This is a genomic window from Enterobacter sp. WP_7_1 (assembly GCF_003688535.1).
Lineage (GTDB): Bacteria > Pseudomonadota > Gammaproteobacteria > Enterobacterales > Enterobacteriaceae > Enterobacter > Enterobacter asburiae.
The window spans coordinates 115,344-282,103 of the sequence record NZ_REFK01000005.1 but is presented as its reverse complement, the minus strand read 5'-3'; the positions used below and the strand labels follow the sequence as shown (position 1 = coordinate 282,103).

Here is a 166,760-nt window from a genome sequence, read left to right as displayed (position 1 = left end):
CGCTTCAGAGTCAAGCGTTTATTTTCGCTATTCTCTGCTGACCCGGCGGCGTGTGTGCCGTTGTTCCGTGTCAGTGGAGGCGCATTATAGGGAGTTATTCCGACGTGACAAGAGGAAATTTAAAAAAAGTTTCCATCCGCGTTTTTTTTCACCAGCAGAGGTGAAATCAAGCTACAAATTGTTCTATTTGATGTATCTGCAACCACAATCACATTCGAGGTGGCATAATTATCAGCATGAATCTTTAAGGAATAAAAGCGATGCCATTAAGCGCACAACAGCTGGCCGCCCAAAAAAACCTGTCGTACGTGCTGGCAGAAAAGCTGGCTCAGCGGATTTTAGCGGGTAAATATGCCCCGGGCAGCATCCTGCCGGGTGAGATGGAGCTGGGTGAGCAGTTTGGGGTGAGCCGTACCGCCGTTCGCGAAGCGGTGAAAACTCTGACGGCAAAAGGTATGGTGCTTCCACGCCCTCGCATTGGCACACGCGTGATGCCACAGAGTAACTGGAATTTTCTCGATCAGGAGCTGCTCTCCTGGTGGATGACGGAAGATAACTTTCATCAGGTCGTCGATCACTTTCTGGTGATGCGCAGCAGCCTTGAACCTCAGGCATGTCTGCTTGCCGCCACGCTAGGAACGGCAGAGCAGAAAGCGCAGCTTAACGCATTGATGGAAGAGATGGTGTTCCTGAAAAAACACTTCAACCGCGAACGCTGGGTTGAGGTCGATATGGCCTGGCATGAACACATCTATATGATGAGCGCCAATCCGTTTCTCACTTCTTTTGCCTCTTTATTTCATTCGGTGTATCACACCTACTTTACCTCTATTACACAAAACGAAGTGGTAAAACTGGATTTGCACCAGGCGATAGTAGATGCCATCCAGGAAAGCGACGGGCAGCGAGCCCTGAGTGCGTGCCAGGCACTGCTGGCCGCGCCAACCCACCAGCAGGTAAATAAATGACAAACAAAAAAGCGCGCAGCATGGCCGGATTGCCGTGGATTGCAGCCATGGCGTTTTTTATGCAGGCACTGGATGCCACCATCCTCAACACAGCGCTTCCCGCTATAGCGCAAAGCCTTAACCGCTCGCCGCTGGCGATGCAGTCCGCCATCATCAGCTACACCCTGACGGTCGCAATGTTAATTCCGGTCAGCGGCTGGCTGGCCGACCGCTTTGGCACCCGCAGAGTTTTCATGCTGGCCGTAACGCTCTTTACGCTCGGTTCGCTGGCCTGTGCGCTCTCCTCATCCTTAACGGAGCTGGTTATCTTTCGCGTATTGCAGGGCATTGGCGGCGCGATGATGATGCCGGTGGCGCGTCTTGCCTTGCTGCGAGCCTACCCCAGGAGCGAACTGCTTCCCGTGCTCAACTTCGTCACCATGCCGGGCCTGGTCGGCCCGATTCTTGGCCCGGTACTCGGTGGCGTATTTGTCACCTGGGCAAGCTGGCACTGGATCTTCCTGATTAATATTCCAATTGGCGTTGCGGGGCTGCTGTATGCCCGCAAATATATGCCGAACTTCACCACGCCAAGGCGCAGCTTCGACATGGGCGGCTTTTTCCTGTTTGGCCTGAGCCTGGTGTTATTTTCCAGCGGAATGGAGCTGTTTGGCGAGAAGATCGTCGCGACGTGGTTAGCGCTCTCCGTTATCCTCGGCGGTATTCTTTTATTCCTTCTTTATATACGTCACGCGCGCCGTCACCCGACGCCGTTAATTTCCCTGGGGCTCTTTAACACCCGAACGTTTTCCGTTGGGATTGCAGGGAACATTGCGTCTCGTCTGGGGACGGGTTGCGTACCGTTCCTGATGCCATTGATGCTGCAGGTGGGTTTCGGCTACCCGGCTCTGATTGCCGGCTGCATGATGGCGCCCACGGCAATGGGCTCGATCCTGGCAAAATCTACCGTCACGCAGGTGCTGCGCTGGTTTGGCTATCGTAAGACGCTGGTCGGCGTGACGGTCTTTATCGGCCTGATGATTGCGCAGTTCTCGCTGCAATCCGCCGCGTTACCCGTCTGGATGCTGATCCTGCCGCTGTTTGTGTTGGGCATGGCGATGTCGACGCAGTTCACGTCGATGAACACCATCACCCTCGCCGATCTGACTGACGAGAACGCCAGCAGCGGCAACAGCGTGCTGGCGGTAACGCAACAGCTGTCGATCAGTTTAGGGGTTGCCGTGAGTGCAGCGGTGCTGCGGTTTTATGAAGGTTTTGACAGCGCGAATACCGTTGAGCAGTTCCACTATACCTTTATCACCATGGGCGCACTTACCGTGGTATCGGCGCTGGTATTTATGCTGTTAAAACCGAAAGACGGCCGAAACCTGATTAAAGAGCGTCACAAAGAGAAAGCTAAACCGAACCGCGTTCCATCAGAACAGGAGTAAGCTGCAGGCGTTGCTGTTGCAGCGTGGGCTGCGCCATACGGTGGATCAACACATCGATGGCCAGCTCGCCCAGTTCATCTTTTGGCTGATGGATCGTGGTCAGCGGCGGCGTCATGTAGCTGGCCAGTTCGATATCGTCATAGCCAATCACCGCCATATCCTCAGGCACGCGTAGCCCCGCCTGATACAACGCCTGGTAGGCACCAAACGCCATCGCGTCGTTACCAATAAACACCGCCTGCGGACGCGGCTTTTGCGCCAGCAGTTTCTGCATCGCCTCAAAACCGCCGTTAAATTCAAAATCACCGGTGATTCGATAGCCATCAGGAATGGCAAGCCCCGCTCGTTCCATGGCGGAGAGATACCCTTCCAGACGCAAACGCGCCGGAGTTTTATCCAGCGGCCCCGTAATACAGGCAATGCGAGTGTGTCCTTTATCAATCAGGTGCTGAGTCGCCATATCACCGCCCAGCAGGGAGTTATCCTGAATGAGATCGCTGGTTCCGTCGAACGGCGCCCAGTCCATCATCACGGTAGGAATTGAAGGATAACGCTGGATAATCTCTTTCGAGGGCTGGTGCGTTTCGGTGCAGAGCAGCAATAGCCCGTCGACGCGTTTTTGCATCAGCGTTTCCAGATTACGATTCATCCGCTGCTCGTCGCCCTCGGTATTACACAGCACCAGGCTGTAGCCACGCTCGAAGCAGCTGCGCTCCACGCCGCGAACCAGTTCTGAATAAAAGGGGTTGGTACTGGCGGTGATCAGCATACCGATGGTGCGCGTCTGGTTGAGCTTAAGGCTGCGCGCCAGCGCAGACGGCGCATAGTTGAGTTCTTTTACCGCAGCTTCGACTTTCTCCCGAATCGCCTCGCTGACGAAGCGATCGTTGTTTATAACGTGAGAGACCGTCGAGGTAGAAACGCCCGCCATGCGGGCGACATCTTTCATTGTGGCCAAGCGTTACCCCTGCTGACTTAAGAATTCATCTATCTCTTTACGCCACGGAACGGAAGGCTGTGCGCCCTTGCGCGTCACCGCAATCGCGGCAGCAGCGTGTGCAAAGCGAATAGCGTCATCCATTCTCTTGCCTTCCAGCAGCGCGGTCACCAGTGCACCATTGAAGGTATCTCCCGCCGCGATGGTATCAATCGCTTTGACCTTAAAGCCCGGCACGCGGCGGCCTTCGCCATTGACGCTTGCCCACACCCCACGGCTACCAAGGGTGATAATCACGGTGCCGATGCCCTTATCGTGCAGTGCACGCGCGGCGCGTGCGGCATCGTCATCATTTTCTACGCAAAAGCCCGTCAGCTTTTCGGCTTCGGTTTCATTCGGCGTAATGATATCCACCAGCGCCAGCAGCTCGTCTGATAATACACGGGCTGGAGCCGGGTTAAGTACGACAGTGGTATGATTTTCATGCGCAATTTTCGCGGCGGCCAGCACGCTTTCAACCGGTGACTCCAGTTGCATGAGCAGGGCTTCCGCTCCGGCGATGATGGCACGTTGCGCTTCTACGCGTTCCGTCGTCAGCGCAGCGTTAGCGCCAGCATGAATACCGATAACATTCTCACCTTCAGCGTTGACGAAAATCAGCGCCACGCCGGTCGATTCCCCTGCAACCACGCTGACCGGTGCGATATCAATGTTGTCGCTCGCCAGCTGTTTGCGTACTCGCTCACCGGTATCGTCATCACCCGTGCAGGCGATAAACGCAATATTCGCCCCGCTGCGACCGGCGGCGACGGCCTGGTTGGCACCTTTACCGCCAAATGCCACCTGATACTGGTTACCCGTGACGGTTTCGCCCGGTGTAGGGAACGATTCAAGGTTAAGAATGTGATCGGCATTGATACTGCCAAGGACGACGAGGTTGCCTGCGGTTTTCATGGTTGGGTTGTCCATCTGAGAGCGCCACCGGTGTTACCCGGTGGCGTATGCCACACTTTTCTTTATTGGTGTCCCTCAGGCAGCCAGCGACTGCCTGATTCGCCTTTTACTGCTTGATGACCAGCTTCAGGTCAACCGGGTATTTGGCCTGAACTTTTTCGCCTTTCAGCACTTTGTCGGCAGTTTCAACGCCAGTGGCGCCAATCTGCTCAGGCAGCTGAGCGATGGTCGCAGCCAGTTTGCCATCGTTTACTGCTTTTTCACCATCCGGCGTGCCGTCAAATCCGACAACCATCACATCAGATTTACCTGCGGTCTGCAGGGCACGCAGCGCGCCGAGCGCCATTTCGTCGTTCTGTGCGAACACGGCCTGCACGTCAGGATGCGCGGTCAGCAGGTTCTGCATAACGTTCAGACCTTTAGTACGGTCGAAGTCTGCCGGCTGGCTGGCCAGCACGTTGAATTTGTGTGCAGCCACAGCCTGCTGGAAGCCTTCACCACGCTCGCGAGCTGCGGAAGTCCCGGCAATCCCCTGCAGTTCGATAACCTTCGCGCCTTCGCCGGCTTTCTTCGCGATGTAATCACCCGCGATTTTGCCGCCCAGCACGTTATCAGAGGCAATGTGGCTGACCACTTCACCTTTAGACGCCTGACGGTCAAGGGTGATTACCGGGATCTTCGCCTGGTTTGCCATCTTCACGGCGTTACCTACGGCATCAGAATCGGTTGGGTTGATCAGCAGAATTTTGGTGCCGCGAACGGTTAAGTCCTGAACGTTAGCCAGCTCTTTCGCCGGGTTGTTCTGAGAATCCAGAACCACCAGGTTGTAGCCCAGTTTGTCCGCTTCTTTCTGCGCACCGTCCTTCAGGGAGACGAAGAACGGGTTGTTCAGAGTAGAGACAACCAGCGCGATGGTATCTTTCGCCATGGCGTTAGCACTTACGGTTGCGCTCAGCGCGACAGCAGAAACCAGGGTAGCCAGTTTTTTCATGTTCATATCTAAGATGTCCTGTAGTGTCGTCAGTTACTGTTTTTTGTTGTCTACCAGTACCGCCAGCAAAATCACCACTGCCTTAACGATCATCTGGTAATAGGAGGAAACACCTAACAAATTCAAACCATTATTCAGGAAACCAAGAATCAGTGCGCCGATCAATGTCCCAACAATGCGACCTTTACCGCCCGCAAGACTCGTACCGCCCAGAACCACTGCCGCGATAGCATCCAGCTCATAACCCGTACCCGCCGTCGGCTGCGCGGAGGAGAGGCGCGCCACTTCGATGATGCCTGCCAGTGACGCCAGCAGACCGCACAGGGAGTAAACGATAATTTTGACTTTATTAACGCTGATACCGGAAAGGCGCGTTGCCGCTTCGTTACCGCCCAGCGCATAGATATAACGGCCCAGACGGGTGTGGTGCAGCATGTACCACGCCGCCAGGAAGACGATAGCCATGATCCAGACCGGCGTCGGAACACCCAGCGGGCGACCGATACCGAACCAGCCAAACAGATCGGCGTTATCGGTAAAGCCGGTATTGACCGGGCTGCCGTTGGTGTAAACCATGGTCACACCGCGCAGCAGCAGCATCATCACCAGCGTGGCGATGAACGCCTGAACGCGGCCTTTTGCGACAATCACGCCGGTTACGGCACCAATCGCAGCGCCTGCCGCCAGGGCAGCGGCCACGGCCACCAGCGCGTTGACTTCAATGCCGACAATCGAAGCGGCGATCGCACCGGTGAGCGCCAGCAGGGAACCGACGGACAGATCGATACCCGAGGTCAAAATCACCAGCGTCATGCCGACCGCCATAATGGCGTTCACCGACGTCTGCTGCAGAATGTTGAACAGGTTATTAACGGTGAAAAAGTTCGGGCTCATGGTGGACACAATCGCGATCAGCACCAGCAGGGCAATCAGCGATTTTTGTTCCATCAGCCATGCCTTTGTGAAATAGCGGCGACCAGAAACAGCCTGGGTAGTCATCTTCTTACTCCTGATTCACGCGATTAAGCTTGCCCACAGCGGCAGCCATCAGAACTTCCTGGGTGGCCTGCTCGCGAGTGAATTCACCGCCGAGATGCCCTTCATGCATGACGATAATGCGATCGCTCATGCCTAATACTTCTGGCATCTCGGAAGAGACCAGAATGATGCTCAGACCGTCGGCCTTAAACTGGTTAATCAGCTGATAGATCTCTTTCTTCGCGCCCACGTCCACGCCGCGGGTTGGCTCGTCGAGGATCAGCACTTTCGGGCGCGTCATCAGCCCGCGCGCAATCGCCACTTTCTGCTGATTACCGCCGGATAAGAGGCCAATCGCCTGCTCCATCGACGGGGTTTTAACGTTAAAGAGGCGGATAAAATCGCTCACCGCCTGCTGCTCATCTTTATGCTTCAGGCTACCGCCGCTGCGGCTGAAATAGCGCAGCGCGGTCAGGGACATGTTCTCTTTCACTGACATCCCCAGCACCAGGCCGTCGCGTTTGCGGTCTTCGGAGATATAAACGATGCCGTTCGCCAGGCCATCCTGCGGAGAGCGGGTGACCACTTCATGACCGTCGAGAGTGACATAACCGCTGGTGCGCGGCAGTGCGCCGTACAACACTTTCATCAGCTCGGTACGTCCGGCACCCATCAGGCCCGCCACGCCCAGGATCTCGCCCTGGCGCAGGGTAAAGGTCACGTCGTTCACGCCCGGACCGCAGAGGTTGTCCACCTTCAGGCGGATCTCACCCGGCGCTTTATCCAGATGCGGATACTGATCTTCGAGCTTACGTCCCACCATCATTTCGATGAGCGTATCTTCGGTCAGCGTCGCCACTTCGCGCTCGGCAATAAATTGCCCGTCGCGGAAGACGGTGACGTCATCGCAGATTTCGAAGATCTCTTTCATGCGGTGAGAGATATAGACAATCCCGCGCCCCTGCGACTTCAGCTCGCGGATCACGCGGAACAGGGATTCGGTTTCGGTATCGGTCAGGGCGTCGGTCGGTTCATCCATAATGATGACCTTCGACTCAAAGCTCAGCACCTTGGCAATTTCCACCATCTGCTGATCGCCAATGGAGAGATCGCCTACCAGACGGTCGCTCTTAAAGCGCAGGTTCAGCTTCGCCAGCAGCTTGTCCGCTTCGGCATACATGGTTTTCCAGTCGATTTTGCCGAACCGGTTAACAAACTCGCGGCCGAGGAAGATGTTTTCCGCAATGGTGAGCTGCGGGATCAGGTTCAGCTCCTGGTGAATAATGCCGATGCCCGCTTCCTGAGAGGATTTCGGGCCGGTGAAGGTGGTCTCTTTCCCCAGCCAGACGAGTGAACCGGCATCGCGTTGATAGATACCGGTCAGCACTTTCATCATGGTGGATTTGCCAGCACCGTTTTCGCCCACCAGCGCCATCACGCGCCCGGGGTAGACGTTCAGCGCCGCGCCGGAGAGGGCTTTTACGCCCGGGAACGACTTATCGATCCCTTTGAGTTGCAGTAATGCGTCCATGATGGCCTCAGAAGGTGACGCCAGCACAGAGAATGATATTCGCATACGGGGAACACTCCCCGCTGCGAATCACCGCCTGACTGTCTGCGGTTTGTTGTTTGAACTGTTCGTGCGTCGTGTAACGAATTTCTATGGTGTTTCCCTGGTGTTGTTGCAGTTGCTCAATATGGCTGAGCAACGTTTCGTGGAGTTGCGGATTATGTTGTTTGATTTCCGCCGCGAGAATGGCTGCCTCAACCTGCATCTCCGCCGTCACAACTTCCAGTACCTGCATGAACGAGGGTACACCCTGCGTTAACGCCATATCGATACGGATTGTGCTGCGCGGAACCGGTAAGCCTGCATCGCAAACCACCAGCGTATCGGTATGCCCAAGACGGGAAATAACCGATGAGATTTCTGAGTTGAGTACCGTGCCTTTCTTCATTTTCTTGCTCCACTAGCGAAACGTTTCGCTGACATCAGTTTAATCTCAAGAATGTTCAGAAAACCATCATGACGTAACAGATTTGTGATCGACGTCGAAACGTTTCGCTAAGTGAAATGCAGAGACAATTATTGAGGGTTGGCGAGGGGTTTGGTAGGCCGGGTAAGCGAAGCGCCACCCGGCATTTTCAGAAGGGATTAGATCTCGACCTGCGTTCCCAGCTCAATCACGCGGTTAGGCGGGATCTCAAACTGGTCAGGCGCGCGCAGGGCATTACGCTGCAAGATGAGGTACAACTTGCCGCGCAGGCGCAGATACCACGGGCGCTTGCCGATGATCAGCGACTCGTGCGACATAAAGAACGACGTCTCCATCATCCGGCAGCTCAGCCCTTCCAGGCCGCAGCGGTGGAACACCTCTTCCACGTTTGGCGTTTCGCGCCAGCCGTAGCTTGCCACCACGCGCCAGAAGGTCGGCGACAGCTGCTCAATCTGCACGCGGCGCACGTTGTGGACATACGGCGCATCTTCGGTGCGCAGCGTCAGCAGGATCACGCGCTCGTGCAGCACTTTGTTGTGCTTGAGGTTATGCATCAGCGCGAACGGAATGACGTTCAGCGCGCGAGACATATATACCGCAGTACCCGGCACGCGGACCGGCGGGGATTTCTCCAGAGAAGCGATCATCGCCTCAAGAGAGTTCCCGTGCTCGTGCATGCGGCGCAGCAGGCGGAAGCGCTCGCTTTTCCAGGTGGTCATGACAATGAACATCACCAGACCCAGCGTCAGCGGCAGCCAGCCACCGGAGACAATTTTGTCGAGGTTCGCTGAGAACAGCGGCACGTCGATAAACAGGAAGCCCACCAGAATCATCGCCACGAGGAATTTATTCCAGTGCCAGTTTCGGTACGCTACCGTGGTGGAGAGAATCGATGTCAGCACCATCGTACCGGTTACCGCAATACCGTACGCCGCCGCCAGGTTACTGGAGTGCTCGAAGCTGACGATAACAATAACAACAGCGAAATAGAGGAGCCAGTTAACGAATGGGATGTAGATCTGGCCCGACTCCATCTCTGAGGTATGGATGATGCGCATCGGTGACAGATATCCAAGACGCACGGCCTGGCGCGTCAGAGAAAACACGCCGGAAATCACCGCCTGGGAAGCAATGACGGTCGCCAGCGTCGCCAGGATCAGCATCGGCACCAGAGCCCAGTCAGGTGCCAGCAGGAAGAACGGGTTCTTGATCGCTTCCGGGTTTTTAAGCAGCAGCGCGCCCTGACCGAAGTAGTTCAGCACCAGCGACGGCAGCACCACAATAAACCATGCCACGCGGATAGGCAGTTTCCCGAAGTGGCCCATGTCAGCATACAGCGCTTCCACACCGGTGATGGAGAGCACGACGGCACCCAGCGCCACGAAGGAAACCACTTTGTATTCGAGGAAGAAATGCACCGCCCAGTAAGGGTTCAGCGCATGCAGCACTTCCGGGTTCGCGATAATGCTGCGCAAGCCAAGCGCCGCCAGGATCAGGAACCAGGCCAGCATAATCGGCGCGAACAGTTTGCCCACCAGCCCTGTGCCGTGCTTCTGGATCATGAACAGCAGCGTCAGGACAATAATGGCCAGCGGAACCACCCATGAATCGAGCTGCGGAGCGATAATCTCCAGCCCCTCAATCGCCGACAGCACCGAGATAGCCGGCGTTATCACCACTTCCCCGTAGAAGAAACTGCCGCCAATCAGGCCGATAATGACCAGCACCGAGGTCATCCTGGCCGAGGTATTACGCCCGGCAAGAGACATCAGGGTCAGGATCCCACCTTCACCTGCGTTATCAGCACGCATAACGAAGGAGAGATATTTAACGGAAACTACCAGGATCAGCAGCCAGAAAATGAGGGACAGGAAGCCAAACACGGCATCGCGTTCAACACCAAAACCAAACTGGCCGGACAGACATTCACGAAGCGTATAAAGCGGGCTGGTGCCGATATCACCGTAGACAACCCCGATCGCCGCAAGCGTTATTGCGGGTAATGATTGCTTATTATCAGTGCTCATAGACTAGTCTTTTCGTTTAAATAACAAATGTGTTCCCGGTCCCTTGGCCCACAAAAAGCGCACAGTATGCACGATTCATTGCAAAATCGTACCCCTAAATGCAACCGCATTAATGTAGCGCAAAGAAAATTGCGCCGCACTTCAGTCTATTACCAGCCCTGACTGAAACGTCTATACTCGCTTCAATTGGCCGCCACGACGGCGAAAGGATGCAAAACTATTATGGCTCACTCACATTTATTAGCAGAAAGAATTTCCCGCCTCAGCAGCGCGCTGGAGAAAGGCCTTTTCGAGCGTAGCCACGCCATTCGCCTCTGTTTACTGGCGGCGCTGAGCGGTGAGAGCGTGTTTTTGCTGGGACCGCCGGGCATTGCCAAAAGCCTGATCGCCCGCAGGCTCAAATTTGCTTTTCAGAACGCCCGCGCCTTCGAATATCTCATGACCCGGTTTTCCACCCCAGAAGAAGTTTTTGGCCCGCTTTCCATTCAGGCGCTGAAAGATGAGGGGCGCTATGAGCGCTTGACGGCGGGGTATCTGCCTGAGGCTGAGATTGTTTTTCTTGATGAGATCTGGAAAGCGGGGCCGGCTATTCTGAACACGCTGCTCACGGCGATAAACGAACGTCGATTCCGTAACGGCGCCAGTGAAGAGAAAATCCCGATGCGCCTGCTGGTGGCCGCCTCTAACGAACTGCCTGAAGCCGACAGCAGTCTGGAAGCGCTATATGACCGTATGCTTATCCGCCTGTGGCTGGACAAAGTGCAGGATAAGTCCAACTTCCGCTCCATGCTGGTCAGCCAGCAGGATGAAAGTGAAAACCCGGTATCCGCTTCGCTGCAGGTGACGGATGAGGAGTATCACCAGTGGCAGCAGGATATCGGCAAAATCAAACTGCCAGACGCCGTATTCGAGCTGATCTATCTGCTGCGCCAGCAGCTTGATCTCATCCCCTCAGCACCCTATGTCTCCGATCGCCGGTGGAAAAAAGCGATCCGCCTGCTGCAGGCGAGCGCCCTGTTCAGCGGCCGTGATGCCGTCGCGCCAATCGATCTGATCCTGCTGAAAGATTGCCTCTGGCACGATGCAGAAGGCATGAATCTGATGCAGCAGCAGCTTGACGTTTTGATGACCGGACACGCCTGGGGACAGCAGGCAATGCTCAACCAGCTGGGGGCTATTGCCCAGCGGCGCATCCAGCTCCAGCAGCAGCAAAGTGATAAAACCGCGCTGAAAGTGAACCGCCTGGGGGGCATGTTCGCCCGCAAACCGCACTACGAGCTTCCCGCGGATCTGACCGGCACAACGCTAACGCTGCTGCTCCAGCAGCCGCTTAAACTGCATGATATGCAGGTGGTGCACATTACGATTGAGCGCGAGGCGCTGGCGCAGTGGCTGGATAAGGGCGGAGAGATCCGAGGAAAGCTCAACGGCATTGGTTTCGCGCAGCCGCTGAATATGGAAGTGGACAGCAGCCAGCACCTGGTGATCCGCGACGTCAGCCTCCAGGGATCGCGTCTTGCGCTTCCGGGAACCGCTTCGGATAGCGTGCCGGAAGAGATCAAGCAGCAGCTGGAAGCGCTGGATACCGAATGGCATCAGCAGCACACCCGCTTTAGCGAGCAGCAAAAATGCCTCTTTATTCATAGCGACTGGTTAGGTCGCATCGAAGCCAGCCTGCAGGACGTCAGCGCGCAGATCAAACAGGCGCGTCAATGCTAACGCTGGATACGCTTAACGTCATGCTGGCGGTCAGTGAGGAAGGTCTGATCGAGGAGGTGGTTATTACCCTCCTGGCATCACCGCAGCTGGCGGCCTTCTTCGAAAAATTTCCGAAGCTTAAAAAGGCGATGATCGACGACCTGCCCCGCTGGCGAGAAAATTTGCGTCAGCGGTTCAGGGAGACCGAAGTTCCTCCTGAGTTAACGGAAGAGGTGGCCTGCTATCAGCAGTGCCAGCGGCTTTCCACGTCGCAGTTTATCGTCCAGCTCCCGCAAACCCTGACGTTGCTCGATAACGTCCACTCTCCGTTTGCCAGCCAGGCCCGGGCGCTGGTCACGGATAACGCCACCTTTACACCCGCACTGCATACCCTCTTCTTACAGCGCTGGCGCCTCAGCCTGGTGGTTCAGGCCACAACGCTGAACCAGCAGCTGCTGGATGAAGAGCGTGAACAGCTGCTCAGTGAAGTTCAGGAACGGATGACGCTGAGCGGCCAGCTAGAACAGGTGCTGGTGGAGAATGAAAACGCCGCCGGACGTCTGTGGGATATGAGCGCCGGTCAGCTGAAGCGCGGTGACTACCAGCTGATCGTGAAGTACGGCGACTTTCTAACGCAGCAGCCGGAGCTGATGAAGCTTGCAGAACAGCTGGGTCGCTCAAGGGAGGCAAAATCGGTCCCAAAGAAAGATGCCCCGATGGAAACCTTCCGCACCCTGGTGCGCGAACCGGCTACCGTGCCGGAGCAGGTCGACGGGCTCCAGCAGAGCGATGACATTTTGCGCCTGCTGCCGACCGAGCTGAGCACGCTGGGGATGACCGAGCTGGAGTATGAGTTCTATCGTCGGCTGGTGGAAAAACAGCTTCTCACCTATCGACTGCACGGCGAAGCCTGGCGCGAGAAAGTCAGCCAACGGCCGGTCGTCCATCAGGATTTTGATGAACAGCCGCGCGGGCCATTCATTGTTTGCGTGGATACGTCCGGTTCGATGGGCGGGTTTAACGAGCAGTGCGCGAAGGCGTTCTGTCTGGCACTGATGCGCGTAGCGCTCGCCGATCGCCGTCGCTGCTTCATTATGCTCTTCTCCAGCGAGGTGGTGGGCTATGAGCTGACGAACCAGCAGGGTATCGAGCAGGCAATCCGCTTCCTGAGCCAGCGTTTTCGCGGCGGCACGGATCTGGCCAGCTGCTTTCGCAGCATTGTGGAGCGTATGCAGGGCGGCGACTGGTACGACGCTGACGCGGTGGTGATTTCCGATTTTATTGCCCAGCGGCTGCCGGATGACGTGGTGAATAAGGTGAAGGAGTTACAGCGGGTGCATCAGCACCGTTTTCACGCGGTGGCGATGTCAGCCCATGGAAAACCCGGCATCATGCGCATCTTCGATCATATCTGGCGCTTTGATACCGGGTTGCGTAGCCGCCTGCTCAGACGCTGGCAGCGTTAATTACAGAAGAGAACCGACGCTTTCACGTACCTGCTGCGGCCAGACGCCACACTGAACCTGACCGATATGGGGTAATTGCAGCAGCAGCATGGTCAGACGGGACTGGCCGATACCGCCGCCGATCGTCTGAGGCATTTCACCGCGCAGCAGCGCCTGGTGCCACTCGAGTTTGAGACGATCTTCATCACCGGTGACCGCCAGCTGGCGCTTCAGCGCGTCGGCATCCACGCGGATCCCCATAGATGAAAGCTCGAATGCGTCTTCCAGTACCGGGTTCCACGCCAGAATATCGCCGTTCAGCCCGGCAAATTCGCCCTCACCCGCAGTGCTCCAGTCATCATAATCCGGCGCGCGAACGTCGTGGCGTTTGCCATCAGACAGTTTGCCGCCGATACCTATCAGGAATACAGCACCTAATTCTTTAGCGATCGCACGCTCGCGACCTTTAGCATCGAGATTCGGGAAGCGGCTCAGCAGCTCCTGGCTGTGGACAAAATGGATCGTATCCGGCAGGAACGGTGCCAGACCAAACTCTTTGCTCACGGCCGCTTCGGTTGCTTTGATCCCGGCGTAGATCGCCTCAACGGTGGATTTCAGCGTACCGACGTGGCGTTCACCATCACCCATTACGCGCTCCCAGTCCCACTGGTCAACGTAAACGGAATGAATCGGAGAAAGGCGGTCTTCATCGGGACGAAGAGCTTTCATGTGCGTGTAGAGCCCTTCGCCCGCGCTGAAGTCGTGTTGCCCCAGAGTTTGACGCTTCCACTTCGCCAGGGAATGAACCACTTCGAACTGAGCGTCTGGCAGTGTTTTCACTTTCACCTGTACCGCTTTTTCGCATCCAGACAAGTTATCCTGGGTCCCGTCACCCACGCGGCTCAGAATCGGCGCCTGAACTTCAATAAGGCCAAGCTTCTCTTCCAGCTGGCGGGAAAAATAGGATTTTACGAAACTGATCTGGCGTTGTTTTGCGATGTAAGCGGTTTTCATTATTTATACTCCTGCGTCCTGTTGATATTGATTAAGCAACAGAAATGGCATCACATTCAATAACTCATCAACAAAAAGCCACCTTCACTTTTGATTCGATAAAATTAAACGCTAGAATAGAATGATTCATTAATCTTCATAAGAAAAAGCTATGGAAAATTATCAGATCGACAATCTCGACCGCGGCATCCTGGAGGCCTTAATGGCCAATGCCCGTACCGCCTACGCCGAACTGGCGAAACAGTTTGGCGTCAGCCCGGGAACCATTCACGTCCGCGTAGAGAAGATGAAGCAGGCGGGGATCATTACCGGCGCACGCATTGACGTCAGTCCTAAACATCTGGGTTACGACGTCTGCTGCTTCATCGGCATCATTCTTAAAAGCGCCAAAGACTACCCTTCCGCCCTGGCGAAGCTGAACGCGCTGGATGAAGTCACCGAGGCGTATTACACCACCGGGCATTACAGCATCTTTATTAAAGTCATGTGCCGATCCATCGACGCCCTCCAGCAGGTACTTATCAACAAGATCCAAACAATCGATGAAATTCAGTCCACCGAGACGCTAATCTCCCTGCAAAACCCGATCATGCGTACCATCCGCCCGTGATCGGGCAAATTCATTCCCACATTTTCCACAGGTAGATCCCAGCTCGTTCACAGCGTACAATGGCCGTCTCTTTATCTGGGCGAGCGATCAATGGCGGACATTACCCTTATCAGCGGCAGCACTCTTGGTGGTGCGGAATACGTAGCGGAACACCTGGCTGAAAAGCTGGAAGATGCGGGCTTTTCTACTGAAACCCTGCACGGTCCGTTGCTTGAAGATCTCCCGACTGACGGGGTCTGGCTGCTGATTACCTCCACGCACGGCGCGGGCGATCTGCCGGATAACCTGCAACCTTTATATGACGAACTGCTGGAACAGCAGCCCGATCTGTCAAACGTCCGTTTTGGCGCGGTGGGTATCGGCAGTCGTGAATATGACACCTTTTGCGGGGCAATAGAGAAAGTTGAAGCCGCTGTTACCTCCTGTGGAGCAAAACAGCTGGGTGAAACGCTCAAGATCAACATCCTCGATCATGACATTCCGGAGGATCCAGCCGAGATCTGGCTCGCGGAATGGAAAAATTTACTCAAAAACGATTAAAGATCGCGCGAACAGATGTGGATAACTCTGGTTAAAAGCTCGTATTAACCCGTAGTTATCCAAAGAACAACTGTTGTATCGTTTTTGACCTGTGCATAAAGTCGCGATCTGATCCCAGCTTATACTGTCCAGGATCACCGATCATTCACAGCAAACGATCCTTTCTAACTGCATGATCTTCTTTATGAGATCGGACTTATCCACACAAGTTCGCGATCCTAATAAGAGATCACAATAGAACAGATCTCTAAATAAAAAGATCTTCTTTTTAATAGCCCAGGATCCCAATGCTTTCTCGAAAGACTAAAGTTGAGTAGAATCCACGGCCCGGGCTTCAATCCATTTTCATACCGCTTTACGCGAGGCAGATCACCATGTTTTATCAGGATCCTTTTGACGTCATTATCATTGGCGGGGGTCATGCAGGCACTGAGGCCGCAATGGCCGCAGCGCGTATGGGTCAGCAGACCCTGCTTTTGACACACAATATCGACACGCTGGGACAAATGTCCTGTAATCCGGCGATTGGCGGCATTGGGAAAGGACACCTGGTAAAAGAAGTGGATGCACTTGGCGGCCTGATGGCGAAAGCGATCGATCATGCAGGCATCCAGTTTAGGATACTAAACGCGAGTAAAGGTCCCGCCGTGCGTGCGACCCGTGCACAGGCAGACCGCGTGCTTTACCGTCAGGCTGTGCGCACCGCCCTGGAGAACCAGCCGAACCTGATGATCTTCCAGCAGGCGGTTGAAGATCTTATCGTTGAGAACGATCGCGTCGTAGGTGCCGTGACCCAGATGGGTCTCAAATTCCGCGCGAAAGCCGTGGTGCTGACCGTGGGCACATTCCTGGACGGTAAAATTCATATCGGTCTGGATAACTACAGCGGTGGCCGTGCCGGCGATCCGCCGTCTATTCCACTGTCTCGCCGTCTGCGTGAACTGCCGCTGCGCGTCAGCCGCCTGAAAACCGGTACGCCGCCGCGTATTGATGCGCGCACCATTGATTTCAGCGTGCTGGCGCAACAGCACGGTGATAATCCAATGCCGGTGTTCTCGTTCATGGGCAATGCGGCTCAGCATCCGCAGCAGGTACCGTGCTACATCACGCATACCAACGAGAAAACCCATGACGTGATCCGCAATAACCTCGACCGCAGCCCCATGTATGCCGGCGTGATCGAAGGGATCGGCCCACGCTACTGTCCGTCGATCGAAGACAAAGTGATGCGCTTCGCCGATCGTAACCAGCACCAGATCTTCCTGGAGCCGGAAGGGCTGACCTCAAATGAAATTTATCCGAACGGCATCTCCACCAGCCTGCCGTTCGATGTACAGATGCAAATTGTTCGCTCAATGCAGGGGATGGAGAATGCGAAAATCGTTCGTCCCGGCTACGCTATTGAGTACGATTTCTTCGATCCGCGCGACCTGAAGCCAACCCTGGAAAGCAAATTCATCCACGGTCTGTTCTTCGCGGGGCAGATTAACGGCACCACCGGCTACGAAGAAGCGGCTGCACAGGGTCTGCTTGCTGGTCTGAACGCCGCACGCTTCTCCGCTGAGAAAGAGGGCTGGGCGCCAGGCCGTTCTCAGGCGTATCTGGGCGTGCTGGTTGACGATCTCTGCACGCTGGGTACCAAAGAGCCGTACCGTATGTTTACCTCTCGCGCGGAATATCGCCTGATGCTGCGCGAAGATAACGCCGACCTGCGTCTGACCGAAATGGGCCGCGAGCTGGGTCTGGTCGATGACGAGCGCTGGGCGCGCTTTAACGAGAAGCTGGAGCGCATTGAACAGGAACGCCAGCGCCTGAAAACCACCTGGGTGAATCCGCAGGCGGAAACCGCTGCCGAAGTAAACGCTCACTTAACCGCGCCGCTGTCGCGTGAAGCCAGCGGGGAAGATCTGCTGCGCCGTCCTGAAGTCACCTACGAGAACCTGGTCAAACTGACCGCGTTTGCGCCGGGCCTGGAAGACGCCGAAGCGGCAGAGCAGGTTGAGATCCAGGTGAAGTACGAAGGTTACATCGCGCGTCAGCAGGATGAGATCGAAAAACAGCAGCGTAACGAAAACACGCTGCTGCCGGAAATGCTGGACTACCGCCAGGTGACGGGCCTTTCCAACGAAGTGATCGCCAAGCTGAACGATCACAAACCGGTATCGATCGGTCAGGCATCCCGTATCTCCGGCGTCACGCCTGCAGCGATTTCGATCCTGCTGGTCTGGCTGAAAAAGCAGGGCATGCTGCGCCGCAGCGCGTAATGCCCAGAACATTGCCCGGTGGCGCTGCGCTTACCGGGCCTGATGAACCCGTAGGGCGGGTAAGCGAAGCGCCACCCGCCACCTAAGTTTTCCAACAGGTATTCACCGTGCTTAACAAACTCTCTCGTCTGCTGGATCAGGCAGGTATTTCGCTCACCGATCACCAAAAAAATCAGCTGGTGGCCTATGTCGATATGCTGAACAAATGGAACAAAGCGTACAACCTGACCTCAGTACGTGACCCCAACGAGATGCTGGTACGCCATATTCTCGATAGCATCGTGGTTGCCCCGTGGCTGAAAGGTGAGCGTTTTATCGACGTGGGTACGGGACCTGGTTTACCGGGCATTCCGCTGTCGATAGTTCGCCCTGAGTGCCACTTCACGCTGCTGGACAGCCTTGGCAAGCGCGTGCGCTTTTTACGTCAGGTACAGCATGAGCTGAAGCTTGAAAACATCACGCCCGTGCAGAGCAGGGTAGAGGAGTTCCCGGCTGAGCCGCCGTTTGACGGTGTTATCAGCCGCGCGTTTGCTTCGCTCAATGATATGGTGAGCTGGTGTAAGCACTTGCCTGCAGAGAATGGCCGCTTTTATGCGCTGAAAGGGCAGTTGCCAGGCGATGAAATTGAACAGCTCCCGGACGGTTTTGCTGTTGAATCCATCGAGAAATTACACATTCCTCAGCTCGATGGGGAGCGTCATCTGGTGATAATTAAGCCAAACAATTTTTAAAAAATTAATAAAAAATGTGGAATTTGTGCTGTTCTTCGCATGTTAAAAAACAGCACAACTACCGGGGATTTACCGGTGAGCTTTTAACCTCTTTTTCACTAAGGTTTTTCTTCTGGTTAACCTGGCCACTTTTATTCACCGAGAAGATAGTCATCTGTGAAAATATAAGTCTGCTAAAAGTGGAAGGCAGCAACCAGAACACAATGTTAATTATTTATTAAGAATGTCAATAAAACGTTTTTATTGTGTACTGGGCTGTTTTGAAAATAGTTACGACGTTTTGCTTTTAATTTCATAAAGATAAATTTATGCGATTTGCGCCTTTGATAAATACAACCTTATCGCAAATGTGTGTTTTGTGATCTCGTGCACGCTTTATCGCCAACGTTTTCGCGCTGTTTGCAGTTTTGGTCGAAGGTTGACGCTTTCAGCGAAAGTTAAAAAATAGCGGTGGGGAAAAATATTTAAACATTTATTCACCTTTTCGCTACTTAATGTTTGAAATCACGGGTGCGCACCGTATAATTTGACCGCTTTTTGATGCTTGACTCTGAGCCTTAAAGGACGTTTTATACGACACGCGGCATACCTCGAAGGGAGCAGGAGTAAAAACGTGATGTCTGTGTCGCTCTTGAGTAGAAACGTTGCTCGTAAGCTTCTGTTCGTTCAGTTTCTGGCTGTGATAGCAAGTGGACTGCTGTTTAGCCTCAAAGACCCCTTCTGGGGCATCTCCGCCGTGTGCGGGGGTTTGGCGGTTGTGCTGCCAAACGTGTTGTTTATGATTTTTGCCTGGCGTCATCAGGCGCATACACCCGCCAAAGGCCGCGTGGCCTGGTCCTTCGCCCTCGGCGAAGTGTGTAAGGTGTTGCTGACCTTTGCTTTACTGGTGATGGCGCTGGCTGTTTTGAAAGTGGTCTTCATGCCGCTGATAGCAACGTGGGTTTTGGTGCTGGTGGTACAAGTTCTGGCTCCAGCTGTAATCAATAACAAAGGGTAAAAGGCATCATGGCTTCAGAAAATATGACGCCGCAGGATTACATAGGTCACCATCTGAATAACCTTCAGCTGGACCTGCGTACATTCTCGCTGGTGGATCCACATAACCCCCCGGCCACCTTCTGGACGATCAACATCGACTCCATGTTCTTCTCGGTGGTTTTGGGTCTTCTGTTCCTGGCCATGTTCCGCGGTGTTGCTAAACGAGCGACCAGCGGTGTACCAGGGAAATTCCAGACATTCATCGAAATGATCATCGGCTTCGTCCATGGCAGCGTCAAAGACATGTACCATGGTAAGAGCAAGCTGATTGCTCCGCTGGCCCTGACCGTGTTCGTTTGGGTCTTCCTGATGAACCTGATGGACCTGCTGCCAATCGATCTGCTGCCGTTTATCGGCGAGCACATCTTCGGCCTGCCAGCGCTGCGTGTTGTACCGTCTGCGGACGTGAACATCACCCTGTCGATGGCGCTGGGCGTATTTATCCTGATTCTTTTCTACAGCATCAAAATGAAAGGCGTAAGCGGCTTTGTGAAAGAGCTTACCTTGCAGCCGTTCAACCACTGGGCGTTTATTCCGGTCAACCTGATCCTGGAAGGCGTTAGCCTGCTGTCCAAACCTGTTTCACTGGGTCTGCGACTGTTCGGCAACATGTATGCGGGTGAGCTGATTTTCATTCTGATCGCGGGTCTTCTGCCGTGGTGGTCACAGTGGATTCTGAATGTGCCATGGGCCATTTTCCACATCCTGATCATTACGCTGCAAGCCTTTATCTTCATGGTTCTGACGATCGTCTATCTGTCGATGGCGTCTGAAGAGCACTGATTTTTTACCAACACTACTACGTTTTAATTGAAACAAACTGGAGACTGTCATGGAAAACCTGAATATGGATCTGCTGTACATGGCTGCCGCTGTGATGATGGGTCTGGCGGCTATCGGTGCTGCGATCGGTATCGGCATCCTCGGGGGCAAATTCCTGGAAGGCGCAGCGCGTCAACCTGATCTGATTCCTCTGCTGCGTACTCAGTTCTTTATCGTTATGGGTCTGGTGGATGCTATCCCAATGATCGCTGTAGGTCTGGGTCTGTACGTGATGTTTGCTGTCGCGTAGTAGTAGTTTTAAAACCCCAAGCCACAGAAATTAAAGAGGTATTGTGCTGTGAACATGAACGCAACAATCCTCGGCCAGGCCATCGCGTTTATTCTCTTTGTCTGGTTCTGCATGAAGTATGTATGGCCGCCTTTAATGGCTGCCATCGAAAAACGTCAGAAAGAAATTGCTGACGGTCTGGCTTCCGCAGAACGCGCTAAGAAAGATTTGGACCTTGCACAGGCCAACGCGACAGACCAGCTGAAAAAAGCGAAAGCTGAAGCTCAGGTAATCATTGAACAGGCTAACAAACGCCGTTCTCAGATCCTGGACGAAGCCAAAGCTGAAGCAGAACAGGAACGTACTAAGATCGTGACACAGGCTCAGGCAGAAATTGATGCTGAGCGTAAACGTGCTCGTGAAGAACTGCGTAAGCAGGTTGCGATTCTGGCTGTTGCTGGCGCCGAGAAGATCATCGAACGTTCCGTGGATGAAGCTGCTAACAGCGACATCGTGGACAAACTTGTCGCTGAACTGTAAGGAGGGAGGGGCTGATGTCTGAATTTGTTACGGTAGCTCGCCCCTACGCCAAAGCAGCTTTTGACTTTGCTGTCGAACACCAAAATGTCGATCGCTGGCAGGATATGCTGGCGTTTGCCGCTGAGGTGACGAAAAACGAACAAATGGCTGAGTTGCTTTCCGGTGCGTTAGCACCTGAAACTCTCGCCGCGTCGTTTATCGCCGTGTGCGGAGAGCAACTGGATGCCAACGGCCAGAACCTGATTAAGGTGATGGCAGAAAATGGTCGTCTCCGTGTGCTCCCGGATGTTCTCGAGCAGTTTGAGCACTTACGTGCCCTTAGTGAAGCAACCGCTGAAGTCGAAGTGACTTCTGCGACTGAACTGAGTAATGAACAGCTTGCGAAAATCACCGCCGCGATGGAAAAACGTCTGTCACGTAAAGTTAAGCTGAATTGCAAAATCGATAAGTCTGTAATGGCAGGCGTAATCATCCGTTCGGGTGATATGGTCATTGATGGCAGCGTACGCGGCCGTCTTGAACGCCTTGCAGACGTCTTGCAGTCTTAAGGGGACTGGAGCATGCAACTGAATTCCACCGAAATCAGCGAACTGATCAAGCAGCGCATTGCTCAGTTCAGTGTTGTGAGTGAAGCTCACAACGAAGGTACTATTGTTTCTGTAAGTGACGGTGTTATCCGCATCCACGGCCTGGCCGATTGTATGCAGGGTGAGATGATTTCCCTGCCGGGTAACCGTTACGCTATCGCACTGAACCTGGAGCGCGACTCCGTAGGTGCAGTTGTGATGGGTCCATACGCTGACCTCGCCGAAGGCATGAAGGTTAAGTGTACTGGCCGTATTCTGGAAGTGCCGGTTGGCCGTGGCCTGCTGGGTCGCGTTGTTAACACCCTGGGTGCGCCAATCGACGGTAAAGGTCCGGTTGAGCACGATGGCTTCTCCCCAATCGAAGTTATCGCACCAGGCGTTATCGACCGTCAGTCCGTAGATCAGCCTGTTCAGACAGGTTATAAGTCCGTTGATGCCATGATCCCAATCGGTCGTGGTCAGCGTGAACTGATCATCGGTGACCGTCAGACCGGTAAAACCGCGATGGCTATCGACGCCATCATCAACCAGCGTGACTCCGGTATCAAATGCGTGTACGTGGCCATCGGCCAGAAAGCGTCCACCATTTCCAACGTGGTTCGTAAACTGGAAGAGCACGGTGCACTGTCTAACACCATCGTTGTGGTAGCAACTGCGTCTGAATCCGCTGCACTGCAATACCTGGCGCCATACGCCGGTTGCGCAATGGGCGAATACTTCCGTGACCGCGGTGAAGATGCGCTGATCGTATACGATGACCTGTCTAAACAGGCTGTTGCTTATCGTCAGGTTTCCCTGCTGCTCCGTCGTCCACCTGGACGTGAAGCGTTCCCTGGCGACGTATTCTACCTCCACTCTCGTCTGCTGGAGCGTGCTTCCCGCGTTAACGCGGAATACGTCGAGAACTTCACCAAAGGTGAAGTGAAGGGTAAAACGGGCTCTCTGACCGCTCTGCCGATCATTGAAACCCAGGCGGGTGACGTTTCTGCGTTCGTTCCGACCAACGTAATCTCCATTACCGATGGTCAGATCTTCCTGGAAACCAACCTGTTTAACTCCGGTATTCGTCCGGCGGTTAACCCGGGTATCTCCGTATCCCGTGTTGGTGGTGCTGCTCAGACCAAGATCATCAAGAAACTGTCCGGTGGTATTCGTACCGCGCTGGCACAGTATCGTGAACTGGCTGCGTTCTCTCAGTTCGCATCCGATCTGGACGAAGCAACCCGTAAACAGCTGAGCCACGGTCAGAAAGTGACCGAGCTGCTGAAGCAGAAACAGTACGCACCAATGTCTGTTGCTCAGCAGGGCCTGGTACTGTTCGCGGCTGAACGCGGTTACCTCGAAGATGTGGAACTGGCGAAAATCGGTAGCTTCGAAGCCGCTCTGCTGGCTTACGTCGACCGTGATCACGCTCCGCTGATGCAAGAGATCAACCAGACCGGTGGCTATAACGACGAAATCGAAGGCAAGCTGAAAGCTATCCTCGATTCCTTCAAAGCAACCCAATCCTGGTAATCGTCCGGCGGCTTGTCTCAGGACAAGCCGCCTGGCATTGAGGAGAAGCTCATGGCCGGCGCAAAAGAGATACGTAGTAAGATCGCAAGCGTCCAGAACACGCAAAAGATCACTAAAGCGATGGAGATGGTCGCCGCTTCCAAAATGCGTAAATCGCAGGATCGCATGGCGGCCAGCCGTCCTTATGCAGAAACCATGCGCAAAGTGATTGGTCACCTTGCAAACGGTAATCTGGAATATAAGCACCCTTACCTGGAAGAACGCGACGTTAAGCGCGTGGGCTACCTGGTGGTGTCGACCGACCGTGGTCTGTGTGGCGGCTTGAACATTAACCTGTTCAAAAAACTGCTGGCGGATATGAAAGCATGGTCTGAAAAAGGCGTTCAGTGCGATATCGCAATGATCGGCTCTAAAGGCGTCTCTTTCTTTAACTCCGTTGGTGGCAACATTGTCGCTCAGGTGACCGGTATGGGTGATAACCCGTCCCTGTCCGAACTGATCGGCCCGGTTAAAGTGATGTTGCAGGCCTATGATGAAGGCCGTCTGGACAGACTGTACGTTGTCAGCAACAAATTCATTAACACCATGTCTCAGGTTCCAACGCTCACTCAGATGCTGCCGTTACCGGCATCAGAAGATGACGAGCTGAAGCAAAAAGCCTGGGATTACCTGTATGAACCCGATCCGAAACCGCTGCTGGATACCCTGCTGCGTCGTTACGTTGAATCTCAGGTTTATCAGGGCGTTGTAGAAAACCTGGCCAGCGAGCAGGCCGCACGAATGGTGGCGATGAAAGCCGCGACCGATAATGGCGGCAGCCTGATTAAAGAGCTGCAGTTGGTTTACAACAAAGCTCGTCAGGCCAGCATTACTCAGGAACTCACCGAGATCGTCTCGGGGGCCGCCGCGGTTTAACCAGGTTTACGAATTACGTAGAGGATTCAAGATGGCTACTGGAAAGATTGTCCAGGTAATCGGCGCCGTGGTGGACGTCGAGTTCCCTCAGGACGCCGTACCACGCGTGTACGACGCGCTTGAGGTACAGAATGGTAACGAGAGCCTGGTGCTGGAAGTTCAGCAGCAGCTCGGCGGCGGTATCGTGCGTACCATCGCGATGGGTTCTTCCGACGGTCTGCGTCGTGGTCTGGAAGTTAAAGACCTTGAGCACCCGATCGAAGTCCCGGTAGGTAAAGCAACACTGGGTCGTATCATGAACGTATTGGGTCAACCAATCGACATGAAAGGCGACATCGGTGAAGAAGAGCGTTGGGCTATCCACCGCGCGGCACCTTCCTACGAAGAGCTGTCCAGCTCTCAGGAACTGCTGGAAACCGGTATCAAAGTTATCGACCTGATGTGTCCGTTCGCGAAGGGCGGTAAAGTCGGTCTGTTCGGTGGTGCGGGTGTTGGTAAAACCGTAAACATGATGGAGCTGATCCGTAACATCGCGATCGAGCACTCCGGTTACTCAGTGTTTGCGGGCGTAGGTGAACGTACTCGTGAGGGTAACGACTTCTACCACGAAATGACCGACTCCAACGTTCTGGACAAAGTATCCCTGGTTTACGGCCAGATGAACGAGCCACCAGGAAACCGTCTGCGCGTTGCGCTGACCGGTCTGACGATGGCTGAGAAGTTCCGTGACGAAGGCCGTGACGTTCTGCTGTTCGTTGACAACATCTATCGTTACACCCTGGCCGGTACGGAAGTATCTGCACTGCTGGGTCGTATGCCTTCAGCGGTAGGTTATCAGCCTACGCTGGCGGAAGAGATGGGTGTTCTTCAGGAACGTATCACCTCTACCAAAACCGGTTCTATCACCTCCGTTCAGGCGGTATACGTACCTGCGGATGACTTGACTGACCCATCTCCAGCAACCACCTTTGCGCACTTAGATGCAACCGTGGTACTGAGCCGTCAGATCGCGTCTCTGGGTATCTACCCGGCCGTTGACCCGCTGGACTCCACCAGCCGTCAGCTGGATCCACTGGTTGTTGGTCAGGAACACTACGACACCGCGCGTGGCGTACAGTCTCTGCTGCAGCGTTACCAGGAACTGAAAGACATCATCGCCATCCTGGGTATGGATGAACTGTCTGAAGAAGACAAACTGGTGGTAGCACGTGCGCGTAAGATCCAGCGCTTCCTGTCCCAGCCGTTCTTCGTTGCGGAAGTATTCACCGGTTCTCCGGGTAAATACGTTTCCCTGAAAGACACCATCCGTGGCTTTAAAGGCATCATGGAAGGCGAATACGATCACCTGCCAGAGCAGGCGTTCTACATGGTTGGTTCCATCGACGAAGCCGTGGAAAAAGCCAAAAAACTTTAACGCCTTAATCGGAGGGTGATATGGCAATGACTTACCACCTGGACGTCGTCAGCGCAGAGCAACAAATGTTCTCTGGTCTGGTCGAGAAAATCCAGGTAACGGGTAGTGAAGGTGAACTGGGTATTTTCCCGGGTCACGCACCGCTGCTCACCGCCATTAAGCCTGGTATGATCCGCATCGTTAAACAGTTCGGTCACGAAGAGTTTATCTATCTGTCCGGCGGCATTCTTGAAGTGCAGCCTGGCAGTGTGACCGTTCTGGCCGATACCGCTATCCGTGGCCAGGATCTCGACGAAGCGCGAGCCCTGGAATCGAAGCGTAAGGCTGAAGAGCACATTAGCAGCTCTCATGGTGACGTGGATTACGCTCAGGCGTCTGCGGAGCTGGCCAAAGCGATCGCGAAACTGCGCGTTATCGAGTTGACCAAAAAAGCGATGTAACACCGGCTTGAAAAGCACAAAAGCCAGTCTGGATCCCAGGCTGGCTTTTTTTTTCGGCCTTAATTCATGATGAAAAAGATGTAGAATTTTAAGCATCAAACGTTTTTACTTCACACTCAAACTACCGTCAGGATGCGTATGTCAAACAGTGCGATGAGCGTGGTGATCCTTGCCGCTGGCAAAGGGACCCGCATGTATTCCGATCTGCCTAAGGTGCTCCACACGCTTGCAGGAAAGCCAATGGTGCAGCATGTCATTGATGCAGCGAACGAGCTGGGTGCCAGTCAGGTCCACCTGGTCTACGGCCACGGCGGCGATCTGCTTAAAAAGACGCTGAGCGATGACAAGCTCAACTGGGTGCTTCAGGCCGAACAGCTGGGCACAGGCCATGCGATGCAGCAGGCTGCGCCTTTCTTTGCGGATGACGAAGACATTTTGATGCTCTACGGCGATGTCCCGCTGATCTCCGTTGAAACCCTGACTCGCCTGCGTGAAGCCAAACCGCAGGGCGGCATCGGTTTGTTGACCGTCGTGCTGGACGATCCAAGCGGTTATGGCCGCATCACCCGTGAAAACGGCAACGTCACGGGTATTGTTGAGCATAAAGATGCCAGCGACGAACAGCGCCAGATTCAGGAGATCAACACAGGTATCCTGATTGCCAACGGCGCGGATATGAAGCGCTGGCTGTCCAGACTCGACAATAACAACGCGCAGGGTGAATACTACATCACCGACATCATTGCGATGGCGTACCACGAAGGGCGTGAAATTGCCGCCGTTCATCCGGCGCGCATCAGCGAAACGGACGGCGTGAACAACCGCCTGCAGCTTTCCCGTCTTGAGCGTATTTATCAGTCCGAGCAGGCCGAAAAACTGCTGCTGGCGGGCGTGATGCTGCGCGATCCGGCGCGTTTCGATCTGCGCGGTTCGTTATCTCACGGGCGTGACGTTGAAATTGATACGAACGTTATCCTCGAAGGTCACGTCACGCTGGGCGATCGCGTCAAAATTGGCGCCGGCTGCGTGATTAAAAACAGCGTCATCGGTGACGACTGCGAAATCAGCCCATACAGCGTGGTGGAAGATGCCCGTCTGGATACGGCGTGTACCATCGGCCCGTTTGCGCGTCTGCGCCCGGGCGCTGAGCTGCTGGAAGGCGCTCACGTGGGTAACTTCGTGGAGATGAAAAAAGCGCGTCTGGGTAAAGGCTCGAAAGCCGGTCACCTGACCTATCTGGGCGACGCGGAAATTGGCAATAACGTGAATATTGGTGCAGGAACTATTACCTGTAACTATGACGGCGCGAATAAGTTTAAAACCATCATCGGTGACGACGTGTTCGTTGGCTCCGATACGCAGCTGGTGGCGCCTGTTACCGTAGGTAACGGGGTGACCATTGCCGCCGGAACAACCGTTACGCGCGATGTGGCCGAGAACGAGCTGGTGTTAAGCCGCGTTCCGCAAGTCAGCAAGCAGGGCTGGAAACGCCCGGTGAAGAAAAAGTAACGGATTTACCCCTCACCCTAACCCTCCCCCCAAAGGGGAGAGGGGATCGTTCGGTGCGGTGTTTTTCTCTCTCGCCCCTTTGGGGAGAGGGCCGGGGTGAGGGGATAATATAATTCTCCACCCACAAGCAGTACCCATAAAAATAACCCCACTCTCTACAAGGCTCGGGGTGCCCGGAAAGGGCAAATACAGGTCAGCGACAACGCAGGCATAATGCCTAAATTCGGAATCTAAAATTATGTGTGGAATTGTTGGCGCAGTTGCGCAGCGTGATATTGCTGAAATCCTTCTCGAAGGTTTACGTCGTCTGGAATACCGTGGTTACGACTCAGCCGGTCTGGCTGTCGTCGATGCAGAAGGTCATATGACCCGTCTGCGTCGTCTCGGTAAAGTGCAGATGCTGGCCCAGGCCGCGGAAGAACATCCGCTGCACGGTGGTACCGGTATTGCTCACACCCGCTGGGCGACGCACGGCGAACCGTCTGAAGGTAACGCGCACCCGCATGTGTCTGAACACATTGTGGTCGTGCACAACGGCATTATCGAAAACCACGAACCGCTGCGCGAAGAACTGAAAGCGCGCGGCTACACCTTCGTCTCTGAAACTGACACCGAAGTGATTGCTCACCTGGTGCACTGGGAGCTGGAGCAGGGCGGCACGCTGCGTGATGCGGTGCTGCGTGCTATCCCTCAGCTGCGCGGTGCGTACGGTACGGTGATCATGGATTCCCGCGATCCGTCCACATTGCTGGCCGCGCGTTCCGGTAGTCCGATGGTTATCGGTCTGGGAATGGGAGAAAACTTCATCGCTTCTGACCAGCTGGCGCTCCTGCCGGTTACCCGTCGCTTTATCTTCCTCGAAGAGGGTGATATCGCGGAAGTGACCCGTCGCAGCGTGACCGTCTTTGATACCAAAGGCGAGCAGGTGAAACGTCAGGAGATTGAATCGAATCTGCAGTACGACGCGGGCGACAAAGGCGCTTACCGTCACTACATGCAGAAAGAGATTTACGAGCAGCCAAACGCCATCAAAAACACGCTGACCGGGCGCATCAGCCACGGTGAAGTGGATCTGAGCGAGCTGGGCGCAAACGCGAACGAACTGCTCGGCAAGGTCGAGCATATTCAGATCGTGGCCTGCGGCACCTCCTACAACTCCGGTATGGTCTCTCGCTACTGGTTTGAATCCCTGGCGGGCGTGCCGTGCGATGTGGAAATCGCGTCTGAATTCCGCTATCGCAAATCCGCGGTGCGTCGTAACAGCCTGATGATCACCCTTTCCCAGTCTGGTGAAACGGCGGATACGCTGGCAGCGCTGCGTCTGTCTAAAGAACTGGGTTACCTGGGCTCTCTGGCTATCTGTAACGTTCCTGGCTCATCGCTGGTGCGTGAGTCCGATCTGGCGCTGATGACCAAAGCGGGCACCGAAATCGGTGTAGCCTCCACCAAAGCGTTTACCACTCAGCTGACAGTTCTGCTGATGCTGGTGGCGAAGCTTGCGCGTCTGAAAGGTGAAGATGCGTCCGTTGAGCACGACATCGTTCACGGCCTGCAGGCGCTGCCGAGCCGTATTGAACAGATGCTGTCTCAGGACAAACGCATTGAAGCGCTGGCGGAAGATTTCTCCGACAAACATCACGCCCTGTTCCTGGGTCGTGGCGATCAGTATCCGATTGCGCTGGAAGGCGCGCTGAAGCTGAAAGAGATCTCCTACATTCACGCTGAAGCCTATGCGGCTGGCGAGCTGAAGCACGGCCCGCTGGCGCTGATTGACGCGGATATGCCGGTCATCGTTGTGGCACCAAACAACGAACTGCTGGAAAAACTGAAGTCTAACATTGAAGAAGTGCGCGCCCGCGGCGGTGTTCTGTACGTCTTCGCCGACAAAGATGCCGGTTTTGTCAGCAACGACAACATGCACATCATCGAGATGCCGCATGTGGAAGAGGTTATCGCACCAATCTTCTACACCGTTCCGCTGCAGCTGCTGGCCTATCACGTTGCCCTGATCAAAGGCACCGACGTTGACCAGCCGCGTAACCTGGCGAAATCGGTTACCGTAGAATAATCCCTTCAGGCTCCACCTTCGGGTGGAGCTTTTTTATCCTTCCCGGCTTGTTTTTAATCAATCCTTTCTCGTTTTTAATAATGACAATTTGTCATCTTCAGCTACTTTTTTCAGTGTCACATAAAGAAAATATTTCTGAAAACGTCTTGTCATAAAAGCGGCTAACACGATGAAAATTAAGCTTTCTTTTGCTGATTTTTAAGTGAAATTAACGTTGTCATAAAACTGTCATAATTCGTACATTTATCTGTCACCTGTTTGTCCTATTTTGCTCATCGTAGCCACTAAACAACGATTTACGAAAATCTTGCAGGAGACATTATGAAAGTTATGCGTACCACTGTCGCAACTGTTGTCGCCGCGACCTTATCTCTGAGCGCGTTCTCTGTATTTGCAGAAGCAAGCCTGACTGGCGCTGGTGCAACCTTCCCTGCGCCGGTGTATGCCAAATGGGCAGATACCTACCAGAAAGAAACCGGTAACAAGGTTAACTATCAGGGTATCGGCTCCTCCGGTGGCGTTAAACAAATTACCGCGAACACTGTTGATTTCGGCGCATCAGATGCTCCGCTGTCTGATGACAAACTGGCTCAGGAAGGCCTGTTCCAGTTCCCTACCGTGATCGGTGGTGTGGTTCTGGCCATCAACCTGCCGGGCGTGAAGTCGGGTGAGCTGGTGCTGGACGGCAAAACGCTGGGTGACATCTACCTGGGCAAAATCAAAAAATGGGATGACGAAGCGATCGCTAAACTCAACCCAGGCCTGAAGCTGCCTTCTCAGAACATCGCCGTGGTTCGCCGCGCGGATGGTTCCGGTACCTCTTTCGTGTTCACCAGCTACCTGGCAAAAGTGAACGAAGAGTGGAAATCTAAAGTCGGCTCCGGCTCTACCGTTAACTGGCCAACCGGTCTGGGCGGTAAAGGTAACGACGGTATCGCCGCGTTCGTACAGCGTCTGCCTGGCTCAATTGGTTACGTAGAGTATGCGTACGCTAAGCAGAACAACCTGTCCTACACCAAACTGGTTTCAGCCGACGGCAAACCGGTTAGCCCGACCGAAGAGAACTTTGCTAACGCGGCGAAAGGCGCTGACTGGAGCAAATCCTTCGCGCAGGATCTGACTAACCAGAAAGGCGAAGGTGCATGGCCAATCACCTCTACCACCTTCATCCTGGTTCACAAAGAGCAGAAGAAACCTGAGCAGGGCACCGAAGTGCTGAAGTTCTTCGACTGGGCGTATAAAAACGGCGGCAAACAGGCTAACGCCCTGGATTACGCCACCCTGCCGGACAACGTGGTTGAGCAGATTCGCGCTGCATGGAAAACCAACGTGAAAGACAGCAGCGGTAAAGCGCTGTACTAACAGGATATATTTAACGAAGATGGCGGGTGGCGCTGCGCTTACCCGCCCTACGGTTTAAGCTGTAGGCCCGGTAAGCGTCAGCGCCACCGGGCATATTCGTAAAAACGTCTCAAACAGAAGAGTAATTTATGGCTGCAACCAAGCCTGCATTTAACCCTCCGGGTAAAAAAGGTGACATGATTTTCAGCGCGCTGGTGAAACTGGCTGCGCTGATTGTGCTATTGCTGCTGGGCGGCATTATCGTGTCTCTGATTTTCTCCTCATGGCCGAGCATCCAGAAATTCGGTTTTTCCTTCCTGTGGACCAAAGAGTGGGACGCGCCGAACGATGTCTACGGTGCCCTGGTGCCGATTTACGGCACGCTGGTGACCTCGTTCATCGCCCTGCTGATTGCGGTTCCGGTGAGCTTTGGTATTGCCCTGTTCCTGACGGAGCTGGCGCCGGGCTGGCTGCGACGCCCGCTGGGTATTGCCATCGAACTGCTAGCGGCTATTCCAAGTATCGTTTACGGCATGTGGGGCTTGTTCATCTTTGCTCCGCTGTTCGCCACGTATTTCCAGGAACCGGTCGGTAACGTGCTTTCCGCTATTCCGTTTGTGGGTGCCCTGTTCTCTGGCCCGGCTTTCGGTATCGGCATTCTGGCGGCAGGTGTGATCCTCGCCATCATGATTATTCCTTACATTGCGGCGGTCATGCGCGATGTCTTCGAACAAACGCCGGTGATGATGAAAGAGTCGGCCTACGGCATCGGCTGCACCACCTGGGAAGTTATCTGGCGCATTGTCCTTCCGTTCACCAAAAATGGGGTGATCGGGGGCGTGATGCTGGGTTTAGGTCGTGCGCTGGGTGAAACCATGGCGGTCACCTTTATCATCGGTAACACCTACCAGCTCGACAGCGCGTCGCTCTACATGCCGGGTAACAGTATTACTTCGGCGCTGGCGAATGAATTTGCGGAAGCGGAATCGGGGCTGCATGTGGCGGCGCTGATGGAGCTGGGTCTGATTCTGTTCGTTATCACCTTCATTGTTCTGGCGATTTCCAAGCTGATGATTATGCGCCTCGCTAAAAATGAGGGGGCACGCTAATGGCCACTCTCGAAATGCAAGCTACCGCTGAACTGGCGGAATCCCGCCGCAAAATGCAGGCCAGACGCCGCATGAAAAACCGTATTGCCCTGTCGCTCTCTATGGCGACGATGGCATTCGGCCTGTTCTGGCTGGTCTGGATCCTCTTCTCGACGGTCGTTCGCGGGATTGACGGGATGTCACTGTCGCTGTTCACCGAAATGACGCCGCCGCCGAACACGGCGGGTGGTGGCCTGGCGAATGCCCTGGCGGGCAGCGGCCTGCTGATCCTCTGGGCGACGGTCTTCGGCACGCCGCTGGGCATCATGGCGGGCATCTACCTGGCAGAATACGGTCGTAAATCCTGGCTGGCCGAAGTCATTCGCTTCATCAACGACATTCTGCTGTCTGCACCTTCTATCGTCGTGGGGCTGTTTGTTTACACCGTGGTGGTGGCGCAGATGGAACACTTCTCCGGCTGGGCGGGTGTGATTGCTCTGGCGCTGCTGCAGGTGCCGATTGTTATTCGTACCACCGAGAACATGCTGAAACTGGTGCCGGACAGCCTGCGCGAAGCGGCTTATGCGCTGGGTACGCCGAAATGGAAGATGATCTCTGCGATTACGCTGAAGGCGTCCGTCTCCGGGATCATGACCGGTATCCTGCTGGCGGTGGCGCGTATCGCGGGTGAAACGGCGCCGCTGCTGTTTACGTCTCTCTCCAATCAGTTCTGGAGCACGGACATGATGCAGCCGATCGCCAACCTGCCGGTGACGATCTTTAAATTTGCGATGAGCCCATTCGCGGAATGGCAGCAGCTGGCCTGGGCCGGGGTGCTGATCATTACCCTTTGCGTACTGTTGCTGAACATTCTGGCGCGCGTCATTTTCGCGAAGAAGAAACACGGTTAATTTTTTACGGCGCGGCAGCTCGCGGCGCCGAATGAGGAAATGAGTCAATGAGTATGGTTGATACTGCCCTGGGTAAGATTCAGGTTCGTGATTTGAACTTCTACTACGGCAAATTCCATGCCCTGAAGAACATCAACCTGGATATCGCGAAGAACCAGGTCACGGCATTTATCGGTCCGTCCGGCTGCGGAAAATCCACGCTGCTGCGTACCTTTAACAAAATGTATTCGCTCTATCCGGAGCAGCGTGCTGAAGGTGAAATCATCCTGGACGGTGAAAACATTCTGACCCAGGCTCAGGATATCGCCCTGCTGCGCGCCAAAGTGGGGATGGTGTTCCAGAAACCAACGCCGTTCCCGATGTCCATTTATGACAACATCGCGTTTGGCGTGCGTCTGTTTGAAAAACTCTCCCGTGCCGATATGGACGAGCGCGTGCAGTGGGCTTTGACCAAGGCCGCATTATGGAACGAAACCAAAGATAAGTTGCACCAGAGCGGTTACTCTCTCTCCGGCGGTCAGCAGCAGCGTCTGTGCATTGCGCGCGGTATCGCTATTCGCCCGGAAGTGCTGCTGCTGGATGAGCCGTGTTCAGCGCTGGACCCGATCTCAACCGGCCGTATTGAAGAGCTGATCACCGAGCTGAAGCAGGATTACACCGTGGTTATCGTGACCCATAACATGCAGCAGGCTGCACGTTGTTCCGATCACACGGCGTTTATGTACCTGGGCGAGTTGATTGAGTTCAGCGATACGGACGCGCTGTTCACCAGGCCCGCGAAGAAACAAACCGAAGATTATATTACTGGCCGCTACGGTTGATTTGCCTTAGTGCATGTGGAGAAACCATGGACAACCTCAATCTTAATAAACACATTTCCGGCCAGTTCAACGCAGAGCTGGAAAGCATTCGTACCCAGGTAATGACCATGGGCGGCATGGTCGAGCAGCAGCTTTCTGATGCGATTACGGCAATGCACAACCAGGACAGCGAGCTGGCGAAGCGCGTCATTGAAGGCGACAAAAACGTCAACATGATGGAAGTCGCTATCGACGAGGCCTGCGTGCGCATTATCGCGAAACGGCAGCCGACGGCGAGCGACCTGCGCCTGGTGATGGCGATCATCAAAACCATCGCCGAGCTGGAGCGTATTGGTGACGTTGCGGATAAAATCTGCCGCACCGCGCTGGAGAAGTTCTCACAGCAGCACCAGCCGCTGCTGGTGAGCCTGGAGTCGCTGGGCCGCCACACCGTGCAGATGCTGCACGACGTGCTGGATGCCTTTGCGCGTATGGATTTGGACGAAGCGGTGCGTATCTACCGTGAAGACAAGAAGGTCGACCAGGAGTATGAAGGCATCGTGCGTCAGCTGATGACCTACATGATGGAAGATTCACGTACCATCCCAAGCGTACTGACTGCCCTGTTCTGTGCGCGCTCCATCGAGCGTATCGGCGACCGCTGCCAGAACATTTGCGAATACATTTTCTACTTCGTGAAAGGTCAGGACTTCCGTCACGTGGGCGGCGACGAGCTGGACAAGCTGCTGGCGGGTAAAGATCCGAAAGAGTGATGTTTGTGGCGGGTGGCGCTGGCGCTTACCCGCCCTACGTTAGCTTAACGCGTAATATTCCATCCGCGTGCCTTCCACAATTCAGGCAACTGCGCCAGATCGGTAAAGGTCGTCACGTTGGGATGATCGATCGGCTTGTTGTGCGGGTCGGCGCAGAAGTAAAACACCTCCATCCCCGCATCAATACCCGACTGCGCGCCCGCAGACGAGTCATCCACCAGAATGCAGTTTTCTACGTTGACGTTCATCGCTTTTGCCGCATGGAACATCAGCGCCGGGTCTGGCTTCCAGCGCTGGATATCGTAGCCGCTGAACAGTTTTTCCGGGAAATGGTGCAACATCTCAAGCTTGCCCAGCGAGTGCTGCATTTTGCTGACCGGGCCGTTAGAGACGACGCAGACTGGCACCGTCATCGCATCCAGCAATGCGTTAGCCCCGGAGATAACCTCCAGCTCGGAGTCGAACAGGCGTGCGACCTCGGCGCGGTACACCGGTTCCAGATCCGCTTTCGCCAGATCCACGCCGTGTTCTTCGTTAATGATGTCGATGATCTCGTAGAGCTTCACGCCCTTAAAGCGTTTAAACACCTCTTCGAGTTCCAGCGTAATGCCAAATTCCTGGAACATAGTGACATACGCGCGGGAACAAATGACCTCACTGTCGACCAGCGTACCGTCGCAGTCGAAAAATACCGCTTCAATTCCGGACATGCCTTTCCCTTTTAACAAGTTTAACGTTTACGTACGGCAGTTCGCCGGGACGCAATCGTTGCCGTATAAGCAAAATCAATGAAAAAAGTATCACGTAACCGCCACTATTGTCGCATTTTGGTATAGGATAGCGACGAATTTTCCCTCCTTGTTCGGAATTGATGATGAGTCAACAACACACTACCCAGACATCTGGTCAGGGTCTGCTTGAGCGCGTTTTTAAACTGCGCGAGCACGGCACAACGGCACGCACCGAAGTGATCGCTGGTTTCACCACCTTCCTGACGATGGTCTATATCGTTTTTGTGAACCCTCAAATTCTGGGCGTCGCTGGTATGGATACCAGCGCCGTCTTTGTAACCACCTGCCTGATTGCGGCCCTTGGCAGCATTCTGATGGGTGTGTTCGCTAACCTGCCGGTTGCGCTGGCACCGGCGATGGGCCTGAATGCGTTCTTCGCGTTCGTTGTCGTTCAGGCGATGGGGCTGCCGTGGCAGGTTGGCATGGGCGCCATCTTTTGGGGCGCGGTTGGCCTGCTGCTGCTGACCATTTTCCGCGTGCGTTACTGGATGATTGCAAACATTCCCGTGAGTCTGCGCGTGGGCATTACCAGCGGTATTGGTCTGTTCATCGGTATGATGGGGCTGAAAAACGCCGGCGTTATCGTGGCGAACCCGGATACGCTGGTGAGCATCGGCCACCTGACTTCTCATAACGTGCTGCTGGGCGTGCTGGGCTTCTTTATCATCGCGATCCTGGCTTCCCGCAATATTCACGCGGCGGTGCTGGTGTCCATCGTGGTCACCACCCTGCTGGGCTGGATGCTGGGCGACGTTCACTATAACGGTATCGTCTCCGCGCCACCGAGCGTCTCTACCGTAATTGGTCACGTCGATCTGGCGGGTTCCCTGAACCTGGGTCTGGCGGGCGTGATTTTCTCCTTCATGCTGGTCAACCTGTTTGACTCCTCCGGCACGCTGATTGGCGTGACCGACAAAGCGGGCCTGGCGGATGAGAAAGGGAAATTCCCGCGCATGAAGCAGGCGCTGTTTGTGGACAGCGTCTCCTCTGTGACCGGTGCTTTTATCGGAACCTCGTCCGTTACCGCGTACATTGAGTCTTCTTCCGGCGTGTCCGTGGGCGGCCGTACCGGCCTGACGGCGGTGGTCGTGGGTATTCTGTTCCTGCTGGTGATCTTCCTCTCTCCGCTGGCGGGTATGGTTCCTCCGTATGCGGCAGCCGGCGCGCTGATCTATGTGGGTGTGCTGATGACCTCCAGCCTGTCACGCGTGAAGTGGGATGATTTAACCGAAGCGGTGCCGGCGTTTATTACCGCCGTGATGATGCCATTCAGCTTCTCGATTACCGAAGGTATCGCGCTGGGCTTTATCTCTTACTGCGTAATGAAGATCGGTACCGGCCGCTTCCGCGACCTCAGCCCGTGCGTTATTGTTGTGGCGCTGCTGTTTGTGCTGAAGATTGTGTTTATTGACGCCAAATAAACATGTTTGTTCCCTCTCCCAGTGGGAGAGGGTCAGGGTGAGGGCATCAGGCCGCTCCGGTCTACGCCTTCACCCGCTTAATATAATCCCCAAACGCCGTCAGCTGGCCAGACAGATGATCGCGCGTGCTCTGATCCACCACTTCACCCGTTTGCGGGTCGACCTTGTTCTGAATTACACCACCCATAAATTCCGGCTTGTTCATGACCATCGCATCCAGGAACACCAGGATCTGGCGCAGATGATACTGGCAGCGCGCGCCGCCAATGGCGCCCATTGAGCTGGTCTGGATCAGCACCGGCTTGCCTGCCAGCGGCTGCTCAGGTAAACGAGACAGCCAGTCGATGGCATTCTTCAGGCCACCCGGAACCGAATAGTTATACTCCGGCGTGACGATGACCACGCCGTCGGCCTGGCGGATCTGCTCTGCCAGCGCCTCAACGCTCTGTGGAAAACCCTCTTCCTGCTGTATGTCAGCGTCATACAGCGGAATATCGCCAATAGACGGCAGGGCGCTAATTTCCATTCCTGCCGGTGCCAGCTGTGGCAGCGTGCGGGCAACCATCCCGTTAAATGAACCTTTGCGCAGGCTTCCCAGTAACGTAACTACTTTCAACGTATCAGACATGATTACTCCTGTTTCATCATGATGACCCTGATCGGATCAGCTAAGGGTGAATGCTTTTTCTGCCGGTAAACTGGTTAAACGCATCAGGCGTGCAGCGGGCTCGTTGGCGCGCTCGGGCACATCAGGAAGGCTACGCCATCCCTGTTGGCTGTCAAATTCCCAGATTTTCATGCGTTCGATGGCGGGGGTAACCGCAATGGACCAAATGAGCACATCCTCTGCGTCGCTGAGCGCCTCTACCAGCGTAGCCTGAGCGGCACGCAGACGTCCGGAGCCTGGCAGCAGCTGCAGCAGGCTGGCGTCGTCTGAGGCGCATCCACAGAGCTTGCGAATGCTCTGGCGCAAGGTAATGAGCTGGGCTCTGGCTTCGACAGGATCGTTCTGGTTGCGTACCCACAGCTTCTCATTGCTCGAGAGCGGATAGTCTTCATGCGCATTACCGCCATGGAAGCTGCGCGTCGCGCGCTGGAGTTCCATATCCAGCCCACAATCCCCTTCGGTGGTCAGCGCGACGCCAATGATATTGCCCGCGTAGGCAATCGAAAAACGAGGGAGGTCCGGGTCGGCAAAGACCGGGCGGCCTTCGGGTTGGGTAATGATGTCCGGCAGCTCGCTGGTGCCGTACAGCATAAACAGCAGTTCTGCGAGAAGCGCTCTGGACGCTAAAAACCGCGTTCTGCGGTGTTCCGGAAGAGTGAGTGCTTCACTGTGACAGGCTGAAGAAATTCTTGCCGATACGAGACGTCCTTCCGTAAGTATCCCTCTTGCAAAGTGCGTAGCCATTTTTCGCTCCTTGATAATGGTCGTAATCGGTTAAACGGTTACATGATTATCGCTTAACTTGACTCCTGTTTTAATCAGTAAATGGGAGTAAGAGAAGCCTTAGGACCGAACTTTACATTTTCTTAGGCAAAAATTGGATCGCTGGCACCGTACAGCGCCTTGATGGTTTCCCGCAGCCAGAGGATTTTCGGATTATGGCTGTTCCGTTTATGCCAGATCAGCGTAAAGGGAACGGTAAGCTTTTCAGCCTGCGCTTCGTCAATGGGAATGGGCAGCGCGATCAGCTTCCGCTGGTGGAGTTGATTGTAGTGATGGCAGTAGTGCGGAGCCGTGGCGATATAGTTGTGACCGGGCTGCGCTGCCATAAACATCGACTGCTCAAAGCCCGGCACGCTCATGGCAATGTTTCTCTCCCGACCCATCTCCTTTAGCACTTCGTCCAGCGCCCAGGTGTCGCTGCGTTCCCAGAAGATGCTGATGTGCGGGTAGCGCAGGAAGGTTTCGAGGTTCCATTCGTCCTGTAGCGCGGGATGATCCTCACGCAGATACACGCACGGACGGTCGCTGAACAGAATCTCATAGTCGATGAACCACGGCATTAGCTTCAGCAATTCACGCGAGCGCGGGTGCGTTTCGCGTCCGGTGAATCCCAGATCCACCTCTCCACGCGTAATGGCGTCCAGCGAGTCGTAATCCCAGTGACGCATCTTCACCGTAGCCTGCGGATAGCGCTGGTTCACCTGCTCCAGCAGGGCGTTAAAGCGGATCAGCATCAACGGCGTTTCGGCGGCCAGCACGAACGTTAGCCCGCCCGGGGAATCATGGTGGAATTTATCGAGGATCTGGTTGCCGATTTGCATCCAGTCAGCCAAATCCTGCTCGAGGCTTACCGTCAGCGGGGTCGGCAGCAGCCCTAACGGCGTTTTGACAAACAGCGGGTCGTCAAACCAGTCACGCAGCTTGGCCAGCGATTTACTCACCGCAGACGGCGTCACGTTCATCCGTTTCGCCGCTTTGGTGACGCTGCGCTCCTGCAGCAAAAGCTGCAGGCACAGCAACAGGTTAAGATCGAGACTGCTGATGGGCTTCTTCATAATGCGCCGAGGGCTGGATGACCATAAGTAAGGTGATGCACAGTATGCTACAGCCAATCAGAACCCCGATCAGCATATTCAGCGCGTTAAGCCCGATGACCGCCGCCAGCCAAATCCACAGCGACGAGCCGCAGACCTGCGCAATTCCCAGCACCGAGCTTGCCACGCCTGCCCGCAGCGAGAAGGGGCCAAGCGCCTGACTCATCGCCACGCCAAAGCCAACCGAGAACCCGGCGCAAATGAGGGTAATACCCGCCAGCATCACCGCATGTGAGCTGGCGGTTGCCAGGATCGCGCCAGCCGTGAGGAATAAAACCTGTGAGGTCAGCATCAAAGCGCGCTGGCTGAAAACATTTAGCGCAAACGGGGTAGAGAACGAGACTGCCATACTGACCATGGCGGTTAATGCCATCACCGTTGAATACTCACCTCGATCGAAGCCCATGGTTTCCATCAGTAAAACCGGGGAAACGTTTACATAGGTCAGGATCACCGCCACGCTTAACGTGGTCACGGCCAGACGACTGAGGAAAAAGCGGTTAAGCAGCTTCTCGGCTGGGTGAATGGTTGCGGTATGTCCTGTATTCTGCGAGCCCGGATGGGTCTCTTTCAGCACGGAGATGGACAGGATAAACACCAGCGCGCCCATCGCCGCCATGGTCCAGAACAGGCTCTGCCACGGGAATTTCAGCATGATCAGATATCCCACGACCGGGGCCAGCACCGGGATGATGCAGGTAATACCGTTCAGCATCGAAAGCACTTTGGCGCGACGCTGGGCGCTTAGGGTATCGCGCAAAATGGCAAAAGCGACGACGTAGCAGCCACCGGCTCCAATGCCCTGGATAAATCGTCCGGCCAGGAACACGGTGCTGCTTTGCGCCTGTGAGCAGAGCAGAGAGGCAAGGGCAAAAATGATGGCGCCGGTTATCGCGACGGGCTGACGGCCTGCCTTATCCGCGATCTTCCCGGCAAACACCATCGACGAGGCCATCCCCGCGAGGTAGGCCGAAAACGCGATGTGCAGCTGCGCTTCGCTGGCCCCCAGATCGCGGGCGATGTGCGGCAATCCCACCAGATACATATCAATGCCGGACGGATAAAGCAGAACTAATGCGAAACTACAAAACAGAAAACGCGCCATAAACCCCCCATAGATGCAGGCATGCAGGATAGGGGGTGAAAAGGGATTAGGCGAGTTGCCATTTGGACAATGGTGATTTCCTGGGAGGAAATCATCATTGTATAAAGGGTTTTAAAGTCTAATGATTTATTCAATAAATTTTTTTTAAAAGGTTAATTTTGGGGTCCATCAAAACGATATACCCTTCCGTTTTCATTCAATCTTGAAATTTCTTCTAGAGCATTATGTTCTGAATATGAGTAATCACATACAAGGGAGCAGAATAAATGATAGAATTCATTTCTCAAATCAGTAACAAATATCCCTGGGTCATCAGAACCAAGAGATACAATCATACGATGATCACCTTTAATCTTTCTATCTGGGACAGCAATCCATCTAAAGACATGATGATCTTTAATATTATTATAATGACTTATCCTTACATTACTAGTTGGTAAGGTTTCTATAATAACCCTACGATCGACAATCAAACCTTGAACGTATTGCTGCGCAAATAACAATACCTGGTAAGATGTTGAGGAAATTGATATCTCTTTCATTTTTTCGAAGTTTTTAATAGTTTTTTTATCAAACCAGCGGCTATATAAAATTTTCAACGCCTCGTAGTGAACTTGGGTTGCTAAAATGTATTCTTTTTGAAGCCAATCGCAATAAATATTTTCATTGTTGTTAACAATATCTCGTGTTAAATTGGGATCAATATCTCTGTGAGAGAAATACATTTGTAAAGTATTTATGTTATGCTGTGTTCCAAATATTTCTAATGACAATTCATGGATTTCAGACTCAATATGAGATAAAGATATTGAACTAGTTGGTTTGGATAGTGCTATATGACGCAAGAATAATAAATTTTCTAACCATTGTCCTTGCCTTAAAAAAAGACTATCCGGCATCTTACTAATCCATATATTTGGATCAATACCAATAGCTGTAGCATGCCCTATACGATCACCATTTCTGAGGTTAAGAAACGTTACTGCTTCAAAAATCGCTCTAATTCCACTAAGTAGATGTTCAAAATCCTCACCAACATGATAGGTGTAATTATTAATTCTCTTTCGGCGACAGTTTCTGAATAAAACTGCAAAAACTTCTGGAGGGGTTTCTATTTCATTAGCAGCCGCATCCACGCCAGTCAAAATATTTCTAAGTTCAGGGTTGCTTTCTAATAAATTAAAAAGCAAATCGGCATTTTTCCTCAATTCCTCTCTTAATTTATGAAAATGTGGTTCTTGTTCAGTATCCAAATTGTTATCTAATTCCACTCTCCATGGCTTCTTAATAAAATGCGCAACTAAGCGTAATTTGGGTCTGTTGAGTTTGCTTACTTTAGCTGCAAGGATATTTAGATCATTCGAGTCTTCAATTATTTCTTTTCTTTCAGAGTAACAGATAAATCCTCTCAGAATTGAGGATATTAAATTTACATTTTTTTGTTGGGTATTCTTTGGAGCAAACCTGCCCTCTAATGTAAGTAAATCAGAAACTCCATTGGAGTTAGGGCCGTGAAGCTGATAAAAACGTGCAATGTATTCTTTTTCATAAGCTTCTCGTATTCCATCGTCTGCAAACTTCTGAAATTGGTCAAAACCAAATTGATCATCTCTTTGAACCAATATCTTTTGGAAACAATTCATACATAATAAATATAATAAATAACATGCATCATAAATGTCAACTGAAGATTCTTTTAACTTATAAATTATAGACGCATTTAGGTCTATTTCTGTTATATGTGTCCAGACATCCAGGTCCCCGAAAAAATTGTACTCCATGGAAAACCCTAAGTCATTTGTTGATATTCCTGAAGTGTTGTCTTTGTTTATCAAGATGTCATGCACAATATGTTTATATTGATTAGTATCTTCCTTATTTTGAATCCAAGAAATTAATAATTGCCGTAAATGTCTAGCGAGAAGAAGCACATAGTGGAAATCCCTTGGGTTCTTGAAATCACGGGATGAAGAGTAAAGTAACTGAACACGATCGTTTTTTAGAAATTGTGATTCTATTTCTTCAAGAATTACATTGGGATTACACAGTGAAAAATGCCACATTGCTTCCATCGAAGTTGTACCATTCAGATGCATATGACTTTCATTGAGTCCCTCACGTTCTATATAATCTTCAACTAACTGATTATATGGAGAGATAATACTTCTGTATCCTAATGTATTTTTTAACAAAATTCTGCGTTCAAAAAATGAATGAGAGAAATTGATGTTTTCTTGAAGTTGAAAAGCTATAACGGGGAGTCCTGACTGATTAGCCAACCAATTTTGCCAAGCACTGAATTTCTCTGGTTTAACTGCAATATGTCGTTGGTCATCACAATCAAAATGATAGCGAGCTGCCTGGGATAGAAGTGCTCTACAAACTGAGTTCTCTTGTTTTATTCTTATGAGTAAATTGTTCCAATGCCCATGAAACATCTGATCAGTATGTATGTTATGTCGCTTGTGCCAACTAGAATAAGTTATTTTCTTAATTTCTTTGATGTTTAAACTAGAGCTCTTATCCATCATTTCTTTAATATGTTTACAAAGAAATGTATAGAGCTCAGGTTCTGAAAGAATATGTGTGTTTAAAAACATAGTGTTATACTCCGCTGCTCGGTTGCTGTCTAGGTGGAATAACACTACTTTTACTTGGTTTAGTGATATCACCTCTGAAACAGCCCATTATTGGTAGTGCCGATATTTTTAGTTGCATCGGATTAGAATTTTCAGCTATAAATTTAAAGTCGATTTTTTTGTTATCGTATAGGATATTGTGATCAGCTAAAATATTATTGATTATATTGAACAAATCTAGTTTCTCCTCACCTTCACCATTCGTATATGCACCTAAAAAAGGCCAAAAAAGAGGGCAGCTAATAAGATTAAAAGTAAATGGAAGGTCTTTACTCCATACAATATTTTCTTTATTTAGATTATCAATGTTTTGTATTAGTTCTCGAGGTGAGGATTGTGTGTTTTTTGCGCTATTTATAGCTTTTAGTAATTTTCCTGAAATATTTTTTCTATATCTTATTTCTTCAATTAAAGATGAATTAATTATTGACCAAATAAACCTTGCATATAATACTCCGAGAACAATATCGTCCTTTTCTTTCCCGATAGTATAATTAACTTTTTCAAGCGCTTTATCTGAGACTTGACTCAAGGTATAAAAAATTCTAACCCATATTTTCCCAATCATTAGCGATGAATGTTCGGCTTCTTTAAGTTGAGCCAACCATTTTTTCATAAGGCCTTCAAAAGCATTTTCAACATTAGCAGGAAGATAGCTTGACTCTCTTTCTTCAAATAGATCATTGTCTGTGATATCTTCTTCACCACTAATTTTGCCTGTTAAAAATGTTGGATATATAAAAGTATTAATATTGGCTAGGTTATTTAGGTTTTTATTTATATCTAAATTATTAGGATTTGAGCTGGTTAATTCAGCAATTGAAGATAACAGGTTGTAAATAGATATATAATCGCGAGACTCCGCAGTTACAGCAGAACGATGTGATGAAAATAATATTGTTTTAGCAGCTATATAATTTGAAAGATCCTGTGTGTTATTTTCACTATGTATAAACCCATCATGTATTCTTTCCAAGTGAGAAAGTGTTGTGATCCTCGAGGAGTTATTGATGTTATGTTTTTTAATAAAATCCTCAAATCTGATTTTTGTTTTTTGATTCAGTTTGCGAGGGGTTCTTATGACTCCAGATATTATACCTTTTTGATTGGTAGGATTATATTGATCCATGATTATGGGGCTAAAATGGGATGTAATACTTATAATATTATCTTCGTTTCTATTTAATCCAATGTAATCAATATAATCATTGAAGCTGTGATTATCCAAAAGGTTTTTATTCACAAATGTTTGATAGACACTAGAGCTTGCACCACAAGATATAATTAATTTTAATGCATTACTAAAACTTTCATTCTTATTTTTTTCAGATAAGAGATCTGCCATTGTTGCTGAAATATACAGTTTTGCTGCATTATACCCAGGTTGATCATTACTGCTATCAGGCCTTGAGTAAAAACCAGTCTCAAGTTCTCCATGCTCAAATAGAATTTTAAAAAGCTCATATCCAACTGCATTTATATGTGGATTAAACTCAGAAATATTTTCTACTCTTAGAGTTGTTTCAACCAGATTTCCTATAAAGTTTTGATAAATTGCATTTTTTAATTCGATTGGGTTGTTACGTAATGAGTTTTTATTATGGTCTGGTCCCTCAATTAATGTTTTTACTAATTGTAAAACACTTCGGACTGGTTGGCTCATAATAAAATTTAAGTGGGAGTTTAAATGCTCTGTTTTTATATTTAAAGCGTCTGAAAAGATTAGTCTTAATAACTCATTTATTTCTATTTTATTTTTTCCGTATATGTTTTTTAAAGCCTCATGCTCAATCTTTAAAGTTAATATTTCACTCAATTCATCTAGTTTTTTAAGGTAAACTCTTTGTTCAATAGGCAGTAATTTTGTCAGGTATTGTTGCTCTAAATGACCGATTAATTCGAGTCTGTTTTGATTGTTTCTTTGTGTTGTACTTATTCCTATTTCTTTTTCTTTGTTACACCGGACTATGTAGCTATATAGTTTCAAATCGCCAGAAAGTAAAATAACAAGTTTGGGATGAGTAAGATAGCATCTTAGTACCTCTAATACTTCATTTGCTTTAGAAGTTTGAGTGTCAACGTCATCTATGGCAATTAAAAATAGCTCTTTATCTAAGATTTCAGCTATGACATCTATAAGTTCGTGAAATAGCTTTTCCAGATCTTGTCCACTAGTCGCTTTGTTTAAAGCTCTATCTAGGAACCAAGCAGCATCACTGTTTGCATTATTCTCATGACCTTTTAGGGTAAGTAACTTAAGACCTTCAGCCATTTTTTCCAGTTTATTACGGAATAAATTGTATTTGCTTTCATCTTTGCAGCAGGATAGTCGTTTGTTTATAAGACGCACGAATTTTGTAACTATGTCGACTAATATATGCTGGTGAGTTTCAATCAGAGTTGGGTCAATAAGAGGGAGTGGGCATATTTTTGGAGTTGTTAACTCATTACTTTTGTATTTATTAAGGATTGCTTTTAAGAAAGTCGTCTTTCCTGCACCTCTTTCACCATGAATAAATATTGTATTATTACATCTTCTTGGATTAAATTCATCATATGCTTTATTTGAATTATTATTAATATTTTCTTTATGAAAAGTTGCTAGAAGCTGTTCAATCTGATTTTGAGCATTTTTTTGTAGCAAGGATTCCTGCTCTGTTGAGTGGCTAAAGTTGATATATAAATTTGTTAGCGGCTGTGTAAGATTAAGCACGACGTTTGTTTTTATCATTTGTTATTCCTTTTAATAATTTGAGTGCTAATTATTTTTTTGTGAATACTTTCCATTTGGTGAAATGTTGAGGTGACGACTCACCTCAGCATTTTGATAATAACAATGACTTAAACACAAAAAATTTCATAATGATATGGTAGGCTATCTATATTCTTTTTTGATGAGAATGCATCGAATAACAGTATTACTTACCGATACAGAAGCTCGAGAAGATCCGTCCCAGCAGATCGTCCGACGTAAACTCCCCGGTGATTTCGCTCAGATTCTGCTGCGCCAGACGCAGCTCTTCCGCCAGCAGTTCACCAGCCCACGCGCCGATCAGCTGCGCTTTACCCTGAACAAGGTGGTTTGCCGCCTCTTCCAGCGCCTGCAGGTGACGACGACGCGCCAGGAAGCCGCCTTCCATACTGGTGTCAAAACCCATGCTCTGCTTGAGATGGTTGCGCAGGTCGTCAACGCCTTCACCGGTACGCGCCGACAGGCGAATCAGTGAGTGACCGTTCACATCGCTGATGCCCAGCGTTTCGCCGGTGACGTCCGCTTTGTTACGCACCACGGTGATTGGCAGCTTAGCCGGAAGGCGGGCGATAAAGTCCGGCCAGATCTCAGCCGGGTCAACGGCGTCGGTCGTGGTGCCGTCCACCATAAACAGCACGCGGTCAGCCTGCTCGATCTCCTGCCAGGCGCGTTCGATACCGATGCGTTCCACTTCATCGCTGGCATCGCGCAGGCCGGCGGTATCAATGATGTGCAGCGGCATGCCGTCGATGTGGATGTGCTCGCGGAGCACGTCGCGGGTGGTGCCGGCAATATCAGTGACGATTGCCGCTTCACGGCCCGCCAGGGCGTTCAGCAGGCTCGATTTCCCGGCGTTAGGACGTCCGGCAATCACCACCTTCATCCCTTCCCGCAGCAGGCTGCCCTGGCGCGCTTCGGCGCGCACGGCGTCGAGATCGTTCATTACCTGGTTGAGCTGCGCTTCGATTTTACCGTCAGAGAGGAAGTCGATCTCCTCATCCGGGAAGTCGATAGCCGCTTCCACGTAGATCCTGAGGTGAGTAAGTGCTTCCACAAGGTGATTTACGCGGGCGGAGAATGCCCCCTGCAGCGAGTTCAGGGCGGAGCGGGCCGCCTGTTCAGAGCTGGCGTCGATCAGGTCTGCAATCGCTTCTGCCTGCGCCAGGTCGAGCTTGTCGTTGAGGAAGGCTCGCTCGGAGAACTCGCCCGGCTTCGCAATGCGCAGGCCAGGCAGGGTCAGAATACGTTTTAACAGCAGGTCGAGGATAACCGGGCCGCCGTGTCCCTGCAGCTCCAGCACGTCTTCGCCGGTGAAAGAGTTCGGGCCGGGGAACCACAGCGCGATGCCCTGGTCCAGCGGCGTGCCGTCGGTATCTTTAAACGGCAGGTAATCAGCGTAGCGCGGCTTTGGCAGTTTACCCAGCACCGCTTCGGCCACCTCGCGCGCCTTCAGGCCGGAGATGCGCAGAATGCCTACACCACCGCGTCCCGGTGGGGTTGCCTGGGCGACGATAGTGTCGTTATGGCTCATGGTTGGTCTCGTTCAATACAAATAAAAAAGGCGGTCAATCGACCGCCCTTATTTTAGCGTTAACTTACCGAATCAGGATTTTTTCTTTTCGCGGCTATGCAGGCCACGTTTTTCCAGACCACGGTAAATCAGCTGCTGCTGGATGATGGTCACCAGGTTGCTGACGATATAGTACAGCACCAGACCTGACGGGAACCACAGGAAGAACACGGTGAAGATGACCGGCATAAAGGTCATGATCTTCTGCTGCATCGGGTCGGTCACGGTGGTCGGCGACATCTTCTGGATGAAGAACATCGTCACGCCCATCAGGATCGGCAGGATGTAGTACGGGTCCTGTGCGGACAGGTCGTGGATCCACAGGGCGAACGGCGCGTGGCGCAGCTCAACGGAACCCATCAGCATGTAGTACAGCGCAAGGAAGATTGGCATCTGAATCAGCAGCGGGAAGCAACCACCCAGTGGGTTTACTTTCTCTGCTTTATACAGGGCCATCATTTCCTGGCTCTGACGCTGTTTGTCATCGCCCAGACGCTCACGCATCGCCGCAATCTTCGGCTGCAGCATACGCATCTTCGCCATGGAGGTGTACTGCGCTTTAGTCAGCGGGTACATGATGCCACGAACGATGAAGGTGATAACGATGATGGAGAAGCCCCAGTTACCCAGGAAGCTGTGGATGAACTTCAGCAGCTTAAACAGCGGCTGAGAGATGAACCACAACCAACCGTAATCGACGGTCAGATCCAGGTGCGGCGCAACAGCGGCCATTTTGTCCTGAATTTCCGGGCCGACCCACAGAGTGCTTGCCATCTTACCGGTTTGACCCGGCTGAACCAGAACCGGCTGGGATTTGTAGCCGATGGCTGCAAGACCGTTACCCAGGTTCGCGGTATAGAAGTTGTTGGTACCGTCGTTATTTGGCACCCACGCAGTAGCGAAATACTGCTGCAGCATTGCCACCCAACCGCCTTTAGCGCTGACGTTCAGGTTTTCGTTATCGGCAATGGTGTCGAATTTGTATTTCTCATACTTCGCGTCTGGCGTGGAGTACGCCGCGCCACGGAAGGTATGCAGCGCAAAGTTGCTGCTTCCGGTGTCACGGTGAGACGGCAGATTGATGGACTGCTTCAGCTGGCCAAAGGTCGACAGTTCCAGTGGTTTCGCACTGGCGTTCTGTACGCTGTAGCCCACGTTCACCGCATATTCACCGCGTTTCAGAGTGAAGGTTTTGGTGAAGGTGTTGCCTGCGGCGTCGGTGTACGTCATCGGGATTGCGAGTTCGTTCTGACCATCAGCCAGTACAAAGGTGTCGCTCTCGACGGTATACAGTGGACGCGCACCGTTAGCCGGGTTATCCGGGCCATCACGACCGGTCAGGCCGCTCTGCGCCTGGTAGATAAACTCAGGCGTGGTTTCCAGTAACTGGAACGGTTCGTTAGACTTCAGCTCTTTCGGGTAGGTCAACAGCAGCGCCTGCTCAACATCACCACCACGGGTGTTGATTGTCAGCTCAAGCACATCGGTCTTAACCGTAATCTGTTTCCCCTGGCCACTGGCCGGTACGCCCTGGTCGGCGGCGCTACCCGCTGCGGTGGTCGTAGTCTGCGTGGTCTGCTGCTGGGGTTGAGGATTTTTATCCTGCTCCCATGCCTGCCAGATCATGAAAGACACGAACAACAAAGCGATGATAAGAAGATTGCGTTGCGAATCCATCGTTAGTGTTCTCTGGTATCAAAGGGTCCTGGGGGGACGGGGTCGTCTCCACCGGGGTGTAAAGGGTGGCATTTTAATACGCGTTTCACCGTCAACCAACTGCCTTTTATCACTCCAAACCTGCGCAATGCCTCAATTCCGTAGCTTGAGCATGTTGGTGTGAAACGGCAGTGCGGCCCGAGTAGCGGACTAATCAGGCGTTGATAGACCCGAATGAGGGCTATCAGGACCCGTGAGCCAGGCGACAGTGGCGGCGCCATAATTTTTCCAACGCTTCCGAGAGAGCACGGTTATCGAGGTCGGCAACCCCTTTCTTCGCCACCACCACGAAATCCATTGAAGGCAGTTCGTGCTGACGTAAACGGAAGCTTTCACGCGTCAGACGTTTAATCCGATTGCGTTCATGCGCACGCTTAACATTTTTCTTGGCGACTGTGAGACCGATGCGGGGATGCCCCAGCGAATTTTGGCGGCCGAGGATGGTGATTTGCGGCGTGCCAGCCCGTAGTGGCTGCTGGAAGACGAAAGTGAAATGAGCGGGAGTTAACAAACGTAACTCCCTGGGAAATGCTAGCTTAACCACTCAGGGGTTAGCTTTATTACTTGGAAACGGTCAGACGAGCGCGGCCTTTAGCACGACGACGTGCCAGAACCTGACGACCATTTTTAGTAGCCATACGAGCACGGAAGCCGTGAGAACGGTTGCGCTTCAGTACAGACGGTTGAAAAGTGCGTTTCATGGCGATTTCTACCTAAACTTGAATAAATTCACTGACTTTTGCGTATACCCGAACGAGTTTCGAACGACTAACGCCTCAGCGTGGGTGATTAAAGAGGCCGGATTGTAATAATTGTACACTCCGGAGTCAATTCTCTTTCCTTATTTCCCGCGTATTTCCGCACGTTTTCGCGTGGAAAATGAGCAACGGACGACGCAGGAAGATGAGCATCACGCGCCGGGTCGAGGATTATACGGCCTCGCCAACAAAGCGCAAGGATCGTCCCGGATCTTCGTTAGATCATTTAAGCAATAAATTGTCTGTGCTCATTAATTTTTCCAATATGCGGACTAAATCGTGGGGTACTGGCGCCAGGATCGTTTACACTTATCCGGTTCCGGATCTTCCTGTGGATAAATCGGGAAGAATCTGTGAGAAACAGAAGATCTCTGGCTCAGTTTAGGCTATGATCCGCGGTCCCGATCGGGATCCAGCGATCCTGGCCGGGTATAACCGCAGATAGCGGTTCGCACATCACCCTTTTGCACAGGGTCATGTCGATGTGCGCCAACAATCATGAATATTCAATAGTTTTCTTTTATTGTTCGAGTGGAGTCCGCCGTGTCACTTTCGCTTTGGCAGCAGTGTCTTGCCCGATTGCAGGATGAGTTACCAGCCACAGAATTCAGTATGTGGATCCGCCCGTTGCAGGCGGAACTGAGCGATAACACGCTGGCTTTGTATGCGCCAAACCGTTTTGTGCTCGATTGGGTAAGGGACAAGTACCTTAATAACATCAATGGACTGCTGAACGATTTCTGCGGGTCAGATGCCCCGCAGCTGCGCTTTGAAGTGGGCACAAAGCCGGTCACCCAAACCGTTCGTGAAACCGTGAACGTAGCAGCGCCTGCTCAGGCTGCTCCTGCTCCGGCCCCTCGCGTCGCACCCGCTCGTCAGGGCTGGGATAATGTCCCTGCACCGGCTGAGCCAACCTACCGCTCTAACGTTAACGTGAAACATACGTTCGATAACTTCGTTGAAGGTAAGTCGAACCAGCTGGCGCGCGCGGCGGCTCGTCAGGTTGCTGATAACCCTGGTGGGGCCTATAACCCGCTGTTCCTTTATGGCGGCACGGGTCTGGGTAAAACGCACCTGCTGCATGCGGTGGGTAACGGCATTATGGCGCGCAAGCCCAATGCCAAAGTGGTGTATATGCACTCCGAACGCTTCGTTCAGGACATGGTAAAAGCCCTGCAAAACAATGCGATCGAAGAGTTTAAACGCTACTATCGTTCTGTTGACGCGCTGCTCATCGATGACATCCAGTTCTTTGCGAATAAAGAACGATCGCAGGAAGAGTTTTTCCACACCTTTAATGCCCTGCTGGAAGGCAATCAGCAGATCATTTTGACCTCGGATCGTTATCCAAAAGAGATCAACGGCGTTGAAGATCGTCTGAAATCCCGCTTCGGCTGGGGCCTGACCGTGGCGATCGAGCCACCGGAGCTGGAAACCCGCGTCGCGATCCTGATGAAGAAAGCCGATGAAAACGACATTCGCCTGCCGGGCGAAGTGGCGTTCTTCATTGCCAAGCGTCTGCGCTCCAACGTGCGTGAGCTTGAAGGGGCGCTGAACCGCGTTATCGCCAATGCCAACTTCACCGGTCGTGCGATCACCATCGATTTTGTGCGTGAAGCGCTGCGAGATTTGCTGGCATTGCAGGAAAAACTGGTCACTATCGACAATATTCAAAAGACGGTGGCTGAGTACTACAAGATCAAAGTGGCAGATTTACTGTCTAAACGTCGTTCCCGCTCGGTGGCGCGTCCGCGTCAGATGGCGATGGCGCTGGCAAAGGAGTTAACCAACCACAGTCTGCCGGAAATCGGGGATGCGTTTGGTGGCCGTGACCATACGACCGTGCTGCACGCTTGTCGCAAGATTGAGCAGTTACGCGAAGAAAGCCACGACATAAAAGAAGATTTTTCCAATCTAATCAGAACATTATCATCGTGACGCTATGAAATTTACCGTTGAACGTGAACATTTATTAAAACCGCTGCAACAGGTGAGTGGCCCATTAGGTGGCCGCCCAACGCTGCCTATTCTCGGAAACCTGCTGCTTCAGGTCGCGGACGGTACGCTGTCGCTGACCGGTACAGATCTGGAAATGGAAATGATCGCGCGCGTTACGCTGACGCAGCCGCACGACGCGGGCGCGACCACGGTTCCGGCACGTAAATTCTTTGATATCTGCCGCGGGCTGCCGGAAGGCGCTGAAATTGCCGTGCAGCTGGAAGGCGACCGTATGCTGGTGCGCTCTGGCCGCAGCCGTTTCTCGCTCTCCACGCTGCCTGCTGCGGACTTCCCGAACCTGGACGACTGGCAGAGCGAAGTTGAATTCACCCTGCCGCAGGCGACGATGAAGCGTCTGATTGAAGCCACGCAGTTCTCCATGGCGCATCAGGACGTTCGTTACTACTTAAACGGCATGCTGTTCGAAACCGAAGGTGAAGAGCTGCGTACCGTGGCGACCGACGGCCACCGTCTGGCGGTCTGTTCTATGCCGATTGGCGATTCACTGCCAAACCATTCGGTGATCGTGCCGCGTAAAGGGGTGATTGAGCTGATGCGTATGCTCGACGGTGGCGACACGCCGCTGCGCGTGCAGATCGGCAGCAACAACATCCGCGCACACGTGGGCGATTTTGTCTTCACGTCTAAGCTGGTTGACGGTCGTTTCCCGGATTATCGCCGCGTATTGCCGAAGAATCCGGACAAAACGCTGGAAGCAGGCTGCGACAGCCTCAAGCAGGCCTTTGCCCGCGCGGCCATTCTCTCTAACGAGAAATTCCGCGGCGTGCGCCTGTACGTGAGTGAAAACCAGATCAAAATCACCGCTAACAACCCGGAGCAGGAAGAGGCAGAAGAAATTCTGGACGTCACCTACGCCGGAACCGAGATGGAAATCGGCTTTAACGTCAGCTACGTGCTGGATGTGCTGAATGCACTGAAATGCGAGAACGTTCGCATTCTGCTGACCGACTCCGTTTCAAGCGTACAGATTGAAGATGCGGCCAGCCAAAGCGCGGCTTATGTTGTCATGCCAATGAGACTGTAATGTCGCTCACCCGTCTGTTGATCCGCGACTTTCGCAATATCGAAAGCGCGGATCTCGCTTTATCCCCTGGCTTTAACTTCCTGGTTGGCGCAAACGGCAGCGGCAAAACCAGCGTGCTTGAGGCCATCTATACGCTCGGCCACGGTCGGGCGTTTCGCAGTTTGCAGATTGGTCGCGTCATTCGCCACGAGCAGGAATCCTTTGTTCTGCACGGGCGTTTGCAGGGGGCGGAGCGGGAAACCGCCATCGGCCTGACCAAAGACAAGCAGGGCGACAGTAAGGTGCGCATCGACGGCACCGACGGCCATAAAGTGGCGGAGCTGGCGCTGCTGATGCCAATGCAGCTGATTACGCCGGAGGGGTTTACTTTACTCAACGGCGGCCCCAAATACAGAAGAGCATTCCTCGACTGGGGATGCTTTCACAACGAAGCCGGTTTCTTTAACGCCTGGAGCAACCTGAAGCGTCTGCTCAAGCAGCGTAACGCTGCTCTGCGCCAGGTTACCCGTTACGCCCAGCTGCGTCCGTGGGATATGGAGTTAATCCCTCTCGCGGAACAAATCAGCAACTGGCGTGCCGAATACAGCGCAGGTATCGCCGAAGACATGGCCGACACCTGCAAACAGTTTTTACCCGAGTTTTCTCTTACCTTCTCCTTCCAGCGCGGCTGGGAGAAAGAGACGGATTATGCTGAGGTGTTAGAGAGAAGCTTCGAGCGTGACCGCATGTTGACCTACACCGCGCACGGCCCGCACAAGGCGGATTTCCGCATTCGTGCAGACGGTGCGCCGGTGGAAGACACGCTGTCGCGCGGGCAGCTCAAGCTCCTGATGTGTGCGCTGCGCCTGGCACAGGGAGAGTTTCTCACCCGCGAGAGCGGAAGACGCTGCCTGTACCTGATAGATGATTTTGCCTCGGAACTCGACGACGCGCGGCGCGGGCTGCTTGCCAGCCGCTTAAAAGCCACGCAGTCGCAGGTTTTCGTCAGCGCCATTAGCGCTGAACACGTTATAGACATGTCGGACGAAAATTCGAAGATGTTTACCGTGGAAAAGGGTAAAATAACGGATTAACCCAAGTTGAAATGAGCGAGAAACGTTGATGTCGAATTCTTATGACTCCTCCAGTATCAAAGTCCTGAAAGGGCTGGATGCGGTGCGTAAGCGCCCGGGTATGTATATCGGCGACACGGATGACGGCACCGGTCTGCACCACATGGTATTCGAGGTGGTAGATAACGCTATCGACGAAGCGCTCGCGGGTCACTGTAAAGACATCGTGGTCACCATCCATGCGGACAACTCTGTCTCCGTCACCGATGATGGTCGTGGCATCCCAACCGGTATTCACCCGGAAGAGGGCGTCTCTGCTGCGGAAGTGATCATGACCGTGCTGCACGCAGGCGGTAAGTTCGACGATAACTCCTATAAAGTTTCCGGCGGCCTGCACGGCGTAGGCGTTTCCGTGGTTAACGCCCTGTCGCAGAAGCTGGAGCTGGTTATCCAGCGCGAAGGCAAAATTCACCGTCAGCTCTATACGCACGGCGTGCCGCAGGCACCGCTGGCCGTTACCGGCGATACCGACAAAACCGGTACAATGGTGCGTTTCTGGCCGAGCCATGAAACCTTCACCAACGTCACCGAATTCGAGTACGACATCCTGGCGAAACGCCTGCGCGAACTGTCGTTCCTGAACTCCGGCGTCTCTATCCGCCTTAAAGACAAGCGTGACGGTAAAGAAGACCACTTCCATTACGAAGGTGGTATCAAAGCGTTCGTTGAGTATCTGAACAAGAACAAAACGCCAATTCACCCGAATATCTTCTACTTCTCCACCGAAAAAGACGGTATCGGCGTGGAAGTGGCGCTGCAGTGGAACGACGGTTTCCAGGAAAACATCTACTGCTTCACCAACAACATTCCGCAGCGTGACGGCGGTACTCACCTTGCAGGCTTCCGTGCGGCGATGACCCGTACCCTGAACGCCTACATGGACAAAGAAGGCTACAGCAAGAAAGCGAAAGTCAGTGCCACCGGTGATGACGCCCGTGAAGGCCTGATTGCCGTTGTCTCCGTGAAGGTGCCGGATCCGAAGTTCTCCTCACAGACCAAAGACAAGCTGGTCTCTTCCGAGGTGAAATCGGCCGTTGAGCAGCAGATGAACGAACTGCTGAGCGAATACCTGCTGGAAAACCCATCCGACGCAAAAATCGTGGTGGGCAAAATTATCGATGCGGCGCGTGCCCGTGAAGCGGCGCGTAAAGCCCGTGAAATGACCCGTCGTAAAGGCGCGCTGGACTTAGCAGGCCTGCCGGGCAAACTGGCTGACTGCCAGGAACGCGACCCGGCGCTGTCTGAACTGTACCTCGTGGAAGGGGACTCCGCGGGCGGTTCTGCGAAGCAGGGCCGTAACCGTAAGAACCAGGCTATCCTGCCGCTGAAGGGTAAAATCCTCAACGTTGAGAAAGCCCGTTTCGACAAGATGCTCTCTTCTCAGGAAGTGGCGACCCTCATCACCGCGCTGGGCTGCGGCATCGGCCGCGATGAGTACAACCCGGACAAACTGCGCTATCACAGCATCATCATCATGACCGATGCGGACGTCGACGGCTCGCACATTCGTACGCTGCTGTTGACCTTCTTCTATCGTCAGATGCCTGAAATCGTTGAACGTGGCCACGTCTACATTGCACAGCCGCCGCTGTACAAGGTGAAGAAAGGCAAGCAGGAACAGTACATCAAAGACGACGAAGCGATGGATCAGTACCAAATCGCTATCGCCCTTGATGGCGCGACCCTGCACGCGAACTCGCACGCCCCTGCACTGGCCGGTGAGCCGCTGGAGCGTCTGGTGTCCGAGTTCAACGCCACGCAGAAAATGATTACGCGTATGGAACGCCGTTATCCGAAAACGCTGCTGAAGGAGCTGGTTTATCAGCCGACCCTGACCGAAGCCGATCTGAGCGACGAGCAGACCGTGACCCGCTGGGTGAACGCCCTGGTGACCGATCTGAACGAGAAAGAGCAGCACGGCAGCATGTGGAAATGCGATATCCAGCAGAACGCCGATAAGCAGTTCGAGCCTATTATTCGCGTGCGTACCCACGGCGTTGATACCGACTACCCGCTGGAACACGAGTTTGTGACCGGTCCGGAATACCGCCGTATCTGCACGCTCGGCGAGACGCTGCGCGGCCTGATCGAAGACGATGCGTTCATCGAACGTGGCGAACGTCGTCAGCCGGTAGCCAGCTTCGAGCAGGCGCTGGACTGGCTGGTGAAAGAGTCCCGTCGTGGCCTTGCGATCCAACGCTATAAAGGTCTGGGCGAAATGAACCCGGACCAGCTGTGGGAAACCACCATGGATCCGGAAAGCCGCCGCATGCTGCGCGTCACCGTTAAGGACGCGATAGCTGCGGACCAGCTGTTCACGACCCTGATGGGCGATGCGGTTGAACCACGTCGTGCCTTCATTGAAGAGAACGCCCTGAAAGCGGCAAATATCGATATTTAATCGTCGTTATACCGCACGATAACTGGCCGCGCTTTTAGCGCGGCTTTTTTGTGGGCGCAGGCATATCCAGCGACATCACGGACGGTAAACGGCTCGCCAGCGTATCTATCGCTATTCTTACCCTCAGCGGCAGGTGCGGCGTCTGCTGCCAGACCGCATGAACGTTGAAATGCACATCCGGTGCCTGCTTTAAGAGCGGGACGAGTTTACCCTGGTGAATATCTTTGACGACCATCCAGCAGGGCAGCCATGCAATGCCGTGCCCGGCCAGCGCAGCGTCGCAGATCGCCTGCAAATCATCCATATTGAGCGACGATCGGGGCGTAAAGGTGTGCGACGTTCCTTCGTTATCCATCAGCTGCCAGGATAACACTCTGCCTGCGCTCAAATAGTTAATAGCCGTATGCTGGGATAAATCATTAACGCTTTGTGGCTGGCCTTTCTTCAGCAGATACTCCGGCGCGGCGCACAGCACCATGCGGTGTTCTCCCAGCTTTCTGGCGACCAGCACGCTGCTGTCCTGAAGCGTGCCGTTACGCACCGCCATATCAAACCCTTCCTCGACCAGATCCACCACGCGGTCGCTGAATGACATTTCCAGCTCAAGCCCGGGGTGTTCCTGAGCCAGCGCTATCAGCAGCGGGGCGACACACTGGCGACCAAACAGCACCGGCATGGAAATGCGCAGGCGGCCGCTGACCTGCTGTTTTCCGGTTTCAAGCAGCGATTCCGCACCCCGAATCTCCTCCAGTGCGCGCAGGCAGCGTTCATAAAAAAGGGCGCCGTTATCGGTCAGACTCTGGCTGCGGGTGGTGCGCTGAAAAAGACGTACCCCCAGCCGTTGTTCAAGGCGAGCGATGCTTTTTCCGACCGCCGAGCGTGACAAATGCAGACGAATGGCGGCCTGCGCAAAACTTCCCGCCTCAACGGCGGCCACAAAAACAGGAATATCCTTCAGCGTATCGGTCATAGATTGTATCTGTTATGGCGTCAATAAAGAGAAAACTTATCGCCACTGGCGACCATTAGTCAACGGTAGACTGTCAGGACTAAAGCTCATCTGATGGCAGGAGAAATAAAATGACAGAGACAATGCAACGCTGGTCCATGGATGCCCTCGGGCGCGAGAACCTCAAGCTGACTCAGGCGCCCGTTCCACAGCCGGGCCCGGGTGAAGTGCGCGTAAGGGTGAATGCCGTTGCGCTTAACTATCGCGATAAAATGGTTGTTGAAGGCACAATGCCGATCCCGCTTTCCTTCCCGTTTACCCCGGCGTCTGACATGGCGGGCGTGGTGGACAGCATTGGTGAAGGCGTTACGCGCTTCCAGCCCGGCGCGCGCGTCATCTCAACCTTCTTCCCTGAGTGGATCGACGGTAAGCCGCAGGCGGACGCGCGCAATCTGCCCTATAAAACGTCCGGCGGATACTTCCAGGGCATGCTGGCCGAGTATGTGATTGTGAAGGAAGACGCGCTGGTGGCCTCTCCGGAGACCCTGGATGACGCCGAGGCCAGCACCTTACCCTGCGCAGGGCTTACCGCCTGGTTTGCGCTGGTGGAGCGCGGCCAGCTTCGCGCCGGGCAATCGGTGCTGGTGCAGGGCACGGGCGGCGTGGCGATATTCGCCCTGCAAATCGCAAAAGCGCACGGCGCTGAGGTGTTTGTCATCTCGGGGAGCGATGAGAAACTGGCGCTGGCCAAAACGCTGGGGGCCAGCCACGGAATCAACCGGCTGAAAGGCGACTGGGCTGAAAATACGCTGGCGCTCACGCAGGATCGCGGTATCGACCATATTATCGAAACCGTCGGTGGAGATAACCTGAAGCATTCCCTGCGCGCCGTTGCCGTTCACGGACGTATCTCCGTTATTGGCGTGCTGGCCGGGACGGAGATTACCCTCTCTGCTGGCGAATTGCTGCTGAAATCCCCGGTCATTCAGGGGATTGGCGTGGGGCATCGCCGGGCGCTGGAAGATTTTGTCCGCGCAGTTGACGTCACGGGGCTGAAGCCGGTGATCGAGCATCGCTACCGTTTTAACGAGCTTGAACAGGCGTTTGAACATCTGGATCGCGGCGCGTTCGGTAAAATTGTGCTCACCCGCGAGTAAGCCTTTGTTCCCCGGAATAAACGTAAAAGGGGCATTCCTGTTGCGCAATATAGCTCTATTTTTGTGTGCTTAATCGCGTTAGCATGAGGCAGCACTCATTTATTCCGGGGAACTCATGGCTATCAAACTCATTGCAATCGACATGGACGGCACGCTGCTGCTGCCAGACCACACCATCTCTCCAGCCGTTAAAAACGCGATCGCCGCGGCGCGCGCAAAGGGCGTGAATGTGGTCCTGACCACGGGGCGTCCGTTTGCGGGCGTACACAGCTATCTGAAAGAGCTGCACATGAATCAGCCGGGCGACTACTGCATCACCTATAACGGCGCGCTGGTGCAGAAAGCCGCAGATGGCAGTACGGTTGCGCAAACCGCGCTGAGCTACGATGACTATCTGTTCCTGGAAAAACTGTCCCGTGAAGTGGGTTCCCACTTCCACGCGCTCGATCGCAATACGCTCTATACCGCCAACCGCGATATCAGCTACTACACGGTGCATGAATCCTACGTTGCGACCATTCCGCTGGTGTTCTGTGAAGCGGAGAAAATGGACCCGGCGACGCAGTTCCTGAAAGTGATGATGATCGACGAGCCAGAGATCCTGGATAAAGCGATTGCGCGCATTCCGGCAGAGGTAAAAGAGAAGTACACCGTGCTGAAAAGTGCGCCGTACTTCCTCGAAATCCTCGATAAACGCGTCAATAAAGGCACCGGTGTCAAATCACTGGCCGATGCGCTGGGCATTAAACAGGAAGAGATCATGGCGCTGGGTGACCAGGAAAATGACATCGCGATGATCGAATTCGCCGGTATGGGCGTGGCGATGGATAACGCGATCCCGTCGGTGAAAGAAGTGGCTAACTTCGTGACCAAATCCAACCTCGAAGACGGCGTGGCTTATGCCATTGAGAAGTTTGTGCTGCAGTAACGCCTGTTTGCATTCATTGGCCTTGGTTATCAACCGGGGCTTTTTTTTGCGCTGAATTTATTGAATTGTTCTTTTTGTGATCTGGATTGTAGTACAACATTAATTGATTGTACTACATTAAAGCCGTGACAAAGACGAACTACCTCACGTTTGTACTGCAAAAGTGAGGTGAAATTCAGCGGTCGCGGTAAAGTAGTGATGGACATACAGAGCACAAGGACTCTCCATGACTCTCAATAAAACCGATCGCATCGTCATCACGCTGGGCACACAGATTGTGGGTGGCAAATACGTTCCCGGTTCGCCGCTGCCGGCAGAGGCCGAACTATGTGAGGAGTTTGAAACCTCCCGCAACATCATCCGGGAAGTATTCCGCTCGCTGATGGCGAAGCGGCTGATTGAAATGAAGCGCTATCGCGGCGCGTTTGTTGCCCCGCGTAACCAGTGGAACTACCTCGATACCGACGTGCTGCAGTGGGTGCTGGAAAACGACTACGACCCGCGGCTTATCGGCGCGATGAGCGAAGTCCGAAACCTGGTTGAACCGGCCATCGCCCGCTGGGCGGCGGAACGCGCAACTTCCGGCGATTTGGCCCAGATCGAGTCGGCTTTAAACGACATGATCGCCAATAACCAGAACCGGGAGGCGTTTAACGAGGCAGATATTCGCTACCACGAAGCGGTGCTGCAGTCGGTGCATAACCCGGTATTACAGCAGCTTAGCGTAGCGATCAGCTCGCTACAGCGAGCAGTATTTGAACGTACCTGGATGGGCGATGAGGCCAACATGCCGAAAACGCTCCAGGAACATAAAGCGCTGTTCGATGCGATACGGCATCAGGACGGCGATGCGGCAGAGCAGGCGGCACTTACCATGATTGCCAGCTCGACACGAAGGCTGAAGGAAATCACATGACATCTCGCTACATCGCAATTGACTGGGGATCGACCAATCTGCGCGCCTGGCTGTATCAGGGCGAGCAGTGCCTGGAGAGCAGGCAATCAGAAGCAGGCGTGACGCGCCTGAACGGTAAATCCCCCGAAGCGGTGTTAGCAGAGGTCACACAACGCTGGCGCGATGGCGCCACGCCGGTGGTAATGGCGGGTATGGTAGGCAGCAACGTAGGCTGGAAAGTCGCGCCTTACCTGCCGGTTCCCGCCCATTTCTCCACGATTGGCGAGCAGTTAACGTCCGTTGGCGACAATATCTGGATTATTCCCGGCTTGTGCGTTTCTCGCGACGACAACCACAACGTGATGCGCGGCGAAGAGACGCAGCTGCTTGGCGCGCGCGCGCTTTCGCCTTCTTCTGTCTACGTCATGCCCGGAACGCACTGCAAGTGGGTCCAGGCTGACGCTGAGCAAATCCACAATTTTCGCACCGTGATGACCGGCGAACTGCACCACTTGCTGCTCACCTATTCGCTGGTTGGGGCCGGCTTGCCGGAGCAAGAAACCTCGTCAGAGGCGTTTGCCGCCGGGCTTGAACGTGGGATCGCTTCTCCTGACGTTTTGCCGCACCTTTTTGAGGTTCGCGCCTCGCACGTGCTGGGAAATCTCCCGCGCGGGCAGGTCAGCGAATTTCTCTCCGGCCTGCTGATTGGCGCTGAGGTCGCCAGCATGCGTGATTTCGTCGCGCACGAGCAGGCCATCACCATTGTCGCTGGCGCATCGCTAACGTCGCGCTACGAGCAGGCGTTTCGCGCCGTTGGGCGTAACGTTTCAACGGTATCCGGCGACACGGCATTTCAGGCAGGAATAAGGAGCATCGCTCATGCAGTGGCAAACTGATCTTCCCCTTATCGCGATTTTGCGCGGCATCACGCCCGATGAGGCGTTAGCCCACGTCGGTGCGGTTATCGACGCCGGATTCGACGCGGTAGAAATCCCACTCAACTCGCCGGAATGGGAAAAAAGCATTCCGGCCGTGGTGGAGGCGTTCGGTGAGAAGGCGCTGATTGGCGCAGGCACCGTGCTGCACCCGGAGCAGGTGGATGAACTGGCGAAGATGGGCTGCAGGCTTATCGTTACGCCCAATATTCAGCCAGAGGTGATCCGCCGCGCGGTGGGGCACGGCATGACCGTCTGCCCGGGCTGCGCTACCGCTACGGAAGCCTTTACTGCCCTCGATGCAGGCGCACAGTCGCTCAAAATTTTCCCGTCATCGGCTTTTGGTCCGGACTACATCAAAGCGCTGAAAGCGGTATTGCCCGCCAGCGTGCCGGTCTTTGCCGTGGGCGGCGTAACGCCAGAAAATCTGGGCCAGTGGATGAGCGCTGGCTGTGTGGGCGCGGGGCTGGGCAGCGATCTTTATCGTGCCGGGCAGTCCGTGGAACGTACCGCACAGCAGGCGGCAGCATTTGTGAAAGCGTATCGAGAGGCAGTGAAATGAAAATTACCAAACTCACCACGTACCGTTTACCCCCGCGCTGGATGTTCCTGAAAATCGAAACCGATGAAGGTGTTGTGGGCTGGGGCGAACCGGTGATTGAAGGGCGTGCGCGTACCGTAGAAGCGGCGGTGCACGAGCTGGGTGAATACCTGATTGGTCAGGATCCGGCGCGCATTAACGACCTTTGGCAGGTGATGTACCGCGCGGGCTTTTACCGTGGGGGGCCGATCCTGATGAGCGCCATCGCCGGTATCGACCAGGCGCTGTGGGATATCAAAGGCAAAGTGCTGAACGCGCCGGTCTGGCAATTGATGGGCGGCCTGGTGCGCGACAAAATCAAAGCCTACAGCTGGGTCGGCGGTGACCGTCCTGCGGAAGTGATTGATGGCATCACGCAGTTGCGCAACATCGGCTTTGACACCTTCAAGCTCAATGGCTGCGAAGAGATGGGCATTATCGACAACTCGCGCGCGGTAGACCGGGCGGTCAATACCGTGGCGCAAATCCGTGAAGCCTTCGGCAACGAGATTGAGTTTGGCCTGGATTTCCACGGCCGCGTCAGCGCGCCGATGGCCAAAGTGCTGATTAAAGAGGTGGAGCCGTATCGTCCGCTGTTTATCGAAGAGCCGGTGCTGGCCGAGCAGGCCGAGTACTACCCGAAACTGGCTGAACAGACCCACATTCCTATCGCTGCGGGTGAACGCATGTTCTCGCGCTTCGAGTTTAAACGCGTGCTCGAAGCGGGCGGCATTGCCATTCTGCAGCCGGACCTCTCTCATGCGGGCGGCATCACCGAATGCTACAAAATTGCCGGGATGGCCGAAGCTTACGATGTGGCGCTGGCGCCGCACTGCCCGCTTGGCCCGATCGCGCTGGCTGCCTGTTTGCACGTCGACTTTGTCTCCCGCAATGCGGTGTTCCAGGAACAGAGCATGGGGATTCACTATAACAAGGGCGCGGAACTGCTCGATTTTGTGAAAAATAAAGAAGACTTCTGCATGGAAGGCGGTTTCTTTAAACCGTTAACGAAGCCGGGCCTTGGCGTGGAAATTGACGAAGCCAAAGTCATTGAGCTGAGTAAAAATGCGCCGGACTGGCGTAACCCGCTGTGGCGTCATGAGGATGGCAGCGTAGCGGAATGGTAATCGCCATCCCGTAGACCCGGTAAGCCTCCGGGCAAAAATCATACATACAAAAATATAACCCTCTGTAAATTACAGGGCATGGTGAGCGGCTTCGCTATGCCCAAAATCTGGAGAAAGATTGCGATGGATATTCCAGTTACCGCTACAAAAACCGGGCGTCGCCGCTACCTGACGCTGATTATGATCTTTATTACCGTGGTCATTTGCTATGTCGACCGCGCCAACCTTGCCGTGGCATCGGCCCATATTCAGGAAGAGTTTGGCATCACCAAAGCGGAAATGGGTTACGTCTTCTCGGCGTTTGCCTGGCTGTATACGCTCTGCCAGATCCCCGGCGGCTGGTTCCTTGACCGTGTCGGTTCACGTCTGACCTACTTTATCGCCATTTTCGGCTGGTCCGTGGCGACGCTGTTTCAGGGCTTCGCGACCGGGCTGATGTCGCTGATTGGCCTGCGCGCCATCACCGGGGTGTTCGAAGCGCCCGCGTTTCCCACCAACAACCGCATGGTGACCAGCTGGTTCCCGGAACACGAGCGCGCTTCCGCCGTTGGCTTTTACACCTCCGGGCAGTTTGTCGGCCTGGCGTTCCTGACGCCGCTGCTGATCTGGATCCAGGAGCTGCTGAGCTGGCACTGGGTATTCATCGTCACGGGTGGGATTGGCATTGTCTGGTCGCTGGTCTGGTTCAAGGTTTACCAGCCGCCGCGTCTGACCAAAAGCATCACCAAAGCCGAGCTGGACTACATCCGCGATGGCGGTGGCCTGGTGGACGGCGATGCGCCGGTGAAAAAAGAGGCGCGCCAGCCGCTGACCAAAGCGGACTGGAAGCTGGTCTTCCATCGTAAGCTGGTGGGCGTTTATCTGGGCCAGTTCGCGGTGACCTCCACGCTGTGGTTCTTCCTCACCTGGTTCCCGAACTACCTGACCCAGGAAAAGGGTATCACGGCGCTGAAGGCGGGCTTTATGACCACCGTGCCGTTTCTCGCGGCATTCTTCGGTGTGCTGCTCTCCGGCTGGCTGGCCGATAAGCTGGTGAAAAAAGGCTACTCGCTGGGTGTGGCGCGTAAAACGCCGATCATCTGCGGCTTGCTGATCTCAACCTGCATCATGGGTGCCAACTACACCAACGATCCGGTGTGGATTATGACCCTGATGGCGGTGGCGTTCTTCGGTAACGGTTTCGCCTCTATCACCTGGTCGCTGGTGTCGTCCCTTGCGCCGATGCGGCTGATTGGCCTGACCGGCGGCGTGTTCAACTTTGTCGGCGGCCTGGGCGGGATCACCGTACCGCTGGTCATCGGCTACCTGGCGCAGGACTACGGCTTCGGCCCGGCGCTGGTCTATATTTCTGCCGTGGCGCTGATCGGGGCACTCTCCTACATCCTGCTGGTAGGGGATGTGAAACGAGTAGGCTAATCCCTGCGGATGTTTTACCCTGATGCACTCACCGTGCATCAGGGTATCCTCATGAAACAAATCACCTTCGCTTCCCGCAACCACCAGCTGACCAACATCAATACCTGGACGCCGGACAGCCAGTGGCTGGTCTACGACGTGCGCCCGTCCGGTGCGTCGTTCACCGGCGAAACCATCGAGCGGGTCAATGTCGCTACGGGTGAGGTAGAGGTGGTATATCGTGCCACTGACGGCGCGCATGTCGGCGTGGTGACCGTTCATCCTGCAGAAGAGAAATATGTCTTTATCCACGGCCCGAAAAACCCGGATGCAGACTGGCACTACGATTTTCATCATCGTCAGGGAGTGGTTGCGCAAAACGGTCAGGTGAGCAACCTGGACGCGATGGATATCACCGCGCCTTACACCGCAGGCGCGCTGCGCGGCGGCAGCCACGTCCATGTCTTCAGCCCGAACGGGCAGCTCGTCAGCTTTACCTATAACGACCATGTTCTGCACGAGCGCGATCCTAAACTTGATTTACGCAACGTCGGCGTGGCTGCACCTTACGGCCCGGTGAACCCGCAGGGGAACCATCCCCGTGAATATTCGGGAACCTTCTGGAGCGTGCTGGTTAGCCGCACGACGCCTGACCCACAGCCGGGCAGCGATGAAATCAACCGCGCTTATGAAGAGGGCTGGGTGGGCAACGGCAGGCTGGCGTTTATCGGCGATACCCTTTCTACGCAGGGCGAAAAAGTACCCGAACTGTTTATCGTCGACCTGCCGGAAGACGAGCAGGGCTGGAAGCGTGCGGGCGATGCGCCGCTACAGGGCACGACGGAGACCCTTCCAGCGCCGCCTGCGGGTGTGAAGCAGCGTCGTTTGACCTTTACGCATCAAAGGGCGTACCCGGGCCTGGTGAACGTGCCGCGTCACTGGGTTCGCTGCAACCCGCAGGGAACGCAGATTGCGTTTCTGATGCGGGATGATAACGGCTTTGTGCAGCTGTGGCTGATCTCTCCTGAGGGCGGCGAGCCGCGCCAGTTGACGCGTACCGGGAGCGATATTCAGTCTGCATTTAACTGGCATCCTTCCGGCGACCGTCTGGGGTTTGTGCTCGAAAATCGGATCGCCTGCTGCGACGCACGGACCGGAGAGGTGACGTTTTTGACGTCCGATCACGGCAACCCGCCGTCTGCTGATGCGGTCGTGTTTTCCCCGGACGGGCGCGTTATTGCGTGGATGGAAGAGACAGCCGGTTTCCGTCAGCTTTGGGTAACGGAAACCGCGCAGTACTAGCGTGGAGGCATCTCTGCGGGCGGGATGACGGCGTTTGTCGCCAGATTCTCCTGCTCGCTTTTCTCTACCCGCGAGCGTACGGAGTTGTCCTTACGAAACATATCCCACGGCAGCAGAAGCGTATCCGCCACGGCCGTAAACGGCATATCCAGGATAACCAGGGATTTGGTGCCCCAGTTTGTATCGTCATCGGAGATCATCGCCGCGCTGGCGCGCGTCCCCGGATATGTTCCTTCTTTACCGCCGGTGTGAGACATCACGCTCGAACACCCGCAAAGTAAAACTACCCCGCTGAACGTCGTCAGCTTTATCAGAACATTTTTCATCATCACTCAGTCATCGTTAATGGCACTGCATAGACCTGCAACTCAGGGTTATAGCGAGCCTTATCCAAAATGGATAGCCTGATAACCCCGCACTGTGGCAGCCATCGCAATTTAACCCTTTGTGCTGTTGTCCCAGTCTAAGCGAGATGCCGGAAAGTGCAAAAAAAAGTGCAGCTGTTGTTCTTGAAAAGCCCGATTGCAGACCCATTTTAAGAATGTGGCCCGATAACGAACTCGCCTGATGGGTGTTCGGGGGCGCAAAGGCCTGTCCATGGTGGAAGGCTACAATTTCTCGCTGATTTCAGGAGTTTTTTTATGCGTAACTTCGATCTTTCTCCGCTATACCGTTCTGCAATTGGTTTTGACCGCCTGTTTAACCATTTAGAAAATAACCAAAGCCAGAGCAACGGCTACCCTCCATACAATGTTGAGCTGGTTGACGAAAACCACTACCGCATCGCCATTGCCGTCGCCGGTTTTGCAGAAAACGAACTGGAGATCACCGCGCAGGACAATCTGCTGGTGGTGAAAGGTTCCCATACGGCCGAGCAGAAAGAACGTACCTACCTTTATCAGGGCATCGCCGAGCGCAACTTTGAACGCAAGTTCCAGTTAGCCGAGAACATTCACGTTAAAGCCGCGAACCTGGTCAACGGCCTGCTGTTTATCGAACTGGAACGTGTGATTCCGGAAGAGAAAAAACCGCGCCGTATCGAAATTAACTAATTACGCGGGTCGCGTGAGCGGCCCACCCGGACTTGCTTGCCGTAACGGGAGCATATGCGAATCCTTCAGGATTTGCAGGAACAACTGTGCACAAAATTACACTGTGCCGAACTCGCTTCTCAGAAGGAGATTTAGTATGCGTAACTACGATTTATCCCCCCTGCTGCGTCAGTGGATTGGTTTTGACAAACTGGCGAACGCCCTGCAAAGCACCACCGAGCAACAGACGTTTCCGCCGTACAACATCGAAAAAAGCGACGATAACCACTATCGCATCACCCTTGCGCTGGCCGGTTTCCGCCAGGACGATCTGGACATCCAGCTTGAAGGCACTCGCCTGACCGTGAAAGGCACGCCGGAAAAACAAGAGACCGAGACCAAATGGCTGCATCAGGGGCTGGTTAATCAGCCGTTTAGCCTGAGCTTTACCCTGGCAGACCATATGGAAGTGTCCGGCGCAACGTTTACCAACGGGCTGCTGCATATCGACCTGATCCGCAACGTGCCGGAAGCCATCGCGCCGCAGCGTATCGCCATTAGCGAGCGGCCGGCGTTGAACAGTTAGCACTGTGCGGGCTGATGCCCTCACCCCGGCCTCTCCCACAGGGAGAGGGTGAAAAGATAAAGCCCTGCCCCGGCAGGGCTTTTTTGTGCGCCATAGCCCATACAATCGCATCCGGCTCTGAGAGAATCCTTAGCATAACTAAGGTTATGATAAGGAAGTGGGTCATGAGTGATATCGCGTTAACCGTCAGCGTGTTGGCCCTGGTCGCTGTTGTTGGCCTGTGGATAGGTAATATCAAAATCCGCGGCGTCGGGTTTGGGATAGGCGGGGTACTGTTTGGCGGCATTTTTGTCGGGCACTTCGCCGACAAGCTCGGGCTGGTCCTCAGCGCCGAAATGCTCCACTTTACTCAGGAGTTCGGCCTGATCCTCTTCGTTTATACCATCGGTATTCAGGTGGGACCGGGCTTTTTCGCCTCACTTCGGGTCTCGGGATTGCGGCTCAACCTGTTTGCCCTCGGCATTGTGGTAATGGGCGGGCTGGTCACCGCAATTCTGCACAAAATCTTCGATATCCCGCTCCCCGTGGTGCTGGGCATTTTCTCCGGGGCGGTTACCAACACGCCTGCGCTCGGCGCCGGGCAGCAAATCCTTCGCGATTTGGGCATCGAACCCGGCATCGTCGACCAGATGGGGATGAGCTACGCCATGGCCTACCCGTTTGGGATTTGCGGCATTCTGCTTTCCATGTGGCTGGTACGCGTCCTGTTTCGCATTAACGTCGACAAAGAGGCGAAGGATCACGAAACCACGCTCACCAACGGCCATATGCCGATCAAAACCATCAACATCCGGGTCGATAACCCCAACCTGAACAATATGGCGATTCAGGACGTGCCGATCCTCAACAGCGCCAATATCATCTGCTCCCGCCTCAAGCGTGACGATATGCTGATGGTGCCCGCGCCCGGCACAGTCATTCAGCAGGGCGATCTGCTGCACCTGGTCGGCCAGCCCGGAGATTTAAATAACGCGCGGCTGGTGATTGGTCAGGAAGTGGATACTTCGCTCTCAACCCGCGGCACCGATATGCGCGTGGAACGCGTTGTGGTGACTAACGAACACGTTCTTGGCAAGAAAATCCGCGATCTGCAGGTAAAAGAGCGCTATGACGTGGTGATCTCTCGCCTTAACCGCGCGGGTGTTGAACTGGTCGCCAGCCCGGAAGCCAGCCTGCAGTTCGGGGATATCCTCAACCTGGTCGGGCGCCCGTCGTCCATCGACGCCGTGGCGGATATGGTGGGTAACGCCCAGCAAAAACTGCAGCAGGTGCAGATGCTGCCGGTGTTTATCGGTATCGGGCTTGGCGTGCTGCTCGGTTCTATTCCTGTGTACGTGCCGGGCTTCCCGGTGGCGCTCAAGCTGGGCCTGGCGGGCGGGCCGCTGATTATGGCGCTGATCCTCGGGCGTATCGGCTGTATCGGGAAGCTCTACTGGTTTATGCCGCCGAGCGCCAACCTGGCGCTGCGCGAGCTGGGCATCGTGCTGTTCCTGGCGGTGGTCGGCCTGAAATCCGGCGGGGATTTTGTCGATACTCTGGTCAAGGGCGAAGGGATGAGCTGGGTAGGCTACGGCATCTTTATCACGGCGATCCCGCTGTTGACAGTGGGAATACTGGCGCGGATGTTCGCCAAAATGAACTACCTGACCCTGTGCGGGATGCTGGCGGGCTCCATGACCGATCCGCCCGCGCTGGCCTTTGCCAACAACCTGCACGCCACCAGCGGTGCGGCCGCGCTCTCCTATGCCACCGTCTATCCGCTGGTGATGTTCCTGCGCATCATCACTCCGCAGCTACTGGCGGTGCTGTTCTGGGGGATGAGCTAACAGGTCGTCCGGGTGGATGCGCCGCAGATGGTAGTCCACCTGGTAATCGCTGGTATTTCGGAACATCACGGAATAATTGAGGAACTCGCCGCTGTCGCTGTAGGAAAGAGACGTAATGCGCAGCAGCGGCGTCTGTTCCGGCAGGTTCATATAACCGGCCAGCGATTTATCTGCCAGCACCGGCGTCAGGCTCTCGTAGTTGCCGCTAATGGTGATCCCGCACTCCTTCTCGATGTAATCAAACTTAGACCCCTCAAGATGCGCCAGCGACAGATTGCGAAACAGCTTCACCGGCATAAAGCTGTCCTCCAGCATCAGCGGCTTCCCGTCCACGTAGCGCACCCGTCGTGAAAAGTAGATCCGCTCATCCACCTGAATCCGCAGCTGGCTGGCGATGGCGGGTGGGGCGGGCATCACTTCAAACTGTAAGACCTTACTCTGCACCTCTTTTCCCTGCTGACGCAGCACCTCCACCAGCCCGGTCAGGTTGGTGGTTTCGTGGTGAACGTCTTTGCGAGAGACAAAAGTTCCGCTGCCGTGCCGCCGCTCAACCAGCCCCCAGCTCACCAGCAGGTCCAGCGCCTTGCGGATGGTCATTCGCGCCACGCCGAACTCCTGCGCCAGCGCTTTTTCGCCGGGCAGCGGGCTGCCGATGTTGTAGTCCGACGAATTCAGCCGCAGCCGCAATCTGTCGGCGATAGATTTGTAGATCACTAGTAGACCTCTCTGCCCTTATCAGGGCGTGGGTTGTGTCCTGACATGTCCATATTTATGTCAAAAAGTAGACCTGATTGGTCAAAATAAAACCATGAATGCGATCACGAATCGCAGCGGCACGCCATGTTCGAGCATCAGTAAGTTCTTATGCTCACCTTAGGCCAGCAAAAAACCATAAAGGCCTCTACCCCTACAGGTTGTTTCATGAGGATTTAAAAATGCTCAGTCAAATACAACGTTTTGGCGGTGCCATGTTTACCCCGGTGTTGCTGTTTCCGTTCGCCGGGATCGTGGTGGGAATCGCCATCATGCTTCGCAACCCGCTGTTTGTCGGCGAAGCCTTAACGGCCCCCGATCATCTTTTCGCGCAGATTGTTCACATCATTGAAGAGGGCGGCTGGGCGGTGTTTCGCAATATGCCGCTGATTTTTGCCGTCGGCCTGCCGATTGGCCTGGCGAAGCAGGCGCAGGGCCGCGCCTGTCTGGCGGTGCTGATTAGCTTTCTGACCTGGAACTACTTCATTAACGCGATGGGGATGACCTGGGGCCACTTCTTTGGCGTCGATTTCTCCGCAGAACCGACGGCGGGTAGCGGGTTGGCGATGATTGCCGGGATCAAAACGCTCGATACCAGCATCATCGGTGCCATTGTGATCTCAGGCATCGTCACCGCCATCCACAACCGCTACTTCGACAAGCCGCTGCCGGTCTTTCTGGGGATTTTCCAGGGCAGCTCCTTTGTCGTTATCCTCGCGTTCTTCGTCATGATCCCCTGCGCCTGGCTGACGCTGCTGGGCTGGCCGAAAGTGCAGATGGGCATTGAGTCCCTGCAGGCGTTCCTGCGCTCTGCCGGAGCGCTGGGCGTGTGGGTGTATACCTTCCTGGAACGCATTCTGATCCCAACCGGATTGCACCACTTCGTCTACGGTCCGTTTATCTTCGGCCCGGCGGCGGTGGAGGGCGGGATTCAGGTCTACTGGGCGCAGCATCTGCAGGAATTCAGCCAGAGCACCCTGCCGCTGAAAACCCTCTTCCCGGAAGGCGGATTCGCACTGCACGGCAACTCTAAAGTGTTTGGCTCGGTCGGGATTGCGTTCGCTATCTGGTACACCGCGTCGCCGGAAAACCGCGTCAAGGTGGCGGGGCTGCTGGTCCCGGCCACGCTCACCGCCGTGCTGGTGGGCATCACGGAACCTCTTGAGTTCACCTTCCTGTTTATCTCGCCGCTGCTGTTTGCCGTCCATGCGGTGCTGGCGGCGACTATGGCAACGGCGATGTACGCCTTTGGCGTGGTCGGGAACATGGGCGGCGGCCTGCTGGACCAGTTCCTGCCGCAAAACTGGATCCCAATGTTCCATAACCACGCCTCGACGGTATTCACCCAGATCGGCATCGGCGTCTGCTTCACCGGGATTTACTTCGTGGTCTTCAAAACGCTGATTGAACGTCTGAACCTGAAAACGCCGGGCCGGGAAGAGAGCGAAATCAAACTCTACAGCAAGGCCGACTATAAGGCGGCGCGCGGGCAAACCACCGCCCCGGCAGCGGCCAGCCAGCAGGTCGGGCAGGCCGCCGGATTCCTGCAGGCGCTCGGCGGCGCGGCCAATATCGAAAGCATCAACAACTGCGCCACCCGCTTGCGCATTGCGCTGGTGGATATGGCCAAAACCCAAAGCGATGACGTCTTCAAAGCCCTCGGCGCCCACGGCGTGGTGCGACGCGGCAACGGCATTCAGGTGATTGTCGGCCTGCACGTTCCTCAGGTGCGCGACCAGCTGGAATCGCTGATGAAAACCCCTTTATCGAATGAACAAACCACCCTGACAGAGGCTATATCATGAAAAAATTCTCAGTTGTCATTGCAGGCGGCGGCAGCACCTTTACGCCTGGTATCGTCCTGATGCTGTTAGCCAACCGTGACCGTTTCCCGCTGCGCGCCCTGAAGTTTTATGACAACGACGGCGCACGTCAGGAAACCATCGCCGAAGCGTGCAAAATCATCCTCAGGGAGCAGGCGCCGGAAATTGAATTCAGCTACACCACCGACCCTAAAGCGGCGTTCACCGATGTGGATTTTGTGATGGCGCATATCCGCGTGGGCAAATACCCGATGCGCGAAAAAGATGAAAAAATCCCGCTGCGCCACGGCGTGCTGGGCCAGGAAACCTGCGGGCCGGGCGGGATTTCCTACGGCATGCGCTCTATCGGCGGCGTGCTGGAGCTGGTGGATTACATGGAGCAGTACTCCCCGAACGCGTGGATGCTGAACTACTCCAACCCGGCAGCAATTGTTGCGGAAGCCACGCGTCGCCTGCGTCCGAACGCCAAAATCCTCAACATCTGCGATATGCCTATCGGCATTGAAGGGCGCATGGCGCAGATTGTCGGCCTGAAGGACCGCAAAGAGATGCGCGTGCGCTACTACGGCCTGAACCACTTCGGCTGGTGGACGTCGATTGAAGATCTGAACGGCAACGATCTAATGCCGAAGCTGCGCGAGTACGTCGCGACAAACGGCTATGTGCCGCCTTCGGAAGATGCGCATACCGAAGCGAGCTGGAACGATACCTTTGCAAAAGCCAGAGACGTGCAGGCGCTGGATCCGGACACCATGCCGAACACCTACCTGAAGTATTATCTGTTCCCGGACTACGTGGTCGCGCACTCGAATCCGGAACGGACTCGCGCCAATGAAGTGATGGATCACCGCGAGAAGCACGTGTTCAGTTCCTGCCGGGCGATTATCGAAGCCGGTAACTCTGCCGCCGGTGAGCTGGAAATCGACGAACATGCGTCGTACATCGTCGATCTGGCGACGGCAATTGCCTTCAACACCCAGGAGCGGATGCTGCTGATTGTGCCAAACAACGGTGCCATCCATAACTTTGATGCCGACGCGATGGTGGAGATCCCGTGCCTGGTAGGCCATAACGGCCCTGAGCCGCTTACCGTGGGCGATATTCCACACTTCCAGAAAGGGCTGATGAGCCAGCAGGTGGCGGTGGAAAAACTGGTGGTGGATGCCTGGGAGCAGCGCTCGTACCAGAAACTCTGGCAGGCGATCACCCTGTCGAAAACCGTGCCGAGCGCGTCCGTCGCGAAAGCGATTCTGGATGACCTGATCGAGGCCAATAAGGACTACTGGCCAGAGCTGCACTAATCGTCCTGACCGGCATCGCCCGATGCCGGTCTCCTTGTCCTTGTCGATTTACGCTATGCTGAAGCCTGCCTGAAGCACGACAAGGAACCCTTATGAAAATTTCCCGCCTCGGCGAAGCGCCGGACTACCGCTTCTCTCTGGCTAATGAACGCACTTTTTTAGCGTGGATCCGCACCGCGCTGGGCTTTCTTGCCGCAGGGGTCGGTCTCGATCAGCTCGCGCCCGATTTCGCCACGCCGCTGATTCGTGAAGTGCTGGCGCTGCTGCTGTGCCTGTTCGCGGGCGTGCTGGCGATTTACGGCTACCTGCGCTGGCTGCGCAATGAGAAGGCGATGCGTCTGAAGCAGGATTTGCCCTATACGCGCGGGCTGCTGATCGTCAGCACGATTCTGCTGACGGTGGCGGGCGTGGTGATGGTGCTGGTGTTCTATGGCGGATAGCCGCAAAGCGCGGCGCGAAGCGGACCCCGGCCTGCAGCCGGAGCGGACGTCACTCGCCTGGCTGCGCACACTGCTGGGGTATGGCGCTTTGATCGCCCTGGCGATTAAGCACAACTGGCACCGCACCGGGGTGCCATTCTGGATTTCTATTGTCGTGCTGGCGCTGGTGGCTATCATTTTATGGCGCTATACCCGCAGCCGTAACCTGATGGACGTGGCGCAGGACGATTTTGTGCAGCCGAAAGCGGTGCGCGATAAGTTCCTGATCGCGCTCGCTGTTCTCTCGCTGTCATTGTTGTTTGCGGTCACCCACATTCAACAAATTTTGCAGTTGTAGGCCGGGTAAGGCGCAGCCGCCACCCGGCATAATTACTTCCCTTTCGCCAGATACTTCGCCATCTCGTCTTCCGGCACCATTCCGCCGCCGGTCGCCCACACCAGGTGGGTAACGTTGGTATGCGAATGAACGCGCACCGGCCCGGCCATGCCCGCCAGCGCCGACGGCTCCAGGCGGATCCCTTCCTCCTGCGCCAGCCAGCCGAGCATGTCGTACATGCTCTGGTCGGAAAGGGTGTAGAACCCGTCAAGCAGGCGCTCCATCGCGCGGCCCACGAAGCCGGAGGCGCGTCCTACCGCCAGCCCGTCCGCTGCCGTGACGTTATCAATGCCCAGATCCTGCACCGCGATCTCATCGTGCAGGCCGGTGTAGACGCCGAGCAGCATGCACGGGGAGTGCGTTGGCTCCGCGAAGAAGCAGTGGACGTTATCGCCAAAGGCCAGCTTCAGGCCAAACGCCACGCCGCCAGGGCCGCCGCCGACGCCGCACGGCAGGTAGACGTACAGCGGATGATCCGCATCCACCACGCGGCCCTGTTCGGCAAACTGCGCCTTCAGGCGCTCGCCTGCAACGGCATAGCCCAGGAATAAGGTGCGGGAATTTTCATCGTCAATGAAAAAGCAGTTCGGATCGCTTTCCGCCGCTTTTCGTCCCTGCTCAACGGCCACGCCGTAATCCTGCTCATATTCCACGACGATGACGCCGTGGCTGCGCAGTTTGGCTTTCTTCCACTCGCGGGCGTCGGCGGACATATGTACCGTCACCTTAAAGCCGATGCGTGCGCTCATAATGCCGATGGACATCCCGAGGTTGCCGGTTGAGCCTACCGCAATGCTGTACTGGCTGAAGAAGTCCTTAAAGCGCGGCTCCAGCAGAATGCTGTAGTCGTCTTCAACGCTCAGCAACCCGGCTTCCAGCGCCAGTTTTTCCGCATGGGTCAGCACCTCATAGATGCCGCCGCGCGCTTTAATCGAGCCGGAAATCGGCAGATGGCTGTCTTTTTTCAGCAGCAGCGTGCCGGGAATAGACTTCGCAGTTTCTTTCTCCAGCCGCGCCTGCATCGCCGGAATGGCGACCAGTTCGGATTCGATAATCCCGCCCGTTGCCGCCGTTTCCGGGAAGGCTTTCGCCAGATACGGCGCGAAGCGGTTGAGGCGCGCGTGGGCGTCGTCCACGTCGGCTTTGGTCAGACCGACATAGGGCAACCCTTCTGCAAGCGTCGTGGTGCGCGGGTTAAGCCAGGTGGTTTCTTTCAGGGCAATCAGATCCTCAACCAGAGGAAACTGTGCGGTTAATGTAGTGATAGTTGCGTTTTCCATAATACGTCTCTTCGCGCTCAGATAATGAAGGAAAGCAGGAATGTGCCGCCAAGTGCAAGCACCGAGGCGATAAACGTCGCCGTCGTATAGTATTTGAAGGTCTCATTCAGGGTCGCGCCGCAGTATTGCTTCACCAGCCAGAAGAGGGAATCGGTCACTATCGTGCAGCCAATGGCGCCGGAACCGATGGCAATGGTGATGATCTCCGGGCTCACGTTCGGGTAGAGCGGCAGCATCGGCGCGACTATCGCCGTGGCGCCCATCATCGCTACCGTCGCGGAGCCGACGGCGGCATGCAGCACCAGCGCCACCAGCCAGGCGAGCAGGATAGGGTGCATGTGCAGGTTCGAGAGAATATGCGCCAGCGAGTCCGCCAGTCCGCTGGTTTTCAGGATGGCGTTAAACGCGCCGCCCGCGCCGATAATCAGCAAAATGTTGGCGATAGAGCCGAAGCCGTGCTCGGTGTGCGTCAGCATCGTGCCCATGCCCATATGCTGGCGGATCCCCAGCAGGTAGTAGGCGACAAACACGGCGATAAACATGGCGGTGATCGGGTTGCCGATAAACTCCAGCAGCGTATACAGCGTGCCTTCTTTTGCCATATTCAGCTCGGCAATGGTTTTCACCAGCATCAGGGCAATCGGCAGCAGCACCGTGAACAGCGTGGCGCCCAGCGACGGCAGGGTGTGCTCTTCCCGCACCTTCAGGTCTGAAAATTCTGCCGGAACCGGTTTAAACGGCAGACGGTTGCCGAGCAGTTTCAGGAACAGCGGGCCGCCGACCAGCGAGGCCATCAGGCCTACCATCAAACCATAAACAATGACCGTTCCCACGTCCGCGCCTAATTTATTAGTCACAAACAGCGCGGCCGGATGCGGCGGCACCACGCAGTGCACCGCCATCAGCGCGGTACAGAGCGGAATGGCCAGCTTGAGCAGCGACGTGTGGGTCTTTTTGGCGATGGAAAACGCCAGCGGGATCAGCAGTACCACGCCCACTTCCACGAATAGCGTAATGCCGCAGATAAGGCCCACCAGCACCATAATCACGTCCGCCGACAGCCAGCGGCAGCGCTGCAGTGCAATCCCGATGCGCTCGGCCGCGCCGGAGACTTCCATCATCTTGCCGAGAATGGTGCCCAGACCAATCACCGCCGCCAGGAAGCCCAGCGTACCGCCAATTCCGCTCTCGATGGCGTTCACCATATCCAGCGGGCTCATCCCCATCATCGCGCCGACGAAAAAGCTCGCCAGCAGCAGCGCGAGGAACGGGTGAAACTTCAGTTTTACGATGGTTAAAACAATCAACACAATGCTGACCAGCAGCGTTACCACAACCCAGACCTGAGATCCCATATCTCACCTCACCCTTATGTCATCTGTGGGTATTGGACGAAAAAACGGCGTGGGCTGACAAACGATATAAATTGGCGTTCAGATGAGCCAGATTGGATCAACTGAGTGACTGCGCTCTAAAAAGCGCACTTAATTCGTATTAGGTTCACATAAATTCACCCTTGAGCGGTATGCTGAGCGCTGAAAAACCGCGTGAGAATTGTGATGACCGATGCGAATGAAGCCAGAAATCGGCTGTTAAACGGCTGGCAGCTGTCGAAAATGTACACCTTTGAAGTGGCCGCCCGGCATGAGTCCTTCGCCCTGGCGGCGGAGGAGCTGTCGCTCAGCCCCAGCGCGGTGAGCCACCGCATCAACCTGCTGGAAGAGGAGCTGGGCATTCAGCTTTTCGTCCGCTCGCACCGTAAAGTTGAGCTGACGCAGGAGGGAAAGCGCGTTTACTGGACGCTGAAATCGTCCCTCGATACCCTGAATCAGGAGATCCTGGATATCAAAAACCAGGCGCTCTCCGGCACGCTGACGGTCTACTCCCGCCCGTCGATCGCCCAGTGCTGGCTTGTGCCCATGCTGGGGGACTTTACCCGCCGCTATCCGTCGATTTCACTCACCATCCTTACCGGCAATGATTACGTCAATATGCAGCGAACGGGCGTCGATCTGGCGCTCTATTTCGACGATACGCCACCAAACCACCTCTCTCATCACTTCCTGATGGATGAGGAGATTTTGCCCGTCTGCTCACCGCAGTATGCCCGCGAGCATGAGCTGCTGAAAAACCCCGATAACCTCAGCCACTGCACGCTGCTGCACGACCGTCAGGCCTGGAGCAACGATTCCGGTACGGATGAGTGGCTGAGCTGGGTGCAACACTTTTCGGTGAATATGCCGTCATCGTCGGGTATTGGTTTCGATCGTTCCGATTTAGCGATTATTGCGGCCATCAACCACGTCGGCGTCGCGATGGGCAGAAAGCGGCTGGTGCAGAAACGGCTTGAGCGGGGCGAGCTTATCGCCCCGTTTGGTGAAAAAACTCTGAAGTGTCATCAGCACTACTATATCTCGACCCTTTCTGGCCGACAGTGGCCGAAAATAGACGCCTTTATCGGCTGGCTGAGAGAACTGGCAGGTTGAAGAATTATTACGCTTTCGCTCTACACCAAATGTGAAAAAGCGTGCTAAATACAGGTTATGCTTTCGATTTATCCAGGGTAAACCGTGTTAAAGCCTTTTATTGCCTGTGCATTACTGATCTCTTCCGGCTGGGCGATTGCCGCTGAGCCGCCGCTGACGGCTGCCCATTATGCGCAGCAGCTGGGCGTCGGGATGGATGTGGACTGGGCGCGCACCGAGCGCGGCATACGCGAATTCGACCCGCTGGTGGTACGCGATTTTCGTGCAAAAGGCATTACCCACGTGCGCATTCGCGTCGCCGATGAGCCGACGGAAGCGCGGCTAATTCACCTGCGCAAGCTGGTAGAAGCCTGCGAACAGTATGGCGTGATCCCGATTATCGCCTATCAGGCTGATGAGTATAAAAACGACCCGAAAGCCGATAACGAGAAAGAGACGGTCAACTGGTGGATTGCCGTGGCGCACTATTTCGGTCAGAGCTATCCGCTGCTGGGTTTTGATCTCATTTATGAGCCGGCCGACAAGCTTAACCACAACCTCGCGTCGCTAAACCGCGTGTATGAAAAAACCATTAAAGCGATCCACGACATGGACCCGCAGCGCATGATCTTTATTGCGCCGCGCCTGCGCGCCGCGCCGGAGGATTTATCCAGCCTGAAGCTGCCCGCGCACAGCCAAAACTACCTGCTGGCGGAGTGGCATATTTTCCCGTGGGGGCCGCTGAAAAATAGCGGTAAATACCCGTGGACGTCCGGCACGGCGGCGGAGAAAGCGGCAATCCATAATCGCATCAATACCGCCCTGCGCTGGCAGCAAAAAACCGGGCACGTTAGCTGGGTCGGGGGCTGGGGCGTGGGAGAGTCAAACCACCTCACGCCAACCGCTTCGCAAATGGCGTTCTCCACCTTTATGGCCTGCGAGCTGCAAAAGGCGAAAATTCCGTATGCGCTGAACGCGGATTTCCAGTTTTACGACGGGGAAGAGGGGGCCTGGCGGCCCGCGCCGGAGCCGTTGTTGCAGGCGATGATTGCGCCCGTCTGTGAAAAGCCCGGCGAGAAGCCGGGCCATCATGCGGTTAAACCGGCTGCTCGTGATGCGGAACACGCGACGCCAGCGGCAGCCAGCACAGTAAAATCAGCAGCCCCATCAGCGTCATCAGCAGGCCCAAACTAGCCTGCCCGGTCTGCGGCATCATCGCCGAGAGCCAGGCCAGCGCGCCGGAGCCGATATTCTGCAAACCGCCCACCAGCGCGCCAGCCGTGCCTGCGAGGAACGGGAACTGCTCCATCGCGCCGCTGGTCGCCAGCGGGAACAGCATCCCCGCGCCGAAGAAGAACAGCGCTGCCGGGATGAGCAGTGTCCAGACCGTCATCACGCCAAACAGCCCCGGTATCCACATCATCAGACCCGCCAGCAGGCAGCTGATCACCGACTGCCACATCAGGGTGGAGAAGCGTTTGTTCGGGCGTCCGGCAAACCACGCGCCGAAGAACGCCGCCGGGATCGGCAGGATAAACAGAATACTCACGACCATGCTGCTCAGGCCCAGCCCCGCGCCCAGCAGCACGCCGGAACAGGCTTCAAACACCGCTATGCCCGCCAGGCCGCCGATCAGCATCAGCAGATAGCAGGTAAACGATCCGTTACCGAACAGCGTCTTATAGCTGGTAATGAGCTTCGTGCGCGGCGCGTCCTGCGGGCGCGTTTCCGGCATCCAGCGCGCCATGCTGAAGGTGACAATCACGCACAGCACCAGCAGGAAGGCGTAGCAGGCGCGCCAGGACCACATCGTGTCCAGCAGGCCGCCAATCAGCGGGGCCAGCAGCGGGCTGACCAGAATCCCCATATTCAACAGGCTGTTGGCATGACGGAGCTGGGTGCCCTGATACATATCGCGCGGTAAGGTTCGCGCCATCACCCCACCGACGCCGGTCCCGACGCCCTGCAGGGCGCTGGCGGCAATCAGTACGGTCAGGCTGTGCGTGGTAATGGCAATCACCGTCGCCACCATGAAAATGCTCATGCCCACCAGGATCACCGGGCGACGCCCGACGCGGTCAGACAGCGGGCCGTAGAAGAGCTGCGAAACGCCATAGGTCAGCAGGTAGGCCGCCATCACGCTCTGCACCGCGCCCTCGCGGACGTTCAATTCCTTTGCCATGTCGGCAATCGCCGGAATGTAGATGGTTTGCGCCATCTGACCGACGGCCACCAGTAACACCAGCATCAACAATAAGTTAACGTTCCTTTGTTTTTTCATGTCGCTGAATACTTTTGCCAAAAGAGAAAAATGAAGAATAAGTGACTGCGCATTCCCATAAATGCGCGAGGAATCTACCACAGAGAGATGACAATTTAAGCATTGCCGTGGTGAATGAAAAAACCGGGAAAGGCAGGATTTGTAAACAAGAACGGCAACTAATGTTGCCAGTGATTTACGCCATGCGCAGCAGAATGGCGCCGCCGGCTATACCCAACGCCGCCGCGATGCGCAGGCCCGCAACCTTCTCTTTTAAAAGGACAAACGCGATCAGTGCCCCAAAGAGTATGGAGGTTTCACGCAGCGCCGCGACCACCGCCAGCGGTGCCTGCGTCATGGCCCAAAGTGCCAGACCGTAAGAGCCCATGGTGCCCACCCCGCCGAGCAGCCCCTTTTTCCAGTGCAGGCGCAGATAGCCGGACGCCTCGCGCCGACGCGCCACCATTGCCCAACTCAACAGGCAGAAGCCGTTCATAAAGAAGGTCCACAGCGTATAGCCCAGCGCGGTGTCCGACAGACGCACGCCGGTGCCGTCCACCAGCGTATACCCGGCAATAAAGCAGGCGTTCAGCAGCGCCAGCCCGATCCCTTTGCGTGACTGTATGCGGCCATGCATCGCCATCGCCAGAATCGAAAGGCAAATTACTCCGATACCGGACCAGGCGAGCCAGGAGAGACGATCGCCGAGCGCGAGCACGCCGATCAGCGCCACCAGCAGCGGGGCGGTGCCGCGCATCAGCGGATAGGTCTGGCTCATATCGGAGACCTGATAGGTCTTCGCTACCAGCACGGTGTACACCACCTGTAAGGCGCAGGAGACAATCAAAAACGGCCAGCTCGCAGCAGAAGGCTGTGGGGAAAACGGCAGTAAGACCAGAGCGATAACCGTGGCGGATCCGCTGACGCTTATGGCGGAATAGAGCTTGTCCGTTCCGGCCTTAACGATGGCGTTCCAGCTGGCATGCAGCAGCGCGGCGAAGAGCAAAATGCAAAAAACGGAGATGGTCATAGCGTATCGGGTGGTGAATTGTCACTCAACTGTAACATTCACACCCTGATGCTGCCAGCCGGCTACACGGCACAAAAAAGGCGGTGCGTCACCCGCGGTTCGTCCGAAACCAGCGTAAAACCCGCCTGGCGATAGAAGCCGTACGCGCTCTCCGGCGCGTGGGTATTCAGGAAATCAAACCAGATGCTGGCATCGGCCATCACCACGGTTAAAAGCTGTTTGCCAATGCCCAGCCCGCGGCACTTATCGCTGACGTAGAGATGGCGAATACGTCCGGCGCGCGGCTGGTGGCTGAACGGATCGCGGTTGAGGCCGCACACGCCGACCAGCCTGCCGTTGAGAAACGCGCCCAGCAGCTTTTCACCCGGCGCGTTAAAGCGGTTCTCACCACGCTGCCAGTTCTCTTCCAGCCTGCGCAGCATGTTGAAATTCAGTGCGATACTTTCAGCCTTCAGGGCGATATACCCCGGCTCATCCGGTGTGACAGGCTCAATTAACAGACGCGACATAGCATTCCCTCGTTATTAAAGAGGGGCGGTTGCCCGCCCCTCTCAGGTGCGACTTGAACCTGAATTACCGAAGGAATTTCAGGACAGCATCAAGCAGTTGCAGTACAGCAACAATGAGTTTGAGGATAAGTATCACCATATCCACTACGCTCATACGCGTCTCCTTTTGGTTAAAAGGAGCACGATGCTGGCGTACCTTTCCGCCGCCTGTTGCCAGCACCTGGATTGACGTAACACAGTGTGCTCACTTCAGGGGTTAAGGCACTGACGGCACCACCCGTTTCAGCCAGGACTTCGTTGCGCCGGTAAAACTGCGGCCCCCTCGCTCACTGCGAACACCCTCAGTATAGATAAATACTGTATGTATGAACAGTATTTTTTGGACAAAACCCGAAACCCCATCCATACTCAAAAACGTCAAAATCCGTGCCTGAATTGCGCGTTCGTCTTCGATCGCGTATACTTTTTGTGTTGACGTAACACAGTGTGTTCTGCGGCGACCAACCGCAAAACCCTGATAAAAACCTCGCTCCGGCGGGGTTTTTTGTTTTCTGGTCTATCCATAAAAAAATGCTGGATAAGCGAGGGTTCTGCTTTTTGGCTTCGCTGTGAACTACTTAGGATCGCTTAAGTAATTTTCTTTAAATTAGAGATATTAGACTCATTTTGTAAGATAACACCACTAAATTCATAAACTAATATAACTATTAATAGTCCTCAGGTAATTAAATTGCTTCGCCTATAATAGTAATAAATAAAAGCGAGACAACTCATTATTTACGTGAATGTTTAGTTTAAATAATATGACTGGTTTGAATTTCAGAGATTTCCATTGTATATTTCTAGAGCCGCAAATACTGTATGGATACATTATGCAAGCATCTGAATATTTAAAGATGAAGTTCCAGAGTGACAGGCAGTTAGCTCTTTATGGACAGCAAGGTGTTGCAGGGACTTGGAGAGCATTAAAGGGAATCGGCTCTGATATTTACTCAGGAATAGAGCGAGTAAGTTGGTACTCTTCTTGCTTAATCCCCAGCTATCACGATGTGTGTGATGAGCTTCTCTCAGAAGAAAAAAGGATGTACCTCTCAATTCTCTCGCTTTACCGTTATCGCGATGTAATAGCCCACATGCTATACCTTTATTTTGAAAGTGTTATTACCGATTCTGAAAATGGAAATGAACAAAATCGCGGTCGTAAGATGGATTCAAAAGTAACGGGGCTTGTTAACAACATACCGACAAGTAAGGCCGCGCGTTTGGCGATAGCATGGGGGCTGGCCAAATTCCTTTCCGAATCTGGCATACTCTCTGAAATCGTCGTGGAACGGCTTGCAAGCCGCGTACCTAACGTCGTCATGGCGCTTCAATTGATTGGAACGGAACAGAAGTGCGCTTTTGCTGCCCGTCGCCTGAAAACGTTGGACCCCAGGTATTACGCGACCCTGTATGCCGCACAACTGGAGATGCTTTACTACTTTTTTGAGCCTTTCCTGTCTGAACTCATTAAGAAGGTGCAAATGGGATTCTATAGGGATTTCGATGCAATTTATGACGACTTAAAGGACAAGGAGCATGTTTAAGAGTCTGTTATCAATTCTATTTACGGATATTTTATTTCCCGTTTATATTTTTGCGTGCGCCTCTTTGTTCCTGTGGTTGATGCCTGACCACTGGGTATTACTAACATTCATTTCTATTGTTGTGTTTATTATTGTGCATCCGATAATTTTCGGCCGCTTTGATAAGTACGATTAAATTTTATAAAAAGGATTTTATATGTCAAACCCAGCTTATTTGTTCCTAACAGATGAAAATGGTTCTCCCATGGTTGGACCTTGCCTTGTGTCAGGGCGTGAAGGTGCAATTGAACTCAAATCGTTCACTCATAATGTTAACATTCCAGTCGACGGGAATACCGGAAAATTGACGGGGACGCGCATACACATGCCCGTCATGTTTCAGAAAGAATTTGATCGTGTAACCCCGATTTTATTTCGGGCGCTGAGTACAGGAAGAACGCTCCAGTCAGCCACCATTAAGATGTACCAGATTAATGAGGCGGGTTTTGAACAGGAATATTTTAATATCCTCCTCGAGAATGTGAAAATCACCTCAATCACACCAGACCTGTACCCAGGCGCAAACACCGGAACACACCTTGAGACGGTTCTCATCCGCTACGAGAAAATCACCTGGAAGCATTGCGACGGCAATGTCATCTATAGTGACTCCTGGAATGAGCGAGCAACTTACTGAAACGTGATCCCTGACGCATTTTTGCGCAGATGAAAATATTTCCATTGTCACGCCCGAAAACCTGTGTTTGTATAAATTCCATCAATGATTCCAAACACAGGTCCCCAATGACTTCATCCATCTTCACTTCGACCCTACTAAAAACTGCGCAACCAGCCGCAGTGGTCGTCGTGCGTGTGGTGGTGGTCGTCGGCAATGCGCCGTAGGGACTGGATCAACACACGAATCCAAAACCCCGCCGGCGCAAACCGGGCGGGGTTTTTCGTTTAAGAGCCTCCCCGGAAAGTCGGCCCAGAAGAAAAGGACTGGAGCATGGCAATTTCGGGCACAACATCCACCAGGACGCGTTTTACTGGCGCGCAGCTGATCGTTCATTTGCTGGAACGGCAGGGCATCACCACGGTTGCGGGTATCCCTGGCGGCACTGTGCTGCCGCTGTACGATGCGTTAAGCCAAAGCACGCAGATCCGCCACGTGCTGGCGCGCCACGAGCAGGGGGCAGGCTTTATTGCTCAGGGCATGGCGCGTACGCAGGGCAAACCGGCGGTCTGTATGGCCTGCAGCGGCCCGGGCGCAACCAACCTGGTCACCGCCATCGCCGACGCGCGTCTCGACTCAATTCCGCTGATCTGCATTACCGGCCAGGTACCGTCCTCGATGATCGGTACCGATGCGTTCCAGGAAGTGGACACCTACGGCATCTCTATCCCCATCACCAAACATAACTATTTAGTTCGCGACATCAGCGAGCTTCCTCAGGTTATCAGCGATGCGTTCCGCATTGCGCAGTCCGGCCGCCCGGGCCCGGTGTGGATAGACATTCCTAAGGATGTCCAGACCGCAGAGATCGAGATCGACGTGCTGCCGGAGCCGGGCGACCGTGCCCCCGCGCCGGAATTCAGCGCTGAGAGCGTGCGCGATGCCGCCGCTATGATTAACGCCGCCAAACGCCCGGTGCTCTATCTGGGCGGCGGAGCGATTAACGCCGCGGATGAAATCCGCGAGTTTGCGGAAAAAGCCAACCTGCCAACCACCATGACCCTGATGGCGCTGGGCATGCTGCCTAAAGCGCACCCGCTCTCTCTCGGCATGCTGGGCATGCACGGCGCGCGCAGCACCAACTACATCCTGCAAGAGGCTGATTTGCTGATTGTTATGGGCGCACGTTTTGATGACCGGGCGATTGGCAAAACCGAGCAGTTCTGCCCGAATGCGAAGATCATTCACGTGGATATCGACCGCGCCGAGCTGGGTAAAATCAAGCAGCCGCACGTGGCGATTCAGGGCGACGTGGCCGAGGTGCTGGCGCAGCTGATCCCGCAGACGGACGCTGCCGAGCGCGCCGACTGGCGTCAGCTGGTGGCCGATCTGCAGCGCGAGTTCCCTGGCGCTATCCCAACCGAAGGCGACCCGCTCAGCCACTACGGGCTGATCAACGCCGTGGCCGCCTGCGTGGACGACAGCGCAATTATCACCACCGACGTTGGCCAGCATCAGATGTGGACCGCCCAGGCCTACCCGCTGAACCGTCCGCGCCAGTGGCTGACCTCCGGCGGTCTGGGAACCATGGGCTTTGGCCTGCCCGCAGCCGTGGGTGCGGCGCTCGCCAACCCGGACCGCAAGGTTATCTGCTTCTCCGGCGACGGCAGCCTGATGATGAACATTCAGGAAATGGCCACCGCGGCCGAAAACCAGTTAGACGTGAAAATCATCCTGATGAACAACGAGGCGCTGGGGCTGGTGCACCAGCAGCAGAGCCTGTTCTACAAGCAGGGCGTGTTTGCGGCGACCTATCCGGGGATGATTAACTTTATGCAGATTGCCGCCGGCTTTGGCCTGCACACCTGCGATCTGAACGCCGAAGAGGATGCCCACGCGGCGCTGCAGGCGGCGATTTCTCGCCCCGGCCCGGCGCTGATCCACGTGCGTATCGACCCTGAACAAAAAGTGTATCCGATGGTGCCGCCGGGTGCGGCAAATACCGAGATGGTGGGAGAATAAGCCATGCAAAAACAACATGATAACGTCATTCTGGAACTCACCGTCCGCAACCACCCTGGCGTCATGACCCACGTCTGCGGGCTCTTTGCCCGCCGGGCGTTTAACGTGGAAGGCATTCTCTGCCTGCCGATTCAGGGCAGCGAGCACAGCCGCATCTGGCTGCTGGTCAACGACGACCAGCGTCTGGAGCAGATGATGGCGCAGATCGACAAGCTGGAAGACGTCACCAAAGTGGCGCGCAACCAATCCGATCCCACCATGTTTAACAAAATTGCGGTGTTTTTCGAATAAAGATCGCTTAAGGTAAGCGCCCTGGTCGGCCTGCAGGCGTCGCGCTTGCAGGCCGGATAAGCGCAGCGCCATCCGGCGCTTTCAGACCGCAGGAAGATACATGACCACCATCGCTCTCATCGACGACCACCTTATCGTCCGCTCCGGATTTGCCCAGCTTCTGAACCTCGAACCGGATTTTCAGGTCGTGGCCGAGTTTGGCTCCGGTCGCGAGGCGCTGGCGGGCCTGCCGGGGCGCGGGGTGCAGGTCTGTATCTGCGACATCTCGATGCCGGATCTCTCCGGGCTGGAGCTGCTAAGCCAGCTGCCGAAAGGGCTGGCGACGATTATGCTGTCGGTCCACGACAGCCCGGCGCTGGTCGAGCAGGCGCTCAACGCGGGCGCGCGCGGCTTTCTCTCCAAGCGCTGTAGCCCCGACGAATTGATCGCCGCCGTGCGCACCGTCTCCACCGGCGGCTGCTATTTAACGCCGGATATCGCCATCAAGCTGGCGGCCGGACGTCAGGATCCGCTCACCAGACGCGAGCGCCAGGTTGCGGAAAAACTCGCGCAGGGAATGTCGGTAAAAGAGATTGCCGCCGAGCTGGATCTGTCCCCGAAAACCGTACACGTTCACCGCGCCAACCTGATGGAAAAACTCAACGTCAGCAACGACGTCGAGCTTGCGCGCCGCATGTTCGACAGCTGGCAATGAGTTCCGCTTTTTCACGGCTGATCGCCGTCGTCGCCAGCTTTTTTATCTTCTCCGCCGCCTGGTTCTGCCTGTGGAGCATCAGCCTGCACCTGGTGGAACGCCCCGAGCTGGCGGTGCTGCTGTTTCCCTTCGGCCTGCGTCTGGGCTTAATGCTCCAGTGTCCGCGCGGCTACTGGCCGGTTTTACTCGGCGCAGAGTGGCTGATGCTGGTCTGGCTGGCGCAGGAAGTTGCCCTCGCGCATCTGCCCTTATTGATGACCGGAAGCCTGCTTACGCTTCTCCCGGTTGCCCTCATTTCCCGCTACCGCCACCAGCGCGACTGGCGCACGCTGCTGCGTCAGGGGGCGGCGCTGATTGCCGCCGCGCTGCTGCAGTCGCTTCCGTGGGTCGGCGAGAAGGAGATGCTCAATGCCCTGCTGCTGACCCTGACCGGCGGCCTGACGCTGGCGCCAACCTGTCTGGTGATCTGGCACTACCTCACCAGCACCGTCTGGCAGCCGCTCGGCCCGGCGCTGGTTTCCCAGCCGGTGAACTGGCGCGCCCGGCACCTCATCTGGTATCTGCTGCTGTTTGTTGTGAGCCTGTGGCTCCAGCTTGGCCTTCCCGCCGAGCTTTCACGCTTCACGCCGTTTTGTCTGGCGCTTCCAATCATCGCCCTGGCCTGGCACTACGGCTGGCAGGGGGCGCTGATCGCCACGCTGATGAACGCCATCGCGCTGATCGCCAGCCAGACCTGGCACGATCATCCTGTTGATTTACTGCTTTCCCTGCTGGCCCAGAGCCTGACCGGGCTGCTGCTGGGGGCGGGCATTCAGCGCCTGCGCGAGCTGAACCAGTCCCTGCAAACCGAGCTGGCGCGCAACCGCCGTCTGGCGGAGCGTCTGCTGGAAACCGAAGAGAGCGTGCGGCAGGAGGTCGCCCGCGAGCTGCACGACGATATCGGCCAGACCATCACCGCTATTCGTACCCAGGCGGGCATTGTCCAGCGCCTGGCGGCGGAAAACGCGGGCGTGAAGCAGGGCGGGGCGCATATCGAACAGCTTTCGCTGGGCGTTTATGACTCCGTTCGCCGCCTGTTAGGACGGCTGCGCCCGCGCCAGCTTGACGACCTTACGCTTGAGCAGGCGGTGCGTTCCCTGATGCGCGAGATGGAGCTGGAAAGCCGCGGAATAGTCAGCCATCTCGACTGGCGTATTAATGAGCCTGCGCTGAGCGAAGGCCAGCGCGTGACGCTGTTCCGCGTCTGTCAGGAAGGGCTGAACAATATCGTCAAGCACGCCAGCGCCAGCGCGGTCACGATCCAGGGCTGGCAGCAGGACGACAGCCTGAAGCTGATAATTGAAGACGATGGCTGCGGTCTGCCGCCGGGCTCCGGCCAGCAGGGTTTTGGCCTGGCGGGCATGCGCGAGCGCGTCAAGGCGCTCGGCGGCACGCTGAACCTCTCCTGCACCCACGGGACGCGCGTCAGCGTCAGCCTGCCGCTACGGAGTTACCATGTTTAAAACCCCTGCCAGCGCCGCGCCGATTGGCGACAAAGCGGAAATCGACGCCCGCTACCGCTACTGGCGTCGCCATATCCTGATTACCATCTGGCTCGGCTACGCGCTGTTCTACTTCACCCGCAAAAGCTTCAACGCCGCCGCGCCGGAAATCCTCGCCAGCGGCGTGATGACGCGCACCGATATCGGCCTGCTGGCGACGCTGTTTTACATCACCTACGGCCTGTCGAAGTTCTTCTCCGGCATCGTCAGCGACCGCTCCAACGCGCGCTATTTTATGGGTGTTGGGCTGATCGCCACCGGGGTGGTGAACATTCTGTTTGGCTTCTCCACCTCGCTGTGGGCCTTCGCCCTGCTGTGGGCGCTGAACGCCTTTTTCCAGGGCTGGGGCGCGCCGGTCTGCGCCCGCCTGCTCACCGCCTGGTATTCGCGCAACGAGCGCGGCGGCTGGTGGGCAATCTGGAACACCGCGCATAACGTCGGCGGGGCGCTGATCCCGATGGTGGTGGGTGCGGCGGCGCTGCACTACGGCTGGCGCGCGGGGATGATGATTGCCGGTGGCCTCGCGATTGTCGCCGGGCTGTTTCTCTGCTGGCGCCTGCGCGACAGGCCGCAAACCGTCGGCCTGCCTGCGGTGGGCGACTGGCGGCACGACGAGATGGAGATTGCCCAGCAGCAGGAGGGCGCGGGGCTGACCCGCAGGGAGATCCTCACTAAATACGTCCTGAAAAACCCGTACATCTGGCTGCTGTCGCTCTGTTACGTACTGGTCTACGTGGTGCGCGCGGCCATCAACGACTGGGGCAACCTGTACATGTCCGAGACGCTCGGCGTGGACCTGGTGACCGCTAACTCGGCGGTGACGATGTTCGAGCTGGGTGGGTTTATCGGCGCGCTGGTGGCGGGCTGGGGATCGGATAAGCTGTTCAACGGCAACCGCGGTCCGATGAACCTGATTTTCGCCGCCGGGATTTTGCTCTCCGTCGGCTCGCTGTGGCTGATGCCGTTCGCCAGCTACGTGATGCAGGCGGCGTGCTTCTTCACCACCGGCTTTTTCGTGTTTGGCCCGCAGATGCTGATCGGCATGGCGGCGGCGGAGTGTTCCCACAAAGAGGCGGCAGGCGCGGCGACGGGCTTTGTCGGGCTGTTTGCCTACCTTGGCGCATCGCTCTCCGGCTGGCCGCTGGCGCGGGTGATCGACGTCTGGCACTGGAGCGGTTTCTTTGCGGTGATCGCTATCGCGGCGGGGATCTCCGCGCTGCTGCTGCTGCCGTTTTTGAACGCGCAGGCGCCGCGCGAGGTGAGCGAAGCGTGATGCGTCTCACCTTTTCACCCCGAATGGCGCAAAACTAGGAAATTTTCCCGGTTTTACCTGGACGCTGTCTCAGGCATCTCTCCCGGCTGATTTTTACAATGCCTGCCATTCGCAGGTAAAAATCAGCTCAGGAGCAAACCATGCTGGCCTTCCTCAACCAGGTGCGCAAGCCGACCCTGGATCTGCCGCTCGACGTGCGGCGCAAGATGTGGTTCAAACCGTTCATGCAGTCCTATCTGGTGGTCTTCATCGGCTACCTGACCATGTACCTGATCCGCAAAAACTTTAACATCGCGCAGAACGACATGATCTCAACCTACGGGCTGAGCATGACGCAGCTGGGGATGATTGGCCTGGGCTTCTCCATCACCTACGGCGTGGGTAAAACCGTCGTTTCCTACTACGCGGACGGCAAAAACACCAAGCAGTTCCTGCCGTTTATGCTGATCCTCTCCGCCATCTGTATGCTCGGCTTCAGCGCCAGCATGGGCGCGGGCTCCGTCAGCCTGTTCATGATGATCGCCTTCTACGCCCTGAGCGGCTTCTTCCAGAGTACCGGCGGGTCGTGCAGCTACTCCACCATCACCAAATGGACCCCGCGCCGCAAGCGTGGTTCCTACCTCGGCATGTGGAACATCTCCCACAACCTCGGCGGTGCCGGTGCGGCTGGCGTGGCGCTGTTCGGCGCAAATTACCTGTTCGACGGCCACGTGATCGGCATGTTTATCTTCCCGTCGATTATCGCCCTGATCGTCGGCTTTATTGGCCTGCGCTACGGCAGCGACTCCCCGGAATCTTACGGCCTCGGCAAAGCCGAAGAGCTGTTCGGGGAGGAGATCAGCGAAGAGGATAAAGAGACCGAAGAAAACGAGATGACCAAATGGCAGATCTTTGTTGAGTACGTGCTGAAAAACAAGGTGATCTGGCTGCTGTGCTTCTCAAACATCTTCCTCTACGTGGTGCGTATCGGTATCGACCAGTGGTCGACCGTGTATGCCTTCCAGGAGCTGAAGCTCTCTAAAGAAGTGGCGATTCAGGGCTTCACCCTGTTCGAAGTGGGCGCGCTGGTCGGCACGCTGCTGTGGGGCTGGCTCTCCGACCTCGCCAACGGCCGTCGTGCGCTGGTGGCCTGCGTCGCGCTGGCGCTGATTATCGCCACGCTCGGCGTCTATCAGCACGCCAGCAACCAGTACGTTTACCTGGCGTCCCTGTTCGCGCTCGGCTTCCTGGTGTTTGGTCCGCAGCTGCTGATCGGCGTGGCGGCAGTCGGTTTCGTCCCGAAAAAAGCGATCGGCGCCGCCGATGGGATTAAAGGCACCTTCGCGTACCTGATCGGCGACAGCTTCGCCAAGCTGGGTCTGGGGATGATCGCCGACGGCACGCCGATTTTCGGCCTCACCGGCTGGGCGGGCACCTTCGCGGCGCTGGATGCGGCAGCGATTGGCTGTATCGTCCTGATGGCGATGGTCGCGGTGCTGGAAGAACGTAAGATTCGCCGTGAAAATCGTGCGCAGAAATTAAAAACAGCCTGAGTGTGCAGGTAACTTCTTTGCCCGGTGTGTGATGCCGGGCTTTTTTATATTGACCCCGACGGCGTTAACTCCTCCTCTCCTAATTCTTCAACATCTTTTCCGTTCACTATTATGGTGCCGCCCGCTGTCGAGGCGCTGCGTTTCCCGCTATGATGAGCGGCTATTCATAGGAGAACGCATGGTCTGGATAATGCTGGCAACGCTTGCCGTGGTGTTTGTGGTGGGATTTCGCGTCCTGACCTCAGATTCCCGCCGCGCCATCAAACGTTTAAGCGAGCGTCTGGGGATCACCCCGATGCCGGTTGAGTCGATGATCGACCAGTTTGGTAAAACGTCGGGCAATGAGTTTATCCGCTACCTTGAGCGGCCGGACGAGGCGCATTTGCAAAATGCGGCGCAGGTGCTGCTCATCTGGCAGGTCTGCATTGTCGACGGCAGCGAAGAGAACCTGCATACATGGCACCGTATGCTGCGTAAAGCCCGCCTTGCCGCACCGATTACCGATGCGCAAATTCGTCTGGCGCTTGGCTTTATGCGCGAGATGGAGCCCGATCCGCAGGAGCTAAACGCCTTCCAGCTACGCTATAACCAGCTCTTCCTGCCGGAAGAGGGCGTGTTTTACCTGCATTAAGCCGTTTTTCCGCACAGGATATTTTGAGCGTTAAGAATCTCTTCTCTGTTTTCATTGAGGCGGATGGCGGCATAGATATCTATGTTTAACCTTTTTGCCTCCGCGTCCGTGAGTTCACGGTAGCAAAGACCTTCCTGATTAAAGGTGCATTTCGACTGAGGCAGCAGCGCAAATCCTTTCCCTCTTGCGATACGGCTTAGCATCACAAGGGTATCATCCGGCTCTTTTATCCGCTTCAGCGGCGTTTTCAGCGTCTCAAAGTAGCTTTCGCATTTGTCGTAAAATGACGGGTTGGCGCTTCTGGAAAACCAGAAAATGGGAAGATCGCTAATGTCCTCCAGCGCGACTTTCTCTTTCAGGCTGGCAGGATGTAAAGAGGGCATTGCGATGAGCAACGGTTCCTGGCAGACCCAGCGGTATTGAACAATGTCTTCATGACCCGTTCCTTTTTCACCGGTCAGCACCAGATCCAGCATATTTTTAGACAGGCTTTGCAGCAGTTGGGCTGATGTCAGGTCCGGCGTTTCGACATCATCTTCCGCGTTCATTTTTTGAAGCTGGGTGTTCACGGGTTCTATGTATTCAAAATTAAGCGTCCGCGTGAGTCCGATACGCAGGTTCGTTTCAGAAGAGTGCGGGTCTTCTTTTAAGTTGCTGATGTCTTTTAGTATTTTTTCAGCCTGAACAACCAGCGCACGGCCTGCGTCAGTGAGGCTAACGTCATGCGTGCTGCGGCTGAACAACTGACGTTTCAGAACCGCTTCAAGGCATTTTATCTGACGCGTCAATGGCGGTTGAGTCATGCGTAGACGTTCGGCAGCCTTACGGAAGTTCAGTTCATGAGCGACAGCGAGAAAGCATTGTAATTGTTTGATACTGGGTAGGTTATTGCTGATTAAATGTTCTGCTGTGGCCATACGTCAGTCCTGAATGCGAAAAGGTATTTAGTCTTTTTTTCGATTTTGATATTACACGCTAACGCTATGAAGAAAAACCTAATTTAATAGTAATACAAAAAGTATATTACAAATTTAATAATTCCACTTATGTGCTGAGTTGATAAATTCATTTCTGTTTTTTTATTATTTTTATTAAAAGGATATCTCTGTTCTAAAGTATTCCGAAGAAACTATGTACGATTCTCAGAAATATCATCGTTGGCCCGAAGATATAGATTATCCCGTTTGCGGGTAACAACATTCAACATTTATCCAATTCGTAAAAAATCTACTGATTATTATATTGAGGTGGCGATTATGGCTGTAGAACGTTTTCCGCAAAAAATGACCTTAAAGTCATGGCTTGCTTTATTTATTCTGGCTATTTCAACGTTTACGATTGTTACCACTGAACTGGCGCCAGTAGGTTTATTAACGCCCATTGCTGATGGGCTACAGTCATCGGAGTCCGCGGTGGGCATGACCGTGTCTCTTTATGCCTGGGTGGGGGCGTTAAGTGCGCTGTTTGCTTCAGTTTTTTTAGGGAATGTGTCCAGGAAGCGGCTTTTACTCGTGCTCACCATGGTGCTTCTGATCTCCAATGTCATGGCCGCAACGGTAACGAGCTACAGCATGCTGCTTAGCGCTCGCGTACTGGGTGCACTTGCGCATGGAGCATTCTGGGCGATGATCGGCACGACGGCGGTAGCCATCGTACCTGTCAGATATATTGGGGCGGCGACGTCAATCGTATTTGGAGGCGTTTCCGCAGCAAGCGTTTTTGGCGTGCCGGTATCTAACTATATTGGTATTCACTTCGGCTGGCGGCAGGCATTTTGGATGATGGCCGCGCTGAGCGTAATTGCCTTTGCGGGCATTAGCGTTCTTATTCCCCACATTACCAGTAAAAGTGCGCTTGGACTGGATGCCTTAAAGAGTGTGTTGAAATCGTCTACCTTATGGAAAATATATTTAGCAACCATGCTGGCTGTGACGGCCCATTTTGCCGCCTTTACCTATATTGAACCCTGGCTGCATATGCAGAGTTTACTGCCAAACGCCTTTATTCCTGCTGTGCTTTTTGTTTACGGTATTTCGGGTCTGGCCGGTAATCTCCTGACCGGCGTGTTGATTGATAAGTATCTTAAGTTGATGGTCTCTATATCTGTGCTATTGATATGTGCCGTGCTGTTCATCCTGGGCCTGTCAGCATCATCGCTCTCTGCTGGGCTGATATTCACCGGCATGATTATCTGGGGTGTGGCCGTGTCAGGAATATTTGTCGGCTTCCAGACGTGGATTTTACGTATGGCAGAGGATAAAACCTTCCCGGCCTCTGCAATCTACGTGTCATTTTTCAATACTGCCATTGGTGTCGGCGCGTCAGCCGGTGCCTGGATAGTTTCATCATTTTCACTGCCGCTCCTGTATATCGTCGCCGCCACGGCCATCGGCCTTTCCGTTCTGCTTGTCGTGTTTATCCCTGCCACGTTGACCGCAAAACAATCCCGGATGGAGAAATCGTATGAGTCCAGTTAACGTCCGCATATAGCATGGATGAAAAATAATCATTGCCGACAACGAATAAAAAAACCGGGGAAGCCCGGTTTTTTTATTTTCACGATGAGGTATCAGGCATTCACGCCCTTCATACCCTCGGCAGAATAGCGATCGCCTTTAATCTCTATCCGGCGATGCAGGTTGTTCAATAATTCAATGTCACTCTTCTCAAGCATAATGTCGGCAGCGCGCGCGTTCTCGGCCAGATAGCAGGTGTGCTTAGTGCCCGGGATGGGAACCAGCCGATCGTATTGCGCTAACAGCCAGGCAAGGGCAATCTGACCTGCGGTACAGCCGTATTTCGCCGCCAGCGGGTGGATGACATCGAGCAGCTGGCGATTATGATCGAGGCTGGACTGCATAAAGCGCTCGTTATTTTTACGGAAATCACCCTCTGAAAATTCGCTATTGTTCAGGTATTTTCCCGTCAGGAAGCCTCTGCCAAGAGGCGAGTAGGGCACCAGACCAATGCCTAACTCTTTCACGACCGGCAGAATGCTTTCCTCGATATCGCGTGTCCACAATGAATATTCCGTTTGCAGCGCGGTGACCGGATGTACCGCATGGGCCCGTTGCAGCGTTGACGCCGACACTTCGCAAAGGCCGATGTGGTTAATCTTGCCCTCTTTAACCAGGGCGCGCAGACAATCCATACTCTCTTCGATCGGGGTGGCGTTACTCAGTCTGTGTAGATAAAAGAGGTCGATTCGCTCCACGCCAAGCCGTTTGAGGGACTCATTACAGCAGCGGATGATATAGTCAGGCGTATTGTTGATGGTGCGGGCGTAAGACTCGTCAGGAGAGCGATCGATGCCGCATTTCGTGGCTATTTTGAACTGCTCGCGAGTGCTTTTATCCAGCCCGGCAAGAAAATGACCGATTAGTCTTTCATTATGACCACGCCCATATAAATTTGCGGTATCAATAAACGTCACGTTCAGATCGATGAGGCTGTGCAATACCTGCAGCGAAGCGTTGTCATCAGTCTGGCCATAAAATTCACTCAGGCCCATGGCTCCATAGCCGACGGCACTGACGGTAAGATTTTGAGATAAAATACGTGTTTTCATAGGTTCTCCTTTTCAGACGCTATGATTGTTTCACCTCAAATGTGGATACTGAATTTTCATTTTCGTTATGCTGAAAAGGTATCAGTCGACGACGCTCTCCCTCCAGGCTCATTAAAAACGACAAAAGTTGTCAAATCGTTAAATCCGTCACACTTTTGATGATAAACTGCGCGACTTTTCCGCACGTTTTTATCTTCAGGTGACGCCATGACAGAACATATCCAGCCCACGACCAGACCGCAGACCAACGAGGTTTCTCGCCCCAACTGGTCGGCCGTTTTCGCCGTGGCGTTCTGCGTCGCCTGCCTGATTACCGTTGAGTTTCTGCCGGTGAGCCTGCTGACGCCGATGGCGCAGGATCTGGGCATTTCCGAGGGCGTGGCGGGGCAGTCCGTTACCGTGACCGCGTTTGTGGCGATGTTCGCCAGCCTGTTTATCACCCAGGTGATTGGCACCATCGACCGCCGCAAGGTGGTCATCCTGTTCAGCGTGCTGCTGACGCTCTCCTGCCTGCTGGTCTCCTTCGCGGAAAGCTTCACCCTGCTGCTGCTCGGTCGCGCCTGTCTTGGGCTGGGGCTCGGCGGCTTCTGGGCGATGTCGGCCTCGCTCACCATGCGACTGGTGCCCGCGCGGACGGTGCCAAAAGCGCTTTCCGTTATCTTCGGAGCGGTCTCTATCGCGCTGGTGATTGCCGCGCCGCTCGGCAGCTTCCTCGGTGGAATTATCGGCTGGCGTAACGTCTTCAACGCCGCGGCGGTGATGGGCCTGCTCTGCATCATTTGGGTGTGGAAAGCGCTACCGTCGCTACCGGGCGAAGCGGCGCACCACAAACAGAACATGTTCGCGCTGCTGAAGCGCCCCGGCGTGCTGGCGGGGATGACCGCCATCTTTATGTCCTTTGCCGGGCAGTTTGCCTTCTTTACCTACATCCGCCCGGTGTTTATGACCATGGCGGGATTTGACGTGGACGGCCTGACGCTGGTGCTGCTGAGCTTCGGTATCGCCAGCTTTGTCGGCACCTCGCTGTCGTCCCAGTTCCTGAAACGCTCCCTGAAGATGGCGCTGGCGGGTGCGCCGCTGGTGCTGGCGGCGAGCGCGGCGGTGCTGGTGCTGTGGGGCAGCGATAAGTGGGTGGCGTCTGCCATCGCGATTATCTGGGGCTTTGCCTTTGCGCTGGTGCCGGTGGGCTGGTCGACGTGGATCACCCGCTCGCTTGCCGATCAGGCGGAAAAAGCCGGGTCGATTCAGGTGGCGGTGATCCAGCTGGCGAATACCTGCGGTGCGGCCATTGGCGGCGTGGCGCTCGACCATCTGGGGCTGACGTCACCGCTGGTGATTTCCGGTACGCTGATGCTGCTGACGGCGCTGCTGGTGGCGGGGAAGGTGAAGGCGAAGTAGTGTTTTTCTCCCTCTCCCGTGGGAGAGGGTTGGGGTGAGGGCATCAGGCTACGCCGATGTCTGAACCCGTCTTCTCGAATCCATTGAAATCAACACCACCGACGACACAATCAGCAGCGTCCCCAGCCAATCCGGCAGGGTGAACGCCACGCCCAGCAAAATCACCGACAGCAGCGCGCTGCTCAGCGGCTCGGCGCAGCTCAGAATGCTCGCCTTCGGCCCGCCGATCATCTGCGCGCCTTTCAGATACAGGCTGAACGTTAGCGCCGTACCAATCACCACCAGGTAGAAAAACGCCAGCAGCAGGCTGCCGTCGATCACGAACGTGGTTCCGCGTCCGGCGTAGAACGGCGTCAGCATTAACCCGGCAATCAACATGCTCCAGCCAACAATCGGCAGCGTGCCGTAGCGGGCGATCAGCGTTGACGGGTACGTCGTGTAAAACGCGGCGGCAAACGCCGAGGCGATGCCGAAGAACAGCGCGGCGGGCGAGATAGAGAGCGAGGTCGGGTCGCCGTGGGTGACCAGCAGAAAGGTACCGACAAGCGACGTCATGATGGCCGACAGCACAAACACGCCGGGACGCTTTTTCCGTGCCAGCGCGAACCAGGCCACGATAATGGTTGGTGACAGAAACTGCAGCACGGTAGCGGTGGCTGCGTTGGATTTTTCAATCGTCAGCAGGAAGGTGAGCTGCACGGTGAGCGCGCCGACCAGCGAGAAAATCAGCAGGCTGAGGGCGTCTTTGCGATGTTTGATCACCGAGAAAATCTTGTCGCCGTGAACGAAGGAGAGCGTCAGCAGGATCACGCCGGTAAACAGCAGGCGAACCATGGTCAGGTAAGGCGAAGAAATGTGGCTTTTCTCCATGATGTACTGCGCGCAAACCCCCGAGCTGCCCCATAAAACGGCGGCGATCAGGACGTTCAGCATCCCTTTGCGTGTGGAACCCATGTTCTCCCCTGCGATGTTGTCGTTAATTCGGTCAACAGCATAGCATGGTTGTGTGCGGCCTGATGCCCTCACCCCGGCCCTCTCCCACGGGGAGAGGGAGCAAAACTAAAAACGGCAACTCTCGTTGCCGTTTTGCTTTTACCTTGCTTAGAACCACGCCTCCCACATCGCGCCGACGTTGAAGTCGTCGAGGGTTTCGTCTTTGGTGTTGTTCACGCGCGCGGTGCGTTCGTTATCCACCTTGCCGCCGGTCACGTAGAAGCGCAGCATCGGGCGGAACTCCGGCCCCATGGCGATAGACATGTTCTGCGACAGGGTCAGCTTCCAGCCCTTGTTGTCGCCGCCGTTGTCATAATCCACGTGCTGCCAGCCCGCTTCCAGCCAGGTGGAGTGAACGTCGTTCCACCAGTGCATCGGGCGCACGATGGCGTTGTAGTTCTTACGGTTGTCGGTCTTATCGCGGCTGTTGTCGTAGTCGTGGAAGGCGAGGATGTACTCCACCTGCGTCGCCTGGGTGAATTTGTACAGCCCTTCGAAGCTGGCGTAGACCGTGGTCAGATCCTCGGTTTTGTTGAACACGCTGTTGTCCGCGTTATCGGAGTAGCGGGCAATCACCTTATTCACGCCGCTGTCGTTGGTGTGGCTCAGCACCACGCCACCCTGCCAGGCGTTCAGACGCTCGTCGCTCTCCACCGCCTTGGAGTCAAAGCCGTAGTTGGCGTACAGCTCCATGTCGATCGGGCCGAGCTTCATGCCGTGGATTTTTGAGGTCGCGGCGTAGTTGCCTTTGTCGCCCGTGCCGGAACCGCCGGTACAGGTGATGCGCGACGGGTTGGCTTCATCTTCCATCACTTCCGGGCTACAGGATTCCACCGCCGCCACGGCGGCCACGTCGAACTGCACGCCGCCGATGTCGAAGTTCTTCACCCCGGCACCCTGGCCGTCGTGGTTCATCCAGAAGTAGTCGTTGATGCCCTGCTGCGGACGCTGGTGGAAGTCACGGCCGGCCCAGAAATAGGCGTTCGGGTTGGAGGCCATAATGTTGGTCACCCCCGCGTAGGCTTTTTTCAGGTTAACTTCGTCGCCCCAGTGGTCGATCATCACGTTAACGTCCCAGATGGCGCCGTTTTCACCCTTGAAGGCCTTGGAGAGCTGGAATTCCCCGCCGTTGCCTTCGTTGCCCAGACGACCGATGGCGGACGCGCCGTTATAGGAGCCGTCCACCGCCACGTATTTCTGATCGGCGGCCTGGAAGTGCGCGCCGTAGCGGGCGTAGCCGGTAAATTTAATCCCGAACGGGATCGCCATATCGGGGGACTGCGCCGCGCTTTGCGGCTCGGTTACCACGTCCGCTTTTTTCGCGACCGCCGCATCCATTTTGGCCTGGCGTTCGGCCAGGGCTTTATCCACCGCTTTCGCCACAATGGCGTCGATTTGCTCCTGGGTGAATTCCTGCGCGAGCACGGAAATTGGGCAAAGCGCGGCGATAACCGCCATGGTTAATGGAAGTTTTTTAATCGTATTCATGGTTATCTCAATATAGTTTAATTTTATTCAGACAATAACCATCCCGCTCCGATCTGACAGAGTATGCCGCTATCATCAGAACAAGTGGATCTCTATTTAGGGTACAGAGGTATTACAGTAATTGTTTCGCCATAGATTATCTCTGGTATAAATGAATAATTTCTTCGGATAATTCACGCGCTAATAGAGAGTTCATTAAATGATCCTGCGCGTGCACCATAATTAACGTCATCGGCTGGCGGCCTTCGCCCGCATCCTGCTCGATCAGTTTGGTCTGCATCTTGTGCGCCTGGCGCGCGTAGCCGTCGGCTTCGCGCAGCAGGCTTTTGGCCTCGTCAATGTTGCCCTGGCGCGCCGCGTGCAGCGCTTCAAAGCACAGGCTGCGGGACTGTCCGGCATTGACGATAATTTCCATTACGGCTTCTTCTAGTGCGATCATCATCATTACTCTTTTTCAAAGCTATTATTTAACGCGGTGGCGGCAAACCACTCTCCGCTTTTCTTAATGGTGCGTTTTTGCGTCTCTAAATCGAGCTGGATAAATCCGTAGCGATTTTTATACGCGTTGCACCACGACCAGTTATCAATAAACGTCCACATATGGTAGCCAAGACAATTGCACCCTTCGCTAATACCCTTATGCAGCCAGGCTAAATGTTCGGAAATAAACTCGATGCGGTACCGATCGTTAATCTGGCCGTTTTCAATAAAGCGCTGCTCGTTTTCGACGCCCATGCCGTTTTCAGAAATAAAGCAGCGAGGGTTGCCGTAATTGTCGCGCAGGTTGACCAGAATATCGTAAATACCCGGCTCGTAGATTTCCCAGCCGCGGTACGGGTTCATCTTGCGGCCCGGCATCTCGTAGCTATCAAAGAACCACTCCGGCATAAACGGCGCCTGCGGGTTCACCGCGCTGTCGCGACACTTCACGCGACGCGGCTGATAGTAGTTCACGCCGAGCAGGTCGATTTTCCCTTCCGCAATCAGGAAACCGTCTTCCGGTTTACAGGCGGGTAATTGATCGCAGGATTTCAGCAGCGCGACCAGGTCCGCCGGGTATTCGCCGCGCAGGACCGGGTCGAGGAAGCTGCGGTTAAACATCAGGTCCGCGATGTGCGCCGCCTTCACGTCCGCCGGGTTCTGCGAGCGCGGGTACGACGGCGTCAGGTTCAGCACGATGCCAATCTCCCCGGCGTAATGCCCGGCGCGGTAGGCCTGCACCGCCTTCGCGTGGGCCAGCACGGTGTGATACGCCACGGTGGCCGCCCGACGAAAATCCACCACGTTGGGGTAGTGGAAGTCGTACAGATAACCGCCTTCCACCGGCACGATCGGCTCGTTGAAGGTAAACCAGTGCAGCACGCGATCGCCAAACAGCTCGAAGCAGATCTGCGCATAGCGGGCGTAGGCGTCCACCACGTCGCGGTTTTCCCAGCCGCCGATTTCCTGCATCGTCATCGGCATGTCGAAGTGGAACAGGGTAATAAAAGGCGTGATGCCCTGTTCATTCAGCTCATCAATGACCTGATTGTAAAAATCGACCGCCTCCGGGTTCACTTCACCGATACCGTCGGGGATCAGGCGCGCCCAGCTAATCGAGGTGCGAAAGCTGTTGTGGTTCAGCTGCTTTAACAGCTGAATATCCGTTTTCCAGTGCTGATAAAACGTGGAGGTCTGCTGCGGCCCCACGCCGTTGTGAAAACGGTTCGGCTCGCGGGCAAACCAGTAATCCCACGTGGTTTCCCCCTCTCTTGCCCCTTCCGTCTGGAGGGCGGAGCTCGCGCTGCCCCACCAGAAGTTATCGGGAAATGCGTATTTCATGACTCTTCCTCTTTGACTTAATTGCTGGCGGTCTCGGCGGCGCCGACGGTTGCCTGGGCTTTCTGCTCTTCATTTTTGATGAGCGTACGCTCATAGGCGCGCAGGAAGGGCAGATACATCAGCGCGGACATCACCATACAGACCAGGCACATCACCACCGGGCTGAGCGCCCAGTTTGCCGCCCACGAGGCGCCAATCGGTGCAGGGGTGGTCCACGGGGTTAACGAGACGACCTGTGCCAGCCAGCCGAGCTTCGTTGCACCGTACGCCAGGCAGGCGTTGACCAGCGGAACGAACACGAACGGGATAAACAGCATCGGGTTCATGATGATCGGCGCGCCGAACAGAATCGGTTCGTTGATGTTAAAGAAGCTTGGCACCACGCCCATTTTGCCGATGGTGCGCAGGTGGGTAACGCGGCTGCGCAGCAGCAGGAACGCCAGCGGCAGCGTGGAGCCTACGCCGCCAATCAGCAGGTAGTGATCCCAGAAGCCCTGCAGGTAAACGTGCGGCAGCGCCGCACCGGCCGCCAACGCCGCCTGGTTTGCGGAGAGGTTCGCCATCCAGAACGGGTTCATGATGCCGGTGACGATCAGCGAGCCGTGAATACCGGCGAACCAGAAGATCTGGCACAGCAGCACGGAGAGCAGAATGGCGGGCAGGGAGTCAGACGCGGACACCAGCGGCTCCAGCAGGTGCATGATCGCCTGCGGGATAATCATCCCGGTCTGCGCTTCGATGAACAGGTTCAGCGGGTGCAGCGTGCCGATCACCACCATCACCGGGATCAGGATCTCAAACGAGCGCGCCACGCCGGTCGGCACTTCCTTCGGCAGGCGAATGGTCACGTTGTTCTGCTTCAGCCACGCGTAGACGCGGGTGGCGTAAATGGCGGTGATCAGCGCGGTGAAGATGCCCTGACCGGAGAGATACTGGGTCGAGATCTTGCCGTCGGCATAGGGCGCGGCGACCAGCAGGAAGGCCATAAAGGCCAGCAGGCCGGACATCACCGGGTCGAGGTTAAACTGACGCCCCAGGCTTGCCCCAATTCCCACCGAGATGAAGAAGGTCATCACGCCCATGCTGAGGTTAAACGGCAGCATCAGCTGCTCGCGGTAGGTCTGGGAGAAATCCAGCCAGCCGCGGGCGAAGCTGTTGGTGGTATCCGCCGAGAACGGCGGGAAGATGAACACCAGCATAAACGAGCCGATGATCATAAACGGCAGCGCGGCGGTAAAGCCGTCACGAATGGCAATCACATACTTTTGCTGGCCCAGCTTTGCGGCCAGCGGGGTAATTGACTGCTCAATCACCGCGACCATGGATTGATATAACGAACTCATGTGAACACCTTTTAGTGTGCCGCTTCGATAAGCGACAGAGCATAGTCCAGTACCTTATCGCCACGCTGCATGCCGTAGTCCATCATGTCGATGGGCTGTACCGGAATGCCTTGCGTCGCCGCCTTGTCTGAGAGCGTCTTTAACATGTATTTCACTTGCGGTCCGAGAAGGACAACCTGGTATTGCGGAAACTGCGTATCAAATTCGGAAACACCGTACGCATCAATCTTCACCGGCAAACCACGTTCTTTCGCGACATCGACCATTTTGCTGACCAGCAGGCTGGTGGACATCCCGGCAGAGCAGCACAGCATAATCTTGAACATCGACAACCATCCTCTAAATGTAAAAAGTTATTGCGAGGATGATTGGACATGATACGGAAACCGGTTTCCATTCATAAAAGACAGAAGTGTGATACCCATCAAGATCCCTTACTTATGAGGCTAATTAACCGGATGTGCATCACATAATTTGGCTGTTTTGACATCATTTTGAGTGGAAACGGAAAATCGGTTTCCATGGAAAACGGAAACGGATATACTCCGTTCTGGCTATAATGTGAGCCGAAGCGGTCATGGAATTTGCAGGCGCGAGGTAAGCCTGTCAGGGGAAAGAGATGTCGACAATCAATGATGTATCACGTCTTGCCGGGGTATCTAAAGCCACGGTATCGCGAGTGTTGAGCGGGTCGCGTGGCGTAAAGGAAGCCAGCCGTCAGGCCGTACTGAAAGCGGTGGATGAGCTGAACTACCGGCCTAACGTGATTGCCCAGTCGCTGCTGAGCCAGTCGACGGGCTGTATTGGGGTGATTTGCGCGCAGGAAAACATTAACCAGACCACCGGTTATCTCTACGCGCTGGAAAAACAGCTCAGCCAGCATCAAAAACACCTCCTGCTGCGCTTCGCGCACAGCAAAGCGGAAGTGATGCACGCCCTTGAAGAACTCTCCTGCGGCCTGTGTGACGACATCCTGGTGATTGGCGCGCGTTTCCCGCTGGATGTGGATATGGACAACGTCATTCTGGTGGACTGCATGGAGTCTGATAACTCCAACAGCATCCAGTTCGATCACGCCTTTGCCGCCGAAACCGCCTGTAACTACCTCACCAGCCAGGGGCGTCGCCAGATTGCGCTGATCCACCCCCACGGCAGCGGTTTTGCCGACCAGGTGCTGCTCGGCTACAAGCACGCGCTGGAGAAAAATTTCCTGCCCTTTAATCGCAGCCTGGTCTTTATGGACGCGACTTCTTCGTCCGTTGCGCTGCAGGAGCTGCTTAACAACGCCAGCACCCTGAACTTCAACGCGCTGCTGGTGGCGGACGAGCAGGAAGCCCAGCGGGTGATCCCGCAGCTGCAGGCGTTTAATAAATCGGTGCCGGACGACATTATGGTCTTTAGCCTGGCCGGATCGCTGCACCTGCCGGGTATTCCGGTGATCCCGGCGATTGAATATTCCATGGACGCGATGGCGGCGCGCATTGTGAGCTGGCTGACGGAGAAAACGCAGATGCTCGGGTCCTATGTTCTGCGCGGGGATTTAATTATTCCGGATATGCGTAAGCGCTAAAAATGTTTCCAGGCCGGGTAAGCGTAGCGCCACCCGGCGTGAACTCAATAATCTTCCATACAATCCACCTGACCAATCGCCCCCCAGTAGGCATCCAGGTTGTCGCGCTTAACGGCGGTGATGGCATTTTTGATCAGCAGCTGATTGGCCTCGGACGACAAAATCATCTCCTGCCAGGCCTTATCGCTCTGCTTTTTCTGTGGCGTACAGGTTTTCTTAATATCTTTAAGGACCTGCTGCTTTATTTGCGCCTCTTTCGCGGGGTCATCCTTTTCCTGAGCATGGACAAACGCGGCGAAGAGCAGACAAACCAGCAGGCAGACCAGGTGCGCAGCTTTCATCAACAACCCCCTTTAGAAGTCACATGCTTCCCATGAAATATATCGTTACATTCAGTGTAGCGACGCCAGCCGAAAGTATGAATTTTCTCTTCACCGCCTGTCATGTACTTCTCGGCAAGCGCTACTGAATACCGCCCCCCAGCGACTGCCACAGCGTGATGCGGTTTTCGAGGTCGGTTTGCTGCAGCGCAATCAGCGATTCCTGTGCCGACCACAGCGACCGCTGCGCGGTCAGTACCGTCAGATAATCTCCCGCGCCCGCCTTATAGCTGCGCGTTGCCACATCCAGCGTTTTTTGCTCCGCCGCGACGTATTCGCGCTGGGCGTCGAGCTGCTCGCTCAGGGTTTCACGCCGCGCCAGCGCGTCGGCCACGTCCTTAAATGCGCTCTGGATGGCTTTCTCATAGGTGGCGATCAGCCCCTTCTTCTCCGCTTCCGCGTAGCGCAGCTGTGCCAGATTGTTCCCGCCGCTGAACAGCGGCAGGGTGATGGACGGCGCGAACGACCAGACCTTCATCCCGTGGCTGAACAGGGAGGAGAGCGAGTCGCTGCCGACGCCCGCGCTGGCGGTCAGCGAAATGGTCGGGAAGAAGTTGGCGCGCGCCGCGCCGATGTTGGCGTTGGCGCTCAGCAGGTTATGTTCCGCCTCCTGAATGTCCGGGCGGCGCAGCAGCGCGCTGGAGCTGACGCCCGCCGGGATCAGCGTGATGGCGTTGTCGCTCAGGCTCTCCAGCGTGCCGGGCAGCAGGTTCTCCGGCACCGTATCGCCCGCCAGCAGATTGAGGGCATTTTTGTCCTGCATCACCAGAGTCCGATAGCTCGCCACGCTGGCGCGCGCCTGCTGATACACCGCGATTGCCGAGCTGACGTCAGTGGCGGCCGCCACGCCAACGTCCTGCTGGCGCTTCACAATCTTCAGCGAATTCGCCGCGCTCTCCATCGTGGATTCCGCCAGCGCCAGGTTGCTGTTATCCGCCGCCAGCGTCACCCAGGCCGTGGTCAGCTCGCTGACCATCGTCAGGCGCGTGTTCTGCGCGGTGAACTCGCTGGCAAGCCAGGTTTCACGCGCGGCGCGGGAGAGGCTCTGGTTGCGGCCAAACAGATCCAGCTCGAAGCTGGAGACCGCGCCGTTGGCTTCGTCGCTGGTGGTCACGCCGCTCGCCAGCGTGCGGCTGCGGGTGTGGCTCAGCTCGGCGTCCACCGTCGGAAACAGGGACGAGCGCGTTTCACCGTACTGGGCGCGGGCGGCATCGATATCCGCAATCGCTTTTTGCACGTCGCGGTTGCTGTTCAGCGCCATCGTCACCACGCTTTTCAGCCGCGCGTCGTTCATCACCTGCTGCCACTGGCTCACCACGGCGGTGGCTTCGCCGTGCGCGCCGGGTAAGGTTGCCGGGACGGGGGCGTCCGGGCGTTGATACGTTGGATCTAACGACACACAGCCTGCGCTCAGCAGGGCTAACGCTAAAATAGATACACGAAACATTATGACCTCCGGTTCGCGTGTTTACCGGAGAACAGACGTTTCACCAGTACAAAGAATAAGGGAACGAAGAAGATCGCCAGCAGCGTCGCGGCCAGCGTCCCACCGATAATGCCGGTACCAATCGCCACGCGGCTGTTGGCGCCTGCCCCGGTTGCCACGGCCAGCGGCATCACCCCTGCGATAAACGCCAGCGAGGTCATGATGATCGGACGCAGGCGCGTCTGGGCGGCACGCAGGGCGGCGCGCGTCAGGGAGTACCCTTCCGCGACTTTGGCTTCGGCAAACTCGACAATGAGGATCGCGTTCTTCGACGACAGGCCAATGGTGGTGAGCAGCGCTACCTGGAAATAGACGTCGTTGTTCAGGCCGCGCAGGGAGGCGGCGACGGCCGCGCCCAGCACGCCAAGCGGGATCACCAGGATGACCGAAATCGGCACCGACCAGCTCTCGTACAGCGCCGCCAGGCACAGGAACACGACGAGGATGGAGAGGGCATACAGGCTCATCGCCTGACCGCTCGCCAGTTTTTCCTGCAACGACAAACCGCTCCACGCCCAGGTGCTGCCGGACGGCAGGCTGTTTGCCAGCTGCTCCATTTTGCTCATCGCCGTGCCGGAGCTGGCGCCGCTGGCGTTTTCGCCCTGTATCTCATACGCCGCCGAGCCGTTGTAGCGCACCAGGCTTTCCGGGCCATACTCCCAGCGGGTGGTGGCGAAGGCGGAGAACGGGGTCATGGTGCTGTCGCTGCCGCGCACGAACCATTTGTTGAGATCCGACGGCACGGCGCGATAGTCGCTGTCGCCCTGGATGTAGACCTTTTTCACGCGGCCGCGGTCGATAAAATCGTTCACGTAGGTCCCGCCCCAGGCGCTGGAGAGGGTGTCGGTAACGTCGCTCAGGGACAGCCCCAGAGACACGGCCTTGTTGTTGTCAATATCCACCTGAAGCTGCGGCATCTGCGGCAGATCGTTGGCGCGCACGGCGTGCAGCGAGCTGTCCTGGTTGGCTTCGCCAATCAGCTGGTTACGCAGCTTCAGCAGCGCGTCGCGGTCGGTGCTGCCGCTGGCCATCAGCTCAAAGGTAAAGCCGTTGCTCTGGCCCAGGCCGTCCACCGCAGGCGGCGTCATGGCAAAGATGGTTGCATCGCGGATGGCGCTCAACTCCTGCGTGGCGCGCAGGGCGATGGCCTGCGCGGTGTTTGCATCGCCTTTACGTTCGGACCAGTTTTTCAGGGAGACAAACGCCATCCCGGCGTTCTGGCCGCTGCCGCTGAAGCTGAAGCCCTCAATGGTGAAGATCACGTTGGTGTTGGCTTTCTCTTTCGTGAGGAACCATTCGCGCACCTGGCGGCTGACTTCGGCGGTACGCACCGTCGTCGCGCCTGCTGGCAGGGTGTACTGCACCATGATTTCACCCTGGTCTTCCGTTGGCAGGAAGCTGCCCGGCAGCTTAAGCATGGCGAAGCCCATCGCGCCGCAGAGCAGGGCGTAGATGACCAGCATGCCGCCGGAACGGCGCAGAGCGCGCAGCACCTTGTTCTGATAGCCGCGCTCGGTCCTGCTGTAGAAGCGGTTAAACGCGCCGAAGAAGCCCTTTTTGTGCGGTGCCGTGTGGCTTAGGATCGCGCCGCAAAGCGCCGGCGTCAGGGTCAACGCCACCACCACGGAGAGGAACATCGCCGAAATAATGGTGACCGAGAACTGACGGTAAATCACCCCGGTGGAGCCGCCGAAGAAGGCCATCGGCAGGAATACCGCAGAGAGCACCAGCGCAATGGCGACCAGCGCGCCGGAGATTTCGCCCATTGATTTTTCAGTGGCTTCCCGGGCGGGCAGCCCCTCGTCGCGCATAATACGCTCGACGTTTTCCACCACCACGATGGCGTCATCCACCAGGAGCCCGATCGCCAGCACCATCGCAAACAGCGTCAGGGTATTGATGGAGTAGCCGAACAGCGCCAGCACGCCGAAGGTGCCCAGCAGAACGACAGGCACCGCCAGCGCCGGGATCAGCGTCGCGCGGATGTTTTGCAGGAACAGGTACATCACCACCACCACGAGGATAATGGCTTCGAACAGGGTCTGAATCACGTCCTCAACGGAGATCTTGATGAACTCGGTGCTGTCTTTCGGGTAGGCCACGTCGTAGCCTTCCGGCATCGACTTTTTGAACTCGGCGATCTTGTCTTTTACCGCCGTGGCGGTGTTGAGCGCGTTCGCGCCCGGTGAAAGCATCACCGCCATACCCGCCGCCGGGTGGCCGTTCAGCTTCGCGGTGGCGGTATAGTCTTCGCTGCCCATCTCCACGCGGGCAACGTCGCTGATGCGCACGATAGCGCCGCTGGACTGGCTCTTCACGATAATGTTTTTGAACTGATCGACCGTTTGCAGGCGCGACTGAGCTCGGACGGTGGCGGTCAGCTGCTGGGCGTTCGACGAAGGCAGCGCGCCGATTTTACCGGCGGAAACCTGCACGTTCTGCGCTTCAATCGCGCTCTGCACGTCGGACGGCATCAGCGAGTAGGACGCCAGCTTCGCCGGGTCGAGCCAGATGCGCATCGCGTATTCTGCCCCGAACACCTGCAGGCTGCCGACGCCCTCCACGCGCGCCAGCGGGTCCTGCATATTGCTCACCAGCCAGTCAGCGATGTCCGAGCTGCTGGCGGTATCGGTTTTATCGTACACGCCCATGATCAGCAGGAAGTTGCTCTGCGATTTCTCGACGGTAATACCGGACTGCTGCACCTCGGTCGGCAGGCGCGATTCCGCCTGCTGAACCTTGTTCTGCACCTGTACCTGGGCGGTGTCGGGGTCGGTTCCCTGCTCGAAGGTGACGGTAATGCTCACCGACCCGTCCGAGCTGCTGGTGGAGGTGAAGTAGAGCAGGTTATCCAGCCCGGTGAGCTGCTGCTCGATCACCTGCGTCACGCTGTTTTCCAGCGTCTGCGCGGAGGCGCCGGTGTAGGTGGCGGAGATCTTGATCGACGGCGGGGCGACGTCCGGGTACTGCGCCACCGGCAGCGTGCGGATCGCCAGCATCCCGGCGAGCATGATGAGAATGGCGATAACCCAGGCAAAGACCGGGCGACGCACGAAGAAGCGGGAAAACATCAGGCGTTTCCTCCGCTGGTTTTCATCTCTTCGGCCTTCACTTCCTGCCCGGCGGTCACTTTGTCGGTGCCTTCAACAATCAGCTTATCGCCCGCCTTGAGGCCGCTCAGCACCAGCCATTTGTCGCCGTAGGTGTCGCCCGTTTCCAGCTGACGCTGCTCAACTTTGCTGCTGGCATTCACCACCAGCGCGGTGGCGGTGCCTTTGGCATCGCGGGTGATGCCCTGCTGCGGCGCGAGGATCGCGTCGTTCATGATGCCTTCATCCACCCTGGCGCGAACGAACATCCCCGGCAGGAGCTGATGCTGCGGGTTCGGGAAGACGGCGCGCAGCGTGACTGAGCCGGTTGATTCATCCACCGCCACTTCGGTTAAGGCCAGGCGGCCTTTCTCGCTGTAGGTGCTGCCGTCTTCGAGGATTAACGACACGCTTAGCGTATCGCTATTGGTGGCAAGGGTTTGCCTGCGTAAACGCAGCAGATCGGCGCTGGAACGCGTGAGATCGACGTACATGCTGTCCAGGCCGCGAACGGTGGCAAGCGCGGTATCCTGCTGGGCGGTCACCAGCGCGCCGGGCGTGACGGAGGAGATGCCGATGCGTCCAGCAATCGGCGCGGTCACGGTGGTCCAGTTAAGGTTAATGCGCGCGCTCTCCTGCGCGGCCTTCTTTGACTCAACGCTGGCCTTGTCCTGCGAGCAGGTGGACTTCGCGTCCTCTGCGTCCTGACGCGACACGCCGTCGTCTTTCACCAGCTGCGCATAGCGTTGGGCCTTCTGGCAGTCGGCCTGCACCAGCGCCTGCACCTGCTTCAGCGCCGCGGCGGCTTCATCAAACGCCGCGCGGTAGCTGGAAGGGTCAATTTGATACAGCGCCTGTCCGGCCTTGACCGTATCGCCTTCGGTGAACAGGCGCTTCTGGATAATGCCGCCCACCTGCGGGCGCACTTCGGCGCTCATGGCGGCGGTGGTGCGGCCGGTCAGCTCGCTGACGACGGAAACAGGCTGGCTCATGAGCGTGACAATCCCCACTTCCGGAAGAGGACGCTGGGGAGCAGATGTTTGCGCATTATCGCACCCGGTCAGGAGAAATAATGCCGCGATGGAGGTTGTTATGGTTTTCATAATCTTTTTCCAGGGTGAACGAAGCCTGCCCCGTTAATGGCTTAACAGGGAGGAGAGCTATTTAAAGGCACAGCGATACCGCATCTCTGGCAGAGCCAGAAATGTAAAAAAGGGGAATTACTTATTCCCGCTAATTATTCATATGCGATTACTTCGCAGAGAAAAGCATATTTAAAATATCCTGATAAAGGGGTTCTAATTGTTCTGACGGGACTTTTAAAGGGGTTAATCGACGATAAATCGTCCCCTCAATCATCACGGCGGTAATCTCCACGCAGCAGCGAATATGCTCGTCGCTCAGGTGGGGAAACTGCTTTTTCAGGTGCTCGCAGGCGTTGGCGAACATGCGCGATTCGGCTTCGATCAGCATCGTCGCCACCTGTGGATTACGCGTAGCCTCCGCGGACATTTCCAGCATCAGCGCATCGTCATCTTCGTTGAGGGTCTGTCGCCAGGCGAGCGCCTGCGGCATCCCTTCTACCAGCGTTTTGCCCTGCATCTCCTCGATGCGCGAGTCGATGATGCGGCGGATCATCTCTTCGATAATCGCGTCTTTGTTGCTGAAATAACGGTAAATTTGACCGACGCTAAGCTTCGCCTCGCTGGCTATCTGCGACATGCTGGCGGCGTGAAATCCGCTTGCGCGAAAGCAGCGGCGAGCGGCGGTGATGATCTCGTCCTGGCGCAGTTTTTGTCGTTCTTCCAGCTTTGTGCTCATCGTCGGCTACCGTGTAAAAGTGAGAATGATCGTTCTCAGTATACGTTTTGGGTACGTATTGGAAAGGCCTTTTTTATTTAGATATTGAGGGAATGTTTCCGTATTTAAAAAATGGAGGAAATTAGGAGTTTTTGTGGAGGTTAAGCTGTGAGATATTCAGATTGCATAGAAAATAAGGAGAGAAATATGCACCTGAGCATAACAGATAATGTAACGCCCGCTGAAAAAGAAGAGTTATTAACGGGGTTGAGATCTTATAACGGGCAATTTTTAGATCTGTCGACCTTCAGCGGGGATATTGGCGTTTACGTGCGGGACGATAATGGCGCTATGCTGGGCGGGCTGATTGGGGTGCGTAAAGGCGACTGGCTGAACATTGATTTTCTGTGGGTCAGCGAGACCGTGCGCGGATCTGGCGTGGGCAGCCAGCTCATCAAAACGGCCGAAGAGGAAGCCCGACGCAAAGGCTGCAAGCACGCGCTGGTCGATACCGCCAGCTTCCAGGCGCGCCCGTTCTATGAAAAACAGGGCTACCGGCTGCAGATGTCGCTACAGGATTACCCGTATGAGGGCATGCAACGGCATTATCTGGCGAAAGCGCTTTAAATCCGTTTCTGTGATTATGGATTCAGCTATTTATTGCGAGTCGCATTCCTAATTTGAAGCGTGTTGCTTGTCTTCTTTTCAGGCCCTGACGCATGCTTTGGCCTGGTCAAGTAAACCATGGAGATGGCAATGGAACGCACAGCAAAACTCTTCAAAAAGGGGCGGCATCAGGCCGTAATGCTACCTGCTGAATTCGCTTTTGATACGGAGAGCGTCTACATCCGGCGGGATGAAGAGGGGAATGTCGTTTTAGCGGCAAAACCTGTTCAGACAAAGAGTTGGGATACGTTTTTCCGCATGCTGTCAGTTACGGACGTACCGGATTCGTTTCTGAGTAAAGAGGAACGCAATCAGAGTGTTACGACAAGAGACCCTCTGGATGGAGCATGTTCATGAGGCATATGCTGGATACGAATATCGTGAGCCACTTGTTTAAACGACACCCGGAAGTTATAAGCAGAATGACATGTTTGACTCCGGGGGACGTTTGTATCTCAAGCATTACCGAAGCAGAGTTGCTGTATGGTGCTGATAAGAAGAAAAGCAGTAGATTGAAAGAAACAATCCAGGAGTTTCTCAATACCATCACGATTTGCGACTGGGATAGTGAAGCCGCCGCAACGTATGGTGAACTCCGCGCAGCAATGGAGAAGAGAGGAAAAGTGATGGGCGATCTCGATCAACTGATCGCTGCGCATGCTATCAGTCGGAGAACAACGATTGTGACTAACGATCGTGCATTCAGAATGGTGCAGGAGCTTACCGTCGAAGACTGGACGACAACGTCGTGATCCCTGATGCCGGGTAAGCACAGCGCCACCCGGCAATACCCGCATATAACTTATCCTTCTTATTGATTCTTTTTCGTTTTTTATTCCACCGCCTCGTTGTCGATATAGTCACTTCAACATTCAGCAAAAGGAACTGTCTTGTGAAACGTCGATTGGGTGCTCTGGTACTTGCTGGCCTGCTGCTGGCAGGGTGCGATCAAAGTGGCAGCGATGCCAAACACATTAAAGTGGGCGTCATCAACGGCGCTGAACAGGACGTGGCGGAAGTCGCCAAAAAGGTGGCAAAAGAGAAATATGGCCTGGACGTGGAGCTGGTCGGCTTCAGCGGCTCGCTGTTGCCCAACGATGCCACCAACCAGGGGGAGCTGGATGCCAACGTCTTCCAGCATCGCCCGTTCCTCGCTGAGGATAACAAGGCGCATAACTACAAGCTGGTGGCCGTGGCGAACACCTTTGTTTTCCCGATGGCCGGCTATTCCCGCAAAATCAAATCCGTCTCTGACCTGAAGGACGGGGCAACCATTGCCATTCCAAACGACCCGACCAACCTTGGCCGCGCGCTGTTGCTGCTGCAAAAGGAGAAGCTCATTACCCTGAAGCCGGACACCGGGCTGCTGCCGACGGCGCTGGATATTACCGCCAACCCTAAACAGCTGAAAATAATGGAGCTGGAAGGGGCACAGCTGCCGCGCGTGCTGGACGACCCGAAAGTGGATGTCGCCATCATCAGCACTACCTATATTCAGCAAACAGGGCTGTCGCCGGTGCATGACAGCGTCTTTATTGAAGACAAAAACTCGCCGTACGTGAACATTGTGGTGACGCGCGAAGACAACAAAGACGCGGAGAACGTGAAGGAATTTATCCAGTCGTATCAGTCGCCTGAGGTAGCGAAAGCGGCGGAGACGATCTTCAACGGCGGGGCGGTGCCGGGCTGGTAATCGATCAGACGGAAAACGGGTTGCTTAAATTGGCCCGATTCCATCGGTAATCGCCCTTTAGCCCACAGCGTCAATTGTGACGGCTGGCTATCCTCCTTATCACACCAACCGGAGGATAGCCTATGAACATTACCCACATTCGCAACGCCACCCAGCTGATTACCTACGCCGGAAAACGTCTTTTAATCGACCCGATGCTGGCCCCGAAGGGGGTTTATCCGGGCTTTCCCGGCACGGCGTATGCCGAACGCCGTAACCCGACGGTCGAACTCCCCGTTGACGTCAACACGCTGCTGGACGCCGACGCGGTGATCGTCACCCATACCCATGACGATCACTGGGATCGCGCCGCGGCGGAACTGATCGCCAAAGACAAACCTATCTACGTGCAAAACGACCGTGACGCCGCGCTGCTGCGCAGTCAGGGGTTTAGCAACCTGACGGTCATGACCGACGCGACCTTCTTCGGCGATATTCAGATTGCGAAAACCCAGGGCGGGCAGCACGGCACCGATCGCGCTTACGCCGTGCCGGAGCTGGCGGAGCGGCTGGGCGAGGCCTGCGGCGTGGTGCTGCGTCATCCCGATGAGAAGACGCTTTATCTTGCCGGGGATACCGTCTGGCGTGACGAGGTGGCGGCCGATCTGCAAAAGCACCAGCCGGACGTGGTGGTGCTGAACGCTGGCTATGCCCACGTCATTGGTTTTGGGCCGATTATTATGGGGCAAGAGGACGTGCTCAACGTTCATTTCCTGCTGCCGCAGGCCCACATTGTGGCGAGCCACATGGAGGCGATTAACCACTGCCTGTTGACCCGCAGCGCGCTGCGTGAGTACGTTGAAGCCAATCAGGTGAGTGACGCAGTGAGCATTCCCCAGGATGGCGAAACCGTTATATTCTGAGTGCGTTAAAGGGAAAGGAGAGACAGATGTCGCTAATCAACGTCGCGATTGTCGCGGTAGACGGGTTCAGCCCGTTCCACTACTCCGTTCCCTGCATTCTGTTTGGCGATTCGGTCTCCGGCGAAAAGCGCTTTAACGTGACGATCTGCGCCGAAACGCCGGGTTTTCTCACCTCAAAAGACGGGTTCGCCCTCAACGCCACGCAGGACTACACCGCCATTGGTCAGGCCGATATAGTCGTCGTTCCCTACTGGCAGCACGTCCTTGAACGCCCGCCCCAGACGCTGCTCGACAGCCTGGTGCAGGCGAGAGACAACGGCGCGGAAATCGTCGGGCTGTGTCTGGGGTCGTTTGTGCTGGCCTATGCGGGGCTCCTCGACGGCAAACGTGCGGCCACTCACTGGGAGTTCGAACATCAGTTCCAGTCCCTTTTCCCGCACGTTCAGCTGGATATTAATGCCCTTTACGTGGATGACGGCAATACCATCACCTCTGCCGGAACCGCGGCGGCGCTGGACTGCTGCCTGTATATCATTCGCCAGCGCTTTGGCAGCGTGGTCGCCAACCAGATTGCCCGTCGGATGATTGTTCCGCCCCACCGCGAGGGCGGGCAGGCGCAGTTCATTGCCCAGCCGGTACCTAAAGATACCCGGGACGGACGCATTAACTGCCTGATCGACTATCTTCAGCAGCACATCACCGAACCGCATAGCCTGGACTCGCTGGCAGAGGTGGTTTCGATGAGCCGCCGCACCCTGACCCGTCATTTTATTAAAGCCACGGGAATGAGCGTTGCCGACTGGCTTACCGCCGAACGCCTGCGGCGCAGCCAGATCCTGCTCGAGGCCGGTAATATGCCGATTGAGCGCGTGGCCGAGCTGGTAGGATTTAATTCCGCCGTCACCTGGCGACAGCAGTTTAAGGCGCGTTTTGGGGTCAGTCCGGCGGAGTGGCGAAAGACGTTTCGTCTGCAGAACTAGCATGAAGGTTCTGTAATAACGACAGGTTAAGAAATTTTGAGCATTCAGGAACCTACAGTAGATACTGGTTACAGTTCTTCACCGGTTTGCCGCATACAGACAGAGGAAAAATAATGATTACTACAAGGGTAAAATTATTCTTGTTACTGGCCGCTGTTTGGATAGCAGGAATATTTACCACGCTTTTATTTGGACGTTTGTTGATTGCCCTGGTCAGCTTCTTTTTCATCGGACAATTTGATTTTCCAATCAGTGATCTTGTTGAAGCTACGACCCTTGCCATTAGTGGTGGGATCCTCATTGGAGGAATACAGTGCGTTATGGCAAAAGAAAAGAACCGATCCGAAGACCCACCCCGGTAAGTTGGGTATGAAGAGATTGAACTACCCCAGCCTCTCCACTCTCGGTTGCAGGCAACAATACCGGTGATGCGATGAATGATGCCAACCAGACGATGGCGTGACCCAATGCACCTTTGGGCGTACTTGCTGTTCTAATGATACTAAGCAGGGTGAGGAGCCTGATACAGGAGAGCATATAGCGGCAGAAGAAAATGTGTGGCGTACTAAGTCTCAACCAAACAAACCTGATGCCGATAATATAATTTCTTACCTGTCGAAGAACAGATAGGTACATTGAATGAGGTGGCAAAAAGGACTCATGAAATGATTTATGTATTATTAGGAATTGCACTTTTCGCTTTTGCAGTTGGAACGGCCGTGTTTCTTCGCTTTAGTAAAGTGACGGGAAGAAGCGTTCAGTCACCTTTTACCTCTATGTTTTTCTTTGATGCGCTCTTTTTTGGGCTGGGCAGTAAGCGAGACATGAATATCGCAGCATGTTCGTTTATCGTCTTTTTACTAAGCGTATGGGGATTAACTTATTTAAAATTAAGCGCACATTTTTGGGGGAGTCGCGAAAGTTATTTTGGTTTTGTGATCGCCGGAATTTTGTTTCTGATTATGCACTGTCGCTATTGTGCAAAAAATGTCATTATCAAAAATGATGGGCTTGCACCCATGAGAGAATTGACCAGTATCAGGTTGTCGAGCCTCACTAGCCCCTTTTTATGGTTAAGTCGGGCCGGGTATCTGGGTTTCTTTATAGGAATGATACGTTGAAGCGAAATATGGATAAAGAGAGAGCCTCAATCTCGACGTACTGCCGAACGAAATATCAATATCACGAAAGCGATTGTGGTAGTTATAGAAATGATGATTAATCCTCGATTAAAACTTTTCCTTTTACTGGTATTACTCTGGATGTCAGGTCTCTTTATCACTATGGCTTCAGGCCGTCTGATAATTGCAGCGGCCTCGTATCTCTTCCTTAATGATTTTGATTTCAAGTGGAGCGACTTGATTGCTGCGCTCAAAATCTCTGTAGGCGCAGGGTTCATCATTGGAGGGGGGCAGTCCCTGCAGGTGAAAGAGAAAAAATGAAAATTTCAATTTATTGGGCTTCAAAGGAAGAGAATGCGGCTTACCCCAACCTCTCCACCCTCGTCTCCCCCTCAACCATCGACAGCTGATACAGCGAAAACGACCTCTGCTTCTCAATCAATTTCGCCAGCTCCGGCGAGTGGCTGGTGAGCCAGATCTGCGAGTAGCGGCTGGCCTCGGCAATTAAGCTCGCCAGCGCGGGAAGCATCTGCGGGTGCAGGCTGTTTTCCGGTTCGTTCAACGCGATAAACGCCGGTGGGCGCGGGCTTAACAGCGCTACCGCCAGGCACAGAAAGCGCAGGGTGCCGTCGGAGAACTCCGCCGGTTCCAGCGGCCTGCTCAGACCCTCGCGCTGCATCATCATGCGAAAACGTCCGCCGGTGTTGTCGCTGTAAAACACGCAGCCGGGGAAGGCCTGGTCAAGGATGCGCATCAGCAGCAGCTCGTCGCCGATCTCGACGATGGTCTGAAACGCTGCCGCCAGGTTGGCACCGTCGCTGGCCAGCACCGGGGAGCGGAAACCGACCTGCGGGGCGCGCATCGCCGAGCCGGACGCGACGGAAAACTCATGATAAAAGCGCCAGTTACGCAGGGACTCGCGCATCTGCGACACTTCCGGGTAAAGATGCGGTTCGCCGAGCTGCCCGAACACCGATTCGTTCTCGTACAGCGTGCCGCTGTGGGTCACTTTCTCGTGATGCACGTTGTTCAGAAACACCGTCTGGTTCTTACGCTTCATCAGCTGTGACGAAGGCCGACGGTGCTGGCCGCTCAGCCAGATGGACTCCTCTTTGATCACCGGATCGAGCTGAAACTGCGAGGGATAGGGCAGCTTCTCCACAAACCCGACCTGCAGCTCGTATTCGTAGGTCTCTGTTTCCACGGCCAGATTCATCCGCCGCAGCTGGTCGCTGCGGGTTTTGCCTGCCCAGAACACCTTCAGAATGCCGCCCTCGTTTGCCAGCGCCTGGGAAAACTGCCCCTGAGCGGCGCTGTGCATCAGATGAATCGCCTTGTAGATATTGGATTTCCCGGTGCCGTTCGGCCCGAAGACGATGTTGAGCTGCTCCAGCTCCAGCGACATGTCGCGGATGGATCGATAGTTTTGAATGTGCAGGGTGTTGATCACAGGCAGGCCCCTTTTACAGAATAAGCCTGTATATAATCACAGTCTTTGAGATGAAATGCAAAAAAGAGACGACAGTGAGGATGTCGTCTAAACGGGGTACTGCTTTGGGCCTCTACGGGTCAATGGGGCCTTCGCATTTTTATGATCACTTGACTGCCAGACGCAGACCCAAATCATCAGGATAGGGATCAAAGTAGTTTTGCGTCATCAGATACCGGTCGGGATATTCGGCTAGGTAGTGCTTCAGCAGCGTGATCGGGGCGAGAATAGGCAACTGTCCGTTGCGATAGTGCAGGATCACGTCGCGCAGCTCGCCGCGCTGGCGGGTGTTCAGCTGGTTACGGAAATACCCCTGGATATGCATCAGCACGTTGGTGTGATTCTTCCGCGAGGCGGGTTTTTTCAGGATGGTCATCAGCTTTTCCCGGTACGCCACGAAGAAGGCGTCCAGGTCTTCCCACTCGTGCAGCGAGGCAACGAACGGGCCGATTTCACGGTAGCCTGCCTGATGGTGCGCCAGCAGCTGCAATTTATAGCGGCTGTGGAAGTCCAGCAGCGCGCGGCGCGTGAGACCTTTTTTTCGCAGCGTGTTCAGTTCGTGCAGGGCAAATACCCGCTCGATAAAGTTTTCCCGCAGCACCGGGTCGTGCAGCCGACCGTCTTCCTCGACGGGCAGCCACGGATAGGTTTCAAGAAGGGCGGCGGTGAACAGCCCGACGCCCTCCTTGCGGCCCCGGTTGCCGTTTTCATCGTACAGCCGCACGCGTTCCAGGCCGCAGCTTGGGGATTTTGCACAGACGATAAATCCCGCCAGATCGCCGATTTTTGGCAGATAGTCCGCCGTGAAGTCGGCCATTTTCTGCGTGAGGTCATCATGAGGCGGCTTGCTGAAACGGAGCTGCGTTTCGCCGCTGTCCGTCAGCGTCAGGCGTATGGCCGGGCGAGGGGTCGGCAGGCCGATAGCCATTTCCGGGCAGACGGGCCTGAAATTCACCCACTGGGCCAGCTCATCCATGACGAAGCCCATACGTTTGTGTCCGCCGTCAAAGCGAACGGCGGAACCGGTCAAACATCCGCTAATACCGAGTACAGGTTTCGTTGTCATGGTGTGGTCCTCCCGTTCATATAATTAAAACTTACACAACATGACTAATTTGTCCAAGTATTCGCGGAACTATTTTTTTTATTCCTTTAGAATCAACGCTTATTAACTGCCCTTGTAGGTCGAATAACCGTACTGGCTCAGCAGAAGCGGGATGTGCAGCTTCTCGTTGGTGCGGGTCACGGTAAACAGCACCGGGATCTCCGGGAAGAAGGAGTCCAGCTTTTTGCCGTGGAAGTAATCTGCGGTTTTGAAGGTCACTTTATACACGCCAGGCTGCATGTCCTGATCCTGCGGATAGAGCGATTTGATGCGGCCGTCGTGGTCGGTTTTGCCGCTGGCAATCGGGGTCCACTTGTCCTGCTGCTGCTTCTCCAGCGTAACGGTCACGTCTGATGGCGGCATCCCGGTTTGCTGGTCGAGAATGTGGACGCTCAGCGTGCCGGCAGGGGCGCTAAAGGCAGCAGGGGCAAAGGCCATCGAGGCCAGGATCAGCAGAGGGGCAGTTTTTTTCATGGTGTTTTCCTGTGGAGTTATTCGTCACAGGAAAACGTTAGCATCTGCGGCGCGGGAAAATATTCAACTTTTCGTGAAGATTCCCGCAGGAGAAAATTATCAGAGGATAATCACTTCAAGCGATACCTGCTGCTGCCACTGCTCCACCTGTTTTTTCCGCCCGGCGGTGAGTTTGCCGCTGGTGACCAGAAGCCATTTACGCTCCGGGAAAATTTCCGGTGCCAGCGCGTCAGGCGGAACCGGCAGGATGTCGATTCGGTGGCCCTGCCCGGTACGCGTTAGGGCTTCGAGCCAGATCTCGCACGGGTCGTTCAGGTGCCAGCCGCTGAGCAGAATATTATCGCCCGGCGCTTTTTTATCGCCTTCGAGGCAAAACGAGGTGTAGGCGATGATGATGCCGTCGAGGATCGCGCGCAGGGTCATGGCGGCGGCGACGTTGGCCGAGACCTGGCTGCGCAGCGGGCGCAGCACGTTCGCTACCAGCTCCGGCCTTGGGTATTCGCGTCCGGCGTCGTAAATCATCTGGCGCAGGGACTCGACCTTGCCGTCCTGCAGGCGTTGCAGCATGTTCTGCTGCAGGGTTTGCCAGTTGTTGGTCCGTCCCGGCGTCGGGCGCTCCAGCAGCGGTTTGACCTGGCCGATCGGGACGCCTTTTTTTACCCAGTCGAGGATTTTGAGCGCCTGCTGGACGTCCTCATCGCTGTACTGGCGGTGGCCGCCTTCCGTGCGCTGTGGCTTGAGTAAACCATAGCGACGCTGCCACGCCCGCAGGGTGGTGGCGGTGATGCCGCTGAGTCTGGCGAATTCGCCGATGGAGTAAGCCATGTCCGTGTCCAGAGTGGAGGAATACTCTCAATATACTACGAATTTTCCCGAACGGGATGAAGCGCCGAAACGGTGCACTACACTTAACGTCCAACCGTGCAAATGAAAGGAATTCTCATGAAGCTATGGCCTGTAGTGACCGGTGTTGCCATTGCGCTGACGCTGGTCGCCTGTAAATCCCCCACGCCGCCGAAGGGCGTGCAGCCGATTTCTGGTTTTGACGCCAGCCGCTATCTCGGCAAATGGTACGAGGTCGCCCGTCTGGAAAACCGCTTTGAACGCGGGCTGGAGCAGGTAACCGCCACCTACGGCAAGCGCAGCGACGGCGGCATCAGCGTGCTCAACCGCGGTTACGATCCGGTGAAGAACAAGTGGAACGAGAGCGAGGGCAAAGCGTACTTTACCGGCGAGCCGACCACCGCCGCGCTGAAGGTGTCCTTCTTCGGCCCGTTCTACGGTGGCTATAACGTGATCAGGCTGGACGATAAGTACCAGTACGCGCTGGTCAGCGGCCCAAACCGCGACTACCTGTGGATCCTGTCGCGCACGCCAACCATTCCGGATGCGGTGAAGCAGGATTACCTGAACACCGCACGCAGTCTGGGCTTCCGAACCGAACAACTAGTGTGGGTGAAGCAGTAGCCCTACTGGTAGGAAAACGTAATGCTGGCCAGCGCGTTGGCCGAGCCGGGGACCAGTTCGCCGGTTCGGATGTACTGCGCCTGGAACGGTAACGTGAGCGTCTGTGCCGCCGTGGTGCTCTGGATTAAGAACTGTCCGGTCGCACCCGCGGCCGAGCTGTCCGGCCCCATCGTCAGCGGCCCGCTGCCGTTATAGAAAAACTGCACCCCAACGCCGGACGCCGTGGAGTCTCCGGTCAGCGTCACCACCGACGAGGTGTTCGACGGCGTGGTCTGATCGGTCATCACCGCGTGAACCGCCACGTTCGCGTCGCAGGTCAGGCCGACGGTAAACGTCCCCGATGGCGACGTGCTTCCCACCGTGGGCAGAGTGCGAATATCAATGGTGCCCAGCGCCACGCTGGCGTTTTTGCTGTCGACCGTACACCCGCTGGCGGTTACCGTGATGGTGGTCGGGCTGATAATCACCTGCGCCGTTTTCGTCTCGTTGTTATAGGCGGTGAGCACCGCGGCGTTGATGGTCGGGATGTTATAGACGCCGGATTTCAGGGCGGCACCGGTTTTAATAAAGGTGACCTTTGCCGACCAGCCCAGATCCTGGGCATACCCACTGGTGCCCTCTGCCGGGTAGCTTTGCGTGATACCGGTTTGCAGGGGAATATATTGCGTACTCTTAAAATCCTTCAGCCCGATGATATAGCCCACGCCCGGTACGCCGGTCTCAAAAATGGTGTAATTCGCGCCGTCGACGGTGACAGTCGCACCGCTAGAGATGGCGCTGCTGCTGGGCTGCAGCGTGCCTTTGGTGCAGGTAAAAATAAGCCCGCACCAGAACACCTGCTGCACGCTGGCGGTGGCGCTCCAGGTCGAGCCGATAATGCTGCCCGGCACCACGGAATCCGCCGGCCCGCTGTAGGTCATCGGCTGAGGGGAGAGGGTAATATCCGATTTCCAGTCCAGCGCCTGCACGCTGGCGCAGAAAAGTAATCCGCCGAGAAGAAACGCTAAACGCATCATAGATACTCCGTTGTCCAGGTCGCGAGGGCTGACACATCACCGGCGCTCACGGGTGCGCCAGTGGCAACCAGTTGCGCGTAAAAGGTCATCTGTACGCTGTCATCCCCCGCCGTTCCGTACGCGGTGGTCTTTGTATTCAGGGGAATGAGTACGCTCTCTTTATCAAGGATCTGCACCGCCACGCCGGTAGCGCCACCGTCGGCAATTTTCAGCAGCTGCGGGTTGGCATCATCCGGCGCACCGCTGAAGCGGATTTTTACGCCCGCAAAGGTTGGCCCGCACGCTTCAAGCCTGAGCGTGAAGGGCGTTTTGATATTGCTGACGGCCCCGGCGCGCGTAAATTGTTTGATGCCGATGGTGCCCAGCGGCACATTTTGCTCCTCAGAGTCCTGCGCCACCACGCAGGTGTTGCCGATCAAATTGCCGGTAACGGAGACCAGCACGTCATACCCGCGAACGGGGAGAGCGAAAGCCAGCAGTGCGATGCAGCCGATCCGAAACGTTACTGACATACCACCTCCTGAGAATAAAGACCGGTGCGGGCGTTAAAGTGCTGCTTGTTTAAGGCATAGGTAATAGCGCAGCGCTGGCGGCTGCCGCGGCCCCACACGGCGTTCAGCGTGCCCTTTTCTGACAAACCGGAAAGATACAGGCTGCCGCCATCGCCGACGATGCCGCTGGTTTTGTCATCATCGATCGAGACCAGCGTGCCGAAGGGGAGCACATCGTTGCCGTGACGCACGATAAACATCGCTTTTGCTCCCTGATGCGTGGTGAAGGTGGCGCGAACGAGGGCACCGTCGGTAGGCGTTTTGTTGGCGATGGCGTTTTCCAGCTCCACGTCGTTGCCGGCGGTCGTCACGTCCAGCGCGACCTGGTTAACGCGGTACGGCGTGGCGTACGGGATCACCGCGTAGCCACGGCTGTCCGTTTTGATGCCCTTATGGTTAAGCACGGCGACGCTGCTGGCCCCCGGGGCTTTTACCAGAATGTTGGTATTTCCGAGCGGCTGGCTCAGCGTCAGGCCATCTTCATGCACTACCGCACCGCCGCTGATGCCGTAGCTGAGGTTGCGGGAGTCGCTGGCGTAGCTGTAGCCCAGGTTGTAGTCTCCCCACGCGCCTTCGTACTGCAGGGTGGCATCGCCGCCGTAGTGCTGCTGGGCGCTGTAGCGCTGGTTGACGCTATAGAACAGGTTTTCCTGGCCCGGCAGGTAGCCGCTCACGCCCGTGCTGGCGGTTGTGCCGGTGGAGTCTGCATGGGTCGTGGTAAAGCGCGCGCGGGTCGACAGCGTCGGGTTGCCCGGCGGGACCGAAATCGACATCGACAGGATGTTATCTTTCTTGTCGTCATACAGGCTCGAGCTTCGCTGGACGCTGACGCCAAGCGACGCGTTGCGAAACGTGGCGTTCCACGCAAACTGCAGGCTTTGCGTGGTATTTGACGTGTTCCAGTAGGTCTGCTGATCCCACGACAGTGACAGCGAGCCGTATTGTCCCATCGGCTGCGACAGCAGCAGCTGGTTTTTTGCCTTGCGCGACATGCGCAGGTTGTACACGTTGTCGTAATGGGTGGTGACGGTGCCATCGTCTTCCACCGTCTGCTTTGGCGATCCGCCCGACATCCCTTTGTACGTCGTGTCGCTGAGGGTATAGAACCCTTTCGTGGAGTAGCGCAGCGAGAAGAAGTTCACCCGCGTGCCAATGTCGTTCAGCAGTTTGCTGTAGCGCAGGCGCACCGAATCACCGCTGTAGTGCCGATCGTCCGCCAGCTGGCTGCGGGCGTGGGTCAGGTCGATGGAGTAGGCGCCAAAGCGGCCGAGGTTCTGCCCAAACCCGAGGGCCAGGCCGTTATAGCGATCGGCAAACTGCGCCCCGCCGTAACACGTCAGGCCGTATCGCCAGCCGTAGAACAGCTCGCCCTGCGCGAAAGAGGGCGCGTCCTGATTGCCCGTCGGACGGTATTTCCCGGCGCCGAGGGCATATTTCACCTGTCCGTTACGCACCAGGTTCGGCACGCTGGCAAAGGGAAGCGTGTATTGCGTTATGCTGCCGTCGTTCTCCTGAATGGTGACCGCCAGATCGCCTCCCGAGGAGGTCGGGTAGAGATCTTTCAGCACAAACGCCCCCGGCGGGACGGAGGTTTGATAGATGATGTTGCCGTTCTGGCGAACCGTTACGGTCGCGTTGCTGCGCGCGATGCCGCGAACTTCAGGCGCATAGCCGCTGAGGCTGGCGGGCAGCATGTTGTCATCGGTTTTCAGGGCGATACCGCGCAGGCCCACGGAGTCGAAGACTTGCGCCGAGGTATACGTTTCCCCGGCATACACCTGCGCGCGCAGGGCGTGAATATCGCGCTGCAGCCAGGTCTGCACGTGGGTGAGCTCATTGCTGTCTTTGGTCCACGTGGTGAAATCACGCAGCCGCCACGCGCCCAGGTTGACGCCGCTGTTGAGGCTTGCAAACAGCTGCTGTTCCCGCGTGCGCGTCTCGCCGCGATACTCATTGTTCGAGCCGTTGACCACGTAGTTCAGCCACGCGGCAGGAATGCCCGCCTCCCAGCTTTCCGGGCTGACGTATCCGCGCGGCAAATTGCGCATCGCACTTTGCGGTACGGTGAAGCTCAGGGTGAGCGTCTTCTGGTCCAGATCAAACTGCGTATCCGCAAACGCCTTTGTTAAGAAGATGCAGCGCTGCGCCAGCGGCAGCGCTCCGCCCTTCGCCTGATGGCTATCGATGCCCAGCGCGGCGAATTGTTCAGGCGTGAGGCAGGGCAGCGCTTCACCCGTGCTGTCCTCAGCAAGGCGGAACGTGACGTTACCCGTGAACGCATAATTCGTATTGATATACACGTTGAGGTTGTAATCACCCGGCGGCAACGCGCTCCCGGCGTTGACCCAGGCGAGATCGGCGCTGTTTGCGCTCTCGCCGTTGAGGAACGCGGGGTTAAATTGCAGCTCGCTTTCAGCAGCCACGGCTTGCCGAATCACCAGGGAGATCACCGTGGCGCACAGGATTTTTATTTTCACGTGGTCACGCCTTACTGTTTTTATTATTGGGATAACGACGCGCGCGTAGCGGGGGTCCATGCCCCGTAATCGTTAATGGTCTGATAGCTCATGCTGCCCGCATGGCTGAAGGTTTCGGCCAGCGTCACGCTGCCTTTCGGGGGCACCATCACCGGCTGCACCGGCATACCGTCAATTTTCACGTTGATGGTGGTGAGGTAGTACGGCGTGGGGTTGCTGAGCGTCACTTTTCCGGCACGATAGGCACCGGTCAGGCGTTTCCAGGCTTCTCCCGGGCTCTCACTGAGTCCTTCCGGGCGATAAAAGACCTTAATGCGGTTAGCCGACGCAAACTGCAGCGTATTCCCGGCGCCGCTTTTCGCCTGCTGGGGGATGGCTTTGACCGTCATCCAGTAGAGCGTCTCCCGATCCGCTGGCAGGGCTTTGCCGTTGAACATAATTTTCACCGCGCTTTCGCTGGCCGGCTTCATGACGTACAGCGGCGGCGTGATCGCGAAGTCGTTGGTGCGTTCGCCTTGCTCATTTTCCATCCATGACTGGATCAGGAACGTGGCGTCGGGATGGGTGTTTCTCACCTGCATCATGGCCTGGCTGGTGGCGCTGGAGTAGACCATTCGCGTTGCGCCCAGCCCCACGCCGCCGGCATAGACGGCGGAGGAACATAACGCGCCCGCCAGGCAAATCCATGTGTTTACGCGCATAGTGCTTCTCCTGAAAGCTAAGACAGGCCCGGCTCGCAGACCGGGCCTGAGGATTACGAATAGGTTACGGTGTAGGTCGCGACGGCGCTGGCATCACCCGCGGTGGCGCCGCCCTTCGGCGAGTAATATTTCGCGCTGAAGTTCAGGGTGTTGGCACCCTTACGCAGAGGGATGGCCGCAGCAGGTTCACCCAGGTTCACCACGTTGCCCTGCTCGTCATAAAGGCGAATAGCCACGTTTTGCGCAGAGTTGGCGCTGCCGTTTGCCCCGACGGACAGGCTATTCACATCGGAAGTGTCCGGCGTGCCGGTGAAGGTGACGGCCACGGTTGTGGCGGCAATCGGGTTCTCATCCGTAGAGGCTGAGGTATCGGCGATTTCGCAATCTTCCAGGGTGATGGCAAACGCTTTTGCCGTGCTGGCAACGCTGCCGGCGGTCGCCAGCGTTGCGGTACGCACTTCACCCATATCAACGTCAATGTTGGCGCTTCCTGCGCTGATGGCGCAGGCGGAGGTCACCACTTTGCCGCTAAAGTTCACCGTGCCGCCGCTGGTGCCGGCAGCCAGGGCCGTGCCCGCTGGCAGTAATGCCGCAATAGCGATCGCGAGCAGCGTTTTATTATTGAATTGAGCTTTCATTGTCCTGATTCCATTATGGTGTTATGTCGAGATTTGCTCTGAAAGCAGCAGGTCTAACTGGTTAAAAAGACCAGCAAATCTGTCTTGTTCCTGAGCCCGAGTTTTCTTATCGCTGAGCTTTTTAACGCGCTGACACGACGGTAAGAAAGCTGCTCTGTTTCGGCGATGTAACGCATATCCAGACCCTTTCGCAGTTCCTTCAATACCCTCCATTCACCCGGCGTCAGCGATAACGCCGTGGGTTTTTTTAGTGGGCGATAACGGCTATCGACCATTCTTAATACGCTGGCTCGCCAGTGATACAGCGGGTCCTGCAGCGAGAGATAGGCGTCTATTTCACCGCGTATCCACAGCCAGGAATTTGCCGGTGCGGAATACATGCAAATAAGTACGTCGGGATAAAGGACTTTCATCTTCCTGATATATTTCAGGCAGTCATATCCCGCGTGATATTTCTCCATGCCGGATAAAAAAATTACGTCTACCGGTGCGGCTGCGAGTATCGTTTCGATCTCCGCGTAATTATCGATCGATGCTGTAATCTGCATAGCCGGGACAATATTTTTTAATAACGCGGCGATCCCCTGGCGCGCAAAGCGATCTCCACCCAATAGCGCGATATTTAAATGACGTGTGTTGTTGAGCTTATTCGCCATGTCATTCCCTCGATTTATAATTGTAATGAGACTCGTCTGTCTGGCAGAACGATGCCTGTATTTTCGAAGCAATTAAGCATTGCACGGTGTGAGCCCACTATACTCAGGGCGTAAAAGAGGTAACCTGAATTAATCTTAATTTGTTTTAAGTACGGTTTAGGTGTAGCGTCAATTTCTCCTCGCTGAACCGGCTTTTGCTTATCTGCCTGTAAATAATCATACCGGTAGTTTTTATTGAAAAGTTGGCTTTAATAAATGTTTTGTAAGGAAATAGTCTGGGGACGTCATGCGACGCGGGTTGTTACTGACGGTGGCTAACAGTTTCGCACCGAAATTGTTAATTAAGACGACAGCTTTCGAATTGGTCGTAATTTCGAAACCCGCTGGCAGAGCGCGTCCTTTCTGCTTTTTATTAAAAAAACAAATTAAGCGCGCTGAATAATTCAGACAACGATGGCTGAAGTGTTCAACGGGCGCCTTTGTCGAGTTTTGTCAGTGTCAAGACGGCTTAAAATGGCGGTTAAGAAAACTTCAGACCGGTCAGATAAAGAGAAAGGAAAAATAAGATTTTTCGCCAGGCGCCAGGATATACAGTTGCGCATTAATCCGTCACATTAATCCTTACACAGGCGAGGGATACGCAGGTTAACCGTGAAGGGAATCTACTGGAGCAACAGGCGTTGACCGGAGGTATTTAGCCCATTCTATGCATAAGCATTACATTATTAATGGTCTGGTAGAGTTTCATCCAGCGGCCAGCACATTACGCGATCTCAACAATCCTGACCGGGTGGTGGTATTAAATTCCCCGGCGGGGCGCTGTTTGTTGTTATTAATAGAAAGAGTCGGAAGTATAGTGACTCAACAGGAGTGCATGGATATTGTCTGGCAGCGCCGGGGGATGCTGGTTTCGCCTAATACCTACTACCAGAATATTTCTATTCTGCGTAAGGGGCTGAAGAGAGTAGGGTTTGAAACCGATCCGATTGTCACTATCCCGCGCATTGGACTGACGCTCGCAAGCGATACGCAAATCACCGTTAAAGAGACACAGCCGCAGGCTGAAGAGGAAGAACGTGCTGCTCCGGATGTCTGCGAAGAGGCTGTCGCCCCGACGGTTTCGACGCGCCGCTTCTGGCTGCCGGGCGCGCTGGTGCTATTGCTGATGCTGGCTGGCGTGAGCGTTATCAGCCATAACCTGCTGCATGACAGCTATTTCGTCGACGGGTACCGCTTCGCGATGAAGATGGGCGAATGCCAGCTCTATTTTTCTCGCGATATTGAAACGCAGCGCGACCGGGATAAAGCCCTGGCCTATGCCGCCCCGTTTAAGGACCAGTGCGCGAACTATCCCTGGGTGTACGTCAGCGGCTACATCCTGCTGCCTCGCGCATCGGTCATTCGCTGTGACAGGCCGATGACGGAACCCAACCGCTGTATGTCCGATTATTTTATAGAGGATCGCTAGTATGGTTCGCTACCGTCAAACGCTTGTTGCGCTCTGCCTGTGCCTGCTGATGGGGGCTGCCGTGTCGGCGTATTACCTCTGGCATCGCTATTACATCCAGCCCTTTTCCTGTCAGGCGAACTTTATTCAGCATCACCGTGATGAGACGCTCTCTCTGTGGCTGAATTACACCGTGGAGGGTAACAGCGGAATACTCAGCATGAATGGCCGGTTGAAAAGCGATCCTACGAAGACCCTGAATCGCAAAGTTTTCTTTCAGATTGAGCGCAAAGACAGCGTCTATAATCTGACGTCCATACGCAATATGAAATTTCCGGACGACAACATCAGCGACAGCTGGCTGGAGAAGTACGAGCCCTTATTTTTTATCTATCCGAATAAGAATATTTATATGCGTATTAAGAAACAGCAGAATGAGAATTATTTATTTATTCTGGGGACGCTGCCGACCTATGTGTGCCACACGTCAAAAAACGGATAGCGAAAGGGAGAAATGTTTTTAATTTTTTTGCGACCATCATTTATGCTTGATTTAACAGCCAGGACCTATCTTAGGAAAATATAACAGCAACAATAATGTTGCGATAATGTAATTATTCTTCGGCAAGTTAATGAAAAATATAATTGATGATAGCGTCATAATGACGCCTGCACGGAATAAATCCCTGCATATGGGTTTACTGCTGTGGCCCCATTTCTCGCTTTTCGCATATTCAGGATTAATAGAGGCGTTACGCATTGCATCCAGCGTCCAGAAGCGTAGCCAGAAAATACGCTTTAAACTCAGCCTGATAAGCACTTATCCCGACTTACCGGTAGTGAGCAGCTCAGGGCTCAGCGTGCGGCCCGAGGCCGCCCATGCACCGCCCGGCAACTTTGACTATATTGCGGTGATTGGTGGGGGGCTGGAGCATCTTCACCAGGGACACCGTGGCGACAGAGCGTTTCTCACGGATGCTTATCACAACAACGTTCCCCTGATAGGTATTGGTACCGGCAGCTTTATCCTGGCGGAGGAAGGCTTACTGAACGATCGCCGCGCCTCGATTCATCCTCATCACCATGACGTTTTCACGCAACGCTTTCCGCAGGTTTATGCTGAGCAAGGCCTCGATTTTATCGACGAAGGCGATGTGCTGACCTGCCCGGGCGGGATCTCAACGCTCACCCTGATAACGGCGCTTATCCGCGCCCACGGGGGAGACGACATTGCGGCCACCACCTCCCGGCGGCTGTCCCTTCCTCCGCATGACGCCGCCACGCCGCGGCCCGCGAATATCGCCATGATCCCTGATTCACGGCTGCGCAGGGCGGTGACGATCGTCGAACAGTATCTGACTCACCCACTGAACGCCGCCAGGCTCGCTCAGGACGTCAAGCTGAGCGAACGTCAGCTTAACCGCCTGTTTCACGCCGAGTTTGGCAAAACGGCGCGGGAATTTATTCGCAGCGCCAGGCTGCGCTATGCCTGCTGGCTGCTGAAAAACTCTCAGCAAAGCGTGACGGATATTGCGCGACGGATGCGGTTTAGCGACTGCGCCCATTTTATTCGTCATTTTCAGACCGAGTACGGCTGCACGCCGGGGGTATGGCGCACGTCGCAGAACTGATGCATCTATTTCGTGCTTTCTTCGTAGGGTATTACTGGCTCGCCTGGATAGACTTCCGTTAAAAGCCTAACGGAGGGAAGACGACATGAACTGGCAGCCTTTTCGCGGCGATGCACCGGAAAATATGACGATTTTCAGCGCGTCATTTCCCGACGTCAGCGACCAGTGGCCGATGAAAGACGACGCTGCCCGTGAGATCGCCTCCCTTGACCGCGCCCTGAAAGCCGAGCCAGCGCTCCGGCCTCCGAGGGTGGAATACGACGAAGGGGGGCAGGCCGTGCTTGTCCCGCAGAACCGCTATTCCGAACAGGCCTTCCGCAACCGCCCCGCGCTCACCGCGTGGCGCACCCGGCTGGTACCCTCCGCGCTGGCGCTGTTTGTGGTGCAAAACCCGCTGGAGGACCGCCTGCCCGACGGCACGAAAATGGACAGCGACAGCCGCCAGTGGTTTATCCACGCTAACGATGCGATTGGCGTACGCTCCCGCGCCCGGGTGCTGGCCGCGCTGGTGGATAAGTACATTCATAATGAGAGCGAGAACAACTGGGTCAGCCTCGCGAGCGGTGCCGCCATCCCGGTGCTGGAGGCGCTGCGTGAAGCAAAGCTCGATGGCCAGCGGGTGTATCTCACGCTGGTGGACAAAGACCCGGTGGCGCTCAGCTGGGCCGAAACTATGGCGGCGCAGGAAGGGATTGTGGTGGGCGAACAGCTGACGCTGCTCAGGCGCAACCTGCTCCATACGCTGGTGCGTAACGAGGACCTGCTGCTGGAGCTGGGCGAGCATCAGGCCGAACTGGTCGACGCGCTGGGGATTTTCGAATACTTCAACGATACCGATGCGGTGATTTTTCTCCAGCGCGCGCTGCGGCTGGTCAAGCCCGGCGGGGCGGTGATTGTGTCGAACATGCTGACCAGCAGCCCGCAAATTGACTTTGTGCTGCGGGGTATCGGCTGGGAGGATATTCACCCGAGGTCGTTACAGCAGCTGCAGGATATTCACCTCGCGGCGGGCGTGCCGGTGGAAAACGTCACCGTGGTGGTGCCGAAGGACGGGGTGTACGCGGTGATGGAGATTAGGGTTTAGCTCGATCTGTTCCCTCTCCCTGAGGGAGAGGGTTAGGGTGAGGGGGGAACAGACCGCAAAGCGTGGCTTGAAATAGTTCGGTTTTCCAATCATGATCCGCCCCATGAAAATTGAAACCGCACTCCCCACACACTTTGAACGTCTGGTCGCGATTTGGGAATCCTCCGTCCGCGCCACCCATCACTTTTTACAGGAAAGCGATATTGCGGCGCTGCGCCCGTTATTGCTCAACGCCTATCTGCCAAACCTCAAGGTCGTGAGCGCTCGCGATCACGCAGGCGTTATTCACGGCTTTTTAGGCGTGGATGAAAACCGCATTGAAATGCTGTTTGTTGACGACGCGAGCCGCGGGAAGGGCGTCGGGAAATTACTGCTGCAACACGCCATCGCAGCGTTTGGCGTAAACGAAGTGGACGTGAATGAGCAGAACCCGCAGGGCGTCGCGTTTTATCGTCATATGGGGTTTGAGCAGGTCGGACGCTCGGAACTGGACGGGCAGGGGAATCCGTTTCCGCTACTACATATGCGGTTGGGTGAATGAATATTAACTTAACGCAGAAATCATACTTTTAGATATGAAATGCAACGCGTTTTCCTGTGGGAAGTTCAATGTCGATATGAAGTTTCCCCCCCATTGCCTCAATGTAGCGCTTAAGCGTGGCAATTTTGAGTTCATTTCCACGTTGCTCTAGCTGCGTTACTGCGGGCTGACTCACCCCCATCAGATCGGCAACATTTTTTTGCGAAAGTCTCAGCTCTTCACGTAAAAGTTGCAGACCCGTCTCGAGGATCATTTCATCTGCCATCTCTTTAATACGTTGTTGGCTTTCCGGTGAACGTGACGCAATCACTTCATTTAAGGTTTTCACTTGGTTGCCTCCAGGCTTGTCAGATGGAAGGAAAATTCGGCATCTGCGATGCGAATCATTTTTTCATAAAAGGCTTTGTCGTTATTCTTATCGCCCGCGCAAAGCACAATGGCCTGACGGACAGGATCAAATGCGAAGAAAGCACGTATCGGACGTCCAGCATATTGAATATGTAATTCCTTCATATGGTTATACCGTGAGCCTTTAACCGTATCTGCATAGGGCCGTGGAAGACGTGGCCCATAGTTTTGCAGATTTAACAGGTCTGCCAGTATCTTATCCTGTAATCCTTCTGCAGCCATTGCTCGAATACCTTTCCGAACAGAACCGTCCACATGCTTTCGTCCATGATAAGCTGTAGCTTATAAATAGAATATAAGCTGTAGTTAATAAATGCAATGGCTGCTATCGACAGCCAGGCTGTTAGTGGCAAGAGTATGACAAAGAAGGGAAATCAAACTGATCGCGCAATTAAATAATTGCGAGGCACTTTCCAGCATTTTTTCTATTCATGCTGGCGAGTATTGCTTCGAGGCTATAGTGATCTATCTCTCTGAAAATTTGGCGTTTTCCTAACTAGTGAACTATCCAGGATAACCGGTTGGTTGAATGTTAATCAACTTTGCGACCAGAAAAATTTTTCATGAGATGCCCATTAATAGTTCGAACATCTTTACCTTACAGATCGGCAATGGCTGCCGGAGATTGGATTACGTCTCAAGAAAAAGAAACCAAATCTTGACCGCACAAAAAGCACGATGAATAACATCCGGTTCGAGGATGAGCTTTTGGAAAATATTGAGAAGGCTGCGGGGAAAGGAAATTTGAGTAAGTGGTTGAAAGAGGCGTGTAGGCTTAGGTTTTTGAGTGAGTAGTCATCAAAGCTTTATAGGTCGTGTTGACGATGAAATAAATGATAAGTTAGGAATATATGCTCCAAACTTATCATTGATGATGATGTTATAATTATCAATTATATCCTTAAAATGAATCAGCTATTTTTAACCGAATCTGCTTTTAAATTTTTGCGAACTTATCCGTCGTTGCATTTTTCCATTACAATTGGGACATAAATGTTGTTTCTTCCCTTCAATTTCCCATGTGTAGTATTTCTTCTTAAAGTGATTATGACAGATATCACACTGTCTGGGCTTCAATATAGCACCAATAATGACCATTAAAATTACAGCACCTATAATCCATTCCATTACACCTTCCCCTGGTGATAGTTTTGAAATGGGGGAGAGAATAACACTCAATATTTAAATTAATAAGTGATCATGTTCACATAAGGTGACTGGATTGGGCGAATCTATTTATTAATAAAGTTTTTATTAAAGCGGATGGCATTTTGGCGGAAGATCACAGGAGTCGAACCTGCCCGGGAACGCTGGCGTCCCCAACTGGATTTGAAGTCCAGCCACCTCACCGGAGATGACGATCTTCCGCGCCTCGATTGCTACATGGAGGCGGGGCGCATTATAGCTACTTTCAGGCATTTACCACATACCCAGACACACTTTTTTCACCTCTCTTTTGACCTGTACACCCCTGTTTCAGTTAATTCCTAAGAAAATCCTCATGTTAGCCCCTCGGGTTCCCAACATTTACCGCGATCACAAAAAACAAGAAACGTAATCTGCTAACCAGAAAACGCAATACCCGCTCCTGAAACAATGGTTTAAAACTCTGTAACCGGTCTCAGCGCCCCCTACAGCGTGAAGGATAAAAAAAGATGAGCGAAGTATTGTCAGTAAAAGAGAAGATTGGCTACGGCATGGGAGACGCCGCCAGCCACATCATTTTTGATAACGTCATGTTGTACATGATGTTTTTCTACACCGACATTTTCGGCATTCCCGCCGGGTTTGTCGGCACCATGTTCCTGCTGGCGCGCGCGCTGGATGCGATCTCCGACCCGTGCATGGGGCTGATTGCTGACCGCACCCGCAGCCGCTGGGGCAAGTTCCGTCCGTGGATTTTGTTTGGTGCCATCCCGTTCGGCATCGTCTGCGTGCTGGCCTACACCACGCCGGACCTCAGCCTCAACGGCAAAATGGTTTACGCTGCCGTTACCTACACCCTGCTGACCCTGCTCTATACCGTGGTCAACATTCCCTACTGCGCGCTGGGCGGCGTGATCACCAACGACCCGACGCAGCGTATCTCCCTTCAGTCCTGGCGCTTTGTGCTGGCGACGGCGGGTGGCATGCTCTCCACGGTGCTGATGATGCCGCTGGTGAACCTCATTGGCGGCGACGATAAGGCGTTCGGTTTCCAGGGCGGGATCGCCGTGCTGTCGGTAGTCGCGTTCCTGATGCTGGCGTTCTGTTTCTTCACCACCAAAGAGCGCATCCAGGTGCCGCCGAGCACTACCTCCATGCGGGAAGACCTGCGCGACATCTGGCACAACGACCAGTGGCGCATCGTCGGCGTGCTCACCATCCTCAACATCCTCGCCGTCTGCGTGCGCGGCGGCGCGATGATGTACTACTGCACCTGGATCATGGGCTCGCCGGAGGTGTTCGTCGCCTTCCTCACAACCTACTGCGTCGGCAACCTGATTGGCTCCGCGCTGGCGAAACCGCTCACCGACTGGAAGTGCAAGGTCAGCATCTTCTGGTGGACCAACGCCGCGCTGGCGGTGGTCAGCGTGGCGATGTTCTTCGTCCCGATGCACGCCACGGTGCTGATGTTCGCCTTTATCTTCGTCATCGGCGTGCTGCACCAGCTGGTGACGCCGATTCAGTGGGTGATGATGTCCGATACCGTCGACTACGGCGAATGGACCAACGGCAAGCGCCTGACCGGCATCAGCTTTGCGGGCACGCTGTTCGTGCTGAAGCTCGGCCTGGCGCTGGGCGGGGCAATGATCGGCTGGATGCTGGCAGGCGGCGGCTACGACGCGGCAGCCAAAACTCAGAACAGTGCGACCATCAGCATCATCATCGGCCTGTTTACCCTGGCCCCGGCAGTCTGCTACGTGCTGAGCGCCATTATCGCCAAACGCTACTACACGCTGAAAACCCCCTTCCTGACCAAAATCCTGGGCGAGCTGGCGCAGGGCGCGCGCCGCAATCAGCAGGAATTTGAAAACCTGCCGGTCAGCAAAGAATTACAGAACTAAGAGGACGAGAGCATGAAAATCAGTGATGGAAACTGGCTTATTCAACCGGGCCTGAACGTGACGTATCCGGTGCAGGTGTTCGACGTGGAGCAGCAGGGCAACGACCTGGTGGTGTTTGTTGCGCCGCGCGACGTGCGCGAACGCACCTGGCAGCTCGACACGTTGATGTTCACGTTGCGCCTGTTTGCCCCGCAGGAAGGGATTGTCGGGGTGCGCATCGAGCACTTCCAGGGCGCGCTGAATAACGGCCCGCACTATCCGCTGAACGTTCTGAAAGACGTGAAGTTAGAGATTGAGAACAACGCCGAGTTTGCCGAGCTGAAAAGCGGCAGCGTCAGCGTGCGCGTCACCAAAGGCGAGTTCTGGGCGCTGGATTTCCTGCGTAACGGCCAGCGTATTACCGGCAGCCAGCTGAAAAACAACGGCTACGTGCAGGACAGCAATACCGACCGCAATTACGTGTTCGAACGTCTGGATCTGGGCGTAGGGGAAACGGTCTACGGTCTGGGCGAGCGCTTTACCGCGCTGGTGCGCAACGGCCAGACGGTCGAAACCTGGAACCGCGACAGCGGCACCAGCACCGAGCAGTCCTACAAAAATATCCCGTTCTACCTGACCAACCGCGGCTACGGCGTGCTGGTGAATCATCCGGAAAACGTCTCGTTTGAAGTCGGCTCCGAGAAGGTCTCCAAAGTGCAGTTCAGCGTGGAAGGGGAATATCTCGAGTACTTCGTGATCGACGGCCCGACGCCGAAAGAGGTGCTGAACCGCTATACGCGGTTCACCGGGCGTCCGGCGCTGCCGCCTGCCTGGTCGTTCGGCCTGTGGCTGACCACCTCGTTCACCACCAACTACGACGAAGCGACGGTAAACAGCTTTATCGACGGCATGGCCGAGCGCGACCTGCCGCTGCACGTCTTCCACTTCGACTGCTTCTGGATGAAGGCCTTCCAGTGGTGCGATTTCGAGTGGGACCCGGTGACCTTCCCGGATCCGGAAGGGATGATCCGCCGCCTGAAGGAGAAAGGGCTGAAGGTCTGCGTATGGATTAACCCATACATTGGCCAGAAATCCCCGATCTTCCGGGAGCTGAAAGAGAAGGGCTACCTGCTTAAGCGCCCGGACGGCTCTCTGTGGCAGTGGGACAAATGGCAGCCGGGGCTGGCGATCTATGACTTCACCAACCCGGACGCGTGCCGGTGGTATGCCGACAGGCTGAAAGGCCTGGTGGAGATCGGCGTCGACTGCTTCAAGACCGATTTCGGCGAGCGTATCCCGACGGACGTGCAGTGGTTCGACGGGGCCGATCCGCAGAAGATGCACAACCACTACGCCTACATCTATAACGAGCTGGTGTGGAACGTGCTGAAAGAGACGGTGGGGGAGGAAGAGGCGGTGCTGTTTGCCCGCTCCGCGTCCGTGGGTGCGCAGCAGTTCCCGGTGCACTGGGGCGGCGACTGCTACGCCAACTATGAATCGATGGCCGAAAGCCTGCGCGGCGGGCTGTCGATTGGCCTGTCCGGCTTCGGGTTCTGGAGCCACGATATAGGCGGGTTCGAAAACACCGCTCCGGCGCACGTCTACAAACGCTGGTGCGCGTTCGGGCTTTTCTCCAGCCACAGCCGCCTGCACGGCAGCAAATCCTACCGCGTGCCGTGGGCGTACGATGACGAGTCCTGTGACGTGGTGCGCCACTTCACGCAGCTGAAGTGTCAGCTGATGCCGTATCTGTATCGTCAGGCGGCGCTGGCGCACGAGTTTGGCACGCCGATGCTGCGGGCGATGATGCTGGAGTTTCCGGACGATCCGGCGTGCGATTATCTTGACCGTCAGTACATGCTGGGGGATGCGGTGATGGTTGCGCCGGTGTTCTCCGAAGCGGGGGACGTGCAGTTCTATCTGCCGGAAGGCTGCTGGACGCACCTGTGGCACAACGACGAAATTCAGGGCAGCCGCTGGCATAAGCAACAGCACGATTTTATGAGCCTGCCGGTCTACGTGCGCGACAACACGTTGCTGGCGCTGGGCAACAACAACCAGAAGCCGGACTACGCGTGGAATGAGGGGACGGCCTTCCAGCTGTTTAACCTGGACGACGGGGCAACGGCGTTGAGCGAGGTGCCTGCGGCGGACGGTTCAGTGGCGTTTACGCTGAAGGCGTCACGTCGGGGCGACATCGTGACCTTTACAGGCGCGGGAGACGCACAAAACTGGTCGGTGTGCTTGCGCAACGTGCAGAAGGTGAGCGGCGTGAAGGGTGGTTCACACGCGGGCAGCGAGTGGGGTGTGGTAGTGAAAGCGGAGGGGAATGAGGTGGTGGTTCACCTTTAATTCCCCTCACCCTAACCCTCTCCCCAAAGGGGCGAGGGAAGGGTTTGCGCCCTCTCCCTTTCAGGGAGAGGGCTGGGGTGAGGGTGCGGTCGACACCACACCGCCCGTCATCGTCTGCTGCACCTGCTGTTTATCCATATTCACCGCGTTCAGCTTACCGTTCACCGTTGGCTTCAACGGTGCGCTGGCCTGCACGCTGCCGCTGGCGGTAAGCTGAATATTGCCGTCACCCGTAATCGGCAGCGCAGGCCAGCCCCACTGCTGCAGCACGTTGAGCGGCACGCCGCGACCGTTCAGGCTCACCGTGGTCTGCCGCTGCGGAAGCTGTGAAACCGTCGCCGTGGCTTCCAGAATACCTTTCTCGGTAAACGCGCTCAGGTCGGTAATGTTCACCGTGGCGGCGTTCGCATTCAGCGCCAGCGACGGACGGCGCACGTCCACCCGGTTAAAGGTTGCGGCCGCACCGTTCAATGTTGCGCTGCCGCCCCAGACGCCCCACTGGCGATCTTTCACCAGATGCAGGTTCGCGCCATAGCCGTCCAGAGAGGTGATCTGCCACGGGAAGGCGGGATCGATGTCGATCACCAGGTTGCGGCTCAGGCCGAACTTTTGCAGCGTGACGCTGTTCAGCCATTCCGGCAGAGGCTCTATCCAAAGCGTTTTCCAGTTTTCAGGCAGGGTGTATTCCAGCCCGGCGATGGCGACATCGTCCAGCACCAGCGCTTTACCGTCGCGCAGCCAGCTGCCGGAGGTGCGCACCATGCCGCCTTCCCAGCGGGAGGTGAACTGACGCAGCGCCATGCCCTGCGGGGAAAACTCCGCATTCAGGATCGGGTCGAAAAGATGCAGCGAGCCGTAGATAAACTCGCTGGCGTTCATGGACAGGCGGCCTTCCTGGCTCTGCCAGTCGCCTTTACTGAGAGTCAGGTTGCGCAGGCTTAAATCGAGATCGGTCACCGCCCAGTCCGGGCCCTGAAGCCGGGCGTCGGTCACGTCCAGACGACCAATCTGCAGAGAGGGAATAGTGGCCAGCGGCGCGAAGAACGCCATCAGCGTTTTATCGCTCTGCAGGCGAATTTCGTTCAGGCGCATCGTGTCGATAATCCAGCTCCCGTCGGCGTTGCGCAGGGCGGAGCCGGTAAGCGAGCCACGGGCCATGTCGGCGCCAATCGTTTTTAGCACCACTTCCTTACCGTTAAGCTGGCCCTCGATCAGCACGTTTGTGGCCGGTACGCCGTTCAGGGTCAGCGAGCCTGCGCTCATCTGGATCTGCGCGTTGTTCCCCAGCACGTTGCCCGCTTCCGGCTGCCACGGGCTGACGCCGCCCGTGACCTTCTGCGCGCTCAGGTCCCATTCGGTATTCGGGCTGTTAAACGCCATATTGTTCAGCTGCAGGCGATCCGCCTGGAAAGGCAGCGGTGCCGTCTGGGGGGAGAGATTCAGCGTGCCGTCGAACAGGGTGATGGTGTCCATATGCAGCGGATCGGTTATCTGGCGGCTGCTCAGGCCAATATCGACTTTTTTGGCTACCAGCGTGGCAGGTTTACCGTCCCGGCCGAAGGTGACGTTTTCCAGAATAATGTGGGAAGGCGACGAAAAGCGGTGATTCATCTTGTCGAAACTGAGTTCGTAGTCGGTATTCACCGTCACCCAACTGCTGACCTGAGACGCGCCCCAGCGGGTCTGGAGCAGAATGTAGAGCGCCAGCAGCACAATGAGCAGGGCTACCAGAAGATAGATGAGGAGCTTTCCAATAAATTTCATGGTCTTCCATCCCGCAAAACGCACATAAGGGAGTTATGCACGATTTATGCGCAATCCTCAAGGCGGGAATGGTGTAATTAGATGTCACGGCAGGCATTTATTGCCTGCCGTGAGAGAAATCAATTTTTCTCAGGCGGGAAAACGAGGTTCAGAACGATAGCGGTGATACCGCCCGCGGCAATACCGGAAGAGAGCAGGTTTTTCACCCAGTCAGGCGCAAACTGCAGGATCAGCGGCTGCTGGGAAACACCCAGACCGACGGCCAGCGACAGCGCGATGATCATGATCGCGCGGCGGTTCAGCGGCTCGCGGGAAACGATACGCACGCCGGAGGCCGCGATGGTCCCGAACATGACCAGGGTTGCGCCGCCCAGCACCGGCTCAGGAATGTGCTGCACAAAGCCGCTTACCGCCGGGAACAGGCCGAGGACGATCAGCATCAGCGCCACCACAAAACCGACGTAGCGGCTGGCAACGCCGGTCAGCTGGATCACGCCGTTGTTCTGGCCAAAGCAGGAGTTCGGGAAGGTGTTGAATACCGCAGAGACAAACGAGTTCAGTCCGTTCGCCAGCACGCCGCCTTTCAGGCGCTTCATGTACAGCGGGCCGGACACCGGCTGCTCGGAGACGTCGGAGGTGGCGGTGATATCGCCGATGGTCTCAAGAGAGGTGATCATAAAGACCAGCATCAGCGGCAGGAGCAGGCCCCAGTCAATGCCCAGTCCGTAGTACAGCGGCGTGGGAACGACGATCAGCGCGCTGTTGGTCGGCGCGGTGTTCTCCGGCAGCATGCCCAGCGCCCACGCCAGCAGGTAACCCGCCGCCATGGCGATCACCAGCGAGGCGACGCGCAGGTAAGGGTTACGCTGACGGTTAAGCAGAATAATGATCGCCAGCACGACACCCGCCAGCAGCAGGTTTTTCGGCGCGCCGAAGGTATGGTCGCTCATTGCGGCATAGCCGCCGCCGATGGAGGTGAGGCCCACCTGGATCAGCGACAGGCCGATAATCATCACGACGACGCCGGAAACCAGCGGGGTGATGACGCGGCGAGCCAGATGCAGAACGCGGGAGATGACCATCTCAGTGCAGCTGGCCAGCATCAGGGTGCCGAACAGCGCCGCCATCATGGTCGGAACATCCGCACCGCCGGTCTTCAGCGCCGTACCGCCCATGATCAGCGGTGCCACGAAGTTAAAGCTGGTGCCCTGAATCGACAATAAACCTGACCCCACCGGACCCCACGCTTTAATTTGAATAATCGAGGCCACGCCGGAGGCGAAGAGAGACATGCTGATAATGTGCTGCGTGTCCTGCGCCGGTAAGCCGAGCGCCTGGCAAATCAGCAGCGCCGGGGTGATCACCGCAACAAACATCGCCAGAAGATGCTGGCAGGCGGCGAAAAGCGTTTGCGGCAGCGGCGGGCGGTCTTCAAGGCGGTAAATCAGTTCGCTATTTTGCTTCTGCGCAATCGGTTGCGCATCAGGCGACTCTATGGTGTTAACGGACATCGGCGGCAATCCCACGGTGGAAAAGCGGGCATTTTATCTGACCACCTGGTAAAAGCAAACGATTGCCAGCAAAAAAAGGGAAGAAAATCTGCCGCTGTGAGCAGGTTTTCTACAACGCGTGAGGAAAAAAAATTACACTTTTTGCGCCGGGGGCTCATGACGAGCGCAAACCGGCCCAGGATAACGCCGCGTGTGTATGGAACACGCGCATAACAGGAGCCTTTTATGATTCATCTCGATACGTTGTCGACCCTTGTTGCCGCAACGCTGGTTCTTCTGCTTGGTCGCAAGCTGGTACACAGTGTTTCCTTTCTGAAAAAGTACACCATTCCTGAACCTGTCGCCGGCGGTCTGCTGGTGGCGCTGGCCCTGCTGATACTGAAAAAAAGCATGGGCTGGGAAATCGATTTTGATATGTCCCTGAAAGACCCGCTGATGCTGGCCTTCTTTGCCACTATCGGCCTGAACGCCAACCTGGCGAGCCTGCGCTCGGGCGGTAAGGTGCTCGGCGTATTCCTGATTGTGGTGGTGGGGCTGCTGCTGATGCAAAACGCCATTGGCATCGGCATGGCAACGCTGCTGGGGCTGGATCCGCTGATGGGTCTGCTGGCGGGGTCGATTACTCTTTCGGGCGGTCACGGAACCGGGGCCGCGTGGAGCAAGCTGTTCATCGAGCGCTACGGGTTTGAAAACGCGACGGAAGTGGCGATGGCCTGTGCGACCTTTGGCCTGGTTCTGGGTGGTCTGATTGGCGGCCCGGTGGCGCGGTATCTGGTGAAGCACTCCACCACGCCAAACGGCAGGCCGGATGATGAGCTGGTGCCGACCGCGTTCGAAAAGCCGGACGTTGGCCGCAGCATCACCTCGCTGGTGCTGATTGAAACTATCGCGATGATCGCCATCTGTCTGACCGTGGGCAAAGTGGTTGCGCAATGGCTTGCGGGTTCCGCATTTGAACTGCCGACGTTTGTCTGCGTACTGTTTATCGGGGTGATCCTGAGCAACGGTCTGGCGCTGATGGGCTTCTACCGCGTGTTTGAACGGGCGGTATCGGTGCTCGGCAACGTCTGCCTGTCGCTATTCCTGGCGATGGCGCTGATGAGCCTCAAACTGTGGGAGCTGGCCTCGCTGGCGCTGCCGATGGTGGCGATTCTGGCGGTACAGGCGCTGTTTATGGCGCTATACGCCATGTTCGTGACCTGGCGCATGATGGGCAAAAACTACGATGCGGCGGTGCTGGCGGCGGGTCACTGCGGGTTTGGTCTGGGGGCCACTCCAACGGCTATCGCCAATATGCAGGCGATCACAGAACGGTTCGGGCCATCGCACATGGCGTTTCTGGTGGTCCCGATGGTTGGCGCCTTCTTCATTGATATCGTCAACGCGCTGGTGATCAAGCTGTACCTGATGCTGCCGATGTTTGCCTGAAATCAGGCGTTGGAGTAGCGCTCGGTTTCCGGCATCCAGCGCTCAATTAACGCTGCCGCCTGTTCGGGGTAGCGTTCATGAATATGGCGGGCGAGGCGCTGAACCTCGGGGATCATGGCCTGATCGCGCAGTAAATCCGCAACTTTGAATTCCGCGTTACCCGTCTGACGCGTGCCCAGCAGTTCGCCCGGGCCGCGGATCTCCAGGTCTTTTTGCGCAATCACAAAACCGTCGTTACTGTCGCGCAGCACCTGCAGACGCATCTGGGCGGTTTTGGAAAGAGGCGCTTTGTAGAGCAGTACGCAGTGGGACGCAACCGCGCCACGGCCGACGCGCCCGCGCAGCTGGTGGAGCTGGGCAAGGCCGAGACGCTCCGGGTTTTCGATGATCATCAGGCTGGAATTGGGGACGTCCACGCCGACTTCGATCACCGTGGTGGCGATCAGCAGATGCAAATCACCCTGTTTGAACGACTGCATCACCGCCTGTTTTTCAGCGGGCTTCATGCGTCCGTGAACCAGACCCACGTTCAGCTCGGGCAGCGCCAGCTTAAGCTCTTCCCACGTTGCTTCGGCAGCCTGTGCTTCCAGCAGTTCAGACTCTTCAATCAGCGTACAGACCCAGTAGGCCTGACGCCCTTCCTGGGTGCAGGCGTTGCGCACGCGGTCGATGATATCGCTGCGGCGCGTGTCAGGAATCGCGACCGTTGTGACCGGCGTACGGCCCGGCGGCAGTTCGTCGATGGTGGAGGTATCCAGATCGGCGTAGGCGGTCATCGCCAGGGTGCGCGGAATCGGCGTGGCGGTCATGATCAGCTGATGCGGGTGGAAACCCTGCTGCAGGCCTTTCTCCCATAATGCCAGACGCTGATGTACGCCGAAGCGGTGCTGCTCGTCGATTATCACCAGCGCAAGACCGTTAAACTGCACCTGCTCCTGGAAGATGGCGTGCGTGCCGACAATCATCTGCACCTGCCCGCTGGCAATAGCCTCCTGTTGCGCAAGGCGAGCTTTGCCTTTTTGCTTCCCGGCAAGCCAGCCCACTTCAATCCCCAGTGGCGCAAACCAGGCGCGGAAATTATTGGCGTGCTGTTCAGCCAGCAGCTCGGTCGGCGCCATGAGCGCCACCTGTTTACCGTTAGCAATCGCGCGCAGGGCCGCCAGGGCGGCAACCAGCGTTTTACCGGAGCCCACATCGCCCTGCACCAGGCGCATCATCGGCACGTCGAGCGCCATATCGCGTTCGATTTCGGCGGTGACGCGCGCCTGCGCGCCGGTGGGTTTAAACGGCAGAGAGGCCAGCAGCTTATCTTTGAGCGCATCATTCTGGCTTAACGGCTGAGCGTGGAAACGCTGCGCGCCCGCGCGAAGCGCCAGCATGCTCAGGTTATGTGCCAGTAATTCCTCAAGGATAAGACGCCGTTGTGCGGGGTGTTTGCCGCTTTCTAAATCGCTGAGCTGCAGCGTTGGCGGCGGGCGGTGCAGGGTTCGCAGCGCCTCGGGCAGGCTCATCATGCCCTGCGCCAGCTCGGGCGGCAGCAGCTCGGTAATGGCGCAGGTATCCAGCAGCTCCAGCGCCTGATCGGTGAGCTTACGCAGCGTGGCCTGCTTGATGCCTTCGGTCGTTGGGTAAACCGGCGTGAGCGTCTCCTGCATTTCCGGCGTGCTGAGATCGCCCTGCACGCGGTACTCCGGGTGGATCATCTCTGCGCCGTACTTCCCGCGTTTGGCTTCGCCATAGGCCAGCACCCTGCGGCCCGTCGCCAGGCTGTTTTTCATCGCCGCGCTGAAGTTGAAAAAACGCATGGTGAGAATGCCGGTGCCGTCGCTGATCTGGCAGGTCATCATTCGGCGTCCGCCGAAGGTGATGTTGCAGTTCAGGACTTCGCCTTCAACGGTGGCGTAAATGGCGGGAAGGAGATCGCCAATTTTGTAGAGCTGGGTGCGGTCTTCGTAACGCAGGGGGAGGTGAAGCAGGAGATCCTGAACGGTGTGCAGGCCAATTTTTGCCAGCTTATTGCTTTGCGCCGCGCCCACGCCCGTCAGGCTGTTAAGCGGGATGGCATCCAGCAGGCGGCCTTTCATCGCTTACCCGGCGTACTGCATGGTGGCCCACCACTCGGCATCGGCTTCAATTTCGCCCTGCGCGTTGACGTGGGGGTAAGGCAATTTTTTCTGCTTCGCAACGCGAGCCAGCACCGGATAACCACCTTCAAACAGCAGGCGCTGCTGTTCCTCTTCCGGCAGCATGCTGTTGCTGCGCTCGTACATCCCGGCGTTCTGACGCTGGCGCTGCGCTTCATACAGAATGAGTGCGGACGCCACGGAGACGTTCAAAGACTGAACCATGCCGATCATCGGAATGATGATGTCCCGATCCGCCAGATCCAGCGCTTCCTGGGTGATCCCGGTTTTCTCCTGACCCATCAAAATGCAGGTTGGGCGGGTGTAGTCGATCTCGCGGAAATCTACGGCTTTAGCGGACAGGTTAGTGGCCAGGATCTGCATCCCGCGCCCTTTCAGGTGCGATACGGCTTCGCCAATGGTGTGATGATTTTTGACAGACACCCAGCTGTTGCTGCCTGCCGCCGCCGAGACCGTATTGCGCATACGGCCGTCCGGCCAGACGGCGTGCACTTCATGCACACCGACGGCATCTGCAGTACGAACGATAGCAGAGACGTTATGAGGCTTATGCACCTGCTCCATGCAGACCGTCAGGTCAGGCTGACGCCTGGCGAGCATTTCGCAGATACGTGCATAACGTTGTGAATTCATAAACCTAGTTTCGGTTTCGGGTGACTTTAATCACGTCCGGCATGACGCGGATCTTGCGCATAATATTCGCCAGATGCACGCGGTCGCGGGCGGTCAGACGAATAAAGGCGCTGTACACGCGGCCATCTTTTTCTTCCGTATTCAGGCTCTGAATGTTGGAAGAAGCCGTGTTGATCGCTGCCGTCAGGTTCGCCAGGGCACCCTGGTGGTTGAACATATCCACCTTAATTTCGGTGATAAATTCCTGCGCGGTCTCTTTATCCCACTCGACAGCCATAAATTTCTCGGCTTCTTTCTGGTAGCCGCGAATGTTACGACAGGACTCGTGGTGGATAACCAGCCCTTTGCCCGGGCTGACGTGCGCAATAATCGGGTCGCCAGGAATTGGACGACAGCATTTTGCGAAGGTGATCAGCACGCCATCCGCGCCTTTAATCGGCAGATGTCCGTGGCTTTGCGTGGTTGCAGGCACCGCTGTCGTGTCGCCTTGCTGCAGGTTCTTCGCCACCACCACGCTCATGGCGTTGCCGAGGCCAATCTCTGCCAGCAGGTCGTCAAGCGACGCGAGCTTCATGCGCTCCAGCTCACGCTGGACGTTCTCCTGCGGAATTTCAGCCAGCTTACGGCTGCCGCCCAACGCGTGGTTGAGCAGACGACGCCCCAGGCTGACGGAATCATCACGCTTGAGGTTTTTCAGCAGCTGGCGAATTTTGGCGCGTGCTTTGGAGCTCACGACAAAGTTCAGCCAGGCCGCGTTCGGACGTGCGCCCGGCGCGGTAATAATTTCTACCGTCTGGCCGCTGGAGAGCGGCTGAGACAGCGGATAAGGCTGTCTGTCGACACGCGCGCCGACGCAGGCATGCCCGATATCGGTATGCACGGCGTAGGCGAAGTCGACCGGCGTGGCGCCCGCAGGCAGTTCGACAATGCGACCTTCTGGGGTGAAAACGTAAATCTCATCCGGGAAGAGATCGGATTTAACGCTCTCGATAAATTCAAACGAGCTACCCGCACTCTGCTGAAGCTCCAGCAGGCTCTGCATCCAGCGCTGGGCGCGGATTTGTGCGGTCGTGCTGCTTTCGCCACCGTGCTCTTTATACGCCCAGTGTGCGGCAACACCCATCTCTGCCATCTGGTCCATGTCTTCGGTGCGAATTTGCACCTCAACAGGCACGCCGTGTGGCCCGATCATCGAGGTGTGCAAAGATTGATAGCCGTTCGCTTTTGGAATGGCGATGTAATCTTTCATGCGGCCCGGACGCGGTTTGTAGAGGCTGTGCATCTGCCCAAGCACGCGATAGCAGGTGTCCGAGTCGTGGACAATCACGCGGAAAGCGTAGATATCCATGATCGAGTGAAAACGCTGCTCCTTGAGCACCATTTTGCAGTAGATGGAGTACAAATGTTTTTCGCGACCGCTGACGCGGCACGGAATTCCCGCTTCCTGTAAGCGCCCTTCAATTTCCGAGAGGATTTTTTGAATCATCTCTTTACGATTACCGCGTGCGGCTTTCACCACCTCTTTAATCACGCGATAGCGGTTCGGGTACAACGCTTCAAAACCCAGCTCTTCCAGCTCGGTTTTAATGTGGTGAATACCTAAACGGTGCGCCAGCGGACTGTAGATTTCGAGGGTTTCACGGGCAATGCGGCGACGTTTATCCGGGCGAAGTGAGCCCAGCGTGCGCATATTGTGGGTACGGTCAGCGAGTTTGATGAGAATGACGCGGATATCCTGCACCATCGCCATAATCATCTTGCGGAAGTTTTCGGCTTGCGCCTCTTTCTTGTCGCGGAAATTCAGCTTATCAAGCTTAGAGACCCCTTCCACCAGTTCGGCAACGCTTTTGCCAAACAGCTGTTCCATGTCCTGATAGGTGGCAGGGGTATCTTCGATCACGTCATGCAGCAGAGCGGCCATCAGCGTTTCGTAGTCGAGTTTCATCTCGGCCAGAATACAGGCCACCGCTACCGGGTGCGTGATATAGGGTTCACCGCTTGAACGTGTCTGGCCCTCGTGAGCGTCACGTGCAACGAGATACGCCTGCTGAAGACGCTTAATCTGGTCTTCAGGCAGGTAGGTTTGAATCAGTTGATTCAGGCTTTCAAACAGATACAAGGGCGACCCGCAGGTTTAATTAACGACGACCTTCAGCAATAGCGGTTACGGCCTGCAGTTCTGCGGCTTCCTGCTCTTGCTGCTCCTGGCGCTCACGCACGTCGAGGATCTGGTTGTTGATCAGACCTTCTTCGATTTCGCGAAGTGCAATAACGGTGGTTTTATCGTTTTCTTCCGGTACCAGCGGATCTTTACCGCCTACCTGCATCTGACGAGCGCGACGCGCGGCGACCAGCACCAGGTCAAAACGGTTACCAATTTTCTCTACAGCGTCCTGAACAGTTACGCGTGCCATACTTAAAATGCTCCACAGGTGAAGAAATGACTGGGCATGATACTGAAAGTGGGTTCAGTCTGCCAACAGTTTGGTGATTAATGCGTCATGTCGCTGCTTCTGGCGGCTCATACGCAGACGTTCTGCACGAAGAATGGTTTTGAGATCGCTCAATGCGGCATCAAAATCATCATTCACAATAAGGTAATCATATTCCGCGTAATGGCTCATTTCTGCAACAGCCTGTTCCATACGCTTTGCGATCACTTCTTCGCTGTCCTGACCGCGGCCACGCAGGCGGCGATCCAGCTCATCTTTCGATGGCGGTAAAATAAAGATACTGCGCGAGTCAGGCATTTTCTTGCGAATTTGCTGTGCGCCCTGCCAGTCGATATCCAGGAACACATTCACGCCCGTGGCCAGAACCTGCTCAATGGTTTCACGCGAGGTACCGTAGTAATTACCAAATACTTCAGCGTGTTCAAGAAACGCGTCTCTGCCGATCATCGCTCTGAATTCGTCGTGATCCACAAAGAAATAGTGTTCACCGTGCACTTCACCCGGACGCGGCGCTCGCGTGGTGTGAGAAACAGAAACCTGTGTGTCGTACAACGGTTGGGTTTTTAACAGTGCCTGAATAAGGCTGGATTTACCCGCGCCACTAGGGGCAGAAACAATATAAAGCGTGCCTTGAGCCATGAGAGTCTTTTGTATGTGTTAACGAAGAAGTCCTACATACGGGCTTATTATACACGTCACCGCCGTGTGACGTAGCCTTTGTCACACTTTTTCCCCTGGATTATTGAATTTTGCGTGCCGTTTTCAGGTTTTATCTGTGGTTTTCAGCAACCAAAAGAAACACCGGATAGCGTCTCGCATTGTGAAACGTTGCTGTTAGCGTTGTTTCAGGCATCCGGGTATACCTCCTGCAATTAAAAGGAGGGGTAGCGATGTGGCGATGGATAAGCGGGTTAATGCTGTTGTGGTGTGGCTATGGCGCGGCGGTGTGTCCGGTGTGGTCGCAGGCAAAAGCAGAAAAAGAGATGGCGTCGTTAAGCGCGCAAATCAAACGCTGGGATGAGGCCTACTGGAAGCAGGGCATAAGCGAGATCAACGACGAGGTTTACGACCAGCTTCACGGGCGGTTAACGCAGTGGCAGCGCTGTTTTGGCAGTGAGCCTTCAGAAGAGAAACTCCCGGCGCTGACGGGAAGCGTAAAACATCCTGTTGCCCACACGGGCGTGCATAAAGTGGCCAGCAAAGAGGAGTTGAGACAGTGGATGCGTGTCCGACAGCATCTGTGGCTGCAGCCCAAAGTTGACGGTGTTGCGGTAACGCTGGTCTATCGCAACGGAAAGTTAACTCAGGCTATTAGTCGCGGTGATGGCCTCACAGGGGAAGACTGGACCGGGAAGGTACGTTTCATCCCGTCGGTTCCGCAAAAGCTCACCGGCGCGCTGGCGAATAGCGTCTTACAGGGCGAGCTTTTCTGGTTACGCGACAACCACATTCAGAACCAGATGGGCGGAATGAACGCTCGCGCAAAGGTGGCGGGGGCGATGATGCGGCAAAAGGATAACGCGCTATTGAGCAAGATCGGTGTATTCATCTGGGCCTGGCCGGACGGACCGAAAGATATGCGTACCTCTTTAGCTGAACTGTCTCAGGCCGGTTTTACGCTGTCGGCACGGTACACGCTACCCGCCGAATCTGTCGATGCCGTCGAGAAACAGCGCGCGGCCTGGCACGTGACCGCATTACCCTTTGCCACGGATGGCATTGTGGTGCGTTCGGAGGATGAACCTGCGGGCGAAGAGTGGTTACCGGGAGAAGGCAGCTGGGTTGTCGCGTGGAAATATCCTCCCGCAGCCCAGGTCGCAGAGGTGAGAGACATTCATTTTTCCGTAGGGAGAACGGGTAAAATTTCCGTTGTAGCAGCGTTGGAACCCGTGCAACTGGATGATAAACAGGTGCAGCGGGTGAGTCTGGGCTCGGTTGGGCGCTGGCAGAATCTGGATATTGCTCCAGGGGATCAGATACAGGTCAGTCTGGCCGGGCAGGGTATCCCCCGGTTTGATAAGGTGCTCTGGCGCGGGACTGACAGGCATAAACCAGAGCCTCCGGCCTCGCGCTATCATGCTCTTAGCTGTTTCTATGCTTCGCCGGAGTGTATGGAGCAGTTCTTTGCCCGGCTGACCTGGCTCAGTTCAAAGCAGGTATTTGATATTGAAGGAGTAGGCAAGTCAGGCTGGCGGACCCTCTGGCAGGCGCATCATTTTGAACATCTCTTTTCATGGCTGTTATTAACGCAGGCGCAGCTGCAGGCTACACCGGGGTTTTCCTCAGCACGCGGGCTGGCGCTCTGGCATCGATTTAATCTGGTGCGTGAGAAGCCGTTTATCCGCTGGCTCATGGCAATGGGTGTGCCAATGACGCAGGCTTCGCTAAAGGCGATGGGAGACATATCGTGGCAGGAGATGAGCGGGCGCAACGCAAAGGACTGGCAGGCCCTGCCGGGAACGGGCGAGGAGAAGGCAAGGCAAATCGTTAACTGGATTCACGCGCCTCAGATTGATGTGCTGGCGAAATGGCTCGCTGAACAGCACATCAACGGGTTTTGAAGCTAGTGCGCGCTGTGTTTGTAATGAAAAACGGGCAGCCCGAGCTTCAGACGCAGCGCCAGCATGCGGGCCGTAAAGCCAAACAGCAGCGTCGAGATGACTACCACGTCATGGTTCGAAACGTAATGCTGCAGCGCGATATAAAGCACCGCTGCCGCAAAGGAGATGCCGGCATACAGCTCTTTTTGAAAGACCAGGGGGATGCGTTTGCAGAACATATCGCGCAGCACACCGCCGAATACGCCTGTGACCACGGCGGCGATGGTGGCGATAACCGGTCCTTCCCCCATATCGAGCGCGATTTGCGCGCCGATGATCGAAAAGACAATCAGCCCCAGCGCATCAAGCACCAGGAACAGGCGTCGAAGATGGGGCATAACGGGCGCCACAATGGTGGTTAACACGGCGGCCGTCGCCACAATAATCACGTACTCAGGGTGTTTAACCCAGCCGAGCGGGTAATGGCCAAGCAGGATATCGCGCACGGAACCGCCACCCAGTGCGGTCGCCGTAGCAATAATGATCACGCCGAAGGTGTCCATACGGCGACGTCCGGCGGCAAGCGCGCCGGTCATGGCTTCTGCGGTGATGCCAATGAGATAAAGGATGTGAAGCAGCATATACCCTCCGGTGTGAACGCGGGGGAGGTTAGCGATTTGTGCGCAAGATCACGATTGAGATTTTCTAAGGCGAGTCAGTTTGCCCTATAAATTTTTATCAAGTTCTATAGAGGAAGCTTGATGAAAGGCGGTAAACCGACAAATTTGGCGTTAAGATGGATTAGAAATAGTAATGGGTGGTGCTGTCGACACCACCCGAAAGGCATTACTCGATATTCTGGATCTGCTCGCGCATCTGCTCAATCAGCACTTTCAGCTCAATCGCTGAATTCGTCACTTCTGCATTGATCGACTTAGACGCCAGGGTGTTCGACTCGCGGTTGAACTCCTGCATCATAAAGTCCAGACGGCGGCCCACAGCTTCTTTCTTCTTCAGAATGTTGTAGGTTTCTTTAACGTGCGCTTCCAGACGGTCCAGCTCTTCAGCGACATCAATACGCTGCGCCATCAGCACCAGCTCTTGTTCCAGACGGGTGTTTTCCAGCTGAACTTCCGCTTCTTCCAGTTTGGCGACAAGACGCTCGCGCTGCCATTGCAGTACTTCTGGCATATGGGTGCGGACTTTGGCAACTTCGGTGCTCACGCCTTCAAGGCGCTGCTCAATCATCGCTTTCAGCGCCTGACCTTCGGTTTCGCGGGCAACGATAAAGTCGTCCAGCGTGCCGTCGAGGGCTGCCAGGATTTCAGCGGCAATGGCGTCCAGATCCTGCTCACCGGCCGCCATGACGCCAGGCCAGCGCAGAATATCAACCGGGTTGATTTCGCCTTCATCGCTCTGCATTTTGACCCAGTTCGCTGCATTCACGAGCTGTTTCGCCAGTTTTTCGTTGAGGATGAGCTCGCCCTGTGCGCTGGCATCGGGCTCAAAGCGCAGGTTACATTCCACTTTTCCGCGCGTCAGACGCGTACGGATACGTTCACGTACGACAGGCTCAAGGCTGCGGAACTGCTCCGGCATACGGAAATACGTTTCCAGGTAACGCTGGTTTACCGAGCGCATTTCCCATGTGGCGCTACCCCAGCTACCCTTGATTTCGCGCCGGGCGTAGGCGGTCATACTGCGGATCATAGACATTCCCGTTTTTAAAGGAGAGATGGGGGGATTATAGCTTTCGGGGGCTTCTCAGGATAGGAATAAGCGTCCTTTATCCGTATAATGCGCAGCCACATTCGTTTCAAGCCGGAGAATCCATCATGCGTCCATCAGGTCGTAGCGCCAATCAGGTGCGTCCCGTCACCCTGACCCGTAACTATACAAAACACGCTGAAGGCTCCGTGCTGGTTGAGTTTGGTGACACTAAAGTGCTGTGCACCGCCTCCATCGAAGAAGGCGTTCCGCGCTTCCTGAAAGGTCAGGGCCAGGGCTGGATCACCGCAGAATACGGCATGCTGCCGCGTGCGACCCATACCCGTAATGCCCGTGAAGCGGCAAAGGGTAAGCAGGGCGGGCGTACCATGGAGATTCAGCGTCTGATCGCGCGTGCGCTGCGCGCCGCCGTTGACCTGAAAATCCTCGGTGAATTCACCATCACGCTGGACTGCGACGTGATTCAGGCAGACGGCGGCACGCGTACTGCGTCCATTACCGGTGCCTGCGTAGCGCTGGCCGATGCCCTGAGCAAGCTGGTTGCTGCCGGTAAGCTCAAAACCAACCCAATGAAAGGCATGGTTGCGGCGGTTTCTGTTGGTATCGTTAACGGCGAAGCGCTTTGCGATCTGGAATACGTTGAAGATTCCGCAGCCGAAACCGACATGAACGTAGTGATGACCGAAGACGGCCGCATCATTGAGGTGCAGGGCACGGCGGAAGGTGAGCCGTTCACCCACGAAGAACTTCTCTCCCTGCTGGCGTTGGCCCGAGGGGGAATCGAATCCATTGTAACGACGCAGAAAGCGGCGTTAGAAAATTGATTTTAAAGGCGACCAATGAGTCGCCTTTTTTTTGCCTGTAAGACAGAAAAACCAAAGGAGCAAATCCATGAAATCGTATCAGCGCCAGTTTATTGAGTTTGCGCTTAACAAGCAGGTACTTAAGTTTGGCGAATTTACGCTGAAATCCGGGCGTAAGAGTCCCTATTTCTTCAACGCCGGGCTGTTTAATACCGGGCGCGATCTGGCACTGTTAGGCCGTTTCTATGCCGAAGCGCTGGTGGATTCCGGGATTGATTTTGACCTGCTGTTTGGCCCGGCCTATAAAGGCATTCCGATTGCGACCACCACCGCGGTGGCGCTGGCGGAACACCATGACCGCGACGTGCCGTACTGCTTTAACCGTAAAGAGGCTAAAACCCACGGTGAAGGCGGGAATCTGGTCGGCAGCGCGCTGCAGGGCCGCGTCATGCTGGTCGATGACGTGATCACTGCGGGTACGGCGATCCGTGAATCGATGGAGATTATTCAGGCCAACGGCGCGACGCTTGCTGGCGTGCTGATTTCTCTGGATCGTCAGGAGCGTGGTCGCGGTGAAATTTCCGCTATTCAGGAAGTCGAGCGCGATTACAGCTGTAAAGTGACGTCGATTATCACCCTGAAAGACCTGATTGCGTATCTGGAAGAGAAGCCTGAGATGGCGGACCATCTGGCGGCGGTACGCGCGTACCGGGAAGAGTTCGGGGTGTAATTAGATTGCCCGGTGGCGCTACGCTTACCGGGCTTACGGATTACTGCAGCTGAGCAGCCACTAACGGCCAGCGGGCGTCAAAATCGTCCGTTGGACGGTATTTGAATTCGCTACGCACAAAGCGGGAGAGCATCCCTTCACAAAACGCCAGGATCTGGCTTGCCAGGAGCGTCTCATCGATGGTGTAACCTTCGCCTTCACGCATTTTCTTTTCGCGCAGTACCTGGCGCAGCTGCGCTTCAATACGCTCGAAAAGCTGGTTAATGCGGCCCTGCAGTCTGTCCTGCTCAAACATCAGCGCGTGGCCGGTGAGTATGCGGGTTAAGCCCGGATTGCGTTCACCGAAGCCCAGGATTAACAGCACAATCAGACGCAGACGCGCGGTGGTGTCTTTTTCGTCTTTCAGAATCAGGTTGATGCGCGTGATCAGGCTGTCTTCAATAAACTCGATCAGGCTGTCGAACATCCGGGTCTTGCTCGGGAAATGACGGTATAGCGCCGCCTCAGACACGCCTACAGAGGCGGCCAGTTTAGCGGTGGTGATGCGTTGACTGCCATCGCTGGATTCAAGCATCAGAGCCAGAGATTGAAGTATTTCTTCGCGACGATTCCTTTTCGCGGTTTGTTTTTCTGCCATGTTACAAAATACCCCTGAAAATAAGCACTTGCCAGGCTGGCATCCACACAGCGACCGCAAACGGGCGTTTGCGGTTTGTTATTGCATTATAACGCTGTGAGATACGTGTCTTTCGGGCCGTTATTTGCGCCCGGAATGGCCGAAGCCGCCTTCGCCACGGTCGGTGGCGTCAAAGTCTGCCACCAGGTTAAATTCTGCCTGTACCACCGGTACAAAGACCATCTGGGCGATACGCTCGCCCGGTTCAATGGTGAAGCTGTCCTGACCGCGGTTCCAGACGGAGACCATCAGCTGACCCTGGTAGTCGGAGTCGATCAGGCCCACCAGGTTACCCAGCACAACGCCGTGCTTATGGCCCAGACCAGAACGCGGCAGGATCACCGCTGCCAGCGACGGGTCAGCAATGTGAATCGCCAGGCCAGTTGGAACCAGGGTAGTGGCACCCGGGGCCAGTTCTACGGCGTCATCGAGACAGGCGCGCAGGTCAAGACCGGCAGAGCCGGAGGTGGCATAGGTTGGCAGCGGGAATTGCTCACCAACACGCGGGTCCAGAATCTTAACGTCGATTTTTTTCATCATAACGGGTAACGATCTCGTCGAGTAATTGTTGGCCCAGGAGTTCCTTGCGCTCAAGCGGTAAGACTTTATCTCCATCCTGCCAGAAAAGGTGCAGTGCGTTGCTGTCGCTGTTAAATCCTTGTGTAGCCAGCGATACGTCGTTCGCGCAAATCAAATCGAGGTTTTTGCGGGTACGTTTTTGCCGGGCATATTCTTCCACATTATTCGTTTCTGCGGCAAACCCAACAACGTATGGACGATGGCTTTTTAGTGCGGCGACGCCGGCAACAATGTCCGGGTTTTTCACCATTTTTAGTGTTAATTCATCGCCTTGCTTTTTAATTTTAGCCTCGGCGATCGTCTCGGCACGATAGTCTGCAACGGCCGCACAGCCGATAAAAATCTGCTGGCTTTGCGCATGTGCCTGCACGGCGGCTTCCATCTCCAGCGCGGTAGTCACGTCAATTCGCTTCACAAACGCAGGGGTAGGTAGCGATACCGGGCCGCTCACCAGCGTGACGTTCGCGCCACGCCTTGCGGCGGCGGCGGCAATCGCGAAGCCCATTTTGCCGGAGCTGTGGTTGGTGATGTAGCGCACCGGATCCAGCGGCTCGCGCGTGGGGCCCGCGGTAATCATGATGTTGAGATGTTGCAGATCGTTGACAGGCGAAAAATGGGCTGCGGCCATATCAACAATCGTCAGCGGATCAAGCATGCGACCCGGACCAACGTCGCCGCAGGCCTGGCTGCCGCTGTCCGGACCCCAGATAAGCAGGCCGCGTGAAGCCAGCGTCTCCAGATTATGCTGGGTGGCCGCGTTACGGTACATCTGCTGGTTCATGGCAGGAACGACGGCAACTGGAGCTGGCGTGGCCAGACAAATGGTGGAGACCAGATCGTTTGCCATACCGGCCGCCACCCGAGCGATTAAATCAGCCGTGGCGGGGGCGAGGATAACCAGGTCTGCCCATTTACCCAGCTCAATATGGCCCATCGCGGCTTCGGCGGCCGGATCGAGCAGGCTGTCAGATACCGGATATCCTGAAACGGCCTGCAGGCTCAGGGGAGTGATAAAGGCTTTACCGCCTTCGGTTATCGCGACCCGCACATCTGCCCCGCGCTCGCGCAGACGACGCACCAGCTCCGGCGCTTTATAAGCAGCAATGCCGCCGCTCACGCCAAGAACGATTTTTTTACCGGCCAGGCTCATCATGATTCTTTCCTGTTGGGTTTCACCAGAGAGCGGGCATTTTATCACAATCCCCAAAGCGGAGTGATTTTGTACGTCGTCCACTTTGCGAGGCGCTACGCAAGAACACAATGTGACCGTCGAGCGACGGATTGGCCTGTGGCAGCATGAGGTTAAAAAGGGGAGAAAGAGCATGGAAGAAGAGGATGAGGAGCTGCTGCCGCGCGAAAAACTGCTGCGCTATGGCGTCACCCTGTTAAAAGACGATGAACTATTGGCGCTCTTTTTACGTACCGGAACGCCCGGAAAAACGGTATTTACGCTGGCAAAAGAGCTGATAGCACATTTCGGTTCGCTGTACGGTTTATTGACCGCCGATCTGGCGCAGTTTAAGCACGTTGAGGGGATTGGCGTGGCGAAATATGCCCAGCTGAGGGGCATTGCTGAACTTGCCCGCCGTTTTTACAATGTCCGCATGGAGAAGGAAGATCCGATCCTGACGCCAGAAATGACGCGTGAATTCCTGCAAAGCCAGTTAACCGATATTGAACGCGAGATCTTTATGGTGATCTTTGTCGATAACAGAAATCGGGTGCTGAAACACAGCTGTCTCTTTGCGGGCACGTTGAGCCACGTTGAGGTGCATCCGCGTGAAATTGTGCGGGAAGCGATAAAAGTGAATGCAGCGGGCGTGATCCTCGCGCATAATCACCCCTCTGGCTGTGCAGAACCGAGCAGAGCGGACAAAGAAATCACCGAACGCATTATCAAATGCTGTCAATTCATGGACATTCGTGTGCTGGACCATCTGATAATTGGCCGCGGTGAGTACATTTCTTTCGCAGAACATGGCTGGATTTAGGCTATTTCTCGCGATCCATCGGGATCTTTGTCTGTTCGGGACTTGAGCACACCGCCGAGTCAGCGTATACTACGCCACCTTTGAGAATCTCGGGTTTGGCATTTGGGCCTGGCAATCGAGAGTTCACTTAGAACTATGCGATGACCGGGCTGTAAAGCCTGACGAGGCGCCGATACCCCATACGAAGCTCGAGCTAATTTGATTTTTGGAGAATAGACATGTCCCGAGTCTGCCAAGTTACTGGCAAGCGTCCGGTGACCGGTAACAACCGTTCCCACGCACTGAACGCGACTAAACGCCGTTTCCTGCCGAACCTGCACTCTCACCGTTTCTGGGTTGAGAGCGAGAAGCGTTTTGTCACCCTGCGCGTATCTGCTAAAGGTATGCGTGTAATCGATAAGAAAGGCATCGATACAGTTCTGTCCGAACTGCGTGCCCGTGGCGAAAAGTACTAAGTACTTAAAGAGGAAATAAATCATGGCTAAAGGTATTCGCGAGAAAATCAAGCTGGTTTCTTCTGCTGGTACAGGTCACTTCTACACCACCACGAAGAACAAACGTACTAAGCCGGAAAAACTGGAACTGAAAAAATTCGATCCAGTTGTACGCCAGCACGTACTGTACAAAGAAGCTAAAATCAAATAATTTTAGTCTCCTTGTATCGAAAAACCCCGCAACTGCGGGGTTTTTTGCATTCTGCATCTCAACGGAGGAACCATGCCTGAATTACCTGAGGTAGAAACCAGCCGTCGCGGCATTGAGCCCCATCTGGTCGGCGCGACGATTCTTCACGCGGTGGTCCGCAATGGACGTCTGCGCTGGCCGGTGTCCGATGAGATCCATGCCCTGAGCGATAAACCCGTCCTTAGCGTACAGCGTCGCGCGAAATACCTGCTGCTGGAACTGCCCGACGGCTGGATTATTATCCACCTGGGAATGTCCGGGAGCCTGCGCATTCTTACCGAAGAACTGCCTGCGGAAAAGCACGACCACGTCGATCTGGTGATGAGCAACGGCAAAGTGCTCCGTTACACCGACCCACGGCGCTTTGGCGCGTGGCTGTGGACGAAGGAGCTGGAAGGGCATAACGTGTTGGCGCATCTGGGCCCGGAGCCGCTCTCAGACGCATTTAACGAGGAATACCTCAAGGCGAAGTGTGCGAAGAAGAAAAGCCCGATTAAGCCCTGGCTGATGGATAACAAGCTGGTGGTCGGCGTGGGGAATATCTACGCCAGCGAATCGCTGTTTGCGGCCGGGATCCATCCCGATCGGCTGGCCTCTTCGCTGTCGGCGCAGGAGTGCGAGCTGCTGGTCCGGGTGATTAAAGCCGTATTACTTCGCTCGATTGAGCAGGGCGGAACAACATTGAAGGACTTCCTGCAGAGTGACGGCAAGCCGGGCTATTTTGCCCAGGAGCTGCAGGTATATGGTCGTAAAGGCGAACCGTGCAGAGTCTGCGGCACGCCAGTGATTGCCACGAAGCATGCCCAGCGCGCCACGTTCTACTGCCGTCAGTGCCAGAAATAGGGTTACTTTAGCTTTTCCATCAATGCCTGGTGGACGTTAGTCGGCAGGAAATGGGTGACGTCGCCGTGATGACGCGCCACCTCTTTTACCAGCGTGGAAGAGATAAACGACCACTCTTTGGAGGGCATCAGGAACACGCTCTCCAGCTCCGGCATCAGGTGGCGGTTCATGTGCGCCAGCTGCATCTCATACTCGAAGTCTGCCACCGCGCGTAAACCACGGATCAGAATGTTTGCCTGCTGAGCGCGGGCGAAGTTAGCCATCAGGTCGCTAAACCCGACCACCTCAACATTCGGCAGGTGCGAAATGGCATCGGTGGCGAGCTTTACGCGCTCGTTGAGGTCAAACATAGGCTTTTTACTGGGGCTGGCGGCAATGGCCAGGATCACCTTGTCGAACATGCACGCCGCACGGGTGATGATATCAAGATGACCGTTGGTGATCGGATCGAAGGTACCCGGATAAATCGCTTTTGTGCTCATGGCTCACGTTTTCTCTGAGTAGCCGCGGCAGAGCGCCCACAGCTCGGTGTATTTGTTGAAAGTATACTGGGCATTCACTACCGCGAGTAACCAGCCCTGCTTACCGTCCAGCACGCCACCACGCAGCAGCAGCGTTTTCAGAAACGCGCCCAGCGTGTGGGTGAAGATACCCGTCAGCGAGGCCTTCTTGCCGCGCTGGTGACGCTCCTGCGCCCATGCGGTGGCATAGTTGAGCTGTTTACGCTGGAAGCTCGCGAAATCACGGCAGGTCAGGTGCAGCAAATCGCCCGTCAAGGGGATGACCTGAGCGCTATCGCAGCTCAGGGATTCATGCACCAGATTGTCGTTGTACTGATACCGCTCGCGCTCGTAGAGGCGCATCACGCGGTCAGGATACCAGCCGCTGTGGCGCATAAAACGGCCAAGAAAGTAGTTGCGGCGGGCAATGCTGTATACGGCGCCAGGCTGGGGCGAGGAGAGTACAGCCTGAATGGCCTGCTGAAGCTCCGGCGTGATGCGTTCGTCGGTGTCGAGCATCAGGACATAATCACCTGTGGCATGTCCCTGCGCGCGCTGGCGCTGGATGCCGTAGCCTTGCCAGTCAGCGTCGACAAAGACTTTTGCGCCCGCTGCCCGGGCAACGTCCACCGTGTTGTCCGTACTTCCGGAGTCAAGAATGACTATCTCGTCAGCCCAGGCAACCGACGCCAGGCAATCCGAAAGCAGGTCGGCGGCGTTTTTGGCGATCATCACGACCGACAGACGCGTTGACATTAGTGGCTCCGCTGGGGCAGATAAGGTTGCAGGAGCTGCAGCAGACGGGTCAGTGCGCCCTGGTTCTGGTGCAGCACTTCGACGGCATGACGCCCGTACCAGAGGCGATAATCTTCGTCAGTCAGAAGGGTCGATACCTCTTTAACCACCGAATCCGCATCGGTCACGGTAATTAAACCATCGGCCTGCTGTAATTTCGCGCAGATATCTTTGAAGTTAAACGTGTGCGGCCCCATCAGTACCGGAATGGCGTGGGCTGCCGGCTCCAGCGGGTTATGACCGCCGCGTTCTACCAGGCTGCCACCGACAAACGCGAGATCAGCGATTCCGTACAGCAGCATCAGTTCGCCCATCGTATCGCCAATCACCACCTGGGTGCTGCCGGAAGGGATTTCACCGCTGCTGCGCAGCGTGAAGCTGAAGCCGCCTTTCTGGACCATTTCACGGGCATCTTTAAAACGCTCCGGATGGCGAGGCACGAGGATCAGCAGTAAATCAGGGAATTTTTCCAGCAGCTTGCGGTGAGCCTGCAGGATGATCTCTTCTTCGCCATCATGGGTACTGGTCGCAATCCAGACCTGACGACGCGGGGCCCACTGGCGACGCAGCGTGATGGCGCGGGCGGCGAGCTCAGGGGTAACGGAAATATCGAACTTCAGGCTCCCCGTTACCGCAAGCTGGTTGCGTTTCAGGCCCAGAGAGATAAAGCGTGCCGCATCTTCTTCGTTCTGCGCGGCAATCAGCGTAATTTTGCTCAGCAGGCGGCGCATAAATTTACCCAGCTTGCCGTAACCTTTCGCCGAGCGCTCTGACAGGCGCGCGTTGGCAATGACCAGCGGGATTTTACGGGCATGCAGAGCGGAAATCATGTTCGGCCACAGTTCGGTTTCCATCACGATCACCAGCTTCGGGCGCACGGTGTTGAGGAAACGATTCATGGCGCAGGGCAGATCGTAAGGCAGATAGACGTGCTGCACGTCTTTACCGAAAGCGGATAACGCGCGCTCCGAGCCGGTTGGCGTCATCGTCGTGACGGTGATTGGCAGCGAAGGGTAGCGGTGACGCAGGGCGCGAACCAGCGGGATCGCCGCCAGCGTTTCACCGACAGAAACGGAATGCAGCAAAATACCGTCCGGTACGACTTTATTGCGGCAGAAGCCATAGCGTTCAGCCCAGCGTTTACGATACGCAGGCGCTTTCCGGCTACGAAGCAACAGTCTCAGCCACACCAGTGGCTGAATGATGTAGAGCAGAGCGGTATACAACAATTCCAAGCGATTATCCGTTTTTTTAGTTTCGGCGGGCAAATTCTAAGCATTTAGGCCAGGTAAAGCTATCTCTTATGCCAGATACCGTTTCAAACGGAAATAACGTCGACCCAGCCGCCAGCGCAGACGCGGACTTTTTGCACTTTTCCAGATGAGTTTCCAGATGCCTGTTTCGAAGAACTCTTTAATAATCATTGATTTCTTCTTCTCATCCTTCATGTTGTCGAAGGTGTGAATAATGCCCAGCCCCTCTTTGGCAATTTGCCAGTGGCAGGCAGGGATCCTTTTTACTTTATCCGGGTAGCGCTGATTGATGGCATCGAGCATCTGCAGGATTTTCATGTAGTGACGCGCGGAGCGAATCAGCGTGTCGTCATTGTCCGGCATATGGGACACCGATGCAGAGTGAATGTAGTAGTCGTAATAACGTTCACTGGTGTACTGAACCCGCTCTGCCGCAAGCAGCACTTCGGTGGTCCATGGGATATCCTGATGGCGCAGGCCGGGTTCGAAATGGAAACTGTGTTTACGGATAAAGTCGTGGCGATAGATGTTCAACCAGGTGACGTGAAGGAACTTACGTGAATCCAGCGCCATTTTTAACCACGCAGGGCCAGCCATGACGCCTGTCGAAGCCAGTTTGTCTTCAGGGAAGATTGGGCGCGAGGGTTTCTTGTTATTCTCCCAGACGTAGTTTCCGTTACAGGTGGCGACATCCAGATCCTGCGTGACGGCCATATCCAGCAGGCGCTGGTACATGCCGGGTTTAAAGACATCATCAATATCCGGGAAAGAGAGATATTGACCCGTCGCAACGGCCAGACCGGTGTTACGCGCGATGGATACGCCCTGGTTTTGCTGTTCTATAACCTGCATCTGCGGTAGTTTTTCTCGCCATTTTTCGACGATCTCCATCGAGCGGTCAGTAGAGCCGTCATTGACAATGATGACTTCCATGCTGTCGATGCGTTGATTCACAAGGCAGGTAAAGAACTGATCCAGGAAAGCTTCACCGTTATAAACGGCAACCACCACGCTTAACAATGGGGCAGAATTTTGCATAAGAAACCTGATTATTTTTGATTGTCGACCAGAGCAATATATTGCTGGCAAATGGCATTGATACCGAACGACGCGATCGTCGCATCGCCAACGACCGGCGGGGCGGTATAAATATCCGCCAGCGTTTTTGCCAGTGACGCGTCATTTAACTCTGCCAGCCCGCGCGCTAAGGCGCCGGTGAGGATTTCGGCAGGGCCTCCGGGGCAATTTGTACTGACCGGTGGCGTCTGGCAGATAATGGCTTCGACCAGCACATTACCAAAACCTTCGCAGTCAGAACTTAACACTAAAAGGCGTGCCCCTTTAATCCAGGGATAGGGATTGGAATCGAACGGGCGGAAAACCGTTTTGTTTTCAATACCCAGCTCGGCTGCAAGCTGCTTGAGCTTGCGAATTTGAGCGTCAGATCCATTGCCCATCATGACCAGCGTGGTGTCAATTTTACTCAGGGCGAACGCACGTAAGAGTCGGTCGTGGCGTTTGTGCTCATGGAAGCGGCCAACATGAATAATGTAATCCTTTCCCTGCATCTCGAAGGGCGCATCCGCCAGACGCTGAATTTCAGGAATATCGAAAGGATTATGGATAACCGCTTTGCGTCGAAGATTGAGCGCCAGCGTCTCGGAAAGATCTTTCAACACGGCGCCTGAGACGGCGACAACGTTGCGGTTTTCGTAGGTATGACGAATTTTAAGATGTTTAAACCAGCGCGAAAGTCCGCTGCGATGGCGAAGATAGGAAAACGAGAACATGCCGTGCACGCAGAACCAGACTTTGTCACGTTCCAGCGCGCGGCAGTGCGCCACAATGCGGTCGGTTTTGTGCAGGTGAGAGAAAACCACATCAAATTTGCCGCTGCGTTCAGCTCGCTCAATCGCCTGATCCAGCAGTTGGGCGCGGCGTGGGATCTCCGTCAGCTTTCGCCACGGTTTTTTACATGTGTCCTGAACAACCTGATAATCGATGCCTTCCGGGATGGCGTAGTCGCACACTTTCCGCAGAGAGAATAGAGAGACCTGATGCCCCATTTCTATTAACCCGCGGGAGAGTGTAAGAACCGTTTTTTCGGCTCCTCCACCGGGTAAACCATCAATAATCATTAGGATGCGCATTTTTAATCCAGTAATTTTTGATAAAGCGTAATAAGCTGACTTGATAGTTTTTCGGGAGTGGCGTCTTTTACACATTCACGTGCCGCTCGTCCCATATTGTTATTTTTTTCTAGCGAAGGGATGGCGGCTACCGCTTCCTTCAATGTACTGATATCAAGTGCGTCACAATAAAATCCGTTCTGGCCTTGTTGAATAAACTCTGCACCACCGCAACTCTCTGAAGTAATGACGGGTAAGCCGCAGGCCATCGCTTCAAGAATGACGTTAGGAAAGGGATCATACAGCGTTGGCAACAGTAAACCATCGGATAGCTGATAAAAAGGCAGAGTTTCTTTTTGCATCCCCAGGAAACGGATTTGCCCCTCGCAGCCTAACGAACGGGCGAGGTCGCGATAACGACGTTCTGCTTTATCTTGCCCAACCACAATCAGCCAGGCTGATGTTCCAGCAATAGCGCGTATGGCGCTGGCTAATCCTTTTCGTTCAAACCCTGAGCCTACAAAACAGAACACAACGGCATCGGCTGGCAAACCAAATTGTTGGCGCAAAATCGCACGCTGTGCCTCCTGGGCCGGAACGAAGCGGCTGGAATCAATAGAATTATAAATCACATGGATTTTCTTTGCGTCGATATCAAAATCTTCAACGATTTCGCGTTTGATCATCTCCGCATTACAGATTACGGCTTTTAACTCTGGCGCCTGATACATTTTCCGTTCCGCGCGCATCACGTAGCGGTGATAGCGGTCATACATCAGCATTTGCGCACGCCAGGCAGGTAAAATGCGCGCGCGCTGCAGCAGCCAGCGACGATGCACCCCATCACCCGCGCGATAGATATCACACCCCGGGATGCGCTCATGGCTTTGAACAATATCAAACTGCTGTTGCTGCCACAGCGCGCGCGCGGCCTGTGCGAATCCGCGTTCTCGACTGATGCGGCCCCATTTTTGAGGGTTGCAAATGTGGATATGCCAGTCGTCTTGCTTCTCTCCCTGCCACTCACGCGTGATGACGTTGAGCTCAAGGTTCTGATTGCTCAGCGCGGTGAGCGCGCGCGAAACGAAGCGTTCCGCCCCGCCATCAGGGCGATATTTTTGGCGAACAATGGCCAGACGATGGTGTTTCATGACAGATATCTCCTTGCGGCGGAGACGACAGCATCAACGGGAATGGCGTCGAGATAGCGTTCTTTCGTTTTGGTATCAATGGCATCCGGATCGGGTAGCGGGCCGTAATCGCCGGCCCAGATCACTTCCCCTTTAACCTGCCACGGTGACCAGAACGTCAGTTTTGATGGACCAAACAATGCCACGCAGGGCGTTTGCAGCGCGGCGGCCATATGCATTGGAACGGAGTCAACGCCAATAAAAAGACGCGCATGATCGATGAGTGACGCCAGCTGGCGCAGCGTTAACTGCCCTGCCAGAGAGACGACGCCCGTCTTCGGCGAGGCGGCGAGAATGCGATCGATCATCGCCAGCTCTTTTTTATCCGGCCCCGCTGTGAGCACAACCGTATGACCATCCTGCTGCAGTGCAGTAATGGTTTGCGCCATTTTGTCCTCGCTCCAGCATTTAAAGAACCAGCGGGACGTCGGCTGGATCACGATGTAGCTGTCGCCCACACCCGTCTGCGTCAGTCTTTGACGGGCATGATCCCAGTCTTCTGCAGCGTAGGCCATGGTGACGGCAGGCTGCGACGCGACAGGTAATGGCGCCAGAATGGAGAGATTCTGTTCGACCGTATGCAGGGATTTGTGACCGTCGACAGAGACCAGATCGGTGTGACAAAAACGCCAGAAGGCACTATTGCGTTTGTTAAACGCAAATCCAAGGCGAACGGGTGCACCGGTGAAGCGGGTGACAATTGCGCTACGCCATTGATCGGCGAGGTTAATAACCAGATGATAATGCTGATTCCTTAACGCACACAGCAGCCGCCACTCTTTTTGAAGATGCTTCAGCGTGCCCAGCTGCTTCCATTTACGATCGATTCCAAAAATTGTACCGATCGCCGGATGCGCGGCGAGCATATCGCGCGTTTCTTCATACAGCAGGACATCAATCTGCGCCTGCGGCCATTTTTGACGTAACGAATCAATGACGGGAGTGGTCAACAACATGTCGCCATGATGGCGGAGTTTGATAAGTAAAATGCGCAAATCAGGCGTGTCAGGTAAGTTATTCATCATCATCTTATCGGCGTTGTACTGATGGCAATTCTAATAGACCTGATAGCGACTTGCACTCTTTCTCCATAATCTCAGTAATTTCCCAGGAAGGGTTTACTCATGCTTTGGAGAGTGCGTAACATAGCGCTAACTTTCCTGTCTTGCGGACTCATTATGAACAAACCAGCGTTTATCATCACAATTGATACTGAGGGCGATAATCTCTGGCAAAATCACCGCGTCATTAAAACGGAAAACGCGCGCTATCTGGCGCGGTTCCAGGCGCTTTGTGAGCGTTTCGGTTTTAAGCCCGTGTGGCTGACCAATTACGAGATGGCGATCGAGCCCGTTTTCATCGAATTCGCCAGGGACGCGATCGCCCGCGGTCACGGGGAGGTGGGGATGCACCTTCACGCATGGAATAGCCCGCCGGAACACGATCTCACGGGAGACGACTGGCGCTGGCAGCCTTATTTGATTGAATTTTCGGATGAGGTGATGCGCGAGAAAGTGCTGTTCATGACCCGCCTGCTGGAAGAGACATTCCAGACCAAAATGTTAAGCCACCGTGCCGGACGTTGGGCATTTGACAGTCGCTACGCAAAATTGCTCGTTGAACTGGGTTACCAGGTTGATTGCTCCGTGACGCCGCGGGTGAACTGGCGCAATGCGAAAGGTGCGCCGCAGGGTAATGGCGGAACGAATTACCAGCATTTCCCCGATCACGCCTATTTTATTGATTTAGATAATATTTCCCGGGCGGGCAATAGCCCATTACTCGAAGTGCCGATGAGCATTCAGTATAAACACCCGGCCTGGTTGAACACGATCAAACAGGGTTACGACAGGCTTCGCGGTAAATACCGCTCACCCTCCGTCAACTGGCTAAGACCGTCCGGTGGGAATGCGGCGCAGATGATTCAGGTCGCACAGCAATGCCTGTCTCAGGGAAGTGAGTACGTGGAGTTTATGCTTCATTCGTCGGAATTTATGCCTGGCGGAAGCCCTACGTTTAAAGATGAGGCGGCGATCGAAGGGCTGTATCAGGATTTAGAAACGCTCTTTAGCTGGTTATCCGATAAGACGGTGGGGATGACGCTGGCGGAGTTTTATCAATACAAGAAAAAATAATGCCCGCGACGCGGGCATTATCACTTATTGACGTTGTCTGGTTTGCGAAAAAGGTGTGCTCAGCGCAAACACGGTGACAAAGAAGATTAAAGCCTCAGAACTCAACAGTATGACGTCCGTCAGGCCATAGAGTAATAAAAGAAGCATGGTCGTCAGCAGCAGGCCATTCCTGTTTTTAAGCGCGTAAGCGATCATCGATATATAGAAAAAGAATAATATCGCCAGCCCGGGGATCCCCTGCAGAGAATATTTTTCAATAAACTCATTATGTAGATGTACTTTTAAATAGCCGAGTGCAGTGATTAAATTAGGATGTCCCTCATTAACATAACGCTGTGTCCAGTTATAACGATTTTCCAGTGATTGGCCGAGCGGATGCTTAAGTCCATTCTGAATACCCACGTTCCACATGGTAAAACGCGAGCCAAGGGAGGTACCGTCAACGCCACTTTGATATTTCTCTACTTCAACTTGTGCTTGCGTTATCTTGGGGGAAATTAACGGTTTGTAGCTTACGATAGCAATACCCGCCACAATACATAAGAATATTAGTGTCGATTTAAGATGAATTCTTCTGAAGTGGTAGAGTGTCAGTACTATCGCCAGAAGCAAATACAAACCCATTGCGGCACGTGTGCCTGTCAGCAGTATGATATACCAGGAGATTAAAATAGTGAGGCCAGCGATAAAATACAGCTTAGTATTTTTCTGAAGAAAAAGACTATATATGAAGGCCAGTGATAAGACTGAGTAAACATAAGCCGACACGGTCGCACGATTAATGGCCATCTCAATACGTGTCATACCCTGTGATGCCTGCCATAAACCATAGGCAGTGGCTAGTACGAACCCGATGCCTGCAAAATATAAGAACAGCTTCTGAAATGAATATTCATTGACGTAAAATTTAAAACGGTCAAGATAGAGGATGAGGGCACTCGCTAAAATTAACTTCTTACTTGCACCAAGATAATCGCTGTAAGCGTTAAGACCTTCACTATGATACTCATACACCATGTACCAAATAAGGTTAGTAACTCCTATCAGCAAAATCGGGAACGCGATAGAAAATGGGCGTAATGTAATCTTTTTATATTCGCACGCTAAGCCGATAATGCTGGCATAAATTGCAATATAGAAAAACTCTCGCTGCTTACCTGAACTCAGCAGCGCCAGCGCAAGCGAAATAAGGCTCAAAATCAGCGTCAGTTGATAAAGCCGCAGTTTTACTTTTTCCATAATGCCTCAATGACCCTTTTTTTGTAGCTGAAACGTACATCTCTGGAGAAGA

General features: G+C 55.2%; 159 protein-coding genes, 1 tRNA gene, 1 pseudogene and 1 other annotated feature (1 of these 162 only partly in view). Of the genes and pseudogenes, 85 read left to right on the top strand and 76 right to left on the bottom strand.

Translation table 11 applies throughout. The features are described from left to right. The first annotated feature begins 260 nt into the window (after positions 1 to 260). Entirely contained in the window at positions 261 to 968 is a 708-nt protein-coding gene (locus BJ885_RS19980) for a FadR/GntR family transcriptional regulator (RefSeq protein ID WP_023309775.1), read from the top strand. Next, positions 965 to 2,398 carry a multidrug transporter subunit MdtD gene (mdtD, locus tag BJ885_RS19975; RefSeq protein ID WP_029741905.1) on the top strand — a complete coding sequence of 478 codons (1,434 nt, stop codon included), beginning with the start codon at positions 965 to 967 and terminating at the stop codon, positions 2,396 to 2,398. Before BJ885_RS19980 ends, mdtD begins: the two co-directional genes overlap by 4 nt. On the opposite strand, the gene rbsR is transcribed toward mdtD, so the two are convergent. From rbsR to kup, 7 genes are all read right to left on the bottom strand, one after another. Beyond that, a complete protein-coding gene (gene rbsR / locus BJ885_RS19970; protein WP_121932536.1) occupies positions 2,364 to 3,356 on the bottom strand; it encodes a ribose operon transcriptional repressor RbsR in 993 nt (330 codons plus the stop codon). The genes mdtD and rbsR overlap by 35 nt on opposite strands. Positions 3,357 to 3,359: 3 nt before the next feature. Further along, positions 3,360 to 4,289 carry a ribokinase gene (gene rbsK / locus BJ885_RS19965; RefSeq protein WP_121932634.1) on the bottom strand — a complete coding sequence of 310 codons (930 nt, stop codon included), beginning with the start codon at positions 4,287 to 4,289 and terminating at the stop codon, positions 3,360 to 3,362. Between the two features lie 106 nt (positions 4,290 to 4,395). After that, on the bottom strand, positions 4,396 to 5,286 hold the full coding sequence (gene rbsB, locus BJ885_RS19960) for a ribose ABC transporter substrate-binding protein RbsB (RefSeq protein ID WP_023333911.1): 891 nt from the start codon (positions 5,284 to 5,286) through the stop codon (positions 4,396 to 4,398). A 27-nt stretch (positions 5,287 to 5,313) separates the two neighbouring features. Next, positions 5,314 to 6,279 carry a ribose ABC transporter permease gene (gene rbsC / locus BJ885_RS19955; RefSeq protein WP_006808742.1) on the bottom strand — a complete coding sequence of 322 codons (966 nt, stop codon included), beginning with the start codon at positions 6,277 to 6,279 and terminating at the stop codon, positions 5,314 to 5,316. Between the two features lie 4 nt (positions 6,280 to 6,283). After that, positions 6,284 to 7,789, bottom strand: a complete 1,506-nt coding sequence (gene rbsA, locus BJ885_RS19950) for a ribose ABC transporter ATP-binding protein RbsA (protein WP_023333912.1) — start codon at positions 7,787 to 7,789, stop codon at positions 6,284 to 6,286. A gap of 7 nt (positions 7,790 to 7,796) precedes the next feature. Beyond that, positions 7,797 to 8,216: a D-ribose pyranase gene (gene rbsD / locus BJ885_RS19945; RefSeq protein ID WP_121932537.1), complete on the bottom strand. Its 420-nt coding sequence runs from the start codon at positions 8,214 to 8,216 to the stop codon at positions 7,797 to 7,799. 197 nt (positions 8,217 to 8,413) lie between these two features. After that, positions 8,414 to 10,282 carry a low affinity potassium transporter Kup gene (gene kup / locus BJ885_RS19940; RefSeq protein WP_032662093.1) on the bottom strand — a complete coding sequence of 623 codons (1,869 nt, stop codon included), beginning with the start codon at positions 10,280 to 10,282 and terminating at the stop codon, positions 8,414 to 8,416. Positions 10,283 to 10,504: 222 nt separating this feature from the next. Between kup and ravA the strand changes: the two genes are divergently transcribed. Continuing rightward, entirely contained in the window at positions 10,505 to 12,001 is a 1,497-nt protein-coding gene (ravA, locus tag BJ885_RS19935) for an ATPase RavA (RefSeq protein ID WP_047646769.1), read from the top strand. Further along, complete coding sequence (gene viaA / locus BJ885_RS19930) at positions 11,995 to 13,446, top strand: ATPase RavA stimulator ViaA (RefSeq protein ID WP_121932538.1); 1,452 nt, start codon at positions 11,995 to 11,997, stop codon at positions 13,444 to 13,446. Before ravA ends, viaA begins: the two co-directional genes overlap by 7 nt. Here the strand turns inward: viaA and asnA are convergent, their stop codons facing one another. After that, positions 13,447 to 14,439 carry an aspartate--ammonia ligase gene (gene asnA, locus BJ885_RS19925; protein WP_121932539.1) on the bottom strand — a complete coding sequence of 331 codons (993 nt, stop codon included), beginning with the start codon at positions 14,437 to 14,439 and terminating at the stop codon, positions 13,447 to 13,449. A 151-nt stretch (positions 14,440 to 14,590) separates the two neighbouring features. Between asnA and asnC the strand changes: the two genes are divergently transcribed. From asnC to phoU, 20 genes are all read left to right on the top strand, one after another. Beyond that, a complete protein-coding gene (gene asnC / locus BJ885_RS19920; RefSeq protein WP_023333916.1) occupies positions 14,591 to 15,049 on the top strand; it encodes a transcriptional regulator AsnC in 459 nt (152 codons plus the stop codon). Between the two features lie 90 nt (positions 15,050 to 15,139). After that, positions 15,140 to 15,589 carry an FMN-binding protein MioC gene (mioC, locus tag BJ885_RS19915; RefSeq protein ID WP_023309786.1) on the top strand — a complete coding sequence of 150 codons (450 nt, stop codon included), beginning with the start codon at positions 15,140 to 15,142 and terminating at the stop codon, positions 15,587 to 15,589. Positions 15,590 to 15,963: 374 nt separating this feature from the next. Continuing rightward, positions 15,964 to 17,853, top strand: coding sequence for a tRNA uridine-5-carboxymethylaminomethyl(34) synthesis enzyme MnmG (mnmG, locus tag BJ885_RS19905; protein WP_014072433.1), 1,890 nt, complete (start codon positions 15,964 to 15,966; stop codon positions 17,851 to 17,853). A 107-nt stretch (positions 17,854 to 17,960) separates the two neighbouring features. Beyond that, positions 17,961 to 18,584, top strand: coding sequence for a 16S rRNA (guanine(527)-N(7))-methyltransferase RsmG (rsmG, locus tag BJ885_RS19900; RefSeq protein WP_059347384.1), 624 nt, complete (start codon positions 17,961 to 17,963; stop codon positions 18,582 to 18,584). A 616-nt stretch (positions 18,585 to 19,200) separates the two neighbouring features. Then, positions 19,201 to 19,581, top strand: a complete 381-nt coding sequence (gene atpI, locus BJ885_RS19895; protein WP_023333920.1) for a F0F1 ATP synthase subunit I — start codon at positions 19,201 to 19,203, stop codon at positions 19,579 to 19,581. Positions 19,582 to 19,589: 8 nt separating this feature from the next. After that, complete coding sequence (gene atpB, locus BJ885_RS19890) at positions 19,590 to 20,405, top strand: F0F1 ATP synthase subunit A (protein ID WP_023309789.1); 816 nt, start codon at positions 19,590 to 19,592, stop codon at positions 20,403 to 20,405. A gap of 49 nt (positions 20,406 to 20,454) precedes the next feature. Then, a complete protein-coding gene (gene atpE, locus BJ885_RS19885) occupies positions 20,455 to 20,694 on the top strand; it encodes a F0F1 ATP synthase subunit C (RefSeq protein ID WP_000429386.1) in 240 nt (79 codons plus the stop codon). Between the two features lie 48 nt (positions 20,695 to 20,742). After that, complete coding sequence (gene atpF, locus BJ885_RS19880) at positions 20,743 to 21,213, top strand: F0F1 ATP synthase subunit B (RefSeq protein WP_014072436.1); 471 nt, start codon at positions 20,743 to 20,745, stop codon at positions 21,211 to 21,213. 14 nt (positions 21,214 to 21,227) lie between these two features. Further along, positions 21,228 to 21,761, top strand: coding sequence for a F0F1 ATP synthase subunit delta (atpH, locus tag BJ885_RS19875; protein WP_023309790.1), 534 nt, complete (start codon positions 21,228 to 21,230; stop codon positions 21,759 to 21,761). Positions 21,762 to 21,773: 12 nt separating this feature from the next. Next, positions 21,774 to 23,315, top strand: a complete 1,542-nt coding sequence (gene atpA / locus BJ885_RS19870; protein WP_006808751.1) for a F0F1 ATP synthase subunit alpha — start codon at positions 21,774 to 21,776, stop codon at positions 23,313 to 23,315. A gap of 51 nt (positions 23,316 to 23,366) precedes the next feature. Beyond that, complete coding sequence (gene atpG / locus BJ885_RS19865; protein WP_008500191.1) at positions 23,367 to 24,230, top strand: F0F1 ATP synthase subunit gamma; 864 nt, start codon at positions 23,367 to 23,369, stop codon at positions 24,228 to 24,230. Between the two features lie 31 nt (positions 24,231 to 24,261). After that, positions 24,262 to 25,644: a F0F1 ATP synthase subunit beta gene (gene atpD / locus BJ885_RS19860; RefSeq protein WP_006177559.1), complete on the top strand. Its 1,383-nt coding sequence runs from the start codon at positions 24,262 to 24,264 to the stop codon at positions 25,642 to 25,644. Positions 25,645 to 25,664: 20 nt separating this feature from the next. Beyond that, positions 25,665 to 26,084 (top strand): F0F1 ATP synthase subunit epsilon, encoded by a 420-nt coding sequence (locus BJ885_RS19855; RefSeq protein WP_006177560.1) that lies wholly within the window; start codon positions 25,665 to 25,667, stop codon positions 26,082 to 26,084. Between the two features lie 138 nt (positions 26,085 to 26,222). After that, positions 26,223 to 27,593, top strand: a complete 1,371-nt coding sequence (glmU, locus tag BJ885_RS19850; protein ID WP_047646765.1) for a bifunctional UDP-N-acetylglucosamine diphosphorylase/glucosamine-1-phosphate N-acetyltransferase GlmU — start codon at positions 26,223 to 26,225, stop codon at positions 27,591 to 27,593. A gap of 238 nt (positions 27,594 to 27,831) precedes the next feature. Next, entirely contained in the window at positions 27,832 to 29,661 is a 1,830-nt protein-coding gene (gene glmS / locus BJ885_RS19845) for a glutamine--fructose-6-phosphate transaminase (isomerizing) (protein ID WP_023309792.1), read from the top strand. A gap of 321 nt (positions 29,662 to 29,982) precedes the next feature. Further along, complete coding sequence (gene pstS / locus BJ885_RS19840; RefSeq protein ID WP_024907884.1) at positions 29,983 to 31,023, top strand: phosphate ABC transporter substrate-binding protein PstS; 1,041 nt, start codon at positions 29,983 to 29,985, stop codon at positions 31,021 to 31,023. 128 nt (positions 31,024 to 31,151) lie between these two features. Continuing rightward, complete coding sequence (pstC, locus tag BJ885_RS19835) at positions 31,152 to 32,111, top strand: phosphate ABC transporter permease PstC (RefSeq protein ID WP_032644260.1); 960 nt, start codon at positions 31,152 to 31,154, stop codon at positions 32,109 to 32,111. Further along, positions 32,111 to 33,001 (top strand): phosphate ABC transporter permease PstA, encoded by an 891-nt coding sequence (gene pstA, locus BJ885_RS19830; protein WP_023309794.1) that lies wholly within the window; start codon positions 32,111 to 32,113, stop codon positions 32,999 to 33,001. The genes pstC and pstA overlap by 1 nt, the downstream gene beginning before the upstream one ends. A gap of 47 nt (positions 33,002 to 33,048) precedes the next feature. Further along, positions 33,049 to 33,822, top strand: a complete 774-nt coding sequence (gene pstB, locus BJ885_RS19825) for a phosphate ABC transporter ATP-binding protein PstB (RefSeq protein ID WP_121932540.1) — start codon at positions 33,049 to 33,051, stop codon at positions 33,820 to 33,822. A gap of 26 nt (positions 33,823 to 33,848) precedes the next feature. Further along, positions 33,849 to 34,574: a phosphate signaling complex protein PhoU gene (phoU, locus tag BJ885_RS19820; RefSeq protein WP_008500182.1), complete on the top strand. Its 726-nt coding sequence runs from the start codon at positions 33,849 to 33,851 to the stop codon at positions 34,572 to 34,574. A 44-nt stretch (positions 34,575 to 34,618) separates the two neighbouring features. On the opposite strand, the gene yieH is transcribed toward phoU, so the two are convergent. Then, on the bottom strand, positions 34,619 to 35,284 hold the full coding sequence (gene yieH, locus BJ885_RS19815; RefSeq protein WP_029741483.1) for a 6-phosphogluconate phosphatase: 666 nt from the start codon (positions 35,282 to 35,284) through the stop codon (positions 34,619 to 34,621). 164 nt (positions 35,285 to 35,448) lie between these two features. Here yieH and adeP point away from each other — a divergent pair, with 164 nt between their 5' ends. Beyond that, positions 35,449 to 36,786: an adenine permease AdeP gene (gene adeP, locus BJ885_RS19810; RefSeq protein WP_023309797.1), complete on the top strand. Its 1,338-nt coding sequence runs from the start codon at positions 35,449 to 35,451 to the stop codon at positions 36,784 to 36,786. A 61-nt stretch (positions 36,787 to 36,847) separates the two neighbouring features. Here the strand turns inward: adeP and BJ885_RS19805 are convergent, their stop codons facing one another. From BJ885_RS19805 to rpmH, 11 genes are all read right to left on the bottom strand, one after another. After that, positions 36,848 to 37,414 carry an NADPH-dependent FMN reductase gene (locus BJ885_RS19805; RefSeq protein ID WP_121932541.1) on the bottom strand — a complete coding sequence of 189 codons (567 nt, stop codon included), beginning with the start codon at positions 37,412 to 37,414 and terminating at the stop codon, positions 36,848 to 36,850. Between the two features lie 36 nt (positions 37,415 to 37,450). Then, positions 37,451 to 38,197 carry a 4'-phosphopantetheinyl transferase superfamily protein gene (locus BJ885_RS19800; RefSeq protein ID WP_045888257.1) on the bottom strand — a complete coding sequence of 249 codons (747 nt, stop codon included), beginning with the start codon at positions 38,195 to 38,197 and terminating at the stop codon, positions 37,451 to 37,453. Positions 38,198 to 38,319: 122 nt separating this feature from the next. Beyond that, positions 38,320 to 39,291, bottom strand: coding sequence for an HTH-type transcriptional regulator YidZ (gene yidZ / locus BJ885_RS19795; protein WP_029741480.1), 972 nt, complete (start codon positions 39,289 to 39,291; stop codon positions 38,320 to 38,322). Next, positions 39,260 to 40,435 (bottom strand): MFS transporter, encoded by a 1,176-nt coding sequence (locus BJ885_RS19790; protein ID WP_121932542.1) that lies wholly within the window; start codon positions 40,433 to 40,435, stop codon positions 39,260 to 39,262. Before BJ885_RS19790 ends, yidZ begins: the two co-directional genes overlap by 32 nt. Before the next feature lie 152 nt (positions 40,436 to 40,587). Beyond that, entirely contained in the window at positions 40,588 to 43,035 is a 2,448-nt protein-coding gene (locus BJ885_RS19785) for a hypothetical protein (protein WP_121932543.1), read from the bottom strand. Between the two features lie 4 nt (positions 43,036 to 43,039). Further along, positions 43,040 to 45,805 (bottom strand): P-loop NTPase fold protein, encoded by a 2,766-nt coding sequence (locus BJ885_RS19780; protein WP_121932544.1) that lies wholly within the window; start codon positions 45,803 to 45,805, stop codon positions 43,040 to 43,042. Between the two features lie 187 nt (positions 45,806 to 45,992). After that, positions 45,993 to 47,357: a tRNA uridine-5-carboxymethylaminomethyl(34) synthesis GTPase MnmE gene (gene mnmE / locus BJ885_RS19775; RefSeq protein ID WP_023333930.1), complete on the bottom strand. Its 1,365-nt coding sequence runs from the start codon at positions 47,355 to 47,357 to the stop codon at positions 45,993 to 45,995. A 72-nt stretch (positions 47,358 to 47,429) separates the two neighbouring features. Next, positions 47,430 to 49,073, bottom strand: a complete 1,644-nt coding sequence (gene yidC, locus BJ885_RS19770; RefSeq protein ID WP_029741445.1) for a membrane protein insertase YidC — start codon at positions 49,071 to 49,073, stop codon at positions 47,430 to 47,432. 2 nt (positions 49,074 to 49,075) lie between these two features. Continuing rightward, positions 49,076 to 49,333, bottom strand: a complete 258-nt coding sequence (gene yidD / locus BJ885_RS19765) for a membrane protein insertion efficiency factor YidD (protein WP_001307474.1) — start codon at positions 49,331 to 49,333, stop codon at positions 49,076 to 49,078. Beyond that, complete coding sequence (gene rnpA / locus BJ885_RS19760; RefSeq protein ID WP_032640303.1) at positions 49,297 to 49,656, bottom strand: ribonuclease P protein component; 360 nt, start codon at positions 49,654 to 49,656, stop codon at positions 49,297 to 49,299. Before rnpA ends, yidD begins: the two co-directional genes overlap by 37 nt. A gap of 16 nt (positions 49,657 to 49,672) precedes the next feature. Next, entirely contained in the window at positions 49,673 to 49,813 is a 141-nt protein-coding gene (gene rpmH, locus BJ885_RS19755) for a 50S ribosomal protein L34 (protein ID WP_000831330.1), read from the bottom strand. Positions 49,814 to 50,413: 600 nt separating this feature from the next. On the opposite strand from rpmH, the gene dnaA reads away from it, so the two are divergent. From dnaA to gyrB, 4 genes are read left to right on the top strand one after another with little or no spacing between them, the layout of a single operon-like run. Continuing rightward, positions 50,414 to 51,808 (top strand): chromosomal replication initiator protein DnaA, encoded by a 1,395-nt coding sequence (gene dnaA, locus BJ885_RS19745; RefSeq protein WP_010426558.1) that lies wholly within the window; start codon positions 50,414 to 50,416, stop codon positions 51,806 to 51,808. A gap of 4 nt (positions 51,809 to 51,812) precedes the next feature. Next, positions 51,813 to 52,913: a DNA polymerase III subunit beta gene (dnaN, locus tag BJ885_RS19740; RefSeq protein ID WP_010426557.1), complete on the top strand. Its 1,101-nt coding sequence runs from the start codon at positions 51,813 to 51,815 to the stop codon at positions 52,911 to 52,913. After that, positions 52,913 to 53,986, top strand: a complete 1,074-nt coding sequence (gene recF, locus BJ885_RS19735; protein ID WP_023309805.1) for a DNA replication/repair protein RecF — start codon at positions 52,913 to 52,915, stop codon at positions 53,984 to 53,986. The genes dnaN and recF overlap by 1 nt, the downstream gene beginning before the upstream one ends. 28 nt (positions 53,987 to 54,014) lie before the next feature. Then, positions 54,015 to 56,426, top strand: a complete 2,412-nt coding sequence (gyrB, locus tag BJ885_RS19730) for a DNA topoisomerase (ATP-hydrolyzing) subunit B (RefSeq protein ID WP_029741443.1) — start codon at positions 54,015 to 54,017, stop codon at positions 56,424 to 56,426. A 34-nt stretch (positions 56,427 to 56,460) separates the two neighbouring features. Here the strand turns inward: gyrB and BJ885_RS19725 are convergent, their stop codons facing one another. Then, positions 56,461 to 57,396, bottom strand: a complete 936-nt coding sequence (locus BJ885_RS19725; protein WP_029741442.1) for a LysR family transcriptional regulator — start codon at positions 57,394 to 57,396, stop codon at positions 56,461 to 56,463. A 110-nt stretch (positions 57,397 to 57,506) separates the two neighbouring features. Between BJ885_RS19725 and BJ885_RS19720 the strand changes: the two genes are divergently transcribed. The 8 genes from BJ885_RS19720 to BJ885_RS19685 all read left to right on the top strand — a co-directional run bounded on the left by BJ885_RS19720 (position 57,507) and on the right by BJ885_RS19685 (position 65,694). Then, positions 57,507 to 58,532: an NAD(P)-dependent alcohol dehydrogenase gene (locus tag BJ885_RS19720; RefSeq protein WP_121932545.1), complete on the top strand. Its 1,026-nt coding sequence runs from the start codon at positions 57,507 to 57,509 to the stop codon at positions 58,530 to 58,532. Between the two features lie 115 nt (positions 58,533 to 58,647). Further along, entirely contained in the window at positions 58,648 to 59,460 is an 813-nt protein-coding gene (gene yidA, locus BJ885_RS19715; RefSeq protein ID WP_121932546.1) for a sugar-phosphatase, read from the top strand. A 226-nt stretch (positions 59,461 to 59,686) separates the two neighbouring features. After that, a complete protein-coding gene (gene dgoR / locus BJ885_RS19710; protein ID WP_003861109.1) occupies positions 59,687 to 60,376 on the top strand; it encodes a D-galactonate utilization transcriptional regulator DgoR in 690 nt (229 codons plus the stop codon). Further along, positions 60,373 to 61,251 (top strand): 2-dehydro-3-deoxygalactonokinase, encoded by an 879-nt coding sequence (locus tag BJ885_RS19705; RefSeq protein ID WP_121932547.1) that lies wholly within the window; start codon positions 60,373 to 60,375, stop codon positions 61,249 to 61,251. The genes dgoR and BJ885_RS19705 overlap by 4 nt, the downstream gene beginning before the upstream one ends. After that, complete coding sequence (locus BJ885_RS19700) at positions 61,235 to 61,852, top strand: 2-dehydro-3-deoxy-6-phosphogalactonate aldolase (RefSeq protein ID WP_121932548.1); 618 nt, start codon at positions 61,235 to 61,237, stop codon at positions 61,850 to 61,852. The genes BJ885_RS19705 and BJ885_RS19700 overlap by 17 nt, the downstream gene beginning before the upstream one ends. Then, the gene (gene dgoD / locus BJ885_RS19695; protein WP_121932549.1) at positions 61,849 to 62,997 is read left to right on the top strand and encodes a galactonate dehydratase; all 1,149 of its coding nucleotides are present in this window, start codon (positions 61,849 to 61,851) and stop codon (positions 62,995 to 62,997) included. Before BJ885_RS19700 ends, dgoD begins: the two co-directional genes overlap by 4 nt. 78 nt (positions 62,998 to 63,075) lie before the next feature. Continuing rightward, entirely contained in the window at positions 63,076 to 64,413 is a 1,338-nt protein-coding gene (locus tag BJ885_RS19690) for an MFS transporter (protein WP_121932550.1), read from the top strand. Between the two features lie 51 nt (positions 64,414 to 64,464). Next, a complete protein-coding gene (locus BJ885_RS19685) occupies positions 64,465 to 65,694 on the top strand; it encodes a DUF3748 domain-containing protein (RefSeq protein WP_183128640.1) in 1,230 nt (409 codons plus the stop codon). Here BJ885_RS19685 and BJ885_RS19680 read toward each other — a convergent pair. Beyond that, positions 65,691 to 66,023 (bottom strand): YceK/YidQ family lipoprotein, encoded by a 333-nt coding sequence (locus BJ885_RS19680; RefSeq protein WP_024907391.1) that lies wholly within the window; start codon positions 66,021 to 66,023, stop codon positions 65,691 to 65,693. The two genes, BJ885_RS19685 and BJ885_RS19680, sit on opposite strands and share 4 nt — an antisense overlap. Positions 66,024 to 66,271: 248 nt before the next feature. Further along, positions 66,272 to 66,342: a sequence feature (ROSE (Repression Of Heat Shock gene Expression) occurs in the 5'-region of heat shock genes and acts as an RNA thermometer to modulate expression.), on the top strand. Between BJ885_RS19680 and ibpA the strand changes: the two genes are divergently transcribed. The 3 genes from ibpA to BJ885_RS19665 all read left to right on the top strand — a co-directional run bounded on the left by ibpA (position 66,336) and on the right by BJ885_RS19665 (position 69,137). Then, complete coding sequence (gene ibpA, locus BJ885_RS19675; RefSeq protein WP_121932552.1) at positions 66,336 to 66,746, top strand: small heat shock chaperone IbpA; 411 nt, start codon at positions 66,336 to 66,338, stop codon at positions 66,744 to 66,746. It overlaps the preceding feature by 7 nt. A gap of 136 nt (positions 66,747 to 66,882) precedes the next feature. Next, positions 66,883 to 67,311 (top strand): small heat shock chaperone IbpB, encoded by a 429-nt coding sequence (ibpB, locus tag BJ885_RS19670; protein ID WP_032662053.1) that lies wholly within the window; start codon positions 66,883 to 66,885, stop codon positions 67,309 to 67,311. 164 nt (positions 67,312 to 67,475) lie between these two features. Beyond that, positions 67,476 to 69,137, top strand: coding sequence for a putative transporter (locus BJ885_RS19665; RefSeq protein WP_032662051.1), 1,662 nt, complete (start codon positions 67,476 to 67,478; stop codon positions 69,135 to 69,137). On the opposite strand, the gene BJ885_RS19660 is transcribed toward BJ885_RS19665, so the two are convergent. Then, entirely contained in the window at positions 69,105 to 69,851 is a 747-nt protein-coding gene (locus BJ885_RS19660; protein ID WP_121932553.1) for a GntR family transcriptional regulator, read from the bottom strand. The genes BJ885_RS19665 and BJ885_RS19660 overlap by 33 nt on opposite strands. Positions 69,852 to 70,072: 221 nt before the next feature. On the opposite strand from BJ885_RS19660, the gene BJ885_RS19655 reads away from it, so the two are divergent. The 4 genes from BJ885_RS19655 to BJ885_RS19640 all read left to right on the top strand — a co-directional run bounded on the left by BJ885_RS19655 (position 70,073) and on the right by BJ885_RS19640 (position 73,791). Next, a complete protein-coding gene (locus BJ885_RS19655; RefSeq protein WP_121932554.1) occupies positions 70,073 to 71,695 on the top strand; it encodes an alpha-glucoside-specific PTS transporter subunit IIBC in 1,623 nt (540 codons plus the stop codon). Further along, a complete protein-coding gene (locus BJ885_RS19650; RefSeq protein WP_121932555.1) occupies positions 71,692 to 73,014 on the top strand; it encodes a 6-phospho-alpha-glucosidase in 1,323 nt (440 codons plus the stop codon). Before BJ885_RS19655 ends, BJ885_RS19650 begins: the two co-directional genes overlap by 4 nt. Positions 73,015 to 73,106: 92 nt before the next feature. After that, complete coding sequence (locus tag BJ885_RS19645) at positions 73,107 to 73,454, top strand: YidH family protein (RefSeq protein ID WP_023333944.1); 348 nt, start codon at positions 73,107 to 73,109, stop codon at positions 73,452 to 73,454. Beyond that, on the top strand, positions 73,444 to 73,791 hold the full coding sequence (locus BJ885_RS19640) for a DUF202 domain-containing protein (RefSeq protein ID WP_121932556.1): 348 nt from the start codon (positions 73,444 to 73,446) through the stop codon (positions 73,789 to 73,791). Before BJ885_RS19645 ends, BJ885_RS19640 begins: the two co-directional genes overlap by 11 nt. A gap of 32 nt (positions 73,792 to 73,823) precedes the next feature. On the opposite strand, the gene dsdA is transcribed toward BJ885_RS19640, so the two are convergent. Continuing rightward, entirely contained in the window at positions 73,824 to 75,110 is a 1,287-nt protein-coding gene (dsdA, locus tag BJ885_RS19635) for a D-serine ammonia-lyase (protein ID WP_121932557.1), read from the bottom strand. A gap of 17 nt (positions 75,111 to 75,127) precedes the next feature. Continuing rightward, positions 75,128 to 76,465: a D-serine transporter DsdX gene (dsdX, locus tag BJ885_RS19630; protein ID WP_121932558.1), complete on the bottom strand. Its 1,338-nt coding sequence runs from the start codon at positions 76,463 to 76,465 to the stop codon at positions 75,128 to 75,130. Between the two features lie 204 nt (positions 76,466 to 76,669). Here dsdX and dsdC point away from each other — a divergent pair, with 204 nt between their 5' ends. Together dsdC and BJ885_RS19620 are read left to right on the top strand one after the other, a co-directional pair. Further along, complete coding sequence (gene dsdC / locus BJ885_RS19625; protein ID WP_121932559.1) at positions 76,670 to 77,596, top strand: DNA-binding transcriptional regulator DsdC; 927 nt, start codon at positions 76,670 to 76,672, stop codon at positions 77,594 to 77,596. Positions 77,597 to 77,680: 84 nt separating this feature from the next. Next, positions 77,681 to 78,769, top strand: a complete 1,089-nt coding sequence (locus tag BJ885_RS19620; RefSeq protein WP_121932560.1) for a cellulase family glycosylhydrolase — start codon at positions 77,681 to 77,683, stop codon at positions 78,767 to 78,769. Here the strand turns inward: BJ885_RS19620 and emrD are convergent. From emrD to tisB, 4 genes are all read right to left on the bottom strand, one after another. Further along, positions 78,672 to 79,856 (bottom strand): multidrug efflux MFS transporter EmrD, encoded by a 1,185-nt coding sequence (emrD, locus tag BJ885_RS19615; RefSeq protein WP_121932635.1) that lies wholly within the window; start codon positions 79,854 to 79,856, stop codon positions 78,672 to 78,674. The genes BJ885_RS19620 and emrD overlap by 98 nt on opposite strands. A 175-nt stretch (positions 79,857 to 80,031) precedes the next feature. Next, the gene (locus BJ885_RS19610) at positions 80,032 to 80,865 is read right to left on the bottom strand and encodes an EamA family transporter (RefSeq protein ID WP_121932561.1); all 834 of its coding nucleotides are present in this window, start codon (positions 80,863 to 80,865) and stop codon (positions 80,032 to 80,034) included. Between the two features lie 62 nt (positions 80,866 to 80,927). Beyond that, a complete protein-coding gene (locus tag BJ885_RS19605) occupies positions 80,928 to 81,374 on the bottom strand; it encodes a GNAT family N-acetyltransferase (RefSeq protein WP_029741424.1) in 447 nt (148 codons plus the stop codon). A gap of 64 nt (positions 81,375 to 81,438) precedes the next feature. Then, the gene (gene tisB, locus BJ885_RS19600; protein ID WP_023309830.1) at positions 81,439 to 81,528 is read right to left on the bottom strand and encodes a type I toxin-antitoxin system toxin TisB; all 90 of its coding nucleotides are present in this window, start codon (positions 81,526 to 81,528) and stop codon (positions 81,439 to 81,441) included. Positions 81,529 to 82,246: 718 nt separating this feature from the next. Between tisB and BJ885_RS19595 the strand changes: the two genes are divergently transcribed. The 10 genes from BJ885_RS19595 to BJ885_RS19545 all read left to right on the top strand — a co-directional run bounded on the left by BJ885_RS19595 (position 82,247) and on the right by BJ885_RS19545 (position 91,599). Beyond that, positions 82,247 to 82,960, top strand: a complete 714-nt coding sequence (locus BJ885_RS19595; RefSeq protein ID WP_121932562.1) for a hypothetical protein — start codon at positions 82,247 to 82,249, stop codon at positions 82,958 to 82,960. A 196-nt stretch (positions 82,961 to 83,156) separates the two neighbouring features. After that, the gene (locus tag BJ885_RS19585) at positions 83,157 to 83,636 is read left to right on the top strand and encodes a type VI secretion system tube protein TssD (protein ID WP_047646744.1); all 480 of its coding nucleotides are present in this window, start codon (positions 83,157 to 83,159) and stop codon (positions 83,634 to 83,636) included. A 107-nt stretch (positions 83,637 to 83,743) separates the two neighbouring features. Then, positions 83,744 to 83,842: an ilvB operon leader peptide IvbL gene (gene ivbL, locus BJ885_RS19580; protein WP_057979964.1), complete on the top strand. Its 99-nt coding sequence runs from the start codon at positions 83,744 to 83,746 to the stop codon at positions 83,840 to 83,842. Between the two features lie 106 nt (positions 83,843 to 83,948). Further along, positions 83,949 to 85,637: an acetolactate synthase large subunit gene (gene ilvB / locus BJ885_RS19575; protein WP_121932563.1), complete on the top strand. Its 1,689-nt coding sequence runs from the start codon at positions 83,949 to 83,951 to the stop codon at positions 85,635 to 85,637. Between the two features lie 3 nt (positions 85,638 to 85,640). Continuing rightward, positions 85,641 to 85,928: an acetolactate synthase small subunit gene (gene ilvN / locus BJ885_RS19570; RefSeq protein WP_010426528.1), complete on the top strand. Its 288-nt coding sequence runs from the start codon at positions 85,641 to 85,643 to the stop codon at positions 85,926 to 85,928. 100 nt (positions 85,929 to 86,028) lie between these two features. Next, a complete protein-coding gene (gene uhpA / locus BJ885_RS19565) occupies positions 86,029 to 86,622 on the top strand; it encodes a transcriptional regulator UhpA (RefSeq protein ID WP_029741420.1) in 594 nt (197 codons plus the stop codon). After that, complete coding sequence (gene uhpB / locus BJ885_RS19560) at positions 86,619 to 88,124, top strand: signal transduction histidine-protein kinase/phosphatase UhpB (RefSeq protein WP_047646742.1); 1,506 nt, start codon at positions 86,619 to 86,621, stop codon at positions 88,122 to 88,124. Before uhpA ends, uhpB begins: the two co-directional genes overlap by 4 nt. After that, positions 88,117 to 89,436: an MFS transporter gene (locus BJ885_RS19555; RefSeq protein ID WP_121932564.1), complete on the top strand. Its 1,320-nt coding sequence runs from the start codon at positions 88,117 to 88,119 to the stop codon at positions 89,434 to 89,436. The genes uhpB and BJ885_RS19555 overlap by 8 nt, the downstream gene beginning before the upstream one ends. Positions 89,437 to 89,576: 140 nt before the next feature. Then, positions 89,577 to 90,968: a hexose-6-phosphate:phosphate antiporter gene (uhpT, locus tag BJ885_RS19550; RefSeq protein WP_121932565.1), complete on the top strand. Its 1,392-nt coding sequence runs from the start codon at positions 89,577 to 89,579 to the stop codon at positions 90,966 to 90,968. 178 nt (positions 90,969 to 91,146) lie between these two features. Continuing rightward, on the top strand, positions 91,147 to 91,599 hold the full coding sequence (locus tag BJ885_RS19545; RefSeq protein ID WP_047646739.1) for a DUF1198 domain-containing protein: 453 nt from the start codon (positions 91,147 to 91,149) through the stop codon (positions 91,597 to 91,599). Here BJ885_RS19545 and BJ885_RS19540 read toward each other — a convergent pair. Then, positions 91,596 to 92,516 carry a LysR family transcriptional regulator gene (locus BJ885_RS19540; protein WP_121932566.1) on the bottom strand — a complete coding sequence of 307 codons (921 nt, stop codon included), beginning with the start codon at positions 92,514 to 92,516 and terminating at the stop codon, positions 91,596 to 91,598. The genes BJ885_RS19545 and BJ885_RS19540 overlap by 4 nt on opposite strands. 339 nt (positions 92,517 to 92,855) lie before the next feature. On the opposite strand from BJ885_RS19540, the gene BJ885_RS19535 reads away from it, so the two are divergent. Then, positions 92,856 to 94,076 carry an MFS transporter gene (locus BJ885_RS19535; RefSeq protein WP_121932567.1) on the top strand — a complete coding sequence of 407 codons (1,221 nt, stop codon included), beginning with the start codon at positions 92,856 to 92,858 and terminating at the stop codon, positions 94,074 to 94,076. Positions 94,077 to 94,168: 92 nt separating this feature from the next. On the opposite strand, the gene BJ885_RS19530 is transcribed toward BJ885_RS19535, so the two are convergent. Continuing rightward, positions 94,169 to 95,167, bottom strand: coding sequence for an aldo/keto reductase (locus tag BJ885_RS19530; protein WP_121932568.1), 999 nt, complete (start codon positions 95,165 to 95,167; stop codon positions 94,169 to 94,171). A 207-nt stretch (positions 95,168 to 95,374) separates the two neighbouring features. On the opposite strand from BJ885_RS19530, the gene nepI reads away from it, so the two are divergent. Continuing rightward, a complete protein-coding gene (gene nepI, locus BJ885_RS19525) occupies positions 95,375 to 96,565 on the top strand; it encodes a purine ribonucleoside efflux pump NepI (protein ID WP_121932569.1) in 1,191 nt (396 codons plus the stop codon). A gap of 48 nt (positions 96,566 to 96,613) precedes the next feature. Here nepI and BJ885_RS19520 read toward each other — a convergent pair whose 3' ends face one another. The 6 genes from BJ885_RS19520 to BJ885_RS19495 form a co-directional block, all read right to left on the bottom strand. Continuing rightward, a complete protein-coding gene (locus BJ885_RS19520; protein WP_029741863.1) occupies positions 96,614 to 97,519 on the bottom strand; it encodes a DMT family transporter in 906 nt (301 codons plus the stop codon). A 147-nt stretch (positions 97,520 to 97,666) separates the two neighbouring features. Continuing rightward, positions 97,667 to 99,046 (bottom strand): carbohydrate porin, encoded by a 1,380-nt coding sequence (locus tag BJ885_RS19515; protein ID WP_033144328.1) that lies wholly within the window; start codon positions 99,044 to 99,046, stop codon positions 97,667 to 97,669. Between the two features lie 136 nt (positions 99,047 to 99,182). Next, a complete protein-coding gene (locus tag BJ885_RS19510; protein ID WP_029741865.1) occupies positions 99,183 to 99,485 on the bottom strand; it encodes a PTS lactose/cellobiose transporter subunit IIA in 303 nt (100 codons plus the stop codon). Positions 99,486 to 99,490: 5 nt separating this feature from the next. Beyond that, the gene (locus tag BJ885_RS19505; protein WP_121932570.1) at positions 99,491 to 100,867 is read right to left on the bottom strand and encodes a glycoside hydrolase family 1 protein; all 1,377 of its coding nucleotides are present in this window, start codon (positions 100,865 to 100,867) and stop codon (positions 99,491 to 99,493) included. A 17-nt stretch (positions 100,868 to 100,884) separates the two neighbouring features. Beyond that, a complete protein-coding gene (locus BJ885_RS19500) occupies positions 100,885 to 102,210 on the bottom strand; it encodes a PTS sugar transporter subunit IIC (RefSeq protein WP_039260375.1) in 1,326 nt (441 codons plus the stop codon). An 11-nt stretch (positions 102,211 to 102,221) separates the two neighbouring features. Continuing rightward, on the bottom strand, positions 102,222 to 102,536 hold the full coding sequence (locus tag BJ885_RS19495) for a PTS sugar transporter subunit IIB (RefSeq protein ID WP_010426508.1): 315 nt from the start codon (positions 102,534 to 102,536) through the stop codon (positions 102,222 to 102,224). Positions 102,537 to 102,829: 293 nt separating this feature from the next. On the opposite strand from BJ885_RS19495, the gene BJ885_RS19490 reads away from it, so the two are divergent. Then, positions 102,830 to 103,780 carry a LacI family DNA-binding transcriptional regulator gene (locus BJ885_RS19490; RefSeq protein ID WP_047646737.1) on the top strand — a complete coding sequence of 317 codons (951 nt, stop codon included), beginning with the start codon at positions 102,830 to 102,832 and terminating at the stop codon, positions 103,778 to 103,780. A 44-nt stretch (positions 103,781 to 103,824) separates the two neighbouring features. On the opposite strand, the gene BJ885_RS19485 is transcribed toward BJ885_RS19490, so the two are convergent. From BJ885_RS19485 to BJ885_RS19465, 5 genes are all read right to left on the bottom strand, one after another. Continuing rightward, complete coding sequence (locus BJ885_RS19485) at positions 103,825 to 104,121, bottom strand: YicS family protein (RefSeq protein WP_023309843.1); 297 nt, start codon at positions 104,119 to 104,121, stop codon at positions 103,825 to 103,827. A gap of 121 nt (positions 104,122 to 104,242) precedes the next feature. Next, positions 104,243 to 105,607, bottom strand: coding sequence for an efflux transporter outer membrane subunit (locus tag BJ885_RS19480; protein ID WP_121932571.1), 1,365 nt, complete (start codon positions 105,605 to 105,607; stop codon positions 104,243 to 104,245). Further along, complete coding sequence (locus BJ885_RS19475) at positions 105,607 to 108,717, bottom strand: efflux RND transporter permease subunit (protein ID WP_121932572.1); 3,111 nt, start codon at positions 108,715 to 108,717, stop codon at positions 105,607 to 105,609. Before BJ885_RS19475 ends, BJ885_RS19480 begins: the two co-directional genes overlap by 1 nt. After that, a complete protein-coding gene (locus BJ885_RS19470) occupies positions 108,717 to 109,838 on the bottom strand; it encodes an efflux RND transporter periplasmic adaptor subunit (RefSeq protein WP_121932573.1) in 1,122 nt (373 codons plus the stop codon). The genes BJ885_RS19475 and BJ885_RS19470 overlap by 1 nt, the downstream gene beginning before the upstream one ends. Positions 109,839 to 109,986: 148 nt before the next feature. Further along, positions 109,987 to 110,556, bottom strand: coding sequence for a TetR/AcrR family transcriptional regulator (locus tag BJ885_RS19465; RefSeq protein ID WP_029740765.1), 570 nt, complete (start codon positions 110,554 to 110,556; stop codon positions 109,987 to 109,989). Positions 110,557 to 110,742: 186 nt separating this feature from the next. Here BJ885_RS19465 and BJ885_RS19460 point away from each other — a divergent pair, with 186 nt between their 5' ends. The 9 genes from BJ885_RS19460 (at position 110,743) to BJ885_RS19420 (ending at position 116,218) form a co-directional block, all read left to right on the top strand. Further along, a complete protein-coding gene (locus tag BJ885_RS19460) occupies positions 110,743 to 111,162 on the top strand; it encodes a GNAT family N-acetyltransferase (RefSeq protein WP_054830082.1) in 420 nt (139 codons plus the stop codon). A 129-nt stretch (positions 111,163 to 111,291) separates the two neighbouring features. Next, positions 111,292 to 111,558 (top strand): antitoxin, encoded by a 267-nt coding sequence (locus tag BJ885_RS19455; protein WP_029740767.1) that lies wholly within the window; start codon positions 111,292 to 111,294, stop codon positions 111,556 to 111,558. Beyond that, the gene (locus BJ885_RS19450; protein WP_029740768.1) at positions 111,555 to 111,953 is read left to right on the top strand and encodes a type II toxin-antitoxin system VapC family toxin; all 399 of its coding nucleotides are present in this window, start codon (positions 111,555 to 111,557) and stop codon (positions 111,951 to 111,953) included. The genes BJ885_RS19455 and BJ885_RS19450 overlap by 4 nt, the downstream gene beginning before the upstream one ends. Before the next feature lie 140 nt (positions 111,954 to 112,093). Continuing rightward, the gene (gene nlpA / locus BJ885_RS19445; RefSeq protein WP_023309849.1) at positions 112,094 to 112,894 is read left to right on the top strand and encodes a lipoprotein NlpA; all 801 of its coding nucleotides are present in this window, start codon (positions 112,094 to 112,096) and stop codon (positions 112,892 to 112,894) included. Between the two features lie 122 nt (positions 112,895 to 113,016). Then, positions 113,017 to 113,796 carry an MBL fold metallo-hydrolase gene (locus BJ885_RS19440; RefSeq protein WP_121932574.1) on the top strand — a complete coding sequence of 260 codons (780 nt, stop codon included), beginning with the start codon at positions 113,017 to 113,019 and terminating at the stop codon, positions 113,794 to 113,796. Between the two features lie 26 nt (positions 113,797 to 113,822). Next, positions 113,823 to 114,776 (top strand): GlxA family transcriptional regulator, encoded by a 954-nt coding sequence (locus BJ885_RS19435; protein ID WP_121932575.1) that lies wholly within the window; start codon positions 113,823 to 113,825, stop codon positions 114,774 to 114,776. 113 nt (positions 114,777 to 114,889) lie between these two features. Beyond that, positions 114,890 to 115,138: a hypothetical protein gene (locus BJ885_RS19430; protein ID WP_121932576.1), complete on the top strand. Its 249-nt coding sequence runs from the start codon at positions 114,890 to 114,892 to the stop codon at positions 115,136 to 115,138. Positions 115,139 to 115,441: 303 nt separating this feature from the next. Continuing rightward, positions 115,442 to 115,897 carry a hypothetical protein gene (locus BJ885_RS19425; RefSeq protein ID WP_121932577.1) on the top strand — a complete coding sequence of 152 codons (456 nt, stop codon included), beginning with the start codon at positions 115,442 to 115,444 and terminating at the stop codon, positions 115,895 to 115,897. 90 nt (positions 115,898 to 115,987) lie between these two features. Beyond that, positions 115,988 to 116,218, top strand: coding sequence for a hypothetical protein (locus tag BJ885_RS19420; protein ID WP_147449228.1), 231 nt, complete (start codon positions 115,988 to 115,990; stop codon positions 116,216 to 116,218). Between the two features lie 40 nt (positions 116,219 to 116,258). On the opposite strand, the gene BJ885_RS19415 is transcribed toward BJ885_RS19420, so the two are convergent. From BJ885_RS19415 to BJ885_RS19400, 4 genes are all read right to left on the bottom strand, one after another. Next, positions 116,259 to 117,347 (bottom strand): AAA family ATPase, encoded by a 1,089-nt coding sequence (locus tag BJ885_RS19415; RefSeq protein ID WP_121932578.1) that lies wholly within the window; start codon positions 117,345 to 117,347, stop codon positions 116,259 to 116,261. A gap of 145 nt (positions 117,348 to 117,492) precedes the next feature. Next, positions 117,493 to 118,452, bottom strand: coding sequence for a DUF523 and DUF1722 domain-containing protein (locus tag BJ885_RS19410; RefSeq protein WP_121932579.1), 960 nt, complete (start codon positions 118,450 to 118,452; stop codon positions 117,493 to 117,495). A gap of 102 nt (positions 118,453 to 118,554) precedes the next feature. Further along, on the bottom strand, positions 118,555 to 118,965 hold the full coding sequence (uraH, locus tag BJ885_RS19405) for a hydroxyisourate hydrolase (RefSeq protein ID WP_024906656.1): 411 nt from the start codon (positions 118,963 to 118,965) through the stop codon (positions 118,555 to 118,557). A gap of 99 nt (positions 118,966 to 119,064) precedes the next feature. Then, on the bottom strand, positions 119,065 to 119,790 hold the full coding sequence (locus BJ885_RS19400; RefSeq protein ID WP_029740778.1) for a MerR family transcriptional regulator: 726 nt from the start codon (positions 119,788 to 119,790) through the stop codon (positions 119,065 to 119,067). Between the two features lie 117 nt (positions 119,791 to 119,907). Between BJ885_RS19400 and BJ885_RS19395 the strand changes: the two genes are divergently transcribed. Then, positions 119,908 to 120,432 carry a lipocalin family protein gene (locus BJ885_RS19395; RefSeq protein WP_121932580.1) on the top strand — a complete coding sequence of 175 codons (525 nt, stop codon included), beginning with the start codon at positions 119,908 to 119,910 and terminating at the stop codon, positions 120,430 to 120,432. 2 nt (positions 120,433 to 120,434) lie between these two features. Here BJ885_RS19395 and BJ885_RS19390 read toward each other — a convergent pair whose 3' ends face one another. From BJ885_RS19390 to BJ885_RS19365, 6 genes are read right to left on the bottom strand one after another with little or no spacing between them, the layout of a single operon-like run. Beyond that, positions 120,435 to 121,445, bottom strand: coding sequence for a fimbrial protein (locus BJ885_RS19390; protein WP_121932636.1), 1,011 nt, complete (start codon positions 121,443 to 121,445; stop codon positions 120,435 to 120,437). Continuing rightward, positions 121,445 to 121,960, bottom strand: coding sequence for a fimbrial protein (locus BJ885_RS19385; protein ID WP_121932581.1), 516 nt, complete (start codon positions 121,958 to 121,960; stop codon positions 121,445 to 121,447). Before BJ885_RS19385 ends, BJ885_RS19390 begins: the two co-directional genes overlap by 1 nt. Next, positions 121,951 to 124,476, bottom strand: coding sequence for a fimbria/pilus outer membrane usher protein (locus BJ885_RS19380; RefSeq protein WP_121932582.1), 2,526 nt, complete (start codon positions 124,474 to 124,476; stop codon positions 121,951 to 121,953). The genes BJ885_RS19385 and BJ885_RS19380 overlap by 10 nt, the downstream gene beginning before the upstream one ends. Positions 124,477 to 124,499: 23 nt before the next feature. After that, on the bottom strand, positions 124,500 to 125,177 hold the full coding sequence (locus BJ885_RS19375; RefSeq protein ID WP_121932583.1) for a molecular chaperone: 678 nt from the start codon (positions 125,175 to 125,177) through the stop codon (positions 124,500 to 124,502). Between the two features lie 53 nt (positions 125,178 to 125,230). Further along, a complete protein-coding gene (locus tag BJ885_RS19370; RefSeq protein ID WP_029740784.1) occupies positions 125,231 to 125,815 on the bottom strand; it encodes a fimbrial protein in 585 nt (194 codons plus the stop codon). Between the two features lie 53 nt (positions 125,816 to 125,868). Beyond that, entirely contained in the window at positions 125,869 to 126,471 is a 603-nt protein-coding gene (locus BJ885_RS19365) for a LuxR C-terminal-related transcriptional regulator (RefSeq protein ID WP_121932584.1), read from the bottom strand. Between the two features lie 706 nt (positions 126,472 to 127,177). On the opposite strand from BJ885_RS19365, the gene BJ885_RS19360 reads away from it, so the two are divergent. The 5 genes from BJ885_RS19360 (at position 127,178) to BJ885_RS19340 (ending at position 131,174) form a co-directional block, all read left to right on the top strand. Continuing rightward, positions 127,178 to 127,939, top strand: coding sequence for a winged helix-turn-helix domain-containing protein (locus BJ885_RS19360; RefSeq protein WP_121932585.1), 762 nt, complete (start codon positions 127,178 to 127,180; stop codon positions 127,937 to 127,939). A gap of 1 nt (position 127,940) precedes the next feature. Continuing rightward, complete coding sequence (locus BJ885_RS19355; protein ID WP_121932586.1) at positions 127,941 to 128,420, top strand: hypothetical protein; 480 nt, start codon at positions 127,941 to 127,943, stop codon at positions 128,418 to 128,420. Between the two features lie 190 nt (positions 128,421 to 128,610). Continuing rightward, positions 128,611 to 129,549 carry a GlxA family transcriptional regulator gene (locus BJ885_RS19350; protein WP_121932587.1) on the top strand — a complete coding sequence of 313 codons (939 nt, stop codon included), beginning with the start codon at positions 128,611 to 128,613 and terminating at the stop codon, positions 129,547 to 129,549. 85 nt (positions 129,550 to 129,634) lie between these two features. Further along, the gene (locus tag BJ885_RS19345) at positions 129,635 to 130,633 is read left to right on the top strand and encodes a class I SAM-dependent methyltransferase (protein WP_121932588.1); all 999 of its coding nucleotides are present in this window, start codon (positions 129,635 to 129,637) and stop codon (positions 130,631 to 130,633) included. Between the two features lie 103 nt (positions 130,634 to 130,736). Next, positions 130,737 to 131,174 carry an acetyltransferase gene (locus BJ885_RS19340; protein WP_121932589.1) on the top strand — a complete coding sequence of 146 codons (438 nt, stop codon included), beginning with the start codon at positions 130,737 to 130,739 and terminating at the stop codon, positions 131,172 to 131,174. A 28-nt stretch (positions 131,175 to 131,202) separates the two neighbouring features. Here the strand turns inward: BJ885_RS19340 and BJ885_RS19335 are convergent, their stop codons facing one another. From BJ885_RS19335 to BJ885_RS19320, 3 genes and pseudogenes are all read right to left on the bottom strand, one after another. Then, positions 131,203 to 131,502, bottom strand: coding sequence for a helix-turn-helix domain-containing protein (locus BJ885_RS19335; RefSeq protein WP_023309874.1), 300 nt, complete (start codon positions 131,500 to 131,502; stop codon positions 131,203 to 131,205). Then, a pseudogene (locus tag BJ885_RS19330) lies at positions 131,499 to 131,839 on the bottom strand (type II toxin-antitoxin system RelE/ParE family toxin). Before BJ885_RS19330 ends, BJ885_RS19335 begins: the two are co-directional and overlap by 4 nt. 1,015 nt (positions 131,840 to 132,854) lie before the next feature. After that, a tRNA-Sec gene (locus tag BJ885_RS19320) sits at positions 132,855 to 132,949 on the bottom strand. A gap of 288 nt (positions 132,950 to 133,237) precedes the next feature. On the opposite strand from BJ885_RS19320, the gene BJ885_RS19315 reads away from it, so the two are divergent. Next, complete coding sequence (locus BJ885_RS19315; RefSeq protein WP_059310318.1) at positions 133,238 to 134,629, top strand: glycoside-pentoside-hexuronide family transporter; 1,392 nt, start codon at positions 133,238 to 133,240, stop codon at positions 134,627 to 134,629. Positions 134,630 to 134,641: 12 nt separating this feature from the next. Further along, a complete protein-coding gene (gene yicI / locus BJ885_RS19310; protein ID WP_121932590.1) occupies positions 134,642 to 136,960 on the top strand; it encodes an alpha-xylosidase in 2,319 nt (772 codons plus the stop codon). A gap of 60 nt (positions 136,961 to 137,020) precedes the next feature. On the opposite strand, the gene BJ885_RS19305 is transcribed toward yicI, so the two are convergent. Together BJ885_RS19305 and xanP are read right to left on the bottom strand one after the other, a co-directional pair. After that, positions 137,021 to 138,724, bottom strand: coding sequence for an AsmA family protein (locus tag BJ885_RS19305; RefSeq protein ID WP_121932591.1), 1,704 nt, complete (start codon positions 138,722 to 138,724; stop codon positions 137,021 to 137,023). Between the two features lie 119 nt (positions 138,725 to 138,843). Then, positions 138,844 to 140,235 carry a xanthine/proton symporter XanP gene (gene xanP, locus BJ885_RS19300; RefSeq protein WP_023309879.1) on the bottom strand — a complete coding sequence of 464 codons (1,392 nt, stop codon included), beginning with the start codon at positions 140,233 to 140,235 and terminating at the stop codon, positions 138,844 to 138,846. A gap of 225 nt (positions 140,236 to 140,460) precedes the next feature. Here xanP and gltS point away from each other — a divergent pair, with 225 nt between their 5' ends. Then, positions 140,461 to 141,663 (top strand): sodium/glutamate symporter, encoded by a 1,203-nt coding sequence (gene gltS / locus BJ885_RS19295; protein WP_121932592.1) that lies wholly within the window; start codon positions 140,461 to 140,463, stop codon positions 141,661 to 141,663. A gap of 2 nt (positions 141,664 to 141,665) precedes the next feature. Here the strand turns inward: gltS and recG are convergent, their stop codons facing one another. Genes recG through gmk form a run of 5 tightly spaced genes read right to left on the bottom strand, consistent with a single transcriptional unit; the run spans position 141,666 to position 147,532 of the window. Then, positions 141,666 to 143,747, bottom strand: a complete 2,082-nt coding sequence (gene recG / locus BJ885_RS19290; protein WP_121932593.1) for an ATP-dependent DNA helicase RecG — start codon at positions 143,745 to 143,747, stop codon at positions 141,666 to 141,668. A 3-nt stretch (positions 143,748 to 143,750) separates the two neighbouring features. Continuing rightward, a complete protein-coding gene (gene trmH / locus BJ885_RS19285) occupies positions 143,751 to 144,440 on the bottom strand; it encodes a tRNA (guanosine(18)-2'-O)-methyltransferase TrmH (RefSeq protein ID WP_024906644.1) in 690 nt (229 codons plus the stop codon). Positions 144,441 to 144,444: 4 nt separating this feature from the next. Continuing rightward, positions 144,445 to 146,559 carry a bifunctional GTP diphosphokinase/guanosine-3',5'-bis pyrophosphate 3'-pyrophosphohydrolase gene (spoT, locus tag BJ885_RS19280; protein WP_023309883.1) on the bottom strand — a complete coding sequence of 705 codons (2,115 nt, stop codon included), beginning with the start codon at positions 146,557 to 146,559 and terminating at the stop codon, positions 144,445 to 144,447. A gap of 19 nt (positions 146,560 to 146,578) precedes the next feature. Then, positions 146,579 to 146,854, bottom strand: coding sequence for a DNA-directed RNA polymerase subunit omega (gene rpoZ / locus BJ885_RS19275; protein WP_000135058.1), 276 nt, complete (start codon positions 146,852 to 146,854; stop codon positions 146,579 to 146,581). 54 nt (positions 146,855 to 146,908) lie between these two features. Continuing rightward, positions 146,909 to 147,532, bottom strand: coding sequence for a guanylate kinase (gene gmk, locus BJ885_RS19270; RefSeq protein WP_010426438.1), 624 nt, complete (start codon positions 147,530 to 147,532; stop codon positions 146,909 to 146,911). A 251-nt stretch (positions 147,533 to 147,783) separates the two neighbouring features. Between gmk and ligB the strand changes: the two genes are divergently transcribed. Next, positions 147,784 to 149,454, top strand: a complete 1,671-nt coding sequence (gene ligB, locus BJ885_RS19265) for an NAD-dependent DNA ligase LigB (RefSeq protein ID WP_121932594.1) — start codon at positions 147,784 to 147,786, stop codon at positions 149,452 to 149,454. Between the two features lie 2 nt (positions 149,455 to 149,456). On the opposite strand, the gene BJ885_RS19260 is transcribed toward ligB, so the two are convergent. Beyond that, positions 149,457 to 150,074, bottom strand: coding sequence for a trimeric intracellular cation channel family protein (locus BJ885_RS19260; RefSeq protein WP_023334014.1), 618 nt, complete (start codon positions 150,072 to 150,074; stop codon positions 149,457 to 149,459). Between the two features lie 205 nt (positions 150,075 to 150,279). After that, positions 150,280 to 151,143 (bottom strand): YicC/YloC family endoribonuclease, encoded by an 864-nt coding sequence (locus tag BJ885_RS19255; RefSeq protein WP_023309886.1) that lies wholly within the window; start codon positions 151,141 to 151,143, stop codon positions 150,280 to 150,282. A 125-nt stretch (positions 151,144 to 151,268) separates the two neighbouring features. Between BJ885_RS19255 and rph the strand changes: the two genes are divergently transcribed. Both rph and pyrE read left to right on the top strand, forming a co-directional pair. Then, positions 151,269 to 151,985: a ribonuclease PH gene (gene rph, locus BJ885_RS19250; RefSeq protein WP_121932595.1), complete on the top strand. Its 717-nt coding sequence runs from the start codon at positions 151,269 to 151,271 to the stop codon at positions 151,983 to 151,985. 67 nt (positions 151,986 to 152,052) lie between these two features. Continuing rightward, positions 152,053 to 152,694 carry an orotate phosphoribosyltransferase gene (pyrE, locus tag BJ885_RS19245; protein ID WP_010426430.1) on the top strand — a complete coding sequence of 214 codons (642 nt, stop codon included), beginning with the start codon at positions 152,053 to 152,055 and terminating at the stop codon, positions 152,692 to 152,694. A gap of 40 nt (positions 152,695 to 152,734) precedes the next feature. Here the strand turns inward: pyrE and slmA are convergent, their stop codons facing one another. From slmA to coaBC, 3 genes are all read right to left on the bottom strand, one after another. Next, positions 152,735 to 153,331 (bottom strand): nucleoid occlusion factor SlmA, encoded by a 597-nt coding sequence (gene slmA / locus BJ885_RS19240; RefSeq protein ID WP_010426428.1) that lies wholly within the window; start codon positions 153,329 to 153,331, stop codon positions 152,735 to 152,737. A gap of 120 nt (positions 153,332 to 153,451) precedes the next feature. Continuing rightward, positions 153,452 to 153,910: a dUTP diphosphatase gene (gene dut, locus BJ885_RS19235; protein WP_008502691.1), complete on the bottom strand. Its 459-nt coding sequence runs from the start codon at positions 153,908 to 153,910 to the stop codon at positions 153,452 to 153,454. Continuing rightward, entirely contained in the window at positions 153,888 to 155,099 is a 1,212-nt protein-coding gene (gene coaBC / locus BJ885_RS19230) for a bifunctional phosphopantothenoylcysteine decarboxylase/phosphopantothenate--cysteine ligase CoaBC (protein ID WP_087823747.1), read from the bottom strand. The genes dut and coaBC overlap by 23 nt, the downstream gene beginning before the upstream one ends. Positions 155,100 to 155,271: 172 nt before the next feature. On the opposite strand from coaBC, the gene radC reads away from it, so the two are divergent. The 4 genes from radC to mutM all read left to right on the top strand — a co-directional run bounded on the left by radC (position 155,272) and on the right by mutM (position 157,467). Then, the gene (radC, locus tag BJ885_RS19225; RefSeq protein ID WP_023309889.1) at positions 155,272 to 155,940 is read left to right on the top strand and encodes a DNA repair protein RadC; all 669 of its coding nucleotides are present in this window, start codon (positions 155,272 to 155,274) and stop codon (positions 155,938 to 155,940) included. 218 nt (positions 155,941 to 156,158) lie between these two features. Further along, positions 156,159 to 156,395 (top strand): 50S ribosomal protein L28, encoded by a 237-nt coding sequence (gene rpmB / locus BJ885_RS19220; protein WP_002436699.1) that lies wholly within the window; start codon positions 156,159 to 156,161, stop codon positions 156,393 to 156,395. 22 nt (positions 156,396 to 156,417) lie between these two features. After that, positions 156,418 to 156,585, top strand: a complete 168-nt coding sequence (gene rpmG, locus BJ885_RS19215; RefSeq protein WP_003024094.1) for a 50S ribosomal protein L33 — start codon at positions 156,418 to 156,420, stop codon at positions 156,583 to 156,585. Between the two features lie 72 nt (positions 156,586 to 156,657). Next, entirely contained in the window at positions 156,658 to 157,467 is an 810-nt protein-coding gene (gene mutM, locus BJ885_RS19210; protein WP_029740801.1) for a bifunctional DNA-formamidopyrimidine glycosylase/DNA-(apurinic or apyrimidinic site) lyase, read from the top strand. Between the two features lie 2 nt (positions 157,468 to 157,469). Here the strand turns inward: mutM and coaD are convergent, their stop codons facing one another. The 7 genes from coaD to rfaQ all read right to left on the bottom strand — a co-directional run bounded on the left by coaD (position 157,470) and on the right by rfaQ (position 164,362). Beyond that, positions 157,470 to 157,949, bottom strand: a complete 480-nt coding sequence (coaD, locus tag BJ885_RS19205; RefSeq protein ID WP_032661930.1) for a pantetheine-phosphate adenylyltransferase — start codon at positions 157,947 to 157,949, stop codon at positions 157,470 to 157,472. 3 nt (positions 157,950 to 157,952) lie between these two features. Beyond that, the gene (locus BJ885_RS19200) at positions 157,953 to 158,723 is read right to left on the bottom strand and encodes a glycosyltransferase family 2 protein (protein ID WP_121932596.1); all 771 of its coding nucleotides are present in this window, start codon (positions 158,721 to 158,723) and stop codon (positions 157,953 to 157,955) included. Then, positions 158,723 to 159,997, bottom strand: coding sequence for a lipid IV(A) 3-deoxy-D-manno-octulosonic acid transferase (gene waaA, locus BJ885_RS19195; RefSeq protein WP_029740803.1), 1,275 nt, complete (start codon positions 159,995 to 159,997; stop codon positions 158,723 to 158,725). Before waaA ends, BJ885_RS19200 begins: the two co-directional genes overlap by 1 nt. A gap of 66 nt (positions 159,998 to 160,063) precedes the next feature. After that, entirely contained in the window at positions 160,064 to 161,053 is a 990-nt protein-coding gene (locus BJ885_RS19190; RefSeq protein WP_121932597.1) for a glycosyltransferase, read from the bottom strand. An 11-nt stretch (positions 161,054 to 161,064) separates the two neighbouring features. Beyond that, complete coding sequence (locus BJ885_RS19185) at positions 161,065 to 162,165, bottom strand: glycosyltransferase (RefSeq protein ID WP_029740805.1); 1,101 nt, start codon at positions 162,163 to 162,165, stop codon at positions 161,065 to 161,067. Positions 162,166 to 162,167: 2 nt separating this feature from the next. Further along, a complete protein-coding gene (locus BJ885_RS19180) occupies positions 162,168 to 163,295 on the bottom strand; it encodes a glycosyltransferase family 4 protein (RefSeq protein ID WP_121932598.1) in 1,128 nt (375 codons plus the stop codon). Beyond that, positions 163,292 to 164,362 carry a putative lipopolysaccharide heptosyltransferase III gene (gene rfaQ / locus BJ885_RS19175; protein WP_121932599.1) on the bottom strand — a complete coding sequence of 357 codons (1,071 nt, stop codon included), beginning with the start codon at positions 164,360 to 164,362 and terminating at the stop codon, positions 163,292 to 163,294. The genes BJ885_RS19180 and rfaQ overlap by 4 nt, the downstream gene beginning before the upstream one ends. 150 nt (positions 164,363 to 164,512) lie before the next feature. Here rfaQ and BJ885_RS19170 point away from each other — a divergent pair, with 150 nt between their 5' ends. Continuing rightward, positions 164,513 to 165,469 (top strand): polysaccharide deacetylase family protein, encoded by a 957-nt coding sequence (locus tag BJ885_RS19170; RefSeq protein ID WP_121932600.1) that lies wholly within the window; start codon positions 164,513 to 164,515, stop codon positions 165,467 to 165,469. A 24-nt stretch (positions 165,470 to 165,493) separates the two neighbouring features. On the opposite strand, the gene BJ885_RS19165 is transcribed toward BJ885_RS19170, so the two are convergent. Then, positions 165,494 to 166,708, bottom strand: a complete 1,215-nt coding sequence (locus tag BJ885_RS19165; protein ID WP_121932601.1) for an O-antigen ligase — start codon at positions 166,706 to 166,708, stop codon at positions 165,494 to 165,496. Continuing rightward, positions 166,696 to 166,760, bottom strand: the end of a protein-coding gene (locus BJ885_RS19160) for a glycosyltransferase family 2 protein (protein WP_121932602.1). The gene runs 844 nt beyond the window's last position; 65 of the gene's 909 nt are visible here — the last part of the coding sequence; its start codon lies beyond the right edge, outside the window; the stop codon is at positions 166,696 to 166,698. The genes BJ885_RS19165 and BJ885_RS19160 overlap by 13 nt, the downstream gene beginning before the upstream one ends.

Excerpts from the sequence above, each read along its gene's own strand:
- BJ885_RS19725 (WP_029741442.1), bottom strand. The coding sequence starts at position 57,396 with ATGACCGATACGCTGAAGGATATTCCTGTTTTTGTGGCCGCCGTTGAG.
- dsdX (WP_121932558.1), bottom strand. The coding sequence starts at position 76,465 with ATGGGATCTCAGGTCTGGGTTGTGGTAACGCTGCTGGTCAGCATTGTG.
- yidC (WP_029741445.1), bottom strand. The coding sequence starts at position 49,073 with ATGGATTCGCAACGCAATCTTCTTATCATCGCTTTGTTGTTCGTGTCT.
- ivbL (WP_057979964.1), top strand. The coding sequence starts at position 83,744 with ATGACTTCATCCATCTTCACTTCGACCCTACTAAAAACTGCGCAACCA.
- atpG (WP_008500191.1), top strand. The coding sequence starts at position 23,367 with ATGGCCGGCGCAAAAGAGATACGTAGTAAGATCGCAAGCGTCCAGAAC.
- BJ885_RS19390 (WP_121932636.1), bottom strand. The coding sequence starts at position 121,445 with ATGCGTTTAGCGTTTCTTCTCGGCGGATTACTTTTCTGCGCCAGCGTG.
- BJ885_RS19400 (WP_029740778.1), bottom strand. The coding sequence starts at position 119,790 with ATGGCTTACTCCATCGGCGAATTCGCCAGACTCAGCGGCATCACCGCC.
- rbsB (WP_023333911.1), bottom strand. The coding sequence starts at position 5,286 with ATGAACATGAAAAAACTGGCTACCCTGGTTTCTGCTGTCGCGCTGAGC.
- ibpA (WP_121932552.1), top strand. The coding sequence starts at position 66,336 with ATGCGTAACTTCGATCTTTCTCCGCTATACCGTTCTGCAATTGGTTTT.
- BJ885_RS19190 (WP_121932597.1), bottom strand. The coding sequence starts at position 161,053 with ATGCAAAATTCTGCCCCATTGTTAAGCGTGGTGGTTGCCGTTTATAAC.
- xanP (WP_023309879.1), bottom strand. The coding sequence starts at position 140,235 with ATGTCCGTTAACACCATAGAGTCGCCTGATGCGCAACCGATTGCGCAG.
- tisB (WP_023309830.1), bottom strand. The coding sequence starts at position 81,528 with ATGAGCGTAGTGGATATGGTGATACTTATCCTCAAACTCATTGTTGCT.
- gltS (WP_121932592.1), top strand. The coding sequence starts at position 140,461 with ATGATTCATCTCGATACGTTGTCGACCCTTGTTGCCGCAACGCTGGTT.
- adeP (WP_023309797.1), top strand. The coding sequence starts at position 35,449 with ATGAGTCAACAACACACTACCCAGACATCTGGTCAGGGTCTGCTTGAG.
- pstC (WP_032644260.1), top strand. The coding sequence starts at position 31,152 with ATGGCTGCAACCAAGCCTGCATTTAACCCTCCGGGTAAAAAAGGTGAC.
- BJ885_RS19395 (WP_121932580.1), top strand. The coding sequence starts at position 119,908 with ATGAAGCTATGGCCTGTAGTGACCGGTGTTGCCATTGCGCTGACGCTG.
- BJ885_RS19650 (WP_121932555.1), top strand. The coding sequence starts at position 71,692 with ATGAAAAAATTCTCAGTTGTCATTGCAGGCGGCGGCAGCACCTTTACG.
- BJ885_RS19515 (WP_033144328.1), bottom strand. The coding sequence starts at position 99,046 with ATGAATACGATTAAAAAACTTCCATTAACCATGGCGGTTATCGCCGCG.
- BJ885_RS19305 (WP_121932591.1), bottom strand. The coding sequence starts at position 138,724 with ATGAAATTTATTGGAAAGCTCCTCATCTATCTTCTGGTAGCCCTGCTC.
- ilvB (WP_121932563.1), top strand. The coding sequence starts at position 83,949 with ATGGCAATTTCGGGCACAACATCCACCAGGACGCGTTTTACTGGCGCG.
- BJ885_RS19475 (WP_121932572.1), bottom strand. The coding sequence starts at position 108,717 with ATGTTTTCCCGCTTCTTCGTGCGTCGCCCGGTCTTTGCCTGGGTTATC.
- pstB (WP_121932540.1), top strand. The coding sequence starts at position 33,049 with ATGAGTATGGTTGATACTGCCCTGGGTAAGATTCAGGTTCGTGATTTG.
- BJ885_RS19720 (WP_121932545.1), top strand. The coding sequence starts at position 57,507 with ATGACAGAGACAATGCAACGCTGGTCCATGGATGCCCTCGGGCGCGAG.
- BJ885_RS19705 (WP_121932547.1), top strand. The coding sequence starts at position 60,373 with ATGACATCTCGCTACATCGCAATTGACTGGGGATCGACCAATCTGCGC.
- rpmB (WP_002436699.1), top strand. The coding sequence starts at position 156,159 with ATGTCCCGAGTCTGCCAAGTTACTGGCAAGCGTCCGGTGACCGGTAAC.
- rpmH (WP_000831330.1), bottom strand. The coding sequence starts at position 49,813 with ATGAAACGCACTTTTCAACCGTCTGTACTGAAGCGCAACCGTTCTCAC.
- BJ885_RS19855 (WP_006177560.1), top strand. The coding sequence starts at position 25,665 with ATGGCAATGACTTACCACCTGGACGTCGTCAGCGCAGAGCAACAAATG.
- BJ885_RS19440 (WP_121932574.1), top strand. The coding sequence starts at position 113,017 with ATGAACATTACCCACATTCGCAACGCCACCCAGCTGATTACCTACGCC.
- ravA (WP_047646769.1), top strand. The coding sequence starts at position 10,505 with ATGGCTCACTCACATTTATTAGCAGAAAGAATTTCCCGCCTCAGCAGC.
- atpI (WP_023333920.1), top strand. The coding sequence starts at position 19,201 with ATGTCTGTGTCGCTCTTGAGTAGAAACGTTGCTCGTAAGCTTCTGTTC.
- BJ885_RS19345 (WP_121932588.1), top strand. The coding sequence starts at position 129,635 with ATGAACTGGCAGCCTTTTCGCGGCGATGCACCGGAAAATATGACGATT.
- BJ885_RS19430 (WP_121932576.1), top strand. The coding sequence starts at position 114,890 with ATGATTACTACAAGGGTAAAATTATTCTTGTTACTGGCCGCTGTTTGG.
- BJ885_RS19460 (WP_054830082.1), top strand. The coding sequence starts at position 110,743 with ATGCACCTGAGCATAACAGATAATGTAACGCCCGCTGAAAAAGAAGAG.
- ibpB (WP_032662053.1), top strand. The coding sequence starts at position 66,883 with ATGCGTAACTACGATTTATCCCCCCTGCTGCGTCAGTGGATTGGTTTT.
- atpD (WP_006177559.1), top strand. The coding sequence starts at position 24,262 with ATGGCTACTGGAAAGATTGTCCAGGTAATCGGCGCCGTGGTGGACGTC.
- pstA (WP_023309794.1), top strand. The coding sequence starts at position 32,111 with ATGGCCACTCTCGAAATGCAAGCTACCGCTGAACTGGCGGAATCCCGC.
- nepI (WP_121932569.1), top strand. The coding sequence starts at position 95,375 with ATGACAGAACATATCCAGCCCACGACCAGACCGCAGACCAACGAGGTT.
- yidZ (WP_029741480.1), bottom strand. The coding sequence starts at position 39,291 with ATGAAGAAGCCCATCAGCAGTCTCGATCTTAACCTGTTGCTGTGCCTG.
- BJ885_RS19350 (WP_121932587.1), top strand. The coding sequence starts at position 128,611 with ATGGGTTTACTGCTGTGGCCCCATTTCTCGCTTTTCGCATATTCAGGA.
- BJ885_RS19185 (WP_029740805.1), bottom strand. The coding sequence starts at position 162,165 with ATGCGCATCCTAATGATTATTGATGGTTTACCCGGTGGAGGAGCCGAA.
- dgoD (WP_121932549.1), top strand. The coding sequence starts at position 61,849 with ATGAAAATTACCAAACTCACCACGTACCGTTTACCCCCGCGCTGGATG.
- BJ885_RS19690 (WP_121932550.1), top strand. The coding sequence starts at position 63,076 with ATGGTGAGCGGCTTCGCTATGCCCAAAATCTGGAGAAAGATTGCGATG.
- yidA (WP_121932546.1), top strand. The coding sequence starts at position 58,648 with ATGGCTATCAAACTCATTGCAATCGACATGGACGGCACGCTGCTGCTG.
- BJ885_RS19470 (WP_121932573.1), bottom strand. The coding sequence starts at position 109,838 with ATGAAAACCATAACAACCTCCATCGCGGCATTATTTCTCCTGACCGGG.
- BJ885_RS19435 (WP_121932575.1), top strand. The coding sequence starts at position 113,823 with ATGTCGCTAATCAACGTCGCGATTGTCGCGGTAGACGGGTTCAGCCCG.
- rbsK (WP_121932634.1), bottom strand. The coding sequence starts at position 4,289 with ATGAAAACCGCAGGCAACCTCGTCGTCCTTGGCAGTATCAATGCCGAT.
- BJ885_RS19655 (WP_121932554.1), top strand. The coding sequence starts at position 70,073 with ATGCTCAGTCAAATACAACGTTTTGGCGGTGCCATGTTTACCCCGGTG.
- BJ885_RS19785 (WP_121932543.1), bottom strand. The coding sequence starts at position 43,035 with ATGTTTTTAAACACACATATTCTTTCAGAACCTGAGCTCTATACATTT.
- BJ885_RS19495 (WP_010426508.1), bottom strand. The coding sequence starts at position 102,536 with ATGTTCAAGATTATGCTGTGCTGCTCTGCCGGGATGTCCACCAGCCTG.
- pyrE (WP_010426430.1), top strand. The coding sequence starts at position 152,053 with ATGAAATCGTATCAGCGCCAGTTTATTGAGTTTGCGCTTAACAAGCAG.
- BJ885_RS19540 (WP_121932566.1), bottom strand. The coding sequence starts at position 92,516 with ATGGCCACAGCAGAACATTTAATCAGCAATAACCTACCCAGTATCAAA.
- kup (WP_032662093.1), bottom strand. The coding sequence starts at position 10,282 with ATGAGCACTGATAATAAGCAATCATTACCCGCAATAACGCTTGCGGCG.
- rbsC (WP_006808742.1), bottom strand. The coding sequence starts at position 6,279 with ATGACTACCCAGGCTGTTTCTGGTCGCCGCTATTTCACAAAGGCATGG.
- glmU (WP_047646765.1), top strand. The coding sequence starts at position 26,223 with ATGTCAAACAGTGCGATGAGCGTGGTGATCCTTGCCGCTGGCAAAGGG.
- BJ885_RS19420 (WP_147449228.1), top strand. The coding sequence starts at position 115,988 with ATGATGATTAATCCTCGATTAAAACTTTTCCTTTTACTGGTATTACTC.
- uraH (WP_024906656.1), bottom strand. The coding sequence starts at position 118,965 with ATGAAAAAAACTGCCCCTCTGCTGATCCTGGCCTCGATGGCCTTTGCC.
- ligB (WP_121932594.1), top strand. The coding sequence starts at position 147,784 with ATGTGGCGATGGATAAGCGGGTTAATGCTGTTGTGGTGTGGCTATGGC.
- ilvN (WP_010426528.1), top strand. The coding sequence starts at position 85,641 with ATGCAAAAACAACATGATAACGTCATTCTGGAACTCACCGTCCGCAAC.
- BJ885_RS19585 (WP_047646744.1), top strand. The coding sequence starts at position 83,157 with ATGTCAAACCCAGCTTATTTGTTCCTAACAGATGAAAATGGTTCTCCC.
- BJ885_RS19425 (WP_121932577.1), top strand. The coding sequence starts at position 115,442 with ATGATTTATGTATTATTAGGAATTGCACTTTTCGCTTTTGCAGTTGGA.
- coaD (WP_032661930.1), bottom strand. The coding sequence starts at position 157,949 with ATGAGCACAAAAGCGATTTATCCGGGTACCTTCGATCCGATCACCAAC.
- BJ885_RS19700 (WP_121932548.1), top strand. The coding sequence starts at position 61,235 with ATGCAGTGGCAAACTGATCTTCCCCTTATCGCGATTTTGCGCGGCATC.
- BJ885_RS19510 (WP_029741865.1), bottom strand. The coding sequence starts at position 99,485 with ATGATCGCACTAGAAGAAGCCGTAATGGAAATTATCGTCAATGCCGGA.
- rbsD (WP_121932537.1), bottom strand. The coding sequence starts at position 8,216 with ATGAAGAAAGGCACGGTACTCAACTCAGAAATCTCATCGGTTATTTCC.
- BJ885_RS19610 (WP_121932561.1), bottom strand. The coding sequence starts at position 80,865 with ATGACCATCTCCGTTTTTTGCATTTTGCTCTTCGCCGCGCTGCTGCAT.
- rpmG (WP_003024094.1), top strand. The coding sequence starts at position 156,418 with ATGGCTAAAGGTATTCGCGAGAAAATCAAGCTGGTTTCTTCTGCTGGT.
- recG (WP_121932593.1), bottom strand. The coding sequence starts at position 143,747 with ATGAAAGGCCGCCTGCTGGATGCCATCCCGCTTAACAGCCTGACGGGC.
- BJ885_RS19260 (WP_023334014.1), bottom strand. The coding sequence starts at position 150,074 with ATGCTGCTTCACATCCTTTATCTCATTGGCATCACCGCAGAAGCCATG.
- yicI (WP_121932590.1), top strand. The coding sequence starts at position 134,642 with ATGAAAATCAGTGATGGAAACTGGCTTATTCAACCGGGCCTGAACGTG.
- slmA (WP_010426428.1), bottom strand. The coding sequence starts at position 153,331 with ATGGCAGAAAAACAAACCGCGAAAAGGAATCGTCGCGAAGAAATACTT.
- mioC (WP_023309786.1), top strand. The coding sequence starts at position 15,140 with ATGGCGGACATTACCCTTATCAGCGGCAGCACTCTTGGTGGTGCGGAA.
- dsdC (WP_121932559.1), top strand. The coding sequence starts at position 76,670 with ATGACCGATGCGAATGAAGCCAGAAATCGGCTGTTAAACGGCTGGCAG.
- phoU (WP_008500182.1), top strand. The coding sequence starts at position 33,849 with ATGGACAACCTCAATCTTAATAAACACATTTCCGGCCAGTTCAACGCA.
- rph (WP_121932595.1), top strand. The coding sequence starts at position 151,269 with ATGCGTCCATCAGGTCGTAGCGCCAATCAGGTGCGTCCCGTCACCCTG.
- dgoR (WP_003861109.1), top strand. The coding sequence starts at position 59,687 with ATGACTCTCAATAAAACCGATCGCATCGTCATCACGCTGGGCACACAG.
- viaA (WP_121932538.1), top strand. The coding sequence starts at position 11,995 with ATGCTAACGCTGGATACGCTTAACGTCATGCTGGCGGTCAGTGAGGAA.
- BJ885_RS19530 (WP_121932568.1), bottom strand. The coding sequence starts at position 95,167 with ATGAAAACACGTATTTTATCTCAAAATCTTACCGTCAGTGCCGTCGGC.
- BJ885_RS19520 (WP_029741863.1), bottom strand. The coding sequence starts at position 97,519 with ATGGGTTCCACACGCAAAGGGATGCTGAACGTCCTGATCGCCGCCGTT.
- BJ885_RS19370 (WP_029740784.1), bottom strand. The coding sequence starts at position 125,815 with ATGAAAGCTCAATTCAATAATAAAACGCTGCTCGCGATCGCTATTGCG.
- BJ885_RS19385 (WP_121932581.1), bottom strand. The coding sequence starts at position 121,960 with ATGTCAGTAACGTTTCGGATCGGCTGCATCGCACTGCTGGCTTTCGCT.
- atpH (WP_023309790.1), top strand. The coding sequence starts at position 21,228 with ATGTCTGAATTTGTTACGGTAGCTCGCCCCTACGCCAAAGCAGCTTTT.
- BJ885_RS19365 (WP_121932584.1), bottom strand. The coding sequence starts at position 126,471 with ATGGCGAATAAGCTCAACAACACACGTCATTTAAATATCGCGCTATTG.
- dnaN (WP_010426557.1), top strand. The coding sequence starts at position 51,813 with ATGAAATTTACCGTTGAACGTGAACATTTATTAAAACCGCTGCAACAG.
- BJ885_RS19680 (WP_024907391.1), bottom strand. The coding sequence starts at position 66,023 with ATGATGAAAAATGTTCTGATAAAGCTGACGACGTTCAGCGGGGTAGTT.
- BJ885_RS19805 (WP_121932541.1), bottom strand. The coding sequence starts at position 37,414 with ATGTCTGATACGTTGAAAGTAGTTACGTTACTGGGAAGCCTGCGCAAA.
- mutM (WP_029740801.1), top strand. The coding sequence starts at position 156,658 with ATGCCTGAATTACCTGAGGTAGAAACCAGCCGTCGCGGCATTGAGCCC.
- dsdA (WP_121932557.1), bottom strand. The coding sequence starts at position 75,110 with ATGGAAAACGCAACTATCACTACATTAACCGCACAGTTTCCTCTGGTT.
- BJ885_RS19535 (WP_121932567.1), top strand. The coding sequence starts at position 92,856 with ATGGCTGTAGAACGTTTTCCGCAAAAAATGACCTTAAAGTCATGGCTT.
- BJ885_RS19645 (WP_023333944.1), top strand. The coding sequence starts at position 73,107 with ATGAAAATTTCCCGCCTCGGCGAAGCGCCGGACTACCGCTTCTCTCTG.
- BJ885_RS19480 (WP_121932571.1), bottom strand. The coding sequence starts at position 105,607 with ATGTTTCGTGTATCTATTTTAGCGTTAGCCCTGCTGAGCGCAGGCTGT.
- dut (WP_008502691.1), bottom strand. The coding sequence starts at position 153,910 with ATGATGAAAAAAATCGACGTTAAGATTCTGGACCCGCGTGTTGGTGAG.
- BJ885_RS19505 (WP_121932570.1), bottom strand. The coding sequence starts at position 100,867 with ATGAAATACGCATTTCCCGATAACTTCTGGTGGGGCAGCGCGAGCTCC.
- rpoZ (WP_000135058.1), bottom strand. The coding sequence starts at position 146,854 with ATGGCACGCGTAACTGTTCAGGACGCTGTAGAGAAAATTGGTAACCGT.
- BJ885_RS19180 (WP_121932598.1), bottom strand. The coding sequence starts at position 163,295 with ATGAAACACCATCGTCTGGCCATTGTTCGCCAAAAATATCGCCCTGAT.
- BJ885_RS19450 (WP_029740768.1), top strand. The coding sequence starts at position 111,555 with ATGAGGCATATGCTGGATACGAATATCGTGAGCCACTTGTTTAAACGA.
- BJ885_RS19455 (WP_029740767.1), top strand. The coding sequence starts at position 111,292 with ATGGAACGCACAGCAAAACTCTTCAAAAAGGGGCGGCATCAGGCCGTA.
- rbsA (WP_023333912.1), bottom strand. The coding sequence starts at position 7,789 with ATGGACGCATTACTGCAACTCAAAGGGATCGATAAGTCGTTCCCGGGC.
- BJ885_RS19200 (WP_121932596.1), bottom strand. The coding sequence starts at position 158,723 with ATGTCAACGCGTCTGTCGGTCGTGATGATCGCCAAAAACGCCGCCGAC.
- glmS (WP_023309792.1), top strand. The coding sequence starts at position 27,832 with ATGTGTGGAATTGTTGGCGCAGTTGCGCAGCGTGATATTGCTGAAATC.
- BJ885_RS19800 (WP_045888257.1), bottom strand. The coding sequence starts at position 38,197 with ATGGCTACGCACTTTGCAAGAGGGATACTTACGGAAGGACGTCTCGTA.
- BJ885_RS19315 (WP_059310318.1), top strand. The coding sequence starts at position 133,238 with ATGAGCGAAGTATTGTCAGTAAAAGAGAAGATTGGCTACGGCATGGGA.
- radC (WP_023309889.1), top strand. The coding sequence starts at position 155,272 with ATGGAAGAAGAGGATGAGGAGCTGCTGCCGCGCGAAAAACTGCTGCGC.
- BJ885_RS19490 (WP_047646737.1), top strand. The coding sequence starts at position 102,830 with ATGTCGACAATCAATGATGTATCACGTCTTGCCGGGGTATCTAAAGCC.
- BJ885_RS19790 (WP_121932542.1), bottom strand. The coding sequence starts at position 40,435 with ATGGCGCGTTTTCTGTTTTGTAGTTTCGCATTAGTTCTGCTTTATCCG.
- uhpA (WP_029741420.1), top strand. The coding sequence starts at position 86,029 with ATGACCACCATCGCTCTCATCGACGACCACCTTATCGTCCGCTCCGGA.
- recF (WP_023309805.1), top strand. The coding sequence starts at position 52,913 with ATGTCGCTCACCCGTCTGTTGATCCGCGACTTTCGCAATATCGAAAGC.
- BJ885_RS19595 (WP_121932562.1), top strand. The coding sequence starts at position 82,247 with ATGCAAGCATCTGAATATTTAAAGATGAAGTTCCAGAGTGACAGGCAG.
- BJ885_RS19355 (WP_121932586.1), top strand. The coding sequence starts at position 127,941 with ATGGTTCGCTACCGTCAAACGCTTGTTGCGCTCTGCCTGTGCCTGCTG.
- asnA (WP_121932539.1), bottom strand. The coding sequence starts at position 14,439 with ATGAAAACCGCTTACATCGCAAAACAACGCCAGATCAGTTTCGTAAAA.
- BJ885_RS19545 (WP_047646739.1), top strand. The coding sequence starts at position 91,147 with ATGGTCTGGATAATGCTGGCAACGCTTGCCGTGGTGTTTGTGGTGGGA.
- atpA (WP_006808751.1), top strand. The coding sequence starts at position 21,774 with ATGCAACTGAATTCCACCGAAATCAGCGAACTGATCAAGCAGCGCATT.
- gyrB (WP_029741443.1), top strand. The coding sequence starts at position 54,015 with ATGTCGAATTCTTATGACTCCTCCAGTATCAAAGTCCTGAAAGGGCTG.
- BJ885_RS19640 (WP_121932556.1), top strand. The coding sequence starts at position 73,444 with ATGGCGGATAGCCGCAAAGCGCGGCGCGAAGCGGACCCCGGCCTGCAG.
- BJ885_RS19605 (WP_029741424.1), bottom strand. The coding sequence starts at position 81,374 with ATGTCGCGTCTGTTAATTGAGCCTGTCACACCGGATGAGCCGGGGTAT.
- yieH (WP_029741483.1), bottom strand. The coding sequence starts at position 35,284 with ATGTCCGGAATTGAAGCGGTATTTTTCGACTGCGACGGTACGCTGGTC.
- trmH (WP_024906644.1), bottom strand. The coding sequence starts at position 144,440 with ATGAATTCACAACGTTATGCACGTATCTGCGAAATGCTCGCCAGGCGT.
- atpB (WP_023309789.1), top strand. The coding sequence starts at position 19,590 with ATGGCTTCAGAAAATATGACGCCGCAGGATTACATAGGTCACCATCTG.
- BJ885_RS19485 (WP_023309843.1), bottom strand. The coding sequence starts at position 104,121 with ATGAAAGCTGCGCACCTGGTCTGCCTGCTGGTTTGTCTGCTCTTCGCC.
- BJ885_RS19360 (WP_121932585.1), top strand. The coding sequence starts at position 127,178 with ATGCATAAGCATTACATTATTAATGGTCTGGTAGAGTTTCATCCAGCG.
- pstS (WP_024907884.1), top strand. The coding sequence starts at position 29,983 with ATGAAAGTTATGCGTACCACTGTCGCAACTGTTGTCGCCGCGACCTTA.
- BJ885_RS19500 (WP_039260375.1), bottom strand. The coding sequence starts at position 102,210 with ATGAGTTCGTTATATCAATCCATGGTCGCGGTGATTGAGCAGTCAATT.
- BJ885_RS19465 (WP_029740765.1), bottom strand. The coding sequence starts at position 110,556 with ATGAGCACAAAGCTGGAAGAACGACAAAAACTGCGCCAGGACGAGATC.
- BJ885_RS19685 (WP_183128640.1), top strand. The coding sequence starts at position 64,465 with ATGAAACAAATCACCTTCGCTTCCCGCAACCACCAGCTGACCAACATC.
- rfaQ (WP_121932599.1), bottom strand. The coding sequence starts at position 164,362 with ATGATGATGAATAACTTACCTGACACGCCTGATTTGCGCATTTTACTT.
- BJ885_RS19410 (WP_121932579.1), bottom strand. The coding sequence starts at position 118,452 with ATGACAACGAAACCTGTACTCGGTATTAGCGGATGTTTGACCGGTTCC.
- BJ885_RS19665 (WP_032662051.1), top strand. The coding sequence starts at position 67,476 with ATGAGTGATATCGCGTTAACCGTCAGCGTGTTGGCCCTGGTCGCTGTT.
- gmk (WP_010426438.1), bottom strand. The coding sequence starts at position 147,532 with ATGGCTCAAGGCACGCTTTATATTGTTTCTGCCCCTAGTGGCGCGGGT.
- BJ885_RS19980 (WP_023309775.1), top strand. The coding sequence starts at position 261 with ATGCCATTAAGCGCACAACAGCTGGCCGCCCAAAAAAACCTGTCGTAC.
- BJ885_RS19340 (WP_121932589.1), top strand. The coding sequence starts at position 130,737 with ATGAAAATTGAAACCGCACTCCCCACACACTTTGAACGTCTGGTCGCG.
- uhpB (WP_047646742.1), top strand. The coding sequence starts at position 86,619 with ATGAGTTCCGCTTTTTCACGGCTGATCGCCGTCGTCGCCAGCTTTTTT.
- yidD (WP_001307474.1), bottom strand. The coding sequence starts at position 49,333 with ATGGCGCCGCCACTGTCGCCTGGCTCACGGGTCCTGATAGCCCTCATT.
- coaBC (WP_087823747.1), bottom strand. The coding sequence starts at position 155,099 with ATGAGCCTGGCCGGTAAAAAAATCGTTCTTGGCGTGAGCGGCGGCATT.
- BJ885_RS19375 (WP_121932583.1), bottom strand. The coding sequence starts at position 125,177 with ATGCGCGTAAACACATGGATTTGCCTGGCGGGCGCGTTATGTTCCTCC.
- mdtD (WP_029741905.1), top strand. The coding sequence starts at position 965 with ATGACAAACAAAAAAGCGCGCAGCATGGCCGGATTGCCGTGGATTGCA.
- BJ885_RS19255 (WP_023309886.1), bottom strand. The coding sequence starts at position 151,143 with ATGATCCGCAGTATGACCGCCTACGCCCGGCGCGAAATCAAGGGTAGC.
- mnmG (WP_014072433.1), top strand. The coding sequence starts at position 15,964 with ATGTTTTATCAGGATCCTTTTGACGTCATTATCATTGGCGGGGGTCAT.
- uhpT (WP_121932565.1), top strand. The coding sequence starts at position 89,577 with ATGCTGGCCTTCCTCAACCAGGTGCGCAAGCCGACCCTGGATCTGCCG.
- asnC (WP_023333916.1), top strand. The coding sequence starts at position 14,591 with ATGGAAAATTATCAGATCGACAATCTCGACCGCGGCATCCTGGAGGCC.
- BJ885_RS19780 (WP_121932544.1), bottom strand. The coding sequence starts at position 45,805 with ATGATAAAAACAAACGTCGTGCTTAATCTTACACAGCCGCTAACAAAT.
- emrD (WP_121932635.1), bottom strand. The coding sequence starts at position 79,856 with ATGAAAAAACAAAGGAACGTTAACTTATTGTTGATGCTGGTGTTACTG.
- BJ885_RS19165 (WP_121932601.1), bottom strand. The coding sequence starts at position 166,708 with ATGGAAAAAGTAAAACTGCGGCTTTATCAACTGACGCTGATTTTGAGC.
- BJ885_RS19170 (WP_121932600.1), top strand. The coding sequence starts at position 164,513 with ATGAACAAACCAGCGTTTATCATCACAATTGATACTGAGGGCGATAAT.
- atpE (WP_000429386.1), top strand. The coding sequence starts at position 20,455 with ATGGAAAACCTGAATATGGATCTGCTGTACATGGCTGCCGCTGTGATG.
- BJ885_RS19555 (WP_121932564.1), top strand. The coding sequence starts at position 88,117 with ATGTTTAAAACCCCTGCCAGCGCCGCGCCGATTGGCGACAAAGCGGAA.
- mnmE (WP_023333930.1), bottom strand. The coding sequence starts at position 47,357 with ATGAGCCATAACGACACTATCGTCGCCCAGGCAACCCCACCGGGACGC.